At 36.1% G+C, this 195,600-nt stretch carries 169 protein-coding genes, 1 tRNA gene, 1 pseudogene and 2 riboswitches; of the genes and pseudogenes, 101 read left to right on the top strand and 70 right to left on the bottom strand.

Translation table 11 applies throughout. The features are described from left to right. Positions 1-85 precede the first annotated feature (85 nt). The 3 genes from BUB91_RS09720 to BUB91_RS09710 are packed head-to-tail and all read right to left on the bottom strand — an operon-like array spanning position 86 to position 2,299. On the bottom strand, positions 86-667 hold the full coding sequence (locus tag BUB91_RS09720; protein WP_073099041.1) for a hypothetical protein: 582 nt from the start codon (positions 665-667) through the stop codon (positions 86-88). 1 nt (position 668) lies between these two features. Beyond that, positions 669-2,036, bottom strand: coding sequence for a DUF4365 domain-containing protein (locus BUB91_RS09715; RefSeq protein ID WP_073099040.1), 1,368 nt, complete (start codon positions 2,034-2,036; stop codon positions 669-671). 59 nt (positions 2,037-2,095) lie between these two features. Continuing rightward, positions 2,096-2,299 (bottom strand): helix-turn-helix transcriptional regulator, encoded by a 204-nt coding sequence (locus BUB91_RS09710; protein WP_073099039.1) that lies wholly within the window; start codon positions 2,297-2,299, stop codon positions 2,096-2,098. Between the two features lie 126 nt (positions 2,300-2,425). Here BUB91_RS09710 and BUB91_RS09705 point away from each other — a divergent pair, with 126 nt between their 5' ends. After that, positions 2,426-2,629 (top strand): hypothetical protein, encoded by a 204-nt coding sequence (locus tag BUB91_RS09705; protein WP_073099038.1) that lies wholly within the window; start codon positions 2,426-2,428, stop codon positions 2,627-2,629. Between the two features lie 213 nt (positions 2,630-2,842). On the opposite strand, the gene BUB91_RS09700 is transcribed toward BUB91_RS09705, so the two are convergent. From BUB91_RS09700 to BUB91_RS09685, 4 genes are all read right to left on the bottom strand, one after another. Beyond that, positions 2,843-4,297 carry a hypothetical protein gene (locus BUB91_RS09700; protein WP_073099037.1) on the bottom strand — a complete coding sequence of 485 codons (1,455 nt, stop codon included), beginning with the start codon at positions 4,295-4,297 and terminating at the stop codon, positions 2,843-2,845. 1 nt (position 4,298) lies between these two features. Beyond that, positions 4,299-4,592, bottom strand: coding sequence for a helix-turn-helix domain-containing protein (locus BUB91_RS09695; protein ID WP_073099036.1), 294 nt, complete (start codon positions 4,590-4,592; stop codon positions 4,299-4,301). Positions 4,593-4,690: 98 nt separating this feature from the next. Next, positions 4,691-5,719, bottom strand: a complete 1,029-nt coding sequence (locus BUB91_RS09690) for a hypothetical protein (RefSeq protein WP_073099035.1) — start codon at positions 5,717-5,719, stop codon at positions 4,691-4,693. Between the two features lie 35 nt (positions 5,720-5,754). Further along, the gene (locus BUB91_RS09685) at positions 5,755-6,975 is read right to left on the bottom strand and encodes a site-specific integrase (protein ID WP_073099034.1); all 1,221 of its coding nucleotides are present in this window, start codon (positions 6,973-6,975) and stop codon (positions 5,755-5,757) included. A 607-nt stretch (positions 6,976-7,582) separates the two neighbouring features. Between BUB91_RS09685 and BUB91_RS09680 the strand changes: the two genes are divergently transcribed. The 16 genes from BUB91_RS09680 (at position 7,583) to BUB91_RS09605 (ending at position 27,886) form a co-directional block, all read left to right on the top strand. Further along, a complete protein-coding gene (locus BUB91_RS09680; RefSeq protein ID WP_073099033.1) occupies positions 7,583-7,846 on the top strand; it encodes a helix-turn-helix domain-containing protein in 264 nt (87 codons plus the stop codon). 3 nt (positions 7,847-7,849) lie between these two features. Next, positions 7,850-9,112: a type II toxin-antitoxin system HipA family toxin gene (locus BUB91_RS09675; RefSeq protein ID WP_073099032.1), complete on the top strand. Its 1,263-nt coding sequence runs from the start codon at positions 7,850-7,852 to the stop codon at positions 9,110-9,112. After that, positions 9,112-10,113, top strand: coding sequence for a helix-turn-helix transcriptional regulator (locus tag BUB91_RS09670; RefSeq protein WP_073099031.1), 1,002 nt, complete (start codon positions 9,112-9,114; stop codon positions 10,111-10,113). Before BUB91_RS09675 ends, BUB91_RS09670 begins: the two co-directional genes overlap by 1 nt. Positions 10,114-10,182: 69 nt before the next feature. Then, positions 10,183-12,666, top strand: coding sequence for an N-6 DNA methylase (locus BUB91_RS09665; RefSeq protein WP_073099030.1), 2,484 nt, complete (start codon positions 10,183-10,185; stop codon positions 12,664-12,666). Positions 12,667-12,671: 5 nt separating this feature from the next. Then, positions 12,672-13,550, top strand: a complete 879-nt coding sequence (locus BUB91_RS09660) for a hypothetical protein (protein WP_073099029.1) — start codon at positions 12,672-12,674, stop codon at positions 13,548-13,550. 4 nt (positions 13,551-13,554) lie between these two features. Beyond that, positions 13,555-15,084 carry a type I restriction-modification system subunit M gene (locus BUB91_RS09655; RefSeq protein WP_073099028.1) on the top strand — a complete coding sequence of 510 codons (1,530 nt, stop codon included), beginning with the start codon at positions 13,555-13,557 and terminating at the stop codon, positions 15,082-15,084. A 2-nt stretch (positions 15,085-15,086) separates the two neighbouring features. Further along, complete coding sequence (locus tag BUB91_RS09650; protein WP_073099027.1) at positions 15,087-16,253, top strand: restriction endonuclease subunit S; 1,167 nt, start codon at positions 15,087-15,089, stop codon at positions 16,251-16,253. Positions 16,254-16,672: 419 nt separating this feature from the next. Continuing rightward, positions 16,673-18,202 carry a reverse transcriptase domain-containing protein gene (locus BUB91_RS09645; protein ID WP_073099026.1) on the top strand — a complete coding sequence of 510 codons (1,530 nt, stop codon included), beginning with the start codon at positions 16,673-16,675 and terminating at the stop codon, positions 18,200-18,202. Then, positions 18,195-19,490, top strand: a complete 1,296-nt coding sequence (locus tag BUB91_RS09640) for a hypothetical protein (protein WP_073099025.1) — start codon at positions 18,195-18,197, stop codon at positions 19,488-19,490. The genes BUB91_RS09645 and BUB91_RS09640 overlap by 8 nt, the downstream gene beginning before the upstream one ends. Beyond that, on the top strand, positions 19,490-20,071 hold the full coding sequence (locus BUB91_RS09635) for a hypothetical protein (protein WP_073099024.1): 582 nt from the start codon (positions 19,490-19,492) through the stop codon (positions 20,069-20,071). Before BUB91_RS09640 ends, BUB91_RS09635 begins: the two co-directional genes overlap by 1 nt. Before the next feature lie 12 nt (positions 20,072-20,083). Next, the gene (locus BUB91_RS09630) at positions 20,084-23,572 is read left to right on the top strand and encodes a DEAD/DEAH box helicase family protein (protein ID WP_073099023.1); all 3,489 of its coding nucleotides are present in this window, start codon (positions 20,084-20,086) and stop codon (positions 23,570-23,572) included. 90 nt (positions 23,573-23,662) lie between these two features. Further along, on the top strand, positions 23,663-24,280 hold the full coding sequence (locus BUB91_RS09625; RefSeq protein ID WP_073099022.1) for a Cap15 family cyclic dinucleotide receptor domain-containing protein: 618 nt from the start codon (positions 23,663-23,665) through the stop codon (positions 24,278-24,280). Between the two features lies 1 nt (position 24,281). Next, positions 24,282-25,289, top strand: a complete 1,008-nt coding sequence (locus BUB91_RS09620; RefSeq protein ID WP_073099021.1) for a cyclic GMP-AMP synthase DncV-like nucleotidyltransferase — start codon at positions 24,282-24,284, stop codon at positions 25,287-25,289. Then, the gene (locus BUB91_RS09615) at positions 25,279-25,914 is read left to right on the top strand and encodes a hypothetical protein (RefSeq protein ID WP_073099020.1); all 636 of its coding nucleotides are present in this window, start codon (positions 25,279-25,281) and stop codon (positions 25,912-25,914) included. Before BUB91_RS09620 ends, BUB91_RS09615 begins: the two co-directional genes overlap by 11 nt. An 890-nt stretch (positions 25,915-26,804) precedes the next feature. Next, the gene (locus BUB91_RS09610) at positions 26,805-27,233 is read left to right on the top strand and encodes a BfmA/BtgA family mobilization protein (protein WP_073099019.1); all 429 of its coding nucleotides are present in this window, start codon (positions 26,805-26,807) and stop codon (positions 27,231-27,233) included. Next, the gene (locus tag BUB91_RS09605) at positions 27,221-27,886 is read left to right on the top strand and encodes a hypothetical protein (protein WP_073099018.1); all 666 of its coding nucleotides are present in this window, start codon (positions 27,221-27,223) and stop codon (positions 27,884-27,886) included. Before BUB91_RS09610 ends, BUB91_RS09605 begins: the two co-directional genes overlap by 13 nt. A gap of 3 nt (positions 27,887-27,889) precedes the next feature. On the opposite strand, the gene BUB91_RS09600 is transcribed toward BUB91_RS09605, so the two are convergent. Beyond that, positions 27,890-29,101, bottom strand: coding sequence for a site-specific integrase (locus BUB91_RS09600; protein WP_073099017.1), 1,212 nt, complete (start codon positions 29,099-29,101; stop codon positions 27,890-27,892). 401 nt (positions 29,102-29,502) lie between these two features. Here BUB91_RS09600 and BUB91_RS09595 point away from each other — a divergent pair, with 401 nt between their 5' ends. From BUB91_RS09595 to BUB91_RS09520, 16 genes are all read left to right on the top strand, one after another. Next, entirely contained in the window at positions 29,503-30,747 is a 1,245-nt protein-coding gene (locus tag BUB91_RS09595; RefSeq protein WP_073099016.1) for a tyrosine-type recombinase/integrase, read from the top strand. Then, complete coding sequence (locus BUB91_RS09590) at positions 30,738-31,547, top strand: hypothetical protein (protein ID WP_073099015.1); 810 nt, start codon at positions 30,738-30,740, stop codon at positions 31,545-31,547. Before BUB91_RS09595 ends, BUB91_RS09590 begins: the two co-directional genes overlap by 10 nt. Positions 31,548-31,636: 89 nt before the next feature. Then, complete coding sequence (locus BUB91_RS09585; RefSeq protein ID WP_073099014.1) at positions 31,637-31,909, top strand: helix-turn-helix domain-containing protein; 273 nt, start codon at positions 31,637-31,639, stop codon at positions 31,907-31,909. Beyond that, positions 31,909-33,336, top strand: coding sequence for a DUF3987 domain-containing protein (locus BUB91_RS09580; RefSeq protein ID WP_073099013.1), 1,428 nt, complete (start codon positions 31,909-31,911; stop codon positions 33,334-33,336). The genes BUB91_RS09585 and BUB91_RS09580 overlap by 1 nt, the downstream gene beginning before the upstream one ends. Before the next feature lie 217 nt (positions 33,337-33,553). Then, positions 33,554-34,597, top strand: coding sequence for a DUF6371 domain-containing protein (locus BUB91_RS09575; RefSeq protein ID WP_073099012.1), 1,044 nt, complete (start codon positions 33,554-33,556; stop codon positions 34,595-34,597). A gap of 215 nt (positions 34,598-34,812) precedes the next feature. Then, the gene (locus BUB91_RS09570) at positions 34,813-35,277 is read left to right on the top strand and encodes a BfmA/BtgA family mobilization protein (protein WP_073099011.1); all 465 of its coding nucleotides are present in this window, start codon (positions 34,813-34,815) and stop codon (positions 35,275-35,277) included. Continuing rightward, positions 35,277-36,188 carry a DUF5712 family protein gene (locus BUB91_RS09565; RefSeq protein ID WP_073099010.1) on the top strand — a complete coding sequence of 304 codons (912 nt, stop codon included), beginning with the start codon at positions 35,277-35,279 and terminating at the stop codon, positions 36,186-36,188. The genes BUB91_RS09570 and BUB91_RS09565 overlap by 1 nt, the downstream gene beginning before the upstream one ends. Positions 36,189-36,636: 448 nt before the next feature. After that, positions 36,637-37,002 carry a hypothetical protein gene (locus tag BUB91_RS09560; RefSeq protein ID WP_073099009.1) on the top strand — a complete coding sequence of 122 codons (366 nt, stop codon included), beginning with the start codon at positions 36,637-36,639 and terminating at the stop codon, positions 37,000-37,002. 28 nt (positions 37,003-37,030) lie between these two features. After that, positions 37,031-37,615, top strand: coding sequence for a hypothetical protein (locus BUB91_RS09555; RefSeq protein ID WP_073099008.1), 585 nt, complete (start codon positions 37,031-37,033; stop codon positions 37,613-37,615). 228 nt (positions 37,616-37,843) lie between these two features. After that, entirely contained in the window at positions 37,844-38,041 is a 198-nt protein-coding gene (locus BUB91_RS09550) for a helix-turn-helix domain-containing protein (protein WP_073099007.1), read from the top strand. 35 nt (positions 38,042-38,076) lie between these two features. Beyond that, complete coding sequence (locus BUB91_RS09545; protein ID WP_073099006.1) at positions 38,077-41,157, top strand: TrlF family AAA-like ATPase; 3,081 nt, start codon at positions 38,077-38,079, stop codon at positions 41,155-41,157. A 15-nt stretch (positions 41,158-41,172) separates the two neighbouring features. Next, positions 41,173-43,050, top strand: coding sequence for a site-specific DNA-methyltransferase (locus BUB91_RS09540; RefSeq protein ID WP_073099005.1), 1,878 nt, complete (start codon positions 41,173-41,175; stop codon positions 43,048-43,050). 10 nt (positions 43,051-43,060) lie between these two features. After that, complete coding sequence (locus tag BUB91_RS09535; RefSeq protein ID WP_449543907.1) at positions 43,061-43,957, top strand: KilA-N domain-containing protein; 897 nt, start codon at positions 43,061-43,063, stop codon at positions 43,955-43,957. Further along, the gene (locus BUB91_RS09530; RefSeq protein WP_073099004.1) at positions 43,957-46,611 is read left to right on the top strand and encodes a restriction endonuclease; all 2,655 of its coding nucleotides are present in this window, start codon (positions 43,957-43,959) and stop codon (positions 46,609-46,611) included. The genes BUB91_RS09535 and BUB91_RS09530 overlap by 1 nt, the downstream gene beginning before the upstream one ends. Before the next feature lie 9 nt (positions 46,612-46,620). Further along, positions 46,621-46,857 (top strand): virulence RhuM family protein, encoded by a 237-nt coding sequence (locus BUB91_RS09525; protein WP_206635271.1) that lies wholly within the window; start codon positions 46,621-46,623, stop codon positions 46,855-46,857. 49 nt (positions 46,858-46,906) lie between these two features. Next, positions 46,907-48,715, top strand: coding sequence for an ATP-dependent nuclease (locus BUB91_RS09520; RefSeq protein ID WP_073099003.1), 1,809 nt, complete (start codon positions 46,907-46,909; stop codon positions 48,713-48,715). A 108-nt stretch (positions 48,716-48,823) separates the two neighbouring features. Here BUB91_RS09520 and BUB91_RS09515 read toward each other — a convergent pair whose 3' ends face one another. The 3 genes from BUB91_RS09515 to BUB91_RS09505 all read right to left on the bottom strand — a co-directional run bounded on the left by BUB91_RS09515 (position 48,824) and on the right by BUB91_RS09505 (position 50,103). Further along, on the bottom strand, positions 48,824-49,090 hold the full coding sequence (locus BUB91_RS09515) for a hypothetical protein (protein WP_073099002.1): 267 nt from the start codon (positions 49,088-49,090) through the stop codon (positions 48,824-48,826). A 175-nt stretch (positions 49,091-49,265) separates the two neighbouring features. After that, positions 49,266-49,350, bottom strand: a tRNA-Ser gene (locus tag BUB91_RS09510). A gap of 90 nt (positions 49,351-49,440) precedes the next feature. Continuing rightward, a complete protein-coding gene (locus BUB91_RS09505) occupies positions 49,441-50,103 on the bottom strand; it encodes a SanA/YdcF family protein (RefSeq protein ID WP_073099054.1) in 663 nt (220 codons plus the stop codon). A gap of 186 nt (positions 50,104-50,289) precedes the next feature. On the opposite strand from BUB91_RS09505, the gene BUB91_RS09500 reads away from it, so the two are divergent. Continuing rightward, positions 50,290-50,919: an NAD(P)H-dependent oxidoreductase gene (locus tag BUB91_RS09500; RefSeq protein ID WP_073099001.1), complete on the top strand. Its 630-nt coding sequence runs from the start codon at positions 50,290-50,292 to the stop codon at positions 50,917-50,919. On the opposite strand, the gene BUB91_RS09495 is transcribed toward BUB91_RS09500, so the two are convergent. The 12 genes from BUB91_RS09495 to BUB91_RS09440 all read right to left on the bottom strand — a co-directional run bounded on the left by BUB91_RS09495 (position 50,914) and on the right by BUB91_RS09440 (position 63,975). Next, positions 50,914-51,261, bottom strand: a complete 348-nt coding sequence (locus tag BUB91_RS09495; protein WP_073099000.1) for a hypothetical protein — start codon at positions 51,259-51,261, stop codon at positions 50,914-50,916. The genes BUB91_RS09500 and BUB91_RS09495 overlap by 6 nt on opposite strands. A 73-nt stretch (positions 51,262-51,334) precedes the next feature. Next, positions 51,335-52,480 carry a 3,4-dihydroxy-2-butanone-4-phosphate synthase gene (gene ribB, locus BUB91_RS09490; RefSeq protein WP_073098999.1) on the bottom strand — a complete coding sequence of 382 codons (1,146 nt, stop codon included), beginning with the start codon at positions 52,478-52,480 and terminating at the stop codon, positions 51,335-51,337. A gap of 86 nt (positions 52,481-52,566) precedes the next feature. Beyond that, positions 52,567-54,177 (bottom strand): LptF/LptG family permease, encoded by a 1,611-nt coding sequence (locus BUB91_RS09485; RefSeq protein WP_241652591.1) that lies wholly within the window; start codon positions 54,175-54,177, stop codon positions 52,567-52,569. 6 nt (positions 54,178-54,183) lie between these two features. Further along, the gene (locus BUB91_RS09480) at positions 54,184-54,849 is read right to left on the bottom strand and encodes an outer membrane lipoprotein periplasmic chaperone LolA1 (RefSeq protein WP_073098998.1); all 666 of its coding nucleotides are present in this window, start codon (positions 54,847-54,849) and stop codon (positions 54,184-54,186) included. Next, the gene (locus BUB91_RS09475; RefSeq protein ID WP_073098997.1) at positions 54,842-57,214 is read right to left on the bottom strand and encodes a DNA translocase FtsK; all 2,373 of its coding nucleotides are present in this window, start codon (positions 57,212-57,214) and stop codon (positions 54,842-54,844) included. Before BUB91_RS09475 ends, BUB91_RS09480 begins: the two co-directional genes overlap by 8 nt. A 153-nt stretch (positions 57,215-57,367) precedes the next feature. Further along, positions 57,368-57,739, bottom strand: a complete 372-nt coding sequence (locus tag BUB91_RS09470; protein WP_073098996.1) for a diacylglycerol kinase — start codon at positions 57,737-57,739, stop codon at positions 57,368-57,370. A 3-nt stretch (positions 57,740-57,742) separates the two neighbouring features. After that, positions 57,743-58,243 carry a thiol peroxidase gene (tpx, locus tag BUB91_RS09465; RefSeq protein WP_073098995.1) on the bottom strand — a complete coding sequence of 167 codons (501 nt, stop codon included), beginning with the start codon at positions 58,241-58,243 and terminating at the stop codon, positions 57,743-57,745. Positions 58,244-58,411: 168 nt separating this feature from the next. Further along, entirely contained in the window at positions 58,412-58,660 is a 249-nt protein-coding gene (locus BUB91_RS09460) for a DUF6952 family protein (RefSeq protein WP_073098994.1), read from the bottom strand. Next, positions 58,641-58,955, bottom strand: coding sequence for a thioredoxin family protein (locus BUB91_RS09455; RefSeq protein WP_073098993.1), 315 nt, complete (start codon positions 58,953-58,955; stop codon positions 58,641-58,643). Before BUB91_RS09455 ends, BUB91_RS09460 begins: the two co-directional genes overlap by 20 nt. A gap of 52 nt (positions 58,956-59,007) precedes the next feature. Further along, positions 59,008-59,646 (bottom strand): peroxiredoxin, encoded by a 639-nt coding sequence (locus BUB91_RS09450; protein ID WP_073098992.1) that lies wholly within the window; start codon positions 59,644-59,646, stop codon positions 59,008-59,010. A gap of 244 nt (positions 59,647-59,890) precedes the next feature. Beyond that, positions 59,891-61,372, bottom strand: coding sequence for a Na+/H+ antiporter NhaC (nhaC, locus tag BUB91_RS09445; RefSeq protein WP_073098991.1), 1,482 nt, complete (start codon positions 61,370-61,372; stop codon positions 59,891-59,893). Positions 61,373-63,438: 2,066 nt separating this feature from the next. Continuing rightward, positions 63,439-63,975 (bottom strand): hypothetical protein, encoded by a 537-nt coding sequence (locus BUB91_RS09440; protein WP_073098990.1) that lies wholly within the window; start codon positions 63,973-63,975, stop codon positions 63,439-63,441. Positions 63,976-64,360: 385 nt separating this feature from the next. Here BUB91_RS09440 and BUB91_RS09435 point away from each other — a divergent pair, with 385 nt between their 5' ends. Next, positions 64,361-64,801, top strand: a complete 441-nt coding sequence (locus tag BUB91_RS09435) for a TPM domain-containing protein (RefSeq protein ID WP_073098989.1) — start codon at positions 64,361-64,363, stop codon at positions 64,799-64,801. 585 nt (positions 64,802-65,386) lie between these two features. Here the strand turns inward: BUB91_RS09435 and BUB91_RS09425 are convergent. Further along, the gene (locus tag BUB91_RS09425) at positions 65,387-66,124 is read right to left on the bottom strand and encodes a hypothetical protein (RefSeq protein WP_073098987.1); all 738 of its coding nucleotides are present in this window, start codon (positions 66,122-66,124) and stop codon (positions 65,387-65,389) included. 572 nt (positions 66,125-66,696) lie between these two features. Between BUB91_RS09425 and BUB91_RS09420 the strand changes: the two genes are divergently transcribed. The 11 genes from BUB91_RS09420 (at position 66,697) to BUB91_RS09370 (ending at position 82,827) form a co-directional block, all read left to right on the top strand. Further along, complete coding sequence (locus BUB91_RS09420; protein ID WP_164917850.1) at positions 66,697-68,790, top strand: hypothetical protein; 2,094 nt, start codon at positions 66,697-66,699, stop codon at positions 68,788-68,790. Between the two features lie 88 nt (positions 68,791-68,878). Next, positions 68,879-70,285: a dihydrolipoyl dehydrogenase gene (gene lpdA, locus BUB91_RS09415; RefSeq protein ID WP_073098985.1), complete on the top strand. Its 1,407-nt coding sequence runs from the start codon at positions 68,879-68,881 to the stop codon at positions 70,283-70,285. A 210-nt stretch (positions 70,286-70,495) separates the two neighbouring features. Continuing rightward, entirely contained in the window at positions 70,496-71,470 is a 975-nt protein-coding gene (locus tag BUB91_RS09410; protein ID WP_073098984.1) for an NAD(P)H-quinone oxidoreductase, read from the top strand. A gap of 18 nt (positions 71,471-71,488) precedes the next feature. Further along, positions 71,489-72,811: an ATP-binding cassette domain-containing protein gene (locus tag BUB91_RS09405; protein ID WP_073098983.1), complete on the top strand. Its 1,323-nt coding sequence runs from the start codon at positions 71,489-71,491 to the stop codon at positions 72,809-72,811. Between the two features lie 170 nt (positions 72,812-72,981). After that, positions 72,982-76,611, top strand: a complete 3,630-nt coding sequence (locus BUB91_RS09400) for a PAS domain-containing hybrid sensor histidine kinase/response regulator (RefSeq protein ID WP_073098982.1) — start codon at positions 72,982-72,984, stop codon at positions 76,609-76,611. Between the two features lie 34 nt (positions 76,612-76,645). After that, positions 76,646-77,380, top strand: coding sequence for an Hpt domain-containing protein (locus BUB91_RS09395; protein WP_073098981.1), 735 nt, complete (start codon positions 76,646-76,648; stop codon positions 77,378-77,380). Further along, complete coding sequence (locus BUB91_RS09390; RefSeq protein WP_073098980.1) at positions 77,380-77,742, top strand: response regulator transcription factor; 363 nt, start codon at positions 77,380-77,382, stop codon at positions 77,740-77,742. The genes BUB91_RS09395 and BUB91_RS09390 overlap by 1 nt, the downstream gene beginning before the upstream one ends. A 77-nt stretch (positions 77,743-77,819) precedes the next feature. Continuing rightward, positions 77,820-78,914, top strand: coding sequence for a HEAT repeat domain-containing protein (locus BUB91_RS09385; RefSeq protein ID WP_128759339.1), 1,095 nt, complete (start codon positions 77,820-77,822; stop codon positions 78,912-78,914). Positions 78,915-78,965: 51 nt separating this feature from the next. After that, positions 78,966-80,393, top strand: a complete 1,428-nt coding sequence (locus tag BUB91_RS09380) for a glycosyltransferase family 2 protein (RefSeq protein ID WP_073098978.1) — start codon at positions 78,966-78,968, stop codon at positions 80,391-80,393. 11 nt (positions 80,394-80,404) lie between these two features. Then, on the top strand, positions 80,405-81,664 hold the full coding sequence (locus BUB91_RS09375) for a YaiO family outer membrane beta-barrel protein (RefSeq protein ID WP_083557897.1): 1,260 nt from the start codon (positions 80,405-80,407) through the stop codon (positions 81,662-81,664). Positions 81,665-81,666: 2 nt separating this feature from the next. Beyond that, on the top strand, positions 81,667-82,827 hold the full coding sequence (locus BUB91_RS09370; RefSeq protein ID WP_073098977.1) for a hypothetical protein: 1,161 nt from the start codon (positions 81,667-81,669) through the stop codon (positions 82,825-82,827). A 99-nt stretch (positions 82,828-82,926) separates the two neighbouring features. Here BUB91_RS09370 and BUB91_RS09365 read toward each other — a convergent pair whose 3' ends face one another. Beyond that, complete coding sequence (locus BUB91_RS09365; RefSeq protein WP_073098976.1) at positions 82,927-84,975, bottom strand: LTA synthase family protein; 2,049 nt, start codon at positions 84,973-84,975, stop codon at positions 82,927-82,929. Positions 84,976-85,512: 537 nt separating this feature from the next. On the opposite strand from BUB91_RS09365, the gene BUB91_RS09360 reads away from it, so the two are divergent. The 14 genes from BUB91_RS09360 to BUB91_RS09295 all read left to right on the top strand — a co-directional run bounded on the left by BUB91_RS09360 (position 85,513) and on the right by BUB91_RS09295 (position 105,121). Beyond that, a complete protein-coding gene (locus BUB91_RS09360) occupies positions 85,513-85,929 on the top strand; it encodes an HYC_CC_PP family protein (RefSeq protein ID WP_073098975.1) in 417 nt (138 codons plus the stop codon). A 122-nt stretch (positions 85,930-86,051) separates the two neighbouring features. Beyond that, positions 86,052-89,798 carry an efflux RND transporter permease subunit gene (locus tag BUB91_RS09355; protein ID WP_073098974.1) on the top strand — a complete coding sequence of 1,249 codons (3,747 nt, stop codon included), beginning with the start codon at positions 86,052-86,054 and terminating at the stop codon, positions 89,796-89,798. A 131-nt stretch (positions 89,799-89,929) separates the two neighbouring features. Then, positions 89,930-91,174: a TolC family protein gene (locus tag BUB91_RS09350; protein WP_083557896.1), complete on the top strand. Its 1,245-nt coding sequence runs from the start codon at positions 89,930-89,932 to the stop codon at positions 91,172-91,174. 3 nt (positions 91,175-91,177) lie between these two features. Continuing rightward, positions 91,178-91,792: a DUF3347 domain-containing protein gene (locus BUB91_RS09345; protein ID WP_073098972.1), complete on the top strand. Its 615-nt coding sequence runs from the start codon at positions 91,178-91,180 to the stop codon at positions 91,790-91,792. Positions 91,793-91,802: 10 nt separating this feature from the next. Continuing rightward, a complete protein-coding gene (locus tag BUB91_RS09340; RefSeq protein WP_073098971.1) occupies positions 91,803-93,023 on the top strand; it encodes a permease in 1,221 nt (406 codons plus the stop codon). Between the two features lie 47 nt (positions 93,024-93,070). Continuing rightward, a complete protein-coding gene (locus tag BUB91_RS09335; protein ID WP_073098970.1) occupies positions 93,071-93,799 on the top strand; it encodes a heavy metal translocating P-type ATPase in 729 nt (242 codons plus the stop codon). 3 nt (positions 93,800-93,802) lie between these two features. Further along, a complete protein-coding gene (locus tag BUB91_RS09330) occupies positions 93,803-94,504 on the top strand; it encodes a PepSY domain-containing protein (RefSeq protein ID WP_073098969.1) in 702 nt (233 codons plus the stop codon). Positions 94,505-94,534: 30 nt separating this feature from the next. After that, positions 94,535-96,253, top strand: a complete 1,719-nt coding sequence (locus tag BUB91_RS09325; protein WP_073098968.1) for an efflux RND transporter periplasmic adaptor subunit — start codon at positions 94,535-94,537, stop codon at positions 96,251-96,253. 201 nt (positions 96,254-96,454) lie between these two features. Next, a complete protein-coding gene (locus BUB91_RS09320; protein ID WP_073098967.1) occupies positions 96,455-97,537 on the top strand; it encodes a 3-oxoacyl-ACP synthase III family protein in 1,083 nt (360 codons plus the stop codon). Positions 97,538-97,750: 213 nt separating this feature from the next. Further along, positions 97,751-101,374, top strand: a complete 3,624-nt coding sequence (locus tag BUB91_RS09315) for a chemotaxis protein CheB (RefSeq protein WP_073098966.1) — start codon at positions 97,751-97,753, stop codon at positions 101,372-101,374. 1 nt (position 101,375) lies between these two features. Continuing rightward, positions 101,376-103,586, top strand: a complete 2,211-nt coding sequence (locus BUB91_RS09310; RefSeq protein ID WP_073098965.1) for an ATP-binding protein — start codon at positions 101,376-101,378, stop codon at positions 103,584-103,586. An 11-nt stretch (positions 103,587-103,597) separates the two neighbouring features. Further along, complete coding sequence (locus BUB91_RS09305; RefSeq protein ID WP_241652593.1) at positions 103,598-104,002, top strand: response regulator; 405 nt, start codon at positions 103,598-103,600, stop codon at positions 104,000-104,002. 8 nt (positions 104,003-104,010) lie between these two features. Beyond that, the gene (locus BUB91_RS09300) at positions 104,011-104,607 is read left to right on the top strand and encodes a response regulator (protein WP_073098964.1); all 597 of its coding nucleotides are present in this window, start codon (positions 104,011-104,013) and stop codon (positions 104,605-104,607) included. After that, positions 104,555-105,121, top strand: coding sequence for a biliverdin-producing heme oxygenase (locus BUB91_RS09295; protein ID WP_073098963.1), 567 nt, complete (start codon positions 104,555-104,557; stop codon positions 105,119-105,121). The genes BUB91_RS09300 and BUB91_RS09295 overlap by 53 nt, the downstream gene beginning before the upstream one ends. On the opposite strand, the gene BUB91_RS09290 is transcribed toward BUB91_RS09295, so the two are convergent. The 4 genes from BUB91_RS09290 to BUB91_RS09275 are packed head-to-tail and all read right to left on the bottom strand — an operon-like array spanning position 105,118 to position 108,543. After that, entirely contained in the window at positions 105,118-106,302 is a 1,185-nt protein-coding gene (locus BUB91_RS09290; RefSeq protein ID WP_073098962.1) for a THUMP-like domain-containing protein, read from the bottom strand. The two genes, BUB91_RS09295 and BUB91_RS09290, sit on opposite strands and share 4 nt — an antisense overlap. Further along, a complete protein-coding gene (locus BUB91_RS09285) occupies positions 106,295-107,395 on the bottom strand; it encodes an AI-2E family transporter (protein ID WP_073098961.1) in 1,101 nt (366 codons plus the stop codon). The genes BUB91_RS09290 and BUB91_RS09285 overlap by 8 nt, the downstream gene beginning before the upstream one ends. Next, the gene (locus BUB91_RS09280) at positions 107,385-107,906 is read right to left on the bottom strand and encodes a TrmH family RNA methyltransferase (RefSeq protein WP_083557895.1); all 522 of its coding nucleotides are present in this window, start codon (positions 107,904-107,906) and stop codon (positions 107,385-107,387) included. The genes BUB91_RS09285 and BUB91_RS09280 overlap by 11 nt, the downstream gene beginning before the upstream one ends. Then, positions 107,896-108,543, bottom strand: coding sequence for a DUF4159 domain-containing protein (locus tag BUB91_RS09275; protein ID WP_083557894.1), 648 nt, complete (start codon positions 108,541-108,543; stop codon positions 107,896-107,898). The genes BUB91_RS09280 and BUB91_RS09275 overlap by 11 nt, the downstream gene beginning before the upstream one ends. Before the next feature lie 142 nt (positions 108,544-108,685). On the opposite strand from BUB91_RS09275, the gene BUB91_RS09270 reads away from it, so the two are divergent. Then, positions 108,686-109,072: a VOC family protein gene (locus BUB91_RS09270; protein ID WP_073098960.1), complete on the top strand. Its 387-nt coding sequence runs from the start codon at positions 108,686-108,688 to the stop codon at positions 109,070-109,072. A 5-nt stretch (positions 109,073-109,077) separates the two neighbouring features. On the opposite strand, the gene lysA is transcribed toward BUB91_RS09270, so the two are convergent. Next, on the bottom strand, positions 109,078-110,295 hold the full coding sequence (gene lysA, locus BUB91_RS09265) for a diaminopimelate decarboxylase (RefSeq protein ID WP_073098959.1): 1,218 nt from the start codon (positions 110,293-110,295) through the stop codon (positions 109,078-109,080). A 182-nt stretch (positions 110,296-110,477) separates the two neighbouring features. On the opposite strand from lysA, the gene BUB91_RS09260 reads away from it, so the two are divergent. From BUB91_RS09260 to BUB91_RS09245, 4 genes are all read left to right on the top strand, one after another. Beyond that, positions 110,478-111,131: an LON peptidase substrate-binding domain-containing protein gene (locus BUB91_RS09260; RefSeq protein ID WP_073098958.1), complete on the top strand. Its 654-nt coding sequence runs from the start codon at positions 110,478-110,480 to the stop codon at positions 111,129-111,131. Between the two features lie 99 nt (positions 111,132-111,230). Continuing rightward, complete coding sequence (gene sucC / locus BUB91_RS09255; protein WP_073098957.1) at positions 111,231-112,421, top strand: ADP-forming succinate--CoA ligase subunit beta; 1,191 nt, start codon at positions 111,231-111,233, stop codon at positions 112,419-112,421. Between the two features lie 328 nt (positions 112,422-112,749). Further along, positions 112,750-113,112, top strand: a complete 363-nt coding sequence (locus BUB91_RS09250; RefSeq protein WP_073098956.1) for a hypothetical protein — start codon at positions 112,750-112,752, stop codon at positions 113,110-113,112. A 186-nt stretch (positions 113,113-113,298) separates the two neighbouring features. Continuing rightward, positions 113,299-113,742, top strand: a complete 444-nt coding sequence (locus tag BUB91_RS09245; RefSeq protein WP_073098955.1) for an Hsp20/alpha crystallin family protein — start codon at positions 113,299-113,301, stop codon at positions 113,740-113,742. Positions 113,743-113,834: 92 nt separating this feature from the next. Here the strand turns inward: BUB91_RS09245 and BUB91_RS09240 are convergent, their stop codons facing one another. After that, positions 113,835-114,731 (bottom strand): site-specific tyrosine recombinase, encoded by an 897-nt coding sequence (locus tag BUB91_RS09240; protein ID WP_073098954.1) that lies wholly within the window; start codon positions 114,729-114,731, stop codon positions 113,835-113,837. A gap of 109 nt (positions 114,732-114,840) precedes the next feature. Here BUB91_RS09240 and BUB91_RS09235 point away from each other — a divergent pair, with 109 nt between their 5' ends. From BUB91_RS09235 to BUB91_RS09220, 4 genes are all read left to right on the top strand, one after another. After that, positions 114,841-115,443: a porin family protein gene (locus BUB91_RS09235; protein WP_073098953.1), complete on the top strand. Its 603-nt coding sequence runs from the start codon at positions 114,841-114,843 to the stop codon at positions 115,441-115,443. 334 nt (positions 115,444-115,777) lie between these two features. Then, on the top strand, positions 115,778-116,380 hold the full coding sequence (locus BUB91_RS09230) for a porin family protein (protein WP_073098952.1): 603 nt from the start codon (positions 115,778-115,780) through the stop codon (positions 116,378-116,380). A 146-nt stretch (positions 116,381-116,526) separates the two neighbouring features. After that, positions 116,527-116,952 (top strand): type II 3-dehydroquinate dehydratase, encoded by a 426-nt coding sequence (aroQ, locus tag BUB91_RS09225; protein ID WP_073098951.1) that lies wholly within the window; start codon positions 116,527-116,529, stop codon positions 116,950-116,952. 5 nt (positions 116,953-116,957) lie between these two features. Next, on the top strand, positions 116,958-117,683 hold the full coding sequence (locus tag BUB91_RS09220; RefSeq protein WP_073098950.1) for a Dph6-related ATP pyrophosphatase: 726 nt from the start codon (positions 116,958-116,960) through the stop codon (positions 117,681-117,683). Positions 117,684-117,841: 158 nt separating this feature from the next. On the opposite strand, the gene lpdA (BUB91_RS09215) is transcribed toward BUB91_RS09220, so the two are convergent. From lpdA (BUB91_RS09215) to msrB (BUB91_RS09195), 5 genes are all read right to left on the bottom strand, one after another. Beyond that, entirely contained in the window at positions 117,842-119,218 is a 1,377-nt protein-coding gene (gene lpdA / locus BUB91_RS09215; protein ID WP_073098949.1) for a dihydrolipoyl dehydrogenase, read from the bottom strand. A gap of 88 nt (positions 119,219-119,306) precedes the next feature. Then, entirely contained in the window at positions 119,307-119,873 is a 567-nt protein-coding gene (locus BUB91_RS09210; protein WP_073099048.1) for a uracil-DNA glycosylase family protein, read from the bottom strand. A 69-nt stretch (positions 119,874-119,942) separates the two neighbouring features. Continuing rightward, positions 119,943-120,446, bottom strand: a complete 504-nt coding sequence (locus BUB91_RS09205) for a hypothetical protein (RefSeq protein WP_073098948.1) — start codon at positions 120,444-120,446, stop codon at positions 119,943-119,945. Positions 120,447-120,584: 138 nt separating this feature from the next. Further along, a complete protein-coding gene (gene msrB, locus BUB91_RS09200; protein ID WP_073098947.1) occupies positions 120,585-120,983 on the bottom strand; it encodes a peptide-methionine (R)-S-oxide reductase MsrB in 399 nt (132 codons plus the stop codon). A 62-nt stretch (positions 120,984-121,045) separates the two neighbouring features. Further along, positions 121,046-121,516, bottom strand: a complete 471-nt coding sequence (gene msrB / locus BUB91_RS09195; protein WP_073098946.1) for a peptide-methionine (R)-S-oxide reductase MsrB — start codon at positions 121,514-121,516, stop codon at positions 121,046-121,048. Between the two features lie 183 nt (positions 121,517-121,699). Here msrB (BUB91_RS09195) and BUB91_RS09190 point away from each other — a divergent pair, with 183 nt between their 5' ends. From BUB91_RS09190 to BUB91_RS09165, 6 genes are all read left to right on the top strand, one after another. After that, on the top strand, positions 121,700-123,634 hold the full coding sequence (locus BUB91_RS09190) for an alpha-1,4-glucan--maltose-1-phosphate maltosyltransferase (RefSeq protein WP_073098945.1): 1,935 nt from the start codon (positions 121,700-121,702) through the stop codon (positions 123,632-123,634). A 43-nt stretch (positions 123,635-123,677) separates the two neighbouring features. Beyond that, the gene (locus BUB91_RS09185) at positions 123,678-125,315 is read left to right on the top strand and encodes a phosphotransferase (protein ID WP_073098944.1); all 1,638 of its coding nucleotides are present in this window, start codon (positions 123,678-123,680) and stop codon (positions 125,313-125,315) included. After that, positions 125,308-127,227, top strand: coding sequence for a 1,4-alpha-glucan branching protein GlgB (glgB, locus tag BUB91_RS09180; RefSeq protein ID WP_073098943.1), 1,920 nt, complete (start codon positions 125,308-125,310; stop codon positions 127,225-127,227). Before BUB91_RS09185 ends, glgB begins: the two co-directional genes overlap by 8 nt. Before the next feature lie 110 nt (positions 127,228-127,337). Beyond that, complete coding sequence (locus BUB91_RS09175; protein ID WP_073098942.1) at positions 127,338-129,731, top strand: glycoside hydrolase family 31 protein; 2,394 nt, start codon at positions 127,338-127,340, stop codon at positions 129,729-129,731. A gap of 91 nt (positions 129,732-129,822) precedes the next feature. Then, positions 129,823-130,635 (top strand): M48 family metallopeptidase, encoded by an 813-nt coding sequence (locus BUB91_RS09170; protein ID WP_073098941.1) that lies wholly within the window; start codon positions 129,823-129,825, stop codon positions 130,633-130,635. Between the two features lie 81 nt (positions 130,636-130,716). Beyond that, on the top strand, positions 130,717-132,051 hold the full coding sequence (locus BUB91_RS09165; RefSeq protein ID WP_073098940.1) for an MFS transporter: 1,335 nt from the start codon (positions 130,717-130,719) through the stop codon (positions 132,049-132,051). Between the two features lie 72 nt (positions 132,052-132,123). On the opposite strand, the gene BUB91_RS09160 is transcribed toward BUB91_RS09165, so the two are convergent. From BUB91_RS09160 to BUB91_RS09145, 4 genes are read right to left on the bottom strand one after another with little or no spacing between them, the layout of a single operon-like run. Then, positions 132,124-132,852 (bottom strand): head GIN domain-containing protein, encoded by a 729-nt coding sequence (locus BUB91_RS09160; RefSeq protein ID WP_073098939.1) that lies wholly within the window; start codon positions 132,850-132,852, stop codon positions 132,124-132,126. Between the two features lie 18 nt (positions 132,853-132,870). Further along, a complete protein-coding gene (locus BUB91_RS09155; protein WP_073098938.1) occupies positions 132,871-133,974 on the bottom strand; it encodes a hypothetical protein in 1,104 nt (367 codons plus the stop codon). Further along, on the bottom strand, positions 133,955-134,512 hold the full coding sequence (locus BUB91_RS09150) for a hypothetical protein (protein WP_073098937.1): 558 nt from the start codon (positions 134,510-134,512) through the stop codon (positions 133,955-133,957). The genes BUB91_RS09155 and BUB91_RS09150 overlap by 20 nt, the downstream gene beginning before the upstream one ends. A 7-nt stretch (positions 134,513-134,519) precedes the next feature. Beyond that, on the bottom strand, positions 134,520-135,080 hold the full coding sequence (locus BUB91_RS09145) for an RNA polymerase sigma factor (RefSeq protein ID WP_073098936.1): 561 nt from the start codon (positions 135,078-135,080) through the stop codon (positions 134,520-134,522). 226 nt (positions 135,081-135,306) lie between these two features. Between BUB91_RS09145 and lon the strand changes: the two genes are divergently transcribed. The 5 genes from lon (at position 135,307) to BUB91_RS09120 (ending at position 142,687) form a co-directional block, all read left to right on the top strand. Further along, positions 135,307-137,757 (top strand): endopeptidase La, encoded by a 2,451-nt coding sequence (lon, locus tag BUB91_RS09140; protein ID WP_073098935.1) that lies wholly within the window; start codon positions 135,307-135,309, stop codon positions 137,755-137,757. A 257-nt stretch (positions 137,758-138,014) separates the two neighbouring features. Next, complete coding sequence (gene porQ / locus BUB91_RS09135; RefSeq protein ID WP_073098934.1) at positions 138,015-139,034, top strand: type IX secretion system protein PorQ; 1,020 nt, start codon at positions 138,015-138,017, stop codon at positions 139,032-139,034. A 45-nt stretch (positions 139,035-139,079) separates the two neighbouring features. Continuing rightward, positions 139,080-139,775, top strand: coding sequence for a (d)CMP kinase (gene cmk, locus BUB91_RS09130; RefSeq protein ID WP_073098933.1), 696 nt, complete (start codon positions 139,080-139,082; stop codon positions 139,773-139,775). 143 nt (positions 139,776-139,918) lie between these two features. Continuing rightward, positions 139,919-141,088: an MFS transporter gene (locus BUB91_RS09125; RefSeq protein WP_073098932.1), complete on the top strand. Its 1,170-nt coding sequence runs from the start codon at positions 139,919-139,921 to the stop codon at positions 141,086-141,088. Positions 141,089-141,256: 168 nt separating this feature from the next. After that, positions 141,257-142,687 carry an NAD-dependent succinate-semialdehyde dehydrogenase gene (locus BUB91_RS09120; protein WP_073098931.1) on the top strand — a complete coding sequence of 477 codons (1,431 nt, stop codon included), beginning with the start codon at positions 141,257-141,259 and terminating at the stop codon, positions 142,685-142,687. 59 nt (positions 142,688-142,746) lie between these two features. Here the strand turns inward: BUB91_RS09120 and BUB91_RS09115 are convergent, their stop codons facing one another. After that, a complete protein-coding gene (locus tag BUB91_RS09115; RefSeq protein WP_073098930.1) occupies positions 142,747-143,583 on the bottom strand; it encodes an alpha/beta hydrolase in 837 nt (278 codons plus the stop codon). Positions 143,584-143,774: 191 nt separating this feature from the next. Here BUB91_RS09115 and rpsA point away from each other — a divergent pair, with 191 nt between their 5' ends. Beyond that, positions 143,775-145,658 (top strand): 30S ribosomal protein S1, encoded by a 1,884-nt coding sequence (gene rpsA / locus BUB91_RS09110; RefSeq protein ID WP_128759340.1) that lies wholly within the window; start codon positions 143,775-143,777, stop codon positions 145,656-145,658. 147 nt (positions 145,659-145,805) lie between these two features. Further along, entirely contained in the window at positions 145,806-146,984 is a 1,179-nt protein-coding gene (locus BUB91_RS09105) for a GlmU family protein (protein WP_073098929.1), read from the top strand. Here the strand turns inward: BUB91_RS09105 and BUB91_RS09100 are convergent. The 5 genes from BUB91_RS09100 to BUB91_RS09080 all read right to left on the bottom strand — a co-directional run bounded on the left by BUB91_RS09100 (position 146,981) and on the right by BUB91_RS09080 (position 153,395). Continuing rightward, positions 146,981-148,567 (bottom strand): DHA2 family efflux MFS transporter permease subunit, encoded by a 1,587-nt coding sequence (locus BUB91_RS09100; protein ID WP_073098928.1) that lies wholly within the window; start codon positions 148,565-148,567, stop codon positions 146,981-146,983. The genes BUB91_RS09105 and BUB91_RS09100 overlap by 4 nt on opposite strands. Before the next feature lie 6 nt (positions 148,568-148,573). Further along, entirely contained in the window at positions 148,574-149,656 is a 1,083-nt protein-coding gene (locus tag BUB91_RS09095; protein WP_073098927.1) for an HlyD family secretion protein, read from the bottom strand. Positions 149,657-149,668: 12 nt separating this feature from the next. After that, positions 149,669-150,997: a TolC family protein gene (locus BUB91_RS09090; protein WP_073098926.1), complete on the bottom strand. Its 1,329-nt coding sequence runs from the start codon at positions 150,995-150,997 to the stop codon at positions 149,669-149,671. Further along, positions 150,987-151,610 carry a TetR/AcrR family transcriptional regulator gene (locus BUB91_RS09085; protein ID WP_073098925.1) on the bottom strand — a complete coding sequence of 208 codons (624 nt, stop codon included), beginning with the start codon at positions 151,608-151,610 and terminating at the stop codon, positions 150,987-150,989. The genes BUB91_RS09090 and BUB91_RS09085 overlap by 11 nt, the downstream gene beginning before the upstream one ends. A 147-nt stretch (positions 151,611-151,757) precedes the next feature. Next, positions 151,758-153,395, bottom strand: coding sequence for an ABC transporter substrate-binding protein (locus BUB91_RS09080; RefSeq protein WP_073098924.1), 1,638 nt, complete (start codon positions 153,393-153,395; stop codon positions 151,758-151,760). A 182-nt stretch (positions 153,396-153,577) separates the two neighbouring features. On the opposite strand from BUB91_RS09080, the gene mtaB reads away from it, so the two are divergent. Next, entirely contained in the window at positions 153,578-154,915 is a 1,338-nt protein-coding gene (mtaB, locus tag BUB91_RS09075; protein ID WP_073098923.1) for a tRNA (N(6)-L-threonylcarbamoyladenosine(37)-C(2))-methylthiotransferase MtaB, read from the top strand. Positions 154,916-154,965: 50 nt separating this feature from the next. On the opposite strand, the gene BUB91_RS09070 is transcribed toward mtaB, so the two are convergent. Then, the gene (locus BUB91_RS09070; RefSeq protein ID WP_083557892.1) at positions 154,966-155,265 is read right to left on the bottom strand and encodes an N-acetyltransferase; all 300 of its coding nucleotides are present in this window, start codon (positions 155,263-155,265) and stop codon (positions 154,966-154,968) included. A 235-nt stretch (positions 155,266-155,500) separates the two neighbouring features. On the opposite strand from BUB91_RS09070, the gene BUB91_RS09065 reads away from it, so the two are divergent. Then, the gene (locus tag BUB91_RS09065) at positions 155,501-156,151 is read left to right on the top strand and encodes an alpha/beta fold hydrolase (protein WP_073098922.1); all 651 of its coding nucleotides are present in this window, start codon (positions 155,501-155,503) and stop codon (positions 156,149-156,151) included. Between the two features lie 36 nt (positions 156,152-156,187). Then, on the top strand, positions 156,188-157,132 hold the full coding sequence (locus BUB91_RS09060; RefSeq protein WP_073098921.1) for a lytic transglycosylase domain-containing protein: 945 nt from the start codon (positions 156,188-156,190) through the stop codon (positions 157,130-157,132). A 71-nt stretch (positions 157,133-157,203) separates the two neighbouring features. Here BUB91_RS09060 and BUB91_RS09055 read toward each other — a convergent pair whose 3' ends face one another. Together BUB91_RS09055 and BUB91_RS09050 are read right to left on the bottom strand one after the other, a co-directional pair. Continuing rightward, on the bottom strand, positions 157,204-157,908 hold the full coding sequence (locus tag BUB91_RS09055) for a TlpA family protein disulfide reductase (RefSeq protein WP_073098920.1): 705 nt from the start codon (positions 157,906-157,908) through the stop codon (positions 157,204-157,206). Between the two features lie 163 nt (positions 157,909-158,071). After that, positions 158,072-158,629, bottom strand: coding sequence for a hypothetical protein (locus tag BUB91_RS09050; RefSeq protein ID WP_073098919.1), 558 nt, complete (start codon positions 158,627-158,629; stop codon positions 158,072-158,074). Positions 158,630-158,842: 213 nt separating this feature from the next. On the opposite strand from BUB91_RS09050, the gene rpmH reads away from it, so the two are divergent. The 3 genes from rpmH (at position 158,843) to BUB91_RS09035 (ending at position 162,686) form a co-directional block, all read left to right on the top strand. Further along, on the top strand, positions 158,843-159,004 hold the full coding sequence (gene rpmH / locus BUB91_RS09045; protein WP_073098918.1) for a 50S ribosomal protein L34: 162 nt from the start codon (positions 158,843-158,845) through the stop codon (positions 159,002-159,004). A 108-nt stretch (positions 159,005-159,112) separates the two neighbouring features. Further along, a complete protein-coding gene (carB, locus tag BUB91_RS09040; protein ID WP_073098917.1) occupies positions 159,113-161,965 on the top strand; it encodes a carbamoyl-phosphate synthase large subunit in 2,853 nt (950 codons plus the stop codon). 127 nt (positions 161,966-162,092) lie between these two features. Further along, on the top strand, positions 162,093-162,686 hold the full coding sequence (locus BUB91_RS09035; protein ID WP_073098916.1) for a T9SS type A sorting domain-containing protein: 594 nt from the start codon (positions 162,093-162,095) through the stop codon (positions 162,684-162,686). A 56-nt stretch (positions 162,687-162,742) separates the two neighbouring features. Here the strand turns inward: BUB91_RS09035 and BUB91_RS09030 are convergent, their stop codons facing one another. From BUB91_RS09030 to BUB91_RS08980, 11 genes and pseudogenes are all read right to left on the bottom strand, one after another. Beyond that, complete coding sequence (locus tag BUB91_RS09030; RefSeq protein ID WP_073098915.1) at positions 162,743-163,036, bottom strand: hypothetical protein; 294 nt, start codon at positions 163,034-163,036, stop codon at positions 162,743-162,745. A 147-nt stretch (positions 163,037-163,183) separates the two neighbouring features. Continuing rightward, positions 163,184-163,453, bottom strand: a complete 270-nt coding sequence (locus BUB91_RS09025; protein ID WP_073098914.1) for a hypothetical protein — start codon at positions 163,451-163,453, stop codon at positions 163,184-163,186. Between the two features lie 181 nt (positions 163,454-163,634). Next, positions 163,635-164,172: pseudogene (locus BUB91_RS09020) on the bottom strand (DUF819 family protein); the annotation flags it as partial. Beyond that, positions 164,166-164,258, bottom strand: a riboswitch (TPP riboswitch). Its footprint overlaps the pseudogene before it by 7 nt. Before the next feature lie 563 nt (positions 164,259-164,821). Then, the gene (locus BUB91_RS09015; protein ID WP_073098913.1) at positions 164,822-165,547 is read right to left on the bottom strand and encodes a hypothetical protein; all 726 of its coding nucleotides are present in this window, start codon (positions 165,545-165,547) and stop codon (positions 164,822-164,824) included. Positions 165,548-165,688: 141 nt separating this feature from the next. Continuing rightward, a complete protein-coding gene (locus BUB91_RS09010) occupies positions 165,689-165,958 on the bottom strand; it encodes a hypothetical protein (protein ID WP_073098912.1) in 270 nt (89 codons plus the stop codon). Positions 165,959-166,184: 226 nt separating this feature from the next. Continuing rightward, positions 166,185-166,679, bottom strand: coding sequence for an acyl-CoA thioesterase (locus BUB91_RS09005; RefSeq protein WP_073099045.1), 495 nt, complete (start codon positions 166,677-166,679; stop codon positions 166,185-166,187). Between the two features lie 117 nt (positions 166,680-166,796). Next, positions 166,797-167,165, bottom strand: coding sequence for a 6-phosphogluconate dehydrogenase (locus tag BUB91_RS09000; protein ID WP_073098911.1), 369 nt, complete (start codon positions 167,163-167,165; stop codon positions 166,797-166,799). 24 nt (positions 167,166-167,189) lie between these two features. Further along, complete coding sequence (gene rmuC / locus BUB91_RS08995; protein WP_073098910.1) at positions 167,190-168,527, bottom strand: DNA recombination protein RmuC; 1,338 nt, start codon at positions 168,525-168,527, stop codon at positions 167,190-167,192. Positions 168,528-168,568: 41 nt separating this feature from the next. Further along, positions 168,569-169,357 (bottom strand): ABC transporter ATP-binding protein, encoded by a 789-nt coding sequence (locus BUB91_RS08990; RefSeq protein ID WP_073098909.1) that lies wholly within the window; start codon positions 169,355-169,357, stop codon positions 168,569-168,571. A 3-nt stretch (positions 169,358-169,360) separates the two neighbouring features. Then, positions 169,361-170,389 (bottom strand): iron ABC transporter permease, encoded by a 1,029-nt coding sequence (locus tag BUB91_RS08985; RefSeq protein WP_073098908.1) that lies wholly within the window; start codon positions 170,387-170,389, stop codon positions 169,361-169,363. Next, a complete protein-coding gene (locus tag BUB91_RS08980) occupies positions 170,382-171,527 on the bottom strand; it encodes an ABC transporter substrate-binding protein (RefSeq protein WP_317041336.1) in 1,146 nt (381 codons plus the stop codon). Before BUB91_RS08980 ends, BUB91_RS08985 begins: the two co-directional genes overlap by 8 nt. Positions 171,528-171,614: 87 nt before the next feature. Then, a riboswitch (cobalamin riboswitch) is annotated at positions 171,615-171,833 on the top strand. A gap of 31 nt (positions 171,834-171,864) precedes the next feature. Between BUB91_RS08980 and BUB91_RS08975 the strand changes: the two genes are divergently transcribed. Both BUB91_RS08975 and BUB91_RS08970 read left to right on the top strand, forming a co-directional pair. Next, complete coding sequence (locus BUB91_RS08975; protein ID WP_073098907.1) at positions 171,865-173,703, top strand: TonB-dependent receptor plug domain-containing protein; 1,839 nt, start codon at positions 171,865-171,867, stop codon at positions 173,701-173,703. A 10-nt stretch (positions 173,704-173,713) separates the two neighbouring features. Further along, entirely contained in the window at positions 173,714-174,778 is a 1,065-nt protein-coding gene (locus tag BUB91_RS08970; protein ID WP_073098906.1) for a DUF5074 domain-containing protein, read from the top strand. Between the two features lie 74 nt (positions 174,779-174,852). Here the strand turns inward: BUB91_RS08970 and BUB91_RS08965 are convergent, their stop codons facing one another. Then, a complete protein-coding gene (locus BUB91_RS08965) occupies positions 174,853-176,373 on the bottom strand; it encodes a S41 family peptidase (protein WP_073098905.1) in 1,521 nt (506 codons plus the stop codon). A gap of 52 nt (positions 176,374-176,425) precedes the next feature. Continuing rightward, positions 176,426-177,904 carry a S41 family peptidase gene (locus BUB91_RS08960; protein WP_073098904.1) on the bottom strand — a complete coding sequence of 493 codons (1,479 nt, stop codon included), beginning with the start codon at positions 177,902-177,904 and terminating at the stop codon, positions 176,426-176,428. 111 nt (positions 177,905-178,015) lie between these two features. Between BUB91_RS08960 and BUB91_RS08955 the strand changes: the two genes are divergently transcribed. The 6 genes from BUB91_RS08955 to BUB91_RS08930 all read left to right on the top strand — a co-directional run bounded on the left by BUB91_RS08955 (position 178,016) and on the right by BUB91_RS08930 (position 183,547). Further along, a complete protein-coding gene (locus tag BUB91_RS08955; protein WP_073098903.1) occupies positions 178,016-178,525 on the top strand; it encodes an RNA polymerase sigma factor in 510 nt (169 codons plus the stop codon). Beyond that, positions 178,512-178,949 (top strand): hypothetical protein, encoded by a 438-nt coding sequence (locus BUB91_RS08950; RefSeq protein WP_073098902.1) that lies wholly within the window; start codon positions 178,512-178,514, stop codon positions 178,947-178,949. The genes BUB91_RS08955 and BUB91_RS08950 overlap by 14 nt, the downstream gene beginning before the upstream one ends. A 16-nt stretch (positions 178,950-178,965) precedes the next feature. Further along, positions 178,966-179,490: a DUF4252 domain-containing protein gene (locus BUB91_RS08945; protein WP_073099043.1), complete on the top strand. Its 525-nt coding sequence runs from the start codon at positions 178,966-178,968 to the stop codon at positions 179,488-179,490. A 1-nt stretch (position 179,491) separates the two neighbouring features. Then, positions 179,492-180,028, top strand: coding sequence for a DUF4252 domain-containing protein (locus BUB91_RS08940; RefSeq protein ID WP_073098901.1), 537 nt, complete (start codon positions 179,492-179,494; stop codon positions 180,026-180,028). A 224-nt stretch (positions 180,029-180,252) separates the two neighbouring features. Next, a complete protein-coding gene (gene pta, locus BUB91_RS08935; RefSeq protein WP_073098900.1) occupies positions 180,253-182,346 on the top strand; it encodes a phosphate acetyltransferase in 2,094 nt (697 codons plus the stop codon). 16 nt (positions 182,347-182,362) lie between these two features. After that, positions 182,363-183,547, top strand: a complete 1,185-nt coding sequence (locus tag BUB91_RS08930; RefSeq protein ID WP_073098899.1) for an acetate/propionate family kinase — start codon at positions 182,363-182,365, stop codon at positions 183,545-183,547. A 174-nt stretch (positions 183,548-183,721) separates the two neighbouring features. Here BUB91_RS08930 and purB read toward each other — a convergent pair whose 3' ends face one another. Both purB and BUB91_RS08920 read right to left on the bottom strand, forming a co-directional pair. Continuing rightward, the gene (gene purB / locus BUB91_RS08925; protein WP_073098898.1) at positions 183,722-185,065 is read right to left on the bottom strand and encodes an adenylosuccinate lyase; all 1,344 of its coding nucleotides are present in this window, start codon (positions 185,063-185,065) and stop codon (positions 183,722-183,724) included. 123 nt (positions 185,066-185,188) lie between these two features. Next, the gene (locus BUB91_RS08920) at positions 185,189-185,734 is read right to left on the bottom strand and encodes a hypothetical protein (protein WP_073098897.1); all 546 of its coding nucleotides are present in this window, start codon (positions 185,732-185,734) and stop codon (positions 185,189-185,191) included. Positions 185,735-185,775: 41 nt separating this feature from the next. Here BUB91_RS08920 and BUB91_RS08915 point away from each other — a divergent pair, with 41 nt between their 5' ends. Beyond that, positions 185,776-186,249: a heme-binding domain-containing protein gene (locus BUB91_RS08915; RefSeq protein WP_073098896.1), complete on the top strand. Its 474-nt coding sequence runs from the start codon at positions 185,776-185,778 to the stop codon at positions 186,247-186,249. Here BUB91_RS08915 and BUB91_RS08910 read toward each other — a convergent pair. Continuing rightward, on the bottom strand, positions 186,218-186,898 hold the full coding sequence (locus tag BUB91_RS08910; protein WP_073098895.1) for an SIR2 family NAD-dependent protein deacylase: 681 nt from the start codon (positions 186,896-186,898) through the stop codon (positions 186,218-186,220). The two genes, BUB91_RS08915 and BUB91_RS08910, sit on opposite strands and share 32 nt — an antisense overlap. A 69-nt stretch (positions 186,899-186,967) precedes the next feature. On the opposite strand from BUB91_RS08910, the gene BUB91_RS08905 reads away from it, so the two are divergent. Next, a complete protein-coding gene (locus BUB91_RS08905) occupies positions 186,968-187,621 on the top strand; it encodes a TrmH family RNA methyltransferase (RefSeq protein ID WP_073098894.1) in 654 nt (217 codons plus the stop codon). Then, the gene (locus BUB91_RS08900; protein WP_073098893.1) at positions 187,621-187,863 is read left to right on the top strand and encodes a CBU_0592 family membrane protein; all 243 of its coding nucleotides are present in this window, start codon (positions 187,621-187,623) and stop codon (positions 187,861-187,863) included. The genes BUB91_RS08905 and BUB91_RS08900 overlap by 1 nt, the downstream gene beginning before the upstream one ends. 33 nt (positions 187,864-187,896) lie before the next feature. On the opposite strand, the gene BUB91_RS08895 is transcribed toward BUB91_RS08900, so the two are convergent. From BUB91_RS08895 to BUB91_RS08885, 3 genes are all read right to left on the bottom strand, one after another. Beyond that, positions 187,897-188,697, bottom strand: a complete 801-nt coding sequence (locus tag BUB91_RS08895) for a carboxypeptidase-like regulatory domain-containing protein (protein ID WP_073098892.1) — start codon at positions 188,695-188,697, stop codon at positions 187,897-187,899. 76 nt (positions 188,698-188,773) lie between these two features. Continuing rightward, on the bottom strand, positions 188,774-190,594 hold the full coding sequence (locus tag BUB91_RS08890) for a DEAD/DEAH box helicase (RefSeq protein WP_073098891.1): 1,821 nt from the start codon (positions 190,592-190,594) through the stop codon (positions 188,774-188,776). A 182-nt stretch (positions 190,595-190,776) separates the two neighbouring features. Further along, the gene (locus BUB91_RS08885; RefSeq protein ID WP_073098890.1) at positions 190,777-191,349 is read right to left on the bottom strand and encodes a non-canonical purine NTP diphosphatase; all 573 of its coding nucleotides are present in this window, start codon (positions 191,347-191,349) and stop codon (positions 190,777-190,779) included. A gap of 129 nt (positions 191,350-191,478) precedes the next feature. Here BUB91_RS08885 and BUB91_RS08880 point away from each other — a divergent pair, with 129 nt between their 5' ends. Continuing rightward, a complete protein-coding gene (locus BUB91_RS08880; protein ID WP_073098889.1) occupies positions 191,479-192,168 on the top strand; it encodes a VIT1/CCC1 transporter family protein in 690 nt (229 codons plus the stop codon). Between the two features lie 73 nt (positions 192,169-192,241). Here the strand turns inward: BUB91_RS08880 and BUB91_RS08875 are convergent, their stop codons facing one another. Both BUB91_RS08875 and BUB91_RS08870 read right to left on the bottom strand, forming a co-directional pair. Then, positions 192,242-194,398, bottom strand: a complete 2,157-nt coding sequence (locus BUB91_RS08875) for a xanthine dehydrogenase family protein molybdopterin-binding subunit (RefSeq protein WP_073098888.1) — start codon at positions 194,396-194,398, stop codon at positions 192,242-192,244. A 10-nt stretch (positions 194,399-194,408) separates the two neighbouring features. Beyond that, positions 194,409-194,870 (bottom strand): (2Fe-2S)-binding protein, encoded by a 462-nt coding sequence (locus BUB91_RS08870; protein WP_073098887.1) that lies wholly within the window; start codon positions 194,868-194,870, stop codon positions 194,409-194,411. Positions 194,871-195,016: 146 nt separating this feature from the next. On the opposite strand from BUB91_RS08870, the gene BUB91_RS08865 reads away from it, so the two are divergent. Then, the gene (locus BUB91_RS08865; protein WP_073098886.1) at positions 195,017-195,598 is read left to right on the top strand and encodes a nucleotidyltransferase family protein; all 582 of its coding nucleotides are present in this window, start codon (positions 195,017-195,019) and stop codon (positions 195,596-195,598) included. Positions 195,599-195,600: the final 2 nt, after the last annotated feature.

The following is a 195,600-nucleotide window of genomic DNA, read 5'->3' as shown; positions in this document are numbered from 1 at the left end:
AAATTTAACCACAAAGGAATCGACTTCCAGTACTTAGTTTGCTATGCTCACTTTCATCCGGCGAACGTGGTTCACTTTGACCGGCTTATCCACTAATAACAATTACAATTATATCTGGTCTCCCAAACGCAACTTCCTCGACTAATTGTCTATATGCGTCGACGTATAGTTCGACAATTTCATCGAACTTATCCAGTGTTGGTTTGTCTGATTTTAGAATATTGTTGAAATCCCTTGAATTAATGGCATAATTGTCCTCATCATTGTTTAAAAATTCACATTTGAAACAGCTATCAGATGTAAAACCAGGAAAGTCTGGATGTACCTTTTTATTAATTGCTTCATCAGAGTAATCCTCATACATATCTTCGTGAAAATCTTCATCATCAAACAATGTAGAAACTTCACCTGTATCAGAATCTACTTGAGAATTTAATTTGAGCTTATAACTTGATGTAGACTCAATAGGATGGTTAAAATTTAACATCCATTCTTGGTAAAGCTGTATCTCTTTTTTTGAGCCAATAACAGAATACTGGATTTGTGACTTATGAGAATTATTTGACAAGGAATAAAACCCAGTTGTCTCGATACCTTTTTTTGGGTCTTCGCATAAAAAATCTTCGGCAAACTCTATCAGAGGTTCTTGTAATAAAAATGCTTCCATACTATAGGTCTAGATTTAGTTGAATGTCCTCATTATTGATTGCTATAACTTTGACATTACTTTTTCTTGATATTCCAAAATCAACATCAAAAAACACTTTTCTTGATATTTCAATTTTTGTTTCAAAGTCCCTTAAAATCCATTGATTTTTCCCAAAGTAGTTTCTATAAAAAAATAAATGATTTAAAAATTGTTGGTTTCTTTCTGTACTCTTAAGTTGGTTAGTCAATCTTGTAATTCTTTTGGGATTATCCAAAGGTTTAATACCATCAATTGAATAGTAATATTTGGGCTCTAAAGTCAGATATAAAACATTATCGAGCCAATTAAAGTGAGTTTGAAATCCTAAATGTTTAAAGAAAAAGGATTCTTCATAATAAGTATATTTAGTTACTAAACTCCTTGTGGTATTGTTTGTTCTTCCTTTATAATTAACTTTCCTATAAATTTCTGCTCTACTATTTTCTTTTACATTCGTTTCAACAGGTTCATCATTTAGCTTGTCAAAGTAGTATCTATTGAAATCTTTGTTATAAATAACCCTCTGGTGGTAGAAGAAATTTTTTAAATAAGAATTGGTTAACCTCACAAGATTCCTTCTATTATTTTGATTGACCGAATACTCTGAAACAAGAGTTTTTGTTGGTTTCCCTTCTTTAAAAATTTGATAGTAAAGGTCATCTGAGATATCTTTAAAATCGGAAAAAGAATGCAGCTTTTCTGAAATCAATACAAAATGAGGAAATCTTGATTTATCCTCATTTATTATATTAAATATCTTTTTTACTTGTTTGAACTTACATTCATACTGGTAAATATATTTAGGAAGGCTAATCCTCATTAAGTTTGAGAAAAGCCTTTCACCAAATTCTTTATTGATTCTAGGAACAAATTTTTGCTCTAAAACTTCTTCAATATTAGAAGCTTTAGTCATTAATCTATTCTTTAGCTTATCGAATACTATTTTATGTGATTTTTTATTTCCTTTGAGAATTAAATTTTTATCCACAATCTTAGCATACAATTCATTAGTTTTTACAAAGAACACCACAATTACAACAGGTAAATCGTGCTTGTTCCAATACTCAATGTCATTAGTCTTAGCAATAAATTCAAATGAGTCATTTGTTTCATTGTTAATATAGCTACCTGTCACTGTAGACTTCAACTGAATTTTTAGAATTTTGGCAGTAGCTTCTGTTTTTCCGTTATCAGTTTTACGTGTCAACTCTATTTCGCCATCGATACCAAAGTCGTGTTTAGCTTCTTCTCTAAATATTAAGAAAGGACTATGATTGACACAAAAAGTATTGAATTCTGCAACACCTTTCTCTCCAGTAATATATTCTTCTCTTATTATCTTACTCATAAACCATAATTCATTTGCACTTGTTTCAAACTGTTCCTCTATCAGATGTATACCTGCTATTAACTGTTTGTTTGATGATTATCAGTAAGTAAATCTTTAACACTTACATCAAGTAGCTCTGCGATTTGATACAGTACTTCAAGACTTGGTTGTCTTCTGTTGGTTACGTAACTATTAACCATATTATAGCTTTTTTGAAGCTTTTCAGCTAACCAAGTTTGTTTGATTCCTTTTTCTTTTAAAACAAGTTTAATCCTATTCATCAGGTATCATTTTATAGTTCACTAAAAATATAATTTATATATCATTAAATGATGTATTTACATTTATTTTGGTTAATGTGTATATTTTCTAGGTACACCTGCATATTTATAGTAAAACCAATTACTATGAAGAAATACAAAACTTACTATACAGGTGTTGAGGTTATGGAATATTGCCAGATTTCAGAACGTACATTACGTTACAGATTAGCTACTCTTAAAAAGAAATACATGGGTCAATCCTCGTTATTATCGAAACAGAATAATATCTGGCGAATCCATAACAGCATCTTAGAACATTTTGAACCCAAGCGTAAAAGTCTAGACTGATTTAGAACCTCAACTCGCATAACCTTTCTTACATACAAGGATTGTAAACGCCTTATTGCACGTTCTTAGAGTTCCAAATAAAATTTTTATAGAATTCTATGTACGGGTAAACTCGACCTGCAAAAGGTTGAAAATGGGTTTGATGATATCACTATCGGTCATTTTAGTATTCATTATCTATGTGATAAATCAATTAAAAAAATATTTTCAGATTTAATTTTTATAACCTGCAATTGTTGGATATCGTTTGACACCATTAATATCGATAACTGGAATAGCCCCAATATATTCAGATAAAGAATCTGTCATGATTTGGTATGTAGGTTCTGTTTGCTTTTTATCAACTAAAACGCCATCATGAATTGATAGTGGTAATACACCATTTTCAACTAATCGTTTACAGATTACATCAATAAAGATATTGCTTTCAATTTTTTGTAATCCAATAGAAAACTGTTTGTAATCTCTTCTTTTCTTATTCTCAATCACTTTAAAGATTTCAGGAAAGCTTTTTTTAAACTTGTTTTTCAGCTTTCGGCAATCCTTATTCTTTGAATAAGCTATGAGCATCCAATTCTTTTTAGCAGTCTCTCTATCACATTCAAAAACTTCACTTAACTTTTCATACCATCCACCATTAATTGTAATCTCAAAATACTTATCAATTTCAATTTTAAGCCTGTCTGATGCTTTTTCTTTTAGTTCTTGAAGAGTTACATTAAAAAGTACAGGTTGTGAGTTAGAGAGGTCTAAATAGGACATGTCTTCATAACCAATTATAAACTGTCTTAGGTCGCTTGCCATCATGGTCAAGTTCGTATTTAACCTTCTGTTTATACCTTTCCTGCTGAAAAGCCAAGATTTGTCCTTTTTGGGGTTTCGCAAATTATTTACAGTTGATATTCTGTTGAGGTATTTATTTTGGAGTATCGCCTTAGCTCTAAGGAGAGTATCCTTATCAATCTTGCCGTCACTATATTTTTGCTCTAATTTCTGAGTATATTTTCGTTTATATTCGTAACAATATTCTTCTGCTTTGTCAAAGTCAAGAACCATTTTTGATTTAAAGTGATTCCACATGTCGATTTTGATATATTTCGGCAGCTTTTTCTTTCTTTCAGTTTGAAGGTCATATTTCCTTTTCTTTATTTTGAATAAGCTCGAATTCTTACCAAAAGCAATCTCAATACAATTCTCTTCTTCCCCTTTTTCTGAACTCTCTATAATCCTAATGTTTACAGGGGTTTTAATACTCTCTTCAACCTTATTTATATAACAATAGAATAACCTACTACTTTTATAAGTTAAGTAAGAATTGTACAAATGAAAATATCTACATTTATTTAATGAATAATCTGATTTACTTAATACAAATCCTTGATTTATTAAATAATTTAAATAACTCTTATAGTCATTTCCAATTATCTTAATTAAATGTTTGGAGGATAGAGGTACAAAATTGAAACCATTAAGATTTACTTCTTTAAATCCATTTCCTTTCGGGTCAGATAGTATTGCAAGCAATAAGTAAAATTTTTCTAGCTTGTAATTCAATGGGATTAACTCATCATCTAATGATTGGATTGAATTTTTGCTTGGCTTTATATCGTCTAATCTATCAAGTAACCTTTCTAGTAATTTTTGTGGCAAATAAATTTTTAGTGACATACTATCCAATTAGATTTTTCGACAAAATCTTATCTATTTCTTTGACTGGATATAGATATAAATCACCAATGGTAGTAAACGGAATATGCCCCTCGTTTCTGTATTTAATGATTGTATTTTGAGATATCCCAAAGAGCAACTTCAAATCTCTGTTGCGATAGTATTTTTTAGGCGGATTTACGTGTGTTTTATCCAGTTTAGCTTCAAGTTGGGATAACTTGTCGTGTAGTGGTAACAAAAGCTTTTTAAGCTCTTTAAATGGAATAATTGAAATCTGTGATTCACTTTGCATCATAACTAATGGTTTTAAAATTATTATGATACAAATATCCCCTGTTACTAGAGCAATAGCGAGGGATTCCCTTTGATTCCCTCAAAGGTTAACGTTGCTATTTACATTTCTTGAAGTATTTTTTCTCTTCTATTTGAAAATTTCTTTATGATGAGGTCTAACAGGTCAATTTCTTGTCTACTATATTTATAAACTTCATCTTCCTTTTTCTTTATTCTAGAAAATTCTTTGGATATATCTTTAATTTTTACAGAGTCTCCCTTCTCATTAAGAAAATAGATGTTTGCATTGTCTATGTACTTTCTCAGGTTGGTATCTTTATTTATTTGATTCTGGCTATCTACATCTAAAATTCCACCTTCAAAGAGAGCTCTATAGAAGAAAGCTACATCCAGTTTTTGAATTTTAAACTCCAACTTTAAGTTAGTTGGGTCTTTATCCGATATTTCTTCAAAAGAGTATTTATCTAGTTCAAAGTTTTCAGCCTTCTTAATAAAGCCTACAAAACTATCAAGGTATTCTGCTATACGTTTAAGCATTTGTCTTGTTGACTCTAAACAATCCGACAAAAACAAATAGGCGTACAGTTGGTTGATTTTTTCATCTTGAATTTTTGAATTTGCTTCTATCAGTCCATATTTATCAAGTATCATATCTTCCAATTCATCCCTATACCCATCTGGACTATTGTCCGCATCATAATAATGAAAATCATCAATACCATTAATTTGAGCTAATTTCTGTATGGAGTCACCAAATGTCGAATTTGGATAATAGCGAAACTCCATTGGTTTATACTTTGGAGCATCGAGTTCTTTATCTCTGTAATAAAAATGTTGTAGGGTTTTAAGAAATTCTAAATCATTAAAATTTAATTCAAGTTGCTCTTTATACTTTTCCAATACGTCCTGATGAATGACTTTTGTTACTTGAATTTTAATTGGATTATCAATATCAGCAACTTTGTCAATCTTATCTTTAATTTTTTCCTCCCAACTGCTGAAAAAATTATCTGGCATATCATTTACCCAATTGCCGAAAAAGGAAATGTTCTCATACTTGTTGTGATACTCAACAACTGGATTTACTATCTTTTCAATTTCAGAATTTAGGTCAATAATATGCTTCATATTGTAAAAAGGATTTAGTCAATAAAGATAAAAAACTATGCGAGTTTCAAACGTAGCTTATTCATATCTTTTTTTACGCTACTATCCAGAACCTTTGCATAGTGTTGTGTCATAGTTATTTTAGAATGCCCCATCATAGATGATACATTTTCAATTGAAATACCGTTACCTAGTGTTACCGTTGTAGCAAATGTATGTCGAGCTACATAATGCGTGAGCTTCTTTTCTATACTACACAAAACAGCAATTTCCTTTAGGTACTCATTTATCTTCTGGTTGCTAATGGCGGGTAGTAGTTTATCATCTTCTAGATTTTGATATTTTTCTATAATACGTTGTACTGGTGGTAATACTGGCACATTGGATTTTATAGAGGTTTTAGCCCTGTTTGTCTTAATCCATAATGTACCTTCATTATCTTTAATAAGGTTTTTTCTGGTTAAGTTTTTCACGTCAACGGGTGCGTAACTGGTATAACAAGAAAATAGGAATATGTCTTTAACACGGTTCAATCGTTCCGAACTAAATACTTTATTTTCTATGCGTTGAAGCTCATCTTGTGTGAGGAATACAGCATCCTTAATCACTAGTTTTTCATCATAGACTAAAAACGGATTTTTCTCTATAAGATTTCTTTTTATCCCATAGCGGCACATGGTTTTATAGCATTGAAAGTATTTCACTACCGAATTATGATTAATGCCTACTTTACCTTTAAATCTGGATTCGTACTTCAGAAAATGCTCTAGTTCATAAATGAATGCATTATCTATCTCCGTGATGTCTAAGTCTTTTTTTCGATATTTCTCATGTAGAAAATTAGATATTAAGTCTTTTGCTCGATTATACTTCTGCAAAGATGCTTTTGTACGTTCGCCAGCTTCATACTTTCTCTTGAAATAGTCATTGTGTTCTTGAAATAGCTTCAGAATATCTCTGTGATTAGATTTATCCGGTTTACCTTTAAGTTGGTTCTTTATATCGTTTAGGGTGACATTTTCATTAGCTTTAACCAGTTTCAGATAAATTGATTCCACCTTAGATTCTATCAGCTTTAAAGTCGTTAAACAGTTTTTTTCGCTAGTAATACGTAGGGTGTTTTTTAGCTTGTTAGTAGATTCCCATCGGTCCTTTTCAATATACTTTCCAGTACTTAGGGTTGAGGTTTTTCCATGTAACTTGATTTTGGCATAAATAGCCGATTCACCATTATTATTTTGCTTGTCAGTTTTCAGGTAGAAATAAGTTCTAATCATAGTTTTACTAATTTATTTTTCGACGAAATTATTAGTAAACGCTAGGTATAGCTAGGGATTCCCTGTGATTCCCTGAAAATTTAGTTACCCTATAATAAGATGATTTTGTAGGGTAACCATAAGGGTAACTGTACTTTGACCTTTAAAGTGTATATTGATACAGGTCTAAAATAAAAAAACCCTTTAAACACTGAGTTTAAAGGGTTTTGACTTTTAAAGTGTCATTTGACATCTTTATCAGCGGAGAAAGAGGAACTATCCAAATTCTTATCTTTTGAGGTTTTATAGGGCTTAAAACGACCCTTAAAATTTACTGACACCGAATTCGCCCCTTTTTAACAAAAATTTGTGAGTTTTGAAAGGATTTGACAAATTGAGTCTACAAATTCCAATAAATGAATTCAAACTATATTGTAAAAATGCGTTTATAGCAAACTTATGAGATAATTACCAAAAATCGGTGTTTTTCTCGAAAGTTTACTAAAATTGAATCGTTCAGCTTTTACAATATGAAGCTTAGAAATCAATCCTACAGAATAATATATTTAGTATTATAATGGTAAATATCAATTAAAAAGTTTATATTTAACCATTATATTGGTATAACATGTTAGAAGTAACTACAATAAAAGATGTGAAAGTCAAGATTGGCGAGGCGTGCAAGGCGCTTCGGAAATCGAATGGGCTCTCTAGAGACGAACTTGCGGAAGTGTTGGATGTTGCGAGCACAACCATTCAAAACATCGAGAATGGTAAAAATGCCACACTCGATAACGTTTTAAAAGTAGCAAATCATTTTGGGTTATTACAATTTATTGCCAAAGAAATAGATAAAATTAGTATTGATCAAAATGACATTTCACTGTATTAATAGATGGCTAGAGATAAAATAATCGATGTTATTGCATTTGGCAAAGAAATTGGAAAGTTGGGCTATGATATAGATCAGGGCAAATCTTTTTTTCAATATAACCCTGAATTCTTGGAGTCTGGTCAATACTCAAAACTCTTTCCCTTTATTTTTAAACGCACCAAACCTGCACAAGTATTTACCGAATACCAACAAGATACTTTTCAAGGCTTACCACCTATGATAGCTGATTCGTTACCGGACACTTTCGGTAATATCATTTTTCAGGAATGGTTAACCACGAGAGGTGTCCAAAAAGTAACACCATTGGAACAACTGGCTTATGTAGCAGATCGTGGTATGGGAGCCTTAGAATACAAACCCATTGAAGAATTACCCAATTCACCAAAAGTAAATATTGATAAAGTAATTAATATCTTAGAGAAGGTACTTAAGCTCAAAGAAGATACGACAGGTAAAGATTTAAGCGAACTATCTCTTTTAAATGTATTTAAAATAGGAACTTCAGCAGGTGGTGCCAGGCCTAAGATCTTAATCTCGGAACATAAAGAAACTGGCGAAATCATAGCCGGAGATAGAGAAACGAGTGAGGACTATAATCACTATCTAGTCAAGCTACACCTTGATGACAGCGATGGCTACAATAAAGAAAAAGTAGAATACGCCTATTATTTACTAGCGCAAGAAGCAGGTATCGATATGATGCCATCTAAATTAATCGAAGATAAACATTTTGCTACGTTACGATACGATAGACAACACGGAGAAAAACAACACGTATTGACTGTTACAGGGCTAACGGGTTGGGATTTTAAAAGCCAACCGGAAAACTCATCTTACGAAAATGTTTTTAAAGTAGCCTTAGGACTTGAAGTACCACATAAAGATTTACAGCAACTGTTCAAGCGTATGGTATTTAATGTTGTATTTAGAAATGTGGATGACCATTTAAAGAACCACAGTTTTATTTATAACAAAGAAACGAATAGCTGGAACTTAGGGCCAGCATACGATTTGACGTATGCGCTGAATCCGCTGTTTACATTCAAAACAACTTCAAGAGCTCTATCCATTAATGGAAAGCGTGCAGAGATCACCATAAAAGATTTACTTACCATTGCTGAAGAATTTGCTATAAAAAATCCTAAAGGGATTATTGAGGATGTACAAGAATTGATTCCTCGATGGATGGAGATTACTACTGGATTGGAGGTGTCAGACAATATAATCAAGGTCATTCTAAAAGAACTAAAGAGAATAGTATAATGGCAAATAGTAAGCACGCACATTACCGATATAATATACTAGATTATTGTTTTAAAAATTTAGCTCTTTCAAAGAAACAGCTACTTTCATTTTTAAACCAAAAACTAGAAGATAATTATGATGGAGAACAAATTCAATTACGCCAACTTGATTCTGATTTAGCTATTTTCCGAAGAAAAAAAGAAGGTTTTGAAGCGCCCTTGCCACCCAATATTCGCATTTATAGATATACAAACCCAAATTTTTCGATCGCGCAAAGACCTTTACTAGAATATGAACAATATTTGGTAGATGCAACAAGTCGTTTACTCGAAAGATTTGAAAATCATCCAAAATATAACAAGCTGGCAGAAGCTCTAATTAAGTTTCAAGATGAAGAGGAACAAGAAAATGATGCTAAAAAAATCTTGTTTTATGATCATAACGAAGAATACAAAGGGATAAAACACCTCAAGCCATTATATCTAGCGATTAAGAAAAAACAAGCTTTACAAATAATTTATAAAGGCTTTAAAGATAAGGAATCATCGATTTTTGAATTTCATCCACATATTTTAAAACAATATAACAGAAGGTGGTTTGTTTATGGACTAAATAAGACTAGAGATGTCGTAGAATGGAGTATTCCTTTAGACGAGAGAATCATAACTTTTGAAGTACTGGAAGATGTTGAATACATAGAATCACATACTGATTGGGAAACATTTTTTAGAACAATGGTAGGCGTTGTAAGACCTATTGAAGCGCAAGTAGAAAAGGTAGTGTTACGCTTCCATAACGGGAGAGAAAACTATTTTAAAACAAAACCATTTCAACCGGATTTTGAAGAGTTTTTTGAAGAAGAAAAACAAGACCAAGTTTGGTTTGAGACTATAATAAATAAAGAATTAGTACAACAGTTATTATCCTACGGTCAAGATTTAGAGGTGCTTGAGCCAGAGCGATTAAAAGAGCAAATGAGAGAACAATCAAATACAATGCAGCAGTTTTACACTAGCTAAGTATGCGAATACCTTGCATACTTTATTCATTAATTTGCAGAGTAAAATTAAAAGAGATATAAAATAATTATGACCTTACACGAAGCTATAGAACAAGTACTGCAAAACGCAGAAAAACCTCTTTTTTCAAGAGATATAGCTGATATTATAAATAATCAAAAACTTTACAAACGTAAAGATGGACTTCCTGTATCTGCTTCGCAAGTAACAACAAGAGCTAAAAACTACTCAAAATTGTTTACAAAGGAGATAGGCAAAATTAAATTGGTAAAAGATGATATTGTTAGCTTAAAATTTCAACACTATCGTAATAGGCTGGTACATGAATCCAACGCGATAAGAACTTATGGCAGAGCAAATAAAATTGATGTACTTGTTCATGCACTCGAAGAACTATTGCATGAGGATAATTACGAATACAAGCACAATATTATTTCAGAACCAGAAATAAATTATGCAGATAGAAAAAATCATCCTCGAGAAAAATTGCTTGTGGCTCATAAGCTATGTAACTGGTTTTTTAAACAATCAAAGAGTAACTCGTTAAGATTAAGTGATAAGTTAATAGCAGTTTTATCAGGCCTAAACTGGTTTGAAATAAATGACAATTCTATTGAAACTTATTTTGAAGGGTATAATGATTTCCTGTTAAAAATTGCAGCAGATAATAAAGGGGCAACGTTCTCAATTAAAAGTGAGCATAACCCGAACCTTTTTAATGAATTTGAATATGATAATCAAATCAACAGGATCGTTTCAAAATTAATTGACCGAGGTAATTTTACCTACATAATGTCCCAAACTACAACTACAGGTATTTTCATTCCACCATTTAGTAGAAGTGCGGCCAGAAATTCAAGAAGGGAGTTCGACCTTATTTTATCAAAATTACAGAATAATCATAATGATTTAGATAAGGCTATACTAATCGTGCCGTCAGGTGTTTTAAGTAGTCAAGCATCATTTAATAAGGAAGCTAAAGAGCAAATAATAAACTCTGGTGCTTTAGAAGCTGTTATTGCCTTCCCTAATGGCATGTTCGATAATACAGCAATAAATGTTTCTATGCTTATTTTCGATTTTAATAATAGAGATAATCAAGTATTCTTTTTAGATGCCTCAAACATAGTAAAAGAGGATATGTCAGAGGTAGTTAAAACTATTAATACTAAAAAATTAGTTCGAGATGTTTCCAGAACGATAACAAATCAAGACCTTTTTAATTATGATCTAAACCCAAAGCGATATGTAGTTGATATTGATGATATAGAGGTTAAACCTGGTCATAATTTATATCATGTTGGCCAACTACTCGAACAGCGTAAATACGGTGCCATGTTCCGTAATAAAAACAGTTTATATGTTGGCGGTGAGTATAAGCTGATTAAAATGGGAGACATTGATAAAAATGGTCTTTATTTTGAGCCAAAGGACAATATGCTAGGTATCGACCACGACGAAATTCAAAATATAGATAAACATTTAGTGAGAGGTGGCGTAGTCTTAAGTGCGTTTCATAATAAAATTAAGGCATCGGTTTTACCAAATGATATGTCTTTTGCACTAGGACAAAATGTGTATTGGTTGAAATTTAATGACAATAAGGTTTTAGGTGAATACGCTGCTAGAGAATTAACCCAAGCCTATGTAACTAAACAAGTAGAATATTATTCCAAAGGGGCTACTATAGCTAGATTGAGTATAAGGGATTTAATGGAAATTCAAATTCAGATTCCAAGTCTAGAAGATCAAAAAAATATCCTTTTTAAAGAGTTTAGAAAGTCAGAAAAACCAGCTCAAAGTGAGAATGTTACAAACCAAGAACAAGATTTCATTAAAACGCTTAAGCACACACTTAAACAACCCTTATCTGGTTTGGGCAATGATTTTACATCATTAAAATCTTTTTTAAATAAAAAAATAAAAGCCGAAGACACAATTGAAAGTAACGAAACAATTGTACCGGTATTTGATACAGATACACCAGAGCAAATAGAAATCCACACCTTAAGAAACACTCTTGAAAGAATGGAACGTGCTGTAACCGATATGGATTATATTTTAGAGCAAGCTATCAAAATAATTTCTATTTCAGAGCCACTAAAAGAAAACATTCAACTCAAAAAATTTTTGCAAAATATAGCTTCAGAGTATCCTCAAATTCAATTTAAAATAACTGGTAGAGAAGTAGAGTTTTTGGCAGACCGTAAACAATTAAGAATCCTAATGCATAATTTTATTACTAATGCTATAAAACATGGATTTAAAGATAGTTTAGAAAAACCCACAATATGGTTAGAGATTAAGACCAAAGATGCGATTTCATTTCAGTTGTCAATCCGCAATAATGGGATACCACTACCACCAGAGTTTACCATTCAAGATTTCCTAGCAAAAGGAAGTTCAATAAGGTCAGACGTTGGTAGTGGTTTCGGTGGGTTCTTAATAGGCTTAATCTTAAAAAAACATAAAGGAACTATTGAATTAATAAAAAATGAGGGCTTTGGAATAATGCCGCATAACGTAGAATTTTTAATAACAATACTAAAATAAAAATAATGTCAAAACCTTTAAGAATATTATTAGTTGACGATAAAAAAGATTATTGTGAATCCTTATCAGGAGTAGCGCGTCATAATAACATTCAGTTGGAATATAAATTAGACTGGGAAACTGGCTTCGAACTATTGCGTAATGATCCAACAATAGAGTTTGTCATCCTAGACGGGAAAGGCAAAATTGAAGCAGATCAGGAAACGGAAAAGGATAATTTTGTGATAAGAGCTATGAGAGACATAGACACATATTCAACACAAATAGGGAAACACATTCCTTACTGTGTAAATACAGGTTTCATTGACCGTTTTGAAGCTTTAGAAGATAATGTCAAAATTTTTGAAAAGAAAGATAGTGATCGAGACTTGATGTTCAAATATATAGCAGAACAGATAGCTATTTCAAATTATAGAACTGCTAGAATAGACTTTGAAGAAGCTTTTGTAGCATTTGATAAGGGAATTATTTCGAGAGATTTTGAAAGTATCCTTGTTTCAATCATTAATGCATATAAAGATAGAGATTATCGTAAAGTTAACTTGAATGCGCAACGTGATTTTTTAGAGGGAATTTTTATTTCTCTTAATAGAGAAATACCTTGTATTCCACCAGCCTTGTTTAAAGGAAATGGTTTACCAAATCATGAATCCTGTACGAGATTTATGGAAGATAGAAATGCCAATGGTCATAAACTTAATAAAGGTGTACCTCAAGAAATTAAATCCGCTTTTAGGAAACTAAAGGAGTCAACTAATGGCTATTCTCATTTGTCAGATGAAGATATTGTAAAAACACCGTTTAGAGCTAATATTCATTTAATTATGGAAATCCTAGAATGGCTTCCAGAATTTGTAGAAACTAATTATAATAACCACATCTAAATACATGATCACAGGAGAATTAAAATCACAAATTGACGCTATCTGGAATACCTTCTGGACTGGAGGAATATCCAACACCATCACAATCGTTGAACAATTAACATACTTAATCTTCATAAAAGATTTAGATGAAACCGAAACACGTAACGAGCGTATGACAAAACGCTTGAAAAAAGAGTACTCCCCTATTTTCGGGTCAGAACAGCAGAACTTTAGATGGAAGAATTTAAAAGAAATGGACGTGCAAGCGCGTCATGCTATTTTTAAGGATTCTGTAGAAGGTATTTTCCCTTTCATTCGTAGTTTAGGAAGCAAAAAAAGCTTGTTTAGCACTTATATGAAAGATGCCTCTTTCGGTATAAATAAAGCAGCTACCTTAGACCAAGTAATGGAAAAGCTAGAGCGTGTAGATATGTCTAAACAAGATATAAAAGGCGATATTTATGAGTACTTATTATCTAAGTTAGAAGGTGGTGGTACATCTGGCCAATTTAGAACACCAAGACACATTATTAAATTAATGACAGAAATGATGCAACCTACGCTAGAAGATACCATTTGTGATCCATCAGTAGGTACAGCTGGTTTTCTAGTTGCTGCCAAAGAATATATAGACAAGCATTATAGTGTTACCGAACTAGACAAACATAAAGACCACATCAACAAGCACATGTTTAACGGTACCGAGTTTGATGCTACCATGCTACGTATTGCCTCGATGAACCTCTTTTTACATGGTGTAGAAGAACCTAATATTGTAGATGTAGATGCCGTAAGTAAAGACAATGAAGTAAGCAATGCCTACACCTTAATCCTGGCCAACCCACCTTTTAAAGGCACCATTGATAAAGAAAGTATTGCACCGGGTTTACGTAATGTAACCGATACGACCAAAACCGAATTACTCTTTTTAGCCCTCATGCTACGCCAACTCAAAAAAGGAGGTCGTGCCGCCGTAATTGTACCCGATGGGGTATTATTTGGAGCCGGGAAAGCCTTTAAAAGTATTCGCAGCGAGATTGTAAAAAACCATAAGTTGGAAGCAGTCATCTCTTTACCCAGTGGTGTATTTAAACCCTATTCTGGAGTAAGTACAGCTATTATGGTGTTTACAAAAACCGATAATGGGGGCACCAATAACGTATGGTTTTATGATATGCTGGCTGATGGTAAATCACTAGACGATAAACGTAACCTATTAGTGGCACCTGAAGTCTTTGATGCCTTTTCGTTTGGTGACGCTTTCGCGAAAGAATCTACAGAAGACCAACAAAATCTACATAGTAAATTTAACCTACCAGATATTTTAGCCCGTTATCCAAAACGTAACCAAGATAAACGAGCAAGAACAGAGCAATCTTTCTTAGTACCGTTTAAAGAAATTGAAGAGAACGATTGGGATTTATCTATCAATCGCTATAAAGAAATTGTTTATGAAGAAGTTGAATGTGATGCGCCTTCAGAAATAATTGAAAGAATCAATCTTTTATCTGAAGAACGTAATAAAATATTGGCTAATCTAAATTCTATTTAATAATGATGAATTTAGAATATAAAAAATTAAACGAAGTTTTAGATTATGAACAACCGACAAAATATATAGTTGAGACAACTGATTATGATGATAGTTTTGAAACACCAGTTTTAACAGCGGGTAAATCTTTTCTGCTTGGATATACTAACGATCAGGAAGGAATATTCAAAAATGTTCCTGCTATAATTTTTGATGACTTTACGACTTCTTTTCATTATGTGAATTTTCCTTTTAAAGTGAAATCCTCTGCAATGAAAATACTGATACCAAAGGGGGATTTTGTTGATTTAAAGTATGTGTATCAACAAATGAAACAAGTTAGAATTGACACGCAACTTCATAAACGATATTGGATTTCAAGATTTTCTAATAAAGAAATTCCTTTTCCTAAAATTGACATTCAAAATAATAAATCTGAAACCCAAAAACACATCGCCAGCATACTAGACGATGCAGCAGCCTTACGCAATAAAACCAAACAACTACTCACAGAATACGACTTGCTAGCACAATCTATCTTTTTGGATATGTTTGGGGATGTTGTGAATAATCCAAAAAATTGGAAGACGAGGACAATAGAGCAATTGGTAGTCAATGAAAAAGGTTCTATAAAAAGAGGTCCTTTTGGTGGCGCTTTGAAAAAAGAAATATTTGTAGAACAAGGTTATTTAGTATATGAGCAATACCATGCGTTAAATAATAATTTCAATTTTGAGAGATATTATATTGATGACAAAAATTTTAAAAGACTGAAAGGATTTGAAGTTAAACCAGGAGATATAATTATAAGTTGTTCAGGTGTATATTTGGGTAAACTTGCAATTATTCCTAAAGATGCCAAGAAAGGCATTATCAATCAAGCCTTATTAAAAATAACATTAGATGAGCAAAAAATGAGAAAAGACTTTTTTGTTTTTCATTTTACACAACAGAATTTTAGAGATAAATATTTTGGGGCTAATAGAGGTGCAGGAATTCCTAATTTTCCACCAATGGCAAGCTTTAAAAAGTTTCCATTCATTGCACCACCTATTAATCTTCAAAATCAATTTGCAGAAAAAATAGTGTTAATTGAGCAACAAAAAGCCTTAGCCAAACAAGAGTTAAAAGAAAGTGAAGATTTGTTTAATTGCTTATTGCAAAAAGCGTTTAAAGGGGAGTTGGTGTAGTTGGTGTCATTGCGAGGACGTAGGACGTGGCAATCTCATTAATAAAAAAAAATTATAATTATGAAATTAATAAAAAGAATATAAATTTAACAAAATAGGGTCGAGTGGCCGAGAAGAACGTTTCGCACAATTATTATCATTTGAGATATACGTCAAGTGAGTGCTAAATACCAATGTCAAGAGAAGTTGAATTTATTTTAGCTGCAATTGATAAAACAGCCAGAAATGTGCTTGTTAAGTTGTTTAGTTTAATGTTGTTCATACGTTGATATGTTATTTTAATGACCTCTATCACAATATAAGCAATTATTATACCTGAAAAGTGTAGCGGTATTATAGCCATTTTATGGTGAAACTACCGACAGAGCATTGTTCAATCATAAGCCTGCTACTAGCGAATCTCGACCCTTATTTTTATAATGAAGAAGAAAGAAGAACATCCTTGGATTAAATTTAAAAAGTATCCACATATAGGTTTTCCATTAGAGCGTAAAGACACCTCTAAATTGGAAGGTTATATTATGGATGAAAATAAAGTTGCAAAGCATAGTTTTCTTCCTTTTTTACACCGCACTATTTTCCAAAGAAAATTTAGAGCGAATACAAAAGGTTTACTTAATAAAAGTAAAAAACGCACAAGAGTTAAAGGTAAACCCAAAGCAAGAGAAATATATTTTGCTAGTCATTTTGATGCTCAAATTTATTCTTACTACAGTTATCTACTTTCCAAAAAATATAATGATTTACTCAAAACTAAAAGTTTCGATAAATCTATAGTAGCCTATAGAAAAATAGAAATTAAAGGAAAGAAAAACAAAAATAAATGCAATATAGATTTTGCTTTAGAAACGTTTCAGTTTATAAAGGATAATCAAGATAAAGAGCTGACTGTTATTGTCGCAGATGTAACTAAATTCTTTGACAGCTTAGATCACAAAATTCTTAAACAAAAATGGGCAGAAGTTTGGGATGGTTCAATAACGCTTCCTAAGGATCATTTTAGAGTTTACAAATCTTTAATTGATATGAGATATGTAAATGAGGACTTATTGTTTAGAAACTATAAAGACGAAATATGGGTTAAAACGAAAACAGCAAATGATCCAAAGACAAATATAAAAAGGCAAAAACCAATAAAACACAAACGGTTTTTAAAAGATAATAATGCCATAGCGTTTTGTGAGAAAGCTGATTTTTTAAAGAATAGTTTGCATTTAATTTCAAAATCTAATGCAAAAAAGGGTATACCTCAAGGCACAGCACTAAGTGCAACATTAGCTAATATTTATTTGTTAGATTTTGATCAAGAAGTTCAAGATTATGTAGATGGCAATAGCATAAAAGGATTTTATCAACGGTATAGTGATGATCTAATCATAGTAGTGCCAAGAGATAAGCAAGAAGAAGCTATTAAAAGAATACGCTTTTTAGTAGAGGATAAAGCTAAATTAGAAATACACCCAGATAAAACAAAAGTATATCATTTTCATCAGGAAGATGGAAAATTTAAAGGTATTGAAGTTGATGAAAACACGGGTAAAGAAAAAAATAAAAAATTAGAATATTTAGGTTTTGAGTATGATGGGCAACGTGCTTTGATAAAGACTGCTGGTTATTCAAAATTTAATCGTTCTATGAAGCGAGCTTTTAAGAGAGTCACTTCTTTAACTATCAACGCAGATACTACCGATGATAAAATTCATAAAAGTTCATTATTCAAACGTTTTACTTACAAGGGTGCTAAAAGAAGGCAGATTTATAATGGTAAGACTAAAACAACACGATACGATTGGGGCAATTACCTAAGTTATGTAGAAAAGGCAAATGCATCATTCTTTGAGTTTAATAATGGTAATCAAATTAAAAAGCAATCAAGAAAAAGCTGGAGAAGATTTAATGAGTTGATGGTTGGTGCAATTAAAAAGATAGAAATATTTAAAAATGAATAAATACTTAAACATCTACAAGACTTATACAAAAGTAAATAGAGAGAACTACCAGTTAGAAGACGATCTAACTAGGGCTTTAGCAATCGCTTTACAAGAAAACGATGTGTTTTTACATCAGTTTTTAAAATATATTTTGAATCAAAAAGAGAATGCTTACAGTAACCTTTTTGATGATTATACAAATAAAAACCCAATAGAAATTGATATTCAAAAACCTGTAGAAACTATAGAAGGTTTTGATCATTTATTTGCAGTACGCATAAGTGGTGATGCTATGGGAAATGATTTCTATAATCAAAATCACGATCAAGATTATAATGCAATTACTGATATGTTTATTCAAATAGATAACATGGCTATCATTTTTGAAGTTAAACCTAATAATCATAATAGTACAGCACAATTATATAACCAAGCATATAATACGATTAAAGGTAACGAGTCTTTAACAATCCAAAACGATGTTACAGCTGTAGATTTTAATTGGCCATTAATTATGCAAATTGCAGTTCGTGTAAACAATTATCAGTTTGCTATAAAAAAAGAATCTAGGTTATTAGATAATTTTATTTCGTACATAAAAATGCACAACTACCAATGGCTACCGCAATTGTCACTAAGTGTATTGAGCTTTACTGAAAATAGTAGTAGTATTTCAAAAAGGTTAAATGATGCTATTGAAAACTCAGACAATACAGCAATTAATAATCGTTTGGGTATTAAATGTAATTTTGGTTGGGCAGAAGAAGTTCTTATATACTTAAACCAAAAGACAGAGGAGGTTCGTTTTTCTGTATATCCTGGTAATACTAAAGCACAAGGTTACCATATTTTTAAAAGTGAAGGAGAACCTCAGTTTAAAAAAACGCTTTATATAAATAACGAGGATAGAAAAATTAATAAAAATTACCATATTAAATTTTCTGGTCAAAGTTATATAACTGGACTATGGGCAGGAGAAAAAGATTTTAAAAAGCCACTATATACCAAAGCTAATTTTTATAATCACTCTGGCAGAAAGAAAAGAAGTTTGCATTGGGATACTATTAAAAACCTACTTGATAATGTTTTTGATGATGATTATGAATGGAAAAAATACTGTAAATGGGATGAAAAGTTAATTGACTCTAATCGTTCTCAATTTGACATTTCTTTTGGTTACGAACTAAGTATAAGTATTCCGTTTAAAGAATTACAAATATTAGATACAAATAAAAAAGATTTAACAAGTCTGATTAATTTAATTAATGAAGTTAAAAAAGCATTTAAAACGGTTTTAATTAAATAATGAATTTCAAAGAAGAAGTATATCCAAAAAATCTAAACCTTTTGCTAGATAAAGCAAATGACATTTCCTTAAATGTTATTAAGAGATTAAATCATAAAAAATGTTCAACGATTGCAGATTTATATTTTGAGTTACATAAGACTTGTACCGTTCAACCAGAGTATTCAGTGATACGTAATAAAAAAGCATTTAATGAGTTGGGATATCTTCCAAATATAAAATCAGGAAAAGTAAAATCTAATAATGAGTTTAAAGGCTTGTATGTTTTTGGAGAGGAGATGGATTGTAAAGTAAGACCAGTATATGTTGGTATTAGTAGAACTGTATATAGAAGACTAAGACAGCACGGTTTTGGTAAATTGCATAATGAGTCAACCCTTGCTTATTTAATGGCAAAAAATGAAAATGAAGATCTTACTAGAGCAAGTTCTAGTAATAGTATTCTAGAGCCTAAAAGGGAGATTTTGAGAAATTTTAAGGTGGCGCTATATCCAGTATTAAATGACTATGAATTGTATTTTTATGAAGTAGCATTAGCAGGTATTTTAAAAACAAAATGGAATACTTTCCGAACACATTAGTATATTAGAAGTATGAATTCAAATTTCCAGTTTCTTAAAAACGAGTTTGCCACTTTTCATGATAGAGCGGTTAAGGCAGAACAGTTGGTTATTACAGACCCACGTACATCACTTGTGTATAGTCGTATGGCGTTAGAAGAAGCTATAAATTGGATGTATGCTAATGATGAAGACCTGGAGCAACAATATAACACCACCTTACATAACTTATTAGTACAGCCAGAATTTAAAGAACAATTCAATCATAAATTATATAATGAATTATTCATTATTAAGAATGCAGGAAACTTAGCAGCACACAATAAACCTGTAAACGATATAGATTCACACAAAGCTATAGAGGCACTCTTCTATTTTGGGAAGTGGTTTATCAAATCATATGCAAAAGAACCAGTAAATGAAATCGGAATTTTCGATTTTCATTACATTCCTAAAGAAGGTGGTAGTACACTATCACGAAAACAAATACAGCAACTACAAAAGCAACTTGATAAAGAACTAGACACGTATCAAGAGCAACTAAAAGCCAAAGAAGCCGAAAGGCAGCAATTGGCTGATGAAAATGAATTATTTAAGAAGCAAATTGAAGCACTACAAGCGCAAATAGAAGCAAATAAAGTAGAGGCTAATGTAGAAGATGAAGTCAACCACCCACGTAACGAAGCAGAGACACGCAAATATCTTATAGATGTAGCACTTCGTGAAGCAGGTTGGGATTTAAAGGGAATAAACGATAAAGAATATAAGGTGCAATACATGCCAAAGTCTACAAATAAGTCGGAAACTGGATATGTAGATTATGTACTATGGGATGACGATGGTTTACCATTAGCGCTAGTAGAAGCAAAACGAACCTTGGAAAGTGCGAGTAAAGGTGAAAATCAAGCACAACTGTATGCCGATAGTTTAGAAAAAATGCATGGTCGTCGACCAGTAATGTACTACAGTAATGGTTATGAAATTTTCTTATGGGACGATCAGTTCTATAAACAATCACGTCGAGTTCACGGTTTTTATACCAAAGCAGAATTACAAACAGCAATGTTTCGTCGTACACACCGCATGGATATTCGTACAGCACCAATTGATACAGAGATTTCAGGACGTTCGTATCAAATGCGTGCCATAAAAAGTATTACAGAACATTTTGCAGGTAATGATAAAAGCGATGGTAAATTAATAGGAACTAATCGTGGTGCACTTTTAGTATTAGCTACAGGAACAGGTAAAACAAGAACATCTATTGCATTTTCAAAATTAATGCTAGAATGCAATTGGGCAAAACGTATTTTATTTTTAGCAGACAGAACTAGTTTAGTAGATCAAGCAAAGCGCAACTTTGTAAAGCATTTACCAGAGCATACTAGTGTCAATCTATTAGAAGAAAAAGACAATCCAGACGCACGCTTTGCGTTTTCCACCTATCAAACAATGATGGGTTTAATAGATCGTAGTCGTGATGAAGAAGCGCGTTTTTATGGCGTTGGACATTTCGATTTAATTATAATTGATGAGGCACACCGTTCTATATATAAAAAATACCAAGCCATATTTGAGTATTTCGATGCCTTATTCTTAGGGCTTACAGCAACACCAAAAAATAGTATTGACAAAAACACCTATCACATTTTTGGGCTGGCGGATAAATCGCCTACAGATGCATATACCTTTCAAGAAGCAGTAGATAATAAACATTTATCACCATACAACACGATTGAAATTCCTACTAAATTTCTTCGTGAAGGGATTAAATACGATGAATTGTCTGATGAAGAAAAGGAAGAATTTGAAGAAGAAATATTAGACGGTGAAGAAGCAACAGGTAATGAATGGATAGCCTCTTCAGAATTAAATAGTTGGTTATTTAATAAACCTACTGCTATAGAAACCTTGCGATATGTACTTGAACATGGTATTAAAAAACGTGGTGGTGACGAATTAGGTAAGACCATAATTTTTGCTAAAAACCAAAAACACGCACAGTTTCTTAAAGATACCTTTATGGAGCTCGATAAAGAACAATTTGGTAATGATTATGTAAAAGTAATAACCCATAATGAGCCTAAAGCTAAAGAGTTTATAAATCGTTTTTGTGACGAAGAGAAAGAACGTTTACCACAAATAGCTATTTCAGTAGATATGATGGATACAGGGATTGATGCACCCAGTTGTGTTAATCTCGTGTTTTATAAGCCAGTAAAATCATATTCTAAATTTTGGCAAATGATTGGTCGTGGTTCTAGATTACGTCCAGATTTGTTTGGAGCAGGTGAGGACAAAACACATTTCTTGATTTTTGATTTATGTGGCAATTTTGAATTTTTTAATGAAAACCCAGAGGGTATTGAAACAAGCTCACAAAAGAGTTTGACGGAGATTTTATTTGGTTTACGATTACGACTTGCAGAATATTTAAAAAGCAATCAGTTTATAGATGATAAATCATTACAAGATTTTAGAACCGAATTATTAGATGGTTTGCATCGAGATATTTCCACACTGGATTTAGAGCGGTTTGATGTAAAAATGAAACTAGAAATTGTCCACGAATTTGGGAACGATAATCGGGAAGTCTGGAATCATTTATCAAAGCGTGATGTCAAACGTATAGAAGATGAATTAGCATCTTTAGTAAAACCACAAAAAGGAGATACAGACTTAGCCAGGTATTATGACAAATTACTATTTACATTAATCACGAAAAGACTAGAAACACCTAATAGCGAAGAATATATGAATAGCTTTATGATACCTATTTCAAAAGTAGTAAGTACATCAAAAAAGCTATTAAAGAAAACAACAATACCGGCTGTCAAATCTAAAGAAGCATTAATCAAGTTACCGCTGGAAGAGGATTTCTGGAAAGTAGAAGGCATCGTTCATCTTGAAAAACTAAGAAAAGGAGTGCGTGAGCTCGTAAAATATATAGATCCAATAGACCAACGTTATGTAACTACAGACTTTGCAGATTATATTATTGAAGACAAAATTGTTGCAGGAGGAATGGCAAGTGAGGGTGATCCTATATATGCACCGTCACCTTTTCAAAATAATGTCTATCGCCTAGAAGAATTGATACGTAAAAATGAAGATCATATTACAATAGCAAGGATAAGAAAAGGGGAGACCATTACGAAAGAAGAATTGGAAGTATTAGAGAACATACTATTTACGGGTGGTATAGAAAAAGAAGCCATCGAAAAAGAATTAGGTACTCAGTTTAGCCTAGTAAAATTTATCGTGTCATTAATGGGCTTAAGTCCCGAAAAGGTAGATGCTACTTTCGCTAAATTCATCAATGACTTTCGGCTTAATGCCATTCAAATAGAGTTTCTGGATACCATCAAGAAATTCTTAACCACAAATGGAACCATCGAGCCTAGTAAACTATATGATTCACCTTTTAAAAACTTCCACAGTATGGGTATAGATGGCGTTTTTACGGAGAAACAAGCTGATGTGATTTTTAAAATTGTGGAAGACTTCAACCAGGCAAACTAACACTTCTCTCTCCATTATTTTTGGAACTATGCAATTACATTGCATATTAGGATCGTAGTATTGCAGTATTAATCTTAAATACAATGCAATATGGAAAAAGACTATTTAAAATATTACCATCCCAAATACCTCATAGGAATTGTAATTGTTGCTTTCGTTCTGATATACCTGACGAAAGAATCCTTTGGTTTATCGATTTCAGTTTTTGGAGGTTTAACCTTGCTAATAACTTTAATAACAAAGTATTTATGGCAGTTTAGACCATTTAAGTGGTTGTTTTGGGTTGATGATTTCTCCGGTAGATACGAGGGAAAATTGGTATATCAATATAAAGATGATGGTGGAAATGTAAAAACAGGCGAATTAGAACATATTAAAATTGTTTCACAATCAGGTAGTAAAATAACTGTTTCGTCATTTACGAAAAAGCCTGATGGTTCTCTATCATCACCATCCATAAATAAGGGGATGTATGTAGAAACCACTCCGGATGGCCAACATTATAATCTTATATACAACTATCATAACGAAGGTAGTATAGAACAAGGCTTTCCACCACACTATGGTACAGAAGTAGTTAAATTTATTAATGATGGTAATGAAAAAATACTATCAGGAAGATATTTTACAAATAGGTCACCCTACCAGACCAAAGGAGAATTTAAAGACCTCAAATGGGTTAGTAATAACAAAAAACACGATTTTTAAAATGGCAGTATTAAACAAAGAATTTAACAAGTTTGACCAAGAAATCAAGCTAAGTAAAAGTAGAAAAGAAGATCTAAAAAAGAGTAGAAAAGATCTAAAGAAAAAAATTAAAAAATGGTTCAGTGAAAATAAATCAGATGAAATTCAACCAAAATTTCATCCCCAAGGTTCTTCTGAAATGGGAACCACCATAAATCCAATTGTAGCATATGATGGAGATGGAAAACCTTTATTAGACTATGACACCGATTATGGCGTTTATTTTATCAAAAAAAATGATGATGACATTAAACAATCGATTAATACCTGGCACGATTGGGTATATAAATCAACTGAAAATCACACCCAGAAAGATTCTATAAAAAAAACAACTTGCGTAAGAGTTGTGTTTGCCGACGGCCATCATATAGATCTACCAATCTATTTTAAAGAAGATGATACTATTGAGCTGGCTCATAAATCGAAAGATTGGCTAGAAAGTGATCCAAAAGAATTTTATGAGTGGTTTAATGATAAAAAGAAAACAAGGTCTAGATTAGAAGCTATTGTACGTTGTTTAAAAGCTTGGAAAAATTTCAGAGAAAACAAAAACTCTAATTTAAAGCTACCTAGTGGATTTGAGCTAACCATTTTAGCAACTAATCATTACGTTGATGCAGATAATTTAGACGAAGCTTTTAGAGAAACCATAAGAGCTATTGATGCAGAACTGAATAAACATAACGGATTCAAATGCTTTAGACCTACAACTCCTTCAGATGAAGATGTATTTGAAAGCTATAATGAAACTAGAAAATCAAACTTCTTGTCAACACTTAATAGCCTTAAAGAAGATTGTGATAAAGCTTCGGAAGAAAAGAACTTTAAAGCAGCGTCTGAAATATTAAGAAATAATCAGTTTGGAGTAAGATTCCCTTTAGGTGATGACAAAGGTGAAGAATCTAAAAGTAATCATCTAAAAAGTTCTCTAGGTTCTGCAATTATTAAACCAAAGCCATATGGATATTAGTAAAGAAATTGAAGATGTTTTAACAAAGCATAATGGGTTAGTTTACCACTTAAAGAGTAATTCTTTAAGTGGTGAATTATTTCTGCCAGATAGTGATAGCTATGAGGTAGTCATAAAACTAGATATGTATCCAGAAGTGTTTCCAACGGTCTTAGAGGTTGGAGGGCGCATTCCAAATAAATTGGATAGGCATATGTATACTGATTCAGGTTCTTGTTGTTTTACTACCGTGGCAAAATCTCAGGTACTTTTAAAAACTAAAATAAAATCTTTACTCAATTTTATCGATGAGATTGTAATTAGGTATTTCCAGAACAATTCATATTACGAAATCAATAAAAAATATTTCTATGACGAATATGATCACGGTTCAATGGGAATAGTTCAATCCTATCAAGATATTTTAGGTGTAAATGATGTCAAGAATATTGGTAGATTAATGCTGCAAAGGTTGCAAAATAAAAAACTAAGTATAAGAGATTTGTGTTATTGTAATTCGGGTCAGAGTCTAAAAAAATGTAATAGTGGATTACATTGTAACAATTATAGGTTATTTAGAATGATTGATAAAGATGTGCTTTACAATGATTTAAAACATTTTAAAAACATTCTTCAAACACACTGATTAAGGTTATTCAACTTATAAAACTGCTATTTATGAACCGATTAGGAATGCTATTCGGCTCATAATAACAAATCCGAATAGTAATTACAACCCGTTACACCCCATTCCTCTACATTTCGCAAAAAGGTTCTCCTGAGCGCAGTCGAAGGGCTTCATTCCGAGAAAAGCGGTTCACTACACTATCTTGAACCCAGTCGCAGAAAAAGCGACAGCATTCGCCTAACAAAAAGATTACCACAACCTTTCTCTACACAAAGTTTAAAATTTTCCCCGAGACGAACTGCATAAACCAGTCGTGCCTTCTTTTTTATAAGTTCTTACTCGTTCAAAATTTTAGTATCTGTTACCGAAAAGGTAACGGCGATGGCGCTATGGGAAGTAAGTGAATAAAATTGATATGAACGCTAATCTGTATCATTTTGCTACAAATAAACTTGGTAATTATTAAGGCATATAGAATTTAATGTCAAAGGAAAAGGAAAACGCTCAAGATATAATAAGTATGTGATTTTAAGAGAAAATGAGTATCAAATAACATCAATATAAACCATCTATAATGGATTAATAAATTAAATTAATTATATGATTGTCAATCAATTAAAATTATATAACTTCCATTTATTACTAAAAAAAGAATGGTGTTTAAAGTACCTAAAATAGCTTTTCAGCTTTTGTTGAAAAGTATGAAGATCCTGAAATGAAATGAAGGAATCGAATAGCAAGAGGGTAACAGGCAGTCGCCCTGTTACGGATATTCGATTTCGCTATAAACATACTGTTTATAAGATGTTGCAGGGTTTTTCTATTTTTTTGAATTTGAATAAAAACGCTGTTTTTTACTAAAAATATTTGTTAACCGTCGTAAACAGGCAATAATTTTACTAAAAACTATGGATAAAGGATATGAACAAGAGGAATTTGAGACGTTAAAGATTAAACGTTCTGTAGCTGTTGAATTTAGGAAATTTAGTAAAATCCTGTCGAAATCCCAATCGATGACATTACTCTTAATGATGGACTTTTTTAAGGAAAATGGAATATCCCCAGTAGAGTCAATGGGACCTAATATGGAAACCTTAGAAAAGCGAATTTCATTGCTCATTAAGAAACGGATGAACGGAATGATTGCCATAATGAAAGACATTGAAAAGAACCAAACGAAACCAACCGTTGCAATGCTGTATTCTCTTTTTGAACAAACAGAACCACCCAAAAAGAAATTGATATTTGAAAAAAAATATGTTGAAGAAAAGAATGAAGTCCGTTATCGGGAAAAGAAATATCTGGACACAAATGATAATGAGCAATGGAAAAAGTAAACTACATCATCCAACTCAATGAAGCTTTTGAGCGTTTTAATAACGACCGCAGGATCAAACAAGGTCATATTACATTGTATCTCGCATTCTTTCAAAAATGGAATCGAGAATATTTTAAAAAGACGATAACCATAAACAGGGAATCGATTATGCAAAAAGCAAAGTTCAAATCAAAAACAACCTATCATAATTATCTCAAAGATCTTAATGATTGGGGCTATTTAAAATATTTCCCGTCGTACCATCCGGCTCAAGGCTCAATAGTTGAGATGTATATTTTTTTTAGTTCAGATGGTCAAAAATTAGCCAATAGCGTACCAGAACCAGGCCAAAATTTGGTATCTTCTTATAAACATAAAACAATAGAAAACTTTAATAAACTGGCAAGGCCAAAAAATGAACTGGTTGTTTTAAAATTTTTTAAAGAAAATAATTGGCCCGCTATGGAAGGAAAAAAGTTCTATGCACATTTCGAAGCCAAAGGTTGGGAGCTGAGCAGAGGGCTGAAAATAACAAATTGGAAGACAGCCGCCAGTAATTTTGTTGAGAAAGGCATAAAAATAAGGGAGGAAATCCCTAAGCCAAATTCTGGCCAGCAAGATAATCTGCGAAAATATGATAACAGAGACAAAAACTACGGGATGCCCCTTTAGAACTTATTTAAATTTTGATCGTAGAATCGCCATATCCTTACTCACTTTCATATCTAAAATTTTAGCATAATGCTGAGTAGTTTTGAGGTTAGTGTGGCCTAACATTTTACTCACGGATTCAATCGGTACGCCATTGGTAAGGGTAACCGTTGTCGCAAAGGTATGTCTCGCCAAATGAAAGGTTAGGTTTTTGGTAATACCCGCCAAAGTTGCAATCTCTTTGATATACGCATTCATTTTTTGATTGCTAAGTACTGGCAGTACCAAATCTTTTTCTTTCAGCAGCTCATTATCCTTATACTTTTCAACGATAACTTTAGCAATGGGCAAAATTGGAATATTACTTCTAGTATCGGTTTTAGAGCGTTTTGTTTTCACCCATTCCTCACCATCTGCACCCACACTAATATCACCTCCATTTAGCTTTTTAACGTCCGCATACGCAAGACCCGTAAAGCAGCAGAAAATAAATATATCGCGAACTTGATCGAGCCGTTCCATTTTCAATTCGAGCTCTATTATTTTTTGAATTTCTTCTTCAGTTAGAAACTCGCGCTCTACTATTTTTAGCTTTCCTTTCCAATGGAGAAAGGGATCTTTATCGATCCAATCGTTGGCGTGAGCAATCCGGATGATCTTTTTAAAGTTAGTGATATACTTAATGGCTGAGTTGTGTGCACACTTGCGTGTGGTCTTCAGATAGTATTCAAAACCCGTAATAAAGGTATGATCTACATCCTGTACAGGAATATCATTTTTCTTGTATTTCTTCTTTATAAAGCTTGCTACGTGTTTTTTACAAGTTCGATAGCGTTCTGCGGTTCCGGCAGAAAAATCTTTGCCGATAAGACTTTCTACTTTTTCATTGTGTTCTTGGAAGATCTCCAGTAGCATTTTCTGCGTTTTGTCTTTGCCAAGTAAGACATCCCTAATATCAGTCGCTGTATAAGTCTCATTTTCTCTTTCAAAATTTTGTTGAATGGAATAGACTTTATTTCGCAAAATACTCAGATGTTGATTGATATTTTGAACCTCTGGCGAATTACCCATTGCGAGTTGAGATTTAGAGTTCCACCAATCGACGTGAGTTTTGCGGTGGATACTGAATTCTGAGCGATGTCCGTCAAGCGTGATTCTTAGGTATATATTGGTCTTTCCAGAAGAATCTGCTTTGCTTTTTTTGATATAAAATAAAAGAGAAAGTGAGAGTGACATAATTTTTAGTGTATCGATGTCCACCAATGTACTAAAAAAATCTGACTTTGATGTAGAGTTAACTATTTTAAATACAGTTACTTAAGGCTATCTGGTGGAACTTTTTTAGGATCATCAAGTGACACCGAATTAGCCCCTTTTAGACTGCATTTAAATGATATCAAATGATATTGAATAAAATGAAAAACCCTCTAAATCATTGATTTAGAGGGTTTTTGTTGCCGTTTATAGGTCTTTCAGCGGAGAATGAGGGTTTTGAACCTATTATACTTCATTAGGACTATTATACATAGATGTCTTATTTTACAAGGGTTTATGATATTCTTATATTTAGTTATATATTTGTTTTAGTATTAAAACATAACACTTATAACACCTAATTCGACACCCAATATTTTACGATGAATTATTCATTTAGGCTAAAATACCCAAATTTAGATAAGACGTCACTTATTTATTTTACTGCTTCTTTCAAAAATGAAGGTAAGACATTTGTTTATTCAACTGGGGAGAAAATCCATCCCAAGGATTGGGATTTTGAAAACAAAAGACCGGCAAACCTATCTGGAAGAAAAAAGGATGCAGAGTTGCGCAGGGCAATTGAAATTCAATTATCAAGATATTCCAATTTTTACATTGAACTCATTAGTCGGTATAAAACCATTAATGAGAAGTTGACTATTGAAATGACTAAAGAGGAATTCAATATCGAGTTTAAAAAGGTCAGCAAAAATGCAAGTGACTTTTTTAAAGTCTATGAGCTTTTTCTTCAGGATAAAAGAGATGACAATACAGATCAAGCAAACACACTTACAACAATTCGGAGATATGAATACAACAAAACCTTATTAGAGGATTTTCAAGCCCACAAATCATATAATTTACGTTTCAACACGATCAATAAGGAATTTTACAATGCTTTTATCAGTTATTCGGTTGAAGTAAAAAAGCATTCTGCAAATACGTTAAGTAGAAATATTGGGTTGTTTAAAACCTTTATGAATTGGGCAATATCACATAAGTTCACGTATAACGACGAATTTAGACAGTTTAAAAATATCAAAAGATTTAAGACTGATGAAGTAGCATTGACCAAAGAGCAAGTCGATGAAATATACCAATTCGATTTAAAGAAAAACGATAAGCTGATACGCGTTCGAGATTTGTTTGTCTTTGGATGTAGTACTGGAATGCGTTACTCTAATTATTCAAAAGTAAAAAAGAACGATATCGTTGATGATTTTATCAATGTTATTGATGTAAAAGATCGTTCTAAGTCATTGTCTATCCCTTTGAACAGGTATTCAAGAGAAATTTTAGAAAAATATGACTATCGGCTTCCTAAAATTTCTAATCAAAAGTTTAATGACTACTTAAAGGAATTGTTTGAAGCAATGGAATATAATCACATCGTGAAAAAGACAATGCGTTATGGCAATGATATTATAGAGACCGAATCGGCATTTTCAGATCGGATAAGTTCTCATACGGCAAGAAGATCTTTCATCACAATTATGAAAAATGAAGGAGTTCCCGATAAAGTGATTATGAGTTATACAGGACATAAAAGCATAGAGGTTTTCAATAATTATTATAGGCCCAATCAAGATCAGCAAATCAACTTTATGAATAACGTATGGAAATAGATAACTTTAAAGAAAATCTCAAACTTTCAAGAAAGCAAAGAGAACTTAAGCATTGGACAAAAAGATATGATATTGCTTTAAAGAATTTTGAAACCGCCCCTATAATAGATGATAAACATAGAATTGAAGAAATTCGAAGCCATATTGAAAATTTCAAAGAAAAATATCCGTTTTATGCTGTTTTACTGAATTTAATTGAAACAGAATCCAATAAAGATTCTCTGAGATCAAGAATTGTACAAGAAATTATTTCTTACTTAGAAATCGCGCACCAAAAAGGAGGAGAATTTTTTATTAAAAAAGGAAATTATCTGTATAAGTCAAAGAAAATCTATTCGACCGAAATAAAATCGATTAGAAAAGACCTGAACGCGATGCTCTATTATGCCTTTACCATTAATGATTTTCAGCAAAAAACAACTTCGAAGATTGACTCAATTACCAAAAAAGAATTAATAAAGGTACCTAAGATTCCCTATAAAAAACCAGGCCGAAAACCTTTTTCAGAAAATGATTTAGTTGCATTAAAATACCTTATAATCCATAAGTTTTATATATCTGAAATGCCATTACATCCAGATTCGAATTTTGAAAGTATTGGTGATTTTCAAACTAAAATTTCTGAAAAGGAAAATGTCAACAAACATTCATTTAAGAATAGCTTTAATAAAATTGCGGATGAAAATTTGGAGACATTCTGTAAAAAAAATCCACAGCTAATAAAGCAACTTAAACAATCTAAAGCACTAATAAATTATCCTAAGTGTATCGAATTTATAAATCGTTTTGCAACTGATTAATAGTTATTAGTCATTTTAGAATTAATTCGAATTAATTCTACCCACTTCATTATCATTCATTTGCATTGTAATCTTAAAACAATGTAATAATGAACAATCCATTTGAACCACTCCACAATGAGATAATTGAACTAAAAAGTTTAGTCCTTCAATTACTTCATAAACCAGAAGAGGACCTATCTAATAAGCTTTATACCTTAAATGAAGCTTCTGATATACTTAAAGTAGATAGGCAAACTGTACGCAACCATATAGACAGAGGAACAATCAATGCCACTTTTATAGGTAGAAGGATTCTTATACCTCATAATGAGCTTTTCGATGCTCTGAATGAAGTTAAATCGATAAAATATAAAAGATAATGGAGGCTATAAAAAACGGAGCCCCTAATATCCTGAGAAATATTAGAGGCTCAAATAGTTTAGACAACTACAAAGATAAGAAAAAAGACCCTACAATAGACCTATTAGATTTAGAGAGAGATTTTACAGCTCTAACTGTAAGGAACGAAAATCCATTTCCTATTGAGGTTTTTCCGAAGACTTCGCAAGAAGTACTATTTGAAGCTCACGATAAGTATCAATTTTCAATTGATTATTTAGGAGCAGGATTTCTTTCTGCAATGTCAGCATCTATAGGTGTAACTTATAAAGTCGAAGTTAAAAAAGGCTGGTTGGAAAAATGTAACCTTTTTATGGTCATAGTTGGTCGCCCAGGAGACGCCAAAAGTCACGCATTAGAATTTTGCTTTAAACCCATCCATATAAGAGAGAACGAACTTTTTTATAAGTATGAGCGGGATTTAAAAGATTATGAGGATAGTTTGGAGAGCGAGCAAAACAAGGTAAGCAAGCCCTTTTTAGAAAGATTTCTAATAAATGATGCCACACCTGAAGCTCTTGTTAAAGCGCATTCCAATAATAAAAGAGGATTATGCATTTATATGGATGAACTACACGGATGGATCAAAAACTTCAATAGATACAATAATTCTGGTGAAGAACAGACATATCTAACTTTTTGGTCCGGGAAAGGTATTACAGTTGATAGAGTTTCGAGCAAAAGCATTCGTTTAGAAGATCCGTTCATTGGAGTAGTTGGAAGCACACAGATCTCTGTCCTTAAAGAATTTGCAAAAGGTGGAAGAAGTGAAAATGGTTTTTTGGATAGATTGTTATTCGTTTTTCCTGAATTACAAAAAAACCTAAAATGGAATACTAACAAGGTCAATGAAATAGTTTTGCAAAATTATTTTACGACCATATCTAATCTTATTGATCTTCAATTTGATGAAAATAATGAATCGCATATAATTCCAATTGAAGAAGAAGCCAAGAAGTATCTGTTTCATTGGCAGAATTCACGTCCAGAGAATCATTTGTTTGAATATGAAAGGAGTATTGAGGTTAAGCTTCAACAATATGTCATTCGTTTTGCTTTGATAATACAGTTGTTATTTCATGCTTCTGAAAATGCAACTGATCGTGAAGTTCAGCTGTTCGCTATAAAGAGAGGAATTAAATTATTTGATTACTTCTATTTTAATGCTATCAAGGTAAGAGACGAGACTATTAAAAAAAACTATTATGAGTCTTTGTCTGAACTTCAAAAAACAATTCTAGATGATTTACCTACCAACAAAAGTTTTGCAACAGCAGAAGGTATAAAAATAGCTTGTAAAAAATTGAATGGTAAACCCAGAGTGAGTGAACGTCAATTTAAAACTTATTTGAAAGATAGAAAATTATTTAAAAAAGTAGCGCACGGTATTTATGAGAAGCTACTATGACTGCACTTTGTTCATTTTCTTCATTATTAGAATTAAGTTATTGTTAAACAGCATTTTAAGTCTGTTTGAAAATGCAAACAAAATGCACATAGTGCAAAATGTAATTTCATACTCAACATCAAAATGCAGTCAAAATGCAACCATAATGAAGTCTTAAATTCTTCGGAAGCCTTGCTATTACTGAATAGTGAACAAAATGAAGATAATGCAATGTACTATGTATAAATATACTTTAGAAAAAAAGTCATTAAAACATATTTGCCCTAAATGCGGTAAAAAAAGATTCGTCAGATATGTTGACCAGGAAAAGAAAGAATATTTATCAAACGAGGTTGGTAGATGCGATAGGGAAGTGAAATGCGCCTATCATTATACACCAAAAGCGTTTTTTAAGAACAGAGGGCAGTTATATGAACCAATTATAATCAATAAAGATTTACAGCCGAAATCAAAAAAAGGAAGCTCATTTCATTCTGATCGAGACTTGCAAGACACTTTAATGGATTATGATAAAAATATTTTCATCATCTATCTGAAAACGCAATTTGAAAACAAGGAGGTTCAAAAAATGATTCAGGATTATCAAGTAGGAACGGCTTCATATTGGTACAATTCGACTGTTTTCTGGCAAATTGATGAAAATAAAAATATTCGTGGTGCAAAAATTATAAAGTATAACCATTCAGGAAAAAGAACGCAATATATCAACTGGTTACACGCCATCCAGTTAAAGGAAGGTAAAATAAGTAGCTTCCAATTAAATCAATGTCTATTTGGTCTGCATTTGACGAAAAAATATCAAAAAACCATCGCCATTGTCGAGTCAGAAAAAACGGCTTGCGTTATGAGTTTGCTTTTTGATAAATATTTATGGCTTGCGACCGGTAGTTTGAAAGGTTTAACAAAAGAAAAAATAGAGTGTCTGAAAGAACGAAAAATTATTCTCTATCCAGACTTGGGTAAGGTTGGCGAAACGGCCAGTCCTTTTGAGCAATGGAAAGTTAAATGCAATGAATTTGAAAAATCAGGATTTGATATCGGAATTTCCGATTTGTTAGAGCAGAAAGCAACTTCTTTACATAGAGAAAAAGGCTATGATCTCGCAGATTACTTTTTGGAAAATCGAAATAAAAAGCCAAGAAAAATCATTTCAACACATCAACAGAAGTACATAGACTTCTATTTAAAAAATCAAAATTTGAAGACTTTGATTGATGTTTTTGATTTGCAAGATGAGAATGGTAATAGGATTAATCTTTAATAGAGAAAAGTTGTAATGAAAACGAAAAGCACGTTGACGGTGTATGCCGAAGAAATAGCAAGTAGAACAGGGGCAGAGCCCCTATTGCTCTACTTGCCCTGCGGGGCTGAACCCTTGCTATGACTGCGTCAGCAAGGATTTTAAAAGTATAATAAAATATAGCAGAAATATATCTAAACAATTAAACATCTGATTATCAGTATAAAAAATATATAATGACGAAAAAAAGCATTTTAATATCAGCCCATCATCATAAGGAGCTAAAGAAGTTATCTGAAGCCTACAACCTTAGTTTCTACAAATTAGTAGAAGAAATGATTATTTATTTTAAGAAAACGGGTATCAATCCAACAGATCCAAAAAATGAAAATCCTTCAAAAGGATTAAGGGAATTGGATAAACGGTTGGTCTCATTTTTAAAAGTACAGGAACGTGATATTTTGAAACCACTTCGGCAAGAAGTGTATAATTACTCAAAGGAGCTAAGCGAGGAAAATGAAGAGACACGACAGTTATTGATTAAAGTTCTAAATGATTTTAATCAGTATGAAATTAATCGTGCATCAAAAGTATTAAATGAGGTTCAAACCCAACGAAAAGCAATTTTGACTTTAGCCCAACTAATGGATAGCAAAAATAAAGCGGGTTGGGTTACAAAAATTAAAGAAACGTTTGAATAATGCCAATTAGCAAGCCACATAGCACATTGGGTGCGGAAAACACAGGAAGCTGTTCCTCACTAGCCAATTATCTGGACAAGGAGAATCGGGAGCTTGAATTATTGATAAATAAAGAGAACAGTTTAAAAGAAATCAACCAATTCCAAAATCGAAAACAAGACTTTTTCAATCATAATAGGACTGATATTGGATTGGTTGAAGTCATTGATAGTATTGACAATAACAGAAGGAAATTGGGTAAGAAAGACGCTAAATATTATGCGCCTACAATTAGTTTTAGTCAGGCGGAACTGAACCATTTGGTTTCCTTGGCTACTGACAAAAAAGAGGTTACTGACGTTTGGCAGTTGAATTCAGAAGAATTGAAAAAATACAATGACATTTTAAAAATTTACATCAAAAAAGTAATGGATAATTATGCTGAAAATTTTAATCGTCAATCAAAAGGATTGCATACAGGGCAGGGTCTTGTTTACTATGCCAAAATAGAGCATTTCAGAAAATTTAAAGGTACTGATCCCGAAGTTGTGGAAGGAGTTTTTAAAAATGGCGATTATAAGCCTGGTCTGAATAGCCACGCCCACGTGATTGTTAGCAGAAAAGATAAAACCCAACTTTTAAAATTAGATCCTACAACCAAAGAACGTTCTACCCAAAGGAGTATTGGGGGAAATGCTTATCAAGTCGGTTTCGATAGAACAAAATGGACCGAGAAGAATGAAAAAGCTTTTGACCTCCTTTTTAATTACAGAAGACCGGAACGTGAAAAGTTTAGAAATCAAAATATTTTGAAGAATGGTTCGCCAAGAGAAAGAGATGTAGTAAATCGGAAAATTAAAGGTCAAGCCATCAAAATTGAGAATGAGATTAAAAAGGAAAAAACCCAACTATCAAAGGGATTTAAGAGGTAAGTGCATTGTTTTTGTATATTAAAAATGCATAGCCATATTATAATAATATTGCATTATAGTATTATGACATTAATGCTATAATGTATTGCCATAATAATCTTTTAATATAAAAATGGTTTATCGTAAAATGGTTTTAAATTAATAAAGTAAAAACGTTTTTCTGATCGTTCTTCAACAAAAGCATTAAGATTAAAAAAGCCGTAGATTAAAATTATAAATTCCTAAATTTGTAGGGAACAAAAAAAATAATATAAGAGAGAAATAAATTTTTAAAATAATATAAAAGCGTTAAGCTTGATTTGGTTTCGAAAAATCACCAGTTTTTTATAACCGCCATCTCAATGCAAGACGCCCAGACTTTGGTCTGGGCTTTTCTTGTTGATGGTTGGTCTCTGGTGATACCTTCGAAATCTTCAAGTTGAGTTCCAGGCTTTTTTTATACCCAATTATGAAACAAAAAGATATAGTAATCACAGGCAAATTGAGCCTTGACGCAGAAGATTTGATTAAAGAATATTTTGCAGTTAAAAGAGTGAAAAAGATTGAAGGGTTTTTAACTTCTGAACTAGAATTTATACATCGACATCACGAAACTTATGCTTATAGCGAAATGAGAAATGCAGACTTCCATGCAATATATCAAATCAAAAAATGCGATATATGTTTTAAACCTTATGAAGTTAGCATAAACGACAGAGCGCACTTATACCGATACCTTCAATCAACTTACAAGCTATGCCTTGGTTGTAAAGGTTTTCATTATGGTGTAGGACAAGTTTTATCTATAAAACTCGATGGGGATATCGCCTCTTAATAATATCAATCATTTAAATATTCTACTTATGAAAATCAATATATCAATACTATCAATTTTATTTTGCATTGTTCTAACCTCTTGTGGTTCTGACAAACTGACCAATAGCAAAGCCGAATCCATCATCGAAGATTGCCAAACCAATGAAAGTTTAGTCAAAACAAAAAAATTCACTTATGGAACTGTGGAAATGGACGATATGCTCAAATCCAAATTTCCAGACTTTTTGAAACCTTACCAGAAATTGGAAGAAAGGGGAATTGTCAAAATTGGGTCTTTAGAACGAGTTGAAGGTGGTATTATGGGTAAAAAAGATAGTTACGAAATAACATTAACCCCAAAAGCCGAAAAATTTTTGGTGGATTCAGAGGTAGAATCTTCAGGTAAAATAAGAGGTAAGCTTAAAATTTGTGAATACAAATTCGATAGTGTAATCGAAATCCAAGAGATTCCTGAACGTAACGATGCAAAGGTCAAAGTGTCGTTCGCTCGATTTAATGAAACGCCATTTTTCGAAGATGCCGACGAAAATAAAAATCCAAAGAAAATTGTGGAAACAGTAACCTTTAGAAAAACGAATGAGGGTTGGAAGCTTTGTGATCAAAAAGGCTAGAAAATCTATACTATAGTAATCTTTAGAGATAAATACCATTATTCAGTAGTTTTCTCGAAAAAATACTATTGAATGTATCATATACACTTAATTCTGAACAATAAATTAAAACCGCTATCTGGCGGTTTTTTTTATTTCAATTTTTCATATCTATTGGATAAATATATAATGTTATACTGTGTATTCTTAAATCTATTAACATATATTTATAACCTCAAACAAAAAACGATGAACCGGATTAAAGAAGTTTTGAAAGAGAAAGGTGTCAAACAAGTTTGGCTCGCAGAACAGTTAGGCAAAAGCTTTAATACTGTAAACGGTTACGTTCAAAATAGAGCGCAACCCAGCTTGGAAATTCTTTTTAAAATAGCAACAATTTTAAATGTTGAGCCAAAGGATTTATTGATAAGAACCGAAAATAATTAATTTGAGCTTTTTTTAATTTTTGTAAATAATTATTTATGAGCATAAAAATAAATAGAGGGTCCGAGTGGATAAAATGCGACCTTCATCTGCACACACCTGGTACTAAACTCAATTCAGCTGGCTTTGAGCTTGAGGAGGGAATGGATAAATGGGAAGAGTACTGTAATAAAATTGAGCAGTCAGATGTTATGGTTTTTGGGATTACTGATTATTATTCCTGTGATAATTATTTTAAATTTTTATCTCTATTTTCTGAAAAATTCCCTGATTCAGAAAAAGTCTTCTTTCCTAATATAGAATTTCGTTTAGATGTTTCTGTAAATAAAACTGCTGAGGAAGTAAACCTACACGTTCTTTTTTCAAATAAGAAAAGCATTAGCCAAGAACAAATTCGAGAATTCTTATCCAAACTGGATACAAATATTTCTAAAAACGGGGCTTTTTTAAGTTGTGATAAACTTGATTCTCACGATTTTCAAAGAGCAGCTATAAAGTACTCCGACTTACGACCTGCCTTAAATAAAGTCTTTGGCAATGATGAACCATATCTCATTTTTGCCGCTTCAAACAACCAGGGCTTGCGTGCTGATACGAAGTCAGCAAGGAAAATGAACATATCTGATGAAATAGATAAGGTATGTGATGGATTTTTTGGTGGCGCTCAAAATACTGATTGGTTCTTAAAAAATGATCGATATGAGAAACATCCAGATGGTACGCAAGATAAGTCTATGCCGTGTCCTGTTCTGAGTGGTTGCGATGCTCATTCCTTTTTTGACATAGAACATAAACTTGGAAAAGAATATTCCAAAACGGATGCGCAAGGGAAACTTTGCGACTTTTCTCAAATTACCTGGATCAAAGTAGAACCTACTTTTGAAGGCCTTAGATATCTTACCTACGAGCCAGAAGAAAGGGTCTTTATAGGAACACAGCCCGAAGTCTTAGATAGAGTTCACAAAAGTAAAACTAAATACATTTCTAAAATAGAGATTGGTCAAGTTGAGGGCTACGATGAAAGCCAAGGGATTTGGTTTCGCGATCAAGTGTTTTATCCAAGTAATGAGTTGACGGCTATTATTGGTAATAAAGGTAAAGGTAAAAGCGCTTTAACTGATATAGCGGGATTATTAGGAAACTCACATAATGAAAGCTATTTTTCATTTTTGGATGTAAGGGGTAGGAAGTTTAGAAAGAATGGTCTAGCAAGTAATTTTAAAGCAAAGTTAACTTGGCAAAGTGATAATTCGGAAGAAAAATGTCTGAACGAACATATTGATCCCAATGCCGAGGAAAAGGTAAAGTATTTACCACAAAGTTATTTTGAAGATTTGTGTAATGAAATTGATGATAATGAAAATTTTATTAAAGAATTAAATCAAGTTGTCTTCAAGCATATTGACGAAACCGACAGATTGAGAAAGGACACTTTCGAAGATTATATTGAGGAAGTTAAAACGAACTGTGAATCTTCCATTGAAAATCTTCGAGGTGATTTGAATGACATTAATCACGACATCGTTAGTTTACTCAATAAGAACACCACCGAGTATATAGAGGGTATTGAAAGTAAAATTAAAAATTTAAGGGAAGATTTAGATAGTCATATTGAAAATAAACCTATTAACCCATTTCCGGACGATACAGAAGCAAAAGATGAAGATGAAGAAGCGGACCAAAATTATAAAAAACTAAAAGAGGAAGAAAAAAAATTACAGGATGCCAAAGTTGAAGAATCTCAATATCTCGAAAAACTAGAAATAGTTAACGGAAACTTGATAGAATTAGGACAAATCAAATTTAGATTCCACGAAGAACAGGAACGAATTAAGACTTTCAGAGAAAGCGAAGTAGAATACTTGGAAAAATACGGTCTTGACATAAGTGATATTTTTCCAACACCTACTATTAATTTAGTGCCTATTGAACAAAAAATAACATCCTTAGAAAGAGAGAAACTCAAGTATCAATTGGAATTGGGGAAATTGGAATATACAGATGAACATTCTGACTTATTTGAGAACGCCCAAAGCCTGTTATGGTTTAAAATTGAAAGCTTCCAGAAAGAATATGACCTGGTTTCCAATTCTCTTGATGAAAAACAAAAATTTATTGAAGCCTATAATGCTTCATTGAAAGATTGGGAAATTAGAAAATTAGCTATTGAGGGTGAAGAAGAAACCCCGCGTGCGGGAACTTTGAACTTCTATAAAAATGAGTTGAAAAATATTGCCGGAGACCTTCCTCAAAAGATCATTGAATACAAAGCTACAAGAAGGAAGATATCCGCGAATATCTACGATAAGAAAAAAGAGATTGTAGATATATATTCCCAGCTCAAAAGGAACATTGATAATAAATTAGATGAAAATTCAGAAAAGATACAAGGATATCGAATTTCTTTAGAAGCATCATTTCAAATAAAAGGTTTAAAAACCAACTTTTTAGATTATATCGATAAAGGTAAAGTAGGGTATTTTTACGGTAAAGATGAGGCAAATAGACGATTTAATGATTTTATAAAGGATTTAGACCCTAATGATAAAGAAGCTGTATTGAATAAAGTAGATGAGATAACAGCCATTTTGGAATCCACGGAAGATCAAAAGCAAAACCCTTTTTTTCAAATTCGTTCTGCTAAATCCTTGGAGGATTTATTCGATTATGTTTATGGTTTAGAATTTTTGAATGAAAAGTATGCCTTGAAATTTGCAGGAAAAGATATTCAACAGCTTTCCCCTGGTGAGAGAGGTGCAGCCTTAATTGTTTTCTATTTACTATTAGATAATGATGAAAAGCCTCTAATTATCGATCAGCCCGAAGATAATCTCGATAACCAAAGTGTTTTTGAAATTTTAGTGCCATTTATCAAACAGGCAAAGAAACATAGACAATTAATTATTGTTACGCATAATCCTAATTTGGCTGTAGTAGCAGATGCAGAGCAAATTATTCACGTAAATATAGTAAAAGAAGAAAATTATAAATTTTCATTGAATGCAGGAGGTATTGAAAATGAGAGGATCAACAAAGAAATTGTTGATATTTTGGAAGGTACAATGCCCGCATTTGACAAACGAAAGATAAAATATTTGAAACAACGAGTTTCTAATTAAAGAAAATTAAAATATATGGACGGTAAAAGCCTAACCCCACAAGAAATAAAATTACAAGAATTAAAGAATATTTTTCCCGAAGTTTTTGCCGAAGACAAGGTAGATTGGGAAAAGCTCAAAGCCACTTTAGGAGAAGATATCAATTTCAGCAACGAACGTTATGTTTTAAATTGGGCGGGAAAAAGTGAGGCGTTTAAAGTGTTGCAAGCCCCAACTACCAAAACCTTGATTCCTGCAAAGGATGAATCTGTAAATTTTAACGACACCGAAAACATTTTCATTGAAGGCGAAAACCTGGAGGTGCTTAAAGTATTGCAGAAAAGCTACTTTGGTAAAGTAAAGATGATTTATATAGACCCACCGTACAACACAGGTAACGACCATTTTATATACCCCGATAAGTTTTCTGAAACCAAAGAAGACTACGAAAAACGTGTTGGCGATAAAGACGAAGATGGCTATATGACCAAAGACGGCATGTTTAAAAAGAACAGCAAAGAAAATGGTCAATACCATAGCAATTGGATGAATATGATGTACCCACGTCTGTTTTTGGCGAAGAATCTCTTAAAACAGGATGGTGTTATTTTTATCTCTATTGATGATAATGAAGTGCATAATCTGCGGATGATGATGAATGAAGTTTTTGGAGAGGAGAATTTTGTTTCTAATACAATTTGGAGGTCAAAAGATAATAGTAATAATGATGCAAAAGGTTTTTCTACTGACCATAATCATACTTTAGTTTACTCTAAAACGCAAGAATGGCAGCCGACATTAATAAAAGATAAATCAAAGCAAAAACATTTCAAAAATCCAGATAATGATAAAAACGGACCTTATTTTGATGGGAATCCTCTTAACTCTCCAAATTATAGAGAAAATTTAATCTACAATCTTACTTCGCCAAATGGGAATATAATAGAACCACCAAAAAATGGATGGAGGTGGTCAAAAGAAGTAATGGATGAGAAAATCAAATCAAAGGAAATTTATTTTACTCCAGATGAAACCAATATTCGTAGGAGAACATATTTGAAAGATATGAAAGGATTGCCGCCTTCCAGTTTGATGATTGATTTAAATAAAACCGGACATAATCGTCAAGCTAAATATGAATTATTAAGCCTACTACCAGAAGATTTGTTTGACACACCCAAACCAATTAAATTAATTAAATATCTAATTCAACTATCAAGTATTAATAATGATGATATCATTCTAGACTTTTTTTCAGGTTCAGGAACTACAGCTCACGCTGTAATGGATTTAAATAAAGAAGATGGAGGAAATAGAAAATCTATTTCAGTACAATTACCAGAATTATGTGATGAAAAAAGTGAAGCCTTCAAGGCAGGTTATAATACAATAGCGGACATTGCCAAAGAAAGAATACGTCGAGCTGGAAATAAAATCAATGATGAAATTAAAACAAATTTAGAAGCGAAAAAAAACGAAATTCCATTTGGTGATGAGAAAGCTAAAATAAAATTAGATTTAGGCTTCAAAGTTCTAAAACTCGCAGACAGCAACTTCAAACAATGGCAACAAATTAAAAACAAAGACGCCAAAGCTTTGGAAGACCAAATGAAACTATTTATTGACCCAGTTGCCGAAAATGCCACCATCGAAAATATGGTGTATGAGTTAATGCTTAAAAGCGGTAAGAACCTTAATAGCAAAATTGAACATGCTAAAGGATTTTGTGCCATCAACGAAAATGAACTCATTTTACTTTTAGAAAAAGCAGATCAGAAAATCATTAATAACATTATTGCTGAAAAACCTAAAAAAGTGGTGGCATTGGATAAATTGTTTAAAGGCAACGACCAATTAAAAACCAACACCGTTTTGCAGATGAAGGATGCAGGAATTGAGTTTAAGACCATCTAAAAACGATATATTGACAGGAACAATGAGCGCAAAAATTAAAAAAATAGAGGTTGATGGTCATATTATTACCATAGTAAATCATAATTCAGATGATTTTATTAGCCTTACCGATATGATAAAGGCTAAAGACGGTTCGTTTTATATTAGTGATTGGTTGAGGAACGCAAATACGCTTGATTATATCTCGGCTTGGGAATCTATGCACAACCCCAGTTTTAATTATGGCGAATTCGCCACAATTAGACAATCAGCAGGTTCAAATGCCTTTAAAATAAGTGTGAAGGAACTTATTGAGAAAACCAATGCATCTTGTGTAATAGCAAAAGCTGGACGTTATGGAGGTACGTATGCCCATAAAGACATTGCCTTTAATTTCGGTATGTGGATTAGTCCTGTGTTCCAGCTCTACATAGTTAAGGAATACCAACGTTTAAAGGAAGTTGAAACCAATCAGTACAATTTAGAGTGGAATGTAAAACGGATATTGAGCAAGGTTAATTATCACATTCAAACCGATGCAGTAAAAGATTATATTATTCCACAATCCAAATACACAAAGGAAACGGAATGGTTGGCGTATGCAGAAGAAGCAGATATTTTAAATGTAGCATTATTTACTTTTACGGCTAAGCAATGGCGAGAGGCAAATCCGCAACTTGCTTTAGAAGGTAAAAATTTAAGAGATATTGCCAGTATCAATGAATTGGCGATTTTGTCCAATTTGGAATCTGCCAATGCCGATATGATTCGTGAAGGAGAAAATAAAAATGAACGGTTTAAAAAACTATATAAAATTGCACAGTACCAAAAAGAAATTTTAGATAAACAGGACTTCTTAAAGTCCATCAAAAAAACAACGGACGATGTGTATTTAGATAAAGGCAAACCTAATAATCTGCAAGAATAATGAAACTGACTTTTGAATCCGATCTGCAATTTCAGCAAGATGCCATTAAATCCATTACAGACCTCTTTGAAGGACAACCGTTGGAAGATGCGGTACAGGAATTTGACCTAACGGAAAGTGGCACCTTAAGCCTTATCAATGGCGTGGGGAATAACCTTGTTATTTCCGAAGAGCAAATTCTATCCAATCTACAAGACATTCAGGAAACCAACGAAATTAAAAAATCAACGGAATTGGATGGGATGAATTTTTCTGTAGAAATGGAAACCGGAACAGGAAAAACTTATGTTTATTTAAGAACCATTTACGAACTGAACACGCTTTACAATTTCAAAAAATTTGTAATTGTAGTACCTTCTGTAGCCATTAGGGAAGGCGTTTTAAAAAATCTTGAAATCACGACCGAGCATTTTCAAAATCTCTACGATAATGTGCCGGTAAATTTTCAAGTATATGATAGTTCTAAAGTTTCGGCATTGCGCAGTTTTGCCACCAATAACAACATTGAGATACTGGTAATAAATATTGATTCTTTTGCTAAGGATCAAAATATTATCAACCAACCACATTACAAGGTGAATGGTCGTAAACCCATTGAGTTTATTCAATCCACAAATCCGTTTGTGATTATTGACGAACCTCAAAATATGGAAACTGAAAAACGTACGTCTGCCATTAAAAATTTGAATGCTATCTGTACGCTTCGCTATTCTGCAACCCATCGAAACCAATACAACCTTACCTATAGCTTAAATCCTGTTAAAGCTTATGATTTAGGCTTGGTCAAGCAAATTGAAGTAGATAGCATCATTGAGGAAAATGCGTTTAATGATGCCTTTGTATCGGTTGATTCCATTACCGCCACTAAAACCAAGGTCACAGCTAAAGTTTTTATCAATGTAAATGACAAGGGCGGTGTTAAAAAGAAAAAAGTTACGGTTTCAGTAGGGAAGGATTTGTACGACCTTTCCAATGAACGTGAAATTTATTCTGATGGTTATTTAGTCGAAGAAATTGACGCAACCAATGGTTGTATATCCTTATCTAACGGCAGTATTTTATACAAAGGCGATAGCCAAGGCGGATTAACGGATGAATTGATGAAATTCCAAATCCGTAAAACCATAGAAGAACATTTAAAAAAGCAGAAGCGTCTCAATAAATTGGGAATTAAGGTATTGTCGCTGTTTTTTATTGATAAAGTTGCTAATTACCGAAGTTATGACGCTGATGGTAATTCCGTGCAAGGAAAGTTTGCCAGCTGGTTTGAAGAAATTTTTAACGAATATATTTCAAAATCTACCTTTCAAGGGTTGAATCTATTTCCAGTTTCTGATGTGCATAATGGATATTTCTCACAGGATAAAAAAGGAAAATTAAAAGACACTTCAGGAGAGACCAAAGCAGATGATGACACGTATAGTTTGATTATGAAGGACAAAGAGAAGCTTTTGAACCTCGAAAATCCTTTGCAATTTATATTTTCACATTCCGCCTTGCGTGAAGGTTGGGATAACCCGAACGTCTTTCAAATCTGTACGTTGAACGAAACAAAATCCGATATGAAGAAACGTCAAGAAATTGGTAGAGGCTTACGTTTGGCAGTTGATCAAAACGGAAAGCGTACCTATGATCAAAATATAAATCGTTTGACCGTTATCGCAAATGAATCTTATGATGATTTTGCCAAAACCTTACAAAAAGAAATTGAAGATGAATGTGGTGTAACGTTTAAAGACAGGATAAAAAATAAACGCACACGAACCCCCATTAAATACCGAAAAGGCTTTGATGCAGATCCTAAATTTCTTGAAATATGGGAAAATCTCAAAAAGAGAACGACGTATCGTGTAGATTATAAAACCTCTGATTTAATTACGCTTGCATCAAAATCAATTAAAGATTTACCGGAAATCAAAGCCCCTTCAGTACGTTCTACAAAAGTCAAACTTCATATGACCGATGAAGGTCTTGAAACCAGTTATGCAGGAGATAAAGTTGAAACCTATGACAGTTACACGTGGCCAATACCTGATGTTTTAGGATATATCCAAAATAAAACGGAATTGACACGTTCAACATTACAAGCGATTTTGAGTGAATCTGGCAGAATACCTGATATACTCATAAATCCCCAGTTGTTTTTAGACCTTGCTTCACAGGCGATTAAACGAACCTTGTATGATTTGATGATTGACGGCATTAAATATGAAAAGATTGGTGGTTCAGAATATGAAATGGCTTTGTTTGAAGCGCAGGAATTGGAAGTCTATCTCAATGACTTCACATTCAACGTGAGCGATTCATCAAAAACTATATATGAAGAATTTATTCCTTTAGATTCAGGTGTAGAAAGCAAATTTGCAGAAGATTGCGAAACGAGCGACCAGATTCAATTCTATTTCAAATTACCGACCTGGTTTAAAATTCCAACACCCATTGGAACATATAACCCTGATTGGGCGGTAGTGTTTAAGGACGATAAAAAAATCTATTTTGTTGCAGAAACAAAAGACACCGGATCACCCGAAGTCGATTTACACAAACTAAGTGCCGACGAACAATTGAAAATTAAGTGTGGGAAAGCACATTTTAATGAGTTTGATGCTTTGGAATATAAGGTGGTTAATAAGGTAGGTCAACTGATACATTAGAAATTAATAATGAATAGCAACATTCTTATATACGAAAATCAGGACGGTAACATCAAAATAGATGTCCGTTTGGAAGAAGAAACCGTTTGGCTTACCCAAGCTCAAATGCAGGAGTTGTTTCAAAAATCAAAAGCCACAATTAGCGAACACATAAAAAATGTTTTTGAAGAAGGCGAATTAAATAAGGAAGTGGCTGTTCGGGAATTCCGAACAACCATTTTTAAACAAACTACGCAAGCATCTTAATTAGCAATGTGGAGGAGGGTGGAAGTTAAAATAATATAAAATTAGGTTTATGTATATATCTAAAATAGCAATTACAAATTATAGGGGTATTAAAGAACAAAGGATTATCCATTTGGAACAACTTTCATCAATTGTTGGGAAGAATGATGCAGGGAAAACAATTGTACTATTTAGCGTTGCTACCTTTCTTGATATTAGAAGCTTTCCGATTACTTTTTCAGATTTTAATGATATTGACCAATCAATAGTTTTAGAGTTTGATTTTAAAGATGAAAATATATCAGAATTATTAATGTCTAAATTAAAATCCAAAGTCAAGAAGGCAGATGGATTAGATGAGTATATAAAGAGTTTTATTTTTGATGGAGCAATTAAATATAAGAGAGAAGCAGTAAAAGTTGATAAGAAATTTTCTTCTGAATATGTATTGATGGAGGATTTTGAACAAGAAGATTTAAGAGGCCTTTATTTGAAGACTGATGAAGAATTAAATGCCTTATTAGAGACTTATGGAATTGAAATTCCAGTTAAAGGGAAAGGCAGAAATTCTAAAATTGAAAAAATAAAATATATCAGAGAACGGTTTTCAGAAGCTGAAAGAGCTTCTTTTTGGATTGAAGATGATGCTAAAATATCAAGTTTGTTCCCCGCCGTAGAAATGTTTAAAGCAGATTATGGATTAGAAGCTGATACAAAATTTAAAACCAATTCTGTTAGTGAAATTCAAGACTACTTCGACAAAGAGGCAGGGGAAGAAAATACTAAGCTAAAAAAGGTAGAGTCTGAAATCATTGAAGAGATGAAAAAAGAGGCGGAATCTGTAAAAATCTATATGAAAGACTATGCATCTGCTTTAAGAGCTGTTCAGATTATACCTGTTGTAAATTGGAAGGACGCTATCAAGGGAGTTGATGTAAGTTTTCAATTTGATGGAGATGAAAAGTTTATTCCAATGAGCCATAAAGGCACGGGGTACAGAAGGTTGTTTATGGTTGCACGATTTCGTTATTTGGCTGAAAAGAGTAAAGGCAATAACATTATTTACTTAATTGAAGAACCTGAAACCTTTCTACACCCAACAGCTCAGCTTGATCTATTAAATGCCTTTAAGGATTTATCAAATGATAATCAAATTATTATTACAACACATTCGCCAGTTTTCGCAGGTGCAACAAGCGTAAATGGTGTGGTTTTATGTAAAAAGGATATTCAATCTAATTATTCAAATGCGTCAAAAGAGAATGATACTGAATTTCTAATGAGCATTGTAGAAGAATTAGGTATTAAACCGAGTTATAATCTAAGAGACCATCATGAGAAGATTGTTTTTGTGGAAAGTTCCAATGATGCTAAATTCTATCATCTGCTATGCGATAAGCTTATTGGAAGTAAATTACTTCAAAACAACAAGATACTTGTTCTTCCTTTTGGAGGCGGAGAAGATATTGAAAGCTTTTTAAACATTGATTATTTTGACAGTTCTAATCGAGGTTTGTACCTCATAATTGACAGCGATAAGAAAGAAAATAAACAAGATAAACAAAACCAAAGAGCAGAAATATTTAGAGCAAAATCAAACGGAAATGCATACGTGATTTCCAAAAGCTGTATTGAAAACTATTATCATCCAAGAGCTTTTGAACGAGTTTATGAACTAGAAGAAAATACATTTGATTTCTTTACTGAGGATGAAAATGTGAGAATAACTATCAAACATATAATTGAGGAAAAAACTCTTAAAAATAAAAATATCAAAGAGAAGAACAACTTTCGGATATTTAATGAAACGACAAAGGTAGAATTTGAGGAGATTGTCGAACAGGAGTTGATTGATTTTCTTAAGGAAATAACCTATTGATATGTTCAGCGAAATCCTAAAATATCAAAATCAAGTCGGTAACATCAAAATAGATGTCCGTTTGGAAGAAGAAGCCGAATTAAACAAAGAAGTGGTTGTTCGAGAATTTTAAACAGTAAATAACCGGTTTTTAAAAACTTGTCTTCTGCCAGATTCGTTAATTACAGCTACTCTTATATTCCAAGGAGCGCAGGTTAATCTGTACTTTTTTCCCTTTATCAGATTTTTGCTTTTACTTCCTCCAATGTAGGTTATGTAATCACCCTTTTTGGCTTTAAAAAGTTCAATCCTACTGTTGGCATATTGAAGTTCTAATTGCTGATGGTATGCATCTATTGTTTTTTTAGCTTCTAAATATTGCTCTTCGGTTATCATTTGCTATAAGTTTAACGGAGAAATTGATTCCAATACCCATCTTAAGTGGTATCAAGTTAAGTTTTATGAGAGAGAAAAACAAAAACTTAAAAAATTAAAAACCTTACAAACAACACCTAATTCAACACCCATAAAAAGAAAGCCCCGTAAACACTGGTGTTTCGGGGCTTTTCAGCGGAGAAAGAGGGATTCGAACCCCCGGAGGTGTGACCCTCAACAGTTTTCAAGACTGCCGCATTCGACCACTCTGCCATTTCTCCTGAGTGTCTCATCAGCTATTTGCTGATTGCGGGTGCAAATATAGAAAGTTTTTTCTGATTGACAACACACTTTTTTAATGAATTTTCGACTTAATTATTTTTTCCGGTAATGGGTATTTTATCACCCTTAAAATGAGGCTCTTTGTCAATTGAAAGTTCTAACCATGCTTTTACATTTGCAGCAATCTCTCTAAATCTGTTTCTACTTTCCAGCTCATATTCGCGTCGATCTCCATTATATCCGTAAAAATTAAGCCCCATAGAACGGGCTATATAAACTGCACGAGGTAAGTGAAAACGTTGCGAAACAACGATTGCATTATCAACTTCAAAAATATAGGAAGCCCGGTAAACTGAATCATACGTATCAAAACCTGCAAAGTCCATAAAAATATCTTCTTCAGGAACACCGCGTTCTTGCAAATACTTTTTCATGGCCACCGGTTCATTATAATTTGTTGTACGGTTATCTCCAGAAACTAAAAACCTACTTATTTTACCGTTATGATATAATAACAGAGCAGATTCTACACGATCTCTTAACATCGTAGAAAGTTCACCATTACTGCGCACACTAGCTCCTAAAACTAATGCGGTATAGGTTTTAGGAATTTTATTGATATCATCATAGATATATTGTTCTGTTTCGCTCTTAATATGATAAGATAGGTAACTCGTTAAAATGAGAACAAGTAAAGCAGCTAGAAAGAGGTAACGCAGTATGCGTAAAGCGAGTATTTTTTTTATAAACATAAAATCTGCTGGCAATTTAGTCTTGTAAACTTATCATTTGTTTTAATGCTAACGTAAAGATTAGCGAATAACGTATCAAGAATTTTAAATGTGATGATGGTTTTTAATAATGATTACATAAGAATAATTTAGCATTAGGTAGAAGATTAGCAATTTTAGCAGACTATATTTGTCTAAAATTTTAAGATGGATGTAGTTTCGAGCCTTAAATGGCGTTATGCAACAAAGAAGTTTGATGAGAATCGATTTTTAGAAGAACAAAAATTAGCGGTTTTACAAGAGTCTTTTAACCTTACGGCAACCTCCTATGGTTTACAGCCGTTACGTCTTGTAGTGATTGCGAATAAAGAAATACAGGCTAAATTGATGGAAGCTGCTATGAATCAACGTCAGGTTTTAGATGCATCACATCTTTTGATTATTTGTATAGAGCGAAAGGTAAAAGCCCCGTTTGTTACTAATTATTTTGATCGGGTGCAGGAAATACGCGAAACTCCAGAGACTATTTTGAAACCTTTCAAAGAAATGCTTGCGAATAAGTTTGATAATCAATCTAAATCAGAGACACGCGAATGGGCTATACGCCAGGCATATTTAGCCATGGGTAACTTACTTACCGTTTGTGCATTAGAGAAAATAGATGCTTGCCCCATGGAAGGTTTTGAGCCTGAAAAATTTGATGAGATTCTTGATCTTAAAAAGCACAATCTGGCATCAGCACTTATATTGCCTGTGGGGTATCGTGCCGAAGATGATATGTTTGCAGATTTTAAAAAAGTACGCAGACCTCAAAAAGAGACCATCATTCACTTATGATCTGTAATACCGCTCAATCATTATAGGTTCTAAAATGGGCATATTGTAATCGTAGGTTTCTTTTGGTTTGTATATCTTCAGTTTATAATCAAACCTATTATCAGGGACTATAATTGGCATCAGATTTTTAAACCCATCCGGTTTTTCTGCCGGAGCTATAAATTCACTCAGCGCCTTTTCGGTATCAGGTAAATCCAGGTCTGAAAAGTCTTTAGCATTTAAAGTGAATTTTTGAAAGAGCGAATCTGCCGGAGTTAATCGCATTTGCGAGGGTACTTGTGCAAATAAAAAACTTCCAAAACCTAAAATAGATAGTATAGTAACGTAAAATTTCGTACTCATAGTTGTGGTTTTTAGTTACCTATAAATACGATTTTAGTTTTATTATGTGACAGATGCACAATAATTTAACACTTTAGTAATCTACTTTGTCGGTAATTTCAAGACCATAACCTACCATACCTACGCGTTTTTGGTCTTCGCTATTAGAAAGTAAACGTATTTTAGAAATTCCCAGATCGTGTAAGATTTGAGCACCTATACCAAAATCTTTTAAATCCATTTTAGAATTGTTTGTAAGTTCGCGTCCGGTTTCTTGGTGTTCTTTTAATTCCGCAAGGCGGAAGAGTAACTTACTGGCAAAATTTTCTTGATTTATAAAAACGACCACACCCTTTCCTTCAGAATTGATCTTTTCAAAAATCTGATTGAGTTTAGTATCTGCTTGCTCAGTTAGTGTACTTAGAATGTCATTATTCACAAAAGATGAATTCACACGAACAAGAACCGGTTCATCGTTTACCCAGGTGCCTTTTGATAGCGCAATATGTATTTGATCATTTGTAGTTTGCTGATACGCGCGTAGTCTAAAAGTTCCAAAAAGAGTATTGATTTCAAAATCTTCTTTTTTAACGATAAGCGAGTCGTGTTGCATACGGTACGCCACAAGATCTGCAATGGAAACAATTTTTAGATCAAATTTTTCTGCGATTTCAAAGAGTTGCGGTAAGCGAGCCATGGTTCCGTCTTCATTCATGACTTCTACGATGACACCAGCAGGGGCAAAGCCCGCAAGGCGTGCAAAGTCTATAGCGGCTTCTGTATGACCTGTTCTTCTTAAAACACCGCCTTCTTTTGCTTTAAGCGGGAAAATGTGCCCCGGTCTTGTGAAATCCCACGGATTCATATCAGGATCAGTGAGTGCTTTTACAGCTTTAGCGCGATCTAAAGCACTAATACCGGTCGTAACTCCGTGACCATTTAAATCAATAGAAACAGTAAATGCAGTTTCCATAGGGTCACTGTTTGTGCCTACCATCATTTCTAACTTGAGCTCTTTGCAGCGTTCTTCAGTGATAGGAGCACAGATAAGGCCACGGCCGTGCGTTGCCATAAAGTTTATTGTTTCTGCAGTGACAAGCTCTGAAGCGGCTAGAAAATCACCCTCATTCTCACGGTCTTCATCATCTACAACAATGATTACTTTACCTTGTTTTATATCCTCAATAGCTTCTGGTATGGTATTGAGTTTGGTCTTTTTGGCGCGCGTTTGCGTATCCATATTCTTTCTTTTTTAAGCGGATATAAAGGTACGATTTAGCTTGCTCTTACCTTGAAGTAGCATTACTGAAACTTTAATAAAACCCCTTATAATGTCTCCAGTAAGATTTCTGCAGCATCCTTGAATTTTTTAGAATATCCGTAAGCTTTATAGTTTTTTACAATGTCTTGAAGCTCTCTTTTTGTTTTGGTTTTTAAAATTGCCTTTTCAGAATTAGACAAGTCAAAATCCATCAAAGGTTGCTCAGGATCAACTTCGATATCTTTTTTCTTTTTGAACCATTTTTTGATTGGATCTAAAAATCCGTCTAGATCAAATAAGCCTTGATCTGTTGTAGCCCGGTAGGTTAAATAAACGCCTAACGGAAACAAAATAAGTGTACTCAGCCAGCTGGCTAGCCAAGCTGCAACGGTACCATCTTCGGCGCTATTCTTTGCAAAAATACCGATGAAATGGTAGGTTAAAAACAACACAACTCCAATAACAATGGGTAATCCCAAACCACCTTTACGTATAATGGCGCCCAGAGGAGCACCTACAAAAAACAGAATTATGCAGCCAAAGGCAAGAACAAATTTTTCGTGTAATGCAATTTCATATTTACTCAAAGTTTTGATCTTAATACCGTTGTCGGTCTTGCGTTGTTTTATTGAGGTGATGTTGTTTTTTACAGTGGTTTTTGCATAATCTAAAACTTGAATTTGTTCTGAAAATTCAAAATTATCGATTAGGTTTTCCTTTAAAACGCGTGTAGTGTCTTTCTTTATATTCTTTAAGTATGAAGAATCAAGTGGGCGCAACTGCATTTCTCTTACCTGCCCTTTTCCTAAAGAAGTTAAATACTGATTGTAATTTTTAGAGATGTCTGCAAGCGTGTCATTCAGTTGGGTAACGGTGAGCATGGTGTATGCATTATCGATACTCTTCTCATCCATATCTACATTGCTAAGCTCTGAAAGATCTATGTTTATGGTATAGGTCTCAAAATAGCTTTTTACATAGGGTTCTCGCTTTTGCTTTCTAAAATCCTTTTGCTCAACCTCATCGTAGTAATTGCCGTCAATTAATTTTAAGGAAAGTACATTATCTCCTTCGGCACTTATCAATTCACCTTCGCGAGCTTTGATTACGGTATAATTACCCACTCTGGAGGGATCTTTCTGATAAATAATGACATCTTTTAAAAACTGACCTTTTTCACCTTGTTTATCGGCTACTTTCATCACATAATCTTCACCTATAGCGGTGTATTGCCCCTTAGTAATTGCCATAGCTGGTTTTACCTGGGCGATATTTCGGCGCAAGTTAAGCGACTCAAACTCAGCCGCCGGAATCACATAATTGGCAAACAAGAAAGATGTTGCGGCTAGTGCTAGAATAAAGATGGTAAGACTGCGCATCGCACGCTGTAGTGAAATGCCAGTAGATTTCATCGCTGCAAACTCATAGTTTTCTGCAAAATTACCGAAGGTCATGATACTGGTAAGCAAGACCGTTAGGGGTAAAACCAGTGTTACTAATCGGGGAGAGAAGTACATCAAAAATTTTACAATAATCATAAAATCAAGATCTTTCCCGGCTAATTCTTTGATGTACAACCATACGGTTTGTAAGACAAAGATGAACATCAAGATGATGAACGTGCTGAGAAAGTTCTTGATAAATGTTGTGAGAATGTAACGGTCTAGTATTTTCAAGAGAACCTAGTCTAGTCGGTTTATATAGTAGTCTCCATATTTGTTTTCATCAAAAACAAACATGTTATCAGGTAAAGGTTTATCAGTTTTAAATGAGTTAACGGTAATTGTGATTTTACTGCCGTTATTTTGAGTCATGATCAATCGATAAATGTGTTTGGTTTGCGCATCAATACCTAATAAAGCAGACTTTAACTCACTGTTAGAGTCCATAGGGGTGAGTTTTACATATTGAATTTTACGACCATTTACATTTTGCTCAATATCCCATTTATAGGTATACCCTTCATTGAAAAAAGTTAGCATTTTAGAAGGGGTAATGGCATCATCATCTCCCGGATCCTGAGTAGAAATTGTGATTTCTTCGTCTTCAGGGATGATGGTATATAACTTTTTACCGTCGTACATTTGGGTAGTACCCATTAAATTCAGTTTGTATTTATCACCGTATAAAGTCACATCACCACGGGTTTCCTGATTAATGCCTGCGGCATCATTAGACAACCCGTACTTAAAATCAATGTACATATTGTCATACGTTTTTACTTTGGCAGAAACTTCATCCAGCAATTTTTTTGCTTTAGCATCCTGAGCAAATAGGGTAGAAGCTCCGGTACATGCAATAAGCATCAGGGTAAGTACTTTTATTTTTGAAAATTTCATATTATTCATTGTTTAATAATTGGTGTAATCCATTCATATCATTCACGAGAACTTGTCTGGCTTTACTGCCTTCAAAAGGTCCTACAACACCGGCAGCTTCTAATTGATCTATAATTCGCCCTGCGCGGTTGTACCCCAATTTAAGCTTCCGTTGTAGTAAAGACGCACTTCCTTGTTGCGCTGTTACAATAACTTCTGCAGCATCCATAAACAATACATCCCGATCACTGGCATCTATATCAAGACCTGTGCCACCTTCTTCTCCTACATATTCAGGCAGCTTGTGGGCATCAGGATAGGCTTTCTGTGAACCGATAAAATCGGTTATTTTTTCAACTTCTGGAGTATCTACAAATGCACACTGTATGCGTACCAGTGAATTACCTTGAGTGAATAACATGTCTCCACGACCAATCAACTGATCAGCACCCTGGCTATCTAAAATGGTTCTTGAATCTATTTTTGAAGTTACTCTAAAAGCAATTCGCGCCGGAAAGTTGGCTTTGATAATACCCGTAATTACGTTTACCGAAGGGCGCTGTGTGGCAACAATAAGATGAATACCGATTGCCCGGGCAAGTTGAGCCAGACGTGCGATGGGAGTTTCAACCTCTTTACCTGCAGTCATAATCAAATCTGCAAACTCATCGATCACCAGAACGATATAAGGTAAAAATTTATGTCCGTCGTTAGGGTTTAATTTGCGTTTTTTAAACTTAGCATTGTACTCTTTGATGTTGCGAGCCATTGCATTTTTAAGCAGATCGTAACGCTGATCCATCTCGATACAGAGTGAGTTTAAGGTGTTGATGACCTTAGCATTATCTGTAATAATTGCTTCTTCAGAATCTGGGAGTTTTGCCAGATAATGACGTTCAATTTTATTGAACAGAGTAAGTTCAACCTTTTTGGGGTCGACCAAAACAAATTTGACTTCAGCGGGATGCTTTTTATACAATAACGAAGTTAAGATTGCATTCAATCCTACCGATTTACCCTGACCGGTCGCACCTGCCATAAGCAAGTGAGGCATTTTGGCGAGATCTACTACAAAAGTCTCGTTAGAAATGGTCTTTCCTAAAGTAAGCGGTAATTCCATTTCTGCATTTTGAAAACGTGGAGAAGCAATCGCTGAACGCATAGACACAATACGCGCATTTTTGTTAGGTACTTCAATACCTATAGTTCCTTTTCCTGGAATAGGTGCAATAATACGTATTCCCAGTGCAGAAAGTGACAGCGCAATATCATCTTCAAGATTCTTGATTTTTGAAATACGCACACCAGCTTCGGGAACTATCTCGTACAAGGTGACTGTAGGACCTACTGTTGCTTTAATATGTGCAATATCAATTTTGTAGTTTTTAAGGGTATCTACAATCCGATTTTTATTTTCTTCAAGCTCTTCTTGATCTATCGTAATGCTTTGTCCTTTTGTATAATCTTTCAGCAGCTCAATAGACGGAAACTTATAATTGCTCAGTTCTAAAGTTGGATCAAATTCACCAAAGTCTTGAACCAGCTTGGTGCTTAGATTTTCAACAAGTTCTTCCTCTTCAACGGTCTCTTCAATTTCTATTTCAAAATTCTCTTCCTCTTCAGGTTTGTTAACCTCGAGTGGAGCAGGTTTAGGTTCTGGCTGGGATTTTGTTGTTAATACCGGTTCTTCAATATCTTCAAGGTCTTCTTCAACAGGGAGCTCAATATGATCTTTATCAAAAGCGGTGTCTACAAACTCCCTTTCATCTGAATCATCTGTATTGAATTCTGAAGAAATAGCTTGTTTTTTCGATTTAAGATATTGACCTATAAGTTCCGGAGTCAGTTTTAGCCTTACGGCGAAATAAACAATGGCAACAAAAACAAGTACCAGAATAGTGCCGATCATTCCTATAAAATCCTGAAGGAAATCATTGAGTTCAAAACCTACCATACCACCCAGCAACGGATTTTTATCTGCAAAAAAACCGAAGAATACCGAAAACCAAAGCATCACAATAATTCCCCAAAACCAAAATGACTGAAGGCTTTTTTTGGGTTTGTCAAAAAAGTAATAAAAACCGGTAAGCGTTACCAATACAGCTAAGGCAAATGCGGCCAAGCCAAAACCTTGATAAATGAAAAAATCACCAATACCTGCACCAAATTTATTGAGCCAATTTTGAGATTCCATACTACGGTCGCTAAAACTATCTAGCGTACTTTGATCTACCTGCCACGTAAAAAAGTAGCTGATAAAAGAAAACAACAAGGCAAGTCCTAAAAGGAATAAAAAACTCCCCAGAACTATTTTCTGTTGTTTAGACAGCTTAAAAGAGAACTTTACAGGCTGCTTTGTAGCTTTAGTTTTTGTTTTGGTTTTTTTTCTCGCCATTCTAAGCTTAGACTAAGTAGTATTTAGGTGATAAAACTTTACACGCCTACAAATCTGAAAAATCATTCAATTATTTGCGGTTTGATTTCCGGATGGTTTTAACCATTAGCGGGTAAAAATACAAATATCAAACGGTACTAAACTTATAAAATTTTAGAAGAGTTTAGGTATATAAATAATAAAGCCAATGATCGCAGCAATAACGGCTGCAAAGGTTACCGCACCGGCAGAAACATCTTTTATAACGCCTATTTTTTTATGATACTCAGGATGAATAAAATCTGCTATTCTTTCAATAGCCGTATTGAGTCCTTCTGTAGCTAATACGAGCGCTATTGCTAAGAGTTGAATACACCATTCTGTAGTAGAAATATCTAATATAAAGCCCAAAATTGTAACAGCCAACGCGCACCCCAGTTGTACTTGTATGCTGGCTTCTTTACGCAATAACCACGCACCTTTAAAAGCATATTTAAAGGCTTTGATTCTATTCATTGCAAAATTCTCTTTAGGCGGTTGCGTCATAGTTTAATTTAAGGAGCTTAGTGCAGCTTCATAGTCTGGCTCCTGACCAATCTCAGGTACTTGCTCACTGTAAATAATCTTATGATCAGCATCTAAAACAATGACAACGCGAGAATGCAATCCGGCAAAAGCACCATCAGCGATTTCTAAACCATATTCTTTACCAAAAGAACCGTCTTTAAAATCTGAAAGCGTTGTAACATTATCTAGACCTTCTGCACCGCAAAAGCGCGCTTGTGCAAAGGGTAAATCTCTGGAAATGCATAAGACCGCAATATCTTCTAAAGTAGAAGCCTCTTTATTAAACTGTCTAACCGAAGCAGCGCAAACACCTGTGTCAACACTAGGAAAGATGTTCATGACGATGCGCTTTCCTTTATAGTCTTCAAGGCTTATTTGAGTTAAATCTGTAGCAGCGAGTTTGAAATCTGGGGCAGTTGTGCCTACTTTAGGGAGCTCTCCATTAGTCTCTGTAGGGTTTCCACCAAGGGTAATTGTAGCCATAAATTTTAAATTGGTTTTAGTAAAAGTAGGTAATAGTAGAAGGACCTCCAATTAAAGCTTTGCTAAAATCATATTGGTTTTTAGCTAATCAAAGTAAATAACTACAACCAAAAAAAGTCCTCAGTCAAGGGAGCTGAGGACTTTTCAATTAAAAAATCTAACCTACATTTATCGGTCTATAGAACCCAAAACCTTCTGAGCAAATCCGTTTGCTGCATCACGTTCTGACATTCCTTCTGAGATCATTTGGTGCATTTCAACAGCACCACAAAGATTGGTGATCAACTCGCCTACAACATCCATATCTGCATCCGTTACCGAACGGTGTTCTGTAAAAGACTCTAATACATCAATGGTGTTTTGTAGCGCTTCAGCACTGTTGTTTTTTTGCAGATGCTTAATTACTGGTAACTTCATTTACAAGCTCTTTTAGGTTTTCAAACTTATTGGTTTGAACCTGATTAACAAAAGTTCCGTTTTTAAAAGTGGCAAAAGTGGGTAGATTATCTACAGTAGCCATTTTTCGACTTTCAGGATATTTTTCTGCATCTACTAAATAAAATTTAGCATGCTCATTCTCAGAAGCAAGTTTCTTAAACTTGGGCTTCATCAATCTGCAGTTACCACACCAGCTTGCCATATATTGAACAATTACAGTTTCGTTATCACTAACTAATTCTGATAAATTGTCTTGATCAAGTTCTTGAATCATGATGTATGTTTTTAAGGTTAATTTCTTAATAAATGAAGTTGGGTGAAAGAAATTAATTTGAAGCTAAATAGGAAGCAACACCGTCACGGTTAGCGTTCATTGCATCTTTACCTTCTTCCCAGTTAGCAGGGCATACTTCACCATTTTTCTGAACGTGAGCATACGCATCTATCAACCTTAAAAATTCTTTAACGTTACGACCTACAGGCATGTGGTTTACACCTTCGTGAAATACAGTTCCTTCTTCATCGATAAGATAAGTAGCTCTATAGGTTACATTGTCACCATCAACAGTTAAGACCCCTGTTTCTTCATCATAGCGCTCGTTAGTAACATCTAATATACCTAGACGGTTAGCAAGGTTGCGATTCGTATCTGCTAAAATTGGGTAAGTAACCCCTTCAATACCGCCATTATCTTTAGGCGTATTCAACCATGCGAAGTGTACTTCTGGTGTATCACAAGATGCACCTATAACTAACGTATTACGTTTTTCAAACTCACTCATTGCTGCTTGAAAAGCGTGAAGTTCTGTAGGACATACAAATGTGAAATCTTTTGGATACCAAAAAAGCAAAACTTTCTTACCGTTCTTTTTTGCTTCGTCTAATACATTTAATTTAAATGTATCTCCCATTTCATTCATAGCGTCTACAGCTAAGTTTGGAAATTGTTTACCTACTGATGTCATTAAGTTGTTTTTTAAATTTTACAAAACAAAGATAGCTCCCTAAATCGATTAATGACAGTTGTGAAAATGCAAACAAATTATTTTGATATAAGCTTTATCTATGCTTTACCAAGAATGCACATTCTTTTAGTAGACCCTTAAGAATAGCAGTTTAAAAATGTAAGACCAATAAATTTATTAGTTGTTTTTTAAGGTAATGATAAAACGTAAATGTTATAAAAATTCACTTTTTAATAGAAAGCAATTAAGCCGTTTTACTTTCTTTCAGCGTTCTGATTTTTATACTGAATGCAGCAAAAATTAAGGTCATAAATGGACTCAACCAGTTGAATATCGCATAGATGAAATAATCTGCAACAGAAACACCTAAGACACCACTCTGGTATGCTCCACATGTATTATAGGGTACAAGTACTGATGTTACCGTACCACTGTCTTCTAATGTTCTACTCAGGTTTTCTGGGGCTAAACCTTTATCGCGGTAGGCTTTTGCATACATTTTACCGGGGACCACAATCGCTAGATATTGATCACTTGCCGTAGCATTAAGACCAATACAGGTGGCAACTGTACTGGCGAATAATCCAAAAGTACTATCGAATAAATTGAGCATAAACTTACTGATGCGTGCCAAAGCGCCAATGGCATCCATAACACCGCCAAATGTCATGGCACAGATGATTAGCCAGATTGTGCCCAGCATACCGGCCATTCCGCTTGCGGCAAAAAGATCATTGAGGTTTTCGTTTGTAGTTTCAATAGCGGTGTCTACAGTGATTGCATTCATCACACCCATATAGCCGCTTTTAAAAGTAAGTGTTTCGCTTCCTCCAAGTCCGGCAACAATTTCAGGCTGAAAAATAAGCGCAGCGATTCCGCCTAGAAGGGTCCCTATTAATAGAGCTATTAAAGGGGAGGTTTTTTTGATAATCATAAAAATGACTATCACGGGAACCAAAAATAACCACGGATTAATATTAAACGCAGCATCTATGGAAGCTAGAATTGCTGAAGTATCTGCTGTTCCAGAGGTTTCTATATTAAAACCGATTATTATAAAAACGAGGAGCGTAATTGTAATCGTAGGAACTGTTGTATATAGCATATACTGAATATGGGTAAACAAATCGGTACCTGCCATTGCCGGGGCTAGATTTGTAGTGTCACTAAGTGGAGAAAGCTTATCTCCAAAATACGCCCCGGAAAGGATTGCGCCGGCGGTCATTCCGAGTGAAATATCTAGCGCATTTGCGATACCTATTAAAGCAATACCTACAGTGGCAGAAGTCGTCCAACTACTTCCAGTAGCAACTGATATGATAGCACAGATGACAACACAGGCAGCAAGAAAAATAGACGGATTTAAAATTTGTAACCCGTAATAAATCATCGTGGGGATGATACCACTTATAAGCCAGGTTCCTGCAAGGGCTCCCACCATTAATAAAATGATAATGGCTCCTGCTGTAGATTTTATGTTTTGAGCAACTTCTTCCATCATCGTATCAAAAGAAGTTTTATTAAAAAAGCCTACGAGGGCTGCAACTGCAGCACCCAGTAATAAAATGAATTGATTAGACCCGCTAAGCGCATCATCCCCAAACACAAATACATTATAAGCCAGCATCCCAACAAGAGCTATAATAGGGATTAAGGCTTCCCAGATATTTAACTCTCTGTTGTCTACAATTTCTTGATTTTTGGGATCTATATCCTGACTTTCCATTGGCGTTTTTTAAGATGCTTACAATAATAAGCAATCTGGTTTAAAAAAGGGTATTTGTTAAATAGCTAAATCTTATCGCAGATCTCCTTAAAAAGAATAGAGAAGGAGCATGATTCAATCGAAAACCGATTTTAGCAAATTCACGAGCTTCTGAGAAACTAAAAATGGTGTGAGCTAAAGAAAAGTAAAGAACAAATCATTGATAAACTAATTCCTCAAACCGACATTAGGAGGTTCACAGACACCTTAAATGGAACTGCAACTTCAATTGGTATTCCTGTTCTTTTGCCTTGATGCCAAAGAACCAAAAAATCAAGGCTTATTTTTACATCCTTGAAAACTACGCAAATCCCTTATCCTGCGGATGGCAAACCGCTGCGCTAAGCCATCCTCCACATCCAAGGCTGCGGGATTTGCTTGTTTTACTACGGATCTAAAAAGTAGGCCGTTTTACCATTCTATTAAAAATTACTTAAACCCGAAGGGTTAAACGAATCACAATCCCTTGGTTCAGAATAACCGCGGGAAGCTCCGAAGGACAGGAGCGATAGCGACGCGGAACGTACAAGACGGTTTTCGCCCCTAAGGCGAAAAATATCTATCCAAAAAGTGTCGTTTCTTTTCTGCATCCGACGACCGCAAGGAGCCAAATGCACTGTTCCAAGAGAACCTTTAGTCTTAAAACGACGTAGGAGTCTCTTGAGCTAAACCGACATTAGGAGGTTCACGAGCTTCCGAGAAATAACAAACACGCGAGCTAAAGAAAAGTAAGGAACATGAATAGAACCTATAACTCCTATTCATATTCCCTTTCTTTTTTGCATCGCCCAAAAAAGAAACAAAAAACGCTAGGCTTACAGGAGGTTCTCTAAATTTTTTGTTCGCTGCACTGCATGCGCTTAACTCGGCCGCTGGCCTCAAACAGAACCGCCTGCTACGTTACGCTCACTTCAAATTTTACGAGAACCTCCTGATAGGCCGTTTTAAAAATGTATTTCATAAGAGACTACAAAAAAGTAAGTATTCAAACCCGAAGGGTTAAACGAATGGCTCTCCCTCGGTTCAGAATAACCGCGGGAAGCTCCGAAGGACAGGAGCGATAGCGACGCGGAACGTACAAAACGGTTTTCGCCCCTAAGGCGAAAAATATCTATCCAAAAGGTGTCTTTTCTTTTCTGCATCCGACGACCGCAGGGAGCCAAATGCACTGTTCCAAGAGAACCTTTAGTCTTAAACCGACATTAGGAGATTCACGAGCTCCCGTAAAATAGAAATCACGCGAGCTAAAGAAAATGAACGGGAGATGATATAAAAAGTATAGTTTCTATTCGTGTTCCTGTTCTTTTGTCTTGATACAAAAGAACCAAAAAATCAAGGCTGACAAAGCTTTATCTAAATTTATCATTCGCTCGCTAAATTTTAGAAACTCGCTTGAATAAATCAGTAAAGAAAATCAATACGTGCAGCTCAAACAGTCTAAAATTTTTTACGTCACTCACTTCAAATTTCACGATAAATCTTTGTAGGCCGGTACTGACGTATTAATTAGCTTTCTTCAAGCTTTAAGTAATTATCTTAATTGATAAACTGATAAATTACTCAAACCCGAAGGGTTAAACGATTGCCTTCCCTCGGTTCAGAATAGGCGCAAGGGCAGAGCGTTAAGAAAAGGTCTGGTAGACCTTTTTAGCGAATGAGCCAGGTGGCGCATAGGCTTTGAGATCATATCTTTCCATTTGGACTACTTTTCCTCAGTAAGGGTTGCTTTTAGTATAACAAGAGTAGCGACGCGGAGCTGACCAGACGGTTTTCGACCATAAAACGGCTTTTAAAGCGAGTACCAAATACCCTAAAACTAAATCTAAAATTCAGGACCAGCTCATTGGAGTTTAATCTCGATTATCTAGCGAAAAAATTTCGAAGCAAGGATGTCTTTTTTTTTTTACTTTTCTTTGGACAAGACAAACCGTCTTTACTAAGTTCTTGTATTCCAAATCAATGATTTAATGAGAAGCATAAAACAAACATTCTAACCACTACTTGAATACCTTTTCTTTTGCCTGAGATTATAGGTTTATTAAAAAGGTCTTGCAGATCCGTTCGTGTAAATTGTTATCACTTTTTTTGGTATAGTGATCCAGTTCTTTACCGAGTTTACTGTAAAAATTAAAAGATTTGGGATGACTGCTGCTAATTCGAATTTTAGCGTAGTTTTTAGAGCGGTAGTAGGGGAAAATAATAGTGTTAAGCCAATAGCTTCCGTGCCCCATTCCTTTTTCTACGATATGGAAGTATTTGAGCAATACGGTCTCCTTTAGATCGGCTTCGCCTTCTATACCAAGCTTTTCCAGTTCACCCCCTACAACCGTTAAAACGCCGATGATGGTGCCCTTTCTTTCCAGAGTGTGTATATCAAACCAAACGCTTGCTGTCTGTTTTAAATTTTCTATGTAATTAACGGCATGATAAAGCTCATTATAGTCATCCCAATTGTTTTCGAGTTTCCAGGAAACGTAGTTGCTTATCGGTGAGAATAATGGGCTGCTAAAGGTTTGATGTAGTATGAATTTTAAATCGTTTTTACCGGTTCCAAGTAGGTTCATAAAGTCATAAACTATTAAGGTGTAAAGATAGGGAGATTAAAAAATGTGTAAGAAGAGCACTGCCAGAACTTTGTTTAAGCTATATGTGTGATTTAAAATTAGTTACCCTTTCAAAAGGGTGTCGTAAGAGACTTTCCTTGAGTCAGTACAGTACTAACAGGTCCGTGCAACCTGCATTTTCCTGACGCTACTGAACTAAAAAAAAGTAAAAAAGCATAAGCCAATTCTAGTTCAATGTGTATTTTCGAACACGAATAAACAAGCAGATTGAAAAATCTGGTCAACCAACAGGCAAATGAATCGACTTTCCTTCAAATTTACTACATTCATTTTCATATTGATTGCGTATACGTCCTGCAGTTCGATAAAAACAGCACCTGCAGACATGCCTTCTGGTAGCCCTAAAGCAAGTAGTGTTTTTCCTAAACAAAAAGGATCCGTGAATGATTTTGAGAATATTCTTAGCGAATCAGAAGAAGAGGAACTCACCAGAAAAATTCAAGAACTTGAATCTGCAACATCAAATCAAATAGCAGTTGTGACTTTAGTTTCGATAAAACCCTATTCCACTATTGAAAGTTATGCATTTGATTTAGCGAACTACTGGGGAGTTGGAATGGAAGAAAAAGATAATGGAATTGTAATTGCCCTGGGAAAAGAATTGAAACAGATTCGTATTGAAAACAGTATGGGAATTCAGCAAGGCTTAACCGACTCAGAAACAAAACGCATTATCGAGGAACTCATGATTCCGGAGTTTAAACAGGAAAAATATTATAAAGGACTCCTAAAGGGAATTGAAGCCATTAGTCTGCAACTTAAATAAATGCGTTGGGCAGTAAAAGCTGAAACTGTAAATACAAGCTACAGTATACGCCTTTTAGTATTTGATACCTATCTCAAACTCTCATCCATCTTATGAGTTTTGAATTCAAAAGTAGTCACATCTATACCCAAAGGATAAAATGTTTTGATCCCTGAGTTCATGGTAAGCGCAGAGAGAGTTATAAAGAACCGATGTGATACGCAAGCAGAGCTGATAATCAGGGCTTACCCTTAAACTACTTTTGAGGCCTTGGAGAAAATTTAGGGGGCTTCTTGCGGTTTTGCCTATTAAGGCAAAAATGCCTAAGAAAAAGGCTCTTTTCTTTTCTGCAACTGACGACCGTAGGGAGAGGAATGCATCTGTTGTGCTATGTAATGCTGTTAGTCAGATTAGTAGAGGCAAGGAAAATAAACAGAACCTGCTATAGAAACGTAAAACACCTTTAGAAGTTTTTTACATTTCAAATCAATAACCTCGTTAAACATCTCTTCAAACTTCGCTTCCAAGAGAAGCTTTTTAATACTCATTAAAAATCAAAACCCTTGTTTTGAAATACCTGCAGGAGATGGATGTTCTGTGCTCTGATTATGTCCTAAACACCCGCAAGACCTGCGCCGGATTAAAAGCTTTGCTGTTGAGTGTTTGTTGGCTCCGCAGCGTATGGCTTGTATAAAACAAAATACCGGCTGTCACCAGAGTCAGGCTGTCCTGAGGCAGCTCGGCAGTGGTGTAGCGTGACGCGGGGATGGTTGCGGTACGGTGCGGGATGGGAATAGAAAAGAGTTCCTGATGCAGGGTTTGATAATCGCTTGGTGCATAGGCACTGATCCAGTAACACAGCTCGGCAGTACTGGCTTCCTTGGGCCAGTAGAGTTGGCTACCGGTTTTAAATTCGGGCAATGTGATAAGTAGTTTTCCGGCATCCAGACGAAGTTCTAAGCCCGGAAGTTGTACATATTCCGGATAGGGCGTTTGCAGGTTGAACTCCAAACCTTCTAAAACCTCAGGGCTTCCTTGTGCAAAATCGAGATTACCCTGATGCAATGGGGTATTGGTTTTCATTCCCTGATACACCGTTTTCCGAAAGCGGTTGAACCATTGCGAATCATAATTTGTACCTATAAACGGACGCAATCCTCTTACCAGCGCACTGGTCGTACGCGAGGCCCGACCAAAATCGGTTGCGGACTGTTTGGAACGTCCCGAGGGATATTTCCCGGTTTTTTCGGGCTTGGCTTGTACAAGGGTTTTCCCATTTACATTTCTAAAAACCAGTTGGCCTATACTGCCTACAATATTTCCTTTAGGGTCTAAATGTGCCATAGTAACGAGTTATTAAGTTAAAGATTCTGCCAGAGTACTACAAGACTTCATCCAAAGTCCACCACAAATTGTGTGGCAAAGTGTGGTAGCAGTGTGGACTTAGTGTGGACTCAGTGTGGTAGCATGCTGCACAAGAGTAAGTTATGAAATAAAGCAATACCCCACCAGCGCATATTTAATATTTGTGTAAAAAAGCCTGTTGGTATTGCCGGTTTTAACCTTAAGAGTCCTTGTTTTAAGGCCTGCTCGAGATTTAAATGCTCCCGAGGCTTGCCTCGAAGTCAAAAGCTGTTTCTTTTTAATCCCATGGGCTGGCCTCAAGGTGATTCATTCAAAGCCCTTTTATCAGATTAAGCAGTCTTAAGATAAATCGATTAAATAATTGTTTAGCATATGAGCTTAAAACTCAAAACTGCCTGCTTGTTTTTATCGTATATGCCGATAAAAATCAATATAAGCAGATAAAAAGCAAAATTGTAGGATTATTTTTTTACTTGTGTTAAATAACTATTTATCAGTCTTGTATGCTATTTTAACATTTATTTTTGCGGTGCTTTAGATTTAATATGTTTATGAAACAAAAATTACTTGTATTCCTTTTTTTAGCAGTATTTTCTTCTATTTCAGCTCAGGTAGGAATTGGTACTACCGATCCTAAAAGTTCATTAGATGTTATCGGTAATCCATCAGATGCAACTTCTTTAGATGGCATTGCACCTCCACGATTAACAGGGAATCAACTCCAAGCGAAAACCTATACAGCGGCTCAGAATGGTACTTTTGTTTACGTGACTCAAGCCACTACAACACCTACAGGTCAAACCGCTGATGTTACTGCGGAAGGTATGTATGCGTTCAGTTCGTCACAAAATAAATGGGTAGCCTTAAAGGGTGTTTCGGGTGGTGCATCAACAGGTTGGGCATTGACAGGGAATTCAGATACAGATCCTTCAAGTAATTTTTTAGGAACAACAGATAACCAACCATTAATTTTTAGGGTTAATAATATTAGTGTTGGTAGTATAAAAACTGATAATTCATTCTATTTAGGTAGAGATGCATCCAGCAATGGAGCAAGGTCTGTTGCTATAGGTTATCAAGCGAGCTCTTTAGCAGAAGAATCTGCTGCATTTGGAAGATCAGCGATTGCATCAGGAGCAAGATCAACAGCTATAGGTTTTCAAGCAGCAGCTTCTAGGGAAGAAGCAACAGCTTTAGGAAGAGCTGCCGCGGCCTCTGGGGCCCGTTCTACAGCTACAGGTTTTGAAAGTAGGGCTCAAGGCGAAGAGAGTGCTGCTTATGGGCGTGGATCCAATGCCAGTTCAGCGCGATCAACCGCAATAGGTTTTGAAACAACTGCTACTGCAGACGATGCGACTGCTTTAGGTCGTAATGCAGATGCTAGTGGTGCCCGTGCAACAGCTACAGGTTTTAATGCTTTAGCTAGCGCTACAGATGCGGTTGCTAATGGTAGAGAATCTAGAGCTACAAATTCAAATGCAACTGCAATTGGGCCAAATACGAATGCCAGTCAGTCTAATAGTACGGCATTAGGGAATCAAGCAAATGCTTCTGCAATAAATACGACTTCATTAGGTTATAATTCTGATGCTACAGCTGATAATTCAACTGCTGTGGGGTATGAAACCAAAGCTACTGGCATTTCATCTGTGGCAATAGGTAATCGCGCAGAGGGAAATGCACTCAATACCATAGCAATAGGCTATTCATCTGCGGCTCTTGCAACACATGCTTTAGCTATAGGTGACGATGCGTATTCTAATAAAGCTTTTGGTTTAGCCATTGGGTTTTCGGCAGATGCTCAAGGGGATTATTCTGTTGCAATTGGTGCAGAAAGCTATACCAATCAACTTAATGCTACAGCCCTTGGTAGGCAATCTGATGCTCAGGGACAAAATTCTATCGCGTTGGGTTACGATACCTATACCAATCAGGATGGGGCTGTCGCTATTGGAAATAATGCTGAAAGTACAGGGGCAAATGCCATCGCATTAGGCACTGGGACTAGAGCTCCTCAAGCTAATTCCATTATTTTGGGAAATCATACCAATTCTAATCTACAAGTAGGTATTGGGACCAATACCCCTTCAGCGAAACTTCAGGTCAATGGAAGCTTGCGTTACGTCGATGGAAATCAGGGGGCTAATAAAGTTTTAACCAGTGATGCAACTGGTAATGCCTCTTGGCAAACACCAGCTAGTGCACCTGTAGAAGCATTTGGTGAAATGTATGCTAGTAATGATGGAGGGTTGAATACAGCAGGTGATTATACTCGTAGTTTAAACGCAAGTTCTGTTCTTAAAAATGTTATACATAATAATACAGAGTTTTACTTACAAACAACTGTTGCTGGTACATATGAGGTATCTTACGCAATTAGTATGATAGCCAATAATGCCAATGCACGAAATTTTGAATTCTATGTTGAAAGAGCTCCAAATAATACGACATTTACAAAAATTGATTATAGTTCTAATCAGACAACGCATTTAGGAAATGGTCAGCGAGTATCTTCATCAAAAACATTTTTAGTTTTTTTAAATGCAAATGATAGACTTCGTCTAAGATATACCGTATTGGCTGGTGACACCTCTTTCCCGGCAAATACGTGTAATTTATCTATCAGAAGAATAGGCTCTAATTAGAATATCAAATCAAAAATATTCAACTCATAAATTCGGTTAACTTTTTTGTGTGTCGTACCTTTAAGGCCTCTTAAAAGAAAGCAAAATTATGAGTACATACGACGTTGCGGTCATTGGTTCCGGTCCCGGAGGTTATGTGGCTGCTATTCGCTGCGCCCAGTTGGGTCTTAAAACAGCAATCATTGAGAAATATGCTACTATGGGCGGTACCTGCCTTAATGTAGGTTGTATTCCTTCTAAAGCCTTATTAGATTCTTCACATCATTACGATGATGCGATTAAGCATTTTGAAGAGCACGGTATCGAAATTCCCGGGGAGATCAAAATCAATCTGGAGAAAATGATGGCGCGCAAGGCTTCTGTAGTGGAGCAAACCACAAAAGGGATCGAGTTTTTAATGAGCAAAAATAAGATCGACACCTTTCAAGGGGTTGGTAGCTTTAAAGATAAAACACACATTCACATCGCAGTTGCTGAAGGGGATGATGTAGAAATCGAAGCAAAAAACACCATTATTGCTACCGGAAGTAAACCTGCAAGTCTTCCGTTTATCAACATCGATAAAGAGCGCATCATTACTTCTACTGAAGCCTTGAAACTTAAAGAGATCCCGAAGCATCTTATTGTTATAGGTGGTGGCGTAATTGGTCTGGAATTGGGTCAGGTGTACAAGCGTCTAGGCTCTGAAGTTACTGTTGTAGAATATTTAGACCGAATCATCCCAACGATGGATGGGGCTCAAAGTAAAGAACTGACAAAGGTTCTTAAAAAAGCGAAGGTTAGCATCAATACGTCTCATAAAGTAAGCGCTGTGGAGCGTAAGGGCGATGAGGTTGTGGTTACGGCTACCGATAAAAAAGATAATGAAGTTGAGTTTACAGGTGATTATGTTTTAGTTTCTGTAGGGCGTAAAGCCTATACAGATGGATTGAATCTGGAAGCTGCCGGATTGAAAACAGATGACCGCGGTCGTGTTGAGGTAAACGAGCATTTGCAAACTTCGGTTTCAAACATTTATGCAATTGGTGACGTGGTACGTGGTGCGATGCTTGCGCATAAAGCTGAGGAAGAAGGTGTTTTTGTTGCCGAAACCCTTGCCGGTCAAAAACCGCATATCGATTATAATTTGATTCCCGGTGTGGTGTATACATGGCCAGAAGTTGCTTCTGTAGGTAAGACCGAAGAGCAACTTAAAGAAGCTGGTGTTGCTTATAAAACGGGTCAGTTTCCTATGCGTGCGTTAGGGCGTTCCAGAGCCTCCGGAGATATAGATGGTTTTGTGAAAATTCTTGCAGATAAAGAGACCGATGAGGTTCTTGGCGTTCATATGGTGGGGGCTCGTGTAGCAGATTTAATTGCTGAAGGGGTAACCGCGATGGAATTCCGTGCAAGTGCAGAAGATATTGCGATTATGTCGCATGCGCATCCTACCTATGCTGAAGCTGTAAAAGAAGCAGCACTTGCTGCAACTGAAGACAGAGCCTTACATATTTAAAGATTTTTAATAATTAGTAAACTACCTCGGGGTAATCCCACGAGGCATTCGTTTGAAACAAATTTTCAATTTCGAGACAAGCATCCTGATATTAAACCCTTTGGCGGTGCCAATTAAAAAGCCCTTTTCTTAAAGAAGAGGGCTTTTTTTATGATTTTTTTGATAGGTTAAGTCTTCATTCTTAATGAACTTTCAATTGAAAACTATTTTATGAAAGCAATTATAATAACCGAAGCAGGTGGTCCTGAAGTTTTAAAACTAAAAACAGTTGATAGTCAACCTTTAAAAGAGAACCAAGTACGTATTGCAGTAAAAGCCGCGGGTATAAACCGAAGTGATATGCTTACGCGTAAAAACCCGGATGCTTATGGTGACGATATTCCGGCAGCTCAAATTCCCGGACTCGAAGTGGCGGGAGAAATTGTGGAAATAGCTGATTCTGTTGAATCTCTAAAAGTAGGAGATGCAGTTTGTGCTCTTGTTGCGGGTGGTGGATATGCTACAGAAATTGTCGTGGATGCGCGATTGTGTTTGCCTGTCCCTGATGGCTTTAGTTTTGTTGAAGCAGCATCGTTGCCAGAAGTTATTTTTACGGTTTGGTTTAATGTATTTCAGCAAGCAAAGGCAAAAAAGGGGGAACACCTATTGATTCACGGCGGTACAAGTGGTATTGGTATTATGGGCTTGCAAATGGCTAAAGTTTTAGGCTTAAAAACATTTACAACTGTTGGTTCTCAGGAGAAATTAGAATTTATTAATAAGTATGATTTAGCGGAAGTCATAAACTATAAGGAGACTGATTTTGAATCTGCATTTGCAGCTAGTAAAATTGATGTGATTCTCGATATGGTAGGCGGAAGTTATACGCAGAAAAACCTGAATATTCTCAACAAGCAGGGACGTCTCGTCACTATTAATGGAATGAATGGTTTGACTCCGGAAGTCAATTTATGGACGATTATGAGTAAGCAACTCAGCCTCACCGGTAGTCTTTTAAAGCCACAAACTATTGAAGTTAAGCATACTATAGCACTGGAGCTTCAAAAGGAAATCTGGCCTTTACTAAGCAGCGGATCAATAAAGCCGTTTGTGTATAAAACATTTAGACTCGAAGAAGCTTTTAAAGCTCACGATCTGATGGAAAGTAGTAGTCATATAGGTAAGATAATTTTAGAGATTGCTTAAAATCGATTAGATATTTTTATGGAATTGAATGCTAAAAAAGAGCGAAAGCATTATGCTTGTGATGTTTCTGAGCAAGCCCTCAGCTTTTCAAAATTAAAAGAATTAAGTGATTCTAAATGGCTTGTTGAAGAGGCAGGTGGAGCTGGACTTCTTTTTTCTAATCATATGCTCGATTATTATTTGGACGAAGAATACCGTCACGGAAAAACGGTTCTTACTTCTGAAAATGACGATCTAAAAAGTAAGTCTAGTGGGGAGCGTAAAAAACTATTACTCGACTACCAGCTGAAGCAGCAGCCGAGTTTTTTAATATTAGATAATCCGTTTGACGCCCTTGATGTAGAGAAAGTAGCCTGGTTTAGAAAGAAACTTCAAGAGTTAGCAACTACTACAACCCTAATCCAGCTTTATAGACGAGAGGAGGATTTACTACCGTTTATTAATACGGGGTTGGTTTACGAGGAAAAAGCTTTCAGGGAAACTGAATTGAAGAGGTCAAAGGTCGAACTTGAGGCAAACTCACAAGGCATTAAAAGAAAACAGCTTTTGACTTCGAGGCCATTTGTGCAGCATTTAAATCTCGATTATCGAGTAAACTCTGTAGTTTCAAAAATTCCGCAGCCTTTAGAGTACTATGAGCATGTACCTGAAAGTTTAATAAAATTTGATAAGGTTTCGGTATCTTTTGATGGTAAACCCATCATAGATACGATTTCCTGGGAAGTAAAAAAGGGAGAAACATGGCATTTAAAAGGACCCAACGGTTCTGGTAAAACGACTTTACTTTCAATGATTACCGGTGATAATACAAAGGGCTACGGAAAGGAATTGTATGTATTTGGGAGGAAAAAAGGTTCTGGTGAAAGTGTATGGGAAATCAAACAAAAAATCGGGTATTTCACGATTACAATGACAGAGCGTTTTGATGGTATGCATACCGTTTTAGAAATGGTGATTTCCGGTTTGCACGACAGTGTGGGCTTGTACCAAAAACCAACAACACTAGAGATAACTCGAGCAGAAGAATGGATTGAGTTGATAGGCTTGACCAATTTAAAGTTAAAAGCTTTTAGAACATTGGATGAGGTTCAAAAACGACTTGTTTTAATAGCTCGGGCGATGATAAAGCATCCGCCTTTACTCATTCTGGATGAGCCTACTTCAAGTTTAAATACTCAGGGAGCGCAGCTGTTAGTTAACTTGATAAATAAAATAGCAGGAGCTAGTGAAACTGCAATTCTGTATGTGTCTCATAGAAAGGAAGATGGATTGAATTTTGAAAATGTACTAGAATTAGAACCTTCTCAAACGGGTTCAAGAGCAGTATTTAAACAAAACTGAGAATCATTCAGTTGGTGTTGATATTAACTTTTTAGACACCATTTATATTTCTAAAATGATTTTATCGGTAAAATGCTAAAAATACAAGCTCAAAAACATATATTTGATTACCCAATATGAATTTAAGACACTTGTTTTAAATTTTGTAACCCAACTTAAACTCTTAGACAATGTCTAAATCAGAATTTTTTAAAGAAGATTTTCATCGCATATTGTGCGAGGATTCTGATATTTTTTCTTGGATTACAAACGAAGCTACACTAGGTATTTACTACATTAACTTGGAATTTCAAGATCGGTATTTTATCACACAGTCTTTTTGGTCCATTTTAGGATATGCAGAACCTGCAAAAGATGTTGAGTTAGATTTGTGGTGGGCGGTTTTAGGACCTGCTGGTAAAAAAACTATTGAAGATTTAGTGCAGGCACTATCTGCAAATGAGTCTGCAAAAAGCACGAACTACTTTTCTTTTTTTTCGAATAGCAAGAAAATACTCACCGCTAAATCGACTCATAGTGTATATACAGATTCTAATGGATCCCGGCATCTTATTGTAAAATTTATACGGGATGTTGATAAAGAGTTCTCTTCAAACAAGTATCTAAAGAAGATTAAGAAGCTTCGTAAATTCAATGAAATTTATGAAGAGACTAATGATTTAGCTTGTGTAGGAGGATGGGAAGTAGATCTAATAGAGAATACTATAACATGGACACGCGTTACTAAAGAAATACATGGTGTACCGCCAGATTATGAACCTCAAATAGAAACGGGTGTAAATTTTTATAAAGAAGGAGAACATAGAGATCGACTCATAGCGCTTTTTACTGCTTGTGTTGAAGAAGGAAAAAACTTTGACGATGAGTTTATTGTTGTAACCTATGACGGAACAGAAAAGTGGGTTAGGAGTATGGGAAAACCCGAACTTAAAAACGGCACGTGTGTAAGAGTTTATGGTGCATTTCAAGACATCAGCAAAAGAAAACATCATCAGGAAGCTCATAAAAAAGCGGAGCTTCGGTTTTCTAAAGTTTTTGAAAATTCTGCTATAGGTATTATTCTGGTAAACAGCCAGAATAAATTAGAAATGGCCAATCCTGCTGCACGAAAGATTTTTGGTCTTAATTCGCTATCAGATGAAGAAGTTTTAAATTATACATTTAAAGATGTTATTAAGCCGGAGTATTTAGAACTTGCTATTCAAAAGCGATGTGAGTTGCTATCCGGTGCAATAGAAAATTATAATATAGAAGTTGAATGTCTTCATTATTCAGGCAGTACTATCTGGTGTAATATAAACTGTTCTTTAATTCTTGTAGGTGACTTGGGTTCTGATATTGTAATTACTCAGATAGAAGATATTACAGATAGAAAAAACCTAGAGCGTAAGGCATTAGAAAATGCAAAGCGTTTTAAAAGGGTATTTGAATATTCTCCTAATGGGATGGCCTTGGTAGATTTGCATGGCAGGTGGCGTAGTGTCAATCATAATTTAGCTCAGATGATTGGCTATACCAGAGAAGAGTTACTAAAGAAATCATTAAATGAGATCACGCATCCTGATGATCGTAATAATGATAATCAACTTTTTTCAAAAGTCATATCTAGAGAACTGGCTACCTATCAGATAGAGAAACGCTATTTACACAAGAGCGGCTCAATAGTTCATTGCTTTTTGACCGTTTCGGGTTTATTAGATGAGCATGGTCATGTACGTTCTTTAATAGGTCAGGTGGTAGATATGACCGATGAGCTTAATGCTAAGCAAGCGTTAAGGGATAGCTTGAACGATATGCGTGTTATTCTAGATTCTACAACTCAGGTGATTATTGTAGAAACAGATCTCAATCACGTTATTCGAAAATTTAATAAGGGAGCTGAAAACCTTTTAGGATATACTGCCAAAGAGATGATAGGTAAACAAAAGCCTGGAATTTTTCATAAAAAAGAAGAAGTTCAGAATTATGCTTTGGAACTTGAGAAACAATATGGAGAGCAGGTAGATAAACACGATATATTTACTTTTAAAATAAACAGAGGCGAACTTGAAGCGAGTGACTGGACCTATGTTAGAAAAGACGGCTCTACGTTCCCGGTTCAATTAGTTGTTACAGCAATTAAAGATGCAAACGGAAATACAAAAGGCTATCTGGGAGTTTCGGCAGATATTTCTACCCTAAAAGCAATGGAGCATTCGTTGCTCAAAGCAAAACATAAAGCTGAAGCTGCAAATAAATCTAAGTCCGAATTTTTAGCAAATATGAGTCACGAAATCAGAACACCATTAAATGGTGTAATCGGTTTTAGTGATCTGTTGCTCAAAACAAAACTTGATGCTAATCAGCAGAAATATATGGAGACTGTTTATGCTTCGGCAGTTTCCTTATTAGATTTAATTAATGATATTCTAGACTTTTCTAAAATTGAAGCCGGAAAGCTTGAACTTAGTGAAGAGCGCGTAAATATCTCAGAGATCTGTGGTAGATCTGTAGAAATGATTAAACAACAGGCCCATCAGAAAGAGCTTGAAGTATTGCTTAACATCCCCAATGGTCTTGATGCTAACATCATGGCAGATGGTCTTAGGTTGCGTCAGATTTTAATAAACCTGTTGAGTAATGCATTTAAGTTTACACATAAAGGGGAGATCGAAGTTAAAGTTGAAGCTAAAGGTTTAATTGATGACAATCAGAAAAAGCGTTATACCTTTTCAATACGAGATACGGGCATCGGTATTGCTCCTCAAAATTTAAAGAAAATATTTAGAGCTTTTGATCAAGCAGATGCTTCTACTACCAGAAAATATGGCGGTACGGGATTAGGTTTGACCATTAGTAATCGACTCTTAGAGCTGATGGGCAGTAAGCTTGAAGTAACCAGTGAACTCGGAAAGGGTACCACTTTTTCTTTTACTGTGGACTTTACAACGATAGATTCTCAGCAAATTGAAAATAAACTAGAGCGTTCTCTAAAAAAAGTACTCGTTGTAGAAGATAACTTGAACAATCGTTATATTATAGATGAAATGTTACGCGAGCGTAATATAGAAACTACTCTGGTGAGTAATGGTGTTGATGCGATTGAGATTTTAGAGAAAAAAAATAACTATGACCTGGCTATCGTAGATTTTCATATGCCGTATTTAAACGGTCTGGATCTGGTAGAGCATCTAAGAAATGAACTTAAAATAACTAAAGAAGAACTTCCTGTACTTTTAATGCACAGTTCTGGAGATGATCAAGAGTTGAATGCGAGATGCGAAAAGCTAGATATTGTAAGTAAGATGGTAAAGCCTGTATTGAGAAATGAGCTTTATGAATTCTTTGATAATTTAGAAAGTCCTCCAATTGATAACGAGGAAATTAGTACTATTTCAGAACCTTTTAATCTTCAAGATAAGACACCCAGAATTCTTATTGCCGAAGATAATCCGGTAAATAAATTTTTGACGCGAACGATTATTAAGAAGATTGTTCCTGATGCTGTATTGGTAGAGGTAGATAATGGCCAGGAGGCTATAGAAGCTTACAAGCAGACAAAAATCGATTTTGTGTTGATGGATATTCAAATGCCGGTTTTGAGTGGTTTTGAAGCAACAAAAGCCATCCGGGAAATTGAATCGAATAGCTCAAGAGTACCTATTATAGCCCTTACTGCAAGAGCAATAAAGGGAGAGCGGGAGCGCTGTATAGAACATGGAATGGACGATTATATAGCTAAGCCTATTGTTTTAGAAGATCTCAAACAAGCTTTGATACGCTATTTGTCTAATACTGAAAAAGACAGAGTAACAAAATAAAACGAATACACTTTTAACTAACCCACGCACTGAAGTGAACGGAGCTTTAAAACATATACTATTTGTAACCACAGATTCAGATGCTGTGGCTGTATTCAATACGTATCTCAATCCTAATGAGGTAAGGGTAAGTAATTTTACTTCGGGTATGGGAGTCATTCAATATATTAAGCAAATAGGAGAAGCAGATTTGCTCATTCTTGAAGAACATATAAAACCACTTGGTGCTGTGCAAACCATTCATTACCTTAAGGATTCTATAAATTATAGTGGTGAAATTTTAATTTTATCAGATTCTGGTGTAAGCGAGATACAAACTGACGAAGGAACTTTTGAAGTTTTAAAAAAAGGATTTGACAAGTCAGATCTTGATCGGGTATTAAATCTGCTTTCAGAAAATAAAGAGCAGATTGTAGAGCTAGATTCAAAGCCCTATTCGTTGTCGTATTTGAGCAACTTATCTGATGGTGATGAAGCTTTTATTTACGAAAGCTTAAAAATTTTTAATGAATCTGTAGGTCAATGTGTTACTGAAATTGAAAATCTGTTTCAACAGGGAAATTATAAAGAAGTAAGTAATCTGGCTCATAATATAAAACCCTCTTTTGAAATGCTCGAAAATAGTTTAGGCAGTACAATCTGCGATCAGTTGGCTCATAGTCCGGTTGATTCATCTAAAGCAGAGCAGGTAGAACTCTTAAAAAAAGAATACTTAAAAGTACAGGAGTATCTAAAGCAAGATTTTCCCGATTTATTTAAAACAATTTGATGCAAAAAATTTTAATTATAGAAGATAATCCCATGGTTGTACGCTCTTTAGAATTTAAACTAAAGAAAGACGGTTATGAGGTTGTGGTAGCAGAAGAAGGTAGGCAAGCAATGAAGTTGCTTGAAGAACAGATCTTTGATCTTATTTTGACAGACCTTATGTTGCCTTTTGTAACGGGAACTCAAATTATTGAACATATAAAGAAAACTTATCCCAAGATACCGGTCATTGTATTATCTACTTCAACACAAGAAGATATCATAACCGATGCTTTTAAAATGGGTGTAGACGACTTTATAACAAAACCTTTTAGCCCAAGTGAATTATCACTACGCGTTAAAAGAACACTAGCTAAACAATAACAAAAATAAGTAGCGTATACGAACAAATATTGGTTAAAGTAACTCAGGCTCCCCAAGTCGCAATTGAATTTATCATTATGTTAATCGCTCTTCTAGAATTAGAGGAATGGTCTTTTGTTTTAAAAGTCAATCTCCTACTCAGTCTATTCTTTTTGATGCTAACCTTACTTTTTGTAGGGCTGGTTCTCTATTTGCGCATTCAAAAAAACTTTAAAGAGGCTCATAGAAAAAAGCTCGAATCTAAATTTATAGATTTTGCCAATACATTTCTATTTGATGATTCCATAAACACGAGTAAAGAATTAGCTGATTTCAAATACAAGAACTTGAAGTCTTCTTACGATCATAAACTTCTTATCAAGCAAGTATTGATTTTTGATGAAAATCTAAAGGGCGAATCAACGGTACTTATAAAAGAGATTTTTTACGGTCTTGGGCTTTATGATTTTCTAATTAAAGACTTAAATAGAAGTCAGTGGTTTAATAAAGCTCGTGCACTCTTTGCTTTTTCAAAATTAGGAATAGTCGTTCCGGATCATCTCATTATGCCCTTGCTACAATCTCAACGTGTAGAATTAAGGCAACACGCGATACTCTATTTTTTAAATACATCTAAGACAGATCCATTAGTGTTTTTAGATAATCTTGAAGATCGTCTCACGCTGTGGCAACAAGTTTTAATAGAAAATAGCCTTAAAAGTTTTGAAGTAGAAATTCCAGATTTCGCACGCTGGCTCAAGCATAAAGAAGCGAGTATTGTTGTTTTTTGTATCAAAATGATTTTAAGTTTTAATCAGTTTCAAAACATACCTTTTTTATTAGATTGCTTAGATCATACTTCAGAACGTGTAAGACATCAGGCAATTCATGTGCTGCAAGTGATGGAAGTTTCAGAAGCACTACAGTTGATGCTTGCTCATTTTCCAGAAGAGACAGCAGCAAATAAGCGCAGTATTCTCTATGCTATCGGCAAGATAGGAACGTATCAAGATTTACAAACACTCGTGCCATTTATTCATAAAGAAGAGGAAAATCTGCAAATAGACTTTTATAAGATTTCAGGTCTATTTGGTGATGAAATTCCTGTTAAAAAGCTTTTAAATATTGAAACTATTACAAAAGACTGGGAAGATTTTCAAGAGTATTCAATTAATCGCAGTATCGGTGCTTAAGGACGGTGTTTTTAGTTTAAAGTTGCTTATCTTTTGTCAAAATTGAATGTTTTGCAGTTGAACTCCATTTCAGTTATAGAAGTTTTTAGTGTCCTGTTTCTAATCTATGGTTTAATCATAATATCAGGATATATTTTTTCTGCCTTTTTTTCAATTTTTGAAATAAGAGACTATAAACGTCGCAACAACTTTCAGGATGATGCTGCCTTATTACAGTCTGCTAACCTACCTGCAATTTCAGTATTGGCACCGGCTTATAATGAAGAAGCGAATGTGGTTGAAAATATTAGGTCACTGTTAACCCTGAATTATCCTTCATTTGAGATTGTGGTCATCAATGACGGGAGTAAAGACAATTCGCTTCAAAGGCTTATAGAGACCTTTCAGCTTGAAAAACAAGAGTTAATTTACTATCATCACGTTCAAACAAAAAAAATTAAAGGGATTTATAAGTCTAAAATAAAGGCTTACAAAAACCTCAGGGTAATAGATAAAGAAAATGGGGGTAAGGCAGATGCTTTAAATACGGGGATAAACTGCTGTATCTACGATTTGATCTGCTGTATAGATGTAGATTGTATTCTGGAGCGGAATTCACTTTTAAAACTTATAAGACCCTTTTTAAACAATACAAAGCGAGTAATTGCGAGTGGCGGAATTATTAGAGTTGCTAATAATTGCATTATTGAAGACGGTAGGATTATTGAGGTGCGTTTACCGCGCACATTTCTGGGAAAAGCACAGATATTAGAATACTTTAGAGCTTTTTTGATGGGGCGAATGGCATGGTCGCGAGTAGACGGTTTGTTACTAATTTCAGGAGCTTTTGGGATGTTTGATAAGCAAACGGTTATTGAAGCCGGCGGGTATAATCACCATACCGTGGGTGAAGATATGGAATTATTGGTGCGTATGCGTAGAGTAATGCGAGAACAAAATATTCCGTATACCGTAGGTTTTGTACCAGATCCTTTGTGCTGGACCGAAGTTCCTGAAAGTACGCAGATCCTAAGCCGTCAGCGCAATCGCTGGGCACGAGGTACGGTAGAAACTTTAATGTTACACAAAAAAATGCTGTTCAATCCTAAATATGGTATTTTAGGTTTGCTGAGTACACCGTATTGGATGTTTTTTGAATGGTTTGCACCCATTATTGAATTTGTAGGTATCTTATTTTTTATAATTTTAGTCATCTTAGGAAAGGTGAATTTTCAGGTTTTTGGAATTTTCTTTTTAGTGATATATAGTTTCTCAATTCTATTTTCGATCACGGCCATATTTTTTGAGGAGTATTCTTTTCAGCAATACAAAAAGCCTAAGTATATGTTTATGCTCATACTTACAGCTTTACTAGAACCTATAATTTATCATCCCATTGTAATGTGGGCTGCGGTTAAAGGAAATATAGATTTAATACAAGGAAAAAAATCCTGGGGAGAAATGTCCAGAACAGGATTAGGAAATACCGGTAAAATTTAAAAACGTATACTATGCCCCATTTATACAAACCATTTAAAGCTTTAATGCTGGCCATGTTCTTTATAACATTTGGCTCTTTTGCACAAGAAGAAGAATATACTACAGACGAACTATACACACAGGCTCGTAATGCTGCTTTTGATGAAGATGATTATCCTAAAGCGGTAAAACTCTTAAAAGCAGCATTGGCAAAAAGCCCGGATTATTTAGGGGTGCGTGTTTTTTTAGGTCGAATTTACACGTATTCTGATAGCTTGCCTAAAGCTCGAATGGCTTTTGAAGAAGTTTTAGCAAAGGAAAAAGGTCATGAAGAAGCCAGCTTTGCTTACGGAAATCTGGAGTTTTGGAATGACAACTCTGAAACGGCTTTAAAAATTGTAAACACCGGATTGGAAGCACATCCTGAATCTGAAAACTTAGGAATTTTAAAAGCTAAGGTTTTAAAGGACTTAGAGAATTACGAAGAAGCAACTGCCACGCTTCAGAAGCTTTTAGAACAAAACCCAAAACTAACGCAGGCCCGCAGTATGTTAAGTGGAATAAACAGTTCTACGGCAAAGAATGAACTGGGTGTTAATTATGAGTTTGTCTATTTTGATGAGCGTTTTGATAATCCGTGGCATTTAGCGGCTTTAGATTATACGCGTCAGACCAAGTTGGGCTCAATGGCTGCCCGAGTTAATTTTGCAAATCGTTTTAGAACCGACGCATTGCAATTTGAAGTAGATGCTTATCCACGAATTTCAGACTTGTTTTATACCTATGTAAATTTGGGAATCTCCAGCGACAGCGGAATCTTTCCGCAGTACAGAGCAGGGTTTTCATTATTCGCAAATCTACCGGCTTCATTTGAGGCAGACGCTGGGTTTAGGTATTTGGCATTTAATGAAGATACTTTTATTTATACCTTAGGTTTAGGGAAATACTATAAAAATTATTGGTTTAATTTCAGAACCTATTTAACGCCTTCAGATAGTGCGTTGTCTCAATCTTATGCGTTAACAATGCGCTATTATTTTGGCGGAGCAGATGATTTTATAGGAGCTAAGATAGGAACCGGAATTTCACCAGATGATCGTGCAAACAGCGTACTTTTTGATGGGGCAAATATCACCCGTTTGCGGTCTAACAATGTTGCTTTATATTATAGAAAATTACTGGGTTCAACCCACGTTTTAACGGCTCAGACTGCGCTTGAAGATCAGGAATATGCCACAGATACCAGAGGGCTTCAATTTTCTATAAGTGTTGGTTTTATCAAACGATTCTAATTATGCTAAAAAAGGTCATTAGAATTGTTATCATCCTCATTGTATTAACTCCGTTTATATCATTCTTGGCTTGGTATTTCACGCCTAAAAAATACCTAACAGCTGCTATTATAGATAAAACAGTGATGAATGCAGATGGGCAAGAACACATCTCCTTTCATTGGGTTTTAAATCACAATCGTTTTCTAAAAAACAATACTTCTGGCTATAAGGCAAGTGCAGACTATTTTGGGTTTTTTCCAAAAGAAGATACGGTTTATGATATTAAAGGTTTAGAGCGTTTTTCTAAGGAAAGCTTAAGCTTGTTGAGTGATGATGCAGATATGCTGTATATCACAGACACTTATGGGATTTATAATCAAGAATGGTACGCAAAGTATACTGAAGAAAAGAAAGGAAAACTGTATGGCGGTTTGAGTATTGAAGACATGAATTTTATCAAACAGATGAAGGTCAAGCATAAGCTCGTCATCGCAGAATTCAATTGTTTGGCCAGTCCAACGCCAAAGGTACTTCGGGATGAATTTGAATCCCTTTATAAAGTGCGTTTTACAGGCTGGAGCGGAAGGTATTTTGATTCTCTGGATGAAACTACAAATCTGGAATTACCGGGCTGGATTATGAGTAATTACAAAAGCAATCATAACGGCGATTGGCCCTTTACAAAAGATGGTATTGTCTTAGTTAATGATGATTCTGGGACTGTTGTAATCCTCGAGAATGAGACACATTTAGACAACCCGTTACCTTTTATTTATGCAACTAAAGAAGGGCAAGAGCATTACAACCTTCCGGAAAAGGAGAAGTATCCGTTTTGGTTTGAAATTATGGAAACAGATGCTGCAGTAAATAAAACCTATGCCAGTTATCAATTAGCAACTACTGAAAAAGGCAATCAAGAATTAGCAAAATATGGGATCCCTGAACGTTTTCCGGCAATAATGAGTCATACGGGCTCAGCTTATGATTTTTATTATTTAGCCGGTGATTTTAGCGACAATCCTATCGGTTTTAATACTTCGTATTTTAAAGGAATAGGCCTGCTAAAAGGCTTTTTTTATAATGCGAAAGAACCTTCAGATCGGGGTGGTTTTTTCTTCAAATTCTATAAGCCACTACTTACTCAAATTTTGGAAGAAGCCAATGATAAGATTAGTCTATAAATAGGTTTACACGATAATCGAGATTTAAATGCTTCGAAACTTGCCGCTAAGTCAAGAGCTGCTTTCTTTTAATGTCTTATGGCCTTGTCTCAATTTGATTTACTGCGCGTATTTAATAACCAGACTATCCGGAACTAAAGGCCTTCCCTCAGCGATTTGTTCATTTCTTCTTTTAAAGTCTGCAAACGCAGTGAGTAACTCTTCCTTTTTGGTTTCATCTGTAATAGGCTCTTCGTATAGATTAGGATAGAGTTGAAAGAGTTGATTTCCATTCAAATGATAGGTTTCTGATACAAAATCAACCAGATCCGTTTTGGTCTGCATCAACGGGATTTGATGTATATTTCTAAAGGTAGAAACAGTATCCAGACCTTTACTCAAAAAGCTAGTCTGTCTTGGTAAAGGTATTCCATAAGAATTACTGAGGTAGCGCAAAACACTAGGCGCAACATCAAAATGAGAAGAAATAGCACTAATTTCTTTTGTCTTTTGGAGCATTGGTGAGTAGACAATCAATGGCACGTGATAGCGGTCTATTTTTGTACTCAACGGTATTTCGGGAATACGGTGATCTCCGGTTATAAAGAAAATGGTGTTTCCAAAATCAGCCCGTTTGCTATACTTTTTAAACAAGTTTTTTAACGATTCATCAGCATAAAGAACTGTTGCGAACTCATCTGCAAAATTCTGACGCTGTTTCAGTTCTTGAGCATTTAGCCTTAAGGTAGTTAAGTGACTTTCAAATAATTCGTTGTATTTAGCTTGGTCTTTTAGTTTAAAAGGACTGTGAGTCGTTACGGTTAATAAGACATCCAATCGAGGTGCTGCTAAAGTATCATCTGTGCTTTTGTTAAGATAATAATCATACAAATCAGCATCGGCATAACCCCAGGAGAACCCACCAAATTCCGGGAGTTTACTATAACTATTAGGAAAGCTTTTTTCGTCAAGAATGTTTGTGGTTTTATTTAGTTTTAAATAACCACTCATATTATCAAAAGATGCATCGCCACCATAATAAAATGAATTGCTATAGCCGTTTTTTTGAAGAATATTCAACAAGGATAATTGCTTCGGCATCTTTTCCTGAAGTGCCAAAAATCCATTTTGAGCAAAAGGTTCAGAACCTAATAAAGAAGGTAAAACTGCAAACGTACGCCCTCCATTACTCAAAAAGTTTTTGAAATACAGACTTTGTTTAGAAAGGCTATCTAAGAAGGGTGTAAAATTCCCCAGATAGGCTTCGTCGTTTGTAAATGCACGCCCGAGACCTTCAACAACTATAAAAACAAGGTTTGGTTTTTTTGATCGCTGTTTAAAAAACGGACTCAAGACGTCGTTGGTTTCGGCCTCGTGTAAAAAAGGATATTGTGGATATTGATACTCAAATTTACCCTGCTGGGCGACGCGACGTTCTAATTGGTTCAAGTAGTTATCTGCGTAAATATCCGGTTTATAGGTAGTTTGCGTCACATAGTCGATAGCTGCATTGTAAAAATGCTGTGATTTATTGACGATAAGGTTATTTGCAAAATCCTGATCGTATTTGGGTTTGAGATCAGATATGCCTCCTAAAAGAAAAAACGGAAGTCCAATCGAAATTAAAACCGCCGAAAAGACAAAATTCAGTTTCAGCTTTGGTTTTAAAAAGAGTAGACCTGCAATAATAAGAGCAATAAAGACGATAAAAAAGATTATCGTTCCAAGCGCTAAAACTCCAGATGCCCCCACAGTCTGTGTGATGTCATTTATAGAATACCCAAAAAGGTCAGACCCTAAAAGAACTAATGAGGTTTTATGATAATAGATAAATTGGAGGTTAAAACTAAAAAAGAGAACAAAAAGCACATTGAATATGATTTTTGCAGCTTTTAAATTTATAAGACTCAAAGCGACAAAGAGCAGGGAAGCCGGTAGTAAAAGGTATAGCCAGAAAAGGATATCTATAATAAAGCCTTTAGACAATAATTCAATAAAACCGAAAGGTAAACTTTGAGCGAATTGAAATAGAATAAGCTCAATAATTCTGCAAAAGAAAATTCCAATAAGTAAGAGTAACCCATATCCAGAAAACTCAACTACACTTTGTTTTAGTTTTAAAATCAAGTCAGAACTTTTTGTAACCGTCGTATTGTTATCTGGGGGCATAACGCTAAAATTTTTCTATTATGGATAGACTCATAAATAAGTTAGTCAATTTATGAAGTAAAAAGCATTTTATAGCCATAGAATTAACTCTAAGATGTGTATTTGTACTAAATAATTGTTTTACGCTGTAAGAAGTGAAAATGTATTCTGCCCTAATTATTCTGTTTTCAGATTCTTAATTGTATTGTTTATGGAAAAGCGTATGTTCGTTATAGAAGACAACAGGCAGGTTGCTGAAGCTGTAGATTTATCGTCTAAGTAAAGAAGAATACACGCTTGTTGTCTGCTTTGATGGCACTGCAGCACTAAATAAATTGAAAACTGAACATTTTGATTGGGTTTTAACCAATTCGATTTTGCCCTACGTTTCCGGTATGAATATTATTAACATATTTTTTTAATGGGCGTTTCAAGCTTTATATCAAAACCCTTTAGTCCGTTGCGATTAACTACGCGCGTCAAAAAAGGACTCCTATCTGCCTAACCTAAATTTTAATACTAGTATTCAATACCAGATTTTGACTATCTTTGCATAGAATGAAAAAGTATTCTCAACAATTAATAGCAGTTTTGATGGCTTTTGTGGTTCTTTTTACCACAATGTCATTCACAATCAATGTGCACTATTGTGGAGATACGCTTGTAGCTTATTCTTTGGTAAAGGAAGCTAAATCTTGTGGGATGGAGGTTTTACAGAAATCAAGTTCTTGCGAGACACAATTGGTTCAAAAATCCTGTTGTCAAAATAAGCAAGTAACCGCTTCTGGTCACGATGATCTTAAACCGACTTTTCATAATTTAGAATTTGAAAAACAGGTATTTATTACTTCTTTTTTCTTCAGTTATAGTGCGCTTTTTGAGCCCAAAACTGTTGAAAACACTTCTTTTGAGGACTATGATCCTCCGCTGATTATAAAGGATATACAGACCCTGGATCAGGTTTTTTTAATTTGATATCGTATTGAATGTAAAGCATTGAGTTGCTTTATGATTTTTTCCCGCAGTAGCGGAAGACTCTCTTGTATTTCAGTTTTATGCTGAAAGATCAAAGTATATAATTCAATACCTTTTTTCCTATGCTTAATAAGAGCATTAAATTTTTTATCGAAAACAAGCTAATAGCTTTTCTCTTACTGGCTTTATTTGTGGTCTGGGGGATTGCTACAGCTCCTTTTAATTGGGATACAGGTTTTATTCCGCGAGATCCTGTTGCGGTTGATGCGATACCAGATATTGGTGAAAATCAGCAAATCGTTTTTACAAAGTGGGAGGGGCGCTCCCCTCAGGATATAGAAGATCAGATCAGTTATCCGCTTACTTCTGCATTACTGGGTATTCCCGGAGTTAAAACGATACGGAGCTCCTCTATGTTTGGCTTTTCAAGCATCTATATCATTTTTGAAGAGGATATAGAATTCTACTGGAGCCGCAGTCGTATTCTCGAAAAATTAAATTCACTTCCCGCTAATCTGCTCCCGGAAGGTGTGAACCCAACTTTAGGTCCAGACGCTACCGGTCTCGGTCAGATTTATTGGTACACACTAGAAGGTAGAGATCATGAGGGTAATGTAACCGGCGGCTGGGATCTGCAAGAGTTGCGCAGCGTTCAGGATTATTATGTGAAGTATGGTTTGGCTGCTGCTGGCGGTGTTTCTGAAGTTGCTTCAATAGGCGGTTATGTGCAGGAATATCAGATTGATGTAAATCCGGAGCTGTCCCGTCAATATAACATAGGACTTGATGCGCTGGTAAAAGCAGTTAAAGAAAGCAATCAGGATATTGGCGCTCAGACTTTAGAAATCAATAAAGCTGAATATCTCGTTCGTGGTTTGGGATATGTAAAGTCCATTTCAGACATTGAGAATGCGGTGGTGACTTCAGATGATTATACGTCAATTCGGGTTAAGGATATAGCAAATGTGACACTGGGACCTGCACCGCGACGCGGTATTTTAGATAAAGAAGGTGCTGAGGTTGTAGGCGGAGTAGTGGTTGCGCGATATGGAGCAAACCCGATGGAAGTCATCAACAATGTAAAGGAAAAGATAAAGGAAATCAGTGGCGGTCTGCCCGTTAAAACTTTAGCAGACGGAACAAAATCTCAGTTGACTATAGTTCCATTTTACGACCGCACACAGTTGATTGAAGAAACTTTGGGTACGCTTAACGAAGCCCTCACGATGGAAATTCTCATCACCATTCTCGTGATTATTGTGATGGTTTTTAATCTTAGGGCTTCGGTATTAATTTCTGGTTTATTACCTGTTGCGGTACTTATGGTTTTTATCGCGATGAAATTGTTTGCTGTAGATGCCAATATTGTAGCACTTTCGGGGATTGCAATTGCGATTGGGACGATGGTTGATGTGGGCGTTATTCTCACAGAAAATATGATTCGGCATTTTGATGAGGCTAAAGAAGAGCATAAAAATATACCTTTAAACATGTTGGTTTATAACGCCACGGCAGAAGTTTCCGGAGCCATTTTAACGGCTGTTCTTACGACAATTATAAGTTTTATTCCGGTATTTACCTTGATGGGTGCAGAAGGTAAATTATTCCGTCCGTTAGCATTTACAAAGACGGCGGCCTTGGCAGCCTCATTGCTTATCGCGTTGTTTTTGATTCCGCCTTTTGCAGCACTTATTTTCCGTAAAAAGACGTTTAAAGAATCGGTTATTCGTGTTTTTCAAATTCTTATGATCCTGTTAGGAATTCTTGCACTTGTATACGGATTTTGGTTGGGCTTGATTTTGATAGGTTTTGGCGTTCTTTATTTTTTACGCAAAGCGGAGAAATTACCTGTTAAAGGTTTTCCACAAGCGGAAGGAATTTTGATACTAATAGGTATCGTTTTCCTGCTAGCGAATTATTGGCGACCGCTAGGCTTCAACCGAAGCATTCTTGTAAACTTAATTTTTGTTGCATTTTTATGTGCTGTATTTTTTGGAGCGTTCTGGGTATTGCGTCATTTTTATGAGCGCATTTTACGCTGGGCGCTGGCAAATAGAATCCTGTTTTTAAGCATACCGACATTTCTTTTAATCTGTGGTGGAGTCATTCTTTTTAATACGGGTAAGGAGTTTATGCCTTCACTTAATGAAGGAACGTTTTTACTCATGCCTACATCGTTGCCACACGCGGGAGTTGAAGAAAACAAAAGAGTTTTACAGCAATTGGATATGGCTGTTGCAAGCATTCCTGAAGTGGAAACAGTGGTAGGCAAAGCCGGGCGAACAGAGTCAGCGTTGGACCCTGCACCGCTTTCTATGTATGAAAATATCGTTCAGTATAAATCAGAATTTATGCGGAATGCTTCCGGGAAACGGCAACGCTATAGCATTGATGAGCATGGGTATTTTTTATTGAAAGATGGCAGTAAAACACGAAATCCAAATTTAGAAGTTACCGAAAATTCTAAATCTGAAAATTCAATCCCTTTTCCTGTTTCCGCTGAAAAGTTAATTGAAGATTCAGACGGTGAATATTACAGAAACTGGCGTCCTTCTATTCAATCAGCAGACGATATCTGGAGCGAAATAGCACATGTTTCTAAACTCCCCGGCGTTACTTCTGCTCCGAAACTTCAGCCTATTGAGACACGCCTCGTGATGTTGCAAACCGGAATGCGCGCTCCTATGGGAATAAAAGTAAAAGGTTCAGATCTTAAACAAATTGAAGCATTCGGAATTCACCTGGAAAATATTTTAAAGCAAACGGAAGGTGTAAAAGAAGAAGCCGTTTTTGCAGATCGTATCGTAGGCAAACCCTATTTATTGATTGATATAAACCGGGAACGTTTGGTGCGGTACGGTATTTCTATACAAGATGTGCAGCAAGTGCTGGAGGTTGCCGTAGGCGGAATGCCCATTACACAAACCGTTGAGGGGCGTGAGCGTTATAATGTGCGGATTCGTTATCCGCGGGAATTGCGAGCAAATCCAGACGATATAAAGTCGATTTATGTACCTGTAGCAAATGCTAGTCCGGTACCGCTAGGGGAGTTGGTAGACATTCGTTATGAGCAGGGGCCGCAGGTTATCAAAAGTGAAGATACGTTTCTGGTGGGCTATGTGCTTTTTGATAAGCAAGATGGTTATGCAGAGGTTGATGTGGTAGAAAACGCTCAAGAATTGCTTCAGCAGAAAATAGAAAGTGGTGAATTGGTGGTTCCGCAGGGAATCAGTTATCAGTTTACCGGTACGTATGAAAATCAACTTCGGGCAGAAAAAACCTTGTCGGTGGTTGTTCCGCTGGCCTTGTTCATCATCTTTTTAATTTTATACTTTCAGTTCAGGTCGGTTACTACTTCATTGATGGTCTTTACGGGAATTTCGGTTGCTTTTGCAGGCGGATTTATTATGCTTTGGTTATACGGTCAGGACTGGTTTTTAAACTTTAGCTTTTTTGGCGAGAATGTGCGTGATCTGTTTAATATGAAAACGGTAAATCTAAGTGTAGCCGTTTGGGTAGGTTTTATCGCGCTCTTTGGGATTGCGACAGATGATGGTGTGGTTATGGCAACTTATTTGACGCAGCGCTTTAACCGAGAATCTCCCGAAAATAAAAATACAATTAGAAAAGCAACACTCCTTGCAGCTAGTAAACGCATTCGCCCTTGCCTGATGACAACGGTAACCACAGTACTCGCCTTGTTACCCGTGCTGACCTCGACTGGAAGAGGTAGTGATATTATGATCCCGATGGCAATCCCTGTTTTTGGAGGAATGCTCATAGATGTTACGTCCTATTTTATTGTGCCGGTTTTATACAGTTGGAAAAAGGAGATGGAGTTGAGTAAAAAGTTAAAAATTAACGGTTAAATGTAGTAAGCAGTGTACAGTAGCAGTAAGCAGGCTAAAAGTAAAAGTTATGTTCAGTTTGAGTGCAGTTGAGAACCCGTTTGTTGGGTTAATTGAAAATAAGCACAGACTATAAGTTTAGGATAGGATACATGAAAATTAATAAAATACATACGAGTTTATATTGGATGTTGAGTTTTGGCTTTCTCTTGTTTTTTCAGCAAAGTATGGCACAAGATCTAAACGCTTATATCGAGCAGGCGACTGCAAACAATGCAGATCTCAGGGCCTATGAATTGCGTCATCATATAGCTCAGGAAAAGGTTAACGAATCGAACACCATACCCGATACTGATTTTGGCGTGGGCTATTTTGTGAGTACACCAGAAACACGCGTGGGTGCTCAGCGTGCACGATTTTCGGTGAAGCAAATGTTGCCCTGGTTTGGTACTATCTCTGCGCGTTCTGATTATCAAAAAGCTGTTGCCGATGCAAGTTATATAGATTATGTGATTGCCAAGCGGAAACTGGGTCTTGTAGTGGCTCAGAATTATTACAGCCTTTATGCAAAGAATGCTCAAATACAAGTTTTGGAGCAAAATATTCAATTGCTTGAAACTTATGAAGAGTTGGCTCTAAATGCAGTGTCAATAGCCAAAGCTTCTGCAGTAGATGTGTTGAAACTTCAAATCAGGCAGAATGATTTAAAAGCCCGACAAGCTGTTTTAACAGAAGAACTTGCAGCGGCAAAAATTCAGTTTAATGCCGTTTTAAATACTGACGATGATACAGCGGTTTTTATTGCAGATAGTTTAGTGATTCCATTAAATGATATTGAAGTTGATTGGAGTAAACTTGCTCAAAATCCGGAGTTGCTCAAGTATGACAAACTCTACGAGAGCATCACGCAAGCAGAAGCGCTCAATCAGCGAGAAGCCTCTCCAAAACTGGGAATTGGTCTTGATTACCTTCCGGTTTCTGAACGAGCTGATATGAATATTGCAGATAATGGGAAAGATATCGTGATGCCTATGCTTTCGGTTTCGGTGCCTATATTCAACACCAAATACAAATCGGTGAGTAAGCAAAATACGCTTAAGCAAGAAGAGCTTCAGGCACAGCGCAGTCAGCGTTTGAATATGTTGAAAAGTCTTTTTGCGGAAGCGGTGAAAAACAGAAATACAGCTCGGATAAATTATGACACACAGCGTAGAAATTTGGAACAAGCAAAAGATGCGGAAGACATTCTGCTAAAAAGTTATGAGACCGGTACGATAGATTTTAACGATGTACTCGACATACAAGAAATGCAACTACAAATTCAATTAAATCAAATACAGGCTGTTCAAAATTATTATGGGCAGGCTGCTTTAATAAATTATCTAACAAAACTTTAAATTATGAAAAACACAGTAAAATTTATGAGTCTCGCTGTTTTAGCAGTTATGTTGAATGCTTGTGGAAACGACAAGAAAGCCGATACTAACCGTGTTGATGAAGAACTGGTAGAAGAGCTACCAATGGAAATGGATGAGCAACACGAGATGAAAGAAGCTGATTCAAGAACTGAAAATACAAAAACAGGTTTAAGTGACATGAAGATAGATAATGCAGCTTTAAGCTTTGAGAGTGATACCGCTAAAGCTGTCTGGGATGCTTATAATAGCGTCAAAAATGCTCTGGTAGCCAGCGATAGCGAAATTGCCAAGCAAGAAGCTGCAAATCTGGCGATGATCTTTAGTGAAGATAACGCAAAGCTAAAAGCAATGGCAGAAGGTATTACAACTGCAGAAGATCTTGAGGCACAACGCAAAGCTTTTTCACAGTTTTCTAATGCCATTACGAGTTATTTCAAAGTAAGTTTAAGTACCGGGACGCTTTATAGACAACATTGCCCAATGGCTTTTGATGGAAAAGGAGCTGATTGGCTTTCTAAAGAATCTGCTATTAAGAATCCATATTTTGGAGATAAAATGCTCAATTGTGGTTCTGTAACAGCGACGATAACTAATTAAAAATTATCCTATGAATATCTTTTTTAAACAATGGGGTGAGGCAGCCTATACAACTGCAGGATTTTTCTGGATGGCACTCTGGGCATTTGCCCTTGGGTACATTATAAGTAGTATGATCCAGGTTTTTGTCACCGAAAAGAAAATGCAAAAAACAATGGGCGGTAAAGAGTCTAAAGGGGTTCTGCTGGGAACGTTCTTTGGGTTCATTAGCAGTTCGTGCAGTTTTGCGGCTTTGGCCTCTACAAAATCTTTGTTTAAAAAAGGAGCAAGTTTTGTCTCTAGTATCGCTTTTTTACTGGCTTCCACAAATCTTGTGATCGAGTTGGGTATCATTATTTCAATTTTTCTAGGATGGCAATTTGTTGTGGGGGAATATGTAGGGGGAATTTTGCTAATTGGAATCAGCTGGATCTTGATCCGATTGATCAATCCAAAAAAACTCATCAAAAATGCCCGAAAGAATTTAGGCGAAAACGAAGAAGATGAGAGTGAAGGCGACAAGTCTTGGAAGCAGAAAATGAAGTCTGAAGAAAGTTGGGCTAAAGTTTCTAAACAATACGGGATGGAGTGGAAAATGGTCTGGAAAGATGTAACCGTAGGGTTTACCATCGCAGGAATAGTAGCCGCTTTTGTGCCCGATGCTTGGTTTCAAACTTTATTTATTGGTACCGGGAATGGGAATACAGATTTTACTTTTTTTGAAATTCTGGAACACATCATCGTGGGGCCGGTAGCAGCTTTTATCACCTTTATCGGTTCTATGGGTAATATTCCACTTGCGGCATTATTGTTTGGCAAGGGCGTAAGTTTTGCCGGTGTAATGGCGTTTATCTTTAGTGATCTGGTGGTGTTTCCAATTCTTAGAATTAATGCCAAGTACTACGGTTGGAAGATGTCTTTATTCATTCTTTTTCTGTTATTCACTGCATTGATAGGAGCTTCATTGATTCTGCATTACTCCTTTGATTTTATGACTATTTTGCCAGATTCCTCGCAAGTAACAGTGCAGGATTCCGACTATTTTAAAATCAATTATACCTTCTTTTTAAATTTAGTTTTCTTAGCTATTTCTGGTTATTTGATTTATTTGGGTTTTTTTAAACGGAAAGACATTATGCATATGAAAGAGATGGCGCCAAAAAGTAAAACGTTGGAAAACACGTTAAAATATGTTGCTTTTGTTTGCTATATCTGGTTAGCCGGCGGGTTGATAGTGAATTTTTTTGTCTAGGACAAGATTAATTAATGGTCTAAATATCAATACTAAAAATTAGTAAAATGACACATACTTATAGCGTAACAGGAATGACTTGCAACGGTTGCAGGACCGGAGTGGAGCAGAAGCTTAACGCGGTTGCCGGAGTGGAGCAAGCTGAAGTCAATCTGGAACGGGAAGAAGCTGTGATTACTATGAATAGTCATATCGCAACCGAAGCATTTCAGAAGGCCTTACCTGCTAAATATACCATAACTCAACAGCAGGAGTCGCATCCTTCGCAGCCACAAAACGTTTTCAGTAGTGCTGAACAAGAAAGATCGAAGTTAGCGCAACTCAAACCGCTTTTTCTAATTTTTGCATTTATAAGTGTTGCTGCGGTTTTATTGCATAAAGAGGATTGGAACTGGCGTGAGATGATGCTTGATTTTATGGGCCTTTTTTACATTGTATTTAGTTTTTTCAAGCTTTTAGATCTTAAAGGTTTTCCGCAAAGCTTCAGTATGTATGACCCGTTGGCTAAAGCATTACCGGTTTATGGCACAATTTATCCATTTATAGAATTGGCACTCGGTTTGTGTTTTTTAATGCGTTTTCAGCTAAGCGTGGCGCTGGTAATTACTCTGGTTATTTTAGGGATTACAACGCTGGGAGTAACCCGAGCCTTGCTGGATAAAAAAGCGATACCATGTGCGTGTCTGGGTACTGCTTTAAAATTGCCTATGACCGAAGCCACATTTATAGAAAATGCGATTATGATTGTAATGGCCATGCTGATGCTTTTAGTTTAAAGAATGAGAAAACTACGCATCCGTAAAAAAGTTAGAAAAACGCACCGATATCTGGGTTTGTTTATAGGTCTTCAATTTATAATGTGGACGGTGAGTGGCTTGTATTTCAGTTGGACAAATCTTGACGAGATCCATGGAGATCACCTTCGCAAATCAGTCAAGTCTATGGCTTTTGAGAATTTAGTAAGTCCGACAGCTTTAGATTCAACCTTAAAGATTGAAAGTATTGCGCTACGCGAAATCAATAACGAACCGTATTATTGGATTAATAAAAGCCAGTTGTACAATGCAAAAACGGGAGCTGCTAAGATGGGTGTTTCAAAACAAGAAGCACTTGATGTAGCAGCCAACAATATGATTGCAACATTGAAGGTTTCCGGAATAGAAAAAGTGGAAACTGTAGATACGCATCACGAGTATCGGGAGAAGTTGCTGCCGGCGTATGTGGTGAGTTATGAAGGGGAGGAGTCTGTGAAAGCCTATGTTTCGGTAACGGATGGGGCTTTTCAAACGGTAAGACACAGAGATTGGCGCTGGTTTGATTTTCTATGGATGATGCATACAATGGATTATGAAGGGCGTGATGATATTAATAACTGGTTGCTTAGGGTATTTTCAGTTTTAGGCTTATTTACTGTTTTAAGTGGATTTGCTTTGTGGTTTATCAGTTCGCCTACTTTGCGAAAAATAAAGAAAACGAGATAGTTTTTTTTGGTTCAATTAAAGGAAAAAATAATGAATAAAAGAATTGTTTATAGCGTAGTTGCTTGTTTTGTAGGGCTTGGTTTAGGATATTTAGTATTTAAACCTTCAGAAGAAAAAGTAGAAGATAGGGTTGAAACAGCACATAATCACGAGGAAGCAGAGCAGATGTGGACGTGCTCTATGCATCCGCAAATTATGCGTGAGGAACCTGGAGATTGCCCTATTTGTGGGATGGATTTAATTCCTGCTGAAGCCGAAACGAGTGGGTTGTCTGCAAACCAATTTAGAATGACCGATAACGCCTTGGCCTTAGCAGATATTCAAACCACTGTAATAGGTTCTGGTAATACTGAAGTTACAAATGGCTTGAATTTATCGGGTAAAATTGTTATCAATGCAGATGAGACAGCGACGCAGCCTGCACATTTTGACGGGCGTATAGAATCGTTGTCGGTTACTTCTGTAGGTCAGCAAATACGTATGGGACAAAAAGTAGCTACCGTTTATTCCCCTGCATTAATAGCTGCACAGCAAGAATTGATAACTGCTTCAAAATTAAAAGAATCTCAACCCAAGTTGTATGAGGCCGTGCGTAATAAATTTAAAAACTGGAAAATACATTCCTCTATTTTAGATCAGGTAGAGCAAAGTGGTGAACCGGTTACGCGTTTTCCTATTTACTCGCAGGTTTCAGGTATTGTTTCTGAAATTGAAGTAAACGAAGGAGCTCATGTTATGGATGGGAAACCTATTTTTAAGGTGAATAATTTAAATACTGTCTGGGCAGAATTTGATGCTTATGAAAATCAAATAAGCCGTCTGCAAAACGGGCAACAATTAGCCATTGCAGTGAATGCGTATCCTGATAAGACTTTCAAAGGAAGCATTTCGTTTATAGATCCTATTTTAAATAGTGAGACGCGTACGGTAATTGTACGGGCAACTTTAGTCAATAAAGAAGATTTATTAAAACCGGGGATGTTTGTAGAAGCTTCGCTTACAGGTGCTCAACAAAATTTTTCAGGCGAACTTACCATTCCTGCTTCAGCAGTGATGTGGACAGGTGAGCGCTCGCTGGTGTATGTAAAACCCAATCCGACTCAGCCTGTTTTTGAAATGCGAGAAGTTGATCTTGGGCTAAAACAAGGAGCGTTTTATCAGATCAAAAGTGGACTGTCACTTGGTGAAGAGCTTGTTACAAATGGAACATTTACGGTAGATGCTGCAGCACAATTGCGCGGTAAAAAATCGATGATGAATACTGCCAGCAATAACATAAATACTGCCGAAGCTGCAGATATGAAATTACCGATTGCATTTCAGAATACTATTAAAGCTGAAATGAAACAGTATTTGAAACTCAAAGATGCTTTTGTAGATTCAGATACGATGCAAGTTTCAAGAGCAGCAGAGGAGCTGTTGGACGGACTTTCAGGTTTAGATGCTTCGATACTTGAAACTATGGAGCGTTCTCACTTTTCAAAAATAAAACAGAGACTTCAGGCTATAATAGCAGCAGAAACTCTTATTCAAAAGCGTGAGGAGTTTGTTGTGCTTAATGAAAATATGGTTGCTTTAGTAAGTGCAATACAAAGTTTAAACCCAACTTTATATGTGCAGCGTTGCCCAATGGCTAACGATTCTAAAGGAGCAGTTTGGTTAAGCGAATTTCAAGAAATTGAAAATCCGTATTATGGGGAAGCAATGGCGACATGCGGGAGTGTGATCAACACATTTTCAGCTGAATAAGTTTTTTATTATAGCATTTTTAAGCTGCTTAAACATTTAAAAAATAGAATGTTATCTATTTGCTTTTACTGTTGAATTTAGTATTCAGTTAAAGAGATTTACTATTTTTTCAGAATAAGATTGTATTTTACCCATTTTCCCAAAGAAATTAGTTTAATTAAGAATAACAAATCGCTTAGCTGAAGTTAAACAGTAGTATATATGAGTTCAAAAATATATAGTGTAATCACCGGTACCGGAATTTATTTGCCAAAAAGAAAGGTGAAAAATGAAGCGTTCTTAGATTTTAAATTCTTTGAAGCTAATGGAAAGCCAGTTGAGCGTTCTAATGAATATATCGTAGATAAATTTCAGGAAATTACGACTATAAATGAACGTCGTTATGTTGCGGATGACCTTGTAGCTTCAGACATAGGTTTTTTTGCAGCAGAGAAAGCAATTGAAGATGCTGCTATAGATCCTGAGACTTTAGATTATATCATTGTCGCGCATAATTTTGGTGATGTGAAATTCGGTTCTAACCGTAGTGATATGGTACCAGCATTAGCTGCAAGAGTAAAGCATAAACTCAAGATTAAGAATCCTGAGTGTGTTGCCTATGATGTTCCCTTTGGTTGTCCCGGCTGGTTGCAAGGTATGATTCAGGCAGATTATTTTATAAAGTCTGGAGATGCTAAAAAGATAATGGTAATTGGTACCGAAACAATCTCGCGGGTAATAGATCTTCACGATAGAGATAGTATGATTTATGCTGATGGAGCTGGAGCGACAATTTTAGAAGGAAAAGAAAGTACTTCGCCTATAGGTATGCTTACACACAAGACTCGTTCAGATACGTATCGTTATGCAGAAATGCTGACGATGGGATGCTCTTATAATATTACTGAAGAGAACAAAAACGATCTTTATTTAAAGATGAATGGTCGCAGGTTGTATCAATATGCGTTAGAAACGGTTCCGTTGTCAATAAAGGCTTGTTTAGATAAAGCCGGTAAAGATATTACTCAAGTAAATAAAGTGCTTATACACCAAGCAAACGGTAAAATGGATGATGCAATTATTGAGCGTCTCTATAAACTATACGAGATTGATGAAGTTCCAGAAGGTGTAATGCCTATGATTATATCGTGGTTAGGTAATTCTTCAGTAGCTACTGTGCCCACACTTTTAGATTTGATTTTAAAAGGAGAAATTAAAGATCATCAAATCAATACAGGAGATCTTGTAGTTTTTGCTTCTGTAGGAGCAGGTATGAATATAAACGCCGCAGTTTATCAATTTTAATTCGTTGAATATCAGTTTTTTTTGAGGATTGTATATCTTAACTATCTTTAGTTATTACTGTTGATTATAATATTCTTAATTTTATCTTAATTATTAACACTTTCGTTTAGTGTTTTAATGAAAAAAGTTATTTTTGATTAGTTGTTTCAACCTATATTATTATTGATGATAATTTTAGTGGTTGGTAACCCTTCTAACCATTAAAAAAACTTTGTGACTACAAATACTTCTTTTAAAAAAGCTACCCATGTTATTGTAGGAATAGGAGCAAGTGCTGGAGGCTTGCAAGCCCTTAATAATTTTTTTGATAATGTACCTACAGCATCATTGTATAGTTACATTGTTGTTCAACATCTTTCACCAGATCACAAAAGTTTGATGGCAGAACTTCTAGCCAAAAACACTAAAATACCTATTGAGGTTATTAAAGACGGAGGAGCAATTAAAGCCAACTGTATTTATCTGATTCCTCCTACAAATAATCTGGTTATTGAAGAAGGGAAATTTAAGCTGCTCGAAAAGCCTAAGGATAAATCCTTAAATCTTCCTATTGATATGTTTTTTGAATCTTTAGCAAATCATGCTAAAGAGCATTGTGCCGGTATTATTCTTAGCGGTACAGGTAGTGACGGTTCTAGAGGTATACGTGCTATTAAAGAAAAAGGTGGCGTGGTGATGGTGCAGCAACCTGAGCAGGCAAAATTTGATGGAATGCCTCGCAACTCTATAAAAACCGGACTAGCTGATTTTATTGTGCCTGTAGAGCGCATAAGTGACGAGCTTTCAAATTATTTTGAAGCGCAGAGTAGTATTGGTTTTGATGCGGAGTTATTTCAATATGATGAAAAACTTCTAAGTGATATTTTGAAGGTTTTAAAAAACAATACAGCATTAGATTTTAGCTTGTATAAGAGACCTACACTGCTGCGAAGAATAGGTAGAAGAGTTAGAGTATTAAAACTAGACTCGCTCGAAGCCTATTACAAATACTTAAAAAATAACGCTGAGGAAGTGCAAACCCTCTACAAAGAGTTTTTGATAGGAGTTACCAAGTTTTTTAGAGATTTTAAAGTTTGGGAAATACTTGAAAATGATATTATTCCTGAGATTGTAAGTGAAAAAGAAAGTGGTGATATTATAAAAATTTGGGATGTAGGCTGTAGTACAGGAGAAGAACCCTATTCTTTAGGTATTTTATTTCTTGATGAAATCAAAAAGCAGAGCAAAGATATTTCACTTAAAATTTTTGCAACAGATATTTCTCAGGATCACCTTGATATAGCCAGTAAAGGGGCATATTCAGAAAATGTATTAAGTGATCTTTCTAATGAGCGAATCAATACGTATTTCAGGCAAAGCGGAGAAAAATTTATAGTAAAAGACAATATAAGAAAGTGTGTCATATTTTCTAATCACGACATTACCAATGACCCTCCATTTAAGAATATGGATATGGTTATGTGTCGTAATTTGCTAATATATCTTCAAAATGAAGTGCAATCAAAAGTCATTCACTTATTGCACTATGCTCTTATGCAAGATGGTATTTTAACGCTGGGATCTAGTGAGTCACTTGGTGTTCATAAAAACTCTTTTGAAGAGATCAATAGAAAATGGAACATCTATCGAAATATAGAAAGTTCAGAACGTTTAAAAACTGAAGTACTAAGTGCTACAGCAGAACGACAATCTTTAAAACGTAATACAATAGGAACAAAGAAAGGATCAGTGCAAAGTATAAGTAATACCAGTCGTTTAAAAGAAGAGATTAGTAAAGCGATTATGCAGCAGTATGGAGCTGCAAGTGTATATATAGATGAAAACTTTCAGATTTTAGAGGCTTTAGGAGCTTTTAAAAAATATGTTCAGTTTCCAGAAGAAGGTTTTACTACAAATCTTATAGATATGCTATCAGAAGAACTTTCTGAAGCGATAAAAAATACTGTAAATAAAGCACGACGTAGAAAGTCTCAAATACTTTATAAGGATGTTGAGGTTTTTGATGAAAATAATGATTTAAAAAAGCAGGTTGATGTTCTGGTTAAGCCTGTGAAGAACGGTAATTTAGAAGGTGATTTTCACTACATAATAACGCTCATCGAGGTTGATAAGAATGAGAATAAATCTGTAATCATAGAGCGTGCAGATATTCATAAATCTGCTCAGGAACGTATAAAAGATCTTGAAGATGAACTTAAAGAAACGCAATACGAACTGAGCAATGCTCTTGAAGAAGCAGAAACCAGTAATGAAGAATTGCAGGCTTCTAATGAAGAGTTATTAGCTTCAAACGAAGAATTGCAAAGTACCAATGAAGAATTACAAAGCGTAAACGAAGAGTTGCATACTGTAAATGCAGAGCATATTGAGAAGATGGAAGATCTTGCGATGCTTAATGCAGATATGGACAACCTTCTTGATAGTACGCGTATAGGTACTGTGTTTTTAGATAAGAATCTAATTATAAGAAAATTTACGCCAGCGATTAGAGAGCATTTTCACTTGGTGAAACAAGATATAGGGCGAAATATAGAAAACTTTGTCTCAAATTTTGGTATTCGTAAGCGAACTACAATTGTTGATAACTCTAAAAAAGTTATGAATAGCGGTCAGGTTTTTGAAAAACGAATTAAGAGCAAGTCGGGTCGTTATTTTTTACAGCGCATATCTCCATTTCATACCAGCCAAGACACTATTGAGGGGGTTGTTATCACCTTTATAGATATTCATAAAGTAGAACAATCTCAAGCGCGTTTGCGTAAAAGTGAAGAGAAATTTAAAGCTTTTTATGAAGATGACCCGGTAATGCACGTTACAATCAACTCGCATACTGGTTTGATTTCTGAATGTAATGGTCTGTTTGTAGCGACTCTTGGATTTGAATCTAAAACTGATGTGTTAGGTAAATCAATATTTGAATTTTATCCTAAACAGACTAAAGTTAAAGCAATTGCTTTACTTGATGAACTGGAAAAAACCGGAAGTATTTCTAATGAAGAATTAAAATTAGAATGCATTAATGGGGATCGGGTAGATGTTTTGTTTAATGCGGAGTTGATGCTTAATGCAGCAGGGGATACCAATCAATGGCGTTGTACTTTGATGGAAATCACAGATCTTAAGATTGCTCAACAAGAATTACAGAAACAAAAAGATGATCTGGAGCGTATAAATACAGATCTGGAACAGTTTGTTTCTATTTGCTCGCACGATTTACAAGAACCACTTTCTACCATTAGATTTAGTAGTGATTTTCTTTCTAAGAAATTTAGTGATGAAATGTCTGCTAAAGGAAAAGAATATCTGGGCTATATTCACGAAGCCTCGGGAAGGATGGCAGAGCAAATTAAGGCTTTGCTAGAGCATAGTAGAATTGGGGAAGATCTCAAGAAAACTAAGGTAGATGTGACTGAACTTATTGAGATTGTAAAGTATGATCTCAACAGAAGTATCAGAGAAGCAAATGCTACAGTGACTGTAGGTAAAATGCCTGAATTGATGGCTTATGAAACTGAATTGCGTTTGTTGTTTCAGAACTTGATAAGCAATGCCTTAAAGTATCGTAAGAAAGGTGTTCAGCCTAGTATACGAATTTCTTCATTTGGGGATGACGAGTATCAGACTTTTGCGATTGCAGATAACGGTATAGGTATTAAAGAAGATGATCTGGAAGCAATTTTTAAAATCTTTGGTCGTGTTCCTACAGAAGAAAAATATGAAGGTACCGGTGTAGGTCTGGCTCATTGTAAAAAGATTGTAAAATTACACGAAGGTACAATCTGGGTAGATTCACAATTTGGTCAGGGAAGTACATTCTATTTTAAAATTAAACGCTAGTATGTCTGAAGGTCCCTCCTCATTATATCCTCAGGAAGTTTCCTTAACTAATTGCGATAAAGAACCCATACATATTCTCGGTAAGATTCAGAGTCATGGTTATTTGCTAGCCTGCGATCCTGTCAGTTATAAAATCACATATTGTAGTGAAAATATAAATCGACTTTTTGATAAAAGAGTTGATGAGCTTTTAGGATCTCAGATAACTGATTTGTTTAAAAACCGTATTTCTGAAATTTTAAAAACTGTTGAATCTTCAGAAAAGACGAATCCTGTGCAGTTGGAAATTAAAGGAGTTTCTTATCTTTTAATAGCACATATCAATGAAGGAAACCTAGTCGTAGAGTTAGAACCTTTTGAAAACCTTAGTGACCCGTTTAAATATCAAGATCAATTATCTGAAGTCGTTACCAGATTAAATTCGGTAATAGACGAGCAGAGAATGTGTGATATAACCGCAGATCTTATTAAAAAATTTTTTGATTATGACCGGGTGATGATTTATCGTTTTGACGAAAATTGGGACGGTGTTGTTGTTTCAGAAGCTCGAGAAGAGCATTTAGAAAGCTGGTTAGGTTTGCGCTATCCCGCTTCAGATATACCACAACAGGCACGTAAATTGTTTTTAAGACAAGGTGTACGCATTATTGCAGATGTGGCCAGTGAACCGGTATCTATACAAGCTTTGTCTGGTGATGAGCGCGATAATCCTATTGATCTCTCAATAAGTGAAACCCGGGCGTCTTCAACAATTCATATTGAATACCTTGAAAATATGAATGTGGGAGCTACCCTTACCGCAGCTATAATTTCAAAAGATAATTTATGGGGACTTGTAGCTTGTCATCATTACAGTCCTAAGTTGGTTAACTATTATCAGCGACAGTCTTGTAAATTTTTGACTCAAGTATTTTCGAGTCAGTTGGTGCTTTCTAAAGCAAATGTGTTGCTTCAGAAGGTAAATAAAGCAGCTGTTTTAAGAAGTACGTTGCTAGAAAAAATCAGTAAAGATTGGAATATACACAAAGGACTTACTAAAGGAGCAGCTACAATGCTCGATATAACAGAGGCTACCGGTGCAGCAGTGATACTTGATGATCGTATCACTACGGTAGGTAAAGTACCTTCTGAGGAAGAAATTTATGAGTTAATAGCCCTTCTAAAACAAGATAAAGAAGACCTTGTATTTACTGCAAATTTGTGTGAGAGTCACAATTGTTCATCCTCTTTAAAGTCCTATGCGTCTGGTGTTTTGTGTATTTTTCTTTCCGCAGCAAAAAAGAATGCGCTCATTTGGTTTAAACCAGAAAAAATAGAGACCGTGACCTGGGCAGGAAATCCTGATAAACCAGTTGCCGTTGATGAAAACCAACGCATTTCTCCAAGAAAATCTTTTGATAAATGGTCTGTTGAGCAATCTGGAAAATCAGATCCTTGGTATGATTATGAGATTGCAGCAGCAAAAGCTTTAAAAGAAAATATATCTGAAATCATTCTTGAAAAATATGAGGAGGTAAAAGAGCTCAATAAATTGTTGCGTAGTGCGTATGAAGATTTGGAAACCTTTAGTTATAGTGTGGCTCACGATCTAAGAGCACCGTTAAGAGGGATTGATGGTTTTGCCCAGATACTGAAAGAGGATTATTTTGAGCAATTAGATGACTTTGGAAAATCATCAATAGAAACGATTATCAATTCATCTTTTAAGATGAATCAGCTTATAGATGATATTTTAGAATTTTCTAAAGTTTCCCAGTCAGAGGTTCAAAAAGGTAACTTTTCAATGGTTGATTTAGTTCAGGAAACCATCCAGTTTTTACAGATTGAAAAAGACTTTTCGAATGCAAAAATTAGTGTTGAAGAGTCTATGCCGCAAGCTTATGGCGATCGTAAAATGGTCTTACAGCTTATGCAAAACTTATTGACGAATGCTTTAAAATACACGCAAAACGAGCAAAATCCTTTAATTGAAATCGGCCATACTGTTATAGATCAAATGGATTATTTTTTTGTAAAAGATAATGGTATTGGTTTTGATCAAAAGCATGAGCGCCGCATCTTTAAATTATTCAACAGATTGGTAGGAGATGAGTATGGAGGTTCAGGAATAGGGCTAACCATAAGTCAACGTATTGTTAAGAAACATAATGGTGAAATAAAAGTGGTAAGTGAAGCTGGTAAGGGAAGTACTTTTTTATTTAATTTAGGATAAAAATTTTACAATTGAAATCTGAAAACTACATTTTATCAATAGAAGATAACACTACAGACATTGCGCTGATGGCTCGCATTTTTGAAAAGCGAATACCTGACTATGCTATTAAACATATTTCTGACGGTGAAACAGCTATTGACTTTATAGAGAGTAATGATTTTAAGAAGCAATCTCCTAAGTTGATATTGCTGGATATAAAAGTGCCAAAACTTGATGGTCTTGAAGTTTTGAGACACTTTAGAAAACATAAAGAATTCAAAGCGATTCCGGTCGTGATGATGAGTTCTTCAGACCTTAATGATGACAAAGAAAAAGCATATTTGTTAGGAGCAAACAGTTTTATGGCAAAGCCAAAAACCTTTCTTGAACTGTGTGAAACCTTACCTGCTTTAATTAATAACTGGATTATTTAAAATAAAAGATGATTACAGAAGTGTTAAAGATTTTAATGGTTGAGGATAATCCTACTGATGTCATTTTGATAAGGCGGGAGATTTTTAAAATAGCAGAAAATGCGCAGATCACTGTGTGCAATAACCACAGCGATTATAAAAAGAATCTTGTGAGTAACCCGCCAGATCTAATCATTTCTGATTATAATTTGCCTACAAGTTCTGGTTTAGAGATTTTAGAGACAGCTCAAAGACTGGTGCCTTCGGTTACATTTCTCTTTATTACAGGTACCATAAATGATGAAGAACTTGCTGCAGATACTATTCTAAATGGGGCTTCGGGATATATTTTAAAAAAGAATATTAGTGTCTTGCATAAGAGGTTGAAACCGTACCTTAATGCAATCGCTAAAAACGGACCGATGATGCATCCGGTGCGTAAAAAAATAGTGGAGAGTAAAAAGCTTGTAAAAGACATCGAGGTTTTCTTAGAAAATTTTTCAAGAGAAAATATGTCTCACCGCGAGGGAATGTTAAAAATACAAGAAGACTTAAAACGCCTTAAATCTGGATATGATTTTAAAACACTTAAAGAAGCAGACAGCAATCCTCCATCAGGAGACTGAGCAAGATAATCTGGCCAAATACATACTAGATCATAGTATCACTAAAGAACAATACAAAGCTTTATTAAAACAGAATTATAAGGCTTATGCTACTATTTATGGTCTTATAAAACAAAATATAGGGCAAATACCGATTAATTTGCTGGATTTTGCAGATGATAAAAAGGTAATGGATCTTGAGTTAGATTTAAATCAGGTTGATGCGACAATTCCGGAAATTGATATTGATGCTTCAAAGCCGTTGTCAACAGCTGAAATTTTAGGAATCTTGTATGTAGTTGAAGGTTCTATGATGGGTGGCTTACTCATTAGAAAAAATTTAGAATCTTGTTCTAATTTAAAGCATATTGGAAAGCATCATTTTTTCGGTAAAAATCCTCCTGAGGTATTGAATAGATGGAAGTCATTTACAGCGGCAGTAGAATCTAAAGCGTATTCAGAAGCAGAAATGGATGCAGCTGTAATAGGAGCCAACTCTGCGTTTTCAGTGTTTAAGGATGCGTATGAAGCTTAACTCTTTCTACATTTTATAACTACCGTAGAATTGTTAGCTAGTGTAGTAAAGAACAAGTAGGTTTCCCCACCATCTTTGATTTTAAATTTTTTACGCAGCGCAGAAACAGATTCTTTAAAATTTCGGGTGGTGATGTTCGCTTGAGTGTTTTTAAACGATTTTGAAACTTCCTTCTTAGAATAGTTAATCACCGAATCAATCTGAAACCTCCTTCCGGGGAATGCTATAAGTTCTTCTGAAGTGTATAAATGTGCATTAGCAGAAAGTTTATCGAGTTTATAATTTTCACTGATCCAATTGAAAGCGCCCAGTTTTAGAAGAGCTGCATTGGGTTCGTATAAGTAAGCGTGTGGCTCTCCATAAATTGCTTCAGCGTGATTGAGTTTAGTATTAGCGATCACAACGGGTTCATCAAAATCGCTATCTAAATTCACGGCGATATAATCTATAGAATCAGAATTCTGGTTTTTGTCAATAATCCACAAAAGCTCTTTTACCTCATTTTTTACAGCGACACAGTGTATAGTAACTACTTTTCTTAGTTCGCTAAGTGCAGCGGTAATGTCTAATAACGGACTGGTCTTAATTAGTATTTTATCTGCTATCCCGAGTAAAAAATTTAAGTTTTCAGGAATATTAGGTTCGCAATCTTTCAGCATAAAAACCTTTCCTTTGCTGTCGTGACGCCGAGAAGGATCTGTATAGATCAAATCATATTTTTCCGTGGAACCTTCAAGATAAGAGATGCTATTTTTTGAGGTTACAGTAACATTTTCTACACCTAAAGACTTGTAATTATGCTGTGCTATTTCGGCTAAATCTGCGTTAAGTTCGCAGTGCGTTAGGTGCTCAAATCGTTTACTTAAATAATAATCATCTATTCCAAACCCACCGGTTAGATCGATAGAATTTCTCCCTGAAAATAACCCGGCTTTGTATGCTGCGGTTTTTTCTGAAGAAGTTTGTTCTAAATTTAATTTAGATGGAAAATAAATTTGTGGGGTTTTAAACCAGGTAGGTAATTTCTTTTCAGCCTTTTGCAAACCAATTATCTGCTGTGCTAGTTCCTGCGAGCTCACATCAGCAAAGGGTGATTTATTAAGAATAATACGGGAAGCATCTTCTTTATAATGCTCCTTTATAAATTCAATAACATCAGGATCTAGCAGACGTTTATTCATACAAGTTTTTAGTAAGCTTTTGTACGATTTTATATTCGGATAAGAATTCTTTAGCAACCACTTTTATCGCCGTGTAGGCAGGTATAGCGACTACCATACCGAAAATGCCAAAAAGCAATCCTGCAATAATGATAACCAAAAAGATTTCGAGCGGATGTGACTTAACACTGTTTCCGAATATAAGCGGTTGATTCACAAAGTTATCAATGAGTTGTGCGATACAATAACCAATAAAAATATAGATCATTTTAGGTAAAATTACTGTTTGAAAATCTGCTGTAAAATAGCCACTAATAACTAGAAGCATCATCACGACACCTCCTACAACCGGTCCAATATAGGGCACAACGTTAAGCATGGCGCAAAAGAGTGCGATCGCAAATGCATTAGGAATCTGAAAGCTCACTAAAAGAATTGCATAGATGAAAAAAAGAATCATCAATTGTAATAAAATACCTAAAAAGTATCTGGAAAGTAATTGTTTGGTTTTGTGAAATACGTGTCTAAAACGACGCTCTTCACCCTGATTAGCAAAAACCAAAAAGCTGTCTAAAAGCAACTGACTATCTTTTAAAAAGAAGAAAGAGATGAAGATTACAGATAATAAGCCTACGATCAATGAACTAAAATTCCCTAAAATACTGTTGATAAAAGTTGGTATCACTGATATATCAAAGTTTTTAATAAAATCAGATTGTTTCAATCCTTCAATTAAAGTAACCTGATCAACACCCATAGAGCGGCTAAATTCTATATTCAGTCGACTGATATTGTGCTTAACTTCGTCGAAGTTGATTTTACTTATGTGTTCACTTTGGTCGATCAAAATAGGGATAAACAAAGCCAAAATGCCGGATATTAGTACTATAACCATCAATAAGGTTGTTATAGCCGCTGCAACGGCGCTAAAGCCACATTTATTTTTTAAAAGATTTACAATAGGTCTTCCTATCAATGAAATTACTGCGGCAATACAGATAAACATAATAACCGCTTGAACTTTATATAAAAACCAAATAGCCAAGATGATACCACCAATTATAGCAAGAGCTCTTAATATTCCGTAGGCAATTATTTTAGATTTATTTTCCATATTTGGGGCTGTTAATTAGCTGGTAGGCTGCAATAGCAGCAGCTTGGGTAACGTTCATACTGCTATTTTTACCGCGCATCGGTATGTGAATGGTATGGTTGATTGCGTTTAAAATAGCTTCTGATATTCCGTGGCGTTCGTTGCCTAAAACTAAGGCTATTTTTTCAAAATTATGTGCTGCAAAATTTTCAAGCGATTGGCTGGTTGTTGTTAATTCTAGACCTAAAACGGTATAACCTTCTGTATTGAGATCTGTAATTAATTCAGTTGTCTTTTCAATTTCAGAAAATGCAATAGACTTTTCACTAGAACGCGCAGTGCGTTTGAGCCGCGTGCTGTCAAAATTTATAGAACTGTTACAAAAATAAATATGCGATATTCCTAGTGCGTCAGAAAGCCTGAATAAACTTCCTGCATTAGCCGGACTGTTGAGTCCGTCACAAACCAATACAAACGGAAGCAATGCTGCTTCGGTTAGTGTAGTTTCATGGGATAGTTGCTCAGTTTTCAAAGGCGTACTTTATGATGTTTGCACCCATTTTTAATGCTTTTTCTCTAATGGCAGGTGGGTCATTATGTACTTCCTGACTTTCCCAACCATCACCCAGATCGCTTTCTAAAGTATATAGAAGAACCATTCTTCCTTCTTTGAAGAGAGCGAAGGCTTGAGGTCTTAAACCATCGTGCTCGTGAATTTTGGGTAAACCTTCTTTAAATTCAAAAGCTGTAGAAAAAACCGGATGATCTGCCGGTAATTCGATTAATTCTTCCTGCGGAAATAATTTTTTGAGTTGTGGTCTTAAGTATTCGTCAATCCCATAATTATCATCAATATGCAAAAAACCACCGCTGTTTAAGTAATTCCTTAAATTCTGAAGCGCTTCATCTGAGAAAAAAACATTTCCGTGGCCCGTCATATGTACAAAAGGATACTGCATTATTGATGGATCTGTAGAGGTTACAGTGGCTACATTTTCATCAAGTGCGGTATGTATGGTCGTGTTGCAGAACTTTACAAGATTAGGTAGAGAGGTAGGATTACCATACCAGTCGCCACCACCTTCATATTGAAGTACGGCTACTTGTTGCGCCTCGAGGTGAGTCGTTAATAGAACTGTTAATAAAGCGCTTAGTATAAACCGGTACACCTAATATTTCTTTTATAAATTGAAAGACGAAATTACTTATTTTCTAGGCAACACCCTATTTTTTAAGCAGTTCATTATGTATTGTTTTAATTATTGTTAATGATAATAACTAAATAGTTTAACGTCGAAAAAATACTGTTTTATGAGTTTACCCAATGACGCATACTTAGCACAGATCACACCTATTTTACCCGTTAAAAATGTTCTCCATGCTTTAGAGTTTTATATCAAAAAGCTCAAGTTTGAATTGGTTTTTATAGATGAAGAACGCAACCCTAAATATGCCGGTATACGCCGAAACAATATCGCTTTGCATTTACAATGGCAGGATGCTTCAGAGTGGGGAATTAGTAAAAACAGACCAATGCTTAGAATTCAGGTGCAGGGTATTGAAGCACTTTACAAAGAGTATCAACTTATGGGTGTTTTTCACAACCACACTTCTCTTGAAGAAAAGCCCTGGGGCAATCTGGAATTTGCTTTTTACGATCCGTATATGAATGGTTTAACCTTTTACCATTCTCTATAAACTTACTAAGCTTTTACTGTTTGTTTCAGTGGAATTTGATGTCTTAGTAAATCATCAAAGGTTTCTCGTTTTCTAATGAGTTGTGCTTCACCTTCAATAAATAAAACTTCAGCAGGACGTAATCTAGAATTATAATTACTCGCCATACTAAAGCAGTACGCGCCGGCATTACTAAAAGCAAGGATGTTTCCTTCTGCAATTTCTGCAATACGACGGTTTGTAGCAAACGTATCGGTCTCACAGATATAACCTACAACAGAATAAAAACGCTCTCTGCCTTTAGGATTACTAATGTTTGTGATTTCGTGACGGCTTCCGTAAAACATAGGGCGTATGAGGTGATTAAAACCGCTATCTATCTGTGCAAAAACAGTAGATGTCGTTTGCTTAATCACATTTACATTCGCTAAGAATTTTCCGGCTTCGCTAACTAAGAATTTTCCAGGTTCAAAAACAAGGGTTAAAGCTTTACCGTAACTTTTTTCAAATTTATTGAATCTTGAGCTCAATTTATCGCCCAGTTCTTCAATATTAGTCTCTATATCACCTTCTTTGTAAGGAACTTTAAAGCCACTACCAAAGTCTAAAAACTCTAGGTCTTTAAAGTCTTTCGCAGTATCAAAAAGAATTTCAGCAGCGTGTAAGAATACATCAATATCTAAAATATCACTTCCGGTATGCATATGAATACCGTTAATATTCATACCTGTATTTTTTACGATACGCAACAAATGCGGAATTTGATGTATGCTGATGCCAAATTTACTATCGATATGACCAACAGAAATATTGGTGTTTCCACCGGCCATCACATGTGGATTGATACGTACGCAAACCGGAGTTTTAGGATGTTTTGTGCCAAATTGCTCCAGAATAGAAAGGTTGTCAATATTGATCTGAACCCCCATTTTTGCAACTTCTTCAAGTTCGTCAAGAGATACACCATTAGGTGTAAACATAATTTTAGCAGGATCTATTCCGGCAGCAAGAGCGAGTCTTACTTCTTGAATACTTACGGTATCCATACCGGCACCAAAACTGTGAATCAATTGAAGAACTGCAAGATTAGACAAGGCCTTTACAGCATAGTTTACCCGTAAATTCTTAACCTTCTTAAAAGCAGAAGTTAAGCGGTTATATTGTGATTCTATTTTTGCCGCGTCATAAACATAAACGGGGCTGCCGTATTCTTTAGCTATTGCTATAAGGTTTTGGTTAGTCATAATCTTTAAACTTTAAGCGTACAAATCTAGTATAGAATATCTACTTATACACCGTATACCACTAAAAAATAAGACATAATCTGCGAGAAGTTTAAAAAAGTATAGTTTTGAGAAACATTTCTGTACTTTCACAGGTGTTTAAAATGTATTCTGTTTGGTAAAGCAGAATCAACTACTCGATTATGACTCAAAATTTGGCGATGTTTCCGCTTGAACTTGTGGTATTTCCTGGAGAGCGCTTGGCACTTCATATTTTTGAAAACAGATATCAGCAACTAATTGCAGATTGTGAATTGCAGAATATGATCTTTGGTATTCCGGCGTTCTTCAACGGAAAACTTTCCTACGGAACAGAAGTACGTTTAGAAAAGGTAGAAAAGCGCTATCCCAGTGGAGCTAGTGATATTGTATGTAGAGGGCTTTGGGTTTTTAAAATTGAATCTTTTTATCCGGTTTATAACGAGAAAATGTATTCTGGTGCAGCGGTTACTTTTTTAAACACAATCGAAGATGGAACAGCTGCGCAGCGTGACTTATTTTTCAATCTTGCAAAGCGTTTTCACGCGCTTTTAGGAGCAGATTCAGATTTGAGCACAGGTGCAGCGATTAACTCCTATAGTTTTCCACATAAATTAGGCTTGAGCTTTAAGCAAGAACTAGAATTATTAAAACTTTATAGTGAATCTGCGCGATATGTTTACGTAATAGACCACTTGACTGTGACGTTGCCTGTAGTTGAACAAATGAATCGTACCCGTGAACTGATACAGCTTAACGGACATTTTAAAAATTTTGATCCGTTAGATTTTACAGACTATAAACTTGATGAGCTCTAATAAATAAGCCCCCGTAAATCCCAAGTAAATTACTAGCAGAGTTTAGGCTAAATACTTATTTTTGCTCTGCAAATTTCAAATAAATAGAAACGCCTGATTATGAATCTACACGAATATCAAGGAAAAGAAATACTTAGCAGTTTTGGAGTGCGTATACAGCGCGGTAAAGTAGCTACTACTCCAGCTGAAGCAGTAGAAGCTGCAAAAAAACTTACTGAAGAAACCGGTACAGGCTGGCACGTGATTAAAGCTCAGGTACACGCCGGAGGTAGAGGAAAAGGTGGTGGAGTGAAGTTGGCAAAAAACCTTCAGGAAGTAGAAGAGATCGCAGGACAAATCATCGGGATGAATTTGGTAACCCCTCAAACTTCTGCAGAAGGTAAAAAAGTTCATCAGATTTTAGTTGCTGAAGATGTATACTATCCTGGAGACAGTGAGCCGGAAGAATATTATATGTCTGTTTTATTAAACAGAGGTACCGGTAAAAATATGATTATGTATTCTACCGAAGGTGGGATGGATATCGAAGAAGTGGCTGAGAAAACTCCACATTTAATTTTTACAGAGGAAATAGATCCTGCAACAGGGTTATTGGGATTTCAGGCAAGGCGTATAGCTTTTAACTTAGGTTTGAGCGGTACAGCTTTTAAAGAAATGATCAAGTTTGTTGCAGCATTATATAAAGCATATTCAGAATCAGATTCTTCATTATTTGAGATCAACCCGGTTTTAAAAACCAGTGACGATAAAATAATGGCTGTAGATGCAAAAGTATCTTTAGATGACAATGCATTATACCGTCACAAAGATTATGCAGCTATGCGTGACAAACGTGAAGAAAACCCAGTAGAAGTAGAGGCTAAAGAAGTAGGTCTTAACTATGTTGACCTTGACGGTAATGTAGGCTGTATGGTAAATGGAGCAGGTCTTGCAATGGCAACTATGGATCTTATCAAGCAAGCAGGTGGTGAGCCGGCTAACTTTTTAGATGTAGGTGGTACTGCAGATGCAGAACGTGTAGAAACTGCGTTTAACCTTATTCTTAAAGATCCTAATGTAAAAGCAATCTTAGTAAATATCTTTGGAGGTATTGTACGTTGCGATCGTGTTGCACAAGGTATTGTAGATGCTTATAAAAATATGGGAACTATCAATGTGCCTATTATTGTTAGACTTCAGGGTACAAACGCAGATATCGCAAAAGAATTAATAGACAACAGTGGTCTTGATGTTCAAAGTGCGGTTCAGTTTCAAGAAGCAGCAGATAAAGTTCAGCAAGTTCTTGCTTAATTTTTAAAGCATATTTTTTTCCGCAAAGCGGTATTTGAAAGCCTCAATTTTAAAGATTGAGGCTTTTTTTATGCGCTTATCTCCATCGTTTGAGATGTTTTTTAAAAAAATATTTCAAATATATTTTTCTGAAATTTCAGTTTGATAAATTAGTTTTAATTAACTGAAATTCAACGGTATAAAATTTAATTAATTGATTTAGTTACAAAGGTTAACTGGTTGATTATTAAGACTTAAAATAGTTAATAAACTGTTAAATCGAAATGATGGGTGTAACTGTTTGGTTTCTGGGGCGTCTTTTTAGTACATCATTCAAAAATCAAACATTATGAAAACTTTTAAAACAATGGTACTTGCAGTTGCAATCATCTGCGGTACAGCGTTAAGCGCAAACACAACAGAACCAACCGAGCCAACAGCAAAAACTACAAGCAAAGCTGTTAAGAAGGCAATGAACAGAGAATTGAGTAATTTCTTATCAGATTCTAATTTTGAAGTTGAAGAGACTGTTTTAGTAAATGTTTCTTTTACGGTTAATAAGAACAACGAGGTAGTTGTACTTAATGTGGACTCTAAAGATGCTTCGATTGAGAAGTTTATACAAGGTCGTTTAAATTATAGAAAGCTTGATTCAAAAGCTTTAATTGGTCAAACCTATCACGTACCGGTAAAGCTAGAAGGTACAAAATAGTTTTAGTTTAATATTTTTAGTTAGTCCTAAAAGCCCGGCTGATTCAGTCGGGCTTTTTATAGGTATGAATTGTCAAAAAGTCAGTAGAAACTAACTATTGAGTGACAGAATGACTTGTGAATTGTGTTGGTATCTATTTTGCTACTATCTAAGCGTAAGTAAAAATATAATCTAAAATTTATAGATATGAGCTTAGTAAAAAGAACAAACGACAATTGGTTACCATCAGTTTTTGACGATATGTTTAAGACAGATTGGTTAGGAGGAACCACTAATGTTAACAATATAGGAGTTAGTATTCCTGCGGTTAACATTATAGAGAATGATGAGAGCTTTGAACTTGCAGTAGCGGCTCCCGGAAAGACTAAAGCAGACTTTAATATTGAGTTGGATAATGATGTTTTGACGATATCTGCTCAAGAAAGTAAAGAATCTGAGAAGTCTGAAGAAAAAGGAAAATATACGCGTAGAGAGTTTAGTTACAATAGATTTAAGCGTGCTTTTAGCCTACCGGAAACGGTAAACAGCGCGAAAATTAACGCAAGTTATGATAATGGAGTTTTAAATATTTCAATCCCAAAGAAAGAGGAAGCTAAAATTCAGGCAAAACGCTTGATTGAAATTTCTTAAAATTGAAAGAGTAAGCTTTTTTGGTTAGTAAGAAAGATCCCGGACTGTAATAGTTCGGGTTTTTTTAGTTTATATTTTAAATAAAGCGCTTGTTATTTTCTGGGATGAAAGGTATTCATCACATCAGCAAGATGTGTGCGATCTACGTGCATATAAACTTCGGTGGTAGTTATACTTTCATGTCCCAGCATTTGCTGTATGGCTCTTAGGTCGGCTCCGTTTTGTAATAAGTGCGTAGCAAAAGAATGTCTAAATGTATGTGGACTGATCTTCTTCTTAATTCCGGCTTTTTGAGTATGGTTGCGAACTATAGTAAAAATCATCGCCCGTGTGAGTTGTGCACCGCGGCGATTTAAAAAGAGTGTGTTGGTGAATTCCGGTTTTGGATCCTCGTGCGCCCGTATCTCATTTATATAAATGTCAATATACTTTTGTGTAATTGGAGCGATGGGTACAAAACGCTGTTTCTCTCCTTTACCGGTCACTAATATATAGCCTTCATCAAAAAAGAGATCCGATAATTTTAAGTTGAGTAACTCAGAGACGCGGAGACCACATCCATATAATGTTTCTATAATTGCACGATTGCGTTCTCCCTGAGGTGTGCTGAGGTCTATAGATTCTATTATACTGTCTATTTCTTTTTCAGATAAGGTATCTGGAAGTTTTCGGCCTACCTTGGGAGATTCTATTAAGTCGGTTGGATTGTCTCTGCGGTAATCTTCAAATACCAAATAGTCGAAGTACCCTTTTAATCCTGAAATCAAACGAGCTTGTGAAGCAGCATTTAATGTTTTTGCTTTAGCGTAAATAAATTCCTGAAGGCATTCTCGATGAATGGATAACGGGTTTTCTTTAACTGAATTTTCATTGATCCAATTTATGAGTTTAGCCACATCAAGGCCATAATTAATTACAGAATTCTCTGAAAGCCCACGTTCAAGCTTTAAGAATAATTTATAATCAGTTAACGATTTTTGCCAATTCATAAATAAAATAGAATTTATTTGGGAGTGTTTTAAATATAATTTATCAAAGCATTAATAAGTTGATGTCTGAACGAAAAGTAGTTTTGTCTCAAATCTAAATATAAAAATCATGAAAAAATTATTTTTTACAGCAATACTTGTTTTTGGAACTACTTCTCTAATACAGGCACAAAGCGAGTTAGCTTTTGGTATTAAAGGTGGTGTTAATTTTTCCAATTTAACGGGTGATGGTGTTGATGGCTTTAACGATGATAATGCAAGAACATCATTCAACCTAGGTGCAGTTCTTGAAATTCCTGTAACCGAAAGATTTGCAGTACAACCAGAGGTTTTTTATTCTGGTCAAGGTTTTGATTTGGTTCAAAGAGATGATGCGCAGGACACAGAATTTCAATTAAACTACATCAACGTTCCTGTTTTAGCAAAAATCTACTTAGTTCAAGGGCTTTATTTAGAGGCAGGACCTCAAGTTGGTTTTCTGGTAGATAGTAAAATTGACGGGCCAAATGCTACTATAGGTTTGGATGAGGACAATTTTAATGATATTGACTTTGCAGGTGCAGTGGGTGTAGGTTATAAATTTAATGGTGGTTTGTTTTTAAACGCACGTTACACCCAAGGATTCTCTGATGTTTATGATAGTGGAGAAGGTAATGGTTTTGATGCAAAAAATGGGGTATTTGCTGCATCAGTTGGATTCAGCTTTAACTAGTGTAAAACATTTGAAAGATTTTTAAAGCCTCGCAATGCGGGGCTTTTCTTTTTATAACTTTTTACGCTTATAATTTTAACATAAATTAACAAATTTAGTTGCTTGTGTTTCAGTACAATAATTTGCAACAAATTCTGTAACAGGCATTTATTGATGACACATTTTATTCTTTAAGAATTGTTATTTACTTAAAAATCTAGTTTTCAAATGATTCTAATTGCAGGAAGTAGAAGCTTCCCAATTGGGTTTTTTTTAATAAATATTAATGGTCTGTTATGATTCGTTAAGCCTTATAGGCTCTAGTTTTGTTTCAAATTATAAACAACAAATTATTATGAAAAAGCTTATTTTAATTGCAAGTTTTATTGCTTTAGGAACAACAGCAGCTAAGGCTCAAGATACGTTTCATTTTGGAGTTAAAGGTGGTGTGAATTTTGCAAATATCGCTGGAGATGATTCTAGAGATCAGGATTCAAGAACCAGTTTTTATGCAGGTCTCGTTGCAGAGCTTCCTATTTCTGAAATGTTCTCAATTCAGCCGGAGGTGATTTATTCTGCTCAGGGTTCTACAATCGCGACTATAGATCAGGATAATGTTTTTGACGTTGACGATAACACAGAATATCAGTTAGATTACATCCAAGTGCCTTTAATGGCTAAAATTTACTTGGCAGATGGTTTAAGCCTACAGGCAGGCCCTTCATTCAATTTCTTAGTAAATGAGGAGATTGATTATCAACCAACATCTTCTTCAGGAGAAATTGATATTGTAGATGGAGCAAACGATTTTGAGTTTGGTACAGCAGCAGGTTTAGAATATCAGTTTGATAACGGCTTGTTCATTCAGGGACGTTACACCAGAGGATTTACCAAAATCTATGATAATGTAAGTGCTTACAACTATGCGATTCAAGCAGGTGTAGGTTTTGTATTCTAAAACATACTTCAATAACCAACCAATTTTACTAAGCCTCGCGATGCGGGGCTTTTTTTATGGTTATTTTTTAAATTACCTTTACTCGAGAATCAAGATTTTAAGTCGATTCAAGAAGGCTCATTAGCAACAAATTTCAATTTATTTAAATGGCAAAAGAACTCAAAATACTCATCATAAATGGTCCTAACTTAAACTTATTAGGTAAACGCGAACCTGAAGTTTACGGTAATCAAACTTTTGGAGACTATTTTTCGAAATTGCAATTTCAGTTTAAGGAAACGGAATTATCTTATTTTCAGTCTAATTCTGAAGGGGATTTGATTACCAAAATTCAGGAGGCAGATGGCGTTTTTGACGGTATTGTTCTCAATGCAGCTGCTTATACGCATACTTCTGTGGGGATAGGAGATGCTATTGCGGCGATTTCTGTGCCGGTAATTGAGGTTCATATCTCTAATACATTTGCTCGCGAAGCCTTTAGACATCAGTCGTATATTTCTAAACACGCTAAAGGAATCATAGTAGGTTTTGGCTTGCAGAGCTATGAATTGGCTATTAAATCGTTCTTATAATTATTTTGAAACAAGCCTATTTTAATTGGAGTAGTGGTAAAGATTCTGCATTAGCACTTTATAAAGTTTTAGCAGAAAAAGAATTCAATATCACAAAGCTAGTTACCACCGTTAATGCTGATGTTGACCGGGTTTCTATGCACGGTTTACGCAAAGAACTCTTAGACCTTCAAGCGGAACGTTTAAGGCTACCACTTGAAAAAATTCAGCTTGCCGGTAATGTTACTATGGCTGAGTATTCAGAGATTTTGGGAGCAGCAGCAAAAAGATCGGTTTCTGAAGGAAATACGCATAGTATTTTTGGCGATATTTTTTTAGAGGATCTAAAGAATTATCGCGAAGAGCAGTTGGCTCAAGTGGGGCTTAAAGCTGTTTTTCCGCTATGGAAAAAAGATACTAAAGAATTGATAACTGAATTCATCGACCTGGGTTTTAAAGCAATTACGGTTTGCGTAAACGGAAAATATCTGGATCAATCTTTTGCAGGTAGGATTGTAGATCATCAGTTTGTGGCAGATTTACCCAAGAATGTAGATCCTTGTGGAGAAAATGGGGAATTTCACACCTTTGTTTTTGACGGACCTATTTTCTCAAAGCCTGTTGAATTTAAAATAGGAGAGCAGGTTAAGCGTAAATATGAGCCGGCAAAAAGTAACGATGATAATTGTTTCTCTGATGATGAGAAACCTTGGGATACCGAATTTTATTTCTGTGATCTAATTCCGGTTTAGCATCTCGACTGCGCTCGATATGACAATTAATAAAATAGCTACAAAAAAATCCTGTTACTCAATTAAGAGTTACAGGATTTTTAATTTTGTCTAACGTCTAACGTCTAACGTCTAACGTCTAACGTCTAACGTCTAACGTCTAACGTCTAACGTCTAATCTATAAGTGAATTACTTCATCATAAGCAGCTGCTACAGCTTCCATCACAGCCTCACTCATTGTAGGGTGCGGGTGAACGGCTTTTAATACTTCGTGACCTGTAGTTTCAAGCTTACGTCCTAAAACCGCTTCAGCGATCATATCAGTAACGCCTGCACCAATCATATGGCAACCTAACCACTCACCGTATTTAGCATCAAAAATAACTTTTACAAAACCGTCTTTGTTTCCAGAAGCACTTGCTTTACCAGAAGCAGAGAATGGGAACTTACCAATTTTTAGTTCGTAACCAGCTTCTTTAGCTTGCTTTTCAGTCATACCTACAGAAGCGATCTCTGGAGATGCATACGTACACCCTGGGATGTTACCGTAGTCTAATTTCTCTACGTGCATTCCGGCTAGTTTTTCAACACAGATAATTCCTTCCGCAGAAGCAACATGAGCCAGAGCTGGTCCAGGAGTGATATCTCCTATCGCATAATAACCCGGCATATTGGTTTGATACCAGTCATTAACAATCACTTTATCTTTATCGGTAATAATGCCGACGTCTTCAAGACCTATCCCTTCAATATTGGTTTTAATACCAACTGCTGAAAGCACAATATCTGCCTCTAATTTTTCTTCACCTTTTTTAGTCTTCACAGTAGCAACAACGCCATCACCAGAAGTATCTACAGATTCTACTGAAGAACCGGTCATAATCTTGATACCTGCCTTTTTAAGACTACGCTCAAACTGTTTAGAAACTTCCTCATCCTCAACAGGAACAATGTTTGGTAAATACTCTACGATGGTTACTTCAGTACCCATTGAGTTGTAAAAACTACCAAATTCACAACCTATCGCACCAGAACCTACTACGATCATCTTTTTAGGTTGTTCTTTTAAAGTCATCGCTTCGCGATAACCTATTATTTTTTTACCATCTTGCTTAAGGCTAGGTAACTCACGAGAACGTGCTCCAGTTGCAATGATGATATTATCGGCGCTGTATTCTGTGCCATCAACATCAACTTTCTTACCGGGTTTTAATTTACCAAAACCTTCAATAACGTCGATCTTATTCTTCTTCATTAAGAACTGAACACCTTTGCTCATTCCATCAGCAACACCACGACTACGCTTTACAACGGCATCAAAATCTTTATCTGCACTTTCTACTTTAAGACCGTAATCTTCAGCATGTTTAAGATATTCAAATACCTGTGCACTTTTTAGAAGGGCTTTAGTGGGAATACAACCCCAGTTCAAACAAACGCCTCCAAGGCTTTCTTTTTCTACAATAGCGGTTTTAAAACCTAATTGTGAAGCTCTGATAGCTGTTACATAACCACCGGGTCCACTTCCTAAGACAATAATATCGTATTTACTCATAGTTTTCAGTGAAATTTGAAGGCACGAATTTACGCATAAAAACCCTAAAAAACGAACGCAGTTGCGCTTGTGATTTTGAGAATGCTGGTTATTTTAAACGCTTTTTAATTTCGTTTTGTAAAATAGGAATCACATCGGTTTCAAACCATTTGTTTTTATTCATCCAAAAATGGTTTACCGGTGATGGATGTGGGAGCACAAAATAGTTAGGAAGGTAGATTTCAAAGTTCTTAATACGTTCTGTAAGTGAGAGATTGTCTTTTAGGTAATACCGCTGTGAGTGATTACCAATTAAGATATATAGTGGATCATTTACAAATTGATCTGTTACTTTTTTATGCCAAAGCGGAGCACATTCTGGTCTGGGAGGCAAGTCTCCGGTTTTGCTTTTACCAGGAAAGCAAAAACCTAGAGGTAGAACGGCAAAATTATCTGGATTGTAAAAGGCTTTTTTATCAACATCAAGCCATTCACGCAAGCGCTTGCCACTGGGATCATCCCAGGCGATGGACTTTTCATGAGCAATTTTACCGGGTGCCTGACTGGCCAAAACGATTTTACTTTGATACGAAGCAGAAATAATTGGGTTCGCACCTAAAGGCAAAAAAGGCTTACAAACAGAACAATCTCGTATTTCTTCAAGTAACTTTTTTATGGTTTCAATTTTTATATGCCAAAAAATAACCCGCAAAATTGCGGGCTATTTTTTGATGATGATTATTTATTATTTTCTTAATTGAACTTCACTTTCATTAATATCAAGTGTTGTCATCAATTCACTTAGGGTAGGGGTTTTGTCAAACTGTGCAATTAAGTCTGAAGGAATAAACGCAATTCTAATTGGAACTCCTGCGGTATAAAAATCATCAAGAGTGCTTAAATCGCTATCACCTATAATTGATAGAAGTGCGGTTCCACTAGTAAAATCAAAGTCATAAACATATTGAAATTCTCCTTGATCATCAAAATAGCTTACAGGTAAGTTTGTCCAAAGACCATCACCAAGATTTAAATAAACAATTATGATATCTCCATCAAGAATTCCGTTGTAACCAAATTCTTGAGAGGTCCATAAATTTCCTTCAGCGTCAAAATTAAAATCAGCAGTCTCTTCATAAACGGCAGGTATTTCGGCATCTAATCCCGGAGGTCCTTGTGGTCCTGGGTCGCCTTCACAAGCGGTAAATCCTAAAGCTACTATACTGAGTATTGTAAATAATTTGTTCATCGTTTTTTGTATTTTAAGTTTATTGATAAAAGTAAATCAAGAGTCATTCCGAAAGTTTAGCTTGCTGAATTAAGCGCTTCATTTTATGAAATAATTAACGAAACGAGCTTAGAATGTTTAACTACCTGAATTGAAGATTTATTCCTTTTCAAAATCTATAGATGCACTGTTTACGCAATAGCGTTGACCGGTCTCAGTTGGACCGTCATCAAATACGTGACCCAGGTGGCTGCCACAATTGGCACACAAAATTTCGGTACGCATCATTCCAAAAGTAGTATCGCGTACATATTCTACAGCACCGTCTATAGATTCGTCAAAACTGGGCCAACCGCAACCGCTTTCAAACTTGCTGTCTGCTTCAAATAGTTTGGCATCGCAGGCACCGCAATGGTAGGTGCCGTCTTTTTCAAAGTGTAAGTTGTATTTACCTGTGTGAGGTCTTTCGGTGCCTTTACCGCGTAAAATTGGGTAACGCTCAGCACCCAACTCTTCTTTCCACTGGGCTTCGGTTTTTTGTATCGGGTATTCTTTCATCAAAAGTATTTTATCATTTCCGAGAAGGCGGAAATGTATTCTGGTTTTTTTTAAAACTTTATTTATTTCGCAGGAACAAAATTAAGAGCAACACCGTTTATACAATGCCGCTTTCCTGTAGGTTTTGGTCCGTCGTTAAAAACGTGACCCAAGTGACCTCCGCAATTTGCACAATGTTCTTCGCTACGGGTGTAGCCCAATTTATTGTCAGAGCCAAATGCAACGTTTCCTTCTATATAATCGTAAAAAGAAGGCCAGCCAGTACCGCTGTCAAACTTGGTATTGCTTTTAAAAAGTGGATTTTGGCAAGCTGCGCAAACATAAGTTCCTTCTTGTTTAATTTTTAGAAGATCACTGCTAAAGGGTTTCTCTGTAGCTTCTCGACGCAAAACCTGATATTCTTCAGTACTTAATTCTGCTTTCCATTCAGCATCTGTTTTAGAGACCGGAAACGTCTCTTGTTTATCATTTTGAGCACTGCCTTTGCAAGCGTTAAGGCTTATTAACAGAACCAGTAGAAGTATTTTTTTCATATTTATTTTTTTTTAAAATTACGCAAAGCGCTATTCTTTGGTTTCTTTTAGTCGCGCATTTAACAAAAGACTAACGCCTGATATAGTTGTTAAGCCTTTGTCAAATTCACATTAACTGTCTGCTTGTAATTAATTATTGCTATTTTTAAGGGTATTCAACTGAAAATATAAAAGCAACTAATCTTGACAAGACAACGTATAGTAATTGAGAATGTGGAACCCCAACTGCAAGGCGGGGATTTTTTTATAAAAAGAGTTACCGGTGAACTGGTACACGTCACTGCAGATGTTTTAGGTGATGGGCATGATGTTGTAGAAGCTGAAGTTTGCTATAAATGGGAACATGATAAGGTTTGGAAAACCGAACGATTAGCACATAGTGTTAACGATGCATATTCAGCTAATTTTGTGGTTGAGAATCAAGGTTTTTATGAATATAAGTTGCGTGGATGGATCGACCATGCTTTAAACTGGCAACATGGTATTGAAGCAAAGTTGAAAGATGCGCAGTACGTAAAAAGTGAATTACTTGACGGTATACAATATCTGGAAGCTGTAGAACCAAAGCTAGATGAAGATGGAAAGCATTATGTATGCATTGTAAAAGATCTTTTTGCTGATGAGCAACGCTATGATGAGGCGTGTCGCTATGCGATTTCTGAAGATTTACACCGCATTTTTAAAGATAACCCCACTCGAAAATTTGCACACGAGAGTGCTACGTTGAAAATATATGTAGATCGTTTAAAGGCGCGTTTTAGTACGTGGTATGAGTTTTTTCCGCGGTCTGCGAGTCAAGAGCCGGGCAAGCACGGAACCTTTAAAGACTGTGAGGTCTTGTTATCACGAGTAGCTTCAATGGGTTTTGATACCTTATATTTTCCGCCGATTCATCCTATTGGAGAAGTAAACCGTAAAGGTAGAAATAATCGTACTAACGCAGAAGAAGGCGATAGCGGTGTGCCGTGGGGAATAGGTTCTCATCTGGGTGGTCATAAAGCCATTCATCCAGAGTTGGGTTCTGAAGAAGATTTTAGAAACCTAATCAATCACGCAAATAGTCTGGGTATTGAAATAGCGATGGATTTAGCTTTTCAGGCTGCGCCAGATCATCCTTATTTAAAGGAACATCCTTCTTGGTTTAAAAAGCGTCCTGACGGGACGATGCAGTATGCAGAAAACCCACCAAAAAAATATCAGGATATTGTCAATTTTCATTGGGAATCTGAAGATTTTGAAGACCTCTGGAAAGAGCTGCTCAGCGTCGCTTTTCACTGGGTAGATTTTGGAGTGAAAGTTTTTAGAGTTGATAACCCTCATACTAAACCCTACTATTTCTGGAACTGGTTTATTGCTGAAATAAAGAAAAAGCATCCGGATGTGTTGTTTTTAGCGGAAGCATTTTCGCGCCCTAAAGTGATGCAGCAATTGGCAAAACAAGGTTATAGTCAGTCTTATACTTATTTTACGTGGCGTACGAGTAAGCACGAATTGACCGAGTATATGACCGAATTGACCCAGACTAAGCAGAAGGAATATTTTAGACCTAATTTTTGGCCGAACACCCCAGATATTAATCCGTATCATTTACAAGGAGCCAATGAGTCACAACATTTAATACGTTATGCCCTTGCAGCTACTTTGAGTTCAAATATTGGGCTTTATGGACCTGTTTTTGAATTTTTAGTAAGTGAACCTGTCCCTGGGAAAGAGGAATATATGAATTCTGAAAAGTATCAGATTTGCCATTGGGATTGGAATAGAGATAATAAATTAATACGTTTAATTACTAAAATAAATGCGATTAGAAAGCAGCACGCTGCTTTGCAACAGACTAATAATATTAGGTTTTGCGATTTGCATAACGAGGGTATGATGGCATTTTATAAATGGAATCAAGACCGAACCAGTGAGCTTCTGATAGTAATAAGTCTGGATCCTTATTATAAACAAGCGGGTAGCTTGAGATTGCCTTATGAGTCTATGAACCTTGCTCCGGGTTCAGAATTGATGCTCAAAGATCTGGTTACAGACAATACCTATACTTGGAATGATGAATGGAATTATGTAGAACTACACCCAGCAATGCCATTCCATATTTTTCAGATTTTTAAATAGGAAAGCTTACAAAAGAACAACTAACTTCTAAAGAAACTAACAAATGGCTCAGGATCAAGAGATAGATGGTCGTATTTCTTTTAAATATGATACAGATTGGAATACCTTAACTGACTTAGAACGGTTTAGGAAAGAGCTATGCGATGATATTTTAGAGCCCTATATTCTTAGTCAGCGGTGGTATGGCGGTAAAGCCAGTGCGCTCAAGTATATTGAGATTATAGATTATTTTCCTATAGAGGATAATCAGGACTTATTTTATGGGGTTGTACTTGAAGTTAATTTTAAAGAAGCGTTTGTACACAACTACTTTTTACCCATTGCATTTGTAACAGATCAGTCGTTAATAGGCGATAAATTTATCGCGCATTTAAACCTGAATGGTACAGCGGGGTTTCTTGTAGATGCCTTGTTGTTAGAATCGTTTCGCAAGCAAATTTTTGAAAAAATATTAGAGGGTGAAAAGTATAGATATAAGGAAGTAGCTTATCGTCGTGGTCGCTCAAATACTGCGCAATCCTATGAGAGCAGCAGGTTGATGGGAGTAGAGCAAAGCAATACTTCAATCGTTTATAATGAGAGTTATATTCTGAAAATATTTAGAAGAGTATATGTAGATGAGAATCCCGATTATGAGATAAGCAAATACCTTACGATGAAAGGTATTTTTAAAAACACGCCTAAATATTTAGGAAGCATCACCTTAAAGTTCAGTAATAAAAATGTGATAACCTTAGGATTGATGCAAGAACTTGTTCCCAATCAAGGAGATGCTTGGGAGTACTTTGTACACAATCTCAAACTCACTTTTGAAGAACTTTCTAGGCAAAAGCCCAAGCTAGAAACCTTACGCCCCACACGATATTTACAGCAAATTGCTATCACAGATATTCCACCAGCTTTATTAGCCTGGTGCCCGGTAGAATTTTTTGAAGATGTATCTCAATTAGCATTACGTACAGCTCAAATGCATATTGCACTGGGACAAGAGCGAGTAAATACAGCATTTACACCGCAGGCTTTCAGCAGTGATTATTCAGTTTGGTTAAAAAACAGACTGATTTATCAATTTGAAAACCGAATTAATCTGGTAGAAAACAACCTACATAAGTTAGAAGGTTTGCAGCTAGATTTGGCAAATGAACTGTTGAGTAAGAAAAAAATTATCAGAAAACAATTGCTTGATTTTGACGAAGCTTTACTTAAAAGTGAGCGTTTGCGAATTCACGGCGATTATCACTTAGGTCAGGTTTTAGTAAAAGAACGGGATTTTTATATCATAGATTTTGAGGGCGAACCCGAAAGTACCATCAGAGACCGAAAAGTTAAACAACCTCCTATAAAAGATATAGCTGGAATTTTTAGGTCATTTAATTATGCGATTTACGCGACTATCTTCAATAATCACGAGCAATACAGCTATGAGTTAGAAGAGCTTTTTGAAGTAGCAGAAGTGCTGTATAGTCACATTGTAGGGGTGTTTTTGAAAACCTATATAAACGAAATGCAAACCGCCAATTTAAACATTGGCTATATTAAAGAAATCGAATTTTTATTGCAATATTGCCTGTTAGAGAAAGCTGTTTATGAGTTGGGTTACGAGTTAAATGCTCGACCACGCTGGGCCATCATTCCGTTAAAAGGAATCTCTAATATTCTTAACCAACAACACTATGAGTAACGTACACGTTTACAGTTTATTTTCAGAATTTGACATCTCGCTATTTAAGGCTGGTAAGCATTTCAGACTCTATGAAAAGCTGGGGTCGCACCCAATCACAGTTGATGGCAAAAAGGGAACTTATTTTGCAGTCTGGGCTCCCAGTGCAAAATCTGTTTCTGTTGTGGGTGACTTCAACTTTTGGTTAGAAGGAGAACACAAATTGAATGTGCGTTGGGATGGTAGCGGTATCTGGGAAGGTTTTATTCCGGGAGTTGAGCCGGGAACGATTTATAAGTATAAAATTCAATCGAATAATAATGATGTAAAGACCGAGAAGGCAGATCCGTTTGCACGTCGTGCAGAGCATCCTCCCAAAACAGCTTCTGTAATTTACGCTGCAGATTATAAGTGGAAAGATAAAAAATGGATGACCAGCCGGGCAAAATACAACGCCTTAGATAAACCATTTTCAGTATATGAAGTGCATTTAAGTTCGTGGCGTAAAACCGGTAAAGAAAATCGGAGTTTGAGCTATACGGAGATGGCAGATGAACTGGTGGCATACGTAAAAAAAATGGAGTTCACGCATGTGGAGTTTATGCCGATAATGGAATATCCATACGATCCAAGTTGGGGATATCAGTTAACAGGATATTTTGCTCCAACTTCCAGATTCGGCTACCCGGAAGAGTTTATGCTACTTGTAGATAAATTCCATCAAGCTGGTATCGGGGTAATTCTTGATTGGGTTCCTTCACATTTTCCTGAAGATGCACACGGGCTGGGTAATTTTGACGGCTCGCATTTATACGAGCATCCCGATCCACGTAAAGGTTGGCATCCAGACTGGAAATCTTTGATTTTCAATTACGGTCGTAATGAAGTTCGAGCTTTTCTCATCAGTAATGCTTTGTTTTGGTTAGATCAATATCATATTGACGGTTTACGTGTAGATGCGGTTGCCTCTATGCTGTATCTTGATTATTCTCGCGAAGATGGGGAGTGGGAGCCTAATGAATTTGGCGGAAGAGAAAATTTAGACGCCATTTCATTCTTAGAAGAATTGAATAAAACCGTTTATAAAAACTACCCAGATGTACAGACCATAGCCGAAGAGTCTACAAGTTACACAGGAGTTTCAAAACCTGTATTTCTGGGAGGTTTAGGTTTTGGCATGAAATGGATGATGGGCTGGATGCATGATACTCTTGAATACTTCAAAAAAGAACCGGTTTACCGAAAGTTTCATCAGAATGATATAACGTTCAGTATGACCTATGCATTTTCAGAAAACTTTATGTTGCCCTTATCTCACGATGAGGTAGTATATGGTAAGAAATCTTTATTTGATCGTATGCCGGGAACCGAATGGCAGCGTTTTGCAAACCTACGCTTGATGTTTGGTTATATGTTCACGCATCCGGGAACCAAATTGATATTTCAGGGCGGTGAGTTTGCTCAAAGTTCAGAATGGAATTTTCAGGAAAGTCTAGATTGGCATCTGCTGGAGTATGATTTTCATATGGGTTTACAGCACTGTGTTCTAGACCTGAATAAATTGTATAAATCATATCCCGCTTTGTTTGAGAAACAATTCAGTAATGAAGGTTTTGAATGGATCGATTGGGCAGATGGAGAAAACAGTGTGCTTTCTTATCTTAGAAAAGGATATAAGCCTAAAGATTCTGTACTGGTAATCTGTAATTTCACACCGGTTCCAAGAGAAAACTACAAAATAGGAGTACCGGCAGAACTTTTTAAGACTGGAGTTAATTTGAAAGAAGTATTTAATAGCAATGCTAAAAAATACGGAGGGAGCGGTGATTATATTTCTGAAAGTGTTGCTGTAGAAGCTGTACCATGGAATGATAGAGAGAACTCAATAGAAATAGATTTAGCACCACTTGCAGTAATGGTTTTTGCACTTTAAATATAGTGTATTGATTGTAAACGTTGTAGTTAATATCTTTTACTCAAGTAAACTAGATTCACCCTAGAAACGCTTAATTTAGTAATCCCAACACGTTATAAAGACTACTTATGATTATTAATACGGAGTTAGAACAAAAGGGAAATCAGTTTCCTAATGCCGTTACAAACGTCCGGCAAGAAGTAGATACTCTATACTTTACCACAGAAAATAATATCATTTTAGAATTAACTGTTTTACGCGATAGTGTAATTCGGTTTAGGTATGGTACACGCGGTATACTTGAGGATGATTTCTCATATGCGATAGATCCTGAGAACCACATTGGGTACAATCACTTAGAACTTACAGAGAATAAGAATTTCTATATAATTACAACTGCTAAGCTTATTATTAAAATTGAAAAAATAAGCCTGCAGACTAAAATTCTTGATATCGAAGGGAACCTGATCAATGAAGATGAAATTGGTTTTCATTATGAAGAAAGCTTTCCACTAGGAGGAAATATCGTCAAAATGAGCAAACGCTCACACCCGGGAGAAGCTTTTTATGGTCTTGGCGATAAGCCGGTTCATCTCAATTTAAGAGGAAAAAAGGTTTCTAACTGGGCTACAGATTCGTATGCTTTTGGTAAAGAAACAGATCCTATTTATAAAACCGTTCCGTTTTACATTGGTTTAAAAGATAAACGAGCCTATGGAATTTTCTTTGACAATACCTTTAGATCTAATTTTGATTTTTGTCATGAGCGATTAGATGTAACCAGTTTCTGGGCTCCGGGAGGCGAAATGAATTATTATTTTCTCTACGGTCCCGGGATGAATGAGGTGGTAGAAAATTATACACATCTTACCGGTAAGCCGGAATTGCCTCCGTTATGGACTTTAGGTTTTCAGCAATGTAAATGGAGTTATTACCCGGAAAGTACTGTAAAAGGAATTGCTCAAAAATTCAGAGATCTTAAAATTCCTTGTGACGGGATTTATCTGGACATTGATTATATGGATGGCTTCAGGTGTTTTACCTGGAATAAAGAATATTTTCCTGATCCTAAACGAATGGTTAAGGAATTACTTGACGATGGGTTTAAGACCATTGTTATCATTGATCCTGGAATTAAAATTGATCCGGATTATTGGGTTTATAATGAAGCCTTAGAAAACGATTATTTCTGCAAACGCGCAGATGGACCGTATATGATAGGTAAAGTTTGGCCGGGCGAATGTGCCTTCCCAGACTATACCAATCCAGAAGTTCGCGAATGGTGGGCGGGTTTGTTTAAAGAGTTGGTAGGAGAAATCGGAGTGCGAGGTGTTTGGAACGATATGAATGAACCTGCAGTTATGGAGGTTCCCGGAAAAACATTTCCTGATGATGTGCGTCACGATTATGATGGTAATCCGTGTAGTCATCGTAAAGCGCATAATGTTTACGGTACACAGATGGCACGTGCTACCTATGAAGGTGTTAAAAAGTTTGTGTACCCAAAACGACCCCTGGTTATTACACGTTCAGCTTACAGTGGTGCGCAGCGCTATACTTCGTCTTGGACGGGTGATAATGTAGCTACTTGGGAGCACTTATGGATCGCTAATAATCAGGTACAGCGCATGTGCCTGTCAGGTATGTCCTTTACAGGTACAGACATTGGCGGGTTTGCAGAGCAACCTACCGGAGAATTATTTGTGAGATGGATTCAACTTGGAGTTTTTCATCCTTTTTGTCGAGTACATTCCAGCGGGCATCACGGGGATCAAGAACCCTGGTCTTTTGATGATGAGGTAACCGATATTACGCGAAAGTTTATCGAATTGCGTTACACACTTTTACCGTATTTATATACTATGTTTTACGAGTATGCCACAGATGCTGTACCTATGCTAAAACCTTTAGTGTATTACGATCAGGACGATGTGCATACCCATTACCGTACAGACGAATTCATTTTTGGTAACAATATTTTAGTCTGTCCTATTTTAGAACCTAATTCTAAAGGGCGTAGGATGTATTTGGCACGAGGGAACTGGTATGATTACTGGACTAACGAAACTCTTGAGGGTGGGCGTGAACTTTGGGTTGATGCAGATTTTGATACGATTCCGATGTTTGTAAAAGCGGGTTCGATTATACCGAGATATCCTGTTCAACAATTTGTTGGAGAAAAGGAAATTGAAGAGCTAAAACTCGATGTATATTTTGCCGAAGAAACTATGAAATCTCAAGTTTATGAGGATGCTAACGATGGTTATGATTATAAAAAAGGCCGTTATAGTTTGCGTAGTTTCAAAATGACAGGTAAGAAAAACGACTTGACTATTCAGCAGCATAAATCAGGAACCTATGAGACAGAATATGAGGTTATAAAACTTAATTTGATAGGATTGCCATTTGCCATTAAAAAAATTACAGTAGATAATGTAACTTATGATTTAAATAATCTGAATAAGAATGATAAGTATTTAAAGTTACCTAAGGGCTTTTCTGTGGTTCATTTGATAGGATAATTTTCACACACATTACTAAAATTTAGCTAAATGTTAAAATGCAACAGGTTATAATTTGTAATTTCAACCTGCTAATCTTTAAAAAACTAAAATGAAATTAAAACAAATACTTGTTGCTGTTATGACTATAGTGCTGGTAATGAGTTGTAAGACCAGCCCATTTACTGGTAAACAAACATTTAATGCCTATAGTAATGATAAGATTTTCCCAATGGCATTTCAGCAGTATAATCAGTTTTTGTCTGAAAATACTGTTGTAAGAGGAACATCTGAAGCCGCAATGGTTCAACGCGTAGGAAATAATATTGCTAAAGCTGCAGAGCGTTACATGACTGCTCTGGGATATCCTAATTATCTTGATGATTATCGCTGGGAATACAGTCTTGTACAAGATCAAGCTGTAAACGCTTTTTGTATGCCCGGAGGTAAAATCGTAGTATACACAGGAATTTTGCCAATAGCTAAAGATGAGACAGGTCTTGCAATGATCTTAGGTCACGAGTTGGCTCATGCCTTAGCAAACCATGGCGCGCAGCGTATGACTGCTCAGCAAGGTCAGGCTATTGTTGGAGCAGCCGGAGGTATTGCACTTGGAGATTCTAAAGCAGGACAACTATTTAATCAATATTATGGTACTGCAAGTACAGTAGGAGCTATTTTGCCTTTCAGTAGAAGTCATGAAAGTCAAGCTGATGAGATAGGTACTATTATAGCTGCGATTGCCGGATATGATCCTTATGAAGCTCCAAAACTTTGGGAGAGAATGAAGGCTCAGGGAGGTTCAGGTACTTCAGAGATTTTAAGTACACATCCATCTCCAGATACACGTATACAAGCATTGACTCAGATTGCACCGCGTGCAGTTGCTGAAGCTAAAAAATTCGGAGTTACTTCTTTTAAATAGGATAACACAAAAATAAAAAGTAAAAGCCGCTCTATTGGAGCGGCTTTCTTATTTTAGCCTATTCAACTAGCTATTTTTTCTATGGAAGCTTTACCTAAAGGAAGTAAAAAATTATTGAATGCCTGGGCCTTTTATGATTGGGCAAATTCGGTTTATAGTCTGGTAATTGCATCAGCGGTATTTCCTATTTTTTACGGAGCACTAACGCTTGTGAAAGACGAAAACGGAAAAATTTTAAATGATACGGTTAACTTCTTAGGTATTGACTTTAATAATGATACACTTATTAGTTATGTGACCGCAGCAGCTTTTTTAGTAGTATCTTTCTTAAGTCCGTTTTTAAGTGGAATCGCCGATTATGTCGGGAACAAGAAAACTTTTATGAAGTTTTTCTGCTATTTAGGAGCGGTTTCTTGCATCGGTTTATTCTGGTTTGATATGGAATTTCTTTGGTTCGGACTCTTGTGCTATTTTCTGGCATTGATTGGTTTCTGGGCCAGTTTGGTTTTTTACAACTCCTATTTACCGGATATTGCATTTCCTGATCAGCAAGATGAAATAAGTGCAAAGGGATATTCTTTAGGATATATAGGAAGTGTAATCTTGCTAATTGTTTGCCTTGCAATGATCTTGATGTATGAAACTTTTGGTTTTGAAGATGAAGGTTTACCCACACGATTATCTTTTGTATTAACCGGTTTGTGGTGGATAGGCTTCAGCCAGTACACCTATTACTACTTGCCTAAAGGAAACAAAAAAGAAAAGCTTACCAAAAATGTAATGTTTAATGGTTTTAAAGAACTGCGCAAAATTTGGAAAAAGCTAAAAGAAGATAAACCGATGCGTACCTATCTCACGGCCTTTTTTGTGTACAGTATGGCGGTACAAACTATAATGCTGGTAGCTACTTATTTTGGTATTGAAGAACTAGACTGGGGAACTACAGATAGCACAACCGGACTTATCGTTAGTATTCTGCTTATTCAATTGGTTGCTGTTTTAGGAGCGTGGTTAACCTCAAAAGCTTCGGCTAAGTATGGAAACATTCAAACGCTTATAGTGATTAACTGTATCTGGATTGCGATTTGTATATATGCTTATACGATTACGAGTCCGTTTCAGTTTTATTTTACAGCTGCATTTGTAGGGCTTGTCATGGGAGGAATTCAGTCTTTATCGCGCTCTACGTATTCCAAATTAATTCCGGAAGGGGAGAAGGACACGGCTTCTTATTTCAGTTTTTATGACGTTTCAGAAAAAATAGGAATTGTAATCGGGATGTTGAGTTACGGTTATGTGGCTCAGTTAACCGGAAGCATTAGATATGCAATTCTGTTCTTCATCGTATTCTTTATTGCTGGAGTGATCTTGTTATTATTTGTTCCTCGTAAGCGTATTACAGAACAAGCAGAATAAGAAAAAGGCTGTCTTAATAAACAGCCTTTTTCCGGATTTGATTGATGAATTTACTCTACAATCGAGTGAGTTTTAATTTCTGACACGACCAGAGCCTACAACTTTAGAATCTACTTTACCGGGCTTACCGCTGTAAACTATATCTCCAGAACCGGCTACTGATGCTTTAAGTGTTCCGGTATTACAATTGAGGCTGATATCACCGCTACCTGCAATGCTTGCTTCGGCATCAATGCTGCTTAATCTAGACGCTTCAAGATCACCGCTTCCTGCAACTTTTAAATGTGTTTTTTGAGTACTACCGCTTATAGAAAGATCACCAGAACCCGCAACTGATGCGCTAACATCCTGAGCGTTTACTTCTAAGATCATATCGCCACTTCCTGCTATAGCGCAAGAAAACTGCTGTGCATTAATAAGATCTTTACCTATTACATCGCCAGAACCTGACATACTCACTTTTTCAATATCTTTAAAAGGAACAGTAACTGTGATGTCTTTGTTTCTACTGGTTCTCAAGCTAACGCCATCCTCAGTATAGATCTTTAGCTTATTGCCTTTTACTTCTGTAATAATATATTCCTGAAGGTTCTCTTCTGCTTCAACACTTATTTTGCCTTCTTCTCCGGCAATAAGAATTACCGTAAAAGAACCAGCTACACCTATTTCATCATAATCACCTACATTACGATCATTGGTGGTTAAATTTCCGTTACCTTCAATTTTTTTTCCACCCCACCACTGCGCATTTGCAGAACCTGAAAGAAAGGCGATAGCTAAGATTAATACTAACTTTTTCATTTTTTGATTGATTTTCGATTAATTGACTTTATAAAAACTCACGCCACCATATTCAGAATTGATGCTTAAGTTATTTTTTGCTGAAGCACTGCCGTAGTAACCTTCATAATATTTATCTGAAGATTCAATTTGACGCTTTGTGATCTCAAACTCCTCTTCACCTTTAAGACTAGCGTAATCAAGCTTGATTATAAAATTGAAGTTATAACCCGTATTATAACCAACTTTAATTCCGGCATATTCGGTGTTGATACGTATATTACCTGCATTTGCGGTAAGCTCATCAATACGTAGCGAGCCATAATCCATATTAAGATCAAGATTACCGTTCACTTTGCCCAGTTTTACACTCAGATAATCAGAGCTGCCTTCGATGTTATTAACGGCATCTAGTGATATTCCGCCATAATCACAACTATATTTTAGGTTCTTGATTGTACCGAAATTAGACTTGGTATAATCTGCATTGAGGACAACATTTTCTGCTTTTTCAAGAGTGAAAGAGCTATAATCAGCGCTTATTTTTCCACTTTTCATATAAGCAATATTCGAGTTGTTGGTGTAATCAAAGCTCAGTAAGTTATTAGCTGCTAATAGTTCGCCTATATCCAGATGGCCGTAATCACAAGAGATTTTAGCAACCCCTTTAATTTTGTCAATTGAAATTCCACCGTAATCATTACTCAGGTCAACCTTATTTGTAATAGGTACTTTAATCTTATAGTTGATTTCCATATTCACATTATTGTTTCCTGAAGTCCAGCTGCTCCACCACGAGCTTTTACCTTCTTCAATCTCTGTGCGGGCAGAAACCATATCTGCGCTAGCATCAAATTTAACTTCAATCTCATTAAGTTTTTTGGTCACTTTTTCTTCGTCGTTACCGTTAGTTTTTACGAGAACTTCAATGACAATTTTATTCTGATCCCAAGAAACAACATCAACATTTCCGTAGCTGTTATTGATTTTAAGCAATGCATTTGCATTAACCTTGTATTCTTTTGTGATCTTCTTTTCTTTAGTATATCGACCTTTAAAACGATCAGGATCATTGCCGTTAGCGAAGGTCACCGCGCTGGTTACCAAGAAAAGAACTAGGGTTTTATAGTAATTGGTCTTCATAATCGTTTGTTTTAATTTTTTTGATTGATTCTATTTCTTCTAGAACAGTGTTGAGTAAATCTATACGTGCCTGAAAATTGGCGATCATAGCATAAATTACGCGTCTATCCTCACCACTGGTCGCCAAATCATGGGTAAGCTTATTGTAATCCTTTTCCAGAATTTCAAGTTGTACAAGCGCATCTTCAACCATTTGTTGGGTTTGTGGAGTACGTGCTTCGTTGATATTGTAAAGCTCTTCTTCAATTGCTTTTGTAAAGAAGTCTTGTGTTTTAGCCATTTCTGGTGAAACAGCTGCAAGACCTGCATTTGAAATTTTAGGTTTTACGGTTGCATAACCGGCAAATACAATCAACACAATTGCTGCAGCGGCTACCAGAGGTTTCCACCAGTTTAAACTACGAGCGGTAACAACTTTTTCCTCTTTTTTATGTTCTTTAAGTTTGTCTAAGAAGCGCAGTTCGTGACCATCACCAGGCTCAGCAATGTCAAAACAGTCGCGCTTTTTTTCAAACCAGCTTTCTAAATTCGTTTTCATAATACTTTTATTCTGTGATTAGATCACTTAATTTTTTTCTTAAACTTTCTTTCGCTCGGGAAACAGTCGTTCTACAATTGGCATAACTTATTCCCAGTATTTCACTCATTTCCTCATAATCATAACCTTCGATTAAGTTCAAGGTTAGAGCGACTCTGTAATTTTCTTTGAGGTGATTCATAGTTTGTAATACACGCTGAATTTCAAGATTATCAGTATCGCATGCTGTAATACCTTGATCTTCATCTTCTAATCTGTATAGCGAATCTTCAAGATCATCCTCTTTACGGCGTAAGCGTTTATTGTAACTGCTTATGCTATTGTTTACCACAATGCGCTTGAGCCAACTACCAAAAGTGGCTTCACCGCTGTAACTGTCAAGCTTTGTAAAAGCACTTAGAAAGGATTCTTGCATCACATCTTCGGCCTCAGTGTTATCTTTTACAATACGTAGCGAAGTATTGTACATGGCTTTGTAATAACGCTTATAAACCACAAGTTGTGCTTGCTGATTTCCGACTTTACATTGCTCTAAAAGCAAGTCAATATGATGGTTAGTAGTATTCAATAGGTTAAAGCTTCAGTATAAAGATACAGTTCAAAACGCTTTGTTACAGTTGGAAGGATTTTTTTTCAAATCTTTAAAAAAACTAAGGTGGCATAACAATTGAATTATATTCGACATAAAATACCTCAAGCGGCTCAACAGCCCATTAATAAAGGGGTTAAACCAAATAAAAAAGATCGCATTGTTCTGAATACTTAAAAATTATGACAATGTGGCGTTAAATAATATGGCTAGAACAAAATTTACAAATCTTGACAATCTGTCATTGCAGGACTTTGAAGGAGATGCTGAATTAATTCCGTTGATGACTCCTGAAGATGAAGATGAGATAAATCGTGAAGAATTACCAGAAACTTTACCTATTTTACCGTTAAGAAATACTGTTTTATTTCCGGGTGTGGTAATCCCAATTACTGCTGGTCGTGATATGTCTATAGACTTAATAAACGAAGCAAATAAGGGTTCAAAAATTATAGGTGTTGTTTCTCAAAAAGATGAGACTGTAGAAAATCCTTCTGCTGATGATATCAACACAACCGGTGTGGTCGCTCGTATTTTGCGGGTTTTAAAAATGCCTGACGGAAATGTTACTGTTATCATTCAAGGAAAAAAACGCTTTAATGTTGCTGAGGTTATTACCGAAAAACCGTATTTGGTTGCAACAGTACGCGAAGTTCCAGAAATACGTCCAGAGAAAGATTCTGCGGAATTTAAAGCGATTATAGAGTCTATAAAAGAACAAGCTTTACAAATTATCAAGCAATCCCCAAACATTCCAAGTGAGGCAGGTTTTGCTATTAAGAATATTGAAAGCGAATCGTTTTTGATCAACTTTGTGAGTTCTAATATGAATCTCACGGTTTTAGAAAAACAAGGGCTTTTAGAGATCAATGATTTGCAGGAACGTGCTTTGCAGACCTTGCGTCATATGAATACCGAAATGCAAAAACTCGAACTGAAAAATGATATTCAGAGCCGGGTGCATAACGATATGAGTCAGCAGCAACGCGAGTATTTCTTGCATCAACAGATGAAAACCATTCAGGAAGAATTGGGTGGTGTTTCTCAGGAAGATGAGATAGACGAAATGCGTCAGCGTGCTAAAAAGAAAAAGTGGGATGAGAAAGTAGGTAAGCAGTTCAAAAAAGAACTTGCTAAAATGCAACGCATGAACCCACAGGTTGCAGAATACAGCATTCAGCGAAATTACTTAGATCTGTTTTTAGACCTTCCGTGGAATAAATTCAGTAAGGATAAATTTGATCTGAAACGTGCTAAGAAAATCTTAGATCGGGATCATTATGGTCTTGATGATGTTAAAAAACGTATCATAGAATATCTAGCAGTTTTAAAACTGCGTAACGACATGAAGTCACCTATTTTGTGCCTTTATGGACCTCCGGGAGTTGGTAAAACATCTTTGGGTAAATCTGTTGCTGAGGCGTTAGGACGTGAATATGTACGTATGAGTTTAGGTGGTTTACGTGACGAAGCTGAGATACGCGGTCACCGTAAAACCTATATTGGAGCGATGCCGGGTAGAATTCTTCAGAGTCTGAAAAAAGCAGGTACAAGTAATCCTGTTTTTGTGTTGGACGAGATTGATAAACTGAGCAACAGCAATCAGGGGGATCCTTCTTCTGCTTTGCTTGAGGTTTTAGATCCTGAGCAAAATGCAGATTTTCACGATAACTTCTTAGAATTAGGTTTTGACCTTTCTAAAGTTATGTTTATTGCTACTGCAAACAATCTAGGAAACATTCAGCCTGCATTGCGTGACCGTATGGAAATTATCAATGTAACAGGTTATACCATTGAAGAAAAAGTGGAGATTGGTAAACGTCATTTGCTTCCGAAGCAATTAAAAGAACACGGTGTTACTGTCGACCAACTTAAAATTGCTAAACCACAATTAGAGAAAATAGTTGAAGGGTATACGCGTGAATCTGGTGTACGTGGATTAGAAAAACAAATCGCGAAAATGGTGCGTTATGCTGCTAAAAACATCGCGATGGAAGAGGAGTACAATGTGAAAATTGATAATGCAACTGTTATAGATGTTCTGGGGTCTCCAAAGCTAGAGCGTAATAAATATGAGAATAACGAAGTCGCCGGCGTGGTTACAGGTCTCGCCTGGACGCAGGTAGGTGGGGATATTCTTTTTATAGAATCGATACTCTCTAAAGGAAAAGGAAACCTTGCGGTTACCGGTAACTTAGGGAAAGTGATGAAAGAGAGCGCAACCCTCGCAATGGAATACATTAAATCTAATGCCGAGGAACTGAAATTAGACCCGGCGGTATTTGAGAAATACAATGTGCATATTCACGTGCCAGAAGGAGCAACTCCAAAAGATGGTCCTAGTGCGGGTATCACGATGTTAACTTCTTTGGTTTCGTTATTTACGCAGCGTAAAGTGAAGAAAAATATTGCGATGACCGGTGAGATCACACTTCGTGGAAAAGTACTTCCGGTAGGAGGGATTAAAGAGAAGATTCTTGCGGCAAAACGCGCACACATTAAAGAGATTATTATGTGTGCAGAAAATGAGCGCGATATTAAAGAGATAAAAGATGACTACCTGAAAGGCTTGACGTTTCACTATGTCCACGATATGAGTGAGGTACTGGAGTTGGCTTTAACCAATCAGAAAGTCAAACGAGCTAAAGAACTTTAGTAAGTAAACTACCTCGGGGCAAACCCACGAGGTATTCGTTAGAAACAAATTTTCAATTTAGAGGCAAGACTTAAGGTATTAAACCCTTTGGCGGTGCCAATAAAAATTTATAATTCAAAACCCGCTTTCTAATCGAAGCGGGTTTTTTGTGGAGACGAAATAAAGTAAATTATCTTTGAGTGCACTTGTGATGTATCTAAATTCGGCTATCGATAAAATTTGTAATTCTATAGAATAGTGTTGTTGCAAAAGAACTTATGGTAAAAAAGCTATTGCTGCTTCTTGTTTTACATTTGAGTCTTACTGCTTTTGGGCAGTTAGGCGGTCGTGCAACGTACCAGTTTTTAAACTTGGTTTCTTCTCCTAAGCAAGCTGCGCTAGGCGGTAAAGTGCTTACCGATCAAAGTTATGATCCTGCTTCAGGTTTGTTCAATCCGGCGTCTATTAATCTGAATATGGATAACCAACTCTCTTTAAATTACGTCAATTACTTAGCAGATGTAAATTATGGTACGGTAAGCTATGCTTATGAATACGACCGGCGTATTCAAGTGATTCACGCCGGAGTTACCTATGTAAATTATGGAACTTTTCAAGGTTTTGATGAGCGAGGTAATGCAACTTCAGACTTTAGTGGGGGGGAAGTGGCTTTTTCGGTGGGATATGCTTATAACATTCCACGGACAGATTTTTTTATTGGTGCAAATGCAAAATTGATTTCATCTAAACTTGAAGAATATACGTCGCTGGGTGGTGCAGTTGATCTCGGTTTTTTATATGTAAATGACGACTTAGATCTTAATATTGGGGGAGTGGTGCGCAATATAGGTACCCAATTTACGGCTTATGATGTCACTTATGAGAGGCTTCCATTGGAGGTAGATTTTGGAATTTCTCAAAAGCTGGAGCACGTTCCGCTTCGGTGGCATTTCATCTTGGAGAATTTACAAAACTGGAATATAGCTTTTGCCAATCCCGCACGGGAAACTTCAGATTTAAGCGGCAGTACAACTTCAGAAAATATAAACTTTTTTGATGAAGCTTTGCGACATATGATTTTTGCAACAGAGTTATTTCCAGATAAAGGCTTCACTATCAGATTGGGTTATAATGTACGCAGAGCGGAAGAATTACGCATAATAGATCAACGTAGTTTTGCCGGGCTCAGTGCAGGTTTCTCTATTAAGTTTAATAAATTGCGCCTGAGTTACAGCTACGCCAGATACAACAGTGCTGCGAGCTCAGGTTTCTTCGGTTTGAATATTGATTTACGATAGATCAAAATTTAAATCGGTTAGTTTTTAATATTCAACACTAAGCTTTTGAAAAAAATCACCATTGCCATAGATGGCTATTCTTCTACCGGAAAAAGTACAGTTGCTAAAATGTTAGCCAAAGAATTGGGTTACGTTTATGTAGATACAGGCGCGATGTACCGGGCCGTTACGCTTTATGCAATGCGTAAAATTTTTATAAAAGAAGGTTATTTTGACAAAGAAGCACTTATTAGACATCTATTTATGGTATCAGTAAAGTTTCAAATGAATGAAAAGACCGGGATTGCTGATGTGTATTTGAATGGAGAGAATGTAGAAAAAGAGATTAGAACCTTGGAAGTCTCTAATTTTGTGAGTCAGGTTGCTGCGATTCCCGAGGTGCGTAAGCTTATGGTTAAAAAGCAGCACGAGATGGGGAAAGAAAAAGGTATTGTGATGGACGGTCGAGATATAGGTACCGTTGTTTTTCCTGATGCAGAATTGAAGGTTTTTATGACTGCGTCTGCAGACGAGCGCGCCCGCAGACGTTTTGAAGAATTGAAAGCTAAAGGTGATGATGTAAGTTATGAAGCCGTTTTAGAGAACGTTCAAAAGCGGGATCAATTAGATTCTAGCCGCAAAGATTCACCCCTTGTTCAGGCAGAAGATGCGATACTTTTAGATAACACCCATACGAATATCGAAGATCAGTTTCATATACTGCTTCAGTTGGCAAAAGACCGCATCTTTGGCAGATGCTGATTTACTTGATAATCAAGATTTAAATACTCTGAGGCTTACCACGAAATATAAAGCTGTATTCTTTTGATGCCTTGCGGGCTGCCTTTGTCGGATACAGACAGGCTTGCTCCAAGGTGGGTTACTAAATTCCCCTAATTACTTAAATGAAAGCTACTCAACTCAATAAATCTTTGCTGTATCTTATGGCAGCAGGAGCAGGTCTCGTTGTCGCCAATAACTACTACAACCAGCCATTACTCAATTTAATTGCAAAGACTTTTAACGTAACCGAAGCTCAGGTGAGTAATATTCCGCTTGCGACACAATTGGGTTATGCTTTTGGTTTACTCTTTATTATTCCGTTAGGAGATAAATTTTCAAGGCGTAAAATCATTCTTATTGATTTTATAGCAATCATTGTAGCTTTAATCGTTACCGCGATGGCTCCAAGTTTATTAGTGTTGACTATTTCAAGCTTTTGTGTTGGCTTTGCCTCTGTGGTACCGCAATTGTTTGTGCCGATGGCTGCGCAATTAGCTACGGAAGAAAAGCGAGGTAAAGCCATAGGTATTGTCATGAGTGGCTTGCTGATTGGTATTTTAGGAAGTCGTTTTTTAAGTGGAATGATAGGTGAATATTATGGCTGGCGCTTTATGTATTATCTCGCTGCCGGAATTATGGTAATTTATGCCACCCTCTTGTATTTTAAACTGCCTGATGTAGCAACAGATTTTAAAGGAACCTATGCTGAACTCATGCGTTCTTTATTAAAACTTTTCAGAACCAAACCCGATGTGCGTATTGCCGCATTAAGAGGAGCACTAGGTTTTGCAGGTTTTAGTGCATTCTGGACGACGCTTGTTTTTCTGATGGAAGCCAACTTTGGTTATGGTAGTGGTGCAGCCGGACTATTTGGGGTATTAGGAATGATAGGAGCTTTAGGAGCAACACTCTCTGGTAGACTAAATGATAAATACAATTCGCGAAATTTGATCTATCTGTTTACTGGTGTTCTAATTATCTCCTGGATTGTGTTTCAATTTTCAGGGACATCTATAATTGGTTTGGTAATAGGTGTTCTCTTTGTTGATTTTGGATTGCAGTGCTTACACGTCACCAATCAGAATATCATTTTCAAGCAGAATCCAGATGCCCGAAATCGGGTAAATACCATTTATATGGTAATCTATTTTATAGGAGGTGCTTTAGGAACAGTGACTGGAGCTCATGCCTGGCAACATTATCAATGGAACGGGGTTGCTACTTTAGGTTTAGTATATTCGATATTGATTATCATGCTTCAGTTTTTATTTTATTGGAGATATAGAAGGTGAATTTCAGATTTTGCGTTTTCATAAATTTCATATGCTAAATTAGCCATAAGATGTGCTTAAGGCTTTACTAAAACCACTTGTTTAAGCGAGTCTACTCATTAACTTTAAATAAAAACTATCGGCAGCTTGTTTATTCAGGTAAACCGAAAACTATTTAAAAGAAAAATTATGAGTACAGAAATTTTAGATAAGCCCAATGCAACGCAAAATGCTTCAAGTAGCGATACGATTCAAACTATAAATCCAGCAACCGGTAAACCGCTTAACAGTTATAAAATGATGACTGACCTAGAAGCGAGTGATGCTGTAACAGCAACTCACGAAGCTTTTTTGAAGTGGAAAACTCTTTCGTTGGAAAAGCGCGCAGATTTTATTAAGAAAATAGGCGAAAGCTTAACCAAGCATAAAGACCGCTTAGTAAAATTAATGACTGAAGAAATGGGGAAACTCATCAGTCAGGGAGAGCAGGAGGTTGATTTGTGTGTCGCAATTTGTGAGTACACGGCAACAAACGGTCCTGAAGAGTTAAAAGATGAAGAGCGCACATTGCCACAAGGAGGGAAAGGGTTAATTACATATTCACCTCTAGGAGTAATTTACGGAATACAACCGTGGAATTTCCCGACCTATCAAGTGATGCGTTATACGATAGCCAACTTGATGGCAGGTAATGGTATTTTACTGAAACATGCAGAGAACGTTACCGGATCAGCGCTGTTGATTGAAAAAATCCTAAAAGATGCTGGTTTGCCTGAAAACATTTTTACGGTGCTAAGAATCTCGCACGATCAATCTGATAATATCATAGAAAATGATTTGGTACGCGGAGTTACTTTAACAGGAAGTGGAGCAGCAGGAAAAGTAGTAGGAGAAAAAGCCGGTAAAGCTTTAAAGAAAACTGTTTTAGAACTCGGTTCTAATGATGCGTATTTAGTGTTAGATGACGCCGATGTAGATATAGCAGTAGAGTGGAGTATTAAAGGAAGAACCTATAATAATGGTGAGACCTGTGTAGCTGCAAAGCGCTTTGTCGTAACCGAAAAAGTTTACGACGAATTCAAAGAAAAGTTTGTCGCCGGAATGAAAGAATTAAAATTTGGTGATCCTAAAGATGATTCTGTAGATATGGGGCCAATGGCACGTAAAGATTTAAGAAAAACATTACACGATCAAGTGGAAGAGAGTGTTGCTAACGGAGCGGAAATTTTATGTGGAGGCGAGTTGCCAAAAGGTGATGGTTATTTTTATCCTGCAACAATTTTAGGTAATGTAGAACCCGGTCAACCTGCTTATGATGATGAATTGTTTGGTCCGGTTGCTTCTTTAATAAAAGCTAAGGATAATGAGGATGCGATGCGCATTGCAAACGACAGCCGTTTTGGATTAGGTGGTGGTATTTTCTCTAAAGATGAGGATGCAGCATTTGAATTGGCTAAAAACCACTTTGATACCGGTATGGTATTTATAAACAGTTTTGGTCTGGCTCAGCCTAACATGCCTTTTGGTGGAGTGAAAGCTTCTGGTTATGGAAGAGAACACGGTGGCTTTGGTATTAAAGAATTTGTAAATGAGAAAGCAATTATGAAGCTTAGCAGCTAAAACAAAATCTCATTACTATAAAAATCCCCGCTCAGTGATGAGTGGGGATTTTTTTTGTTTCAAACTTTACTCAAAATCCAATCGGCATAATACGTTAAAACCTCTTCTTTGTTGAGTTCGTTATGAGTTTCGTGTCGCAAACCTTCCCAAGATTTAAAGACTATTTGATCAGGATGTCTTGATGCTAATATTTTTGAGCTCTGGTATTTTGTGATTTCATCAGCAGTCCCGTGTGCTAATAAAACCGGGGTTCTAAAGTCAAAAGTTTTATCCATCAGATAGACGCCGTTGTCATTAAGCCCGAAAAAGAGTTGGGTAGAAGCTTTATTGTGAACCAACTCATCTTTTTTATATGCTTTGCCAACTTCTAAATCACGAGAAAGGTTTTTAGAATCTAATTTCGTTTCTTGAACAGGATTCAACGCAAAAGTTAGCGCCATTCTCCCTAGAATAATTTTTAGAGCTCCCGGATTTTTAACAAGTTTCAGCCATGGCGAAGTAACTAGAACACCTTTAGGAGGTAAAGCGGTAAGAAGAAGATACCTTAAGACAATGCCACCTCCCATACTGTGACCGTAAAGAAACACAGGTGTATTGAGGTTTTCATTAACTGTTTTTTCATAAACAAAATCCACTGCAAGAATAAAATCTTGTAAAGAGCGCACAACTCCTCGTTTACCACTTGATTTACCGTGACCGGGTAGATCTATAGCGTAACAACTAATATTTTTTGTGTTGAAAAATTGAGCAACGTGCTCATACCTGCCTAAGTGCTCCCCAAAACCGTGAATGATGCACACAACTGCTTTTTGATTAGGGACTTTCCACAGCTTTCCAAAGAGCTCATGGCGAGTGGTTTGCCCTTTAAAAGTTTCCGAAGAAATTTCTTCTAGCATATTTTTTATTTTAGAATTGAAAATATAAAAAGTTTATGTAATTTTGCACTCCTTTTGACAACAGTAGGAAGCACAAAAGGCGCAGAGAAGAATTTATTCTTAGCTGTTGAAAACAAATATTCTAAACCTCTTTTATGGTTTTGTGTTGTTTAGCTTCCGCGAAAGCGTAAAATACAAATTTTTAATCAGCAATGGCTGAAGAAAACAAAAACCCGGAAGCTCCAGAAGCAGTAGAGCTTAAAACAAACGTTGCAGCAGCAGAAGAACTTGCTACTCCTGATGCAATAGAAGAGCCGAAAGGTTACGAAAGCGCTGCACAAGCAAATCCTGAGAAATTTCTTGAAGAATTTAACTGGCACAACTACGAGGAAGGTATTGACCCAATCGATGATGACAAGTTAGATGAGTTTGAAAAGCTTGTAGCAGAAAACTTTGTTGATACTCTTGATGACGAAGTTGTAGAAGGTACCGTAATCAACATCACAGATCGTGATGCTATTATAGATATCAATGCAAAATCTGAAGGTGTAATTTCTCTTAACGAGTTTCGTTATAACCCAGATCTTAAAGTAGGTGATACTGTTGAGGTATTAATTGATGTGCGTGAAGATGCAACTGGTCAATTAATCTTATCTCACCGTAAAGCTCGTGTAATCAAAGCTTGGGAGCGTGTAAATAAAGCTCACGAAGAAGGTACGATTGTTACCGGTTTTGTAAAAGCACGTACTAAAGGTGGTATGATCGTTGACGTATTTGGTATAGAAGCGTTCTTACCAGGTTCTCAAATTGATGTTAAGCCTATTCGTGATTACGATGCTTATGTGAATAAAACAATGGAATTTAAAGTTGTGAAAATCAACCAGGAATTCAAAAACGTTGTTGTTTCTCATAAAGCGCTTATCGAAGCAGATATCGAAGAGCAGAAAAAAGAAATCATTGGGCAGCTTGAAAAAGGTCAGGTTCTTGAAGGTACCGTTAAAAACATTACTTCTTACGGAGTATTCGTTGACCTTGGCGGCGTAGATGGATTGGTTCACATTACAGATCTTTCTTGGTCTCGTATCAACCACCCGAATGAGATCGTTGATCTTGATCAGAAATTAAACGTAGTTATTCTTGACTTTGATGAGGATAAAACACGTATCCAACTTGGTCTTAAGCAGCTTAAGAAGCACCCATGGGATGCTCTTAGCGAAACTTTAAGCGTAGGCGATAAAGTAAAAGGTAAAGTAGTTGTAATCGCAGATTACGGTGCTTTCGTAGAAGTAGAAGAAGGAGTTGAAGGTCTTATCCACGTTAGTGAAATGTCTTGGTCTACGCACTTACGTAGCGCTCAGGATTTCGTAAACGTTGGTGACGAAGTTGAAGCTCAGATTCTTACTATGGATCGTGATGACCGTAAGATGTCTCTTGGTATCAAGCAATTATCGCAAGATCCTTGGACAGACATTACTACTAAATATCCTGTAGGATCTCGTCATACTGGTATTGTACGTAACTTCACAAACTTTGGTGTGTTCGTAGAATTAGAAGAAGGTATTGACGGTCTTATCTACATCTCAGACCTTTCTTGGACTAAGAAAATCAAGCATCCATCAGAATTTACAAACATTGGTGATAAACTAGAGGTTGTAGTTCTTGAGCTTGACGTAGAAGGACGTAAACTAAGCTTAGGTCACAAGCAGATTGAAGACAATCCTTGGGATAAATATGAAGCTGAGTTTGCAGTAGGAACTAAGCACACCGGTACAATCGGAGAGATTGTAGATAAGGGAGCAACTGTAGAATTCAACGAGGACATCGTGGCATTTATTCCAGGACGTCACTTAGAGAAAGAAGACGGTAGTAAACTAGGAAAAGGTGATGAAGCAGAGTTCCAGATTATTGAGTTTAATAAAGACTTTAAACGTGTAGTTGCATCGCATACTGCATTATTTAAAGAAGAGGAAGCTAAGATTGTTAAGCAGGCAGCTAAGAAAGCAGCTGATTCTGCAGCAGCTAGCGCACCTACTTTAGGAGACGCTAATGATGCTCTTGCAGCATTGAAAAAGAAAATGGAAAACGGCGGTAACTAAGCCCTAAACATTTCTAATATGGAAAAGCCCTTTAGCATTTGCTAAAGGGCTTTTTTTATGTTTAATTCTTAAGGCGATTTAATTTTACTGTAGATATTCTCTAGATATAAATGTTTAATTTCGCTCTCGTATCAAAACGCATCTATAATGAATTATATCCTTTTTGACGGTCCTGTACGCAATCAACTATTACCTTTTACGTATACAAAGCCGGTTGCAGATTTAAGAATCGGTATTTTGACTATTCGTGAAAAGTGGGAAAAACATTTGGGCAACACAACTTCAACAATAACTGAGGATTATTTATCTGATAAATATCCAATGGTTGAGTTTGAAGAAAATGTGATGATTAATGCTGCTTATCTGCCTACAGAAATCTTAGTGGAAATGATATTTGATCTTCAACAAAGTCAGGCGATTTTTGATGGTGAAGATATTGTAGCTTTTTATAGTGATGATAGTCAGGAAGAAATAGATTTTGATGCGTATGAGCAGTTAGAAATTCCGGAAGAGGCAGTATTTAAAGTGGAGAATACCTGGGATATTTTCAGCAAAAACCACCAGGCGATTCAGTTAGATTACGATTTGTTAACTGAAGATCGAAAGTCAGCACAAATTCCTGCTACAGTGCAAACGCTCAATCCTGAGAATATATTTATTGAAGAAGGAGCGAAACTTAACTTTTGTACACTTAATGCTTCAGAGGGTCCTATTTACATAGGTAAAGATTCAGAAATAATGGAAGGCGCACTAATAAGAGGTCCTTTTGCATTGTGCGAGCATGCTACCGTAAAAATGGGAGCTAAGATCTACACCGGGACGACCGTTGGTCCGTATTGTAAAGTAGGAGGAGAGATTACTAATTCGGTATTGATGGCTTATTCTAATAAAGGTCACGATGGATATTTAGGAAATTCTGTGTTGGGAGAATGGTGCAACATAGGTGCTGACTCTAATAACAGTAACTTAAAGAATAACTATGAAGAAGTACGCCTATGGAATTATGAGACTGAAGGTTTTTCTAAAACCGGACTCCAGTTTTGTGGTTTGATGATGGGGGATCACAGTAAATGCGGTATCAATACGATGTTTAATACCGGGACTGTGATTGGAGTAAGTGTTAATATATTTGGAACCGGATTTCCACGGAATTTCATTCCATCTTTTAGTTGGGGAGGCGCTGCCGGTTTTACTACTTATAAAACGGTGAAAGCGTTTCAAACAGCAAAGTTAGTAATGGAGCGCCGCAACATACCTTTTGATGAGCAGGAAGCGGCGATCTTAGAACATATTTTTGAGGAAACTTCTAAGTACAGAAGATATTAGTGAACAGAAGAAGTATCTACTTTTCCGGCTCCTTTTTTCAGCATTAAAACAAAAGGAACACAAACCAAAAATAAAATTCCTAAGTATAGGAATACATCCATATAGGTGAGTACAGTGCTTTGAAGCATAATTTTTCCTTCTAAAACCTGATAAGCGCGATCTAGAGCTTCATTAAAACTAAATCCTTTTCCCATAAACAGTTGCTGTAAACCTTTAAGCTGTTGTTGAGTCTGGGCATTTACAGCGCTTAGATTCGGTATCAGATCTACGCGGTGTTGTTGATTCAATCTACTTATCATTGTAGTTATAATGGCAATACCAAAAGACCCACCTAACTGTCGCATCATTCCGGTAAATGCAGCACCTTCGCCTATTTCAGAACCTTTAAGAGTTGATAATGCTAAGGTCGTTATGGGTACAAAAAGCAATCCTAATCCCATTCCGCGTACTACAAGCGGCCAGAACATGGCTTCTGAAGAAGTGTCTGGTGTAAGCAGGTTGTGCATCCATAAACTATAGAGGAAGAAACCTATAAAACCACCTGCAACTAAATATTTTGCAGGAATACCGCGTTCTAAAAGTTTGCCAATAATGGGCATCATCAAGCCGGTAGTTATAGAACTTGGAATTAGTAGAAGTCCGGCATCTGTAGCGGTCCAACCTAAAATAGATTGCGTATAAATAGGAATTACAAAAGTTGAACCATATAATCCAAAACCTAGAATAAAGGTCATTATGGTGCCCGTCCATAAATTGGTATTGCGAAGTACTCTCAAGTTTACAATGGGATGTTCATAAACTAATTCCCTCCAAATAAAGGCAACCAGACCAAATATTGAAACAACACTTAGCGTAACAATCATATGATCTTCAAACCAGTCGTCTTGTTGTCCGTGTTCTAGTACAAATTGTAGCGAACCAATAAATGCTGTTAAAAAGATAATTCCCCACCAGTCAACCTGATTAGCTTTCAATTTTTCCCCGTATTTAGGACTTCTTACAAACACAATAGTAAGAAACGTAGCAATAATACCAATTGGAATATTGATGTAGAAAATATAAGGCCACGAGTAATGATCAACTAAATATCCTCCCAGAGGTGGGCCTAAAGTAGGTCCTACAATAACGCCCATCCCGTAGATAGCTTGTGCCATGCCGCGTTTTGCTGCCGGATAACTTTCAGTGATAATAGTTTGAGCGGTTACGAGAAGCGCTCCACCACCCAGACCTTGAATAAATCTAAAACCAACGAGTTCCCAGATATTAGTGGCGTTTCCGCAGAGAAAAGACGAAAATGTAAAAACAACAATAGAAACAGCAAAGTAATTACGTCTACCGAATTGTTTTGATAACCAACTCGTCATCGGGATGATGATTACGTTTGCAATCGCATACGCCGTAATTACCCAGGCAACATCTGTTAAGGTTGCTCCCAAGCTACCGCGCATATCGTTTAAAGCAACGTTCACAATGGTTGTATCTACTATTTCCAGTAAAGCACAGAGTATCGCGGTAATCGTAATAATTATGCGTCTAAAACCGTACTCAACCAGACTGTCTTCTGCTTCAATAGCCTTGGCCATGATTTCTTAATTTAGATGAACATCTATTTCGGCATTCATTCCGGCACGTAAGCGCGCCAGTTTTTCCGCATCATTAGCATTTGTAAAGTTGATTTTCACCGGTAAACGCTGAACAGTTTTTACAAAGTTTCCGGTAGCATTATCAGGAGGTAGTAAGGAGAAACGAGCACCAGTTGCGGGTGAAAAGTTGCTAATTACACCTTCAAATTCTGCATCAGGAAATGCATCAATAGCGATACCCACCTTTTGACCTACTTTCATATCGCTCAATTGCGTTTCTTTAAAGTTTGCAACAACCCATTTGTTTTGGGTGTCTACCAGATAGAATAATGCCTGTCCCGGTTGTACAAACTGTCCTTTTTGCATTTCTACAGAAGAAAGTTGGCCGCTAATAGGAGCGATTACCACTGTATAATCAAGATTGAGCTGAGCTGCATCTACTTGCGTTTGTGCACTCTGAACATTAGCTTCTGCAACCGCTACTTGTTTCTCGGTCACTTTGCTTTGAGAAGTAGCTGCCTGACTCTGACTTTTTACCGCTTTTTGCTGATTTTCCAAAACTGAAAGACGCGCTGCAGCTTCTTGTTTTGAAGCTAAAGCCTGCTCGTATTGCTGTGTAGTAATGCTCTTATTATCATAAAGATTTTTATAACGGATATAGTCATCTGTAGCTCTTCTAAGTTGAATTTTTGCAGATTCAATATTTCCGAAGGTTGATGATACCTGTGCGTAAGAAGCGTTGGCATTCGCCTGTGAAGAACTTATAGAAGATTCTGCAACTGAAACCTGACTTTGTGCAGCGGCCAAGTTGGCTTTTGCTTGCTCGAGCTGAACGAGGTAATCTCGCTGGTCTATTGTAAAAAGCGTGTCTCCAGCTTTAACAACATCATTATCTTCTACATAAATTTTATCAATATATCCACCCACATGCGGAATGATAGAGTTCATATTAGCTTCTACCTGAGCATCGTCTGTCTCCTCGTGAGAAAGTGAGTGTACAAACTTATAACCTCCGTAAGCAACACCAACTATCGCAAGAATGGAGATAATGATGATGAACTTTTTATTGGTTTTTTTCTTCTGTTCCATTTTTTGAGGGGATTAATTTTGAGAAAATTGATTGGTAAGTACGCCTTCAGCACTTAATAATTCGTAATATTTTTGAGTAATATCTGCTTTCGCATAAGCAAGATTAATTCGAGTTTGCAGTTGTTGTACATCTGCTTCAAGCAAATCATTTGTATCAGACAAACCGTTATCGTATTTATCTTTAACGATGCGGTAGTTTTCAACAGCTTGTTCTTCAGAAACCTCATAAACTTCAAAAGTGTCTAAAGCCAGATTGTATTCGGCTAAAGCATTTTGAGCATTCACTTTAGCTTGAGATGTCGCTTGATCGATACGATAGCTCATTTCTTCCAATTGATTTTCGGCTAGTCTAACTTTGGCTTTTGTCTTAAAGAGAGAAGAAACATTATAAGATAAACCAACACCTATATTCATCGCATTCGTTACGGTAAGCGCATTGTTAAGGTCTAGAGCAACATAACCGCCCACCAGAGCTAAAGAAGGATAATAATCACCTTTTGCAATCTTGATTTGGTCTTGTAACGCCTCTTCCTGATAATTTAAAGCCTGAAGATCATTACGCTGAGAGATATTGGGTAAAGTAGCAGCAATAGGGGTGATGGCACTTACGTCTGTATTAATAGTAGTGTCTTCAGGCAGTTTCAATAATGCATTGAGATTATAATTTAGAATCTGTGCATTTTTTTTAGCATTAGCCAGTGATAACTCTATATTGGCTTGTTGTAATTGGGCTTTTAATAGATCATTGCGGGCAAGTAACCCATTTTCTTCCATATTGGTAAAATCTTTTACGCGTTGATCAGCGCTTTTAAGATTGTCTTTAACCAGATCAATTGTAGCATTAGCTTTATAAAGATTCAGATATATTTGTATAGCTTGTAGTGCGAGTTTTTCCTGATCATTAGCAGCATTAAATATGGATGCTTGCAATTTGTTTTCACTAGCGGAAACACTATTCTTCAGCTTAAACCCTGAAAATATAGGCATCGAAATATCTGCAGCACCAAATAATAAGCCATTGACATTAGGAGAAGAACTGCTTTGATCTGCTGAGCCTTCACTACCTTCTGAAGAATTCAGCGGGATCTGAAGTTTCACATCTGCATTAGTTAAATACCGGTATTGACCTGAAATATTCAAGTCTGGATACTGCATATTTTTAGTGATGGAGAGTTCATTTTTAGCCAGATCAATTTGAGATCCATTTATTTTTGAAGCATCACTAGTGGTGAGTGCAAGCTTTACAACTTCTTCAAGCGAAAGGCTTTTAGATTCTTGAGCTTGCGCCATTTTTATACTTAGCAGCACAAGGAGAGCTGCCAATATAGATTTAGTTTTCATAAGTCAATAGAGCTTTAAGCGTAGTTTGTATATGCTTAGTAAGTGTGGTTTTTACAAAAGAATCAGTTTGTTTTGCATTTTTAATCAGGTAGAGCTGATTGAAATATTCTTGATTATAATTGAAGTGAAAATAAACACCTATAAGTGTTGGAATAATCAACGGAATTTCTACATTTTCTTTAAAAACACCAGCCTTTTGACCTTTTAAAACAAAAGATTCAAGAGTTTTATAATTTTCTTTTTTCTGATCGATGTAGTGTTCAAAAGTTAAACAAGCTGAGTCTTTAGATAATTCGGTATGAATTATTTTATAGATACGTTGATTCTCATGAATGCGATTAACAAATAAAGTAATAAGTTGATCAAGGCGTTCTATATAGCTAGTATCTTCCTGATCTATAACGCTGATTAGGTCAATTTTGAAATTGGCCATACGATATACTACCATTTTCTCGAGTAGTTTTTCTTTTGACCCAAAATAGTAGGAAATCATAGCGACATTAATACCTGCTTCTTTAGCGATATTCCGCACTGAAGTTCCTGTAAAACCATTTTCTGCAAATAACTTTTCAGCTACCGCTATAATTTGTAATTGTTTTTCGTTTAACTGCATAGTGTTTCAAAAAGAAGTGCAAATTTAAACACTTGTTTAAATTAAACGTTTGTTTAATTTTAGTTAAACAATGTTTTAACAGTTAACGTTTTCGTAGGGAAGAATGAACTGGGATAATTTTTTTAAAGCATGTAAAAAAAGAGATTTCTATTCTTTTTTTACATGTTTTAAAATCAAGAAATCCTGAGGGTTTGCTTTAAGGCCGGTTACGTTTTGGTGAACAAATTTAATTACCTGATCGTAGTAAAGCGTTACAAATGGAGCTTTTGAGATGAGAATAGAATCCATTTTTTGATAAAGTTCTTTTCGCTTTTCTACATCAGAAATTTTAAAGCTTGCTTCGTAAAGTCGGTCAAATTCTTCATTTGAGAAGTGGGTATAATTAGGACCTTTTGGAGTGAAGTTTTTACTATAATACAGTGATAAATAATTCTCAGCATCAGGATAATCTGCAATCCAACTGGCTCGGAAGGCATCTAATTTTCCGGTTGATTTGAGCTGGCGTAATGTGGAAGGCGGCATCACATCAATATTTATCGTTAGACCTTGTTTGCCTATTTCTCGTTGTATGTATTCACAAATGTCTAAATATTGACTGTTGGTTCCTATTGTTATAGAAGGATTGCTGATCCCGGTTTCTTCAATATATTGGTCAATTAATTTTCTTGCTTTTGCGGGATTGTATTCAAAACCGGAAGTCCCGTAACCCGGAAGCCCTTTAGGTATGAAGCCCGACTGCGCGGGTTCTCCTATTCCATTACGCAGGTATTTTATCATTTTAACTCTGTCAAAACCATAGTTGACGGCTTTTCTGAGCAATGCAGAGCGCACTTCTTGTGATGGACTGTCTAAGAAAAAGCCTAGATATTCTGTATTCAAAAAGGGACCGGTAATAGTTTTTACTTGAGCTTCATATTTCTCTTTTAATTTACCCGTTGCCGTAAGCAACTCATCTTTATAGGAAGGATCAAGGCTGTTTAGCATATCTAGGTTGCCTTGAGCAAATTGTAAAAATTCACTTTGTTTATCTGGTAAAAAAGTGATGGCTACAGCTTCGAGATAGGGGAGTTGAACTCCGTTTTCATCTGTTTCAAAATAGTTTTGATTCTTCCGAAGGACCAATTTCACACCTTCTTCCCAGCGCTTAAACTTAAAAGGGCCAGTGCCTATGGGGTGTTTTCTAAACTCATTTCCGTAGAATTCAACAATCTCCTTGGGTACCACAGAGCAATACCGCATCGTTAACAAGCCCATAAATGCCGGAAATTCTTTTTTCAACTTAATGATAAGAGTAGTGTCATTTACCGCTTTATAAGAATTGACATTGCTTAAAACCCAACTTCCCGGTGAGGCGACTTTAGGATCTTTAAGTCGGTTAAAGCTATATGCAAAATCTGCTGCTGTAACCCTACGAGTACTGTCTGCGGTTTTGAATTGTGGGTGTTTGTGAAAAACAACATCATCTCGTAAAGTAAAAGTATACGTTTTTGTGTCTTCACTTACCACCCAACTTTTGGCGATATCTGGAACTATATTTAAACTGTCATCCTGTTGAACAAGACCATTGAATAATTGATTTGTAGGCCAGATTACAGGTGGGTTTCTGGCAAAAGCAGGATCTAGGGTAGCAACGTTGTAATGCTCATTATACCTAAAAACTTTAAGTTCATTCGTAGTCTCTTTTTCAGAATTACAAGAGCTGAGCAATACGATGAAAATAGCGCAAAGCATATACCCAAAACGGATTGGAGAAAAAGTAATAAGTCGGTTTTTTTTTAGGGTCATAAATATCTTTCGTTCATCATTTTACTAATTAAAAAGTTTAATCAGTCAGACTAGTTGTATGAATCGCCTTGCAGACTTGAGCAATAGGATTATTGTAGTTAACTTTGCATCCTTAATAGATGCGGTTATTTTTCGCTTTCGCAAAAGCAAAACAAAAGTAACCAATTGTGAAGAAGATTTTAATGAACGAAGCAGGTAAAAAAGTCGCATTTTATACGTTAGGTTGTAAACTCAATTTTTCTGAAACCGCAACCATTTCCAGAAGTTTTGAAAACGAAGGTTTTGATCGTGTTGATTTTACTGATGAAGCAGATATTTATGTGATTAATACGTGTAGTGTAACCGAAAATGCAGACAAGCGTTTTAAAACGATTGTAAAACAAGCTCAGAAAGTGAATCCAGATGCTTTTGTGGCTGCCGTTGGCTGCTATGCACAGTTGAAACCCGAAGAACTTGCTGATGTAGATGGTGTTGATCTTGTTTTGGGAGCTACTGAAAAATTTAAGATTACAGATTACCTCAATGATCTTTCTAAAAATGATATGGGAGAGGTGTATAGCTGTGAGATTGAAGATGCAGATTTTTATGTGGGATCCTATTCTATAGGGGATCGTACGCGTGCTTTCTTAAAGGTTCAGGATGGTTGTGATTATAAATGTACCTATTGTACAATACCGTTGGCTCGTGGGATTTCGCGTAGTGATACCTTAGAGAATGTTCTTAAAAACGCTAAAGAGATCTCTGAAAAAGGAATTCGTGAGATTGTGTTAACGGGAGTAAACATAGGAGATTATGGTAAGGGGGAGTTTGGTAATAAAAAACATGAACACACCTTTTTAGATCTTGTGAAAGCACTTGATCAGGTTGATGGTATTGAGCGTTTACGAATCTCTAGTATAGAGCCTAATCTTCTTAAAAATGAAACGATTCAAGTAGTCGCAGAATCGCGAGCATTTGTACCGCATTTTCACATTCCGCTGCAAAGTGGTAACAATGAGCTTTTAGGTAAAATGAGCCGTCGTTACAAGCGCGAACTTTATGTTGATCGGGTTCACGAAATTAAAAGACTCATGCCAGACGCGTGTATTGGAGTAGATGTGATTGTAGGTTTCCCGGGAGAGACCGATGAACATTTCTTAGATACCTATACCTTTTTAAATGAGCTTGATATCTCGTATTTACACGTTTTTACTTATTCTGAGCGTGACAATACCAAAGCTGCAGATATGGATGGGGTAGTGCCGCTTAAAGTGCGTAAAAAGAGAAGTAAGATGTTGCGAGGCCTTTCTGCGAAAAAGAGGAGAGCATTTTATGAATCTCAATTAGGAACTGATAGAACGGTTCTTTTTGAAGGCGAAAATAAAAAAGGATATATACATGGCTTTACTGAAAACTATGTGAAAGTAAAAGCACCTTGGGATCCTGCTTTGGTAAATACTACGCACCAAATAAATTTGACCGATATTGATGAAGACGGCTTAGTGCGATTTGAGTATTTGAAAGAAGCAGAAATCGCATAAAAAAACCTGCTATTTAAGCAGGTTCAATTTTTTAATGTAGTAAGCAGCTTTTAAATATTAATACCTACGGGTAATAAATTTTTGTACTTTCTACGGTTTGACCTCATGAATTTCGCAATTTCCGGACTTGTAGGAACCAGCCTGATGTTACGATCTTCAACTTCTTTGAATACAGCAACGATAAAGTCATTCATTCTGTCTTCAGTTCCTTCAGGCATATGAATCTTAGTTAAAAAGATTTTTCTATCCTGAAGTGAATATTCAATTTTAGCCAGCTTATCATCAAATGTGGTTTCAAATTGTCTTAAAAAATCGTTGTCTGTTAATTCAATTGCTGTCATTACATCCATATAAAATTGTTTTAAGAAAATAGTTTACTCGATAAAGGAGATATTCAATTTTTTGAATTAAATATATCCCGGCTTATGTTGCGTGTGTTTCTCAAATAGTTATTTAATTTTGCTAAAAAGTTTTTTAGTAAACATTAAAGATAATTGTAAGAAGATGCATCATATAATCGTAAATATACAAAAAAATAAGCAGTTTTTCGGGATTTAGACTGTTAAACCATTAATATAAAGGTCTATGATTCACGTATATTTAATGCCGGGTATGGCAGCGAATCCAAGTATTTTTGAACATATAAAACTTCCTAAAGAGAAGTTTACATTACATCCTCTTTCTTGGAAAATTCCTGAGCCAACTGAATCTCTTTCAGATTATGCAAAAAGGATGCTTAAAGAAGTAATCGAAAAAAATCCTGTACTTTTAGGAGTGAGCTTTGGTGGGGTTATTGTTCAAGAAATGGCAAAGCAAATTGAATTTAAAAAACTCATAATTGTAAGTAGTGTTAAGTCTAAGTCTGAATTGCCTAAACGAATGCGTTTTTGCGCTGCTTTAGGTTTATATCGTTTAGCTCCCGTAAGTCTGGCTCGGAATATTGATACCTTAGCTAATTATGCTGTAGGAGATAGATTGAAGCATAAGGTTGCGCTTTATCAGAAATATTTATCTATTACAGATCCTGTTTATTTAAGCTGGGCACTGGAACAGATGCTTTGTTGGGATCAGGTAACTTATGATGAAGAGTTGGTACACATTCATGGAACCAGTGATCCTGTTTTTCCGTATAGATATATAGATAATTGTATTCCTATCCCTGGTGGAACGCATGCAATGATCATCACAAAATGCAAGTGGTTTAACAAAAACCTACCTAAACTTATTGAGAATTAATTGGTAATTTGCTGCGAAGTTCAAAACTAATGCGCTATGATAAATTTTAAAAATGTACTTGCGGGTATTGGCCTTGTTGCTACGACTGCTGTTTGTGTGCAGGCTGTACAACAAGAAACATCTTCTGATCCCGAAATAAAGAAAAAAGAAAAGTTAGTAAACGATTATAATGTCTATGCGATCCCGTTACCAGAAACCTTAGATTTTGCAGGAGAATCTGTGCCATTAGATAATCCGGATATACGAGAGCGTATGGATAGAGAGTTGTTGGTTAACACGTACTGGCAGTCTAACGGTTTGTTATTAATCAAAAGAGCTGCAAAGTATTTTCCTATAATAGAACCTATTTTAAAAGAAGAAGGATTGCCTGATGATTTTAAATATTTAGCTGTTATTGAAAGTGGTTTGACCCAGGCTGTTTCGCCGGCTCGAGCAACCGGTTTTTGGCAAATATTAAACAGTACTGGTAAAGAGTTAGGTCTTGAAGTTAATGATAATGTAGATGAGCGCTATAATGTTGAACTTTCAACTCGCGCGGCATGTAGATACTTAAAGAAATCTAAGATGCGTTTAGGTAGTTGGACACTTGCGGCAGCTGGATATAATGCAGGAAATGCAGGAATGAGTAGGAGGTTGGATAGTCAGGATGTAAACGGCTATTATGATTTATTACTAGGAGAAGAAACCGGTCGTTATGTATTTAGAATACTTGCACTAAAGCAGATCCTTTCTGATCCTGAAACCTATGGTTTTAATTTTACTGAAGATGATTTGTATAAGGATGTAGCTTCTTACAGAGTAAAAGTGGATACTGCTGTAACAGACTTTGTGAAATTTGCTCAGAACTTCGGTATAAATTATAAGATTTTAAAATTGCATAACCCTTGGTTACGTGAAGATCATTTGAATAATGCATCACGAAAATTGTACTATATAGAGATTCCTAAAGAAGGAGTTTACAATGCTAATATTGGTCAATAAAATTTATTCAAATTTCAGGAATAAAAAATGGGAGTAATTTGCTCCCATTTTTTATGATTTAATCTAGCACATTAAAACGTTGCTAAAGACTCTGGTAGCTCGTGGATATTAATATTTAAATCAATATTAATGGCTGCTATTTGACGTGTTAAAAACGTGATATTTTGATTAAAAATCTGATTTTCACTAAGATTCATTTTATTGGCAGGTCTCCTGTTAATGTCAAGGATTTCACCATCTGCAGCGATAACAAAACTTAAAGACATGCCTAAAGCGTGTTTTAAAAGCTTCACTGTTTGCATATGACCGTTTTGTACTTCGTCAACATATACAATCTGTATGTTGGTATCAAATTGTTTTGCTAGTTTGCGAACAGTCTTTTTCTGATCCCAAAAAAGCACAACAAAATCAATCATATCGCCATATTTTTGAGCCATTTTGTTTAAAACAGGAATTTCTCCTTTGTTGGGGATACACCAAGAAGCATAGGTTGAAATAATGGTAGGCTTTTCTATTTCTTCTGTCGAAACGATTGAACTATTATAAGGCTCAAATTTTAAAGGATCAATAAAACTTCCTTGAAGATGATTTTTCACCAAAGAATCAAAAAGAGATTTGGCATAAGAAAATTCTCCACGAACTAGCGCTTCATCAACTTTAGTGTTGTAGCTGTCTAAATTGAGCGATAGTACTTCAGAGAAAAAACGTTTATTGCTTTCTTCTTGAGCAAAAAGACCAAAACTAATTAAAAAAAAGAATGGTAAAATCCTTGACATAAGTTTGATTTGGGGTTATTGACCAAAGTTACCTTATGCTACAAATTCAAAAAAAAGAAACCGTCAACGAGTGTTAAAAATCGGTTTAAATACTGATGAAATTATTTTTTTGGATATTGATTTTCAGACAATTATAAATAGGAGGTGCTAGTAAAAGATAAGATTATCTGCGTCCACCACGCCCATATTGTTGGCGAGGCATATTTGCAGCTTGCTTCATTTGCTTTTTCATCATTTTAATTTGCTCACCAAGCATATTGTTCTTGTCCAATTTTTTAGCTTCAGCAAGTAGTTTGTCAGCTTCTCTTCTGCGGTTTTTAGTCATTGCGATTCCGGCAAGATTAATTTTTGCCATCGCAAGATCTGCATCCATATTCAAACCTAACTCAACCGCTTTCTTAAAATACTTTTCAGATTGGATCATATTTGTTTGAGATAGCATCAAACCATTTAAGTAATTGTAATACCCGTTTTGTTTGCGTACCAGAGCACCCTCAGGGTTTTTGATTTTGTCTAACCACTTTTGAGCGCCAGTAAAATCTTGTTTTCTTAATCTAAGAAACGCGAGAATAAGAATTTCGTTCTTAAAATACAAGAGTACAAATATGGCTGCGAGTAAAATGAGCATAATACCATTACCTATAGATCTATCTACAATTTGCCAGATTGCAAGACCAAGAACAAGTGCAGCAAGTACTAATTTTATATTTTTGTTGAACATGAGAACGTGTGTTATATGAATTTAAAGACTCTAATTATAGAGTTGAAAATAGTTGTTTTTATGAGCGTGCAAATGTAATAAAAACAATCTAAAATATTTTACAGAATCTATTTGTTGATTTAGAAACTGTTTGTATATTTGCGCCCAGCTTTTGAGAAGGTAATTCTCAATTTAATAAACGAAAAGTAAAAGGAAGATTAAAGAAGATATAAAATGAGCAAAAGAACCTTTCAGCCTTCAAAAAGAAAAAGAAGAAATAAACATGGATTCCGCGAGCGTATGGCTAGCGCTAATGGTCGTAAAGTCCTTGCTCGTAGAAGAGCAAAGGGTAGAAAGAGATTATCTGTATCTTCAGAGCTAAGACATAAAAGATAAATGGTGATTTACCATTTTTAAAATATTAAGGTGTTACTTTTATAAGTAACACCTTTTTTTATAAATATTACAACCGAATTTTTAGATAATACTCCTAATCTCAGTATAATGCCAAAAAATAATAAACTTAAGTCTATTTTAATTATCGGTTCTGGTCCTATCGTTATAGGCCAGGCATGTGAATTTGATTACTCAGGGTCTCAGGCGCTTCGCTCGTTGCGTGAAGATGGTATAGAAACCATTCTGATCAACTCAAACCCTGCAACAATTATGACAGATCCTGTTATGGCAGATCATGTTTATTTGTTGCCTTTGACGACCAAATCACTCGTAAAAATATTAAAAGAACATCCTCAAATTGATGCTGTTTTACCTACAATGGGTGGACAAACAGCATTAAACTTGTGCATTGAAGCTGATGAAAAAGGTATTTGGAAAGATTTTGATGTTGAGATTATAGGTGTTGATATTGACGCGATCAACATTACGGAAGATCGTGAGAAATTCCGCGAATTGATGTTGAAAATAGGAATAGGAATGGCGCCTCAGGCTACCGCAACTTCTTTTCTTCAAGGTAAAGAAATCGCGCAGCAGTTTGGTTTTCCATTAGTTATTAGAGCTTCTTATACTTTAGGTGGAGCAGGAGCTTCTATTGTTTATAAGCCAGAAGATTTTGATAGACAATTGAGTCACGGTTTAGAGATATCACCTATACATGAGGTGATGATTGATAAAGCTTTGATGGGCTGGAAGGAGTATGAATTGGAGTTGTTACGTGATAAAAATGATAACGTAGTTATTATTTGTACCATCGAGAATATGGACCCTATGGGGATTCATACCGGTGATTCAATCACCGTTGCTCCGGCAATGACCTTGAGTGATACGACTTTTCAGAGAATGCGTGATATGGCCATACATATGATGCGCTCTATAGGGGATTTTGCAGGTGGATGTAACGTTCAGTTTGCAGTTAGTCCTGATGAGAAAGAAGATATTATAGCTATTGAAATCAACCCGCGTGTTTCTAGATCTTCGGCATTAGCTTCTAAAGCTACCGGTTATCCAATTGCAAAAATAGCTTCTAAGTTAGCTATAGGATATACCTTAGATGAGCTAGACAACCAGATTACAAAATCTACTTCAGCTTTATTTGAGCCAACATTAGATTATGTGATCGTTAAAATTCCACGTTGGAACTTTGATAAATTTGAAGGAAGCGACCGTACGCTTGGTTTACAGATGAAGTCTGTAGGTGAAGTGATGGGTATAGGTCGTTCTTTTCAGGAAGCTTTGCATAAAGCAACCCAGTCGCTTGAAATTAAACGTAACGGTTTAGGGGCAGACGGTAAAGGTTATACCAATTATGATACTATTATAGAAAAACTAACCAATGCAAGTTGGGATCGTGTTTTTACAATATATGATGCGATACAAATGGGAATCCCATTGAGTCGTATTCACGATATAACTAAGATAGATATGTGGTTCCTCAAGCAGTTTGAGGAATTAGATGCTCTTGAGAAGGAGATTTCAAATTTCAAAATAGACACACTTTCAAGAGATCTGTTATTAGAAGCTAAACAAAAAGGTTTTGCAGATCGTCAGATTGCACATATGCTTGATTGTTTAGAAAGTGATGTTTACAATAAAAGAGATGAGCTTAGGGTAAATCGTGTTTACAAACTGGTAGATACGTGTGCGGCAGAGTTTGTGGCACAAACACCTTATTTCTATTCTACTTTTGAAAGTGATATGCAGCTGGCAAACGGAGAACGTTTTGCTCAGAATGAAAGTAAAGTAAGCGATAAGAAAAAAGTAATTGTTTTAGGTTCTGGACCTAACCGAATTGGTCAGGGAATTGAATTTGATTACTGTTGTGTACACGGTGTTTTGGCTGCTGCGGAATGTGGTTATGAGACCATAATGATCAACTGTAATCCTGAAACAGTATCTACTGACTTTGATACGGCAGATAAACTTTATTTTGAGCCGGTATTCTGGGAGCATATTTACGATATCATTCGTCACGAAAAACCTGAGGGTGTGATCGTTCAGTTAGGTGGGCAGACTGCTTTAAAGTTAGCTGAGAAATTAGACAGATACGGAGTTAAAATCATCGGTACCAGTTATAAAGCGCTAGATTTAGCTGAAGATCGCGGTAGTTTCTCAAGATTGCTTCAAGAGAATAATATTCCTTATCCTGAGTTTGATGTTGCAGAAACTGCTGAAGAAGCTTTAGCTGTAGCAGATCGTTTGGATTTCCCAATTCTTGTAAGACCATCTTATGTATTAGGAGGTCAGGGAATGAAGATTGTGATCAACAAAGACGAATTAGAAGAGACTGTAGTTGATCTTTTACGTAAAATTCCTAATAATAAATTACTTCTTGATCATTATTTAGATGGAGCAATAGAAGCCGAAGCAGATGCAATTTGTGATGGTGAAAATGTTTATATCATCGGTATTATGGAGCATATAGAGCCTTGTGGTATTCACTCGGGTGATTCTAATGCAACGTTGCCTCCTTTTAATTTGGGAGACCTTGTGCTTCAGCAAATAAAAGATCATACACATAAAATTGCTTTAGCCCTTAATACGGTAGGTCTGATTAATATTCAGTTTGCTATTAAAGATGATAAAGTTTATATCATTGAAGCGAACCCTAGAGCTTCTCGTACAGTACCATTTATTGCAAAAGCATACGGAGAACCTTATGTTAACTATGCAACTAAGGTAATGTTAGGAGAGAAAAAGGTAACTGACTTTGACTTTAAGCCGAAATTAGATGGTTATGCTATCAAGCAACCGGTTTTCTCTTTCAATAAGTTCCCGAATGTAAATAAAGCTTTAGGTCCTGAAATGAAAAGTACAGGTGAAAGTATCTTATTTATAGATAGTTTGAAGGATGATGCGTTTTATGAGCTTTACGCTAGAAGAAAAATGTATTTAAGTAAATAATTTTTGCAACATAACGCTGTGGACAACGTCTTTAGGTAGCGTATAGTATAATTATGACAAAATTTTAGCATTTTTAAGTTGTAGTTATTTTATCTTTACATAAAGACTTTAAACACAGTGATATGGCATGAAATTTACTTGGCTTTATATTTTTATATTCGTATTAGGAGCATCTATTAGCGCTCAGGAGACACACGTAATCAAGTGGGCCTCTGGTGCTGACGACCTCCAAGCTCCACTACAGGTTCAAGTAGGGGATAAAGTCCAGTGGGTTTTTGGAGAGTCTACTCCTCAGAATTTAATTGGTAACTCTCTGGGAGAATCTTCAGATTTTGGAATTCAGCAAGTGTTGGCTAAAGGTTCTATTTATGAATATGTTTTTGCAAAGAGAGGTATTTATACGTTTCAGAGTGCTGTAAACAAAGATTTAAAAGGAACCATTCGTGTAACCGAATCAAAATCGACTTTATCTCAGACTAAAGATGGTTTTAAAATATATCCTAATCCTGTAAAAGACAGAATCTTTTTTAAGAACCCTAAAGCTTCAAAAGGCGTAGAAATTACATTTTATGATGTTTTAGGTAAACTCGTAAAACGGAATTCTATCGATTCTAATATGCTACAAAGTGGTATGGATGTAAGTAGGCTTAAACGTGGAGTTTATTTGGTTCAGATAGATAACGGTGAACGCTCATTTACTCAGAAACTGATTAAAGATTAAAATTACACACGACTTATAATAAAAGCCCTTCTGGATTTCAGAAGGGCTTTTTGGTTTTATCCTAATAAATTGTATGCTTCGGGTTTTGGTTCATCCTGATCAAAATCAATGAAAAAGTAGTGTACTTTATCCTTTTTATCAAAAGTTCCATTTTTATCTATGTCCTCAAGAGTCCTGTAATATAACTGATTTTGAAACTTAATAATTTTCCAGTCAATTAATTCGTGAAGTTCAGGGGGTATTTTAGTAAACCTATAGCCATCAATTTTACTGAGATAGAGAGTTTGTAGATCATTTGAATCCAATTTATTATCAGCATTTGTATTCCGGTCATAAATACTATAAATCAAATATTATTTTTTATTCATATTAAATATTTATCTAAGGAAACTTATCGTGTTTATACGAAGATTAAGATTTGTAAGTTGGTTAATTGTATCTGACTTCAGTTTTTGAAACTTCACATTATGAATATTATCCGATAGTTCAGAGCGGTACTAATTTATTACTGAAAAATTAGTATCACCTGTAGAACTACTACAGCTACTGTACATTTTTCCATAACAGAGGTTCTCGGGTTCTTCAATGACGTAAATCAAACATTCTGTGCTGTCTATTTCTATTGGGGGTTCTTCAAGAATTACAGTTGATGCGGCACGTTCTATTTCAGGCCTATTTTTCAGATTATAATAGTTCACAGCTGTTTTCGGTTCTTCAATACAACCAGCTATCATAATCAGGCTAAGGATTAGCATACATTTAGACATGGGCTCAAAATTTTTAATTAAAAGAGGTAAGCGCCTGTTCAAAGCTTTAGGGGATAATAAAGATGAACAGTTTGTTTTAAAAAAGGATTTTCGGTTTAAATTAGTTAGTCTTTGGACGAAAAATACTTTTTTTAGGATGCACGTATTCAGACACTAGCTAAACAAGTATGTTTTACTAGTGCTAAGCATTAGCAGCCACTTCCATAAGCAAGGCGCAAAGATAGGCTGCTGCAGTACCCGTGACATATCCAAAAACCGCCAGAAGTATGCCTATCGAGGTTAGCGAGGGATGAAATTCTGTTGCTATCACAGGAACTGAGTCAGCCCCGCCCGCTTTTGCCTGACTCCCCACTGCGAGAAAGAAGTAAGGTGCTTTTGATGAGTTTGGCCATGTCAATGAGCAAACCTGCGTGAATGCTGATCCAGATTAAACTAATGGCAATCAGTCCCGGGTTTTCAAGGAATTTTGTCAAATCCATTTGCATACCTATGGTCGCTACGCGGATGTAAATAAAGAGACCGCCTACTTTACTGGCGCCGGCCCCTTTATAATTTTTCGCTTTGGTAAACGAAAGCATAATCCCGAAAGCGGTAGCAAAAACTACCATCCATAAAAAGTCTGTACTCAGCGAAGACAGGATTTTTTCTTTGTTGCGAACTACTTCAAAATTGTTTTCTAAAAAGCAAGCGAAGTGTGTACCCAGAAAATACGCCAGACCTTTTTGCTTTTCCCTACGCCGGTGTGAGCCGAAACAGGTTCAAAGGAACGCTCTCAATTCTTTTCAGAATACCCCTAAAGCGAAACTCAAGGTACAAATTAGGAACCGAATCGCTTTAAATACAGCCGGTTTTATATTGAAACAAATTTCAAACCGTTTTTAAACGAGACCCGGATTCTAGCAGTAAGCTGTCACTTCTTTAGAGTATAGTACATACTTCTCTGGTGAATGCTATACTTTAGGATTGCGTACAGATACTCTCGGATGAATCCACACTGAGTCCACAATGAGTCCACACTGCAACCACACTTTGCCACACTTTCTGTGGGTGAATATGGATTGATTATGGGGGCATTGAAGTTTCACCTGGAAGTTAATGAGCACCCTTTATGCTAATACTATACTCAGGGAAAGGCTTAACCGGGAATAGTGGCGAAAATATCTTAGAAAGATGAATGGGAGGCATGCTATACATCGGGCATGATGCAATCCGAAGTTTTCGTTGGGGAGTCTCTTCAAAATACGGCGGCCCATCAGAACTTGTACTACCGAAAATAGGCTAAAGCAACCCGAGTTTTCCAGAGGCCCTAACGTCTGTTAGGGGGCAGTCAATCTATGCCAAAAAAAAGCGCTTAGCCTTAAAGTTAGCCTAACTGGAAAAGTCTTGTACCATTTGAGAATGCCTGCGGTTTAAAGAATCCCGAAGTTTTTCAATATATGCTTTGCGTTGTGCTAATTCGCTTATTTGCGCCTCAAAAGCTTTGGTGTTACTCAGCTTTGGAAGGCTCAGTTTGTTTTTAGCAATGGAGTTTGAAATCAAAATGTTGAAGTAGTTGTAGATCAAAATAAGCTTTTGGAAACCATTCGTGTTAATGGTTTTAAAACCCAGCTTTTTTGCTGTACGCGCGTTGATGATATAGCTGGTACCCTGCACCCGAAGTTGCGGCTGATCTTTATGGGCTTCTATCAGGGCCAGTAGCCCGTTTAAGTATTCGTACATGATATAAGCGGTGCGTTCGCGTCCATTCAGCGTTCTGTCGATCGCAAAATAATAGTCAAACAAGCTGCCTCCGTGAATTTTAATAAGGCCGTTTTTGGGTTTTTCGGTGATAAAAAGGGGAGCGTAGTAAATCATTTTTCCGTTTTTTTTAAGGGAAGGCACATCAAAAAACGGAGCAACCAGAGACAGGATGATAGCAAAGCCAAGGATCGCGATAAAATAGATCCCGGTATAGATAGACAAGGCTATCATTATAATCAGGACTGCAAAAGCAAGTAGCCCCAGAGCGAGCAGGAATCTGTTTTGCGCTTTGGGAGTCCGGGTGTAGAATTTATGATTTTTAAGGAAGGGTTCAACCTTCGGATTAGAATTCAAAAGGAAGGATTTTAAATTTTATTAAAATACACGGTTTGGCTTAAAAAGTAGAATATTTAAAAAGAAATAGGAGGTTTTGTAAATTTAGGTTCTTAAAATTTTTGTTTGGTTTCTTAGGTTTTTTAGATAGCACTATATCTTTTATTCTTGAAGTTTAACCTCAATTTCTTTAATACCCTCTTCGGGTGGACCAAATCTTAACCGGGCAACCGCACCTTTCATAAATTTCGATTTTTCCAAGGTCGGTTTTACAGCTTTAAAAAGGGTTTCCGCATTTGCACTGTACATATAAAGAAAACCATCACTTAAATCCATAGCTATTTCGTGCCCGTCATATTCTCCAACGCCTTCTCTTCTAATTTGCTTTTCCAATTCACTTTCTAACTCATGTAATGGATCAAGTGAATCCATTTTATAACGAAAATGTACAATTACTGCATGTTCCAGTTCTTGTTGTTTGGAGTAGGTTTTGTTTTTTCCAAAGACAAAGAGTTTTCAAAGAGTCCCACGTTGTCTTAGTTTATTTGTGGCTAAAAATTTCTTAAGGTTGCATTCTCGTAACTATAAAAACAGGTTTTTCAAATCTTTTACTAAATTCCGTAAATACACTAAAAAGGAGGCAGTTAGCCTTTTTTGATTAATACTTCAACTGTACCTTATGCGAGTTTTTAAGAATTTCGAGATCTTCGTTGTTGATCTCGTGTTTGGCAGAGGACTCCTTTCTGTGTTTTTTCTTTAGTTCCTGGCGGTTGAGGCTTTTTAAAAAGCGGCGCATCTGTTTTTCGTTTTGCAAAATAAGACCGGGCACCGGTACCGATTCGCCGTTTTTATCTTTGGCCACCATTGTGAAATAACTAGAGTTACAGTGTTTTATAATTCCACTATGAATGTCTTCAGATTCAACCCGAATACCCACAACCATAGAAGTTCTGCCTACGAAATTCACTGAAGCTTTCATTTCTACGAGTTCGCCCACCTCAATAGGTCTTAAAAAATCTACGGTATCAACCGAAGCCGTCACGCAGTAATTGCTAGAATGTTTAGAAGCGCAGGCAAAGGCGATCTGGTCCATCAGGGAGAGGATGTAGCCGCCGTGTATTTTTCCGCTAAAATTGGTGTGTGAAGGCAGCATCAGTTCGCTGATGGTTACCTGTGATTGTTCAATGGTTTTAAATGAATCCAAAGGTTTTGGTTTTAAAGATTAGATTACAATCGGCATTCAAAAGCCGCGAAGTGTTAATGTATCGCGTTACTCGCGGTTAAAATGCGGGGATTGTTCTTTGCTGATGTCGGTGATAAAATACTTGGTGTCACCCCAAAAGAAAAAGGTTGCATAGCGCTCTTCATACGTGAGTTTTACATAACTGCCCTGATATTCTTTAAGCTTATCAATGACGTCCTGCTTGCTGCCCATCACCGAAAAGTCAAAGATCTGCGCACCGCTGATTCCCTGACTGATCTGACCTTCCCAGGTTTTGACCAGCACCCCCTTTTTACTGAATTTAATGAGTTCACCGGCTCGTGTACCCTCACTGTAAGGCACAAAATAGACAAAGGCATAGAAGAGCACCGCAAAGGTGAGAATTCCGGTTAAGACAAAGGCTAAGAGTTTTTTCATATTAAATATATTCTAGTTCCAAATTTAGTCATTAGCTGCATCAATATGATCTTCTTCTATAGCACTATTCAATAATTTTTGATCAATATCTTTACTGGTTTTGGCCCCAAGCTTTTTTAAACGTTCTACACGGTTGATCAGATTGCCTTTACCGGTTAGCTTAGTCATCGTACGTTCGTAAGTGTTTTGCACAGTTCCCAACTGTATACCTACTTTTAATAGTTCGTCTGTTAACAGCGTAAACGAGTCGTAAAGTCTACCGGCCTGAGTTGCAATTTCTATAGCATTTTTCTTTTGACGATCGTTTTGCCAAAGATTTTCTACCAGTTTCAACGCAGCAAGCAGGGTAGAAGGCGTTACGATAATCACATTTTTACTGAAGGCCTCTTCATAAAGTTGTGGTGCATTTGCAGAGGCAATAGCAAAAGCAGGTTCAATAGGAATAAACATAAAAACAGTATCCGGACTTTCTTCTAAAAGAGCCTGATAGTTTTTTGTGCTCAGGGTATTAATATGATTTTTTACAGATAGGATATGTTGCTTGAGAAATGTGTTTTTTAAATCTTCTTCGGTTTCAGAAACGTAGCGTTCAAAAGCTGTAAGTGAGACTTTACTATCTATAATCATTTTTTTTCCGTCAGGAAGATGAATCAATACATCAGTCTGAAAGCGTTTTCCGGTTTCATCGGTATGGCTGTCTTGTAATGTGTATTCTCGATCTTTCTCAAGTCCAGATTTTTCAAGAACTCGGGTAAGGATTAATTCACCCCAGTTTCCTTGCATTTTGGTATCACCTTTTAAAGCTTTGGTGAGATTATCTGCATTTTTACTCATTTGTAAATTGAGTTCTGCCAGACCTTTTATTTGCTGTCTGAGTTCCCCGTGTCGGCCTAAGCTTTCTTTATTAGTGTCTTCAACCTTCTTCTCAAAACTGTTGATTTTGTCTTGTAAAGGTTTTAAAATAGTGTCTAGATTTTCTTTATTCTGAAGGGTGAATTTTGAAGATTTCTCATCTAAAATTTTACTGGCTATAATTTCAAAATCTTTGGTGAATTTTTCCTGAAGCTTTTCCAACTCAGCGGACTTTTCTGTAACGCGATGTTCTAAATTTTCAAAAGCAACATTACGGCTGGTTAGTTCATTTTGAAAAAATTCCTTATCATCCTGCAATTGATCTTGCTTTTTAAGCAATTCTATTTTTTCTTTATTGAAATCTTCCAGTTGTTGCTCTTTCTGTTGAAGACGCTCTTGCAAGCGAGCAGTTTCAGATTTTCTTTTAAGACTGGTAATCAGTTGTCCTAAGAAAAAACCTAAAACAAGGCATACTACAACACAACTTATAAGGATTAAATTTTCATTCATGCAACTGCGATTTATTCAAAGATAGGGATAAGGCTTTGGTATTACCGAATAAAAAACCGTTGGTTTTCTTTGTTGAACCCAATGATATTAGCAGGAAATAAATGTTCAAAAACACCAGATTCAATCAAGTTTTTTGGTGTGTCTTGTGTTGCTTTTCCGTTGTTAATCACCAGCATTTCATCAGAGATTTCTAAAACCAATTCGATATCGTGTGACGTGCTTAAGATGATTTTTTGTTGCTCGTGAGCGATTGTTTTCAGCAATGAAAAAATTGAAGCTTTGTGGTGTAGATCCAAATGTGTTGTAGGTTCATCAAGCAGGATAACTTCGGTGTTTTGAGCTAATGCACGAGCAATTAGCGCTCTCTGAAATTGCCCGTCACTCAGTGCATGACACGCCGTATTTTTGAAAGCTTCTAATTCTGTTGCTGCAATAGCATTTAAAATATGAACTTTATCTTTTTCTGAAAGTTTGCCTAACCAATTGGTGTAGGGTTGTCTTCCTAGTGCCACTAACTCTAGAACAGTCAGATTTTTTGAAATATATTGTCCGGTTAAGACTACGCTCAATTGTTTGGCTTTTTTTTCAGGATCAAGTGTTTCGATAGGCAAATTTTGAAGTAAAACTTCTCCGAACATAGGATTTTGAAGTCCGGCTAAAGTACGCAATAGAGTAGATTTACCAGAGCCATTGATGCCCACCATCGTTGTAAATGTTCCTTTTTTAAGGGAAAGATTTACATTTTCAACAATGATCGTTTTTTCTTTTCCGTTTTTATAACCAACGGAAAGTTGTGAACTGCTCAGCGATATATTTTGAAGATCTGACATTGCTTAAAATAAGAGTTTTTTCTTCCTAATTAAAAGCCAGATCACAATTGGCGCTCCTATAATAGAAGTAATTGCGTTAATAGGTAGTGTAAATTGAAATAAAGGCATTTGTGCCAGGGTATCGCAAAAAAGCATCAATACAGCGCCTCCCAAAACACAAGCCGGCATCAACGTCCAGTGATTAGAAGCTGTAAACCATTGTCTAATTAAATGCGGAACCGCAAGTCCCACAAAAGCTATGGGACCCACAAAAGCCGTGAGACTTCCTGCGAGAATACTGGTAGCAATCAAAATGATAAACCTGCTTTTTTGCAACGAAACACCAAGCGTTTGTGCATAGTGATCTCCTAGCAATAAACTGTTGAGACTTTTTGTGACTGAAAAAGCTAAAATTATTCCTATAAAGTAGCAAAGCGAAAGAATTCCTAAAGCCTCCCAAGAGATGTCTCCCAAACTTCCGAAAGACCAAAACATATACCGTTGTAATTCTTCAGCCGGACTAAAATAGGCGAGTATGCTTACCACTGCAGCAGTAAGACTGCCAAACATTAAACCGATAATCAATAAGGCCATCGCATCGCGTACTCGGGAGGCTACTAATAAAACAATACTGAGAACTGCAAAACTTCCTAAACTGGCAGCAAGAATCGTTCCCCAACCGTTAGGTGCTACAAAAGCTGATAAGCCCAGAGCGCTTCCGCCTAGAATAAAAAAAGCAACACCCAAACTAGCACCACTGCTAATGCCTAAAACAAAGGGTCCCGCCAGCGGATTTTTGAACAATGTTTGCATCATTAAACCGGCAACAGCCAGACCGCTACCGGTCATAATAGCCGCTAAAGCTTTTGGAATTCGATAATCGAGAATGATGTATTCCCATGCTTTTTTTACAGTATCGTCTCCAAGAATAATTTGAATAATAGCCTTTATTGGAATCAACACAGAACCCAAAGCAATATTGACTAAGAACAGTAGAATCAATAGTGTTCCCAGAATTACAAATTGAATGCTATGTTTGCCGGTGTTATTCAAGTGGTGTGAAAAAGTGAGGGGCTTTGTCGCTGTTAAGCTTCGGGTGAAAAATAGTTACCAAATCTTCCAAAACCCAGTCTGGTCGAGAAGGTGCTAACTCATAATAGAGCATTCCGCCGGTTTCTCCTTTTGCAGCAGCAAAGCTGTAAATAGCTCTATTTTTAAAAGCAGCAAACTGTGTATACGCATCATTTGTTTCTTCTAAAGATTGGTAGCTTTCAAACGCGTTTGGAGCAATCCAAAATTCGGCATTTTGTGCCTTATCCAGAACACTTTCAATACTTAAAGAAAGGCTTCCGGTTCCTTTAGTGTCTTTGTACAAATACTCAGCATTTGCATCAGCTACCAGTTGTGCGGCCCAGCTTTCCCCTTTAGGTAAATACCAAACATCTTTAAACATAGCACCACTTAAAACTGTAGGTTTTTCCTCCGCTTTAAGCGCTTCTTTTTTTAAGGAATTATAGTTGTCTTTTATAGCGTTAAAAATAGAATCAGCTAGTTTTTCTTTATCATAAAGTGCAGCAAAAAACTTAATCCATTCTGCTTGACCAAGAGGAGAAGTTTCCGTCCAATCACCGTTATACAATATTGGAATATTTGCACGTTGCAACGAGTTTAAGCTTTTGTTTTCACCTTCAACGCCAAAGCTAACTACAACATCAGGATTCAAGTCTATTGTACGTTCGGTGTTTATAGACTCATTTTGCCCTAATTCTTCAATCTTTTCGGCATTGATGAGCGCTCTTGTTTTGGGCGAAGAAATGTAATCAAGATTAGGGAAACCTTTTAAAGTTTTCTCAACACCAAGCAGTTCTAAGGCAGGAATATGTGTTGTTGAAGTAACTACGATTGAAGTAATGGGGATTGTTATTGTAGCGTCTGCTTCAATGCTATCTGGTAAGTTTTGCCCTTCTTTGAGTAATGCATACCTGAAGGTTTTTGTACTTCCCGGCCAGGCTTGAGAGACACTCAATATTTTATACGCGTCATAGCCTATAATGTCAAATCCTGTAGCAAATTCGACTTGTGATTTGCTCGTTTGTTCAGTGTCTAAAGCTTCAGTTTTTGATTCATTTTTACACGAATTAAAGACTAAAAAAGAGATGAGAAATACAGTAGTAAAAAGGTTTTTTATCAAAATCGTTTGATTTAGGGTTTAGGCAGCAATTAAAATTCAAAAGTAAGATTAATTAAAAAAAGTAAGGTAGACTAAGTGATTTGATTAACTTAGCGCTTTAATTTTGGTGGTTATTTTCTACTAAAGAAAATACCTTAAAAGGGAATCAGGTGCTTATTTTTTTTAATATTCCTGAGCTGTTCCCGCAACTGTAAGCTTTGTTCGGTTAACCGAACGGTGAAAATCGCTCTTACACCACTGTCATTACGATGGGAAGGTTGATTTTTATACGCGAGCCAGGAGACCTGCCAGAAGTAACTATAAACTGAAGACTTTCGGGGTAAAGGTCAAAGGGCTTATGAACTTTAGATTTAACTGCATTTTTGTAGGGATTCTGTTGTGTGCAGGGTTTCTTTATTCGCAAGAGCGTACAGTCACGCCTCTGGATTCTGTGTATTTAACAGATTCTAAATTAAAAGAATATTCTACCGGTCGCGATGTCTTGACGCTTTCTGATTCGATTTTGCGCCAAAACAGAGCTTTATTGACCAATACACTCAATTTTAATACGCCCATATATTTTAAAGAAAATGGCTTGGGGATGGTCTCATCACCATCATTTAGGGGAACAACTGCATCGCAAACCGCTGTGTTGTGGAATGGGATCAATATCAATTCTCAGTTTAACGGTCAGTTAGATTTTAATACGATAAACACCGGTGCTTATAGTGAAATATCCGTGCGTGGCGGTGGCGGAAGTGTGGTTTATGGTACGGGTGCAATAGGCGGTAGCGTGCATTTAAATACGACGTTAAGCTTTGAAAAATTACAGGAACATAATCTCTTTCTTCAATATGGTAGCTATAATACTCGTGATGCTCGATACCATTTTAAATTGGGTACAGACCAATGGAGTTTAAATCTGGCATTGTCCCGAAACAGCAGTAACAATGATTATGAGTATCCAAATGGAGGTGAGAATTTAAATGGTCAATTTGAGAATACGGCTTTAAATGTAGGTCTGGGATTTAAGATTAATAACAAGAATTCCATCAGAATTTTTAGCGAACTCTTTGACGGGGAGCGCCATTTTTCATTAATAAGAGCTTCAGAAACAGCCACTAAATATCAAGACTTAAACAGTAAGAATCTGCTGGAGTGGGAAAGTCGATTTGGAGATTTTACTTCGATTACCCGTGTGGCTTATCTTGATGAATATTATAAGTACTTCGGAAATCTTAATTATGATTCGTTCACCTTTGGAAGGGCTAAAACATTTATCGCAAAATATGATTTGAGTTATTCAGTTGCAGATAATGTAACACTGAATACCGTTTTGACTAATACCAACACGACTGGCGAAGGTTCCAGTTTGGGAGAAAACGACCGGAATATTTTTGCAGCTGCTCTTTTAATGAAACATCAGTTGGGTTCAGACTTTAAATACGAATTGGGGTTTAGAAAAGAAGCTACAGCCAATTATGAAAGTCCGTTTTTGTTTTCTGTAGGAGCAACAAAAGACTTTAGCGAGTTTTTCAGTTTAAATGTTAATGCTTCCCGAAACTTTAGAATTCCCACCTACAACGATCTGTACTGGTCATCTGCCGGAAATCCCGATTTACTTCCGGAGAAATCTTTACAAGGCCAGTTAAGTGCTGTGTTTAATTACAATTCGTTGCGTTTAACTATCACAGCATATTACAATTCGGTTACAGATATGATCAGATGGTTGCCCGGAAGCGATGGAGTTTGGCGACCGGTTAATGAAGATGAAGTGCAAATTTATGGTTTAGAATCGGGTTTAAACTGGTCTAAGACTTTTAAAAATAAACACCGATTTTCTTTAAATGCGACCTATGCGTATACGATTTCAGAGAATGAAGAGACGGGTTATCAACTCATTTATGTCCCATTTCACAAAGCAACTGCTGGTTTGAATTATAATTATAAGCGACTGCATACTAACCTTCAATTTTTATATGTAGGAGCGGTATTTACGCGCAGTGATAACAACAGCCGTTATAATCTGGATGCCTATACTGTGGGTAATTTTAGTCTGGGATATCGCCTAGGTAAATCAGAACAATTTGAACTGGGTGGGCGAATCAATAACTTTTTGGACGCCGAATACCAAAGTGTTGAAAACCGCTGGATGCCCGGTCGCAACTATACCATGTATTTAAATTTTAAACTATAAATAATCAAAAATGAAAATTAATAAACTTAGTCTATTAGCGCTTTTAGGCGTATTTATTTTAAACTCATGTTCTAACGACGATGACAATCTAGAACCACTTCCTGAAGGTGATTACACCGATGGTTTTTTTGTTACTAATGAAGGAATGTTTGACGGAAGAGGAACAGTTTCTTTTATAAGTGACGACTTACAAACGTCGGATATTGATGTGTATTCAACAGTTAATCCTTCTAAAAGTGATTTGGGGCAGTTTGTCCAATCAATATTTTTTGACGAAGACAATGCTTATGTAATTTCTAATGGATCAAATTATATAACTGTTGTAGATCGCTATACTTTTGAATATATAGGAGTGATTGATTCAGAACTTTCAATTCCAAGATATGGTGAGGTTGTAAATGGAAAAGCTTATGTGACCAATCAGGGAGATTTTTCTACAGGAGCAGATGATTATGTTGCTGTGATAGATTTAGAAACCCTAAAAGTAGAAAATACGTTAATAATAGGTAATAAAATTGATAAGTTAGAGGAGGAAGATGGTCTGCTTTACATTCAAGGAAGTGCCTTTAATGATGGTAATAGTATAAATGTTTTAGATCCAACTTCAAATACTATTACAACTACGTTCACAACTGAAGGATCTCTTAACTCATTTGATATTGAAGATGGTTTTATTTATGCTTTAACGAGAAAGGACGTTGAAAGTACAGATCCTCTGGAGAAAGTAGCTTATTTAGAAAAAATAGATCTTGCTACGGGAAATAAATCTAATCAGATTGTTTTTTCACAAGCAACCAGTGTTGCAAAGAACTTAACAATAGAAGATGATACAATTTATTATATGATTGGTACTTCTGTATATAAAATAGCTTTAAGCACAAGTGAGGAGCCATCACAAGCTTTACTTACTTTTAGCGGTAATTCTGCTTACGGATTTGATGTTGAAGATGATCGCATATTTATTGCTCAAGGGACTTTTGATTCAGATAGTTTTGTTGAAATCTACTCTCTAGATGGAAGTCTATTGAAGAATATTACTGTAGGCATAGGTCCCAACGGTTTCTACTTCAACTAAAAATAGCACACCTAATAAAGCATAAAAAAATCCGCTGATAACTCAGCGGATTTTTCAGTTATAAGAATAAATTTCTATTTCTTGATTTGAGGAAGCCTGTTATCATACATTCTTTGGTAAGTAGGTTTGTCCATTCCTGTTTCACCATATAATTCAAATGTCATCGGACTTAATGCATTGCGTTTCATTTGAAACCTTTTGCCTGTAATTTGTTGCAATGCTAAATTTAAAAGAGGTTCACCAGGGTCACCAAGGGTACCGTAGTTTCTTAAGTCTTCAGCCAGTTCAAAATCTGGTTCGATACCTGTAGGAGGTCCTACCACTCCCTTAGCATTTGAATAGGTGTAAACCAAAGGTTGAATTGCATAGGTATGATCTGGGTTTACGTTTTCTTTAAAGAAATTATCTCCATCATATAAAGTTGCAGACGCTTGAAATTTACCAACTGTTGTAGTTCCAATAGTTGTAACTTCAATGTAAGGTCGTAAACCAATTATTGTTAACTCACTTGCTGATGCCGTACTTCCTGTACCTATTACATAGAGACGATTTAGATTTAAGCTGTTTATCGCTTCTTGTTGATCAGTTCCTGTATAAATAGTAGAATTGAAACGATCTTCTAAATCTTCGTTTCGTTCTTCAAAAATTTCTTGTAAATCATCATTCCACTGTTGTTTAGTAATAACATCTCCTTCAAACTGACCGGTAATCATAGAAGCCAAATCAATAGCACTTGCAACAGAACCACCACCATTATAGCGTAAGTCAAGGACTAAGTCAGTTACACCATCTGCCTTAAAATCAGCAAAAGCTGCGTTGAGTTCATCATCAAAATTTCTTACAAATGAGTTGTATAATAAATAGCCTATTTTTTGACCATCTATATCTAATGTCTTAGCTAAACCTACTGGATTTTCAGTAAGTTCGATTTTATTAACTGAAACCTCAGTATCAGATTCTACAAGAACACCAGTATTATTATAATTACCCAAAGTTAATGTGTATGAATCAAGGCTTAATAATTCTTGAGCTCTTGAACTTAGACGATCTCCGGTTACGGTTAAACGTTCTCCATTAATTTGAGTAACAACTTGACTACGGGTTAAACCTGCCTCGCTTGCTGGTGAATTAGGAACAACATATCTGATAACAGCAGCTGCATAAACAGGTCCACTGGATTCCAATTGATAACCAGCATATACAAAATCTAAACCATCACTCATACTCACTCCTGAAAAACTGTTTTCAAGTTCCACATAATTGTCTGTTATAAAACTAAAACGATCTTGGTTTGATAATAATTCGTCATAAAAAAAGTTTTCTGGATCAGGATTTTGAGATAAATACGTGACATAGGTGTTCAAATCTGTAAAGCTGTTATCGGCCAGCTCCGGGATATCACCTTTATACAGGTAATACAAATTCATAGCCTGATATATAAAATCCTGTACAGGATAGTCGGCACGATCTAAAGGTGGGGTTTCTGTTGTGGGTTCTTCGGTTTCCTCAATAACTTCCTGAGCCACGTCATCATCGCTGGAGCAAGACGCGAAAAGTAAAAAGTTAAAGAGAACAACCAGCAAATAGTTTTTCATAGTAATAAGGGGATAAAGGTTTTATTATTTAAAAATAAGGAATCAGCTTTCATTATAGATTAGGAAACGGAAACTCTTCAATATACATACGTTGATAAAACGGACTTTGGTTTTGACGTTCTCCTATAATTTCAAAAGGAGTAACCGCACGCTTTCGGGCGGCTGTGCTTCTTCTCAGGATTTGGTCAAGCGCGAGACTTAGCAAAGGTTCGTCAGGATCTCCCAGCGTCCCTAAATTGGATATGTTTTCCGCAAGTTCAAAATCAGGTGAGATTCCTGCCGGAGGTCCTATCAGATCAGCTGCATTAGAATAGGTGTAAACTAAAGGTTGAATGGCGTATCTGTGGCTCAGATTTAAGCTTTCATCATTTTTGCCAAATGAATCAGAATCATATAAAGTTATCGAGGCTTGAAACTTACCGACAGTTGTAGTCCCTATGGTTTGAACATCTATGTACGGGTCAAGACCGATGATTGTGAGCTCGCTGGCAGAAGCTGTGCTACCGGTTCCTATAACATATAATCGATTTAGATTGAGGCTGTTTATGGCATTACCGTTTGAGATAGAGCTGTCAAAACGATCAATAAGTGATTCTGGATCTTCAGCTTCAAAAGCGGCTTGTATTTCCGGATTCCATTGTTGTTGTGTTACAATTTGTCCATCAAATTGGCCGGTGATCATTGATGTAAGATCTATTGCCGTCTCTACAGAGCCTCCACCATTATATCTCAAATCCAGTACCAGATCTTCTATACCATCAGTTTGAAATTGAGCAAAAGCTGCATTGAGCTCTTGATCAAAATTTCTTCGGTATGCGTTATACATTAAATACCCTATCTTTTTTCCTTCAATATCAAGTGTTTTAGCAATAAAAACTGGGTTTTCGGTATATTCTTCCTGAATTAAAGCATAACTGGTTCCGCTAGGTTGAAAATCGTCATTAGCATCAAAAATTCCGGTTTGAATGGTAAAAGAGTCTGATGCCAAAAGCTCGCGAGAACGTGCGCTTAGCGAATAGCTTCCGTTTGCATTTGTTGTTGTTGTTAAGCGCTCACCGTTAATAGTATTAAAAAGCATGCCTCTTAGAACGCCACTTTCTGAAGCAGACGTATTGGGCAAAACATAACGTACAAAGGCGAAGGCAAAGTTTGGATCGCCGGGATCTAGTGCAACCCCATAGTCTATACCGCTGGTTTTACTGATTCCTGCAAAGCTGTTTTCTAAATCTAGATAATCGTCAGTTATAAAACTAAACCGATCTACATCGGCCACTAACCCGTTATAAAACAACGATTCAGGTGATTCAAAACCATTTAGAAAAGTATTAAACTCTGTTTGTGTTTCAAAAAAAGCGTTAGCAAGTTCAGGTATTTGTGGCTTATAGAGGTAATACAGCTGCATCCCGGAATAGATGAAATTTTTGATTTCTAATTCAGATAACGGCCGTATCTCATCATCTCGATCTGTAGCGCAAGAATTCAGTAAGAATAACGCACAGAGCGTCATTAGAATTGGGGTAATTTTTTTCATTAAAGCAATTTATTTATCAACTCTAAATTTAAGGGTTATATTGTATTTGTGGTTTTTAATGTAACAAAATTTAGTGTAAATCGTCATCCTTGTAACTAACCGCAATTAAATATGAACCAAAACGAGTTTTTAGCAAAAGTCACTCCTGTTCAGGATCGTTTGTATCGCTTAGCAAAGCGACTGCTGGTTTCTGAAGATGAAGCGCAAGATGCAACTCAGGAGGTACTTATTAAACTGTGGTCTAATCGTAAAAAGATTAAAAAATTGAGAAGTGTAGAAGCTTTTGCCGTAACAATGACCAAAAACTATTGTTACGATAAACTGAAAGCAAAAAGTAGCAGCAACTTACAGTTAGTGCATACTAACTATGAAGATCAGCACTACAACACAGTAAAGACCAGCGAGAATAGTGACAGTGTCAATTGGGTATTGAAATTGATGAAAGACTTACCCGAACAGCAACGACTGGTTTTGCATATGCGAGATGTGGAGCAATACACCAATAGTGAAATAGCAGAAGAATTAGATTTAAATGAAACAGCGGTGCGTGTAACGCTGTCTAGAGCTCGAAAAACCATACGTGAACAATTGTTAAAAAAACATAACTATGGACTTAAATAAAATAGAAAACCTGCTGGAGCTTTATTTTGAGGGAGAAACTTCCTTAAAGCAAGAAGCGCAGCTGCAGGAATACTTCACTAGTGATGAAGTAGCTCCGCACCTGGCAGAGTACGTGCCTATCTTTGACGCTTTCGCGAAAGCTAAAGAAACGGGCTTTAACCGTACTTTAGAATTACCAGAAACTAAAAGATCCTATAAATGGATACCTGTTGCAGCCAGTATCTTATTGTGTATAGGTCTCTTTTTAACCTATAATCAGAAGCAAGGTTCTGCAAATGATTTGGGTACTTATAAAGATCCTGAAGTAGCAGCTTTAAAAACAAAACAAGCGCTGTTTATGATGGGGAGCTTTATGAATAAAGGTACCGGCCAGTTAGAAAAACTGGAAACCTTTGAAGAAACCGCAAATCAAATTAAAAAATAATCAAAATCAAAAAACGATGAATAAATTAGTAATTATCTTAATGTTAGTAGGTCTTAGCTTTACCTCTTTTGCTCAAAATAGCTTTGATAAGTTTGAAAACATGAAAGACGTTACCGCAATGGTAATGAATCAAAAAATGTTCAAACTATTAGCGAAAATGGATTTGGACTCTAAAGACCCTGAGATGAAAAGCTATATCGATATGGTGAATAGCCTTGAAGATATAAAGGTTTTCAGTACAAAAAGCTCGTATGCTGCTAAGGAAATGAGAGGAGAATTTAACACTTATAAAACGAGTCAGCATCTGGAGCAATTAATGAGTGTAAAAGACGATGGTAAGAACGTGAATTTTTACTACACGCCCGGTAAAAGTGATGACTTTGTAAGCGAATTTTTAATGTTTATTGATGGTGAAAACAATAATGACGATACGGTACTTATTAAAATCACAGGTAATATAGACCTTAAAGAAATAGGCAAAATAGCAAGTAGCATCAACTTCAAAGGAAGCGAGGAGCTTAATAACGTAAAAGTAAATTAAAATGAAAGCTTTAAAATTGAGTCTGGTTCTGCTAATGATAGCAACTTGTATAAGCTGTACTAAAAAGCAGTCCTTGCAAGAATATTATATAGATAGCAAAGAGAACGATAAGTTTATTATGGTTGACTTGCCTACAAGTCTTATTGCTCCTAAAAGCGAAAGTCTTTCTGAAGATCAGCAAAGAGTGATAGCTTCGGTAAAAAAGGTAAATCTTTTGGCTTATTCTATGAAAGATACCAGCTTTTATAATTCTGAGACCGATAAGGTAAATGGTATTCTTAATGGAGACAATTATGACGAACTTATGAAGTTAGGAACTTCTGAGCAACGTATGCGAATTTTTATCAAAGGAGATGAAGAGGCTATAGATGAAGTCGTAGTTTTTGCGCAGGATAACAACAAGGGTTTTTTATTAGCTCGCGTTCTTGGTGATGATATGAATGTGGCTGATATGGTACGTTTTGCTGAAACCATGGATACGAGTAGTGCAGCTCTCAACACTGGTGGTTTTGAAGGTATAATGGACGTATTTAAGTAAACTACCTTGGGGCAAGCAAGGCATTAAAAAGAAACAGCTTTTGACTTCTAGGCAAGCCTCGGAGCATTTAAATCTCGATTATCGAGTAAATCGAATACAAATACTGAATTTTAAAGAGCGCTGAATGCGCTCTTTTTTATTTAGAACTAATTTAAACAATGACTTATGTCAGTGCTGTCTTAAATAATGAAATCGTATTTTTGCGTAAACCAATTCTCCACTCCATGAACAAAGGAATTTACATTGCCACACTAGAACCTAATAGTGGTAAATCTATTGTTTCACTAGGGTTGATGCGCACACTTTTGGGTAAAACTGCAAAAGTGGGCTATTTCAGACCTATAATTGATGACAGTAAAAACACAGGTAAAGACAATCATATTAGTACCGTGATTTCTTTTTTTGATATTGATCTCGACTATAAAGATGCTTATGCATTTACCAGTAGTGAAATCATCAAAAAGAGAAACAAAGGGAGGTCTGGTGAAATTCTGGATACGATTATCACCAAATATAAGAATCTCGAAGATCGGTTTGATTTTGTTCTGGTAGAAGGATCAGATTTTACTGGAGAAGGGAGTATTTTTGAATTTGATACCAATGTACTTATTGCTAAAAATCTAGGCTTACCTGTAATTCTTGTAGGTAGCGGAGTAGGTAAGACCGAAGATGAATTGTTGGGAAGTTTACAAATTGCGTACACTACTTTTCTAGATAAAGATGTTTCGGTTTTAGCAGTTGTTGCTAATAAGGTTCAAGAAGAAAATTTAAAAATAGCCAAAGACGGTTTGAGTAAATTTTTGCCAGATTCTGTTGAGGTATTTGCGATTCCATTTACCGAAAAATTAGCACATCCTACTTTAAAGGAAATTGTAGAAGAATTAGATGGTGAAGTCTTATTCGGTTCAGAATTCTTAGATAATCAGACCGGTAATTTTGGTGTAGGAGCGATGCAGTTGCGTAACTATTTAACACATTTAAAACAAGACAGTTTGGTTATCACGCCCGGGGATCGGGCAGATATTATTCTGGGAGCTTTACAGGCAAATATTTCTACCAATTATCCCAGAATATCAGGTATAATTTTAACAGGTGGTTTGAAGCCTGAAGAACCTATTCTTAAATTGATACAGGGGCTTTCTCAGATTGTACCTATTGTTTCGGTTAATGACGGTACTTTTTCGGTAACAAACAGAGTGGGAAATATTAAATCAAAAATTTACGCCAGCAGTAAGCCTAAAATAGAAACTTCACTTACTGTATTCGCTAAAGAGGTTTCTTTTGATAAACTTATTGAACGCTTAATCAATTTGAAGCCTAAAGGAATTACACCTAGAATGTTTCAATATGGATTGATGAAACGTGCCAGAACTGCAAAAAAGCACATTGTAATGCCCGAAGGTACAGACGAGCGTATTTTGAGCGCTGCAGTACAATTGGTTGAATTGGATATTGTGAAAATCACATTGCTTGGTGATTTAGAGCAGGTTAAAGAAAAAGCTGTTCAATACAGTATTCCACTTGATCTGGAAAAAATAACGGTAATAGATCCTGTAAAATCGTTACATTTTGAGGACTATGTAGAAACCTTTTACGAGTTACGCAAGCATAAGAATGTAAACCGCGATATCGCAAAAGACTGGATGGCAGATGTATCGTATTTTGGTACCATGATGATTTATAAAGGTCACGCAGACGGTATGGTAAGTGGTGCGGCTCATACTACACAACACACCATCAGACCGGCGCTTCAGTTTATCAAAACAAAGCCTGGTGTTTCAGTGGTTTCTTCGGTATTTTTTATGTGTTTAGAAGACCGTGTTTCGGTTTTTGGAGATTGTGCAATCAATCCTAATCCTTCAGCGACAGAACTGGCAGAAATCGCTATTTCTTCCGCAGAAAGCAGTCTGGCTTTTGGGATAGAACCTAAAATTGCAATGCTATCGTATTCCTCAGGAACTTCGGGTAAAGGTGCAGATGTTGATCGCGTTCGGGAAGCTACTGAGATCGTTAAAAAAGAACGTCCAGATTTAAAGATTGAAGGACCCATTCAATATGATGCTGCTGTAGATGCAGCAGTAGGTAAAAGTAAATTACCGGATTCTGAAGTTGCCGGTGAGGCGAGTGTATTGATTTTCCCGGATTTAAATACCGGAAACAATACGTACAAAGCTGTGCAACGTGAGACGGGTGCTTTGGCCATAGGTCCTATGTTACAAGGACTCAACAAACCTGTAAATGATTTAAGTCGTGGGTGTACTGTAGAAGATATATTTAACACGGTAATTATTACTGCTATTCAGGCGCAAGGCCTCTAATTAGATTGAATTTAAAATGAAAATACTCATAATAAACTCCGGAAGCTCTTCCATAAAATTTCAACTCATTCACATGCCGCATGCTGCTGTTTTGGCAAGCGGAATGGTTGAACGAATAGGTATTGAAGAGGGGGCGATTTCTTATAAGAATACAAACAAGGATTTTTCTAAAAGCATGAATTTTCCGGACCACGCTTCGGGCTTGCAAAAGATTGCAGACCTTTTAATGGATTCTGAAGTAGGAGTGATTAGCAGTGCAGATGAGGTTGATGCTGTAGGACATCGCGTAGTGCACGGAGGCAAGCAATTTACCGAGACTATAAAGGTGAATGAAGAAGTAAAGGCAAATATTAAACGCCTGTTTTCGCTTGCGCCTTTACACAATCCAGCGCACCTTACTGGTATTGAAGTAGCAGAAGATTTATTTAAAAATGCTCCTCAGGTCTGTGTGTTTGACACGGCTTTTTTCACAACAATACCACAAAAAGCTTATCAGTACGCGATTCCTAAACATTTTATGGAGGATTCTCGAATACGCTTGTACGGTTTTCACGGTACAAGTCATAAGTATGTTTCTGAAAAAGCCATTGAGCATTTAGGAGATCCTGAAGCAAAACTAATCACAATACACTTGGGTAACGGTTGTAGTATGGCTGCTATTAAAGCGGGCAAAGCCATTGATACTTCTATGGGCTTTGGACCTGCAAACGGATTGATTATGGGTACTCGTGCCGGAGATATAGACCAGAGTGTGGTTTTCTATATGCAAGAACATCTGGGGTATTCTGTAAAAGAAGTGAGTGATATTCTGTTGAAAAAAAGCGGTATGTTAGGACTTACCGGTTACAGTGATTTACGGGATATAGAGGCTGCAGCAGCAGCAGGTGATGCGGCTTGTGCTTTAGCTTTAGAAATGAATGCTTACCGCATTCGTAAATTTATAGGTGCTTATGCGGCAGCTTTAAATGGAGTTGATGCTATTGTATTCACTGCAGGAATAGGTGAGAATAGCAGTACGATACGCAGTAAGGTTTGTAGGGAAATGGAATATCTTGGGATTGAACTTGATGAAAGTCTCAATGGGCAACTTTCTAAACAATTACGTGAAATTCAATCTGCTTTTTCTAAGGTGAAAATAATAGTTATACCGACTAATGAAGAGCTTGCGATTGCTACTCAGGTTTATGAACTGATCAATTAAAATAAAACTAAGAGCGACGGGTTCGCCACAAATTATAATAGAGAAGAGCAATAAAAATAAGCGCTAAACCTAAAAGCACTAGTGTCTTAGTAAGAATCCCCGCGAGACCCGCAATAAGAATTCCTACATAAAGCAATAGCACTAAAATTAGATTTAGCGAATATTTTAAGAACATTAGATTCCGGTATAATTAGCCGGAGTAATTGCTTTTAATTCTGTTTTGATTGAATCACTCACTTCTAAAGTATCTATAAATCGATGCATAGAATCCTGAGTGATAGCTTCATTAGTACGTGTAAGTCCTTTTAAAGCTTCGTATGGGTTAGCGTAACCTTCGCGACGTAAGATAGTCTGTATCGCTTCTGCTACAACGGCCCAGTTATCTTCAAGATCTTTAGCAAATTTGCTTTCGTTCAATAATAATTTATTTAGACCTTTTAATGTGCTTTGTAAACCTATCAACGTATGACCATAAGGAACTCCTATATTGCGTAAAACCGTACTGTCTGTAAGGTCTCGCTGTAATCTGGAGATAGGTAATTTTGCTGATAAATGTTCAAATAAAGCATTTGCAATTCCTAAGTTTCCTTCACTATTTTCAAAATCAATAGGGTTTACTTTATGCGGCATAGCCGAAGAACCAACTTCTCCTTTCTTGATTTTCTGCTTAAAATATTCCATCGAAATATATTGCCAAAAATCACGATCAAGATCTAATAAGATGGTATTTATGCGTTTAATGTTATCAAAAAGAGCAGCCATATGGTCGTAATGCTCAATCTGCGTAGTAGGGAAGGAGTGATGTAATTTTAAGGTTCCGCTTACAAAAGATTTACCAAAAGCTTTCCAGTCAATTTGTGGATAAGCTACGTGGTGGGCATTATAATTACCGGTTGCTCCACCAAATTTTGCGGCGCTTGGTATATCTTTTAAAAGACGAATTTGTTCTTCTAGACGAACTACAAAAACTTCGATTTCTTTACCTAAACGTGTAGGAGATGCCGGTTGACCGTGAGTACGGGCAAGCATCGAGATGGTTTCCCACTCATCTGTAAGTTGCTTCAAATGATCTACCACTTCAAGAAGCTGTGGTAAATAAACCTGATTTGTTGCATCTTTTAAACTCAACGGGATTGCTGTGTTGTTGATATCCTGAGAAGTCAGACCAAAGTGTATAAACTCTTTAGACTCTGTTAAGCCAAGTCCATCAAATTTTTCTTTGATAAAATACTCAACAGCTTTAACGTCGTGATTGGTAACGCTTTCAATTTCCTTTACTTTAAGCGCATCATCAGTAGTAAAATCTTCATAGATCGCTCGCAATTGCGGATATTTTCCCTTCGGAAATTCGCTAAGCTGAGGCAAAGGGATTTCACATAAGGCGATAAAATATTCGATTTCTACTTTGACGCGATATTTTATAAGTGCTTTTTCAGAAAAATAAGCCGAAAGTGATTCGGTTTTACGTGAATATCTGCCGTCTATAGGTGATACGGCTTCTAGTGAAGATAAAGACATAGTTGCTTTTATAGTTAAAAGCGCAAATATACACAGCTACTTGCTAGCAACAAACGAGAATTTGAAGTAAACTCCTTGTACGGGCTTAAAAGGACTTAATCTAGATAATGGAGACGATTTTAGTTAAGATTTAAGCTTTTTTAAAAGAGCCTTGGCCCGGGATTGAAATGCTGCAGAACTCCTATCAAATTGGAGTTCTAATTGTGCTTTCAGTTCGCCGGGAATCCAACTTTCCGTTTCAGAAAGATTGTAAATACTTTGCATTGCAAAAACCTTAACGGCAACTTTCTCATTACCTATTAACCAGTCGAAGCATTTTGAAAGAATTTGTTCACGTTCAGCCTTAGATAAGTTTTCATTTTTTAGAAATTCAGAAGTGAGCAATTCGCAAATTTTTGAAAAAATGCGGGAAACAGTTTCTATCTTATTTTCTTGGAGAACATTTAGAAATGAGCTCCGATAAGGCTTGAGAATTTTTATATCTGAACGTAATGCAATATCTAAACCATAAGCAGCTTTTGTAGCAAGTTTCTCAGAACCTTCTTGTATGAATTTTAAGCTATAGTTGATAAGCTCCGGTTCAGCTAAGATTTCTTGACCAAGAGCCTTACGGTCGCTCAATCGCGATGAAATTTGTAAAACTTGAGCAGCCCATTCTTCTTCAGTCATTTTAATTGAGTAATTTGACTTTTAGATTTAAAAATAATAATATGGTCTGGATAAAACGTCTTTTGATACTTGCTTTGATCGCTCTGATTGTAATTCAATTTATTCCTGTGGAAAAAAATGAGGGTGGTTATGAATCTTTAAACGTGTTTGTAGCCGAAACAAAACCCAGTGATGAAGTGGCAGCCATACTTAAAAGCGCTTGTTATGATTGTCACAGCAATCAAACTGTATACCCTTGGTATTCCAATCTGGCTCCTGCAAGTTTTTATTTGGCAGATCACGTAGATAATGGAAAGCGTCATCTTAATTTTTCAGCATGGGACGCCTATTCCACAAAGCGAAAAGATCATAAACTGGATGAACTGATAGAGGAAGTAGAAGCCGGTGAGATGCCATTAGAATCGTATATGCTCATTCATAGCGAAGCAACGTTAGATGCCGCACAAACCGAAGCTTTAGTAAATTGGGCAAAAGCTGCCAGACTTAACTATTCAGAAGCTTTTCAACCACAGTAGGTACGCCGGTTGAGGCATTTTCAGTAATGACACTAAGATTAGCTTGTGATTTGATATTCGGTTTAGGATCTATAAAATAAATATCGGCATCCTGTTTAGCATAGTTAATTAAGGAAGCAGCCGGATAAACCTGCATAGAAGTACCTATAATTAAAATATAATCAGCTTCAGATGTGAGCTGGGCTGCTGTATCGAGTAAGGGAACCATCTCACCAAACCAAACAATATGCGGGCGTAACTGACTCTTCTTATCACATAAATCGCCTTCGCAAATGTCACCGCTCCAATCTAAAACCAAATTTTCATCAACCGTACTTCTGGCTTTTAAAAGTTCGCCGTGTAAATGAACTACAGAAGAGCTACCTGCTCGCTCATGTAAATCATCTACATTTTGAGTGATAATATCAACCTGAAATTGTTCTTCAAGGTCTACAAGCGCTTTGTGTGCTGGGTTGGGGTCAACCGTTTTCAGTTGTCGTCGGCGTTGATTGTAAAAATCTAAAACAAGCGTTTGATTATTGAGCCAGCCTTCCGGGCTGGCAACTTCCATAACGTCGTGACCTTCCCAGAGTCCATTAGAATCTCTAAAGGTTTTTAGTCCACTTTCAGCACTGATTCCTGCGCCGGTGAGTACTACTATTTTTTTCAAATCAAATATTTTTTTAAATATACAAAGACAAAATTTTGGTAATGAAAGAATCCTTTGAATATTTGCCGGATGAATACAGCTACAATACAATATCTAGAGTCTTACCTTACTCCACGTCGACAGCAGCTCTTTAAAGAAGTTTTGGCAGAGCGTACACGCTTTTTAACCGTTGCAATAGAAGATGTGGGGCATTTGCATAACACCAGTGCGGTGATGCGCAGTTGCGATGCTTTTGGTGTTCAGGATGTGCACGTGATTGAAGAATTAAAAGGAAAACGTATCGATCGGGAGATTGCTATGGGAGCTCAAAAGTGGACAACCGTTCACAGATATGATTCTACAAAAAATGCATTAGACCAACTTAAGCAAAACGGATATCGTATTGTAGCCACAACACCGCATCATACTGCGCATAAACTAGAGGATTTTAAGTTAAACCAACCTACCGCATTATTCTTCGGAAGTGAAAAAGATGGCTTGACAGAAACTGTTATTGAAGCAGCAGATGATTATGTGTATATACCCACTTTCGGTTTTACGCAAAGTTTAAATATTTCAGTTTGCGCCGCTATATTACTGCAAGAGTTAACACAAAGAATGCGCAATTCAGCATTAGATTGGGATTTGAAAGAGTCTGATATTCTTGAAATAAAAGAGTTATGGCTCAAACGTAATTTAAAAGATTATGACGCTTTGTTGAATCAATATAAAACACAAGAATAATGAATTTAGTTGATTGGTTAGGAGCGCTTGGTGTATTTCAGATTTTATTAGCATACCTTTTAAATCTGAGTCAAAAAGTGAAAACTTCAGATTGGTCTTTTATTCTTTTGAATACAATAGGAGCTGGAATGGCTTGTCTTGCAAGCGTACTATTGGAATATTGGCCTTTTATAATTTTAGAAGGAGTGTGGATGCTGGTTTCAATAATCAGCTTTTTTAAAAAGCTGATTCAAAAAGCCTAAATTGAGAATATTCAATTACTAATGAGGTGAGTTTTAACCTCTATCTCTATTAAGTACTCTGTATTCTTCATAACAACTGCTTAAAGCATCTAGAATCTGTAGATCGTTAGCCGTTTTCACAAAGCTTTCAGAATAGTCACATCTACCTAAAATAGCTTCAATATCTTCACGCGGTATCTGTAAAAGTGCAGATAATGTCTCACGGTCAAATTTGGTAATAAGCAAATCCCTAATATTTTCGTCTTCCTTCATCTGGCGTAGTTTACGCATCTGCGAACCTTTATTAGAGAAAACTTTATTGAGAAAATCTGCTGGATTAAAAATAGCGCTGAGTACTTTATTTATTGCTCCGGGTTGAGAATCCCCGGCTTCATAACCGGTTTCTAAACCAGAAATGCTATACCGTACATTTTTATAAACAGGTACATTGCGCGCGTCAATCTCAAGATAACCGGTAAGTTCTACATCTTTAACAACAACCTCTTCCAAAGCAATACCTGTTTCAGTCATTTTTACTTTTACATCTCCAAAACGTTTCCAGTCATTGGTAACGCGTACTTGTAAACTTTTAAAGCCTAAAAAAGAGAAATAAAGAGTGTCTGTAGAAGCAGCTTTCAATCTAAAGCTACCATCTTCTTTCGTAATGGTTCCTTTTACGGTATTGAGATTTATGATGTTAACACCATCTAGCGGTTTATCTGTTGAAGCATTGAGAACGGTCCCTTCTATGTAGGTTTCTTCTTCTTGCTCTTGCACAGCAGAAGTTGAAGTTTCCTGAGCAAAAGTATAAATAGGGGCTGTTAACAACAGCAGAACAAATAAAATAGTTTTCATAGAGGATGCCAATTTAGAAAAAGAGACGGAAAAATCATACCAAACGTGACAAATCCGTCTCAATTTTTATAAAATACTATCGATCTCTTCTTCTTCTTTTACCAGAAAAAGGACTTTTATTTTCTTTTGACTCTGGTTTGCTTTTGCCACGACGCTCGCCGCCACTTTTAGATTTTCCTCTAAAGCCATCTCCAGAATCTGATCTGCGACCACTGCCACCACCAGAATCATTTCTACGACCGCGACCTCTTCCGCCATCGCCATCGCCACTTCTGCGATCATTGCGTTTGCGTTTGCCACCGCCACCACGAGTATCTTTAGTGATCTCTACGTGAACTTGTCTTCCCTGAAGTTTAAAATCTTCAAATAAAGCAAGTATAGCATCTTTATGCTCAGTATCGGTATTAAAGAATGAGAAAGAATCTTTACAGTCTACTTTGTAAATTCCATCACCAAGACCGGTAGTTTCCTTTAAAAAGTCTTTAAGGCTCATCCAATCAAAATCGTCTTTTGCACCAATGTTTATAAAGTATCTGGTAGATTCACCAGACTCTTCCTTAAGATCTGCTTTTACAGCAACATTAAGATCTTTAGTTTTTTGGTAGTAATTGAAGAAACGTGTAAACTCAACAGAGAATACTTTTTTAATAACTTCTTCACGACTTAAACCTTCAAGAACTTCATTAATACTGAACAAATACGGATTGATCTCGTCGTTGATCTTAGTATTGCGAATATCATTTGCTAAGTGCATCAACTGTACTTCGCAAATTTCCATTCCTGTCGGAATATCTTTTTGCTCAAACTTCTTGTTGATGATTTTTTCTAGTGTGCGTATTTTACGCAATTCACTCTTAGAAACAATGACCATCGAAATACCGGTTTTACCAGCACGACCGGTACGACCGCTACGGTGCGTATAGGTCTCAATCTCGTCTGGTAACTGGTAGTTGATTACGTGAGTAATATCATCAACATCAATACCACGAGCAGCAACGTCTGTAGCTACAAGCATTTGTATTTGACGTGCTCTAAAACTTTTCATAACCAAATCACGCTGATTCTGACTCAAATCTCCGTGTAATGCAGAAGCATTATAACCGTCTTCAATAAGATTTTCGGCTACTTTTTGCGTATCACGCTTGGTACGACAAAACACAACAGAGAAAATATCAGGGTTTGCATCTGCAAGACGTTTAAGAGCTTGGTAACGGTCACGAGCATTAACCATGTAATATTCGTGAGATACGTTCTCAGCACCCATATTTTTAGTTCCTACTGTAATTTCAATAGGGTTATTCATAAATTGCTTAGCAATACGAGCAACTTCTTTAGGCATGGTAGCCGAAAATAACCAGGTTTGCTTTCCTTTAGGAGTATCAGCAAGAATGGTAGTGATGTCTTCATAAAAACCCATGTTGAGCATTTCATCAGCTTCATCTAACACACAAAAATCAATTCCTGAAATATCTACCAGGTTACGACGCATCATATCTTGCATACGACCCGGAGTCGCAACAATGATTTGAGCTCCGCGAGAAATTTGGCGAGCTTGTTCTTGAATGTTGGCACCACCATAAACAGCAACGGTATTTAAACCTTTAACGTGTTTGGAGTAATTCTTTAATTCGTTTGTGATCTGCAAACACAGTTCGCGGGTAGGAGAGATGATTAACCCCTGTGTTTTGCGATTGTTTGCATCAACTTTTTGAATAAGCGGAAAACCAAATGCTGCCGTTTTACCTGTACCTGTCTGAGCGAGTGCAACTACGTCTGTTGCCTCGCGTAATAGGACCGGGATGGCTTTTTCTTGCACTTCTGAAGGCTCTGTAAAACCCATATCGGTTACAGCTTGCAAGATGGCATCATTAAGTCCTAACGCTTTAAATGTATTCATATAAAATAATTATCTTAAATCAACGTCGATTTAAGAGGGCGCAAAGATACAGTTATTTGAGATAAGAACAGAGTGTTGACTAAATTGATTTAAATAAGTGTAAATCAAATGTTTGAATGGGTTAAAAAGTGTTTAACTCAATTTTTGTAAGCTATTGATACTTAGTCTTCCGCGAGTTAAGGCTATTTTTTGAGATAATCTAATAACTTTTGTGTTGCTTTACCACGATGTCCTATTTTGTTTTTTTCTGAAAGCGACATTTCGGCAAAAGTTGTGGTAAAACCTTCAGGCTTAAATACCGGGTCGTAACCAAAACCTTTGTTGCCGGTTTTCTCTTCCGTAATAACTCCTTTACAAACTCCTTCAAAAAGCTGTTCTTTTCCATCAAGAATTAATGCGATTACCGTTTTAAATTGGGCACTACGATTGGTTTTATCTTTGAGTTCGGTGAGTAGTTTTTGAGTATTGTCTTCGGCGTTTTTTTGTTCACCGGCATACCGCGCACTATAAACTCCGGGAGCGCCATTTAAAACTTCAACTTCAAGACCGGTATCGTCTGCAAAACAATCAAAACCGTATTTTTCTTTTACATAACGAGCTTTTATGAGCGCATTGCCTTCAATGGTAGGAGCATCTTCAATAATATCTTCATGACAATCAATATCGGTTAAGCTTTTAAGCTGAATATGTTCTGGCATTAAAGCCTGAATTTCTTTTAGTTTATTGGAATTATGCGTAGCGAAGACCAGTGTCATTTTAGTTGTTTTATAGGAAGCAGCAAGTTATTAAAATTGAATTTAAAACGGCGAAGCTTTCTAATTTGGAAATTTTCTAAAGTGACTTTTATCATTGTCTTGAGCCTGATGTTGTTCTAAATTAGTTGCATGCAAAACGAACAACATTATGCGCAACGCAGCGGCTGGTTGAGAGCTGCTGTTTTAGGAGCCAATGACGGGATACTTTCAACAGCCAGTCTTGTTATAGGTGTTGCTGCTGCCAGCACGACAAGAGAACCTATTGTATTAGCAGGAGTAGCCGGTATTGTAGCGGGAGCTTTGTCTATGGCTGCCGGTGAGTATGTTTCTGTAAGTTCACAGAGTGATATAGAAAGAGCCGATTTAGAACGGGAGGCCAACGAGTTGGCTACTATGCCTGAGGAAGAATTGCACGAACTTAAAGATCTTTATATCAATCGTGGACTCACCGAAGAAACGGCGCTTGAAGTCGCTAAACAATTAACTGCACATAACGCATTAGAGGCGCACGCTCGTGACGAATTGGGGATGCACGAAATCACTCAGGCTAAACCTTTACAGGCGGCATTATCCAGTGGAGCAGCATTTACTGTTGGTGGAGTTTTACCGGTTTTTGTAGCTTTTTTAGCCCCGGTAGAGTATATGGAATATGTTCAATACGTGAGTGCAATCTTATTCTTGATCATTTTGGGAGCGATGGCTGCTAAAACAGGCGGTTCTAATATGGTTACTGCAATACTTAGAATTACACTATGGGGAACATTAGCAATGCTTGCAACTGCTATAATCGGGCATTTATTTGGGGTGAATGTAGCTTAGGTAGAAAATTAATAAATTAAAAAGCCTCTTTGTTGAATTACAAAGAGGCCTATTTGTAAAATCTTATTGCAGGTTATCCTATTACTTCGCTTTCAGTTTCTGCAAGGTATTTTGTGAAGGGTTGTTTTAATAAACGCTTGCCTGTTGCAGCCTTGATAGCATTTGCAACCGCACCGCCCGCTGGAGGAAGTCCGGGTTCTCCCAATCCGGTGGGGGCTATTTCACTATCAATAAAATGAACCGCAACTTTTGGCGTTTCATTCATTCTTATTAATCGATAGGTGTCAAAATTACTTGCGGAAGGTTTTCCGGCATCAAATGTAAAATCACCATACATTGCGTGACCAATTCCGTCAAGAACTCCACCTACAACCTGATTGTTAGCTCCTGTCGGGTTGATCACAATCCCACAATCTACGGCAGCAGTAACGCGTTCTACTTTTGGCTTTCCGTTTTGAATGCTGATTTCAGTAACTTCTGCTACGTGCGTGTTGTGACTGTAATAAGCAGAAAAACCTTTGTAAATTCCTTCTGGCGTGTTGTTCCAATCTCCTTTTTCTGCAGCTAATTTGATGACTTCTTTCATTCTGGAAGCAGAATATTCAATACGATCATCTGCACCTTCATCTACATTGTCTAGTAAATCCAGACGGAGCTGAACAGGATCCTGATTTAAAGCTTCTGCTACTTCATCAAAAAAACTTTGTTCAGCAAATGCAAGAAAGTTCGTATAGGGTGCGCGCCACGCACCGGTTGTAATATTACTTTGATAATTAGCGCTTTCAATCTTTAGATTAGGAATAGCACCTGCCGGAAAGAAATTAGGAATCAGTCCATACATGTTGCTGTTTATGGCAGCTTCTTTCAACTTATAACCGGTTACTTTCCCATCTTTTAAAGCTGCGGAAATACGATATTTGATTGCAGGTCTAAAGATTCCGGCGTTCATATCATCTTCACGCGAATAAACAAGTTTAACCGGTTTGCCGGCTTTATTTGAAATTTCGGCTGCTTCAAGAGCAAAATCTCCATACAGTCTGCGTCCAAAACCTCCACCCATACGAGTCAATTCTACTTCCACTTCTTCTGGGGCACGATTTAGTAAGTTAGCTACACGGTTAGCAGTGCCTTCAGGTGTTTGAATAGGTCCCGCTAACTGTATTTTATCAGATGTTACATCTGCATAAAAATTCATCGGTTCCATACAGTTATGCGGTAAAAATGGAGATTCATAAATACGATCAATTATCCGATCCGCTTCCGCAAAAGCTTTGTCTACGTTACCATCTTCTCTGCGAACTTCACCTTCAGAACTATTGAGTAATCCTAATAGAAGTTCGTTGTGTTTCTCAGTACTTTCTAAAGCGTTGTCTTCCCAGTTTGCTTTTAAGACTTTTTTACCTTTCATAGCAGACCATGTGTTTTTAGCTAAGACAGCAATTTTATCACCAAACTGAACCACATCAATAACACCGTTTATTTTTCGAGTTTCGGTATCATCAAAACCTTTTAAGGTCTGACCAAAAGCAGGAGGGCGCATCACAGAAGCTATAAGCATACCGTCTTTTTTATAATCCAGTCCAAAAAGCGGTTTCCCGGTTACGATTTTATTCAGATCAACGTTTAAAGCATCATTACCTATTATTTTGAAATCTTTAGGCTCTTTTAATGTTACATTTTCCGGAACTTCAAGAGCTGCAGCTTCTTTAACAACATCCCCATAGCCCAGTGTCTCGCCAGACTTGCTTGTGATTATCCCATCTTTTGCAGATACTTCAGAAGCGTCAATTTGCCATTTGGCCGCCGCTGCATTTACAAGCATTTGTTTTGCAGTAGCTCCGGTTTGACGCAAGACATCCCAGTTTTGACGAATAGACTGACTACCACCGGCTACCTGCCCGCGGTATTTATCAGTATCCAGACCGGCTTGCTCTACATGCACATGCTCCCACGGCACATCTAATTCTTCGGCTACAATCATTGGCATCGAAGTTTTTACACCTTGACCAATTTCGGGATTGGGTGAAAAAATGGTTACATACCCGTTGTCTGCAATTTTTATATAGGCGTTGAAGTCATTAAAATTGAGGTTTGCGATATCTACCGGAGGCTTTACCTCGTCTTTGCAAGCCGTTAAAAAATTAAAGCCTATCAACATACCGCCACTGGCAAGGGCAGAAGTGCGTATAAATCCACGTCTGCTAAAAGTATTTTTTATCTGTTTTTTCATAACGCAGGTTTTAGGCGAGTTTTTCTGCAGCATCAGCTACAGCTTTTTCTATACGGTTATAAGATGCGCAACGGCAAAGATTACCACTCATCGCTTCGCGTATTTCAGATTGTGAAGGCGTAGTGTTGGTGTTTAAAAAAGATGCAGCGGTCATTATTTGACCAGCCTGGCAATATCCGCATTGTGGGACGTCATTTTCTTTCCATGCAACCTGAACAGGATGCGAGCCATCTTCAGAAAGACCTTCTATGGTTGTGATTTTTACTTCTTCTAGTGAACTGATTTGAAGTAGACAACTCCGCGTTGCAGTGCCATCAATATGAACTGTACATGCTCCGCATTGACCGATTCCACAGCCAAATTTAGTTCCAACTAAGTTCAGTTCATCTCTTAAAACCCATAATAACGGCGTGTCCGGTTCGGCTTGGACACTTAGGGATTTACCGTTAACCATTAAATTATATACCGGCATCGCAAAGTTTTTTGTTTGTGTCAAGTTAATAAAATCTTAATGTATTTTATTTATGAAAACCTTATTTATACTGGTTCAAAAAAGGATATCATAAGTATAGGGTTGTATTTCTAGGTATTTAGTTAGTTTTATAGAATCTATTACAAATGACAAAAACAGCAATACTCATACTCGCCGCAGGGAATTCAACCAGAATGGGAGAAATAAAACAACTGTTGCCCTACGGAAATAGTACTTTATTACAACATGCAATTAGACATGCTAAAAATTCAATTGCAGAGCAGGTTTTTTGTGTGCTGGGAGCACGTTCTACAAGAATACAGAAAAGTATAACTGAAGCGATTGTTTTTATTCAGAATAAAAACTGGCAAGATGGTTTGAGCAGTAGTATTGCTTGTGGTGTCGAAAATATTCAGTTGATGGATTTTGACTCGATATTAGTTATGCTTGCAGATCAACCTAAAACAGATACCGCCTATTTAAACCTGCTTATTGAAACTTCAGTAAAGCATACAAACAAATGTGTAGCTTCAGATTACGGGACTAAAAATGGAGTTCCGGCGGTTTTTCCGAAGGCTTATTTTAAAGAGCTAATCAATCTAAAAGGAGATCGAGGAGCTAAAATTTTATTGAATGCGACTGATGAAACGGTAATTGCGCTTGATGCCCAAGATAAACTACAGGATATAGATACTCCTGAAGATTATGCCCGTTTGCTGAAAAAATAAAC

Origin of the sequence: Leeuwenhoekiella marinoflava DSM 3653, from assembly GCF_900129005.1 — a bacterium.
Classification (GTDB): domain Bacteria; phylum Bacteroidota; class Bacteroidia; order Flavobacteriales; family Flavobacteriaceae; genus Leeuwenhoekiella; species Leeuwenhoekiella marinoflava.
This window is presented reverse-complemented; position numbering and strand designations above follow the sequence as displayed.

Excerpts from the sequence above, each read along its gene's own strand:
- BUB91_RS09720 (WP_073099041.1), bottom strand. The coding sequence starts at position 667 with ATGGAAGCATTTTTATTACAAGAACCTCTGATAGAGTTTGCCGAAGAT.
- BUB91_RS09715 (WP_073099040.1), bottom strand. The coding sequence starts at position 2,036 with ATGAGTAAGATAATAAGAGAAGAATATATTACTGGAGAGAAAGGTGTT.
- BUB91_RS09710 (WP_073099039.1), bottom strand. The coding sequence starts at position 2,299 with ATGAATAGGATTAAACTTGTTTTAAAAGAAAAAGGAATCAAACAAACT.
- BUB91_RS09705 (WP_073099038.1), top strand. The coding sequence starts at position 2,426 with ATGAAGAAATACAAAACTTACTATACAGGTGTTGAGGTTATGGAATAT.
- BUB91_RS09700 (WP_073099037.1), bottom strand. The coding sequence starts at position 4,297 with ATGTCACTAAAAATTTATTTGCCACAAAAATTACTAGAAAGGTTACTT.
- BUB91_RS09695 (WP_073099036.1), bottom strand. The coding sequence starts at position 4,592 with ATGATGCAAAGTGAATCACAGATTTCAATTATTCCATTTAAAGAGCTT.
- BUB91_RS09690 (WP_073099035.1), bottom strand. The coding sequence starts at position 5,719 with ATGAAGCATATTATTGACCTAAATTCTGAAATTGAAAAGATAGTAAAT.
- BUB91_RS09685 (WP_073099034.1), bottom strand. The coding sequence starts at position 6,975 with ATGATTAGAACTTATTTCTACCTGAAAACTGACAAGCAAAATAATAAT.
- BUB91_RS09680 (WP_073099033.1), top strand. The coding sequence starts at position 7,583 with ATGTTAGAAGTAACTACAATAAAAGATGTGAAAGTCAAGATTGGCGAG.
- BUB91_RS09675 (WP_073099032.1), top strand. The coding sequence starts at position 7,850 with ATGGCTAGAGATAAAATAATCGATGTTATTGCATTTGGCAAAGAAATT.
- BUB91_RS09670 (WP_073099031.1), top strand. The coding sequence starts at position 9,112 with ATGGCAAATAGTAAGCACGCACATTACCGATATAATATACTAGATTAT.
- BUB91_RS09665 (WP_073099030.1), top strand. The coding sequence starts at position 10,183 with ATGACCTTACACGAAGCTATAGAACAAGTACTGCAAAACGCAGAAAAA.
- BUB91_RS09660 (WP_073099029.1), top strand. The coding sequence starts at position 12,672 with ATGTCAAAACCTTTAAGAATATTATTAGTTGACGATAAAAAAGATTAT.
- BUB91_RS09655 (WP_073099028.1), top strand. The coding sequence starts at position 13,555 with ATGATCACAGGAGAATTAAAATCACAAATTGACGCTATCTGGAATACC.
- BUB91_RS09650 (WP_073099027.1), top strand. The coding sequence starts at position 15,087 with ATGATGAATTTAGAATATAAAAAATTAAACGAAGTTTTAGATTATGAA.
- BUB91_RS09645 (WP_073099026.1), top strand. The coding sequence starts at position 16,673 with ATGAAGAAGAAAGAAGAACATCCTTGGATTAAATTTAAAAAGTATCCA.
- BUB91_RS09640 (WP_073099025.1), top strand. The coding sequence starts at position 18,195 with ATGAATAAATACTTAAACATCTACAAGACTTATACAAAAGTAAATAGA.
- BUB91_RS09635 (WP_073099024.1), top strand. The coding sequence starts at position 19,490 with ATGAATTTCAAAGAAGAAGTATATCCAAAAAATCTAAACCTTTTGCTA.
- BUB91_RS09630 (WP_073099023.1), top strand. The coding sequence starts at position 20,084 with ATGAATTCAAATTTCCAGTTTCTTAAAAACGAGTTTGCCACTTTTCAT.
- BUB91_RS09625 (WP_073099022.1), top strand. The coding sequence starts at position 23,663 with ATGGAAAAAGACTATTTAAAATATTACCATCCCAAATACCTCATAGGA.
- BUB91_RS09620 (WP_073099021.1), top strand. The coding sequence starts at position 24,282 with ATGGCAGTATTAAACAAAGAATTTAACAAGTTTGACCAAGAAATCAAG.
- BUB91_RS09615 (WP_073099020.1), top strand. The coding sequence starts at position 25,279 with ATGGATATTAGTAAAGAAATTGAAGATGTTTTAACAAAGCATAATGGG.
- BUB91_RS09610 (WP_073099019.1), top strand. The coding sequence starts at position 26,805 with ATGGATAAAGGATATGAACAAGAGGAATTTGAGACGTTAAAGATTAAA.
- BUB91_RS09605 (WP_073099018.1), top strand. The coding sequence starts at position 27,221 with ATGGAAAAAGTAAACTACATCATCCAACTCAATGAAGCTTTTGAGCGT.
- BUB91_RS09600 (WP_073099017.1), bottom strand. The coding sequence starts at position 29,101 with ATGTCACTCTCACTTTCTCTTTTATTTTATATCAAAAAAAGCAAAGCA.
- BUB91_RS09595 (WP_073099016.1), top strand. The coding sequence starts at position 29,503 with ATGAATTATTCATTTAGGCTAAAATACCCAAATTTAGATAAGACGTCA.
- BUB91_RS09590 (WP_073099015.1), top strand. The coding sequence starts at position 30,738 with ATGGAAATAGATAACTTTAAAGAAAATCTCAAACTTTCAAGAAAGCAA.
- BUB91_RS09585 (WP_073099014.1), top strand. The coding sequence starts at position 31,637 with ATGAACAATCCATTTGAACCACTCCACAATGAGATAATTGAACTAAAA.
- BUB91_RS09580 (WP_073099013.1), top strand. The coding sequence starts at position 31,909 with ATGGAGGCTATAAAAAACGGAGCCCCTAATATCCTGAGAAATATTAGA.
- BUB91_RS09575 (WP_073099012.1), top strand. The coding sequence starts at position 33,554 with ATGTATAAATATACTTTAGAAAAAAAGTCATTAAAACATATTTGCCCT.
- BUB91_RS09570 (WP_073099011.1), top strand. The coding sequence starts at position 34,813 with ATGACGAAAAAAAGCATTTTAATATCAGCCCATCATCATAAGGAGCTA.
- BUB91_RS09565 (WP_073099010.1), top strand. The coding sequence starts at position 35,277 with ATGCCAATTAGCAAGCCACATAGCACATTGGGTGCGGAAAACACAGGA.
- BUB91_RS09560 (WP_073099009.1), top strand. The coding sequence starts at position 36,637 with ATGAAACAAAAAGATATAGTAATCACAGGCAAATTGAGCCTTGACGCA.
- BUB91_RS09555 (WP_073099008.1), top strand. The coding sequence starts at position 37,031 with ATGAAAATCAATATATCAATACTATCAATTTTATTTTGCATTGTTCTA.
- BUB91_RS09550 (WP_073099007.1), top strand. The coding sequence starts at position 37,844 with ATGAACCGGATTAAAGAAGTTTTGAAAGAGAAAGGTGTCAAACAAGTT.
- BUB91_RS09545 (WP_073099006.1), top strand. The coding sequence starts at position 38,077 with ATGAGCATAAAAATAAATAGAGGGTCCGAGTGGATAAAATGCGACCTT.
- BUB91_RS09540 (WP_073099005.1), top strand. The coding sequence starts at position 41,173 with ATGGACGGTAAAAGCCTAACCCCACAAGAAATAAAATTACAAGAATTA.
- BUB91_RS09530 (WP_073099004.1), top strand. The coding sequence starts at position 43,957 with ATGAAACTGACTTTTGAATCCGATCTGCAATTTCAGCAAGATGCCATT.
- BUB91_RS09525 (WP_206635271.1), top strand. The coding sequence starts at position 46,621 with ATGAATAGCAACATTCTTATATACGAAAATCAGGACGGTAACATCAAA.
- BUB91_RS09520 (WP_073099003.1), top strand. The coding sequence starts at position 46,907 with ATGTATATATCTAAAATAGCAATTACAAATTATAGGGGTATTAAAGAA.
- BUB91_RS09515 (WP_073099002.1), bottom strand. The coding sequence starts at position 49,090 with ATGATAACCGAAGAGCAATATTTAGAAGCTAAAAAAACAATAGATGCA.
- BUB91_RS09505 (WP_073099054.1), bottom strand. The coding sequence starts at position 50,103 with ATGTTTATAAAAAAAATACTCGCTTTACGCATACTGCGTTACCTCTTT.
- BUB91_RS09500 (WP_073099001.1), top strand. The coding sequence starts at position 50,290 with ATGGATGTAGTTTCGAGCCTTAAATGGCGTTATGCAACAAAGAAGTTT.
- BUB91_RS09495 (WP_073099000.1), bottom strand. The coding sequence starts at position 51,261 with ATGAGTACGAAATTTTACGTTACTATACTATCTATTTTAGGTTTTGGA.
- ribB (WP_073098999.1), bottom strand. The coding sequence starts at position 52,480 with ATGGATACGCAAACGCGCGCCAAAAAGACCAAACTCAATACCATACCA.
- BUB91_RS09480 (WP_073098998.1), bottom strand. The coding sequence starts at position 54,849 with ATGAATAATATGAAATTTTCAAAAATAAAAGTACTTACCCTGATGCTT.
- BUB91_RS09475 (WP_073098997.1), bottom strand. The coding sequence starts at position 57,214 with ATGGCGAGAAAAAAAACCAAAACAAAAACTAAAGCTACAAAGCAGCCT.
- BUB91_RS09470 (WP_073098996.1), bottom strand. The coding sequence starts at position 57,739 with ATGACGCAACCGCCTAAAGAGAATTTTGCAATGAATAGAATCAAAGCC.
- tpx (WP_073098995.1), bottom strand. The coding sequence starts at position 58,243 with ATGGCTACAATTACCCTTGGTGGAAACCCTACAGAGACTAATGGAGAG.
- BUB91_RS09460 (WP_073098994.1), bottom strand. The coding sequence starts at position 58,660 with ATGAAGTTACCAGTAATTAAGCATCTGCAAAAAAACAACAGTGCTGAA.
- BUB91_RS09455 (WP_073098993.1), bottom strand. The coding sequence starts at position 58,955 with ATGATTCAAGAACTTGATCAAGACAATTTATCAGAATTAGTTAGTGAT.
- BUB91_RS09450 (WP_073098992.1), bottom strand. The coding sequence starts at position 59,646 with ATGACATCAGTAGGTAAACAATTTCCAAACTTAGCTGTAGACGCTATG.
- nhaC (WP_073098991.1), bottom strand. The coding sequence starts at position 61,372 with ATGGAAAGTCAGGATATAGATCCCAAAAATCAAGAAATTGTAGACAAC.
- BUB91_RS09440 (WP_073098990.1), bottom strand. The coding sequence starts at position 63,975 with ATGAACCTACTTGGAACCGGTAAAAACGATTTAAAATTCATACTACAT.
- BUB91_RS09435 (WP_073098989.1), top strand. The coding sequence starts at position 64,361 with ATGCCTTCTGGTAGCCCTAAAGCAAGTAGTGTTTTTCCTAAACAAAAA.
- BUB91_RS09425 (WP_073098987.1), bottom strand. The coding sequence starts at position 66,124 with ATGGCACATTTAGACCCTAAAGGAAATATTGTAGGCAGTATAGGCCAA.
- BUB91_RS09420 (WP_164917850.1), top strand. The coding sequence starts at position 66,697 with ATGAAACAAAAATTACTTGTATTCCTTTTTTTAGCAGTATTTTCTTCT.
- lpdA (WP_073098985.1), top strand. The coding sequence starts at position 68,879 with ATGAGTACATACGACGTTGCGGTCATTGGTTCCGGTCCCGGAGGTTAT.
- BUB91_RS09410 (WP_073098984.1), top strand. The coding sequence starts at position 70,496 with ATGAAAGCAATTATAATAACCGAAGCAGGTGGTCCTGAAGTTTTAAAA.
- BUB91_RS09405 (WP_073098983.1), top strand. The coding sequence starts at position 71,489 with ATGGAATTGAATGCTAAAAAAGAGCGAAAGCATTATGCTTGTGATGTT.
- BUB91_RS09400 (WP_073098982.1), top strand. The coding sequence starts at position 72,982 with ATGTCTAAATCAGAATTTTTTAAAGAAGATTTTCATCGCATATTGTGC.
- BUB91_RS09390 (WP_073098980.1), top strand. The coding sequence starts at position 77,380 with ATGCAAAAAATTTTAATTATAGAAGATAATCCCATGGTTGTACGCTCT.
- BUB91_RS09385 (WP_128759339.1), top strand. The coding sequence starts at position 77,820 with ATGTTAATCGCTCTTCTAGAATTAGAGGAATGGTCTTTTGTTTTAAAA.
- BUB91_RS09375 (WP_083557897.1), top strand. The coding sequence starts at position 80,405 with ATGCCCCATTTATACAAACCATTTAAAGCTTTAATGCTGGCCATGTTC.
- BUB91_RS09370 (WP_073098977.1), top strand. The coding sequence starts at position 81,667 with ATGCTAAAAAAGGTCATTAGAATTGTTATCATCCTCATTGTATTAACT.
- BUB91_RS09365 (WP_073098976.1), bottom strand. The coding sequence starts at position 84,975 with ATGCCCCCAGATAACAATACGACGGTTACAAAAAGTTCTGACTTGATT.
- BUB91_RS09360 (WP_073098975.1), top strand. The coding sequence starts at position 85,513 with ATGAAAAAGTATTCTCAACAATTAATAGCAGTTTTGATGGCTTTTGTG.
- BUB91_RS09355 (WP_073098974.1), top strand. The coding sequence starts at position 86,052 with ATGCTTAATAAGAGCATTAAATTTTTTATCGAAAACAAGCTAATAGCT.
- BUB91_RS09350 (WP_083557896.1), top strand. The coding sequence starts at position 89,930 with ATGAAAATTAATAAAATACATACGAGTTTATATTGGATGTTGAGTTTT.
- BUB91_RS09345 (WP_073098972.1), top strand. The coding sequence starts at position 91,178 with ATGAAAAACACAGTAAAATTTATGAGTCTCGCTGTTTTAGCAGTTATG.
- BUB91_RS09340 (WP_073098971.1), top strand. The coding sequence starts at position 91,803 with ATGAATATCTTTTTTAAACAATGGGGTGAGGCAGCCTATACAACTGCA.
- BUB91_RS09335 (WP_073098970.1), top strand. The coding sequence starts at position 93,071 with ATGACACATACTTATAGCGTAACAGGAATGACTTGCAACGGTTGCAGG.
- BUB91_RS09330 (WP_073098969.1), top strand. The coding sequence starts at position 93,803 with ATGAGAAAACTACGCATCCGTAAAAAAGTTAGAAAAACGCACCGATAT.
- BUB91_RS09325 (WP_073098968.1), top strand. The coding sequence starts at position 94,535 with ATGAATAAAAGAATTGTTTATAGCGTAGTTGCTTGTTTTGTAGGGCTT.
- BUB91_RS09320 (WP_073098967.1), top strand. The coding sequence starts at position 96,455 with ATGAGTTCAAAAATATATAGTGTAATCACCGGTACCGGAATTTATTTG.
- BUB91_RS09310 (WP_073098965.1), top strand. The coding sequence starts at position 101,376 with ATGTCTGAAGGTCCCTCCTCATTATATCCTCAGGAAGTTTCCTTAACT.
- BUB91_RS09300 (WP_073098964.1), top strand. The coding sequence starts at position 104,011 with ATGATTACAGAAGTGTTAAAGATTTTAATGGTTGAGGATAATCCTACT.
- BUB91_RS09295 (WP_073098963.1), top strand. The coding sequence starts at position 104,555 with ATGATTTTAAAACACTTAAAGAAGCAGACAGCAATCCTCCATCAGGAG.
- BUB91_RS09290 (WP_073098962.1), bottom strand. The coding sequence starts at position 106,302 with ATGAATAAACGTCTGCTAGATCCTGATGTTATTGAATTTATAAAGGAG.
- BUB91_RS09285 (WP_073098961.1), bottom strand. The coding sequence starts at position 107,395 with ATGGAAAATAAATCTAAAATAATTGCCTACGGAATATTAAGAGCTCTT.
- BUB91_RS09270 (WP_073098960.1), top strand. The coding sequence starts at position 108,686 with ATGAGTTTACCCAATGACGCATACTTAGCACAGATCACACCTATTTTA.
- lysA (WP_073098959.1), bottom strand. The coding sequence starts at position 110,295 with ATGACTAACCAAAACCTTATAGCAATAGCTAAAGAATACGGCAGCCCC.
- BUB91_RS09260 (WP_073098958.1), top strand. The coding sequence starts at position 110,478 with ATGACTCAAAATTTGGCGATGTTTCCGCTTGAACTTGTGGTATTTCCT.
- sucC (WP_073098957.1), top strand. The coding sequence starts at position 111,231 with ATGAATCTACACGAATATCAAGGAAAAGAAATACTTAGCAGTTTTGGA.
- BUB91_RS09250 (WP_073098956.1), top strand. The coding sequence starts at position 112,750 with ATGAAAACTTTTAAAACAATGGTACTTGCAGTTGCAATCATCTGCGGT.
- BUB91_RS09245 (WP_073098955.1), top strand. The coding sequence starts at position 113,299 with ATGAGCTTAGTAAAAAGAACAAACGACAATTGGTTACCATCAGTTTTT.
- BUB91_RS09240 (WP_073098954.1), bottom strand. The coding sequence starts at position 114,731 with ATGAATTGGCAAAAATCGTTAACTGATTATAAATTATTCTTAAAGCTT.
- BUB91_RS09235 (WP_073098953.1), top strand. The coding sequence starts at position 114,841 with ATGAAAAAATTATTTTTTACAGCAATACTTGTTTTTGGAACTACTTCT.
- BUB91_RS09230 (WP_073098952.1), top strand. The coding sequence starts at position 115,778 with ATGAAAAAGCTTATTTTAATTGCAAGTTTTATTGCTTTAGGAACAACA.
- aroQ (WP_073098951.1), top strand. The coding sequence starts at position 116,527 with ATGGCAAAAGAACTCAAAATACTCATCATAAATGGTCCTAACTTAAAC.
- lpdA (WP_073098949.1), bottom strand. The coding sequence starts at position 119,218 with ATGAGTAAATACGATATTATTGTCTTAGGAAGTGGACCCGGTGGTTAT.
- BUB91_RS09205 (WP_073098948.1), bottom strand. The coding sequence starts at position 120,446 with ATGAACAAATTATTTACAATACTCAGTATAGTAGCTTTAGGATTTACC.
- msrB (WP_073098947.1), bottom strand. The coding sequence starts at position 120,983 with ATGAAAGAATACCCGATACAAAAAACCGAAGCCCAGTGGAAAGAAGAG.
- msrB (WP_073098946.1), bottom strand. The coding sequence starts at position 121,516 with ATGAAAAAAATACTTCTACTGGTTCTGTTAATAAGCCTTAACGCTTGC.
- BUB91_RS09185 (WP_073098944.1), top strand. The coding sequence starts at position 123,678 with ATGGCTCAGGATCAAGAGATAGATGGTCGTATTTCTTTTAAATATGAT.
- glgB (WP_073098943.1), top strand. The coding sequence starts at position 125,308 with ATGAGTAACGTACACGTTTACAGTTTATTTTCAGAATTTGACATCTCG.
- BUB91_RS09175 (WP_073098942.1), top strand. The coding sequence starts at position 127,338 with ATGATTATTAATACGGAGTTAGAACAAAAGGGAAATCAGTTTCCTAAT.
- BUB91_RS09170 (WP_073098941.1), top strand. The coding sequence starts at position 129,823 with ATGAAATTAAAACAAATACTTGTTGCTGTTATGACTATAGTGCTGGTA.
- BUB91_RS09165 (WP_073098940.1), top strand. The coding sequence starts at position 130,717 with ATGGAAGCTTTACCTAAAGGAAGTAAAAAATTATTGAATGCCTGGGCC.
- BUB91_RS09160 (WP_073098939.1), bottom strand. The coding sequence starts at position 132,852 with ATGAAAAAGTTAGTATTAATCTTAGCTATCGCCTTTCTTTCAGGTTCT.
- BUB91_RS09155 (WP_073098938.1), bottom strand. The coding sequence starts at position 133,974 with ATGAAGACCAATTACTATAAAACCCTAGTTCTTTTCTTGGTAACCAGC.
- BUB91_RS09150 (WP_073098937.1), bottom strand. The coding sequence starts at position 134,512 with ATGAAAACGAATTTAGAAAGCTGGTTTGAAAAAAAGCGCGACTGTTTT.
- lon (WP_073098935.1), top strand. The coding sequence starts at position 135,307 with ATGGCTAGAACAAAATTTACAAATCTTGACAATCTGTCATTGCAGGAC.
- porQ (WP_073098934.1), top strand. The coding sequence starts at position 138,015 with ATGGTAAAAAAGCTATTGCTGCTTCTTGTTTTACATTTGAGTCTTACT.
- BUB91_RS09125 (WP_073098932.1), top strand. The coding sequence starts at position 139,919 with ATGAAAGCTACTCAACTCAATAAATCTTTGCTGTATCTTATGGCAGCA.
- BUB91_RS09120 (WP_073098931.1), top strand. The coding sequence starts at position 141,257 with ATGAGTACAGAAATTTTAGATAAGCCCAATGCAACGCAAAATGCTTCA.
- BUB91_RS09115 (WP_073098930.1), bottom strand. The coding sequence starts at position 143,583 with ATGCTAGAAGAAATTTCTTCGGAAACTTTTAAAGGGCAAACCACTCGC.
- rpsA (WP_128759340.1), top strand. The coding sequence starts at position 143,775 with ATGGCTGAAGAAAACAAAAACCCGGAAGCTCCAGAAGCAGTAGAGCTT.
- BUB91_RS09105 (WP_073098929.1), top strand. The coding sequence starts at position 145,806 with ATGAATTATATCCTTTTTGACGGTCCTGTACGCAATCAACTATTACCT.
- BUB91_RS09100 (WP_073098928.1), bottom strand. The coding sequence starts at position 148,567 with ATGGCCAAGGCTATTGAAGCAGAAGACAGTCTGGTTGAGTACGGTTTT.
- BUB91_RS09095 (WP_073098927.1), bottom strand. The coding sequence starts at position 149,656 with ATGGAACAGAAGAAAAAAACCAATAAAAAGTTCATCATCATTATCTCC.
- BUB91_RS09090 (WP_073098926.1), bottom strand. The coding sequence starts at position 150,997 with ATGAAAACTAAATCTATATTGGCAGCTCTCCTTGTGCTGCTAAGTATA.
- BUB91_RS09085 (WP_073098925.1), bottom strand. The coding sequence starts at position 151,610 with ATGCAGTTAAACGAAAAACAATTACAAATTATAGCGGTAGCTGAAAAG.
- BUB91_RS09080 (WP_073098924.1), bottom strand. The coding sequence starts at position 153,395 with ATGACCCTAAAAAAAAACCGACTTATTACTTTTTCTCCAATCCGTTTT.
- mtaB (WP_073098923.1), top strand. The coding sequence starts at position 153,578 with ATGAACGAAGCAGGTAAAAAAGTCGCATTTTATACGTTAGGTTGTAAA.
- BUB91_RS09070 (WP_083557892.1), bottom strand. The coding sequence starts at position 155,265 with ATGGATGTAATGACAGCAATTGAATTAACAGACAACGATTTTTTAAGA.
- BUB91_RS09065 (WP_073098922.1), top strand. The coding sequence starts at position 155,501 with ATGATTCACGTATATTTAATGCCGGGTATGGCAGCGAATCCAAGTATT.
- BUB91_RS09060 (WP_073098921.1), top strand. The coding sequence starts at position 156,188 with ATGATAAATTTTAAAAATGTACTTGCGGGTATTGGCCTTGTTGCTACG.
- BUB91_RS09055 (WP_073098920.1), bottom strand. The coding sequence starts at position 157,908 with ATGTCAAGGATTTTACCATTCTTTTTTTTAATTAGTTTTGGTCTTTTT.
- BUB91_RS09050 (WP_073098919.1), bottom strand. The coding sequence starts at position 158,629 with ATGTTCAACAAAAATATAAAATTAGTACTTGCTGCACTTGTTCTTGGT.
- rpmH (WP_073098918.1), top strand. The coding sequence starts at position 158,843 with ATGAGCAAAAGAACCTTTCAGCCTTCAAAAAGAAAAAGAAGAAATAAA.
- carB (WP_073098917.1), top strand. The coding sequence starts at position 159,113 with ATGCCAAAAAATAATAAACTTAAGTCTATTTTAATTATCGGTTCTGGT.
- BUB91_RS09035 (WP_073098916.1), top strand. The coding sequence starts at position 162,093 with ATGAAATTTACTTGGCTTTATATTTTTATATTCGTATTAGGAGCATCT.
- BUB91_RS09025 (WP_073098914.1), bottom strand. The coding sequence starts at position 163,453 with ATGTCTAAATGTATGCTAATCCTTAGCCTGATTATGATAGCTGGTTGT.
- BUB91_RS09010 (WP_073098912.1), bottom strand. The coding sequence starts at position 165,958 with ATGGATTCACTTGATCCATTACATGAGTTAGAAAGTGAATTGGAAAAG.
- BUB91_RS09005 (WP_073099045.1), bottom strand. The coding sequence starts at position 166,679 with ATGCTGCCTTCACACACCAATTTTAGCGGAAAAATACACGGCGGCTAC.
- BUB91_RS09000 (WP_073098911.1), bottom strand. The coding sequence starts at position 167,165 with ATGAAAAAACTCTTAGCCTTTGTCTTAACCGGAATTCTCACCTTTGCG.
- rmuC (WP_073098910.1), bottom strand. The coding sequence starts at position 168,527 with ATGAATGAAAATTTAATCCTTATAAGTTGTGTTGTAGTATGCCTTGTT.
- BUB91_RS08990 (WP_073098909.1), bottom strand. The coding sequence starts at position 169,357 with ATGTCAGATCTTCAAAATATATCGCTGAGCAGTTCACAACTTTCCGTT.
- BUB91_RS08975 (WP_073098907.1), top strand. The coding sequence starts at position 171,865 with ATGAACTTTAGATTTAACTGCATTTTTGTAGGGATTCTGTTGTGTGCA.
- BUB91_RS08970 (WP_073098906.1), top strand. The coding sequence starts at position 173,714 with ATGAAAATTAATAAACTTAGTCTATTAGCGCTTTTAGGCGTATTTATT.
- BUB91_RS08965 (WP_073098905.1), bottom strand. The coding sequence starts at position 176,373 with ATGAAAAACTATTTGCTGGTTGTTCTCTTTAACTTTTTACTTTTCGCG.
- BUB91_RS08960 (WP_073098904.1), bottom strand. The coding sequence starts at position 177,904 with ATGAAAAAAATTACCCCAATTCTAATGACGCTCTGTGCGTTATTCTTA.
- BUB91_RS08955 (WP_073098903.1), top strand. The coding sequence starts at position 178,016 with ATGAACCAAAACGAGTTTTTAGCAAAAGTCACTCCTGTTCAGGATCGT.
- BUB91_RS08950 (WP_073098902.1), top strand. The coding sequence starts at position 178,512 with ATGGACTTAAATAAAATAGAAAACCTGCTGGAGCTTTATTTTGAGGGA.
- BUB91_RS08945 (WP_073099043.1), top strand. The coding sequence starts at position 178,966 with ATGAATAAATTAGTAATTATCTTAATGTTAGTAGGTCTTAGCTTTACC.
- BUB91_RS08940 (WP_073098901.1), top strand. The coding sequence starts at position 179,492 with ATGAAAGCTTTAAAATTGAGTCTGGTTCTGCTAATGATAGCAACTTGT.
- pta (WP_073098900.1), top strand. The coding sequence starts at position 180,253 with ATGAACAAAGGAATTTACATTGCCACACTAGAACCTAATAGTGGTAAA.
- BUB91_RS08930 (WP_073098899.1), top strand. The coding sequence starts at position 182,363 with ATGAAAATACTCATAATAAACTCCGGAAGCTCTTCCATAAAATTTCAA.
- purB (WP_073098898.1), bottom strand. The coding sequence starts at position 185,065 with ATGTCTTTATCTTCACTAGAAGCCGTATCACCTATAGACGGCAGATAT.
- BUB91_RS08920 (WP_073098897.1), bottom strand. The coding sequence starts at position 185,734 with ATGACTGAAGAAGAATGGGCTGCTCAAGTTTTACAAATTTCATCGCGA.
- BUB91_RS08915 (WP_073098896.1), top strand. The coding sequence starts at position 185,776 with ATGGTCTGGATAAAACGTCTTTTGATACTTGCTTTGATCGCTCTGATT.
- BUB91_RS08905 (WP_073098894.1), top strand. The coding sequence starts at position 186,968 with ATGAATACAGCTACAATACAATATCTAGAGTCTTACCTTACTCCACGT.
- BUB91_RS08900 (WP_073098893.1), top strand. The coding sequence starts at position 187,621 with ATGAATTTAGTTGATTGGTTAGGAGCGCTTGGTGTATTTCAGATTTTA.
- BUB91_RS08895 (WP_073098892.1), bottom strand. The coding sequence starts at position 188,697 with ATGAAAACTATTTTATTTGTTCTGCTGTTGTTAACAGCCCCTATTTAT.
- BUB91_RS08890 (WP_073098891.1), bottom strand. The coding sequence starts at position 190,594 with ATGAATACATTTAAAGCGTTAGGACTTAATGATGCCATCTTGCAAGCT.
- BUB91_RS08885 (WP_073098890.1), bottom strand. The coding sequence starts at position 191,349 with ATGACACTGGTCTTCGCTACGCATAATTCCAATAAACTAAAAGAAATT.
- BUB91_RS08880 (WP_073098889.1), top strand. The coding sequence starts at position 191,479 with ATGCAAAACGAACAACATTATGCGCAACGCAGCGGCTGGTTGAGAGCT.
- BUB91_RS08875 (WP_073098888.1), bottom strand. The coding sequence starts at position 194,398 with ATGAAAAAACAGATAAAAAATACTTTTAGCAGACGTGGATTTATACGC.
- BUB91_RS08870 (WP_073098887.1), bottom strand. The coding sequence starts at position 194,870 with ATGCCGGTATATAATTTAATGGTTAACGGTAAATCCCTAAGTGTCCAA.
- BUB91_RS08865 (WP_073098886.1), top strand. The coding sequence starts at position 195,017 with ATGACAAAAACAGCAATACTCATACTCGCCGCAGGGAATTCAACCAGA.